Raw genomic sequence first — 229,191 nt, 5'->3', positions numbered from 1 at the left:
TGGGCGGTCCGGGCTCCCCCGGCTGTACGGGAACCTGCGTGTACGGCGGCACCCGGAAATCGCGCAACGTCGCCGTCCGCACCACGGGTCCCTGACCGGTCCCGGCCCCCTGAGTCATCGACCCCTCCACCAACGTCGCGCCTCCGTACACCTTTCGGGCCCGCCTGGTCGGACGGGACATCCCCACCGGAGGTAGGGGAGGGTCCGCGGTGTCGTGCGCCCATCATAGGAATGCAGCCACCCCTGTGTGACGCACCAGGGGTGGTCAATCCGATTCCACCCACGTTTCATCGGCTGTTTTCACACGGATCGCCCGAATTACACGATCTGTGTCCTGTCCCGGCCGTGTCTCCGGTCCGTACCAGGTTCGTCCGCGGGTCCGCTCCTGATCCGTCCCGGTTCGCCCACGGACCGTCCTCGCTTCGCCCGCGTCAGTCTCTCGCGGGAGACCTCGGAGCGCTGACCGTGGTGCGGGGCGGGCGCCGTTGGGACGAGGTCCGGACGATCAGCTCCGTGGGTATCACCTGCTCGACCGGCCGCCCGGTGTCGATCCCCTCGATGGCGTCGATGAGGAGCTGTACGACGGCTGTGCCGATACGGCGAGGCTTGAGCGAGAGCGTCGTGATGGGCGGTTCGGTCGTCGCGTACACGGTGGACTCGCTGCAGCAGACGAGCAGCAGGTCCTCGGGTACCCGCAGGCCGTACCGCCGCGCGGCGGCGAGCAGATCGGTGCCGTTCGGGTCGAAGAGCCCGTACACCGCGTCGGGACGGTCGGGCCGGGCGAGCAGCCGGTCGGCGGCGACGGCTCCGGCGCAGGGGTCGTGCGCGGGGTACGACTCGTACACCGGGTCCTGTCCGACGCGCTCGCACCAGTGCAGATACGCGGTGGTGGAGAGCCGGGTGTACGTGTCGGTGGTGGTCCCGGTGAGCAGCCCGATCCGGCGGGCGCCGGCGGCGGCGAGATGGTCGAGCAGATCGAGTACGGCGGCCTCGTGGTCGTTGTCGACCCAGGCGGTGACGGGGAGGGTGCCCGCCGGGCGGCCGTCGGAGACGACGGGCAGGCCCTGGCGCACGAGTTCGGTGACGACCGGATCGTGGTCGGAGGGGTCGATGACGACGGTGCCGTCGAGCGCGACGTTCGACCAGACGTCGTGGCGGGAGGTGGCGGGCAGGATGACGAGGGCGTAGCCGCGGGCGAGCGCCGCGGAGGTCGCGGCCCGCGCCATCTCGGCGAAGTAGGCGAATTCGGTGAAGGTGAAAGGTTCATCCCCGTACGTGGTCACGGTCAGGCCGATCAGACCTGACTTGCCGGTACGGAGGGTTCGGGCCGCGGCGGACGGGCGGTAGCCCAGCCGCTCGGCGACTTCACGGACATGGCGGCGTGTGGCGTCGGGTAACCGTCCCTTGCCGTTGAGCGCGTCGGAGACGGTCGTGATGGAGACACCGGCTGCGGCGGCCACGTCCCGGATGCCCGCCCGACCTTGCCGGCTGCCCCGGCGGGATGTGTCCGTCCGGCTCACCTGGTGTTTCCCTGCTGGTGTCATGGCGAGCCGATAGTAGGGCTCATCAAGGTGGTAAGGCCGGTCGCATATTCACTCCCCAAGAGTCACGTTTCTGCATGATCAACAACGCTCAATCGACATGGAAATCAAGGTCGTTGAGCGATTCGGTTGTGGTCTGTCAAGCGTTGAGCAGGATGGGCCTGGCGAGTGTCCGATGTTTCGAAGAGGTCTCAACTCACCCCCACGGGGGATGCGCGCCACGGAGTGAGCCACCGGCGCGTGCCAGGTCCGCGAGCGCTCCCCTTGCTGGGACCGGGCTCGGGGGGAGTCGGGGACCGGTCTCGTGGGCGGTATTCGCAGCGCTCGTCAATCCTCTTAAGGTGAGCAGTATTGGTACATCCGCATGAGGCGAGCCGATGATGTGCACGGCCCCCAGAACGCCCGAGGAGGACCCGCGGTGAGCGAGACGAGCCCCAAGCTGCGCGCCGAGCTGGACGGCATTCCCACCTACAAGCCGGGCAGGCCGGCGGCGACCGGCGGGCCCGCCGCTTACAAGCTGTCGTCGAACGAGAACCCCTACCCGCCGCTGCCCGGGGTGATGGAGACGGTGCTGGCCTCGGCCGGCGCGTTCAACCGATACCCCGACATGGCGTGCACCGGCCTGATGAACGAACTGGCCGACCGTTTCGGGGTCCCGGTGTCGCATCTCGCGACCGGTACGGGCTCCGTGGGCGTCGCCCAGCAGCTCCTCCAGGCCACCTCGGGCCCCGGCGACGAGGTGATCTACGCGTGGCGGTCCTTCGAGGCGTACCCGATCATCACCCAGATCTCGGGCGCCGCGTCGGTGAAGGTGCCGCTGGACGCGAACGAGGTGCACGACCTGGACGCGATGGCGGACGCGATCACCGAGCGGACGCGGATGATCTTCGTCTGCAACCCCAACAACCCCACCGGCACCGTCGTGCGCCGGGCCGAGCTGGAGCGGTTCCTCGACCGGGTGCCGGAGGACGTCCTGGTGGTCCTGGACGAGGCGTACCGCGAGTTCATCCGGGACACCGACGTCCCCGACGGCGTCGAGATCTACCGGGAGCGGCCCAACGTGGCCGTGCTGCGGACCTTCTCCAAGGCGTACGGTCTCGCGGGTCTGCGGGTCGGCTTCGCGATCGCCCACGAGCCGGTGGCCGCCGCGCTGCGCAAGACCGCGGTGCCGTTCGGTGTGAGCCAGATCGCGCAGGACGCGGCGGTCGCCTCGCTGCGCGCCGAGGACGAGCTGCTCGGGCGGGTGGGGTCGCTGGTCGCCGAGCGCACCCGCGTGTTCGACGGGCTGCGCGGCCAGGGGTGGACCGTGCCCGAGACGCACGCCAACTTCGTATGGCTGCGGCTGGGGGAGCGTACGACCGACTTCGCGGCGGTGTGCGAGCGCGCGGGCGTGACGATCCGGCCCTTCGCGGGCGAGGGGGTGCGGGTCACGATCGGCGAGTACGAGGCGAACGACCTGTTCCTGCACACGGCGGAATCGTTCCGCAAGGAGATCGAAGAGGACTCACGGGGACCCGAGGGGTCCAAGGAGGTCTGAGGAGGCTCCCGGCAGCCCTCGCGCACCGCTTTCCGGCGCGCGGTCACGGCCGGATGTTCGAAGGGGGACCCCCCCTTGAAGATCCGGTCGGGCCGTGCGCCATACTTTTGCTTGTGAATGTGAACGCGTTCACAAGCGCGTCCCTGTATCCCGGTTCCTCCCGATCAGGCCGGGACCAATAGGGCAAGCCGCCGCCCCCAAAAGGCCGGCTCGTTAGGAGAAGGAGAGACGACGACGTGGACATCGCACTGGCTCCCGAGACTCTCGCGCGATGGCAGTTCGGCATCACCACCGTCTACCACTTCCTCTTCGTCCCCCTGACGATCTCCCTCGCCGCGCTGACCGCCGGCCTGGAGACCGCCTGGGTGCGGACGTCGAATCCGAAGTACCTCAGGGCGACGAAGTTCTGGGGAAAACTCTTCCTGATCAACATCGCCATGGGTGTCGTCACCGGCATCGTGCAGGAGTTCCAGTTCGGGATGAACTGGTCCGACTACTCCCGTTTCGTCGGCGACGTCTTCGGCGCCCCGCTCGCCTTCGAGGCGCTGATCGCCTTCTTCTTCGAGTCCACCTTCATCGGTCTGTGGATCTTCGGCTGGGACAAGCTGCCCAAGAAGATCCATCTGGCCTGCATGTGGATGGTCTCGATCGGCACGATCCTCTCCGCCTACTTCATCCTGGCGGCCAACTCCTGGATGCAGCACCCGGTCGGCTACCGGATCAACGAGGAGCGCGGCCGGGCCGAGCTGACCGACTTCTGGGCCGTACTGACCCAGAACACCGCGCTCGCCCAGTTCTTCCACACCATGACGGCGGCCTTCATGGTCGGCGGCGCGTTCATGGTCGGCATCTCCGCCTTCCACCTCGCGCGCCGCAAGGGCGCGGAGCACCGGAAGAACATCCCGGTGATGCGCACCTCGCTGCGCCTCGGGCTGGTCACGCTGGTGACCGCCGGCCTGCTCACGGCCGTCAGCGGCGACACGCTCGGCAAGATCATGTACGAGCAGCAGCCGATGAAGATGGCCGCCGCCGAGGCTCTCTGGGACGGCGAGGCGCCCGCGCCGTTCTCCCTCTTCGCCTACGGGGACGTGGACGAGGGCCACAACAAGGTCGCCGTGGAGATCCCCGGCCTGCTGTCCTTCCTCGCCCACAGCGACTTCGAGTCCTTCGTCCCCGGTATCAACGACGTGCAGAAGGCCGAACAGGAGAAGTACGGCCCCGGCGACTACCGGCCCAACATCCCCGTCGCGTACTGGGGCTTCCGCTGGATGATCGGCTTCGGCATGGCGTCGCTGGGCATCGGCCTCCTCGGGCTCTGGCTGACCCGCCGGAAGTTCCTGCTGCCGAAGGCACTGCGGACCGGCGAGGACGAGGTGCCGAATCTCGTGCTCTTCCGCAACAAGGCGCTCGGCGCGCGATTCGCCCACCTGTACTGGCTCGTCGCCCTGTGGACGATGCTCTTCCCGCTGATCGCCAACTCCTGGGGCTGGATCTTCACCGAGACCGGCCGGCAGCCCTGGGTGGTCTACGGGGTGCTGCGCACCGCCGACGCCGTCTCCCCCGGCACGTCCCAGGGAGAGGTGCTCACCTCGATGATCGTCTTCACCCTGCTCTACGCGGTGCTCGCCGTCATCGAGGTCAAGCTGCTCGTGAAGTACGTCAAGGCGGGACCGCCGGAGTTGACGGACGACGACCTCAACCCACCCACGAAGATCGGCGGCCACGACACCGAGGACGCCGACCGCCCGATGGCCTTCTCCTACTGAAGCTTGAGGAGTTGATCCGAAACATGGAACTCCACGACGTCTGGTTCGTACTGATCGCCGTCCTGTGGACCGGCTACTTCTTCCTTGAGGGCTTCGACTTCGGGATCGGCGTCCTGACGAAGCTGCTCGCCCGGAACCGCAAGGAACGCAGGGTCCTCATCAACACCATCGGACCCGTCTGGGACGGCAACGAGGTGTGGCTGCTGTCGGCCGGCGGCGCGACCTTCGCCGCGTTCCCCGAGTGGTACGCCACCCTCTTCTCCGGCTTCTACCTCCCGCTGCTCCTCATCCTGGTCTGTCTGATCGTGCGCGGTGTCGCCTTCGAGTACCGCGCCAAGCGGCCCGAGGAGCGGTGGCAGCGCAACTGGGAACACGCGATCTTCTGGACCTCGCTGCTGCCGGCGGTGCTGTGGGGCGTGGCCTTCGGGAACATCGTGCGCGGCGTGAAGATCGACGCGGAGATGGAGTACGTGGGCAACCTGGCCGACCTGCTCAACCCGTACGCGATCCTCGGCGGGCTCGTGACGCTGACCCTCTTCACCTTCCACGGCGCGGTGTTCGCCGCGCTCAAGACGGTGGGGGACATCCGGGCGCGGGCGCGGAAGCTGGCGGTCACCCTGGGGCTGCTCACGGCCGTGCTGGCGCTCGGATTCCTGAGCTGGACCCAGCTCGACAGCGGTGACGGCGCGAGCCTGGGCGCGATGGTCGTCGCGGTGGTGGCGCTGGTCGGCGCGATCGTGGCGATCAAGGCGGGCCGGGAAGGGTGGTCGTTCGCGCTCTCCGGGCTGACGATCGTGGCCGCCGTGGCGATGCTCTTCCTGACGCTCTTCCCGAACGTCATGCCGTCCTCGCTCAACGAGCAGTGGAATCTGACGGTGACCAACGCGTCGTCTACGCCGTACACCCTGAAGATCATGACCTGGTGCGCGGGCATCGCCACGCCCGTCGTGCTGCTCTACCAGGGCTGGACGTACTGGGTCTTCCGCAAGCGCATCGGTACGCATCACATCGCGGACGCGCACTAGCTGACTGGGCGGGTGTTTCACGTGAAACCGATCGATCCGCGTCTGCTGCGGTACGCAAGGGCCACCCGGCGCTTCCTGGTGGCGGTGGTGGTCCTGGGGCTGGCCGGTGCGGGGCTGGTCGTGGCCCAGGCGATGATCATCGCCGAGGTGGTGGTCGGCGCGTTCGAGGACGGGCTGAACGCCGACGGGCTGCGTACGCCCCTGCTCCTGCTCGGCGCGGTCGCCGTCGGGCGCGGACTGGTCGCGTGGCTGACCGAGCTGGCGGCGCACCGGGCGAGCGCGGCGGTCAAGTCCGAGCTGCGGGGGCGGCTGCTGGAGCGGGCGGCCGAGCTGGGGCCGGGGTGGCTGAGCGGTCAGCGGACCGGATCGCTCGTCGCGCTGGCGACCCGTGGCGTGGACGCGCTGGACGACTACTTCGCGCGGTATCTGCCGCAGCTGGGGCTCGCGGTGGTGGTGCCGGTGGCGGTACTGGCGCGGATCGTGACCGACGACTGGGTGTCGGCGGGTGTCATCGTGCTGACGCTGCCGCTGATTCCGCTGTTCATGGTGCTCATCGGGTGGGCCACGCAGTCCCGGATGGACCGGCAGTGGCAACTGCTGTCGCGGCTGTCGGGTCACTTCCTCGACGTGGTCGCGGGGCTGCCCACGCTGAAGGTCTTCGGGCGGGCGAAGGCGCAGGCGGAGTCGGTCCGGGAGATCACCTCGGAGTACCGGCGGGCCACGATCCGTACGCTGCGGATCGCGTTCCTCTCGTCCTTCGCGCTGGAACTGCTCTCGACGCTGTCGGTCGCGCTGGTGGCCGTGGGGATCGGGATGCGACTGGTCCACGGGGACCTGGATCTCTACACGGGCCTGGTCGTGCTGATCCTGGCGCCCGAGGCGTATCTGCCGCTACGGCAGGTGGGGGCGCAGTACCACGCGGCGGCGGAGGGGCTGGCGGCGGCGGAGGAGATCTTCGCGGTGCTGGAGACGGGTGCGGGTGGTTCGTCCGGTGGGGCGGCCAGGGTTTCCGGCGGCGTCACGGAGGTGCCGGACTCGCCGCGGCTGGAGTTCGAAGGCGTGACGGTCCGCCACGAAGGCCGTACGGAGCCCTCGTTGGACGCGGCCACGCTGGTGGTCGAACCGGGGGAGACGGTCGCCCTGGTCGGCCCGAGCGGCGCCGGGAAGACGACGCTGCTGAACGTGCTGCTCGGCTTCACGGCACCCACGGAGGGCCGCGTACGGGTGGGCGGGACCGACCTGTCGTCCCTGGACCTCGACCGCTGGCGCGAACGCATCGCCTGGGTGCCGCAGCACCCGTATCTCTTCGCGGGGACGATCGCGGAGAACGTACGCCTGGCCCGCCCGGACGCGGACGCCGCCGCCGTACGGAAGGCGTTGCGCGACGCGGGGGCGTACGACTTCGTGACCGCGCTCCCCCAGGGCGCGGACACACCACTCGGCGAGGACGGCGCGGGCCTCTCGTCCGGCCAACGCCAACGCCTCGCCCTGGCACGGGCCTTCCTCGCCGACCGCCCGCTTCTCCTGCTGGACGAGCCCACGGCGGCGCTCGACGGCGAGACGGAGGCGGGCATCGTGGAGGCGGTCCGCCGCCTGGCGGTGGGCCGCACGGTCCTCCTGGTGATCCACCGCCCGGCACTGCTGTCGGTGGCGGACCGGGTGATCGAACTGGGCGGGCGGACGCACGGGGCCGGTGGGGCCGGCGCACCGGCCGGCCCGGGCACGGCTGCGGGTCCCGGCGGGGCGTTCGACAGGCAGTTCGGCACAGGCTGGATGCCGGACTCGGCGGACTCGGCGGTCGCGGCTGATGCCGGGACAGCCGTCCGGCCCGACCGGCCGACCGACGCACGTCGGACGCCGGGGTCGGTGACCGCAGAGGCGGTCTCCGGGCCGCCCGGTGGGATCGGTGCCGCTGGGAGTCTGGGCGAACCCGGCGCCGGGGGCGTCGGCCGCGAAGCCGACGCGGCGGGGCTCCGGTCCGGGGCAGGGACACGGGACAACGGCGTCGCCCGTGACGTCCGGGCCCACCCCCTCGCCCGGATGCGGGCCGCCGTCGGGGCCCTGCGGGGGCGTTTCGTCCTCGCGCTGGTGTTGGGGAGTCTGGCCCTCGGCTCCGCCGTCGGGCTCATGGCCGTGTCCGGGTATCTCATTTCGCGGGCGTCCGAGCAGCCGCCCGTGCTGTATCTGATGGTCGCCGTCACCGCGACGCGTGCGTTCGGGATCGGGCGGGCCGTCTTCCGGTACGCCGAGCGGCTCGTGTCCCACGACGCGGTGCTCCGCATGCTGGCCGACCTCCGGGTCTCCGTCTACCGGCGCCTCGAACGGCTCGCCCCCGCCGGGCTGCGAGAGGCCCGGCGCGGTGATCTGCTCTCCCGGCTCGTCGCCGACGTCGACGCGCTCCAGGACTACTGGCTGCGCTGGCTCCTGCCGGTCGGCTCCGCCGTGCTCGTCGGTGTGGGCGCCGTCGGATTCACCGGCTGGCTGCTGCCCGAGGCGGGCGCGGTCCTGGCCGTCGGGCTGCTCGCCGCGGGCGTCGGCGTGCCACTGGTAAGCGGCGCCCGCGCGCGCAGGGCCGAGCGCCGACTCGCCCCCGCGCGCGGCCTGCTGGCGACCCGCGTGGCCGAACTCCTCGAAGGCTGCGCCGAACTGACCGTCGCCGGCGCCCTCGGCAGCCGTATCCGCGCCGCGCGCGCCGCCGACGCGACGCTCACGGCCATCGCCGCACGCGGCGCCACCGCCACCGCGCTCGGCGGCGGCCTCTCCGCGCTGATCTGCGGTCTGACGGTGGCGGCCGCCACGTACGCCGGAGTGGGCGCCGTGCACGACGGGCGGCTCCCGGGCGTCGCGCTGGCCGTCGTCGTACTGACCCCGCTCGCCGCGTTCGAGGCGGTCGCCGGTCTGCCGCTCGCGGTGCAGTACCGGCAGCGGGCCGCGCGCGGCGCCGAGCGGGTGTGGGAGGTGCTGGACGCGCCCGTCCCCGTACGGGAGCCCGAGCGGCCGGCCGCCACCCCCGCGACGCCGTTCCCGCTGGAGGTACGGGGCCTGGCGGCCCGTTACGCGGGGCAGGAGCGCGACGCGCTCAGCGGCGTCGACCTGACGCTGACCGCCGGGAAGCGGGTGGCCGTGGTGGGGCCGTCCGGCGCCGGCAAGACGACCCTCGCGCAGGTGCTGCTGCGCTTCCTGGACGCGCGCGAGGGCGGCGTCAGCCTCGGCGGGACGGACGCCGCCGCGCTGGACGGCGACACGGTGCGGCGCTTCGTCGGGCTGTGCGCGCAGGACGCGCACCTGTTCGACAGTTCCGTACGCGAGAACCTCGCCCTCGCCCGCAAGGACGCGACCGAGGACGACCTCCGCGACGCCCTGCGCCGCGCCCGTCTGCTGGACTGGGTCGACGCGCTCCCCGCCGGCCTCGACACCCTGGTCGGCGAGCACGGCGCACGCCTCTCCGGGGGACAGCGGCAGCGCCTGGCGCTGGCCCGCGCGCTTCTCGCCGACTTCCCCGTCCTCGTCCTGGACGAGCCCGCCGAACATCTCGACCTGCCGACGGCCGACGCGCTGACGGCGGACCTGCTGGCGGTGACCGAAGGGCGTACGACGCTGCTCATCACCCATCGCCTTCAGGGTCTCGACGCGGTGGACGAGGTGATCGTGCTCGACGACGGTCAGGTGGTCCAGCGCGGGGAGTACGCCGAGCTCGTCTCGGTCGCGGGGCCACTGCGGACGATGCTGGAGCGTGAGCGGGGGCCGGTCGCGCTGGTCAGCCGGTCGGCTTGATCAACCGGCTTGATCAACCGGCGTCGTCAGTGGGGCTCGATCATCGAGTCCCACTGGCCGACTTTCCATATTAAATAGGACTAATTAGGGTCAAGGGCATGAAGGCGCCCGAACCCGAGAATTTCCCCGAGGGCGACGCGGCGCGCCGTCTCCAGGGCCAGTCCACCGAGCTGACCGCCCGCGTCCCGCAACTCCTCGAAGCCATGCGCTCCGTCGGCACCGGTCTCGAACTGCACTCCACCCTCGACCGGATCTGCGAGACGGCGGCCCGGCTCGTCGGCGCCCGCTACGCGGCGCTCGGCGTCGTGGACGAGACGGGCGACGGGCTCTCCGACTTCGTGACCTACGGCGTCGACGAGGACGTCGCCCGCCGGATCGGCCACCGCCCGGACGGCCACACCGGACTGCTCGGCGAACTGATCCGCCGCCCCGAAGCCATCCGGCTCACCGACCTCACCACCGATCAGCGCTCGGCCGGTTTCCCCCCGCACCACCCGGCGATGCGGACGTTCCTCGGAGTCCCCATCCGCGTCCAGGGCGAGATGCTCGGGAATCTCTATCTCGCCGAGAAGCACGACGGCACCGAATTCACCGACCACGACCAGCACATGGCGCGGGTGCTCGCGACCGAGGCGGGCCTCGCCATCGGCAACGCGCGGCTGTACGAGGCGGCCCGCCAACGTGAGCGGTGGATCGACGGGTCGGTCGCCGTCACGACGGCCTTGCTCTCGGGCAAGGAGGCCGACCACTCCGGCCGCCTCGAACACCCCGTCGGCACGGAAAGCACCGAGCGCACCGAGCGCACCGAGCGCACCGATTACGCCGACCATGCCCACCACGCCCTCACCGTCGTCGCCGAACAGGCCCGCAAGCTCGCCGACTCGGCCGCCGGCATCGTCCTGCTGCCCACGTCCGACGGGGGGCTGGAGATCGTCGCCGTCTCGTCCGACACCCCGGTCGTCTCCGTCGGCACCCGGATCCCGGGAAGGAGCGCCATCGTCGCCAAGCTGCTGGCCGGCGAGTCCGTGTACATCGAGGACTCCAGCACCGATCAGCGGCTGGTCTCCCCGCAGTCCGCCCACTTCGGCCCGGCCATGGTGCTGCCCCTGCACAGCGACGGCCGGGTGCTCGGCGTGCTCGTGACACCGCGCGCGATCGGGGCCCGTCCCTTCACCGATTCGGAACGCACCCTCGCCACCCAGTTCGCCTCACAGGCGGCCCTCGCGCTGATGATGGCCGAGGCACAGCGCGACAGGGAGCGGCTCGCGGTGTTCGAGGACCGCGACCGCATCGCCCGCGATCTGCACGATCTGGTCATCCAGCGCCTGTTCGCCGCCGGGATGATGCTGGAGACCGCGCAGCGGCAGTCGGACGTGCCCGAGGTGCGTACGGGCATCGGCAAGGCGGTCGACGAACTGGACGTCACCATCCAGGAGATCCGTACGGCCATCTTCGCGCTCCAGCAGGGCTCGTCAGAGGCGCCGTCCGGGCTGAGCACCAGGGTGCTGCGGGAGATCAACATGGCGGCCGTCCCGCTCGGCTTCAAGCCCGCACATCGCTTCGTCGGCGCGGTCGACTCGGCCGTGGGCGAACTCACCGGCAAGAACCTCATCGCGGCGCTGCGCGAAGCCCTCTCCAACACCTTCCGGCACGCGCGGGCCTCCCGTATCGAGGTCACGGTGGACGCGAGCGCCGCACTGCCGGACGGCACGCCCGCCGTCCGGCTGTCGGTCGCCGACGACGGCGTGGGCATCCCGGAGGGCGACCGGCGGCGCAGCGGGCTGCGGAATCTGCGCCGGCGCGCCGAGTCGCTGGGCGGGTCGAGCGAGGTCGGCCCTGGACTGGGCGAGGACGGCGCCGGTACGACGGTGACTTGGCAGGCCCCGCTCTGAACCGTGCCGTCAGCCCTGCTCCGAATCCGCCCGCGCGCGTGCCACCAGTCGTTCGATGACGACGGCGACACCGTCCTCGTTGTTGGCCACGGTGCGCCCGGACGCCGCCGCGATCACGTCCGGATGCGCGTTGCCCATCGCGTACGACGTACCGGCCCACGCCAGCATCTCCACGTCGTTCGGCATGTCCCCGAACGCGACGACCTCGTCGGAGGAGATACCGCGCTCGGCGCAGCAGAGCGCCAGCGTGCTCGCCTTGCTCACCCCGAGGCCGCTGACTTCGAGCAGTGCGGTGGGGCTGGAGCGGGTGAAGGCGGCCAGGTGCCCGGCGGCCGTACGGGCCAGCGTCAGGAAACCGTCGGGTGTCAGGGTCGGGTGGTGCGCCAGCAGCTTCACGACCGGATCGCCGTCGCCCGGCCCGCCTTCCTGGAGAAGCTTCTCGGCGGTGGCGACGTTCGCGCCCGGGTCGTCCAGGAACGGCGGGTACCGCGGCTCGTAGTCGAAGCTCGTCGTCTTCTCGACGGCGAACGAGGTGCCGGGCGCCGCGTCCCGCAGCGCCTGTACGACCTCGAGCGCGACGGCCCGGTCCAGCCCGCGGACCTTGACCAGTTCCCCGCCGCCGTGCAGATCGACGACGACGGCGCCGTTGGCGCAGATGGCGAGGCCGTGCCGGTGCACATGGTCGCTGACGACGCCCATCCAGCGGGCCGGCCTGCCGGTGACGAAGAAGACCTCGATCCCGGCCTCCTCGGCGGCGGCGAGCGCGGCGACCGTGCGGTCCGAGACGGTCTTGTCGTCGTGCAGCAACGTTCCGTCAAGATCGGTGGCGATCAGCCGGGGGCGGGCGGGGAGCGGGGATTCGCTAGCTGAGGTCACCCGCCCATTCTCCCGCACGGGTGTGCACGTGAGTGCGGAGGATCGCACATGTGAGCGCCCTCACGCCGACAGGGGCGGCACACCTGCCGTCATGCCCGCTGAATGCTTGCCGCACCGCCTGCTTCGGCGCCCGCCGCACCGCCTGCTTCGGCGCCCCCCGCACCGCCTGCCGCACCGCCTGCCTCGGCGCCCGCCGCACAGGGTGTCGGAGGCGGCACGTAGGGTCGGGGCCATGCGTCTGAGCACTGTGATTCTTCCCGTCCGCCGCTGGCACGAGGGCGGTCGCGACGAGTGGTCGCGCGCCGAGGAGCTGGGTTTTCACGCGGCGTACACCTACGACCATCTGTCGTGGCGCACCTTCCGGGACGGCCCGTGGTTCGGCGCGATCCCGACCCTGACGGCCGCCGCAGGCGCCACCACCCGGCTGCGGCTGGGCACGCTGGTGACGTCGCCGAACTTCCGGCATCCGGTGACGCTCGCCAAGGAGCTGATCTCCCTGGACGACATCTCCGGCGGCCGGGTCACCCTCGGGATCGGGGCCGGCGGGACGGGCTTCGACGCCGTGGTGCTCGGACAGGAGCCCTGGTCGCCGCGTGAACGTGCCGACAGGTTCGCGGAGTTCGTGACACTGCTCGACCGGCTGCTGACGCAGGACGCGGTGACGGCCGAGGGGACGTTCTACTCGGCGGTCGAGGCCCGCGACATTCCGGGGTGTGTGCAGCGCCCGCGGCTGCCGTTCGCCGTCGCCGCCACCGGGCCGCGCGGGCTGAGGCTGGCCGCGGCGCTCGGCCAGGCCTGGGTGACGACGGGAGATCCGAAGCTCTTCGAGTCGGGCACGGCCGAGGAGTCGCTGGAGGCGGTCCGCGGACAGATCGGCCGGCTCGGTCAGGCGTGCGCGGAGATCGGCCGTGACGCGGCCGGTCTGGAGAAGATCCTGCTCAGCGGCTTCACGCCGGGGCGTCCGCTCGATTCGTTCGACGCGTTCGTGGACTTCGCGGGACGGCACTTCGAGCTCGGGATCACGGAGATCGTGGTGCACGCGCCGATCCCCGACTCCGATTTCGCGATGGATCCCGCCCTGTTCGAGCGGATCGCCACGGAAGGGCTCGCGCAGCTCAGCCGCTGAAGCGGAGGTAGCCCGGCGGTACGGCGTCGGCCAGCCAGACGCCGTTGGCGCTCACCCGGAAGACATGGCCGTCGCGGTGCATCGCGCCCGCGTCCACGGGCAGGACCACGGGCCGGCCGCGACGCGCGCCGACGTGGGTCGCCGTCTCGCGGTCGGGCGAGAGATGGACGTGGTGGCGGTTCATGGGCCGCAGGCCCTCGGCGCGGATCGCGTCGAGGCTGCGGGCGACGGTGCCGTGGTAGAGGTACGCGGGCGGCTCGGCCGGCGGCAGGTCCAGGTCGACCTCGACCGTGTGGCCCTGGTTGGCGCGGATCCTCTCGCCCTCGATGGTGAAGCGCCGTTTGTCGTTGACGGCCACGACATGCTCCAGCTCGGCGCGGGTGATGGGGAAGCGGTGGTCGGCCGTGGCGCGGAGCAGCGCGTCGACCTCCACCCAGCCGTTCGGGTCGAGCGTCAGGCCGATCCGCTCGGGCTGGTGGCGCAGGTGCTTCGAGAGATATTTCGACACCTTCACCGTGCGACGCTCGTCGGGTGTTCCCGCGCCCGGTGTTCGTGTTGTGGTCATTCGCACAGCGTGCCCGGTGGTGTCGGGCATTCGCCACTCATTTCGGCCCGGTCTCGGCAGCGTCGGCCCCGGTCCGAAGTGCTTCGATCCGATCCGAAAACGATCAGTGCCGAAATGTTTGATCCACAGTCAACTCGGTTTATCCACAGGCTATTTGGCGACTCTGTGGACAACTGCCAGGTGGATTAACCTATTTGGTCAAGTTGAGTGTTCTGTCTGTGAGTTGCGGTCAGCGCGTCCAACGTCCTTGCCCCCAGCTCCCGTTCGGCCGCCGCCGCGATGAACGCCGAGGCGCTCTCCTCGCCAACCAGCGCTTGTACGGCGTCGATCGTGGCGGCCGGCAGCCGTACGGAACGGGTCGGCACGCCCGTCGGCTCCGGGTCCTCGGCCATCAGGTGCTGCTGGAGATGACGGGTCGCGAACAGCCGCATGGCGCGCGCCAGTTCGGCGTCCACGGTCTGCCGTGCGAGGGGTCGTAGCCTTCGTACGAGCGACGCCGCCTCAGCCGCGTCCGCGTCCGTCGGCGGGTGATGCCCCAGATACCGCGCGAAGACGTGCTCGGTCGTGAACTCCAGGAAACGCGCGGCGATGTGCTCGACCTGGCCGCGAAGTTCCCGCAGATGGGCGGAGATCGCGGTCAGCGGCACCCCCGCCGAGTACAACTCGGCCGCCACCGCCAGCTCTTGAGGGCTCGGTACGAGGAATTCGTCGTCCCGCCCGGGGATCCGCTCCAGCACCCCGAGCTCCACCGCCTCGGCGAGCGCCGCGTCGTCGGGGGAGCCGCCGAACCGCTCGTCCAGCTCCGCGCGGGTGATCCGGGCGGCGTGCTCGTCCGTCCACGGCCCGTGCACCTCGGCGACCAGGCCGAGCACCCCGCCGAGACCCCGCCCGGTGTTCCACGCCTCCAGCAACTCCTTGATGGAGGCCAGCGTGTAGCCCCGGTCGAGAAGGTCCGCGATCTGCCGCAGCCGGTCCAGATGCGTGTCCCCGTACATATTGGCCCTGCCCCGCCGCTCGGGGGTGGGCAGCAGCCCACGGTCCTGGTAGGCGCGGATGGTCCGGACCGTGGCGCCGCTCGCGTGCGCCAGGTCCTCGATCCGGTACCGGCCGTCCGCCGGGGTCCCCGACACGCCCTACCCCAGCGCGGCGCGGCCGACCGCCCCGGCGGCCGCGCGGGCCGCGGGCGAGGTCGCGAGATAGTCGACGGCCTTGCGGAGCGAACCCTCCTGCGAGGGGTGGTACGACCGCCGGAAGTAGCGGGGCACCGCCGAGCCCAGCTCCCGCCAGGTGGGCAACAGGCCCTTAGCCACGGCCCGGTTGTGCTCACGTAGCGAGTAGCGCGGCCGGCCCGCGAGCTGCGGATCGTGCCGGATCAGATACGCCGCTCCCCACCCCCAGAGCCAGAGCATCACCGGGGCGGTGACGGCCATCGTCTCCAGCCTGCGGGCGTAGCGGACCGGATCGGGGCCGCCGCAGTGCTGGTACATGTCGAAGGCCACCGACCGGTGTTCGACCTCCTCGGCGCCGTGCCAGCGCAGCAGGTCGAGCATGACCTCGTCCGCCCCCGCCCGGTCCAGCGCGTCCGCGCGCAGCACCCAGTCCCCGAGGACCGCCGTGAACTGCTCTATGGCGGCGACGATCGCCAGCCGGAACCGCAGCCACTCGCGCTGGGGCCACGGCACCCCGAAAGGAGGCTTCTCGCCGAGAAGGATCTCGAAGAGATAGTCGACGTGCCGGGTGTACGGCGCGGTGTCCAGCCGCTGCTCCGCGAGGTGGTTCAGCACATACGCGTGCTGCACGCTGTGCGTCGCCTCCTGGCCCATGAAGCCCTTGACGTCCTTGAGGAGAACCGGGTCCTCGACCAGCGGCAGAGCTTCCCTGAAGACCTTGACGAACCAACGCTCGCCCGCGGGGAGCAGCAGATGCAGGACGTTTATGACGTGCGTGGCCGTGGGCTCGTCGGGTATCCAGTGCAGCGGGGTCTCCCGCCAGTCGAACGACACCCGCCGGGGAGCGATCACATGGGCCTGCGCGTTCTCCAGCGGTCCCCGACCGTTCGCCGACGCGTTCACAGCGGTGGCTCCAGACGGGCGATCGCGCGCAGTGTCCTGGGCGCGAAGCGCGACAGCAGCCGGGCTCCCCGGGCCTCCGGGGTGACCGGTACGACGGCCTCGTTGCGAACGACCGCCCGCAGGACGGCGTCGGCGACCTTCTCCGGCGGATAGTTGCGCAGCCCGTACAGCCGGGACGTTCTCCTCCGTCGTCGCTTCTCCTCCTCCGCCGAGACTCCGGCGAACCGCGCGGTGGCCGCGATGTTGGTGTTCACGAAGCCGGGGCAGATGGCCGTGACCCCGATGCCCTGTCCGGCCAGCTCGGCGCGCAGGCATTCGCTGAGCATCAGCACCGCCGCCTTGGACGTGCTGTAGGCGGGCAGCGCCCGCGACGGCTGATAGGCCGCCGCCGACGCGGTGTTGACTATGTGCCCGCCCTGGCCGCGGGCCGCCATCTGTCCGCCGAATATCCGGCAGCCGTGGATGACACCCCAGAGATTGACGTCCAGGACCTTCTTCCAGTCCTCGCTCGTGGTGTCCAGGAACGATCCCGAGAGCCCGATCCCCGCGTTGTTCACCAGGACGTCCACCGTGCCGTACTCGGTGGCGACCTTCTCGGCCAGCTTCTCCATCGCCTGCTCGTCGCTGACGTCTACCGTCTCCGCCCACGCCCGCGGTGCGCCGATCAGCCGGGCCATCTCGGCGGTCCTGGCGACCCCTTCGGCGTCCCGGTCCACGGCGACGACCCGGGCGCCCGACTCGGCGAACGCGAACGCGGTGGCCCGCCCGATGCCGCTCGCGGCGCCGGTCACCAGGACGAGCTGCCCGCCGAACCGCTCCCCGTAGGGGCCGCTCGGCACCAGGTCCCGCACCCGACGGGCCCGGCTCTCCCGGCGCGCCTTGCCGGCCGTGTCGATCGCCACCACGACGTCGGACCCGCTCTCCGGCTCCGGGTCGGGCTCGTGGGCGTTGACGAACTCGGTGATCCAGGAGGCCAGTTGATCCGGTCGCGTACGGGGCACCCAGTGCTTGGCGGGGAGCGTACGGCGCACCAGCTGGGGCACCCAGCGCTCCAGGTCGTCGTAGAGCCGCTCGGAGAGGAAGGCGTCGCCGGTCGGCGTGATCAGCTGGACGGGTGCGTGCGCGTGCGCGTCGTCGCGGGGGCGGCGCAGCCGGGCGCGGATGTTGTCCCGGTAGAGCCAGGCGCCGTGCGCGGCGTCGTCCGGCAGCGAGGCGGTCGGATACGCGTCGACCCGGTCCGCACCCGCCGATTCCCCTTGCGCGCCGCCCGGCTTCGCGGGCTTTTGCCCCGAGGGCACCTTCTCGAACCGCTCAAGGATCTTCGGCCACTGCTTTCCGAGCGGCCCGCGCCAGGCGAGCTCGGGCAGCACCGGGGTGTGCAGCATGTACACGTACCAGGACTTGGCACCCTGGCCGAGGAGCTGGCCCACCGCGCGCGGGGTGGGCCGGGTCATCCGCCGCTTGATCCAGTGCCCGAAGTGGTCGAGCGACGGACCCGACATCGAGGTGAAGGAGGCGATGCGGCCCGACGTACGCCGTACGGTCACGAACTCCCAGCCCTGCACCGACCCCCAGTCGTGCCCAACCAGGTGGACCGGCCGGCGCGGGCTCACCGCGTCGGCCACCGCCAGGAAGTCGTCCGTCAGCTTCTCCAGGGTGAAGCCGCCGCGCAGCGGCTTCGGCGCCGTCGAACCGCCGTGCCCGCGCACGTCGTACAGCACCACATGGAACCGTCCGGCGAGCCGGGCGGCGACCTGGGACCAGACCTCCTTGCTGTCCGGATAGCCGTGCACGAGCAGGACCGTCGGACGCGCCGGGTCACCCAGCTCGGCCACGCACAGATCGATCCCGCCCGTGCGCACCCTGCGCTCACGCGCACCGGCCGGCCACGGAACTGACTGAAGCGACATCACGCACCCTCCGCCCAACGCCGCACATGCGGCAGATCGTCATCCAGCCAGAACGCGCTCTGAGCCGGGTCCCGGGAGTCGGTGACCACCAGGATCTCTTCGAACTTGGCTCCCGTGCCACGGAATCCGAGGTGCGGCTCGACCGCCCACAGCCCGGGTCTCGGCGGGTGGTCGGAGAATCTGTACGGACTCCACAGGGGCGACCAGCCGTCCCGGTGCCCGTGCAGCGCGTCGCTCGCCAGGCCCTTGAGCGACTGCGTACCGAAGCCGAGGACACGCGGTGACCAGCGCCGGTCCTTCACGCGGTCGATCTTGTGGGCGATCACCCCGAAGGGGTAGGCCCGGTGCCTGTTCTCGTACCCCTGCCGCACCATCAGCCGGTCCACGTCCTCGTATATCTCCCGCAGCGGGCGCCGCTCGCGCACTTCGCGCAGCAGCAGGTCGCGATGGGCCCGCAGATCCGCGAGCAGCTTGTCGTGCAGCGGGTCGGGGCCGGGGCCCAGACGGCCCGAGTAGCCGACATCGGCGGTGTAACCCCGGTGGACCGGGGCCAGGTCGAGGATGAACGGCATGCCCTCCGCCAGCCTGCGGTTGGTGGGGAAGAACTGGAGCGGGATCCGGAACCCCTTGAAGGCCGTGCGGTCCCCGAACCAGGCGAAGGGCAGATGGAACCAGTCGCGCACGCCGCGCGCCCGCAGCCACTCGCGCTGCATCCGGGCCGCCTCGCGCTCCGTGACACCCGGCCGCAGGCGCGCGGCCACGGCTTCGGCGCACTCGTAGGCCAGCCGCTGCACGGATCTGAATCCCCGCAGCTCCGCGGCCTGTTCGCCCCTCACCGCTGAAGCCATGCCACCCTCCGTGCCGTGTGCGGTACGCGTTCGTAACTTGACACTGATGAATGTGACAATGTCCGACGGCTGCGTCAAGGGGCCCGCTCAGCCTGTGGATAACTCCCGATCGGGGTCGTTCCCCGCCAATTCCGGCCCGATACAGCCCGATTCCGGCCCACCCCGAACCTTCGGACTGACTTTTGACGCTGCCCTTACGGGTCTGTACACCTCAAGACGGACCCCGAGACAACCGTCAGGGCTGACGTCCGCTGTGGTGTGCGCCACTACCGTCTTAAACGTGACTGTGATCGCTACTGAAGGCCTGAGTAAGCGGTTCCCCCGGGTAACCGCGCTTGACCGGCTCTCCTTGGACATCGGACCGGGTGTGACCGGTCTGGTGGGTGCCAACGGAGCCGGCAAGTCCACCATGATCAAGATCCTGCTGGGTCTGTCCCCCGCCACGGAAGGCCGGGCCGCCGTGCTCGGGTTCGACGTCGCCACCAGCGGCGCCGCCATCCGCGAGAGCGTCGGATACATGCCCGAGCACGACTGCCTGCCGCCCGACGTATCGGCGACCGAACTCGTCGTCCACATGGCGCGCATGTCCGGACTCCCTCCGACCGCCGCCCGTGAACGCACCGCGGACACGCTGCGCCACGTCGGCCTGTACGAGGAGCGGTACCGCCCCATCGGTGGGTACTCGACCGGCATGAAGCAGCGCGTCAAGCTCGCGCAGGCGCTGGTCCACGACCCCAAACTCGTCCTCCTCGACGAGCCGACGAACGGTCTCGACCCCGTCGGCCGCGACGAGATGCTCAATCTGATCCGCCGTGTGTACACGGACTTCGGCATCTCCGTCCTCGTGACCTCGCACCTCCTCGGCGAGCTCGAACGCACCTGTGACCACGTCGTCGTCATCGACGGCGGCAAGCTGCTGCGCTCCAGCTCCACGAGTGACTTCACGCAGACCACGGCGACGCTCGCCGTCGAGGTCACCGACACCGACACCCACCTCGACGGCACCCGCGCCCTGCGCGAGGCCCTCACCGCCGCCGGACTCTCGCTCCACGTGGGCGAGGAGGACGGGCTGCCGGGCGCCGGCCACATCCTGCTGATCGAGGCGACGGGCGAGGAGACGTACGACGTCGTACGCGACACCGTCGCCGACCTCGGTCTCGGCCTCGTACGGATGGAACAGCGCCGCCACCACATCGCCGAGGTCTTCCGCGCGAAGGACGCCGCGTCGGCGGCCGCCGACGCGCAGGCCGTACCGGCGGGGACCGGCACCGCGGAACTCGCACTTCAGAAGGGAGGCGGCAGCGATGAGCACTGACCTCACCCAGATCCACAACATCGGCTACCGCAACTACGACGGCCCCAGGCTCGGCCGCGGCTATGCCCGCCGCTCCCTCTTCTCGCAGTCCCTGCGCGGCTCCTACGGCCTCGGCCGCTCCGGCAAGTCCAAGATCCTGCCGATGATCCTGTTCGCTGTGATGTGCCTGCCCGCGGCGATCATGGTCGCTTTCGCCGTCGGCACGGACCTCAAGTCCCTGCCGGTGCCCTATACGCAGTACGCGATCTTCCTCCAGGCCGTCATCGCGCTCTTCCTGGCCGCCCAGGCACCCCAGTGCGTCTCCCGCGACCTGCGGTTCAAGACGGTGCCGCTGTACTTCTCGCGCCCCATCGAGCGCGTCGACTACGTCGTCGCCAAGTACGGCGCCATGGCCTGCGCCCTCTTCGTCCTGACGGCCGCGCCGCTCCTGGTCCTCTACATCGGCTCGCTGCTCGCCAAGATGGACTTCGTCGACCAGACCAAGGGCTTCGGCCAGGGACTCGTCTCCGTGGCGCTGCTGTCAATGCTCTTCGGCGGACTCGGCCTGGTGATGGCCGCCCTCACCCCGCGCCGCGGCTTCGGCGTCGCCGCCGTGATCGCCACGCTGACCATCACCTACGGCGCCGTCTCCACCGTCCAGGCGATCGCCTTCGGCACCGGTTCGGACAGTGCCGTCCAGTGGATCGGCCTCTTCTCGCCCATCACGCTCATCGACGGCGTACAGACCGCGTTCCTCGGCGCCACCTCGTCGTTCCCCGGCGAGGCCGGTCCATCGGCCGGTGTCGGCGTCATCTATCTGCTGGTCGTTCTCGCGCTCATCCTCGGCTCGTACGCCGTCCTCATGCGCCGTTACCGGAAGGTCGGGCTGTGACCACCATCAACATCGAGCACGCGTCACGCTGGTTCGGCAACGTGGTCGCCGTCAACGACGTGACGATGACCGTCGGCCCCGGCGTCACCGGACTGCTCGGACCGAACGGCGCGGGCAAGTCCACGCTCATCAACATGATGGCCGGGTTCCTGTCACCCTCCAACGGAAGCGTCACCCTCGACGGCGACCAGATCTGGCGCAACGAGTCCGTCTACCGCAAGATCGGCATCGTCCCCGAGCGGGAAGGGATGTACGACTTCCTCACCGGGCTCGACTTCGTCGTCGCCAACGCCGAACTGCACGGCCTCGGTAAGAAGGAGGCGCAGAAGGCACTCGCCACCGTCGAGATGGAGTACGCGCAGGACCGCAAGATCGGCACGTACAGCAAGGGCATGCGGCAGCGCGTGAAGATGGCGTCCGCGCTTGTCCACGAACCGTCCGTGCTGCTCCTCGACGAGCCCTTCAACGGCATGGACCCCCGCCAGCGCATGCAACTGATGGACCTGCTGCGGCGGATGGGCGACTCCGGCCGCACCGTCCTGTTCTCCTCGCACATCCTTGAGGAGGTCGAGCAGCTCGCCGCGCACATCGAGGTGATCGTCGCCGGCAGGCACGCCGCGTCCGGCGACTTCCGCAAGATCCGCCGCCTGATGACCGACCGGCCGCACCGCTATCTCGTACGGTCCAGCGACGACCGCACCCTGGCCGCCGCGCTGATCGCCGACCCGTCCACGGCCGGTATCGAGGTCGACGTCACCGAGGGCGCGCTGCGCATCCAGGCCGTCGACTTCGGGCGCTTCACCGAGCTGCTGCCGAGGGTCGCCCGTGAGCACTCCATCCGCCTGCTCACCGTCTCGCCGTCCGACGAGTCCCTCGAATCGGTCTTCTCGTACCTCGTAGCGGCCTGAGCGGCCTGACAAGGAGCTGTGACGTCCATGTACCACCCCACAGTCGCCCGGCTCACCTACCGGGCCCTGCTCGGCCGGCGCCGGGCCGCCGTCCTCTTCATCCTGCCGGCCCTGCTGATCCTCATCGCCGTGGCCGTGCGGACCTTCAACGGCGTGGACGACCAGATCGCCTCGGACGTCCTGGGCGGCTTCGCCCTCGCCACGATGATCCCGCTGATCGGCGTGATCGCCGGAACGGGCGCCATCGGCCCGGAGATCGACGACGGATCGATCGTCTACCTGCTGGCCAAGCCGGTGAAGCGGCCGACGATCATCTTCACCAAGCTGATCGTCGCGATCTCCGTGACCATGGCGTTCTCCGCGATCCCCACCTTCATCGCCGGATACATCCTCAACGGCAACGGCCAGCAGATCGCGGTGTCCTACACCATCGCCGCGCTGGTCGCCTCCATCGCCTACAGCGCGCTGTTCCTGCTGCTCGGCACGGTCAGCCGCCACGCGGTCGTCATCGGCCTCGTCTACGCGCTGGTGTGGGAGACGCTCTTCGGCAGCCTGATCGCCGGCGCGCGCACGCTCAGCGTCCAGCAGTGGTCCCTGGCGGTCGCCGAGAAGACCGGCGGAGACGGCATGATCACATCCGAGGTCGGACTGCCGCTGGCGGTCGTGCTGCTGGCCGGCGTGACGATCGTCGCGACCTGGTACGCGGGCCAGAAGCTGCGGACGCTGACGCTCGCCGGCGACGAGTGAGTCCGGTCCGGCCCGACGGCATCTCTTCCGTACGGAGGCGGCCCCTGCCCGATCCGGGTGGGGGCCGCCTCCGTACGTACGCCCCGCTCCCGCCCGGAACTTCTGACCTAGGTCCGGCGTACGGATACGCCTAGGGCGCAAGCGGTTATCAGTGGCCCGTTCTGGTCCCAATGCCCGATGACCTGCCCGGATGCCGCGCCTAGCGTCACAACCATGCGAATCGGATTTCTCGGAACAGGTTATGTCGCCCGCGCGGTGGCCGCCGGAGCGGCCGCCGCGGGTCACGACGTCGTGCTCGGCTCACGCGACCCCAAGGCCGCCGCCGACAGAGAACTCGGCCTGCCGGTGGCCGGGTTGACCGAGGCGGTGGAGCACGGCGGGATCGTCGTCAACGCCACCCCCGGCACCGTGTCCCTGGAACTGCTCGGTGAACTGAGGGAGCGACTCGCCGGCAGGATCCTCCTGGACATCGCGGTGGGCCTCACCGACGACATGGCGCTGGCCCACCCCAACTCCAGCATCGGCGAACAGCTTCAGCGGGCGCTCCCGGACACCAGGGTCGTCAAGACGCTTGCCACGATGGACTCCGCCGCGATGGTCGATCCGGGCGGGCTGAGCGGCGAGAGCACGGTCTTCCTCTCCGGCGACGACGCCGGTGCGAAGGCCGAGGTCGGCGCGCTGCTGGGGGACCTGGGCTGGCCCGTCGGCTCCCGGCTGGACCTGGGCGGCATCGAGACGGCGCGCGGGCAGGAGCACTTCGCGCTGCTGTTCATGGGCATCGCGGGCGCCCTCGGGACGTACACCTTCAACATCAAGGTCGTACCGTCGAAAACGGCCGCGAAGTAGCCCGAAGTAAATCGCTGGCGCTCAGCCCCCCGCGGGGGGACAGTGGTGATGTCAGGTACCACTGAACCGGGAGAGGAGCGCGGCGATGACCGGTAATCCGAGTCCGTCGGGTTCCCGACAGGGCAGTCCCGGCCCGGCACCGGAGTAACCACTTCCGCTCCGTGCAGCCGACGGTGACCCGCCCAAGGGGGCGGTCGCTTCGAGCGCGCGTTCGCGCGTGGACCGCCCCCTCCCCACTCCCATGAGCACGCCCCACCGCGACGCACGCGCGCGTCAGTGCGGCTGAAGCAGCCTCTCCAGCACCACGGCGATACCGTCCTCGTCGTTCGACGCGGTGATCTCGTCCGCCACGGCCTTCAGCCGCTCGTGCGCGTTGGCCATCGCCACGCCGTGCCGCGCCCACCCGAACATCGGGATGTCGTTGGGCATGTCGCCGAACGCGATCGTGTCGGCCGCCGTCACACCGAGCCGCCGCGCGGCCAGCGAGAGCCCCGTCGCCTTGCTCAGACCCAGCGGCAGGATCTCCACGACGCCCGGCCCCGCCATCACCACGGCGACCATGCCGCCGACAGTCTCCTGCGCGACCTTCGCCAACGCGTCGTCGCTCAGCTCCGGATGCTGGATGTAGACCTTGTTGATCGGCGCCGTCCACATCTCGGCGGGATCGTCGAGGAACAGCGCGGGCAGCGGACCGTCCTGGACGCGGTAGCCGGGCCCGATCAGGACATCACCGTCCAGACCGTCACGGCTCGCGGCGAGCGCCAGCGGGCCGACCTCCGCCTCGATCTTCGACACCGCGAGAGCGGCCACCTGCCGGTCCAGCGTCACCGACGTCAGCAGTCTGTGCTCGCCCGCGTGGTAAACCTGCGCGCCCTGGCCGCAGACCGCCAACCCGTCGTACCCGAGGTCGTCGAGGATGCTCCGAGTCCACGGCACGGCCCGCCCCGTGACGATGATGTGCGCGGCGCCCGCCGCCGTGGCGGCGGCGAGCGCGTCACGCGTACGCGCGGAGACGGCGTGGTCCTCGCCCAGCAGCGTCCCGTCGAGGTCGGTCGCGACGAGCTTGTACGGGAAGGCGGAAGCGGCGGAGGCGGCGGCGGAGCTCACTTGGCGATCGGCTCCAGCGTCTCGCGCCCGCCCAGATACGGACGGAGCACCTCGGGCACCCACACCGAACCGTCGGCCTGCTGGTGATTCTCCAGCAGTGCCACGATCGTGCGCGGTACGGCGCAGAGCGTGCCGTTCAGCGTCGCGAGCGGCTTCACCTGCTGCTTGCCGTCCCGCGACACCCGCATCCGTACGGAGAGCCGGCGCGCCTGGAAACCGTCGCAGTTGGAGGCGGACGTCAGCTCGCGGTACTTGCCCTGCGTCGGGATCCACGCCTCGCAGTCGAACTTGCGCGAGGCCGAGGCCCCCAGGTCGCCCGTGGCCACGTCGATCACCTGGAAGGGCAGCCCGAGGCCGGCCAGCCACTGCTTCTCCCACTCCAGCAGCCGCGTGTGCTCGGCCTCGGCGTCCGCCGGGTCGACGTACGAGAACATCTCGACCTTGTCGAACTGGTGCACCCGGAAGATGCCGCGGGTGTCCTTGCCGTACGTACCCGCCTCGCGGCGGAAGCACGGCGAGAACCCCGCGTACCGCAGGGGCAGCTTGTCGGCCTCGATGATCTCGTCCATGTGGTACGCGGCGAGGGGCACCTCCGACGTACCGACCAGGTAGTAGTCGTCCTTCTCCAGGTGGTACACGTTCTCGGCGGCCTGGCCGAGGAAGCCCGTGCCCTCCATCGCGCGCGGGCGCACCAGCGCGGGAGTGAGCATCGGCACGAAGCCCGCCTCGGTCGCCTGCGCGATCGCCGCGTTCACCAGGGCGAGTTCGAGCAGGGCGCCGACGCCCGTCAGGTAGTAGAAGCGCGAACCGGAGACCTTCGCGCCGCGCTCCATGTCGATGGCGCCGAGCGACTCGCCGAGCTCCAGATGGTCCTTGGGCTCGAAGCCCTCGGCGCCGAAGTCGCGGGGAGTGCCGATCGTTTCGAGGACGACGAAGTCCTCCTCGCCGCCCACGGGCACGTCCGGGTGCACGATGTTGCCGAGTTGCAGGAGCAGCCGCCTTGCCTCCTCGTCGGCCTCGTGCTGCGCCACGTCGGCCGCCTTGACGGCCGCGGAGAGCTCCCGCGTGCGGGCCAGCAGCTCCGTCTTCTCGTCGCCCGTGGCCTTGGGCACCAGCTTGCCGAGCGTCTTCTGCTCGGAACGCAGCTCGTCGAAGCGGACGCCGGAGGCCCTGCGCCGCTCGTCGGCGGAGAGCAGGGCGTCGACGACGGCCACGTCCTCTCCACGGGCGCGCTGCGAGGCGCGGACACGGTCGGGGTCGTCTCGGAGCAGGCGAAGGTCAATCACCCCACCAGGCTACCGGTGCACGCTTCCGGCACCCCACCCCATATTTCAGCGTGTGGCGCTTTGTCTGAATTGCCGCAATTGGCGAGGGTGAGGGAAGCGTGAATAGGAAGAGGCGCCTCCGTCAATAACGGGCGGCCAAATCCCCGGAATGGGGCATCGATAGGTCGTCCGTTGACCCATTTCCCTTGCGGCGCACGGTACTTGGGTCGACGTTGTCCACAGAGTCGCACTGGTTCCGAAAGTTATCCACAGGCTGTGTGGGGAATCTGTGGATCGGGAGCGAGGTCGCGGTGAAAGCCCATGTGAGGGCGGGAGGATTCCCCCCTTAAACCCGCTTCACGCCCTCCTTCGGGTGGGACTTGATCCCTCTAACGAGTTGATCAACGGAATTGGGATGACACGGGCCACCTGGCGACCTGTGGACGGAAGTGTGGTGACTGAGCCGATTTGTCGACCATGTCGGCCGACACTGTCGACTTGTCCCCAGGGGGACCGACCAGCCTGTGGATAACTTTGGGGACAGCGGGCCGACCGCTGCCCCCATCGGCCTCAGACCCGGCCGTCCTGGCTACGGGCCAGCCAGTCGGCGGCGTCCATGAACTCCGCGTCCGACGTCCCCGCGCGCAGCCGCCGTACGTCCTCCGGCGCCACCCCCGCCCTCGGGTACGACCCCAGGAAACGCACCTTGGGGCTGATCCGCTTCAGCCCCATCAGCGCCTCGCCCACGCGACGGTCCGCGATGTGGCCCTCGGCGTCCACGGCGAAGCAGTAGTTGCCGATGCCCGCTCCCGTCGGCCGCGACTGGATGAGCATCAGGTTGACCCCGCGTACGGCGAACTCCTGGAGCAGTTCGAGCAGCGCGCCCGGATGGTCCTCGCCGAGCCAGACCACGACCGACGTCTTGTCCGCGCCGGTCGGCGCAGACGGGCGCGCGGGCCTGCCCACCAGGACGAAGCGCGTCTCCGCGTTCTCGGCGTCGTGGATCTCGGTGACCAGGGCCTCCAGCCCGTACGTCGCCGCCGCGAACTCGCCCGCGAAGGCGGCGTCGAACCGGCCCTCCTGGACCAGCCGCGCGCCGTCCGCGTTCGACGCGGCCGACTCCCACAGCGCGTTCGGGAGATGGGCCCGCAGCCAGTTGCGCACCTGCGGCTGCGCCACCGGATGACCGGTCACCGTCTTGATGTCGGACAGTGCCGTCCCAGGCCTGACGAGCAGCGCGAAGGCGATCGGCAGCACCACCTCGCGGTAGATCATCAGGGGCTCGCCCGACGCGAGTTCGTCGAGGGTCGCGGTGACGCCGCCCTCCACCGAGTTCTCGATCGGTACGAGGGCTGCCGCGGCGTCCCCGTGCCGTACGGCATCGAGGGCCGCGGGCACCGAGACCATCGGGACCAGCTCCCGCGTGGCGGCTTCCGGAAGGGTACGGAGGGCGGCTTCGGTGAAGGTGCCCTCGGGGCCGAGGTACGTATAGCGCGTGGCCGACATGTGGTCACTTTAGTCCGACCGGCGGACGGCCGCCGACGGCCGCGGACGACCGCGGACGACCGCGGACGCCCCGGGACCGCCGCCGAGGACTCCCGGCCGCGTACCCCCGCTCAGGACTCCAGCAGCCGCTGGCCCACGTACTCGCCCTCCCGCGCCCCGCCCGGCACCGCGTACAGGCCGCTCGCCTCGTGCCGGACGAACGCCGACAGCGCGTCCCCCCGGTCGAGCTTGCGTTGCACCGGCACGAAACCCCTCAGCGGATCGGCCTGCCAGCAGATGAACAGCAGGCCCGCGTCGGGGGTGCCGTCCGCCGCGATCCCGTCGTGGAAGGAGAAGGGACGGCGCAGCATCGCGGCACCGCCGTTCTGCTCCGGCGCCGAGATCCGGGCGTGCGCGTTGTCCGGGATGACGAGCCTGCCGTCCGGGCCCGTCCTGTCGAGGTCGAGCTCGGTCGTCTCCGCACCGCCGGTGAGGGGGGCGCCGTCGGACTTGCGGCGGCCGATGACGAGTTCCTGGCGGCCGACCGACAGGGCCTCCCAGTCGTCGAGCAGCATCCGGATCCGGCGTACGACGGCGTACGAGCCGCCCGCCATCCAGTCCGGCGTGCCGGCCGGCGGCTTCGCCGGGACGAAGATCCGCCGGTCGAAGTCGGGTTCCTCCGGCTTGGGGTTGCCGGTGCCGTCGATCTGGCCCATCAGATTGCGGGCGGTCATCGGACGGGAGGTGGCGCCGGGCGAGCGGTTGAAGCCGTTCATCTGCCACCGCACCTGCGCCGCGTCGCCCGCCTCCTTGAGAAGGGCGCGCAGCGCGTGGAAGGCGACGAGCGCGTCGTCCGAGCCGACCTGTACCCACAGATCGCCGTCGCTGCGGCGGGCGTCGAGCTGGTCGGCGGAGAAGGCCGGCAGCGGGTCGAGCGCCGAGGGGCGCCGGGCGACCAGCTTCGTACGGTCGAAGAAGGTCCGGCCGAAGCCGAAGGTGACCGTCAGCGCGGAAGGCCCCGCGTCCAGCGCGATGCCCGTGTCGCGCTCTCCGGCCGGTTCGCCCGCCATCAGCCGCCGCGCGGTCCGGGACCAGCGGCGCAGCAGCGCGGCGGCCTCCTTGCGCCCGGCGCCGGGCGTGAGGTCGAGGGCGACCAGATGGCCGCGCGCCTGCATCGGGGAGGTGATGCCGGCCTGGTGGGCGCCGTGGAAGGCCGCGGTGGCCGAGCCGACCGTACTGAGCGCGGTCGGCTCGTCGGCGCGGGTGGCGGCGTACGTGGCGCTCCCCCCGGCCGCCCCCGCGACGAGCCCGGCGGCGCCTGCCGCGCCGGCCGTACCGAGCAGCCGCCGCCGCGAGATCGCGGGAGCGGTGCCTGCGCCGTCCGCACCGGGGGAGCCGGCGTCGGTTCCGTCGGTGTCGGTGTCGCTGGTCGTACGGGTGTCGCTCACGAAGTCAGCCGATCTTCACGTTCTTCTCGATGGTCGTCTGGTCGATGTCCGAGGTCCGCACCGTCACCTGTAGATGCCAGTCGCCGGGCATCGGGATCTGTACGGAGCTCGCGCTCCAGTGTCCCGGTGCGAGGCGCTCGGGCACGATCGGGAGCGGGCCGATCTGCTCGGACTTCAGGGTGTACGCGACCTTCACCTCGGGCACGTCCATCGGCTTGCCGGCCGGGTCGTCGATCCACACGTGCATGAGGTTGTTGCCGGAGCGGGCGGGGTCGAGGGTGAGCCGTACGGTGCCCTTGCCGTTCGCGCCGCCGGTGTCGAAGGGCTCGGTGAGGTTGATGGGGCGGGCGGGGGCGGGCGCGGCGGCCTCGGTGCCCGGCCTGCCGGCCTCCTGCTCCTGCGTACGTCCCGGCTCGGTGCCCGTCAGCGCGGTCGTGACGGCGAGCACCACGAGGGCGACGCACGCCTCTATCAGTACGGAGCGGCGCAGCCCGGACCGCTCGGTGTCGGCGTCGCGGACCTGCTTCTTGCGGGCCGTGGCCAACGCCGTCCGCTGACGGGCGAGTTGAGCGGCGCGCTCGGGATCGGACGCTTCGCCGGCGCTGTCCCCGGCCTCGTCACCGGCCTCGGCTTCCGCCTCCTCGGCTTCCGGTTCCGCTTCGGCCTCCGCCCCGGCTTCCGTCCCGGTCGTCGTCCGCTCGCCGAGCAGCCCCGTCCAGCGCCGTGAGAACCAGGCGGCACAGAGCAGTACGGCGATCAGCGCGACCTTGGCCAGCAGGAGCTGCCCGTACCCCGTGTCGGTCAGCGCGGACCAGGAGCCGACCTGCCGCCACGCCTGGTAGAGCCCGGTCACGGCCAGCACGACGACGCTGGTGAAGGCGATCCGGGAGAAGCGTCGCACGGCGGCGCGTTCGATGTCCGGCGTCCGGTGGAGCGCGGTCAGCAGCGACACGAGGCCGCCGAGCCAGGCCGCCACGGCCAGCAGGTGCAGCACGTCGAGAGGCATGGCGAGACCGGTCTGGATCCCGGTCGACGCGTGCTCGGACAGTGCCCATGTCCCGGCGATCCCGGCGGCGACGACCGTGCCGCCCAGGCCAAGTCCGAAGGTGAGGTCGGCCTTCGCCTTCTGCGCCTCGGAGCCCGAGCCCGCGCCGCCCGAGCCCTCCCCGTCGTCCGTCCCGGATTCCGCCTCGGTCCCGGATTCCGCCTCGGATTCCGTCTCCGTCACGCGCTTCGCGTACGCGCCGAACAGCACCGCTATGAAGAGCGCCGCCGCGCCGAGCAGCAGCAGCCGCGAGACGAGCGCGGCCCCCGTCTTGGTGTCCAGTACGTCCGCGAGCCCGCCGAGGTCGAACGCGTCGCCCAGCTTGCCGGACCCGGTGTACGGAGTCCGCAGTAGTAGGAGGACGAGCGTCGCCGCGGTCAGGGTGACCCAGCCGCCGACGACGAGCCGTTGCAGCGGCCGTACGGACGCGCCGCGTTGCCAGCACGCGAGGATGAAGGCGGCCCCGCCGACGAGCAGGACGAACCCGGCGTACGACAGGTAGCGCACCGTGTCGTAGAGGGTGCCGACCAGTCCGCCGCCGGCCTCCTGGTCGGGCACGATGGCCGTGGTCTCCGAGGGCGCCCCGATGGAGAAGGTGAACGCGCCCGAGACGGGGTGGCTGTCGGCGGAGACCGCCTGCCAGGCGACGGTGTACGTGCCGTCCGGCAGCCCGGGCTTCAGGTCGACGGCGTAGCGCACCGTGCCGCCGCCGCTCAGATCGCGCATCTTCGCGACGTCGACGCGCTTGCTGCTGGGGTCGAGGACCCGGATGGAGTTGTCGCCCATGGCGATCTGTTCGGAGAAGGTGAGCGTGACGTCCTTGGGGGCGACGTCGACCACCGCCCCGTCCTTCGGATCGCTCCCGGTCAGCGCGGCGTGCGCCGACGCTGTACCGGAAAGGGTGCCGAAGAGGCCGCAGACGAGTACGGCGGTGACGAACAGCACCCGTATGAGCGGGAGCTGCCGTATGCGGGGGGCGGTGGCCGTCATGGTGGGTCAGTCCCTCAGTGCCGCGTGGGGTTGTAGGTGGTCTCCTTCACGGGAAGGTCGACCTCGATCGGGTCGGTCTTCTCGAAGTGCAGTTCCACGGAGATCCGTTGGCCTTTCACGAGCTTCTTCTTCAGGCCCATGAACATCAGATGGTTGCCGCCGCGGTCCAGAGTCAGCTCGCCCTCGGCCGGGATGTCGAAGGACTTCACCTGCCGCATCCTCTGGTCCTTGGTCTCGTGGATCGTGATGTCGTCCGAGACGTCGCTGGTGACGGACGTGAGCCTGTCCGCCGCGCCGCCGCCGTTGGTGACGGTGAGGAAGCCGGACGCCATGTCGCCGACGGGCTGCGGCATGAAGGCCCCGGTGACCTTCAACTGAGGCCGGTCCTCCGAGGCGTCCGCCGACGAGCAGCCCGCCAGTGCCACCGCCGACGCCAGCGACACCAGCACCGCCCCCACGACAGGACGGCCGCCGCGCGTCCTCACGGGGTCTCGCCCTTGACGAGCTTCGGCAGATCCTTCGTGTAGTCGTCGGCCGTCGTGTCCTCGCCGTACAGGACGTAACCGCCGTCCGTCTTCGGTGAGAAGGCGATGACCTGGGCCCCGTGCATGGAGACGACGCTGCCGTCCTTCTCCTTGGTCGCCGGCTCGATGCCGATGCCGACCTGACGCGCGCCGGCCTGGATGGTCGGGAAGTCGCCGGTGAGGCCGACGAACGACGGATCGCCCGCGCTCGGGAGCCACTTGGCGAGCTCGGCGGAGGTGTCCCGCTCGGGGTCGGTGGTGATGAACACGACCTGGAGCTTGTCCTGGTCGGCCTTGGGGAGCGCCTTCCTGGCGATGGCGATGTTGCTCATCGTCAGCGGGCAGACGTCGGGGCAGTGCGTGTAGCCGAAGTAGATCAGCGTCGGCTTGCCCTTGGTCTCCTCGCGGAAGTCGTACGCCTTGCCCTCGGTGTCCTTGAGGACGAGGTCCGGCTTCTCGAAGGGCTTGTCGAGCACGGTCGCCGCTTTGGTCTTCGGCTGTGCCGAGACGTCGGCCACGGGCTTCGACGCGTCGCCGTCGCCGCCGCTTCCGCAGGCGGACAGGGTGAGTGCCGCCACCGCCGTGAGTGCGGCGGCGGTGAGCACGGTCTTCTTGCGCATGGAGGTAGTTCCCATTGGTGGAGTACGGGCGACGGGCGCGGGCCCTGCGGCGGGCCCGCGCCCGGCGATCAGCTGGCGGGGGTGGCCGGAGCGCCGGCGGAGGACGTACGGCGGCGCCCGGCCAGGACGCCGAAGGCCACACCGGCGGCGCCGACGACGATGCCGACGATGCCGAGGGCGCGCGCGGTGCCGTCGCTGCTGTCGGACGAGGCGGCGTTCTCGGTGGCCCCGTCCTCGCCGTCGCTCTCGTCCGAGGCGTGGTCGGCGCCGCCCTTGGCGTCGTCGTCCTTGGCACCGGCCGCCGCGCCGTGGCCGTCCTCGGTGGCGGCGGTCAGCGCCAGCACCGGCGCCGGGCTCTCGGGCTCGGCGCCCTCCGTCGGCGCGTCGATCCAGCGCACGACTTCCTTGTTGTCGTACGTCTGAAGCGTCTTGAACACCAACTGGTCCGCGTCCTCGGGCAGCTGGCCGATGGAGAGCGGGAACTGCTGGAAGTAGCCCGGCCCGACCCCGCCGTCGCCCGTGGCGGTCCAGGTGACCTTCGAGACGGCTTCGGTGATCTGCTTGCCGTGCATCTCGATCGGCTTGTCGAGCTTGCTCTTGGTGACGGCGATCTTCCAGCCGGGCACGGCCTGCGGCGACACCGACGCCAGCGGGTGCTCGGTCGGGAAGTTCACTTCGAGCTTGACGGTCGAGGCGTCGTCACGCTCGTTCGGCACCTTGAAGTTGACCGTCGCGTACCCGCCCTTGGCGGCTTCGCCGACCGGCTGCACGCCGACGTGCGCGAGGGCCGGACCGGCCAGCAGTACGACGGCGGACGCGGCGACACCGCCGACGACTGCCGCGCGGCGCGCAGTGCGGTTACGGCCGGCGACGGACGGCTGCGAGACGCCGCGACGAGACGTGTTCGTACGAGAGGCGTTCATGACAGGAGACACTCCACGGTGTGGGGAGGACGGTGGACCGCGCGCGGATACGCGACGGCATCGCGACGTCACCGCCCCACGTACTTCGTACGGAGCGTCGTGTCGTCGCGTCAGGCGGCGAGAGTGAATACGGCCGGCGGGCCGCGCCTGATCACCGAATGCTGGAGCGTCTCCCCCGTGTACGACGGCGGGGCGTCGGGGCGCGGGGCGGGCTGTTCGTGCCGCCCCGGCGAGGGCGTGACCGGCAGACCCGAGCGAAGGGCCCGTACGAGACCGAGGGCGGCCCGCAGTGCCCGCAGCCGGGCGTTGTCGGCGACGGCTTCGCCGAAGCCGTCGCCGAGCCCCTGGCCGTGGGCCGAGAGCGTGGCGAGCCGGGCGAGCGCGAGGTCGCCGCGGCGCATGAGCCAGCCGGTCGCGAGGGCGGCCAGCAGATGCGCGAGGAACATGGGCAGGGTGGGCAGCTCGGGCAGCGGCCCGGCGGCGCCGAGGGCCCCTTCGGCGGCCCCGCCGGCCGTACCGTGCAGGTGAGCGCCCTGCGCGAGCCCGCCGGAGACCCCTGAGACCGTGTCGGGGTCGATCCCGGCGTCGGTCACGATGCGGTGTGCGTCGCCGGGACTCAGCGACGCCGGACCGGCCCCGCAGATCAGCTTCGCCGCCATGCGCACCAGTACGTCGTCGGCGCCGGCGCGCATCGTCAGGTGATGCTGGCTCATGCCGAACAGGGCGTGCAGAGCGAGCTGTCCACCGGTCAGCGCGAGCGCGATGGCGGGCAGCGAACGGGCGCGGCCGGCGAGCGGCGCGGCCACGGCGAAGACACCGGCGAATCCGACGACGAGCGTCCACCAGGGGACGGCCTGACAGGCCGCGAGCACATGTCCTGTCGCGGACAGCACGACACAGACCGCGGTGAACACCGCGGCCCTCAGGAGCCGCAGACCGGCTCCAGCGTGTGCGACACGATCAGGCATGGCCGGGTCATCATCGCACTGCGTCCGGCGGCTTCATACGGCAGGTCCGGAAGATCACCCTCTGTCCCTTACAACGGCGGACAGGCCACGCGCTTCCGCCGAATGGGTTGTTTCACACGACCGATGTGCTTACGACACGCCTACAGGGGCAATACGTATCGGTATGTCGAGCTGTGGCCAGGAGGCTGGAGCATGAGCATCTGGTGGTCCCTCCATTTGCGGCGCGAAGCCGCGAGCGTCCCGCTCGCGCGCCGTCTCCTGATGGGCACGATGGAGACCGCGGGCGTCGATCCCGACATTTCCTTCGATCTTTCCGTCGCACTGAGCGAGGCATGTGCGAACGCCGTCGAGCACGGCGGTGACGACAGCCCCGGCGGCCCTTCGCGGTCGTCGGAGGCGTACCGGGTGACCGCGTATCTGGACGGCGAGAAGTGCCGTATCGAGGTGGCCGACTCCGGGCCGGGATTCCCCGCCCGCCGGGCCCTGCGGCGGCCCACCGCCCTCGCCCCCTTCACCGCCGAGGACGGGCGGGGGCTCTCACTGATCGAGCAGCTGGCCGACCACGTCCACTGCCGGAACCGTCCGGGGCGGGGCGCGGTGATCAGCTTCGACAAGATACTGAAGTGGCGCGAGGAGACCCCGCTGGTGGCATGGGGCGGCACGACCGCCGGGGTCTGACACCGCACTTTCCGGCCCGGCCGCGCCTCTCGCACGACCGGGCCGGTCAGGAGACTTCCCGGCTCAGCCCTGCTTGGTGGCCGCCATCCACGCCTCCACGTCGGACGACGTACGCGGCAGCCCCGCCGACAGGTTCCGGTTGCCGTCCTCCGTGACGAGGATGTCGTCCTCGATCCGGACGCCGATGCCCCGGTACTCCCGCGGCACCGTGAGGTCGTCCGCCTGGAAGTACAGCCCCGGCTCCACGGTGAGGCACATACCGGGCTCCAGCGTCCCGTCCACGTACGCCTCCGTGCGCGCCGCCGCGCAGTCGTGGACGTCCAGGCCGAGCATGTGTCCGGTGCCGTGCAGCGTCCAGCGGCGCTGGAGACCGAGCTCCAGGACCCGCTCGACCGGTCCGTCGAGCAGGCCCCACTCGACGAGCCGCTCGGCGAGCACCCGCTGCGACGCGTCGTGGAAGTCCCGGTACTTCGCGCCCGGCTTCACCGCGGCGATACCGGCCTCCTGCGACTCGTACACCGCGTCGTAGATCTTGCGCTGCAACGCGTCGAACCGGCCGTTGATCGGCAGGGTGCGCGTGACGTCGGCGGTGTAGAGGGTGTGGGTCTCCACGCCCGCGTCGAGCAGCAGCAGATCGCCGGCGCGCACGTCCCCGTCGTTGCGCACCCAGTGCAGGGTGGTCGCGTGCGGGCCCGCGGCGCAGATCGAGCCGTAGCCGATGTCGTTGCCCTCCACGCGGGCACGGAGGAAGAACGTTCCCTCGATGTAGCGCTCGCTGGTCGCCTCGGCCTTGTCCAGGATCCGTACGACGTCCTCGAAGCCGCGGACGGTCGCGTCGACGGCCTTCTGGAGCTCGCCGATCTCGAACTCGTCCTTCACGGCGCGGGCCTCGGACAGATAGACGCGCAGCTCGTCGTCGCGCTCCGCCGTGACCTTGTCGGCCAGCGCGGCCTCGATCGACGCGTCGTGCCCACGCACGGTCCGCACCGGGCCCGTCGCCTCGCGCAGCGCCTCGCCCAGCTCCCGTACGTCCTTCGCGGGCAGGCCCAGCAGCTGCTCGGCCTCGGCGAGCGAGTGCCGACGCCCGACCCACAGCTCGCCCTGGCGGCCGTCGAGCCAGAATTCGCCGTTCTCCCTGTTGGAGCGGGGAGTGAGATAGATCGTCGCCCGGTGGCCGTCGCCGCCGGACTCCGGCTCCAGCACGAGGACGCCGTCCTCCGTCTGGTCACCGGTGAGATACGCGTACTCCGTGGAGGCGCGGAAGGTGTACTCCGTGTCGTTCGACCGGGTCTTCAGGCCGCCCGCGGGGATCACCAGGCGGTCGCCCGGGAATCGCGCGGACAGCGCGGCACGGCGGGCAGCCGCGTACGGTGCCTGTTCGAAGGGCTCCAGATCGCGGAGCTCCGTGTCGGCCCAGCCCGACTTCATGTTCTCGGCCAGCTCGTCGGACACGCTCATGTACAGGCCGTTCTTGCGCTGTTTGACGGGCTTCTCGGCCGACGCCTCGTCGGCGTCATCGAGCACTGTGTCCGGATTTCCCAGGGTCTCCGGGGTCTCCGGCGTTTCCGGGATGAGCTCCTCGGCCACGGTCTGCCTCCTCATGTACGACATTGGACCTTTCGGGTCCCGGCACCATCGTATGTCTGTACGGGGGACAGGCCAGGGGGCCTGTGGACAACATGACCGGCGGATGTACCACCGCTGGAGGGGATCCGTCCGGTTCGCTCGGGGAGGGCGCCTCTACTCGAAGAGGGCGGCGAGGATCACGACGTCCTCCGCGCTCCCGTCCGCGCCTCCTACGGAGCGGGCGCCGGGACCCGGTCCGTCCGGTCCGTCCGCCAGCACCAGCCGCAGCACATGGTCGGCGACCGCCCCCGGATCGCCCCTGAGGCTCCTGGGGACGCTCGCCGCCGCCGCGTGCAGCCGCGCGAAGGCCCGGTCCATCGGGTCGCCGGTGCGCCGCAGCAGGCCGTCCGTGTACAGCAGCACCGTTTCTCCTGGCGCGGGTGACAGCTCGACGCTCGGCGCCTCCCAGCAGGACAGCATCCCGAGCGGCGCCGACAGGGTCGTCTCGACGAATTCGGTACGCCGCTCCCCCACGATCAGCGGCGGCGCGTGCCCGGCCCCGGCGAGCACGATCTTGCGCAGCGCGGGCTCGGCGTAGGCGAAGAGCGCGGTGGCGGTGCGTGCCGGTTCGGTCAGCCGCAGGAGCAGTTCGAGGTCGGACAGGACCGCGACGGGGTCCTCGCCCTCCATCACCGCGTACGCGCGCAGGGAGGCGCGCAGCCGTCCCATGGCGGCGAGCGCGCTCGGCCCCGTGCCGCTGACCGAGCCGACGGCCAGCCCCAACGCGCCCTCGGGCAGCGGCAGCGCGTCGTACCAGTCGCCGCCGCCGTGCCCGCTCGTACGGTGCCGTACGGCGAGCCGCACCCCGGGCACCCGGGGGAGCCGGCTGGGCAGCAGTTCGTCGGCGATCGTGGCCTCGCGGGCGCGGGCGGTCTCCAGCTCCAGGAGACGCGCCAGATGCTCGGCCGCGTACCGCGCGTAGAGACCCACCAGATGGCGCTGTCTTTCGACCGGTTCGGCGGGTTCGTCGTAAAACCAGACCGCGACCCCGATCCGGCCCGCGGTGTCGGCCGCGAGGGAGACCGCGTACGTGGCGCTGTAGCCGAGCCGCAGGGCCACTTCGCGGTGCAGCGGGTCGAGGTCGGGGTCGCCGAGCACGTCGCCGACGGACTCGGCCGCCGTGGGGGGCTCCGCGGTGTCGTCGAGCAGCCGTCCGTAGGAGGACGCGTCGCGCGGTACGGTCTCCAGCTGGCCGAGGTCCGCGTGGCTGAGACCGAGTCCTACGGAGGTGCTGGGAATGTGCTCTTCCGCTCGGGCCGCCGGTTCGAGGACGACCAGACCGCGCGATGAGCCGACGAGGGCGGCACCCGCGCGTACGACCTCGTTGAGCGCCGCGTCCACCGAACCGGTTCTGGCCAGGCGTTCGGTGAGTTCGTGGAGGGTGGTCAGGTCGGAGACCCAGCCGGCCAGCCGGTCCTGGATCAGGATCACGGGTGCGCCGGAGGACTCGTCGAGAGGCGCGACAGTGTGCGCGGGAGCCGGAACTACTGAATCGATTCCAGCCACTTTCGGCATGTGCGGAGCGCTCATGGCAACCGGCTTTCTGACTGGTGCGTTTCGCGCAATAGCATCGCAAACCACCGCGTGATTCTGCGCCACTATCAGTGCATCCACATGTACACGCACAACTGAGGCGATGTCCAGCATTGTCCCGGCGGAACCACTGGTGTCTGCGCTACGTTCAACTTGGCGAGAAAATGCTCCCAACGCTGTATTCTGCGATCGACTGAGGGAACTCGACAGGGGCCTCCCCGGTGAAGCGCAGGCGACATCGAGGAGGAGCGTCATCCGGCACGTGATGGGTACGTGAACGGTGACGGACAGGGGCAGTTGGGACTGCCCCGGAACCTGACGGACGGCTCCGGCGTCTTAACCGCCGTAGCCCGCGCGCCATCCCGGAACGGCGGGGCTGTCACAGCGCGACGACAGTCATTGAGTGCGCCACCCATCGCCACGGGTTAGTGAAGACAGACCGCGTTCGGCCCAGGAGCGGTGAGCCCAGCCGCAGGTTGGCAAAGTCCGACTGTGCCCTGTCCACGGGGGCGGCGGAGCGTCGACGACACGCGTCGACTGTACGCACAGCGATACGCACAGTGAAGCCATGCACACAGATTGACCGGTGTGGCATGTGGACCTCGGCGTTCAACGGAAAGGAACGAGCGCTCATGCGCGAGATCCTCGGAAGGCGACGCAGGCTCCTGTTCAAGCGCAAGGGGATGCCTGCCCCACTCGAAGCGGCCCTCACCTGCGCCACGGCGTGGCAGTGGCCCGTACTTCCCGGAGCCGGCCTGAAGACGTCCGGCGGCCGGGGCGATCGTGGCCGCGGCTGCGCCTGCCCGGACCCCGAGTGCGCCGTACCCGGCGCGCACCCCTTCGATCCCGGCCTGCTGGCCGCGACGACCGACGAGCGCATGGTGCGCTGGTGGTGGGCCAACCGGCCCACGGCCCCGATCGTGATGGCCACGGGAGGCACCGCGCCGTGCGCGCTCAGTCTGCCCGCGGCTGCCGGGGAGCGTGCGCTGGTGGCACTGGACGAGATGGGTATGCGCCTCGGCCCGGTCGTGGCGACCCCCACGCGCTGGTCGCTGCTGGTCGCCCCGTACACCCTGGAACGGCTCGGTGAGCTGCTCTTCGCGAAGGACTGGGTGCCCAGCTCGCTCCGCTTCCACGGCGAGGGCGGCTATCTGGTGCTCCCGCCGTCAGACGCGGTCGGCGGTCAGGTCCGCTGGGAGCGGGCGCCGCTGCCCGGCTCGGCGGCGCCGTGGCTGCCGGACGTGGAGGCGGTCGTGGACGCGCTGGTCGAGGCGAGCACGAGCGCACCGGACGGCGGCAGCAGGCTCGCGTACTGAGCCTCCTGCCGAGTTGCGTGTACTGACCGGAACAGGGTCGCGCCCCATGGGTGCGACCCTGTTCCCGTCTGCGCCGTCACTCGTACGGGTGCGACGTGGCCCGAGTTGTAGGGGAAATGGGCGTGCGGCGCTCCGGGTGGCCCGATTCCGCCGGTATCTTCGGCCGACCGTCAAGATCTCCCCGGCAGGTGGGCCCATGAACCTTCGCGTGATCGGGCTCGCCACCGTGGTGGTGGTCACCGCCCTGCTGCCGCTGGCCGCGTCGGCGGGCCCCGCGGGTGGCCCGGCCGCCCGCTCCGGGCCCGATGCCCCGCACCGGCCCGCGGTCCAGCGGACCATGCCCCCGGCGGCGCTCCCGGCCGTGCTCCAGGAGGCGAAGAACGGCGACCTCGCGGCCGTCGAGCGCTGCGGACCGGCGCTCACGTCGCGTGACGGGATCGAGGCCCAGACCTGTGTGCTCAGCGAGAACGGGGACACCTGGGGCCGCACGTACTACCGGAATGCGTCGGGTGGGGAATTGAGTTCCGTGCTCAGTCTGATGGGTCCCGGCGGGCGGACCCTGCAGTCCCACTGCTCCGTCGAAGACGGCGATGAGCCGGGTTCTTGTGAAACTCCGCGTGAACCCACAGCGGGAAAGCCCGCGCGGTACTGGGCGGTGGCGGAGTTCGCGGGAAGTGCCGACGGGACCGGACCGCTGCTGCTCAGATCCGGCAGCAACTCGGCTGCTCCGTCGGCTGGTTGAGCCATCCCGGTGCTTAGCGGAAGCGACGGCCGAGAGCCGTCCGAGCGGCGCGACAACTCTGCAGTCTCCACTCCGGAAATTGCAGGAACAGCCCCGGGGAACGCAGACGCCCGGTCGCTGGCGACGGGGGATGCACCAGCGACCGGGCTTCTAGAACGGTAACAAGAGATCGGCGGTTAGCAAATTCGATCTGATGTATTCGGACAAGAAATTACTTGCCGGTACGGGCAGTTGTGACGACTGTCACCGTGGGCGACGAATTTCCTGAGCTTCAGCTGAGGGTCACCTGGCGGTTGGTGAGACCGCCGCGCGCCCGGCGCTCGTCCCCGGTCAGTGGCGCGTCCACCGCCAGGGCCGCGGTCAGCCGCTCCTGGAGCTCCGCCGCCGGCTTCTCGCAGTCCTCGGCGCGCATCGCGCTGGGCAGGTCCCAGACCGGCACCGTCAGCCCGTGCGCCCGGAAGGAGCCGACCAGTCGCGTGCCCTCGCCGAGGCTCGACGTACCGGCGGCGTGCAGCCGCGCGAGCGCGTCGAGCAGCTTCTCCTCGGGGTGCGGCATGACCCAGCGCAGATGGTTCTTGTCCGGGGTCTCGCACCAGTACGCGGCGTCCGTGCCGGCGAGCTTCACCGTCGGGATCGCGGCGGCGTTGGCGCGCTCCAGCGAGGCGGACACCTCGGGGGTCGCGTTCTCGGCGTCCGGCACCCAGAACTCGAAGCCGGGGTGGACGACCGGCGCGAAGCCGGCCTCCGGGTCGAGCAGGTCCTGAAGGCGCGGCCCGTCGGCCGGAACGCGCTGCGCCGCGACCGGATTGCCGGGCTCGGCGGTCAGCGCGCGCTGAAGCGTGTCGGCGAGGTCGCGGCTGAGGTCGCCGGACGAGGTGTCGTTCTGGAGCGCGAGCAGGACGGAGCCGTCGTCGCGGCGCAGTGCGGGCCAGGCCATCGGCAGGACGGTCGCGAGCGTCACGGAGGGTACGCCCTCCGGCAGCCCGCCCTTGAGCGTCAGCTCGGCGGTCGCGGCGGGCACCAGCTCGCGCAGCGCGATCCAGTCGCATTCGCCGGCCAGCCCGTCGAAGGGGCGCTGGACCAGCTCGGTGACGGCGTGCGCGGCGGCCCGGCCGTGACAGGCCTTGTAGCGGCGGCCCGAGCCGCACGGGCAGGGCTCGCGGGCCCCCACGACCGGAATCGGCCCGTCCGTGAGCTGAGCTTTCGCGGACTGAGCCTTCGCGGCCTTGGTCTGGGGGCGCTTCTTGGCCATGGTGGGCTTCTCCCGATAGCGGCAGTGCGGTGTCGGGCGCGAGCCTAGCCGTACCGCCTGCGGCCGTGGGCGCAACGCCCCATCGGAGCAGGGCCGGTGGGAGTGCGCGTACGGGCTCGATGTGCGCCCGGCGGTGCGCCGGCCGTGATCGGGAGCGTGTCAGCCGAGGTCGTCGAAGGTGTCGGTGAAGTCCAGTTCCGGGACGTTGACGCGCGTAGCGAAATCCTCGCGGCGGTGTCCTTCGGTTACGAGCACCCACACCGTGACCTCGCCGGACGCGCTGTCCCGTACGCCCCAGTCCTGGGCGAGCGAGGTGATGATGTTGAGACCGCGACCGCCGCGCGCGGTGACCGAGGGTGTGGCCGGAACCGGTCGTGTCGGGCCGCCGCCGTCCGTCACTTCGACGGTCAGCCGACCCGCCGGGTCGACCTCCCAGGCGGCGCGCACGTCGCCGTCGCCGATCTCCGCCCGGCCCAGCGGTCTGCCGTGTCGGCAGGCATTGCTGAGCAGTTCGGAAAGGATCAGTACGGCATCGTCCACGACCGCGTCCGACACGCCTCGGTCGCGCAACTGCTCGCGCATCCGATGCCTTGCCTGTCCCACGCCCGCAGGGCCATGGGGAACGGCCATGCTCGACGACGTGGGCACTTCCTGTGCCACCACAAACGCCACCCCCGAGACCTCCTTTGCCCCACGCCACGGTGTGAATGCCCCGATGGCCTGGACCGGAAACCGGCCAAGGGAGGGTCAGTGACGCACTCAACAAGGTCGAACACTTACCGAACGCGCCGGTGCACTCCCAGTCACACCCTGTGTGTCCGAATCCCCGACAAGTCAGGCAAGGCGTCCCAGCTGGGACAGCACCTGTTTGGGGCGGTTGGTGATGATTGCCTCCACTCCGAGGCTCGCGCAGAGTTCGACGTCTTCCGGCTCGTTCACCGTCCAGACATGGACACGGTGCCCCGCTCTGTGAAGCCGCTCCACATAGCCCGGCTGGTTGCGCACGATGCGGATGCCGGGCCCCGCGATCCGGGCCCCCGCCGGCAGCCGTCCGTCGCGCAGCCGGGGCGAGACGAACTGCATCAGATAGACGGTGGGCAGTTGCGGCGCCGCGTCGGCGATGCGATGCAGCGACCTGGCCGAGAAACTCATGATGCGCACGGGCGACTCGTCGGGCCCCGGGCCGTCGAGTCCGAAGCGCGCCAGCATGTGGAGCAGCCGCTCCTCCACCTGTCCGGCCCAGCGGGTGGGGTGTTTGGTCTCGATGGCCAGCTCGATGCGCCGGTCGGTGTCGGCGACCAGTTCCAGCAGGCGCTCCAGCGTCAGTACGGAGGTGAGGGAGCGGTCCTTCCAGTCGGGGCTCTCCTCGCTGCCCGTGTTCTCCATGGCCTCCCTCCACGAACCGAAGTCGAGGGTGGCCAGATCGGCGAGCTCCAGGGCGGAAACGGCGCCGCGTCCGTTGGAGGTGCGGTTCACGCGCCGGTCGTGTACGCACACCAGATGCCCGTCGGCGGTGAGCCGTACATCGCATTCCAGTGCGTCGGCGCCGTCCTCGATGGCCTTCTTGTAGGCGGCCAGAGTGTGTTCAGGGGCGTCCTCGGAGGCTCCTCGGTGGGCGACGACCTGGATGCTGGGCTGCCGTGCGTGAGTCACCCCGCCATGGTGTCACCGAGACGGGGTAAGCGTGGGGCGGTGCCCCTTCGCGGTCATACTGCGGATGCGTCCCGTTTGCCCCGTAATAAAGGATGGCGGGGAGACACACAGGTCCTGCTTACCGTGGTCCGACGTGCTGTGGGAAAAGCTGAGGGCAGAGACATACGAGAGACGTGTACATGTCGAAGAGGCATGCGCGGACAACCGAACGCGGCGGAAAACAGCGGAACTCTTGCCGAAGACTGATGTGGAACCGAGGAGTAAAAGACTGTGAGCACCGAGAACGAGGGCACTGCGGTCCCGTCCGCCCCGTCCGTACCTCCCGTGCCGGTTGCCGCTCCCGAAGGCACACCCGCGTCCGCTCCGGGGGAGTTCACCCAGGATCAGCGGTATCCCGACCAGCCAGGCCGGTCCAGTGAGCCCGGTGGGGCGGGCGGTTTCGGCGGGACCGCCCAGGGGTCGCCGCCGGCCCAGCCGCCGTCGGTGCCCCCGTCCGAGCCCGGTCAGGGTTCCGAACCCACGACGCGGCTGCCCGGAGCCGTACCGGCGTACTACCCCGGCTCGACGGGATCGACCGGATCGGCCCCCGACGCGGGATGGCCGCCGCCCCCGCCCCCGCCGGCCCAGCCTTCCTACGGAGGCGGCGGCGGTGGATGGGGCGAGCCGCCCGCGTCCGGCCCGAAGCCGCCCCGTAAGCGCCCCGGCGGTCTGATCGCGGCGGTCCTCGCGGCGGCGCTGGTCGCCGGTGTCGTCGGCGGCGGGATCGGTTACTGGGCGGCGGACCGCAACGACGACAGCGTCGGCGGCGGATCGACCACGGTCTCGGCGGCCGACGCCCCCGCGCTCAAGCGCGAGGCGGGCAGCACGGCGGCCGTGGCCGGCAAGGCGCTGCCGAGCGTCGTGACCATCACGGCGCAGGCCCAGGGCGGCGACGGCGGCACGGGCACCGGCTTCGTCTACGACAAGCAGGGCCACATCCTCACGAACAACCACGTGGTGGCGTCGGCCGCCGACGGCGGAGACCTGACGGCGACCTTCTCCAACGGCAAGGAGTACGCGGCCGAGGTCGTGGGCCGCGCCGAGGGCTACGACGTCGCCGTGGTGAAGCTGAAGGACCCGCCGTCCGGACTGAATCCGCTCGCCCTTGGCAATTCGGACAAGGTGGCGGTCGGAGACTCGACGATCGCGATCGGCGCGCCGTTCGGGCTCTCCAACACCGTCACGACGGGCATCATCAGCGCCAAGAACCGCCCGGTGGCCTCCGGTGACGGCTCCAGTGACAAGAACTCGTACATGAGCGCCCTCCAGACCGACGCCTCCATCAACCCCGGCAACTCCGGCGGTCCGCTGCTGGACGCGCGGGGCGCGGTCATCGGCATGAACTCCGCGATCCAGCCCTCGGGTGGCGGCGGTGGCGGCGGCGGGGCCCAGTCGGGCTCGGTCGGGCTGGGCTTCGCCATCCCGATCAACCAGGCGAAGAATGTCGCCGAGCAGCTCATCAAGACCGGCCAGCCCGTCTACCCGGTCATCGGCGCGACGGTCTCCATGGCGGAGGGCGGCGACGGCGCGACGATCTCCGGCGACGGCGGGGGCGGCACCCCGGCGGTGACGCCGGACGGGCCGGCCGCGAAGGCGGGGCTGAAGTCGGGTGACGTGATCACGAAGTTCAACGATGTGCCGATCGACAGCGGCCCGACGCTGATCAGCGAGATCTGGACGCACAAGCCGGGCGACAAGATCAAGATCACGTACACGCGCGACGGCAAGGAGTCGCAGGTCGAGGTCACCCTGGGCGAGCGCAAGGGCGATTCGCAGTAAGGGACTTGACGGAACGACGCGAGGGATCGCGACGGACGGGGCGCCTGCTACGGCGCCCCGTTGTCGTGCCGACGTCCGTCCGTGGTGCCTGTGGGACGTGTGTGAAACGGTGATTTAACCGCCACGGCCGTGCGGCGAAATATGCCTCGGTCACCTTTCTTCCAGATCTGGCCTGATCAGTCCGTCTGGGAGAGGTACGGCATGCGAGGAATTCTGCGTCGAACCGCGTTGCTGACGGCGGTCGTCGCCCTGACCGCCGGCACGGCCACCGCCGCCGAGCAGCACAAGTCCCCGGCCGAGCGACCCAAGGTCGCGGTCATCGGCACCGGCGGAACGATCGCCGGCGTGAGTCAGGGCAGGGTGGACTTCCAGGACTACCAGTCCGGCAAGATCCCCGTCTCCGAACTCGTCGGCGACCTCGAGCCGGAGGTGGACGAGATAGCCGACGTGTCCACCGTGCAGTTCGGCAACAAGGGCTCGGGCAGCTACTCCATTGCCGACTTCCGCGAGCTGACCCTCGCGGTCGACAAGGCCCTCCGTACGAATGACGCGGCCGTCGTCACCACCGGCACGGACACGATGGAAGAGTTCGCCTACTGGCTCGATCTGACGGTCCGCAGCGACAAGCCGGTCGTCCTCACCGGTGCGATGCGGCCGTGGACCGTCCTCGGTACGGACGGCCCCGCGAACCTGTTCAACGCCATCCAGCTCGCCGCCGGCCGTAAGACCACATGCTTCGGCAGCGTCATCATGCTCAACGACGAGATCCAGGCCGCGCGCGAGGTGCGCAAGACGGACGCGCTGCGCATGGACACCTTCAACAGCGGCGCGAGCGGGTCGCTGGGAGTCGTGGACCAGGACCGCGTCCGGATCAACAGGGCGCCCGCGCGGGTGGAGAAGTGCGGCAAGGGGAGTTGGCGCACGCCTTTCGACGTCGCGAAGATCGCGGAGAAGGACCTGCCGAAGGTCGAGATCGCGTACAGCTACCAGGGCGCCGGCGGCGAGGCCGTGAAGGCGTTCGCCGACGCGGGCGCGGACGGTGTCGTCACGGCGGGTACGGGCGCGGGCGGCATCTCCTCGTCGATGTCGGCGGCCCGCACCGACGCCACCAAGCAGGGCGTGGTGTTCGCTTCCACCACCCGTACGGGCAACGGCGCCGTCTACGACAAGGAGAGCGGCGGCGCGGTGATCGGCGCGGCGGACCTCAGCCCGCAGAAGGCCCGCATACTGCTGCTGCTCTCGCTGGCGAAGACGGACGACGTGGCGAAGATCCGCACCTGGTTCACGAGCCTCGGGACGGCGGAGTTCAAGAGCCACGGGTAGCGGTGAGACGGTCGGTGAGGAAGGCGCGCTCCGCGTCGTTGTCCGAGAGCGCGATGGCCCGCTCGTACGCGAGCGCGGCATCCGCCGTCCGCCCCAGGCGACGCAGCAGATCGGGCAACGCGTCGTAGAGCACCAGGATCTGGTCCCAGTCCGTCTCGGCGTACGTCGGCGCGGACGCGTGGAGCGTGGCGATCGCGGCCTGGAGCGCGAACCGGCCGGGACCGCCGCCGCGCGCTCAGTCCACGAGGGCGGCGGCGTACGCGTCCTGGACGCACTCCTCGGCCAGGTCGAGGTCGCGGGTGACGCGCACCGTCGCGGCGAGCACCGAGGCCCACTCGCGACGGTGCGCGTCCTCGACCGCGACCCGGACCGGGTCGGGTTCCGGGTTGTCGCGGGCGGGACCCGGTGCCGGCCCGGGGGCCGCGTCCGGATCCGGAGCCACGTCCCCGTCCCCGTCCGTGTCCGCGTCTCGGTCCGAGGTCACTCGACGGGGAGCAGCGGCCGTACCTCGACGGCGCCGTCCATGATCGGGAGCAACTTGCCGACGGCGACGGCGGTTTCGAGGTCCGTGGTCTCGACCACGAAGAACCCGGCGATCACTTCCTTGCTCTCGATGAACGGCCCGTCCGTGACCAGCCCGTCCTTGTGGATCGTCCGTGTGGCCGCGCTCGGCTCCAGCCTCTGCTCGTGGACGACACGCGCGCCCATCGCCTCGATCCGCTCCCCGACGCGCATGTGGCCTCCATGACGTCGGGCGGGATGTCGGCGACGCAGCCCGGGGTCTCCTTCTCGTAGATCAGGATCGCGTACTGCGGCATGCCGTTCGCCCTCCGTCTCTTCCGCCGCTCACCAGTTGCCGGTCTCCGGGCCCATGGCCCCGTACTCGACCTTGCCCGCCCGCGCGTACGTGCTGATGACGACACCGCTGTCGGACTTCGCGGTGTCGAGCAGCTTCAGCCCGGCAGGGACCGTGCCCCTCCCGAAGAGCCGCTTGCCGGAGCCGACGAGCACCGGGAAGACCAGCACCTGGAACTCGTCCACGAGGTCGTGTTCGATCAGCGTCTGAATCAGATCACCGCTGCCGTGCACCTGGATCTCGCCGCCCTCGCCGCCGTCGCCCTCCTGCTTGAGCGCGCGGACCGCGTCGGCGACATCGCCCGTCAGCAGCGTCGAGTTCTGCCACGCCACGGTGTCCAGCGTCCGCGACGCGACGTACTTCCGCACGCTGTTCATCTTCGACCCGATCGGGTCGTCGGCCTCGGCGAGCGGCCAGGTGGCGGCGAAGATGTCGTACGTCCTGCGCCCGACGAGCAGCGCGTCCGCGCGGCGGACCACGGTGGTCATCCGCTCGATGAGATCCGCCCCGAAGTGCGGTACGGACCAGCCGCCGTGCTCGAACCCGCCGTCCCGGTCCTCGTCACTGCCGCCGGGCGCCTGCATGACCCCGTCCAGGGAGACGAATGTGGTCACCATCAGTTTTCGCATGCGCGTTTCCTTCGCTCGTACGGCGTCCGTACGCTCGTCGCTCCGTGCCGCGCCGGTCGGCGGCCTCACTGACACGGCGAACGGGATCGCCCGCGATCGACAGCACGGGAGCCACGAAATTCTCCGCGCGGCGACCCACGGCCGTACGGCACCGCCCACCGGCACCTGATGATCGGCTTCCGGAGGCCGTTTTACCCGCTCGAAACGAGCGTTCAGCAGAATCCACCCACATGAAGATCGAACAGGTCAGGTGGGACAACACGGACGCGGTCGCCCTGCGCGCACGGCAGCGCGCCGAGATCGCCGAGCGGTACGGCACACCGGACAGTGAGCCCGGCGTGCCCCCGTCGCAGACGGACATCGCCGTCTTCTTCGTGGCGTACGAGGACGGCGGGTCCGCGGTGGGCTGCGGAGGACTGCGTGCCCTCGGCGCGGGAACCGGTGAGATCAAGCGCATGTACGTCGCGCCGGCGTCCCGCGGCTCGGGCGTCGCGCCGCGCGTCCTGCTCGCGCTGGAGGAGTGGGCGCGGGGTCAGGGCTGGTCAAGTCTCCGTCTGGAGACGGGAGATGCCCAGCCCGACGCGGTCCGCTTCTACACCCGCTCCGGCTACGAACCGATCCCGCCCTTCGGTCCTTACACGGAGTCGGACAACTCCCTGTGCTTCGAACGCCCCCTGTAGCCGGCGCCCCACCGCTCGCAGAGCGGACGACTCCACTCTGGCAAGATCGTCATACGAACGACGCTCCGGCTGTGGGGACTTCACCCCCGGTCGCACAAGGAGCGGCAAGGCATCAACGGGGAGCACAGAAGACATGCGCATGTGGACTCGTGCCGTTCCAGCGGCACTTGGCGCCCTCGCGCTGACCCTGGCACTGGGCAGCTGCAACGACACCGATTCGGGAAAGAGCGGGAAGGGATCGGGCTCCGGTTCGGGCTCCGGCTCGTCGGACGACAAGACGACGTACCGCCTGGGTGAGGCAAGTCCTCCCCAGGAGAGCACCATGCAGGCGACGAAGGACAGCACGTTCACGGTCACACCCACGAAGGTGCGGACGGGGACGGAGGCAGACATGGCCGAGTCGGGCCTGGACCTGGCCGAACTGCCGGGCCCCAAGGTCCCCGTGTACGTGTGGACCACCCTCACCCACAAGAGCGGCAAACCCATGCCGGTCGGTGACATGGACGGCGACCTGGTCGTCCGTACGGACCAGGACGACCGCACCAAGGCCCTGCTCGTCCTCATGGGCGACGCCACCTGGCCGGACTGCCCGGCGCCCGACACCGAGAAGGAGCTGAGCGAGGGGCAGTCGGCCGAGATCTGTACGACCTTCCTGATCACGAGGGGCGAGAAGGCCGCGGCCGTGGAGCTGACGCAGGGCTTCTACAACGAGCCGCTGGAGTGGCCGGTCAAGGGCTGAACGTCGGCCGCGGCGCTCGTCGCACCGCGAGTCGCATGGCGGGTCGCGTCGCTCGTCGCGCCGCCGGTGCGCGCATCCCGGACGACGGGCGACGTGCCCGCTCGCAGGTGTTCCGGCGTCGACGACGGCTTCACCTTCCGTACGAAGGCGGCCCGCAGGGCGTGGTACGGCGCGCCGGGGTCGAAGAACGTGGCCCGCATCTCGGCCAGTTCACGCTCCCGGTACGCACTCAGCGGCTCGACCGCCTCGTCCCGTTCACGGGCCGCCTTCTTCTCACTGACGCGCTGCTGCGTTCCCGGTGCCGACGCGAGACGCGCGGCCCGGCGCGCGACCGCGGAGCCGAAGTCCCGGGGCGTGCTGTCGATGACGACGTCGACGAGCCCGATCTCGCGCGCGCGGGCCGCCGTCACCGGGAGGGCCCGCCGCGTCAGGCGCTCGGCCTCCTCGGCCCCCACCCGGCGAGGCAGCGTGTACGTCCAGTACTCCGACCCGTACAGCCCCATCAACCGGTAATGCGGGTTGAGTACGGCTCCGCCGCGGCACCAGACCTGGTCGGCGGCCAGCGCCAGCATGGCGCCGCCCGCCGCCGCGTTGCCACCGAGCGCGCCCACGACCAGCCGGTCCGTGGTGGTCAAAATGGCCTCCACGAGGTCGTCCATGGCGTTGATGTTCTCCCAGGACTCGCGCGCGGGGTCGGCGGCGGCCTCGATGACGTTCAGGTGGATGCCGTTGGAGAAGAAGTCACGGCTGCCGCCGAGCACCAGCACCGTGGTCGGCCGGGCACAGGCGAAGCGGTACGCCGTGAGGAGGCGCCGGCACTGCTCCGTACTCATCGCGCCACCGGGGAAGGTGAACGACAGGAAGCCGACCGGACCGTCCTCGCGGTAGCGGATGTCGCTCCATGTCCGGAGGCCGTCGGACTGCTCTCCGGGCGCCTGCTCCCCGGGCACCTGTTCTCCCGACGCCTGCTCCCCGGCCGCTTCCCCGGACTGTTGACCGGGGCGATCCCAGGGCGCGGCGATCTCGGGCAGCGCCGGAAGCCGGTCACCGAGGGCGAGAGCGGCCGGCAGCTTGAAGGTGGCCGGGCCGCCCGCCCTGCGCCGGGGGCGCAGCTCCGGGATCCACACCGCACCGTCCACCGTCGCCCGGCAGAGCGCGCCGGACCGGGTGGCGAGCAGTTCTCCGGGGCGACCCCGCAGGGTGTCCTCGGCGTGGCCGCCGTGCAGGTACCACTCCTCTTCGAGGAGTTCGTCCAGGACACCGGGCTGCGAATCGGCCCCGCGCAGTTTCCGTACGACGGTGTCGGTCGGGTCCGATGCCCAGTCCACGCGCCGCAGACCCTGCTCGAAGTAGGGCCGGACGCATACCTCCACGCCCGGGCCGGTGGTCGTCTCCTGCGACCGCGGAACGTACGTCCCGGACGCGAAACGCTCCACGGCGAGCAGCACCGCTTCCAGCGCGGCGTCGGAGACCTCGTTGCGGTAGAGGTCGCTCTTCCCGACGGCGGGCGGTACCGGACACCGGGCCGAGGCCCACACCGCCCCGCCGTCCATCTCTCCCGACGCTTGGAGCACCGTCACCCCCCAGTCGGTGGCGCCCGTGTGGATCGCCCAGTCCAAGGAGGACGGCCCGCGGTCGCCCACCGGACCCGGGTGGACGATCAGGCAGACGTGGGCGGACCAGATGTCGGGCGGGATCGCGGTCTTGAGCATGGGGGCGACGATCAGTTCCGGGGCGGTGCGGCGTACGGCTTCGCGCAACGGCTCGTCGCCCAGCGCCAGTTCGAGAGCGACGCGGTGTCCGCGGTCCCCGAGTTCGGCGAAGACGCGCTGGGTCAGACTGTTGAAGGCGCTCGCGACCAGCAGGATGTCCATGACCAGCTCCTTGACCGGCTCCTTTACGCCGGTCCGAGGCACGGACGCCGGCCATCGGCGATCATGACCCGGGCCCGCCCGCCGTCGTGGAAGCCCCGCCCGGGGGCGCGCCCGGAGACACCCGACCGGTGCTACGGGGGCGGGTCGTGGTGGAGCTTCCGCTCAGCCGGCCTTGTCGACGGAGACGTTGTCGAAGGCTGCGGCAGTGTCGAAGACCCGTACTCCGTTGGCTCCGCTGCGGTACGTGTCGTCTGTCACCGAGATCGCCGGTGTGGCCATGTCGTCGACGTACACCTTGATCGTGGAGCCGACGGCCGAGATCCGCAGATGGTGGTCCGGCCGGGTGGGGAGGGGCAGTTGGGCGGACTTCAGCGGCGTCCAGACGCCGTCGTCCGCCCGGCCGAGTACGACCTTGCCGGTCGGGCCGATGCCCGCGTAGTAGCCGGCGTAACTGTCGACACCGACGGCCGGTCGCGCGGCGCGGAAGATCAGGCCGGCGTCACCTCTGCTCGCGTCGTGGTTGCCGTTGCGGTTGGCGCTGCCGCTGCTGTTGCCGTTGCCCGCGGTGACCGTGACGTCGGCGTCGTACGTGAAGTCGGCGAAGTTTGTGTCGAGCAGCGCCTTGCCACCCTGCGAACGCTTGGCCCGATAGCTCCCGTCACCGGCCGACCACGACCCGCCGTAGGTCTTCCAGCCGAGGGAGTTGCCGTCGGCGAAGTTGTCCCTGACCCGCATCGTGACGGGTTCGATCGTGCCGTCCGCGTTGAAGTGCATGCGGTCGTAGGCCAGTTGGCGGTTGTTGCCCGCGCTCTCGCTGAGCGGCCTGCGGTGGTAGACGATGTACCAGATGTCCGTTCCGGGCACGTTGAGGACGGAGTTGTGCCCGGAGCCCTTCGCGACCGCGGGGTCCTGGGCGAGTACATTCTCGATCTTCTCGAAGGGGCCGGTCGGTGAGTCGGACATGGCGTACGAGACCGAGTAGTCCGGACCGGTCCACCCTCCCTCGGACCACATCAGGTAGTACATGCCGTCGCGCTTGAACATCTGCGAGCCCTCGACATAGTCGGCGGGTGTGATCTCCTTGTACGTACTGCCGTCGGCGAACGTCCCGAGGCTGGTCATGTCGTCGTTGAGCTTGACGACGTTCGCGTGTCCCCAGCCGCCGTAGTACATGTACGCCTGACCGTCGTCGTCGATGAAGACGTCCTGGTCGATGGGCTGGGCGCCGTTGTGGAACTGCCCGATGAGCGGGTGCCCCAGAGCGTCCGAGTAGGGCCCCTCGGGCTTGTCCGCCACCGCGACGCCGATACCGCCGAGGCTGGAGTCGTTCTGGATGTCGTTGGCGGCGAAGAACAGGTAGTACTTCCCGTTCCGTTCGACCGGCGCGGGCGCCCACACCGCGTACTCGGCCCAGGAGACGTCCTCCGTCGTAAGCACCTTCTCGTGCTTCGTCCAGTTGACCAGGTCGGTCGACGAGAAGGCGTCGAGATATGTCTGCTCCGCGTACGTCTTCGACGTGGTCGGGTACACCCAGTAGGTGTCGTCGTACACGGCGACGTCGGGATCGGCGTACCAGCCGTCCACGAACGGATTGCCGGCCTCGGCGGTCGGGGAATCCGGCACCGCGACGGCCTTGGCGGTGGCCTTCGCGGTGGTGACGGCGGTGGCGGTGGCCGTGGCGGGTGCGAACATCGCCACGAGGCAGCCGGCGAGCAGCGTGGCTACGGCCTTGGCGTGGAGTCTGAGCATTCGAACGTTCATCGTCGGCAGCTCCGCATGTGGGGGGTCGGCAGCACGCGCACCGTTCTCCACGAGGACATTCCCGCACAGTAAGCAACAGGAACGTACACGTTCCATCAATGCTGCACGCGCCCCTGAGTACCCGTCAATACGCCCGCGTCTCTCCTGTCCGTTCAACGTGCCTCTGTCGCGGGGGAGTTGGATCCGCCCTTCCCCCTGTCGCGCCGGTGATGGAGGATCTACGCATGACTCAGCAGCGAACCGACGGGACACCGTCGGCCGAGCCGGCCACCGCCTACCTGGAAGCGCTCCGCGGGCGGTTGACCGCCGACGGATGCCGGGTGGCCGCGACCCCCTGGGACGACCACCAAGTGGTCATCGGCAGCCGATCGGACCGCAAGGCACGGTGGTTCGGCACCAAGGTCCAGCTGTTCGTCCTCGCCGCTGCGGTCCCCCAGGTCGACGACGCGGTGCTGGCCGACTTCACCGGGTGGGCCATGGAGTACGCCGGCGACCTCCGCGGCGGCCTGCCCGGCGCCCGCAACGCACTGATGGTCCTGCCGACCCTGATCAGCGCCAACGTCCGGCCGTCGGCGACGGAGTGGGCCGCCAGGGACGCCCGGATCCTCGGAACGACCGTGATAGCCCGCCCCGTCGTGGTCCAGACACCGACCCCGGGGGCCGGCCGCGCCACGATGTACCGGGGCGGAGTCGTATGGGGCGGAATGTTCACGACTCACGTCCTGGAAAAGGCGTCGCTGTACTACCCCTGACCGCTCGCACCACGCCCTGCTCCGGGTCCCGGCCCGACCCGCGATGGAACCTGTTCGACGCGGCGCTGTTCCAGGTATCTCTCAGACGCAGTCGTTGGTGACGTCCCAGCAGGTCTCCTCCGGGAAGGGATCGCCACCGCCGTCATCGTCCGGGGGTGGCGTGTACGACGGCGGTGGTTCGTACGGGGGCGGTGGCGGTGTCCAGGAGCTCGGCGTCGGCCGCGGTTCCTTTGGACGCGTCGTCTTCTCGGCCGAGGTCGGTTGCACGGCATCCCGGGTCCGGCCGGTCACGGGTTTGTCCTCGGGGGGCTCGGGGGTGGTGTCCTTGGAGGTCTCAGGGGCTGAGGACGGACTCGCCTTTTTCTCCGGGGAAATCGTGACTGATGGTCCGCTCGTTGGGCTGTCCTTCGGGTCCGCGGTGCCGCCCCTCGGACGGAGAAAGTCTGTGGCCGTGGCTGTCAGGACGACGATCACGACAGCAACAGTGATGGCCAAGCCTCCCCGCCTTACGCGGCGCAGGGCTGCCGTCTTCGGCCGCGGTGGAGCGGAGTTCGCTCGCTTCGGGGTGGTGGCGGAGCTTTCCCGCACCACATCCTCGGCGAGGACACCTGGGTCACCGCCAGAAGCCGGCTCGGCGGGTGATGGAGGCGCGGCCTGCGTGGCAGGCGGTTCTTCGGAGGTAATGGTGCCCGGGTCGGTGCCAGTGCCAGTGCTGGCGGCGGAGGCGGCGGTGTGGGGCTCGGGGTCCGGTCTTGGCTCTCCGCCGCCCCAGTCCGGGGCCGCGGGTTCCTCCATGGCCATCGCCAGTCGGCGGCGGGCTTCCAGCCAGGTGTCGACGGTCGCGGCGTCGACGCCGCACGCGCGGACGAAGGCGGTCAGGAGTTCCTCGCGGGGGAGGTCCTCCCGGGCCAGCACCCCGGAGACTGTGGCGCGGGGCAGTGCGTCACCCGCTTCGCTCGCTCTGCGTTCCAGCTGCCGGTAGCTGAGATCGGCCCAGCCGCGCAACTGGCGCATCGCGCGTACGAATTCCGCCGGTGTACGCGCTGCCTCCGGATCCGGCCCTGTCCCTGGACCTGTCTCTGTCCCCACGTGTCTCCCCCTGTCCCCCGCATGTCCCAAGGACACTAATGCGAAAGCGAATTGGGAGAGAGTACGAGAGCCGGAGATGGCGGAAAGACCCGAGGTTCGAGGCGGTCCCGGCTCTGGTCACGGTGTGATGTGGCGGTAGCTGTCGACACCGGACGGGTTGGGGAGCGGTGCGGTGGTGATGGTGCGGCCCTTGCCGGGGGCGTGGATGACCTTGCCGTCCCCGATGTAGAGCTGCACGTGCCCGCCGTTGTTGCTGATGATCAGGTCGCCGGGGACGAGTTCGCCCCGGGTGGTGGCCTTGCCGGCCTTCACCTGGCCCCAGGTGGTACGCGGGAGTTGCACCCCGGCCTTCTCCCAGGCGCGCATCACCAGACCTGAGCAGTCGTAACCGCGCGGGCCGGTGCCACCCCAGACGTACGGCTTGCCGAGCTGCGCCCGCGCGAACGCGACAACCGCCTTGGCCCCGGACTTCGGCGCCTCCTCGGGTGTCTCCTTCTTCGGATCCTTCTTCTTCGGCGGATCCGACTTGGGCGGGTCGTTCGCCGGCGGATCCGTCTCCGGCTGACCGGTCTCCGGCAGGCCCGTCCGCGGCTGCGCGGATTCCGGGTCGGCGGGGACGCGCAACGTCTCGCCGGCGTAGATGAGTGTCGAGGTGCCCAGATCGTTGAGTCCCTGGAGGACCTTGACGCTCGTGCCGTGAGCGCCGGCCAGGGCGTAGAGCGTGTCACCGGGGCGCAGGGTGACCTTCTCGACGGCGATGGGGCCGGGCCGGGCCGCGCCGTCCGGCTTCTCCTTCACAGGCTCGGGTATGACCGGCCCGTGCGGTGTCTGCGGGGCAGGGACGGGCGTCGGCGTCGGCCGGACCTCCAGGGACGAGGACTCCGAGGGACCGTGCACTGCCAGCAGCACCCCGCACACCAGCGATAGCACGAACATCACCACCAGCGAGGCCACCGACCACAACCGGTCCGCACGGCTGGTCCGAGTCCGCGGTTTCCGGTGCGACACCGGCCCCTTCGCCTCAACCCGCGGCTGCCGCGGGGGCCTGAGCAACGTCTGCTGTGCCATCTCACAACTCCCTCTCGGGCCGCGACCTCCGCGGCTCCAAGACGAGGCTGTAGCGCCGTGACGGTGTCCCGCCAGATCCTCAGGCGTCCGGGACAGTCCGGGACCGTCCGAGCTTCCGAACGCCCCTCACCACCGGCGGCGAAACACCTGCGGACACCACCTCTGACCAGCACGGACGAACCCGGACTGTCCAGGACGCCGCAATCCATTGCCCCGCTCTGCGGGAAGCCGCAAAGCTTCTGCCATCGCCCCGCACCACCCGGTCTGCGCCTGAACAAGACGCCCTCCACCGGCAGATGCCGGGCACGCCCTGCCACTCAGTCACCAGCGGCAGGAGCGCCCTCACCGAACACCGGCCCCCGCCATCCGGCGCGGCCATGCCCGAAACCATCACGTCCACAAGGAGCACCACCATGCGCAGCACACGAGCCCGCACACTGGCGGTTGCCACCGTCGCCGCAGGCCTGCTGGCCGGCGGCATCACCGCCGGCACCACGGACGCCTTCACCGCCGACAAGCCCAGCGACACGATCGCCAACACGGCCGCGGGACAGCCGAAGAACCCGTCCCAGGCGCAGGGCGAAACCGCGGCGAACACGGCAGCGACGCTGCCGGACGAAGGCGCCCTTTCCGGTCGGACGACGTACTACCTGAAGTTCGACAAGAACACCGTGACCAACTCCAGGCTGTCTCTGATGCAGAGCGTCGTGGGCCCCGACAGGGTCGTCAAGAGCTACAAGGCCGGCTCGGGTGTCATCGAAGACCCCTGCGCCAGCAACGCGGGCTGGCTGCCCAACGGCGACTACAAGATTGAGTTCCACCGGAAGAACTTCGTAGGCAAGATCAACGGCTACGTCATCAAGGTCTCCGACAAGCGGTGCCACAACAACACCAAGCGGGACGCGCTCTTCATCCACAGTGAGATGAAGTCCAACGGCAATCAGGGCACGGCCGAGACCAAGAAGTGGACCACCAACAACCCCAACGACTACGCGTCTTGGGGCTGTATCAAGCTCAATCCGTCCAACATCAAGGACCTGTTCAACAAGATGGACAGTGTGGGCTGGGAAAAGCTGACCAAGCTGAAGGTCATCAGCTGACCGCCCGTTGACCTGACAGCGACGTAGCCGGACTCTCCGAGCCCGCCACAATCCGCTGCCCAGCTCCGCCTCATCGCCCCGCACCGCCCGGTCCGCGCCTGAACAAGGCGCCTTCCACCGGTCGGTCGCCAGTGCGCCAATGCACCCGCGGCAGGAGCGCTCACACCGAATACGGCGCCCGCCACCTGGCGCAGCCCAGAACCAGCACGTCCAAAAGGAGCACCATCATGCGTATCCGCAGTGCCGAAACCAACCGGATTCGTCCGCTGGCGATCGCCGCCCTCGCCGCCTGCCTCCTCGCCGGGGGCACCGCCGGCGCCGGTGCCGGCGGCCTGTTCACCACCGGCACTCCCGCCAAGGCGGCCGGCGACACCATCTCCAACTCGGCCTCCGCCCAGCAGCAGAACAGCTCGGCCACCGCGGCCACCGCGGGCAAGTGCCAGGGCTCCGCCATCGGCCTTCCCGGCAAGTGGATCACCGGGCAATCCGACTGCGCCTTCATCGGCAGCAAGACCACCAAGACGCTCACCTACGAGCTGTGGGGCGACAAGTACGCCGGCCAGCAGCGCGGTGTGGTCGAGGTCTTCGGCATCTCCCCCCAGGGCAAGGGAACCTGGTACAAGGCCGGCGGCATCGCGGGCGGCACCGGCTCGACGACCACCCGCATCAGCGTGCCCTGGGGCAACAGCGCCGCCACCCCGAAGATCCGCGTCATGTCCACCTCGCCCGCCGCCCTCGTGTCCAAGGTCAGCTTCTCGCACTGACCAGACCCAAAACCGCCCCCGGTCGGACCTACCAGCCCAACAGGTCCGACCGGGCCCGGTAGCAGGCGATTTTGCCTGGGTGACCTGGATGAAGAGGCGAACGGACACATACAGGATCCGAAGGCCACCAAACCCTGGACGGGTGGCGGGAGCGTCACCGCGCCGTCTTCCGAGCGGGATCTCTTACTGCCAGCCGCCCGACGCGAAGGTGACTCGTAGCGTCTCGGTGGCGTGGCTGCGGTCGGTTCGACGGAGGTCGTGGCCAACCTCTGACCAGGAATGAGCACCGGGGAGGTACAGCCGGTAGGCTGTAGCCGCTCCGCCGCTGGTGGGCGGGGCGTGGGTGGGTTGCCCGAGCGGCCTAAGGGAACGGTCTTGAAAACCGTCGTGGCAGCGATGTCACCGTGGGTTCAAATCCCACACCCACCGCAGCAGGTCAGAAGGGGCGTTTCCGACTCGGAGGCGTCCCTTTTGGTGTTGCGCCTGCCTCAGACTTCGCTCGGGTCGTTCAGAACCGTCCCTCTCGTGCAGCGCGTCCTTCAACCGCGGCAGGTACATCAACGACGTCTACTCTCATCCGAGTTACGCCGTTGACCAGGCGGCGCGGCGGGTCGGTGAGCGGTACACGGCGCCGATGCTCGATGCGGGCCGGGCGACGAGCCGCCCTGGGGCGCCACGGGTTACGTTCCCGGGCTCTCGCCCGAGCAAGTCGTATGGCTGCACGGGCCGTTACCGGCCGGCTCCCCGCACACTCCGTGCCTCGGCGGTGCGCAGGCGGTCGTCGCCCGAGTCGCAGCTGACCGCCGCCCTAAGACGCGTTCGTCGTCGACCGCCCCGCGCACGTTGGCCAGCAGCAGCCATGCGGCCGCCAGCGCGCACCCGTCGCCCATCACCCCTGCGCGCCGCATCAAGTGAAATGGGCCTCACTGTACGGGAGTTGGTAGTTCTACCGGCTGGTATGTCCTTGTTCCGGGAAAGGCGACCAGTTGTGGGTGCTTGGTCATAATCTGGCCGCCTGCCGGGCCCTTTGGGGGGTGCCCGGCCTCGATCAGAAGGACGCACATGCGCTATTCCCGCACGCTCTCGACCGTCGCCGCGACCGCCGCGGTGGTCGCCGGAACGGTTCTGTTGCCCTCGCAGGCGCAGGCCGCCGGGTCGGTACATCTGTACAAGATCTACTACGACAGCCCGGGCACGGACAGCCGCTCCAACGCCAGTCTCAACGGCGAGTACGTACAGATCCGCAACACCACCACCAGGGCGGTCAGTCTGACGGGCTGGTCGGTCGTCGACGGGTCGAATCACAAGTACACGTTCGGCAGTTACTCCCTCGCGCGAGGCAAGACCGTGACCGTGCGTACGGGGAGGGGCACGAACACCGCGGCCAACCGCTACCAGGGGCGCGCCGCGTACGTCTGGAACAACGACCGCGACACAGCGACGCTCAAGAAGTCCACCGGGGCGACGGTGGACACCTGCTCGTACAACTCGACCCGGGTCGACTACAAGGTCTGCTGATCCGAGGTGCGCCGGCGTTCGCCCCACTCGAAGAGGGGGCGGGCGCCGGCGTCGTCGGCCCGAGGCCCGCCCCGGGGCCCGGTCATCGATCCTCCACAACTCGAGGCACAACCAGGGCTGGAATTCCGGTGTCTAGCAGGTGACCAGTGGGACACGCCGTCCCGCTTCTGTACGTTCGAGGAGACTCACCGTGCGCCAGCACAAGCGCCTCTCGCGCCTGACTTCGACAACCGTGGCCGCGGTCGCGGTCGCCGCGGCCCTCCCGCTCGTCCTCGCGCCCGGCGCGTACGCGGACGAGCCCATCGCGCCTGATCTGACCGTGTCCGAGCTGTCGGGGAATCAGCTCAGGCCCGGCGAGGTCCGCGACGACTCCGTCACGCTCACCAACAACGGCACCGCCGCCACCGACGGTGTCACCTTCCGGCTGCGGCTCACCCGCGGGCTGGCCTTCACCCAGCCCGTCGACGGCTGCACGTACTCGACGGTCGGGGACAAGATCAAGCAGGCCGTGTGCGAGCTCGACGTCGGCATCGCGCCCGGCGAGAGCTACACGGTGCCGGTGAGGTTCAAGGTGCTGAAGAAGGCGCTGATGGAGGTCGTCGAGTACGGCACGAGCCGCACCGGTGAGGACCCGGGGGAGGGTTACGACGAGGCCCACCGCCGGCTCGCGCTGGACACTGCCAGCTCGGCCGACCTCGTCGCCACGGGGGACAAGGCCAAGGGGAAGCCGGGCAGCGAGGTCATCGTCACGCCCTCGATCCGCAACGACGGACCGGGCTGGATCCAGAACAACGAGAGCGACGACCACCCGGCGCTCCTCGTGAACATCCCCAAGGGCACGAAGGCGGTCGAAGTCCCCGAGGAGTGCAAGCCGTTCGGGATCGACGGACCGACCGGTCCTTCGGAGCCGGGGCACCCGAAGTACGTGTGCCAGGAGGACGACTACACCCTGGAGGTCGGTGAGACCGAGGCGTTCGCCTTCGTACTGAAGATCGACAAGGGACGGAAGACCGACACGTCCGGTCAGGTCAAGGCCACCTCCAACTACGACATCGAGCCCGTCTACGACATCAACAAGGCCAACAACAAGGCCACGTTGAGCATCGACGTGCTGTAAGGCGTGCTGTACGACGTGCCGTAGGCGGAGAACGCCGAGGGGCGTTCACCGGTATGACTCCGGTGAACGCCCCTTCCTACGTACTTACGCCGGCCCCGCCGTCAGGCGTGACGCCGACGCGATCGTCGCGCGCGCCTCGTGTTCGGTGAGGCCCGTCCGTACGGCGGCGTCGACGAGCGTCTCCGCGAGGGAGTCGCCGAAACCGTGCTCGTACGCCCGGCACGCCGCCCAGAACAGGCGGGTGTTGCGCTGGCCCGCGTGCGCGGCGAGTACGAACTGGACGAGGCCGTGCCCCTGCGCCGGACGGCCCCGATGCCCTCCCGGTCCCGAGTGGCGCCCGCGCTCGGGGGGCGTGAGCAGGCGCAGCAGGGCGCGTGGGCAGGGCGCCGGGGTGAGTCCGGCGGAGCCGGGGGCGAGGCGGTACGCGCCCCGGGCGGTGACGGAGCCGGGGCCGACGAGATAGCCGCCCGCGCCCCGTACGTCGATGCCGGGTGCCAGGCGGCTCGCCGAGTTGGGGACGGTGATCCCTGCCGGACCCGACAGCCAGATGTGCCGGCCACCGCTCGGGGTGAGCACGACCACGGTCTCCGGCAGGGTGAACAGGTGCTGGAAGGCGAGCTGCTGGAGCGCGGCGACCGAATCCGGGGTCGGGTCCGGGGCCGGGTCCGGTGCGCCGTTCGGGCCGCCCAGCCGGCCGCCCGCATGGCTGTCCGCCGGGGCCGTCGTCGGTGTCACGTCCAGGTCGACGCCGATCAGATGGTGCGGCGCCCGTCCGCAGGCGATGCCGTAACCCGTCGCCCAGGGCGCGGCGGCGAACAGCGCACGTACGGCGGCGGGGTCGGTCGTGGCGTCGTGCACGCCGTGACCCGGGAGGCCGCACTCGCCGCGGCACATGCCGGGCCCGCCCGCGCCGCTGACACCTCCCGCGTCCCCCGTCGCCCCGGAACCGGGCTCGTTCCGGTGTGGTGAGCGCAGGGCGGGGAGCTTGCTGGGGGACAGCGGGATGACGGGGAACCCGTTCTCGGCGGCGGAGAGGGCGTAAGCGAGGGCCAGGGTGGTCGTGTGCCGGGCTGTGATGGCCATAGGTCTATGTTCGCACTGATGTTCGAAGAACGGGAGTGGGAAAGTTTGGCCGAAAGCGTGCTGAAACGCTTCGCCTCTTGGGGGAGCCGGGTTGTGGCGTGGTCTGTACGGGGCGATACGAGCAGAACTGGCCTGTTGATGTCATGAAGGGGGTTTATCGACTTGTCCTCACGCTTGCGAGGGAATAACCCCCTCAGGGCTGGTTCGCCGGGGATTCGGTGGGCAATTCTTGATCCGCGACGTCGAGCACAACGTCGGGGCGGTCGGCCAACTGCCCGGACAAAAGCCGTACTTCTCGTTCACGAAGATCTCGTTCCTGGAGGAACTGACATGGCAAGCTTCCGTACCGCCCGCGTCTTCGCCGCCGTCGCCGCCCTGCCCCTCGCCGCGGCCCTTTTCACCACTTCGGCGTCGGCCGACGACTTCGCGGACGACGGATCGAACGCCAGCGTGGCCACGATCGTGGGCAGCGGTGTCGGTGACGACAATTCCGGTAACTCGACGACCACCCAGCAGGTCGCGACGGGTGCCGGTGCGTCCAACCAGAACAACACCGCCAATGTGAACGGCTCCGGCTTCACGGTGATCGACCAGTCCAACGAGAATGTCGCGGTGAACTTCGTCAATCTCTGGTGATACGCGGCCCGACGGGGGACTTGGCTGAGGGGTGAGCGACGGTCTGCGCGACGGCACTTCGGTGTCGGAGCGCAGACCGTCCTCGTATGCGCCTCGCGCGCCCCGTCCCGCGCGCCACGCCTCCCCTCCACTTCAAGGTGTACGGCTCCGACACCACCGCCCTCGCGTGCGCGGCCCGCAAGGCTCGCACCTGCGGGGCCCGTCCCCACAAGGGCTCACGGCCGTTCCACGACGAGGCATCGAAGATCCACGGCGACCCCTGCCTCGGGTGTCGACCCTGACGAGCGTCCACCGCTCCTCCACCTTCAGGAGGTGGAGCCGACACTCCCCCTACTCCCTGAGGCGGACGCAGCTTCGGGACCTGGGGGCGATCCCCTGGGAGGGGCCCGCTCCTAGCGTGGAAGCCATGACCACGCCTGTCTGCGCGAGCGCCTCCAAGGCCGCCTCGTTTTCGCCGTATCACCCGAACTCACATCCACCCGCCCACCCCACGCACCAGTCGCAGTCGCATCCGCACGCGCCCTACAAGTCCTTCTCGTCGTACGTACGGGCGCGGGGGCCCGTGCTGCTGCGTACCGCGCGCTCGCTCACCGCGAATCCGAGCGACGCCGAGGATCTGCTCCAGACCGCTCTCACCAAGACGTACGTCGCCTGGGACCGGATCGAGGACCACCGCGCCCTCGACGGATACGTCCGCCGCGCTCTCGTCAACACCCGTACCTCGCAGTGGCGCAAGCGCAAGGTCGACGAGTTCGCCTGCGAGGAGCTGCCCGAGCCGGCCGGTCTTCCGGCGCCCGACCCCGCCGAGGAGCAGGTGCTCCACGACGCGATGTGGCGCGCGGTGATGAAACTGCCGGACCGGCAGCGCGCGATGGTGGTGCTCCGGTACTACGAGGACCTCAGCGAGGTGCAGACCGCCGAGGTGCTGGGGGTCTCCGTCGGCACGGTGAAGAGCGCGGTGTCGCGGGCGCTCGGGAAGCTCCGCGAGGACCCGGAGCTGGTGCCCGTCCGCTGAGTCGCAGCCGTGTTTTCTACTCCCGGGTAGTGACATACCGCGTGGTATGTGCGCAGAATCGCCGCACAGCTTGTCGACACGCCGCGCTTCTGTCGCGTAGCGCCAGCGCCCACCGGGAGGACGCCGTGCTGAGCACCATGCAGGACGTACCGCTGACAGTGACCCGCATCCTGCACCACGGGATGACCATCCACGCGAAGTCGCAGGTCACCACCTGGACCGGGGAGAGTGAGCCGCAGCGCCGCAGTTTCGCGGAGGTCGGTGCGCGCGCGGCACAGCTCGCCGGCGCCCTGCGCGATGAACTCGGTGTCACGGGTGACGAGCGGATCGCCACTCTTATGTGGAACAACTCTGAACATGTCGAGGCATACTTCGCGATTCCCTCCATGGGGGCCGTCCTCCACACGCTCAACCTGCGCCTTCCGCCGGAGCAGTTGATCTGGATCGTCAACCACGCGGCCGACCGCGTCGTCCTCGCGAACGGCTCACTGCTGCCGCTCCTCGTGCCGCTCCTCCCTCACCTGCCGACGATCGAGCACGTCGTCGTCTCCGGCCCCGGCGACCGGGGGCCGCTCGCCGAGGCCGTCGCCGCGACCGACGGCCGCGTCCAGGTGCACGAGTACGAGGACCTGATCGCCGGGCGCCCCACCACGTACGACTGGCCCGAGCTGGACGAACGCACTGCCGCCGCCATGTGCTACACCTCCGGCACCACCGGTGATCCCAAGGGCGTCGTCTACTCGCACCGTTCGATCTATCTGCACTCCATGCAGGTCAACATGGCCGAGTCGATGGGGCTGACGGACAAGGACACGACTCTCGTCGTCGTACCGCAGTTCCATGTGAACGCCTGGGGCCTGCCGCACGCCACCTTCATGACCGGCATCAGCATGCTGATGCCCGACCGCTTCCTCCAGCCGGCACCGCTGGCCGACATGATCGAGCGCGAGAAGCCCTCGCACGCCGCAGCCGTGCCGACGATCTGGCAGGGGCTCCTCGCCGAGGTCACCACCAAACCGCGCGATCTGAGCTCCATGGTCCGCGTCACGATCGGCGGTTCGGCCTGTCCGCCCGCGCTGATGGAGGCGTACGACAAGCTCGGCGTACGGCTCTGCCACGCCTGGGGCATGACGGAGACCTCGCCGCTCGGCACGACGTCCAACCCGCCCGCCGGTCTGACCGCCGAGGAGGAGTGGCCCTACCGCGTCACGCAGGGCCGCTTCCCCGTCGGCGTCGAGGCGCGGCTGACCGGCCCCGGCGGCGACACCCTGCCGTGGGACAACGAGTCGGCCGGTGAGCTGGAGGTACGCGGAGCCTGGATCGCCGCCGCGTACTACGGCGGCGCCGACGCCGAACCGCTCAGGCCCGAGGACAAGTTCAGCGAGGACGGCTGGCTCAAGACGGGCGACGTCGGCGTCATCAGCCCCGACGGCTACCTCACCCTCACCGACCGCGCGAAGGACGTCATCAAGTCCGGCGGCGAGTGGATCTCCAGCGTGGAACTGGAGAACGCGCTCATGGGCCATCCGGACGTCGCCGAGGCGGCGGTCGTCGCCGTGCCCGACGACAAGTGGGGCGAACGACCGCTCGCGACAGTCGTGTTGAAGGTGGGCGCGAGCGCCGACTACGAGTCGCTCAAGACCTTCCTCGCCGGGAAGATCGCCAAGTGGCAGCTCCCGGAGCGGTGGTCGGTGGTGGATTCGGTGCCGAAGACGAGCGTCGGCAAGTTCGACAAGAAGGTGATCCGGAAGCGGTACGCGGACGGGGAGCTGGACGTCACGCAGCTCTAGAGCCGGGGCGGGACGCTCCCGTCTTGCAGGGCACCAACTGCCCCTTCTAGAGGGTCAGTTGGTGCCGATCTTCGCGAGCAGCTCCACGATCCGCGACTGCACGTCCTCACTCGTGGACCGCTCGGCGAGGAAGAGCACGGTCTCCCCGGCGGAGAGCTGCGGCAGTTCGGCGCGGTCGATGCCGGTGGAGGTGTAGACGACCAGCGGCGTACGGTTCAACTGGCCGTTCGCGCGCAGCCAGTCGATGATGCCCGCGCGCCGGCGCCGTACCTGCATCAGGTCCATGACCACCAGGTTCGGCCGCATCTGGCCCGCGAGCATGACCGCTTCGCTGTCCGTTCCCGCGCGCGCCACCTGCATGCCGCGGCGTTCCAGCGTCGCCGTCAGCGCGAGCGCGATCTCCTCGCTCTCCTCGATCAACAGCACCCGCGAAGGGTGCTGTTCGCTGTCGCGCGGCGCCAGGGCCTTGAGCAGTACGGCGGGGTCGGCCCCGTACGCCGCCTCGCGCGTCGCCTGCCCGAGCCCGGCCGTCACGAGGACCGGGACCTCGGCGGCGACGGCGGCCTGGCGCAGCGACTGGAGCGCGGTCCGGGTGATCGGACCGGTCAGCGGGTCGACGAACAGCGCCGCGGGGAAGGCGGCGATCTGCGCGTCGACCTCCTCGCGGGAGTGCACGATCACCGGGCGGTAGCCGCGGTCGCTCAGGGCCTGCTGGGTGGAGACGTCGGGGGCGGGCCAGACCAGCAGCCGACGCGGGTTGTCCAGCGGCTCGGGCGGCAGCTCGTCGTCGACGGGGCGGGGCTGGGGCCGGTTCGCGACCTCGACCGCGCCGCCGGGGCCGTCCAGTGGCTGGGGACCTTCGGCGCCCTCGTCCGGGGCTCCTATGGCGTAGGCGCGGCCCTCGGAGTGGGGGCCGTGGCCGAGTGAACCGCCCTGGCCGCCGTGGGAGGGACCGGAGGCGTGCGGGGCCTGGGGCGCGGAGCCGGAGGCCGGCCCGGTGCCGGTGCGGGGGTCTTCGGGTTCCTGCGGGGCGGACAGCCTGCGGCGGCGGCCCGAGCCGAGGGTCTGGTTCTGCTGCTTGGTGATCTGCTGCGCGAAGGGCACGCCCTGGCCGAGCGTACGGACGCTGAACGCCCGTCCTTGCGTGGAGTCCGCCGGGACCGGCTCCTCCTCGGGCATGGGCTGGGCGGGGGGCAACGGCTGTGCGGCGCGGGGGTCTTCGGGGGCGGTGCCCGTGCCGTTGCCGTTGGCTGTGGCTGAGCCCGTACCCGTACCCGTGCCTGTGCCTGTGCCGTCGGTGTCGTCGTCCGTGTGGGTGTGCTCGGCCGCCGGGGCCGGGGCCGGGGCCGGTGCCGGTACGGCTCCGGGTACGGGCCACGACGGCTGCTGGCCTGGCGCTCCCTGGCCGGGCGCTCCCGGCATCACGCCGACGCCCGAGGCTGTGGGCATCGCGGGCGCCCAGCTGTTGGGGTCCATGGCCGGGGCGTCTGCCTCGGCCGACGCGAGTGCTTCACGCGGGTCGTTCGTGGACGCGACCGGGTGCGGCTTCAGCGGCGTGTGGTCCGCGCGGGGGTCCGACCGCGCGGTGTCGTGACGCCCCGGCATCGACGCGTCGGGCGCGCCCTGGGCGCCGGGCGCCGGTGCGCGGTCGGCGTCGGCCGGGGGGAGCGCGAACTGCGCGCGGGGCGGCGCCGCATCGGCGGCGGGCGCCGGGCGCTGCTGCGCAGGCGCCAGCGCACGCCGGGGCCGGCGGACGGCCGGCGGCTGCGCCGGGGTCTCCTGCGGCACCTGTGGCCGGGCTTGCTGCTGCGCCTGTTGCTGGGCGGCCTGCTGCGGTACGGGCGACGAGCCGGAGGGCAGTGCCGGGAGGGCGTTCTGGCCGTCACGCCGGGCACGGCGCCCCGTACCCGCCGCCGCGGCCTCCTGCTGTGCGCCGTGCTGTGCTCCGTGCGGTACGCCCTGCGGCGGTACGGCCTGGCCGAGGGCGGCGCGGCCGGTCGGGTGCGATCCCTCAGCGGCCGTCACGACCGCTCCCTCGGAAGCCGCGGACGACACTGCGGGGGGAGCGGGAGGGCCCGACAGCGCGAGTTCGGCGCCCGGTACAACCCCGGCCGTGTTCTCCGCCGGGCTCGGCCGGCCGCGCCTGCGGCCCGTACCACCGGTGCTCCCGCCCGAATCCTGCGCCGGGATGAGCTCCTGCTGCGGATTCTGCCGCGCGGCCGTCTGCGGGTCTGCCCCCGAGTCCGACCCCTGGCCCGAGCCCGAGCCCGATTCCGACCCGGAGTCCGGGCCGGGAGCCGATTCCGTACGAGCCCTGCGCCGCCCCGTGGGCTCGCCTGGCTCCTCGCCCGCCGCCCCGAGGAACGCGTCCGTGGAAGCTCGCCGCGCGCGCCGTCGCCCACCGCCCGGCCGGCCGGAGCCCCCCGTCGATCCGGCCTCGGGGGCCGAAACTTCCGGAACCTGGCTCTGGCTCTCCTCGGGGTCGGGCGCGGGCGGCTGGAACGTACCCGACCCCTCCCCCAACGGCACTTCGAGTACGTACGCGCTGCCGCCCATGCCCGGCATCTCGTGCGTCTGCAACACCCCGCCGTGCGCCCGCACGATCCCGCGCACGATCGGCTCGTGCACCGGATCGCCCCCGGCGAACGGCCCGCGCACCTCGATCCGTACGACATCGCCGCGCTGCGCCACCGCCACCACGATCGTCGAGTCGACGTAACCGCCGTCCGGCACCGCCCGCGTCCGGCCGGTCGAGTCCACGCCCGCCACGTCCGCAGTGAGATGCGCGAGCGCCGTCGCCAGCCGTACCGGGTCGACCTCCGCCTCGATCGGCGGCGCGTGCACGGCGAACTGCGCCCGGCCGGGGCCGATCAGCTCGATCGCGCCCTCGACACCGGCCGCCACGACCGCGTCGAGCAGCACGTTCACCTTGGTCAGCTGGTCCAGGCCCTCGTCGAGCCGCTGGTAGCCGAGGACGTTGTCCACCAGCGTCGTCATCCGGGCGTACCCGGCCGACAGATGGTGCAGCATCTGGTTCGCCTCGGGCCACAGCTGCCCGGCCGGGTCGGCGGCGAGCGTCGACAGCTCACCGCGCAGCTCCTCCAACGGCCCGCGCAGCGCGCCGCCCAGGACGGCGGCCAGCTGGTGGTGCCGGCGGGCCGTGTTGTCGTACCGCTCCGCCAACTCCTCGATCTCGGCGGCGTAACGGTCGCTGCGGTCCGCGAGTTCGGCGGTGTGCCGCTCGACGGCCTCGGCGAGCTCCGCCGTATGACGCTCGACCGTCTCCGCGAGCTCCGCCGCGTGCCGCTCGGCGGTCTCGGTGGCCTCGGTGGTGTGCGCCTCGACCAGTTCCTCGTAAGGACGCCGGTCGGTGAAGGTCATCACCGCGCCGACGAGTTGCTCCCCGTCCCGTACGGGCGCGGTGGTCAGGTCGACCGGCACCTGCTTGCCGTTCTTCGCCCACAGCACCTGCCCGCGCACCCGGTGCTTGCGGCCCGACTTGAGCGTGTCGGCGAGGGGCGACTCCTCGTACGGGAACGGCTCACCGTCCCCGCGCGAGTGAAGGATCAGCGGGTGCAGCTCCTGGCCGCCCAGATCACTGGCCCGGAAGCCGAGGATCTGCGCGGCGGCGGGGTTGACGAGTACGACGCGGCCGTCCGTGTCCGTACCGACCACGCCCTCGGCGGCGGCCCGCAGGATCATCTCGGTCTGCCGCTGCGAACGCGCCAGCTCCGCCTCGGTGTCGATGGTCCCCGAGAGGTCGCGGACGACGAGCATCAGAAGCTCGTCGCCGGTGTAGTTGTGCAGGTCGTAAGCCTGCTGGCCGTCCTCCAGATTGGCGCTGGTGACCTCGACGGGGAACTCGTTGCCGTCCGTACGCCGCGCGATCATCCGCGTCGGCTTCGTACGGCCCCGCTCGTCCCTGGCCTCCGGCCGGCGCATCGAACCGGGGATCAGCCGCGGGTCGAACTCCGGCAGGAGATCGAGCAGACCGCGGCCGACCAGGGCCGTACCGGGCGTTTCGAAGGTTTCAAGGGCGATGGTGTTGGCGTTGACGACGGTGCCGTTGCCGTTGACGAGCACCAGACCGTCGGGAAGTGCGTCAAGTATCGCCGCGAGGCGAGCAGCGCCTCGGGATGGCCTGCCACTCACGACGACGCTTCCTCCCTGAACCACTGCACCTTGCGGACGGCCGGTCCCATCTTGCCCCTCTGAGTCTCAGCCTGTCACTGGAGGGAGTCTAAGCGCTGGCGACGGGACGGGACGGCGGATGAGGGGGAGCTCTCACCAAGGTTGTGTGCGGACCCCGTACCCACCGCGTCAGCCCCTGGCGGCGGGGAGTACGGGAACGAGGTTCTGCCAGCGGGAGATCTCGCAGCCGTTCTTGCGGCTGAACGTCGCGTCGACGCTCCGCCCCTGCCACGTCCCGGTGACCCGCGCGGTGGCGGGCCCGCCCATCTGCATGGTGCACATCTGGCCCTCGGGGACCGGGGCGAACGGGTCCTTCCCCTCGCCGGCGAACTCGTCCAGCCGCGTGCACGCGGACCTCGCCTCGGGGTGCGTGCCGCCGGTGGGGCCGCACTTCAGCTCGTACGTACCGTCGGCGCGGGTGATGTTGGTGTCGGCGACGGTCACGGTGAGCCGGTCCTGCGTACGAGCCTGCTCCTGCTCCTGGAACAGCGGCGGCAGCGCGGTCCACGCGAGATCGAGGGGCCCGGCGGCGGCGGTGGGCGCGAAGCCGGCCACGGCGGCGAGCGAGACGGCGAAGGCGGCGGTGACGGTGAGGGAGGAACGACGCGACACGGGAGCTCCTGACGGCAGACGATTCCGAGGGGCCCGACGGTGCGCCCCGCCATCACTAACGCGCGTGAGCCCCAGTCGTTGCGCACCGACCCGGGACGCGAAGAAGCGCTTTGCCCTGCGGGCTTCCCGCCTAGTACCGTGGGCGGCGATTGGTGACACAGCGCTCGGCTGTGTCATCATCTGACACGCACCACCCGCGCCCGCGCGGGTGTGCTGGAGGCGTCGCCTAGTCCGGTCTATGGCGCCGCACTGCTAATGCGGTTTGGGACTTAAATCCCATCGAGGGTTCAAATCCCTCCGCCTCCGCGCATGAATCACCGAAGCCCCGTCCACCTGGCCGGGGCTTCGGCCGTTCCGGCGTGTTCCACGCCGTTCGGTGTCGGTCGTTTCGGGGTGTTTCCGCAGCTCAGACCTGGTCCGGTTAATGGATTTCACGTCACGCCGCAGGTCATGTAATGTTGTTCTCGCAACGCAGACGGGCCCTAAAAGCCCAGCACGCCAAGCACTCGTAGCTTAACGGATAGAGCATCTGACTACGGATCAGAAGGTTGCAGGTTCGAATCCTGCCGAGTGCACAGCAGGTCAGAGGCCCCATCGAGGAATCGATGGGGCCTCTGACGTGTGCCGTGACGGCAGCGGGGGCGTCGGGCGGCGGGGTCGGCCGGGTCGGTTCTTGATCGGTAGGGGTGTCGCCTCCTGCCAGGGACCTGTTGGGGCCGCTGCAGTTGCCAAGTCCTTCCGCGTCTCCGGTGGACCTCGGCCGTCCAGGGCCCAGGTTGTGGGTTGGGCCCTGGGTTGGGTCTTGGGGCCCATGCCGGTGGGTGTCGGGCGCTCGTATGTTTCTCATGTCGCCAGCGGGACCGGCCAGGAGGAAGCCGGAAACGCGGGGCGACACCAAAGACTCGTACGAGTCGGCCGGTTACCGGCCGGCCGACACAATAAGGGGAAGCTCATGTCGAACGTCACGCTGAAGGCCGCCACCAACGCCAAGCTCTACGTCGGCACCTGGGCCAACACCGCCGTCACCGCGATGAAGCGCCGCAGCGACAAGGGCCAGGGCGCCGTCGAGTACGTCGGCGTCATCGTCCTGGTCGCCCTGATCATCGCCGCCATCGTCGGCTCCGAGGTCGACACCGCAATCGCCGACGGCCTCACCAACACCGTCGACGAGATCCTCGGTGGCGAGTAACCAACCCCCCCCACGGGACAGGGCAGGCCCAATCCATCCCCGGCCAGGATGGAACGGACCTGCCCTACTCGCGTTTCCGATTCTTCGTGGATCGTGTCGAGAAGCCCGGTGTGGCTTCGACGTCTCTCATGGAAGGGCTCGCGTAAGGGATCGGGACCACAGGGCCCGGGACGTAGAGCCATGGAGGGACGGCCGTGCAGACACTGACTGTCGATGTGTTCATCTCGGTGGACGGGTGGGCCGGCGGAGAGACGTCGCCGGGGTATTTCGGGTACTTCGGTCCCGATCTGGAGAAGTGGATCACCGCCGAGTCGGCCCTGCCGCAACTGGTCGTTCTCGGGCGACGCACCTACGAGGCGCTCGCGGGGCTGCCCGAGGAAGCGCGAGACGCGGGCTGGCGGCGGATGAGCCGGCTGAACACGGTCGTGTTCTCGACGACGCTGGAGACGGCCTCGTGGCCGAACACGCGGATCTGCCGTGACGACCTCGTCGGGGAGATCAGGCGGCTCAAAGACGAGAGCGACGTTCCGCTCCGCACGATGGGGAGTCTCTCCGTGGCTCGACAACTTCTCGACGCGGGCCTCGTCGACCGGCTGCGGCTGATGACGTTCCCCCTGCTCGTGGGGCCGTCGGGCCGAGAGCCGTTCTTCGCGGATGTGCTGTCGGCCGACCTGGAGCTGGTCGAACACCGTGCCCTGGACGGCCGGGTGCTGCTGCTCGAGTACCGGCCGACAGGCCGCGACATCCCTCGGGCCTGAGCGACGAGCGGTGTTCCAGGAGTCGTACGGTGGCCCCTGCGGCGGCCTTCGCCGCCTCGATTCCGGGGGATGCCGTGTTGTGGGACGACCTCGTCGCCAGGTACGCGTGGGCCGATGCCGACGAACCGGGGGCGTACACCTTCTCCGTGGTCGCCGGGAGTGCCGAGGACGAAGTGATCCGGGCGTTCGGGGGTGATCCCAGTGAGACGCGGCGAATGACCTTCGCAGAGGCCGCCGATGAGCAGGCGGATCACCTCTACGAGGACTACGAGTTGCTTCGCGTAGTCACCTTCGGGGAGCGCGTCGTCGCCATCGAGTGGGGGTACCGCGGTAGCGATCCGGAGATCGCCCGGCGGGCGTCGGCCGGTGGTGGTGAGTTCTTCAGTGTGTACCGGGACGTCAACGCCCGCCATCAGGTCCTGCACGCGTTCGACGGCCGGGTGGACGGCATGTTCGAGCCCGCCGAGCTGGAGGACGCGGCCTGGCTGGATCCCAGGCCCGAGGTCCCCGTCTGGGCGGCGGATGTCAGCTTTCATATGGACACCCTCTGCGCGGAATCCTTCGCGCTCATGGAACGCACGATGGGCGTCGCGGTCGATCCGGCCTGGATCGGCACCTCACTGCGCACCGTGCTCCTTGCCCCGGCCGACGGGCTCCTCGACGGCGCATAAACGTTTGTGGGGCGGGCCGGGCGCGGTGATTATCGCGGGATGAGTGATGTGGCGGCCGTGCAGGCCCTGGTTGTTGTCGATGTGCAGCGTGCCTTCTTCGGCGGGGAGGGGGCAGTGCCCGGGGCCCCGGTGGTGCGGGAAGCGGTTGAAGGGATGCTCGGGCGGGCGCGGGAGAGTGGCGTGCTCGTCGTGCATCTGCAGAACGACGGGGCCGTCGGCACGGACGACGAGGTCGGGACCGCGGGGTGGGAGCTCGCCCTGACCGTCATCGAGGGGGACCGCGAGGTGGTCGTGCGGAAGCAGCACGACGACGGGTTCGCGGGGACCTCGCTCGGCGCGCTGCTGGTGGGCGCCGGGGTGAAGGGGATCGCCGTGTGCGGGGTGATGTCCGAGATGTGCGTGTCGGCCACCGCGCGGACAGCACTCGCGCGTGGCTACCGGGTCGTGCTGCCGCACGACGCCCACGCGACGTACGACGTCCCGGCCGCCCACGGCATCAGCGACGCCGTCCCGGCAGCGACCGTCTCGCGCGTCGCCGAGTGGGCGCTCGGGGACGAGGCCGAGATAGTCGCACGCGCTGTTGACGTGCGCTTCGAGGCGGACGGGCGGTGAACGCTCAGGCCGGGACCACCACGATCTGAGACTCGTCCTCGTAGACGATCCTGCCGGGCGCGACCGGCGAGGTGAGCCGTACGCACGCGACGTCGTGCGCCGCCAGCAGATCGAGATAGCCGGGCACCCGCGCGAGCAGTTCGCCCGCCGTCGACTTGAACCAGGCCGTCGCGCCCGGGTTGACGTCGTGGTCGTAGACCGTCGCGTCGGCCTTCGTGGGGTCCGGGTAGGCCGCGTCGTACCAGTCGTTGTTCGTACGCCAGAAACTCCACTGCTCCGGGGTCAGCCTGCCGTCCCGCGCCAGGCCGTTGGCCAGCGCGAAGACGCCCGGGAAGTGGCCGCGCGGGCTCCGGGTCGGGGACTGGAAGCGGATGTAGTGGAGGGTGGGGGTCGTGAGGAGCGGCATTTCGCACTTCTAGCAGATCGGGAGCACGTATGGGGTGGCGGTGCGGTGGGCTGCGGTGGGGCGCCGGCGGGGCCGAGTTGGTGTGGCGGGACGGCGGGCGGGAGCGGCGCAGCGCGCTCGGGTACGGGCGTGACCTCGGGTTCCGGGTCGTCGGGGAGCGGCGCTGCACCGGGGTGCGGGGACAGGTCTGTCCCCTCGGCGCCGTCGTGGGCGGGCGGAGCACCGGCGGGCAGTGCCCGGACTGCGCGCGGCTCGACCGGTCGCGTTCGGTGGCCGCCGACACCGTCGCCGACGACCCGCAGCCGTACATGGTCTATCTGGCGTGGTTCGGGCCCGGCATGGTCAAGGTCGGGATCACCGCCGAGGCGCGCGGGTCGGCGCGCCTGCTCGAACAGGGCGCCGTGGTGTTCACCCGGCTCGGGCGCGGGCCGCTGATGGCGGCGCGGCGGACCGAGGAGTTGCTGCGTACGGCGCTGGGTGTGCCGGACCGCGTTCCGTACGCCGCGAAGCGTGCCGTACGCGCCACGTTGCCGACCACGCCCGGTGAACGGGACTCGGAAGTGGGCGAGTTGTACGTGCGGGCAGTCGGGCTCGCCGACTGGCCCGAATCGTTGGAGCGCGTGGACTACGAACCGGTGGACCACGTGGGCGTGTTCGGGCTGGCCGGGTCCCCGCCCGTGACGGGTGTGATCGGCGAGCTGGTCGACGGAGGGCGCGTCGCCGGGCGGCTCGTGGCCGCCGCCGGGCCCGATCTGCACCTGGAGTGCGATGACGGCGCGGTGCTCGTGCTCGACACAAGGCTGGCGAAGGGGTGGGAACTCGCCGCGGCGGGAGACCCGGACTCGGACACCGGGGGCGTGACCGTACCCGTACGCGAAGTGGTCGGCAGCGACCGCGCCGTACAGGACGGGCTGTTCTGACCATGGTCCGTGGTCCTTCGGGTACCCCTGGACAGCACGTCGCCCGGATCGGAGGCTAGAGGGATGGATGATCAAGCAGCCGCGGAGATCGAGGCCGTGAGGGAGTTCCGGGACCGGCTCTCTCTGCCCGGACTCATCGACATACACACGCACTTCATGCCCGATCGCGTCCTGCGGAAAGTGTGGGCGTACTTCGACAGCGCCGGACCCCTCACCGGCATGGAGTGGCCCATCACCTACCGGCACGAGGAGGACCAACGCGTCGCGCTCCTGCGCGCGTTCGGCGTCCGCGCGTACACCTCGATGCTCTACCCCCACAAGCCCGGCATGGCCGACTGGCTCAACGGCTGGGCCGCCGGATTCGCCGCGCGGACGCCCGACTGCCTCCAGACCGCGACCCTCTTCCCGGAGGAGGGCGTGGAGACGTACGTACGCGAGGCCGTCGAGTCCGGCGCCCGGATCTTCAAGTCGCATCTCCAGGTGGGGGGTTACGACCCCAACGACGAACGCCTCGACCGGACATGGGGGTTGCTCGCCGACGCCGGCGTGCCGGTGGTGATGCACTGCGGATCGGGCCCGCAGCCCGGCAAGTTCACCGGGCCGGAGCCCGTCGGCCGGCTGCTCGCGCGCCATCCGCGACTGCGGCTGGTCGTCGCGCACATGGGGATGCCGGAGTACACGGACTTCCTGGATCTGGCGGACCGGTACGACGGGGTCCTGCTCGACACGACGATCGCGTTCACCGACTTCAGCGAGGGCTTCGCGCCGTTCCCGGCCGGGCCGGAGGCCAAGGCCCGGCTCGCGGTTCTGGGGGACCGGATCCTGCTCGGTACGGACTTCCCCAACATCCCCTACCCGTACCTCCACCAGTTGGAGGTCCTCGAAGGCCTCGGGCTCGGCGACGACTGGACACGCGCCGTCTGTTACGGGAACGGGGTCCGCCTCTTCGGGCTGGAGTTGGAAGGCTGAACCTGGGCGTGGAAGGGAGACGCTGATATTCTGAAAGGCTGCTCACTTCCGTGGGCAGAGAGATCCGTGGGCAGAGAGAGGAGTGCGGTGCCGTGAAGTGGACGCAGAACACCACTCGGTCGACCTGGCCGCCCGCCCGGAAGCTCCGGGAGTACGGGCGGCGGGTTCCGAGAGGAACGAGATGTCCCGTACGGACAAGACCAAGCCGCCGTGGGTACGCCACGCGGAGCACGACCCCCTGCCTGTGCACGACCACCGTTACGGCGCCTGCGACCTGCCGCCCCGCCCGACGCGGGAGGACACCGACACCCGTTGCCGGTGGGCACACACCCTCATGGCGCTGATCACCCGGCCCTGCTGCGCCGGATGCAAGGTCCGCTCCCACATCAGGGAACGGCAGGAGTGGGCCAGGGCCGCCAACCGCAGGGAGCGTTACGCGGGGCGGCGCGAGGCACGCCGTTTCGCCGCGGGGGACACGACCTAGCGCGCCCCGTCCCCGGCCCCGTTCTCAGGGAATTCACAGGAAGCGGCAAGGACGTTCTCAGGGGGCCTCCGCAGTCTTGGCATCATGACCGTCACCTCGCCCAGGGGGCGCACCGAGATGATCAAGCCGGACGGGAGCCCCGTCCGGGTCCTCGTCGTGGACGACGAGGCCTCGCTCGCCGAGCTCATGTCCATGACCCTGCGCTACGAGGGGTGGGAGGTCCGCAGCGCCGGTGACGGGGCCGGCGCCGTGCGTTCGGCGCGGGAGTTCCGGCCCGACGCGGTGGTGCTGGACGTGATGCTGCCCGACATGGACGGCATCGCCGTCCTCGGGCGGCTCCGCGAGGAGTTGCCGCAGGTGCCGGTCCTCTTCCTCACCGCCAAGGACGCCGTGGAGGACCGGATCGCCGGGCTCACCGCGGGCGGTGACGACTACGTCACCAAGCCCTTCAGCCTGGAGGAGGTCGTGGCACGCCTGCGCGGGCTGATACGACGCTCCGGCACCGCCGCCGTACACAGTGAATCGACGCTGGTCGTGGGCGACTTGACCCTCGACGAGGACAGCCACGACGTCAGCCGGGCGGGGCAGTCCATCCATCTCACGGCGACCGAGTTCGAGCTGCTGCGCTTCCTGATGCGCAACCCGCGGCGCGTGCTGAGCAAGGCCCAGATCCTGGACCGCGTGTGGTCGTACGACTTCGGCGGCCAGGCGAACGTGGTGGAGCTCTACATCTCGTACCTGCGACGGAAGATCGACGCGGGCCGGCCACCGATGATCCACACCCGGCGCGGGGCGGGGTATCTGATCAAGCCGGGAGAGCCGGGGGAGTCGGGAGAGTAGTGGTGGCCGTCCGGGGCCGAATACGACCGAGAGGCGTACGTACGGCCTTGAAACGGGCCCCGAAACGCTGGTCGCTTCGCACGCGCCTCGTCGTTTCGGCCGTCTCCCTGATCGCGGTCGTGGCTGCGGTCATCGGCGCCGTGACGACGATCGCGTTCCGCTCGTACCAGTACGACCAGCTCGACGCCCAGGTCCACGCGATCGCCCAGCGGGCCGCCGGGCCGCACAAGCGGGCCGACCGGCCGCCGGACGACGTCCCGCCGCCACGCCTCACGGAGGTGAAGGAGCCGCTCAGGACCATCACCGGCGGTGGCGCCCCGATCGGTACGGTCGGCGTCGAGCTGACCGGCACCGGTCCGGGCGATGTCGGCCGGGGCATGATCAGCGCCCAGACGGGCGGCGACGACCCGGGCCAGCAGGTCACCGGGCACGCCCTCAACGACTCCGAGACGGCCGCGCTGGCGACGGTGCCGCGCGACGGCGACTCGCACACCGTGACCCTCTCGGACCTCGGTGACTACCGCGTCGAGTACGTGGAGGGCGTCAACGGCTCCTTCCTCGTCGGAGTCCCGCTCAGCGACGTCCAGGACACCCTCGCCACCCTGATCGTGGTCGAGATCTGCGTCACCGTCGCCGGTCTCATCGCTGCCGGGATCGCGGGCGGGGTGCTCGTCGGGGTGGCCCTGCGGCCGTTGCGGCGCGTCGCCACGACCGCGACCCTCGTCTCCGAACTCCCCCTGCACAGCGGCGAGGTGGCGCCCCTGACGCGGCTGCCGGACACCGAGGCCGATCCGCGTACCGAGGTCGGTCAGGTCGGCGCCGCGCTCAACCGGATGCTGGGGCACGTCGGGTCGGCACTCACCGCGCGGCAGGAGAGCGAGACGCGGGTACGGCGCTTCGTCGCCGACGCGAGTCACGAGCTGCGGACTCCGCTCGCCTCCATCCGCGGCTACGCCGAACTCACCCGCCGCGGCCGGGAGGAGATCGGCCCCGACACCCGGCACGCGCTCGGCCGGATCGAGGCCGAGGCGGAGCGGATGACCGGGCTGGTGGACGATCTTCTGCTGCTCGCACGGCTCGACGCCGGTCGGCCGCTCGCGTACGGGACGACGGACCTCTCCCCGCTCGTCGTGGACGCCGTCGCAGACGCCCGGGCCGCCGGGCAGGACCACCACTGGCGGCTGGAGTTGCCGGACGAGCCCGCGCATGTGCACGGCGACGGCCCCCGGCTCCATCAGGTGCTGGTCAACCTGCTGGCCAACGCCCGGACGCACACCCCGCCGGGGACGACCGTCACCGCGCGCGTGCGCACCACCGCCGACGGCCAGGACCGGTGCGTCGTGCTGGACGTCGTGGACGACGGGCCCGGCATCCCGCCCGCCCTTCTCCCCCACGTCTTCGAACGCTTCGCGCGCGGCGACGCGTCCCGTTCCCGCTCCGCCGCCACGGCGGCCGACTCCACCGGTCTCGGCCTCGCCATCGTGCACGCCGTCGTCACCGCGCACGCCGGCGACGTCCAAGTACGGAGCGAGCCCGGCCGCACCGCCTTCACCGTGCGCCTCCCGGCCGATATCACCGCCACCCGAACCCCCACCTCCACCTCCACCCCCAGCCCCAGCCACACCCCTGTCTCACTCACCTGAACTCACAGCCGCACCACAGGCTCACCACACCGCCGTGACAGCCTGACCGCCGAGTGTCGGCCGTATGCGAACCGACACCGACACCCCGTGGGGCAGCCTCCCGGCCAGGGAACATCTCCCGGTCGAAGTGCTCGACGCGAGGGCCCCCACCGGCGTCCCCGTGCTCGACGTGACCATTCCCGTCCACAACGAGGAGCGGGACCTGGAGTCGTGCGTGCGGCGACTCCACGACCACCTCGCCCGCACCTTCCCCTACCGCTTCCGCATCACCGTCGCGGACAACGCCAGCACCGACCGCACGCCCGCCGTGGCGGCCCGTCTCGCGGCGTCGATCCCCGAGGTCACCGCGTACCGGCTGGAGGAGAAGGGGCGCGGGCGGGCGCTGCGTACCGTCTGGTCGCGCTCCGACTCCCCCGTCCTCGCCTACATGGACGTCGATCTGTCCACCGATCTCAACGCGCTGCTGCCGCTCGTCGCGCCGCTGATCTCGGGCCACTCGGACCTGGCGATCGGCTCGCGCCTCGCGCGCTCTTCGCGCGTCGTACGGGGCCCCAAGCGGGAGTTCATCTCGCGCGCCTACAACCTGGTCCTCAAGTCGTCGCTCTCCGCGCGCTTCAGCGACGCGCAGTGCGGCTTCAAGGCGATACGGCGCGAGGTCGCCGAGCGGCTGCTGCCGATGGTCGAGGACAGCGGGTGGTTCTTCGACACCGAGATGCTGGTGCTCGCCGAACGGGCCGGGCTGCGGATCCACGAGGTGCCCGTCGACTGGGTCGACGACCCGGACAGCCGTGTGCACATCGTCAGTACGGCGGTCGACGACCTCAAGGGAGTCTGGCGGGTCGGGCGCGCGCTCGCGGTCGGCGCGCTGCCGCTCGACCGGCTCGCGCGGCCCTTCGGCGACGACCCCAGGGACCGCGAGATCGGCGGTGTGCCCGGTGGGCTCGCGCGGCAACTGGTCGGCTTCTGCGTCGTCGGCGCGCTGTCGACCCTCTTCTATCTGCTGCTCTACTCCCTTTTTCGTACGGCCTCCGGGGCTCAAGCGGCCAATGCTGCCGCGCTGTTGGTGTCGGCGGTCGCGAACACCGCGGCGAACCGCCGGCTGACGTTCGGTGTACGGGGCCGGGAGCGTGCCGTACGCCACCAGGCCCAGGGCCTCGTCGTCTTCGGTATCGGGCTCGCGCTGACCAGCGGCTCGCTGGCCGCGCTCGACGCCGCGTCCGGGAACCCCGCCCACGGCACGGAGTTGGCCGTACTGATCTCCGCCAACCTCGCCGCGACGGTGCTGCGCTTCCTCCTCTTCCGGGCGTGGGTCTTCCCCGACCGGCGCGGCGGCGACGAACGGCCCACGGTCCGGAAGGACATGAACACCCGGGAACGGAGCGCCCGATGACCCAGGCCCTCGCCACCGGCGCACCTGCCGCCGGACCCACCCGCCACGCCCCGTCCCTTCTCGCGCGACTCCGCCGCGGCAGGCCCGAGGACGCGCCCTGGGTACGTCCCGCCCTCCTCGGCCTGCTGCTCGCGGCGCTGGTCGTCAACCTCTGGAGTCTCGGCGACTCCGGCTACGCCAACTCCTTCTACTCCGCGGCCGTCCAGGCCGGCGGCGAGAGCTGGAAGGCCCTCTTCTTCGGCTCCTCCGACGCGGGGAACTCCATCACCGTCGACAAGCCCCCGGCCGCGCTGTGGCCGATGGCCCTGTCGGTACGGCTTTTCGGTCTCGGCTCGTGGCAGATCCTGGTGCCCGAGGCGCTGATGGGTGTCGGCACGGTCGCCGTGCTGTACGCGGCCGTACGCCGCCGCTTCAGCGCGTCGGCCGGGCTCGTCGCGGCCGGTGTGCTGACGCTGACGCCCGTCGCCGCGCTGATGTTCCGCTTCAACAACCCGGACGCGCTGCTCGCGCTGCTGATGACGGTCAGCGTCCACTGCGTGCTGCGGGCGCTGGAGGGGGCGCGGACGCGCTGGCTGGTGTGGGCGGGGGTCGCGATGGGATTCGCGTTCCTGACGAAGACGCTCCAGGCGTTCCTGATCCTGCCGCCGCTCGCGCTCGTGTACGCGGTGTGCGCGCCCACGACCGTACGCCGCAGGATCGGTCAACTGATCGCCGCCGGCCTGGCGTTGGTGGTCAGTGCCGGTTGGTGGGTGGCGATCGTCGAGCTGTGGCCGGCCGCGTCCCGCCCGTACATCGGCGGCTCGCAGAACAACTCATTCCTCGAACTCACCTTCGGCTACAACGGACTTGGCCGTATCAGCGGCGACGAGCCCGGCAGCGTCGGCGGAGGCGGGGGTGGGGGAGGCGGCCCGCGCAGCGGTGAGACGGGGCTCGGCCGGATGTTCGGCGACAGCATCGGCGGTCAGATCTCCTGGCTGCTGCCCGCCGCCCTGTTCCTGCTGGTCGCCGGTCTCGTGCTGACCCGGCGGGCCCGGCGCACGGACCTGGCCCGTGCCTCGTTCCTGGTCTGGGGCGGTGCGCTGCTCATGACGGCGGGGGTCTTCAGCTTCATGGCGGGGATCTTCCACGAGTACTACACGGTGGCGCTCGCTCCGTACATCGCCGCCCTGGTCGGTATGGGCGTGACGCTGCTGTGGGAGGAGCGCGCCAAGGCCCTCGCGTCGGCCGCGCTGGGTGTGACGGTCGCGGGGACGGCCGTCTGGGCGTTCGTACTGCTCGGCCGGACACCGGACTACCTGCCGTGGCTGCGCTGGGCCGTCCTGGTCGGCGGGGTGATCGCGGCGCTCGCGCTGACGGTCGTGGGCCGGATCGGGCGGGAGGGGCGGTTCCGCACCCTCGCACCCCGGCTGGCGGTGGGCGCCGTCGTGCTGGCGGTCGCGGCGTCGCTGGCGGGCCCGCTCGCGTACACGCTGTCCACGGTCAACACCCCGCACACGGGCTCGATCGTGACGGCGGGTCCGGCGGCGGCGCGCGGCGGGTTCGGCGGCGGTGGCGGTCCTGGTGGCGGCCCCGGCGGTGGTCCCGCGGGCGCCGGTGGCGGCGATGACGGTCCCCGGGGCCAGCGGCCCGGCGGCGGCCAGGCTCCTCCCCAGGGTGGCGGGGCTCCGCAAGGCACCGGAGGTGGTGGCCGAGGTGGCGGCAGTGGTGGTGGCGGTATGGCCGGACTGCTCGACGGCCAGGCCGTCGGCTCCGAGGTGGTCGCGGCGCTGAAGAAGGACGCCGGTGACTACACCTGGGTCGCCGCGACGGTCGGCTCCCAGAACGCCGCGATCAGCCAACTCGCCGCCGAGGAACCGGTGATGGCGATCGGTGGCTTCAACGGCAGCGATCCGTCCCCGACGCTCGACCAGTTCAAGAAGTACGTCGCCGACGGCGAGATCCACTACTTCTTCGGAGGAGGCGGCTTCGGCGGCGGAGGCGGCGGCGGTCAGGACGGTACGGCTTCGTCCATCTCCACCTGGGTGCAGTCGACGTTCAAGGAGGTCACCGTCGGCGACACGACCCTCTACGATCTGACCGCCGCAAGGTAGCTATACGACGTAAGAGAGTTTCTGTACGGTGTGCGGGGCCGACAGGCCCCGTACACCGTAGAGGAGTCTCCGCACGCCTTCGCCGCGCTGCTGCTGCGCCGTGCCGAACGGGCCGACCGGCAAAGTTGCCCGCGGCATAGCATCAGATCCGCACGAACGGGGCGAGTAACCGAGGAGGCTCAACATGGAGTCGGCAGCCGACAAGGCCAACCAGCCCCGGCGGACGAGCGTCTGGCTGGAAGGGAAGCCCGCTGCCCGCGGCCGTAAGAGCGAACGCTCCGACCATCCCACCGGACTCGACCGGGACCGGATCATCTCGGTCTCGGTACGGCTGCTCGACGCGGAGGGGCCGGAGAAGTTCTCCATGCGGCGACTGGCCGCCGAGCTGGGCGTGACGGCCATGTCCCTGTACTGGTACGTGGACACCAAGGACGACCTCCTCGAACTCGCCCTGGACTCCGTCTTCACGGAGATCGGAGTCGCGGACCATGAAGCGGAGGACGGGGCGGGGGACGAGGCGGACGACGCGCCGGACCCCGACTCCGACTGGCGCGACGACCTGCGCGCCATCGCCGGCAGCTACCGCGCCCTCCTGGTCCGCCACCCCTGGGTCTCGGCGCTCGTCGGCAAGTTCCTCAACATCGGTCCGCACTCGATGGAGTTCTCCGCCGCCGTGCTGCGGGTCATGCGCCGTACGGGACTGCCCGCGCACGGCCAGACGGGCGCGCTGGCCTCCGTCTTCCAGTTCGTCTACGGCTTCGGCACGATCGAGGGCCACTTCGTCCAGCGGTGCGCCGAGGCGGGTATGACGCAGGAGCAGTACTACCGGCACGCGATGGGACGGATGAGCGAACAGCAGGAGTACCGGGGCCGGTTCGAGCAGACCGAGGAGATGATGGCGGCCCGTGGCGGCGACACGGTCGAGGAGATGCGCGAACGGGACTTCACGTTCGCGCTCGAACTCCTCATCGCGGGCATCGAGGCGATGCGGGCGCGGGGCTAGGTCCGCCGGACAGGCCCCTAGATCCGCCGGACAGGGCCCGGGCCGCCGTCGGCACCCCTACTCCGGCGGAGCCAGCCTCGCCGGGAACCCGCCCGTCGCGATCGGGCTCCAGCGCTCCGGAGTGATGCGGATGATCGACTTGCCCTGCCGCACCATCGCCTCGCGGTACTCGTCCCAGTCCGGGTGCTCCCCCGAGATGTTGCGGAAGTACTCGACCAGCGGCTCCACCGACTCCGGGACGTCCAGCACCTGAGCCGTACCGTCGATCTGCACCCACGGCCCGTCCCAGGTGTCCGACAGGACGATCACGCTCGCGCGCGGATCACGCTTCGCGTTCCGCGTCTTCGCCCGCTCCGGGTAGGTGGAGACGACGATCCGGCCCGAGTCGTCCACGCCGCAGGTCAGCGGCGAGCCCTGGGGACGGCCGTCCGAACGGGTGGTCAGCAGGATCGCGTGATGCCTCGGCCGGACGAACTCCAGCAACTCGTCGAGCGCCACGGTGGTGTTGGTCGCGATGTTGGGTGCCATGCCTCGCACCCTACGACGCGACCGTGTCCGCCGGACCGACCTCCCGCACCGCCTGGATGTCGAGTTCCACCCGCAGCGTCGTGCCGATCATGGACATCCCCGTCTGCACCACCTGGTTGTAGTTCATGGCGAAGTCGCTCCGCCGAAGCTCCGTCGTCGCGCGGAAGGCCGCCCGCTCACCGCCCCACGGGTCGGCCCCGGTCCCGAGGTACGACATGTCCAGCGCCACCTTCCGAACGACTCCGTGCAGCGACAGTTCGCCCCGTACCGTCCAGCGGTCCGGACCGGCCTGGCTGACCCCCGTGCTGTGGTACGTGATCTCCGGGTACCGCTCCGCGTCCAGGAAGTCCGGCGACCTGAGGTGCTTGTCCCGCACCCCGTTGCCGGTGTCGATGCTCGCCGCCTCGATGACCGCGTCGACGCGGGAGTGCTCCGGCACCGCCGCGATCGCGATCCGGCCGCCGAAGTCGGTGAAACGGCCCCGCACGCTGGAGATCCCGAGGTGCTGCGCGACCGTGGCCACGGAGCAGTGCGCGGGGTCCAGGTGCCACACACCGGGCGGCGGCAGTTCGACATTGCCCTGCCGGATCAGGACGACCGTCCCGGCGTCGGCGACACCGCTGGAGGTGACGAACGCGGTGGCGGCGGCGGGCGCGTAGCCGACGGCCGTCACGATCACGGTGTACGGCCCCGGCGCCAGTCTCACGTCGGAGGCCACCAACCCGTCGGCGTCCGCGTCGGCGCGCACCACCTGCGCGCCGGTCCGGTCGGTCAGGGTCACGGCGGCGTTCTGGACGGCCCAGCCGTCCGGTGTCCGTACCTGTGCGCGAAGTCCCATCCCGTACATCTCCTCGGTCGCAGTTCTCGTGAAGCTCGTCCGGCCAAGAATCGGGCCCCGGCGCGGTGGTGGCACGCCGTCCCCAGGCTGCCACCCCCGCACCGGGGCCCCTTCCGCCGGACGCGGGCGCGCCTCCGCTCGGGAGCGCGCCCCGTCCGGGGGCTTCGACGGGCGTTACTCGCCCGGGTGCGTGAGCTCGACATCGTGGCCGTCTACCCCGTGCCCGGCGACGGTCAGGGCGCCGGCCACCGGCGGGTAACCGGTCGCTATGACCGTGTACTCGCCCGCGTCCAGGTCCGCGAAGCCGTACACCCCGTCGTCCCCGGTCGTCGCCGTGGCGACGACGTTCCCGGCAGCGTCGATCAGCGTGACACGCGCGTCCGGCAGCGGACGCCGGTCGGCTCCCGCCCGGACCGTGCCCTGGACGAGCGCGCCCGACCGCAGAACGGCCTCGACACGGGTCACGCCCTGGGCGCCGATCTCCACCGGCAGGGCCAGCGGCCTGAATCCGCTCGCGTTGACGGCGACGGTCACCGAGCCCGGCAGCAGCTCAGCGAAGGCGAACTCGCCCCGCTCGGCGGACTTGCCGGTCGCCAGCACATCACCGCGTACGTCGGTCACGATGACCATCGCGCCCTCGACGGGCAGGTCGCCCTCCTCGCTCCGTACGGAGCCGGTGAGGCCGCTCGTACCGACGAGCAGGATGTCGTACGCCAGCGGCTCCGCGCCGACGGCCACCGTCGCGGCCTGCGGCTGGAAACCGTCGGCCGAGGCGATGAGGACGTACGAGCCGGGCTCCGGCGCGTCCACCTCGTAGCCGCCGCCGTCCGCGGCGACCGCGCGGCCCAACTGACGCCCGGCCGGGGAGATGAGGGTGACCGCGGCCCGTGGCACGGCCCCGCCCTCGGCGCCGCGTACGAGGCCGTGGATGGGGATGCCGCCGCCGGGTGCTCCCGTGACCGAGCCCGTGCCCGTACCGGTGCTCGCCTCGACGGCCACCGGCGTCTCCATACCGACATCGACGCCGCCACCGACACCGATGGCGACCGGTACGACCGACTCCACCGGAACGACCGGCGCGCTCTCCAGGCTCTCCTCCGCGTCACCGGCGGCGCGCGTCTTCAGCGCGACCTCCTTGATGAACAGCGTGATGAGGAAGGCGAGCAGCGCGGCCGGCGCCGAGTAGAGGAAGACGTCGGCGACGCCGTGCCCGTACGCGGCCTCGACGACGGTCCGCATCGGTCCGGGCAGCGCGTCCAGGTTCGGGATGCCTCCGCCGCCCGTACCGGCGTGACCGGCCGCCGCGGCCTCCGGGCCGAGATCGGCGAGACCGTCCTTGACGTACGAGGCGACCCGGTGACCCAGCACCGCGCCGAGCGCCGAGACGCCGATCGCGCCGCCGAGGGAGCGGAAGAAGGTGACGACGGAACTCGCGGCGCCCAGGTCCTCCGGGGAGACCTGGTTCTGCGTGCACAGGACCAGGTTCTGCATCATCATGCCGATGCCGAGGCCCATGATCGCCATGAAGACCGCGATGTGCCAGTACTCGGTGTCGTACCGGATGGTGCCCAGCAGCCCGAGGCCGGCCGTCACCAGCACACCACCGCTGACCAGCCACGCCTTCCAGCGCCCCGTCTTGGTGATGATCAGGCCCGAGACCGTCGAGGAGAGGAAGAGCCCGCCGATCATCGGGATGGTCATCACGCCGGACATCGTCGGCGACTGGTCGCGCGCGAGCTGGAAGTACTGGCTGAAGAACACCGTGCCCGCGAACATCGCGATGCCGACGAACAGCGAGGCCAGCGAGGCCAGGGTGATCGTGCGGTTGCGGAAGAGGCGCAGCGGGATGATCGGCTCGTCGGCCCGCGACTCGGTGAAGAGGAAGAGCGCGCCGAGCACGACCGTGCCGGCGAGCATCGCGTACGTCTGCCAGGAGACCCAGTCGTACTTGTCACCGGCGAAGGTGACCCAGAGCAGCAGCAGCGAGACGGCCGCGCTGATGAGGAACGCGCCGGTCCAGTCGATCTTGACCTTGCGCTTGACCACCGGGAGCTTGAGGGTCTTCTGAAGCACGATCAGCGCGACGACGGCGAAGGGGACGCCGACGTAGAAGCACCAGCGCCAGCCGAGCCACGACGTGTCGGTGATGACACCGCCGATGAGCGGGCCGCCGACGGTGGCGACGGCGAAGGTCGCGCCGAGGTAGCCGCTGTAGCGCCCGCGCTCACGCGGGGCGATCATCGCGGCCATGATGATCTGGGCGAGCGCGGTGAGACCGCCGACGCCGATGCCCTGGATGACGCGGAAGACGATCAGCATCCCCGCGCTCTGGGACAGTCCGGCCGCAGCCGACGCGACCACGTAGAGGGTCAGGGCTATCTGTACCAGCAGCTTCTTGCTGAACAGGTCGGCGAGCTTGCCCCACAGGGGAGTGGTGGCCGTCATCGCCAGGAGCGACGCGGTCACCACCCAGGTGTACGCGCTCTGTCCGCCGCCGAGGTCGGAGATGATCTCGGGCAGGGCGTTGGTGACGACCGTCGAGGAGAGGATCGCCACGAACATGCCGAGCAGCAGACCGGAAAGCGCCTCCATGATCTGACGGTGTGTCATCGGCGTGCCGGGTGCGGCGGCGGGGGAGCCGCCGCCGTGCTTGGCGTGGCCGCCCCGTACACCCGTTGGTGTGGTGGTCGTAGCCATTGAATTCCTTTGTCTTAACCGTCTTGACTCTGTCGCCGCGCGGGCGTCTCTCGCGGTGCGGCCTCAGGTACGGGTGAGGGGGTGGGTACGGGTGCTGCGGGTGAGGGTACGGGTGCGACCGCGGGGCCGGAACCGTAACGGCCGGGCCGACAGTCGCCGAAGTCCTCACGCAGGCGCGCCAGCATGGTGTTCAGCTGTCCGACCTCGTCGTCGGTCCAGTCGGACAGCGTGCGGGCGAAGATCTCGGTCGTCCGTCGCGCCAGTTCGTCGAGCAGTTCGCGGCCGGCCGGTGTGAGCCGCAGGATGCGGGACCGCCGGTCGGCGAGGTCGGGCGCGCGCTCCATCCAGCCGCGCTCGGCCGCGTGTGCCACATGCCTGCTGGTCACGGACATGTCCACGGCCAGCAGCTCGGCGAGGCGGCTCATCCGCATCTCGCCGTGCCGCTCGAGCAGGGTCAGTACGGCGGCCGAGCCGCCCGGACAGTCGGGTGGCAGGACGCGGGAGAGTCCCCGTTTCACGGCGCCTATGGCACTGAGCTGGCGGGCCAGTTCCGCGTACTGACTCTTGGCGGCCATGACCCCTCCGAGAAGACACCGCGTGCCTGTTGCACCTATGTTGTTGCTTTGGGCAACCATAGAAGCGGTTGGTTGCTGAAGGCAAACTAAAAGAGGTCATCAGCGGTAAAGGAACCCAAAAGGCTTCGCATATGCGAGGTCAATGGTGCGCAGGGGGCGGGAGAGGACCGGGAGAAGCTCGGGAAGAGGCATCTTCACGGGCCCTGACATGCCTTCGGTCGGCCCCGGGGGTTGGGCGGGGTCACGGTGTTCGCTAGGGTCCTGGCACATGGCACACAACCCCCATGCCCCGCAGGGCCCCGAGGGAAATCCCGACCCCGCGGGCAACACCCAGATGTTCCGCGCCTTCGTCGACGAGGGTGAGCCACAGCGTCGACAGGCACCGGAGCCGAGCGGATCGAAGACCGGACTGATCGTCGGCGTCGTGGCCGTGATCGCGATCCTGGCCGCGGTCGCCTGGCTCGCGCTCGGCTGACCACGGACGGACAGACTCCGGGACCGGTCCCACCCGGCCGCAGGTCCCACTCATACGGTGGCGCTCCGCTCCATGCGGGGCGCCACCGCTGCGACGACCACCCGAGGCTGTGCTCCGCGACGGGGCCGTGCTCGCGGTGACGCCCGCGATCAGTCCGCGATCAGCCCTTCCCGCAGCTGTGCGAGCGTGCGGGTCAGCAGGCGTGAGACATGCATCTGCGAGATGCCGACCTCCTCGCCGATCTGGGACTGCGTCATGTTCGCGAAGAAGCGCAGCATGATGATCTGCCGCTCACGGGGCGGGAGTTTGGCCAGCAGCGGCTTCAGCGACTCCCGGTACTCCACGCCCTCCAGGGCCGTGTCCTCGTACCCCAGACGGTCCGCGAGCGAGCCCTCGCCTCCGTCGTCCTCGGGGGACGGGGAATCCAGCGAGGAGGCCGTGTACGCGTTTCCGACCGCGAGGCCGTCGACCACGTCCTCCTCCGACACACCCAGTACCAGGGCGAGTTCGGGGACGGTCGGCGAGCGGTCCAGCTTCTGCGCCAGCTCGTCGCTGGCCTTCGTGAGCGCCAGCCGCAGCTCCTGGAGCCGGCGCGGCACGCGCACGGACCACGACGTGTCGCGGAAGAAGCGCTTGATCTCGCCGACGACGGTCGGCATCGCGAACGTCGGGAATTCCACGCCCCGTTCGCAGTCGAACCGGTCGATCGCCTTGATCAGGCCGATCGTGCCGACCTGGACGATGTCCTCCATCGGCTCGTTGCGGCTGCGGAACCGGGCCGCCGCGTAACGCACCAGTGGCAGGTTCAGCTCGATGAGGGTGTCACGTACGTAGGTGCGCTCCGGGCTGTCCTGGGCGAGCACGGCGAGCCGCAGGAAGAGGGAGCGGGACAGAGTGCGGGTGTCGATGGCTTCCGGCTGGGACACGCGCGGTTCGGCCGCACGGTCGAGAGCATCCGGCGCATCCGGCGCATCCGGTGCCTGCTCGCTCTTGTTGAGCGTGAGCACCTTCGAGCTGCCCTGTTCTACGGACATGCCACCCCCTTGAGGTCGCTGACGGTCGCGGTGGCCGCTCCCGTCGAAGGAACGCAGCCTCCACCTGAATACCGGCGGTGGGGCTGCGGCAAACGCGGTTCCAGCAGAATGTCACATGTCGTCAACACGCTGTAGCGCCAAGTCGACATATCTGCACCGGAATATGGGGGTATGCGAATTTGCTGCCGGTGGGGGCGCTGCGGGGTTACTACCCGGAAGAGCTACGCCTCGATCCTGTTTGCGGATCGCAAACGCGCGAAGCTCCGCGCCAGGAGCCTTGACACATGCATCTGGGAGACGCCGAGTTCCTGGCTGATCTGTGACTGCGTCAGGTTGTTGTAGTAGCGCAGCATCAGGATCCGCTGTTCCCGCTCCGGCAGTTGTACGAGCAGATGCCGGACCAGATCGCGGTGCTCGACACCGGCCAGCGCCGGGTCCTCGTAGCCGAGCCGGTCGAGCAGGCCGGGCAGTCCGTCGCCCTCCTGGGCGGCCTCCAGTGACGTCGCGTGGTACGACCGGCCCGCCTCGATGCAGGCGAGGACCTCCTCCTCGGAGATCTTCAGCCGCTCGGCGATCTCGGCGGTGCTGGGCGAGCGGCCGTGAGCCGTCGTCAGATCCTCCGTGGCGCCGGTGACCTGGACCCACAGCTCGTGCAGCCGGCGCGGTACGTGGACGGTGCGCACGTTGTCGCGGAAGTAGCGTTTGATCTCGCCGACGACGGTGGGCATCGCGAAGGTCGGGAACTGTACGCCGCGGTCCGGGTCGAACCGGTCGATCGCGTTGATCAGACCGATCGTGCCGACCTGGACGACGTCCTCCATCGGCTCGTTACGGCTGCGGAAGCGGGCGGCGGCGTACCGCACGAGCGGCAGATTCGCCTCGATGAGCGCGCTGCGGACCCGGGTGTGCTCCGGGGTGCCGCGTTCCAGATCCTTGATCTGCGAGAAGAGGAGCTGTGTCAGCGCCCTGGTGTCGGCGCCCCGTGTCTGTGACGTCGACGGTCGTGGATCGGTCTCGCTCGGGGTCTCGACGAGGCTGGGGGGCCCGTTGGGGCTCGGGGGCTCGGCGAGAGGGGTCTCGGCCCCGTTCTCGGCCCCGTTCTCGGACCTGGTTTCGGCCTGGGGCTCTGCCTGGGGCGCGGCTCGGGGTTCGCTCTGGGGCGGCATTTGAGGCGTTGTACTGGCCGGCACGGTCACGCCACCCCTTTGCGGTCAACTACGGTCAACTCATCCGTCAAAAGCGGTCATAGCATCACAAGACATGCCCACTGTGTGCAAGCACCAGAAAACTCCGTGTTGACGAGGAATGCGCTGCTCACGCTCGAAAAGCCCCACACCGATGAGGCGTGGGGCCGGGAGGGCGACGGGAGAGCCGCAGGGGAGCGTCAGTGGAGCCAGGGGCTCGAAAACCGGTCGGAATCGATCAGAACTCGTAGTCGGCGATCACCCAGGTGGCGAATTCTCGCCACTGTCCGACGCCCGCCTGATGGTCGGGGTGCTCCAGATAACGGGTGAGCGCGTCCGCGTCCGCGACCGCCGAGTTGATGGCGAAGTCATAGGCGATCGGCCGTTCGCTGATGTTCCATCCGCACTCCCAGTGCTCCAGCTCCGGGATCTTGCCGCCGAGCTCGGCGAAGGCGCGCGCGCCGGCGACCACCCGCTGCTCGTCGCGGGAGACACCCTCGTTGAGCTTGAAGAGGACCAGGTGGCGGATCAAGGCGGTCTCCCGGGGGTGCGGCGGGCTGGAAGGTGAGCGGCGCGGGCCGCCCGGCGGTTGGCGCGGTTACGGCGCCTTAGGCCGTGCCCGCCGTGGCTACTGTACGAGCTCGGTCATGAACTCGCCGACGCCCTCGGCCGCGCTGGCTATGCCCTCGAACCCCACCTGGACAAGATCGGCGGACCGTTCGGGTGAAGTGATGATCGTATAAAGCACGAAGACAATGACCAGATAGAGCACGAGCTTCTTCGTTTGCACCATCAGCGCTGCCTTCCCTGCCGTCCCCAGTGCGATCGCGTGAGTCTAACCGTACGAATGGGCCGCTTCGGAGAACGATTTCGATCACCTGCGTGACCGCTTCTGGCCACACCGCATCGACGTCCGGTCCCCGCCGCCCGATCGGGGCGCTGTGCGGGACATGTGCCCGGCTCGCACCGTCAGGATCTGAACGGACACTCCGCAAGACATATCGCGAACCGGAGCAAATGCCCCGCCAGGTCGGTCAGTTGTTGATCGAAGGGCGGTCGGCGAAGGCCGGTTCGTGCACAACTCTTGACGTGTACGAAACACGGGAGAACCATCTGCCGTAACGAGAGAGCGCTCTCCGGGTTCTGCCCGATCTCTCCGTGTGCGTCCCGAACTCCCCCTCGTCGTCCGAGACTTCAGGAGACCTGCCCATGCACGCTCCGCTGTCCGTTGTACCGGTGTTCAGGAGACCCGCGTCGGTGCGCCGCCGCGGCATCGCCGCGTCCGTCGCCGCCACCCTGGTCGCCTCCCTGCTGATGCTCATCCCCGGCACCACCGCCGCGAGCGCCGCACCGACCCTGCTCTCCCAGGGCAAGCCGGTGACGGTCTCCAGTACGGAGAACGGCGGCACTCCCGCCACTGCCGCCGTCGACGGCGACAACGGCACCCGCTGGTCGAGCGCCGCCGCCGACCCGCAGTGGATCCGGATCGACCTCGGCTCCACGGTCGCGGTCAACCAGGTCGTGCTGCGCTGGGAGACCGCGTACGCCAAGGCGTACAAGATCGAGCTCTCCACGAACGGCACCACCTGGACCAGCGCGTACTCCACCACCACCGGCCCCGGTGGCAACGAGACGCTGAACATCTCCGGCGACGCCCGCTACGTACGGCTGACGGGCACCACCCGCGCCACCCAGTACGGCTACTCACTCTGGGAGTTCCAGGTCTACGGCGAGAGCGGCGGTCCCGGCGGTCCGATCCAGGGCGGCGGCGACCTCGGTCCCAACGTCAAGGTCTTCGACCCCTCGACGCCCAACATCCAGGGCACGCTCGACCAGATCTTCCAGCAGCAGGAGTCGGCCCAGTTCGGCACCGGCCGCTACCAACTGCTGTTCAAGCCGGGCACGTACAACAACCTCAACGCCCAACTCGGCTTCTACACCTCGATCTCCGGTCTCGGCCTGAAGCCCGACGACACGAACATCAACGGTGACGTGACCGTCGACGCCGGCTGGTTCAACGGCAACGCCACGCAGAACTTCTGGCGCTCGGCCGAGAACCTCGCGCTCAACCCGGTCAGCGGCAGCAACCGCTGGGCGGTCGCGCAGGCGGCGCCGTTCCGCCGTATGCACGTCAAGGGCGGACTGAACCTCGCGCCGAACGGATACGGCTGGGCCAGCGGCGGCTACATCGCCGACAGCAAGGTCGACGGCACCATCACGCCCTACTCCCAGCAGCAGTGGTACACCCGCGACAGCGCCATCGGCGGCTGGGGCAACGGCGTCTGGAACATGGCGTTCTCCGGGGTCGAGGGCGCGCCCGCGCAGTCCTTCCCGAACCCGCCGTACACGACGCTGAACAACACCCCGACCTCCCGCGAGAAGCCGTTCCTCTACCTGGACGGCAACACGTACAAGGTCTTCGTCCCGGCCAAGCGCACCAACGCGCGCGGCGTCTCCTGGAACGGCACCCCGCAGGGCGAGTCCCTGCCGCTCGACCAGTTCTACGTGGTCAAGCCGGGCGCCACGGCGGCCACGATCAACGCGGCACTCGCCCAGGGTCTGCACCTGCTCTTCACTCCGGGCATCTACCACGTCGACCAGTCGATCAACGTCAACCGGGCGAACACGGTGGTCCTCGGCCTCGGTTACGCCACGATCATCCCGGACAACGGGGTGACGGCGATGAAGGTCGCCGACGTCGACGGCGTGAAGCTGGCCGGCTTCCTGATCGACGCCGGACCGGTCAACTCCCCGACCCTGCTGGAGGTCGGCCCGCAGAACGCGTCGGCCGACCACTCCGCCAACCCGACGACCGTCCAGGACGTCTTCATCCGCATCGGCGGCGCGGGCCCCGGCAAGGCCACCACCAGCATGGTCGTCAACAGCGACGACACGATCATCGACCACACCTGGATCTGGCGGGCCGACCACGGTGAGGGCGTCGGCTGGGAGACCAACCGCGCCGACTACGGCCTCCAGGTGAACGGCGACGACGTGCTCGCGACCGGCCTGTTCGTCGAACACTTCAACAAGTACGACGTGCGGTGGAGCGGGGAGCGTGGCCGGACGATCTTCTTCCAGAACGAGAAGGCGTACGACGCCCCGAACCAGGCCGCCATCCAGAACGGGAGCATCCAGGGCTACGCCGGCTACAAGGTGGACGACTCGGTCGTCACCCATGAGGGCTGGGCGATGGGCAGCTACTGCAACTACACCTCCGACCCGAACATCCGTCAGGAGCACGGCTTCCAGGCGCCGGTGAAGCCAGGGGTGAAGTTCCACAACATCCTGGTCGTCTCGCTCGGCGGCATGGGCCAGTACAACCACGTGATCAACAGCATTGGATCGCCGACGTCGGGTACGTCGACGATCCCGTCGAACGTGGTCAACTTCCCGTAGTCGGACAGCGCGACACGTGACACCTCAGGGCCCGGCCTCTTCATGAAGAGGCCGGGCCCTGATCGCACGGAGGCCGCCGCGGCCGCTGCGCGCATCACGGGCAAAGGCGTTCGAAGTACGCTTTCTGGTACATCGCACTCATCGGGAGGAAGCCCATGCCCACCCGACCCTTCCGGTTCGGCGTCAGCATGCCGGCCATCGGATCGCGCTCCGCCTGGCAGGCCAGGGCCCGACAGGCCGAGGACCTCGGTTACGACGTACTCCAGGTCCCCGATCATCTGGGCACACCGGCCCCCTTCCCCGCCCTGGTCTCCGCCGCCGACGCGACCACCACCCTGCGGCTCGGCACCCTTGTCCTCAACGCCGGCTTCTACCGGCCCGCACTGCTGGCCAGGGACATCGCGGACACCGATCAGCTCACCGACGGACGGCTGGAGGTCGGCCTCGGCGCCGGATACGCACAGGCCGAGTTCCGTACGGCGGAGCTGCCGTACCCCCCTCCCGCGGACCGCGTCGTCCACCTGGCGCACACGGTCGCCGAACTGCACCGCATGTTCGCCACCCCGGACCGGCCGCCCAAGGTCCACCGGCACCCCACCCCACGGCTGATGCTGGGCGGCCTCGGCGACCGGGTGCTGCGGCTGGCCGCCCGCGAGGCCGACATCGTCGGCTTCCCGGTCATGGCACTGACGACCCCGCCGGGGGCGGACCCGCAGCAGGTCCTCGCGGACCGGGTCGCCCACGTCCGCGCCGAGGCGGGCGCGCGCCTCGGCGCCCTGGAGCTGCACCTGTTCGTGTCGGCGGTGGTCCTGACGGCCGCGGCCGAGGCCCTGACCCCGATCCGCCGGACGGCCCCGAACCTGACCGAGGACCAGATCCGCCGCCTCCCCAACGTCCTCGCGGGCCCGCCGGCGCAGCTCACCGAGACGCTGCACCGCTACCGCGAGACGTACGGTCTGAGCTACTTCTCGGTACGCGAGGAGCACATGACGGACTTCGCGAAGGTCATGGCCCACCTGCGCTGAACCGCCACACCGGCCCGGCGCCCCCGCCCCCGGCAACGCGAAGGGGCGGACCTCATGAGGTCCGCCCCTTCGTCGTACAAGCGGTAGCGGTGGGATTTGAACCCACGGTGACGGGTTACGCCACACTCGCTTTCGAGGCGAGCTCCTTCGGCCGCTCGGACACGCTACCGAGAGAGAGCTTAGCCCAAGGTGGCCCTTGCTCAGAAATCGATAACGCGGCGGTCCCGGAAGAAGTCCGTCAGCAGCTGTGAGCACTCGTCGGCGAGCACCCCGTGGATCACTTCAGGGCGGTGGTTGAGACGCCGGTCCCGTACGACGTCCCAGAGCGAGCCCGCCGCGCCCGCCTTCTCGTCGAGCGCCCCGTACACGACCCGCGCCACCCGCGACTGCACGAGCGCGCCCGCGCACATCGTGCACGGCTCCAGCGTCACCACGAGCGTGCAGCCGGTCAGCCGCCAGGCGCCGAGCTCCGCCGCCGCCCTGCGGATGGCCAGGACCTCCGCGTGCGCGGTGGGGTCGCCCGTCATCTCGCGTTCGTTGTGGCCGACGGAGAGCACCGAGCCGTCCGGGGACAGCACAACGGCACCGACCGGCACATCGCCGGCCGGAGCCGCGCGCGCGGCCTGTTCCAGGGCGAGGCGCATCGGCGCCCGCCACGGCTCACGCACCGGGTCGGCCGCCGGTTCGCTCGCCGGTTCGCCCACCGGGTCGTGCTCGGTCACTAGCGTGCGGTCTCCAGCACCTCGGAGGCGCCGAGCGCGTCCGCGATCTCGGACATGGCGTCGGTCTCCAGCGCCAGCAACTCCGCTTCCGACAGGCCCAGGTCCGCGAGGATCCCGCGGTCGCCCGCCGGTCCAGCGGGAACCGCTCCCGGTCCGGCCGCGACAGCGGGGCCGGTGCTGTCGTCCGTGTCGTCCGTGTCCTCCTGCTCTTCAGTCTCGCCGTCCTCGGTACCGTCGAGGTCCAGCGTGTCCAAGGCGTCGTCGAGGTCGTCATCGTCCCCGCCGAGCAATTCGTCCGTGAGGATCTCCCCGTACGAGGAGCGTGCGGCCATGGCCGCGTCGGAGACGTAGATGCGAGGATCCTCCTCGCCCTCCACGCGGAGCACGCCGAACCAGGCGTCCTCCTGCTCGATGAAGACGAGCACCGTGTCCTCGTCCACCGAGGCTTCGCGGGCCAGGTCGGTCAGATCCGACAAGGTCTCCACGTCGTCGAGCTCTGTGTCGCTCGCTTGCCATCCGTCTTCGGTGCGCGCGAGCAGTGCGGCGAAGTACACCGTGACTCTCCCACTGGTCAGAGGTGACGATTCGGCGGTGCGCTGCGCTCTGCCCCGCCCACTACTCGGAATCGTGGCAGAAAGCGGGCGATTGCGAGAGGTCTTCCGCCGTTGCGTCGTGCAGGCATTTTTTTGGACCGGTCCGGACGTATGCCTGGGCCGGGGGGTGACAGGCCGGTGGGGCGGGCGCCCGCGGGTGCCCAAGTGGCCGTCCCACGACGGCCGGAGGGCCGCCGGGTGACCGGCGTGCGACTACCAGCGGAAGGTCCGCATCCGCATCTGCTGGCGCATCCGGGCCGCGCGGGCCTGGCGAGGTTTCACCCGCTCGCGCAGGGCCTTGGCCTCGTTCAACTCCCTCAGGAACTGCGCACGCCTGCGCCGGCGGGCCGCGCCGCTCTCGTCGGAGTCGACATCGGCCGTGGGAACAGGTGGCGGGTCGGCTATGGGATCAGGCGTGGGTTCGGACCCCGGGGCGGGCGTGGCGTCCGCGTACGGGCGCGAGCTCGGCCGCGAGCCGTCCGGCCCTGCGTCGACCGCCCCGTCCCCGCCGCCCCGCTCCCGCGGATTACGCCGCTGCCGGTCCGGCATCGCCGCCTCACCACCCCACGACTTGGTTGGCTGTGTCCCCTGTGCGCGTGTCCATCCACCTTCCCTGCGAGCAGGGGATTGATGCCCGCGGGGGCCGTCGGCCGGGCCACGGTTACTGTGGAGCCATGCGGATTCACGTCGTCGACCACCCGTTGGTCGCGCACAAACTCACCACTCTGCGCGACAAGCGCACCGACTCCCCTACCTTCCGACGCCTCGCCGACGAGCTGGTCACCCTGCTCGCGTACGAGGCCACCAGGGACGTGCGCACCGAGCAGGTCGACATCGAGACTCCGGTGACGCCGACCACGGGTGTGAAGCTCTCCTACCCGCGGCCGCTCGTGGTGCCGATCCTCCGGGCCGGTCTCGGCATGCTCGACGGCATGGTGCGGCTGCTCCCGACCGCCGAGGTCGGTTTCCTCGGGATGATCCGTAACGAGGAGACGCTTCAGGCGTCGACGTACGCGACCCGGATGCCCGAGGACCTCTCGGGCCGCCAGGTGTACGTCCTGGACCCGATGCTGGCCACCGGCGGCACGCTGGTCGCGGCGATCCGTGAGCTCATCAAGCGCGGCGCCGACGACGTGACGGCCGTGGTGCTGCTCGCGGCGCCCGAGGGCGTCGAGGTGATGGAGCGCGAGCTGGCGGGCACGCCGGTGACGGTCGTCACGGCGGCGGTCGACGAGCGGCTCAACGAACGCGGGTACATCGTGCCGGGGCTGGGCGACGCGGGTGACCGTATGTACGGAACGGTCGACTAGGTCCTGTCGGGCAAGGCAGGACCCAGGACGGGGCAGGGCCTGAGGCGAAGACTTCCCCCTAGCCCTTGTGGTCGCAGGCGCCGCCGGGTGCGGGCCTGGTCAGGATGGCCAGGGCCCGCTCGGCGTCCTTCTGCACGCTCAGGCTCTTGAAGGCCGTGCCGAGCAGCAGGTCGACGTCCCTGGTCTTCCGCTCGTCGTGCTGGGGCTTCGCGCCCTTCAACTGGGCGCCGAGCACCGTGAAGGAGCTGTCGGCCGCGGCCGGGGCGCCGAGCAGTATCCCGGTGCCGGGGATCTTCTTGTCGAACGCCGCCGGTGCGTTGCCCACCTTGCCGATGACGAAGCCGCGCTTCTTGAGCTCGTCGGCGGTGGTCTTGGCGAGTCCGGCGCGCGGCGTCGCGTTGTAGATGTTGACCGTGATCTGGGCCGGCTTCGGCAGCGTCTTGACGGGTGCCGCGGACGGGGACGGTTTGCAGTCGGGCTCGCGGCCCGACGCTGTCGTCGTTTTCTTCTCCGATCCGTCGTCCGCCGTGAACACGTCGATGAGCTGTACGGTCCCCCAGCCGGCGAGGCCGAGGGCGACGACTGTGGCGATGGCCGCGAGCACGATCCTGCGGCGGTTCCGGGGGCGACGCATGCGGGGGTACTTGGCACCCGTAATGCGATATTTGCCGCCCATGCCAGGGGGGGTGAGCATGCTCATGGCCGCAGCGTAGTGCGCGCCGGTAGTGATTCCTACTAAATGATCAACAGGTCGGGCCTCTGGAGGCCGGAAAGACCCCGAAAGGCTCAGTCCCGAGTCGGTTGAGTCCCCGTCAGCCTGTTGGTCGGCCCACTGGCCGGTCGGTCAGTCAGGCTCACCGATGGGTCGACGGCCGGCGGCCGGTCGGTTCAGCCCAGGTCCAGTTCGAGCACGCGGGCGTGCAGTACCTGCCGCTGCTGGAGTGCCGCGCGGACCGCGCGGTGGAGGCCGTCCTCCAGGTACAGGTCGCCCTGCCATTTGACGACATGCGCGAAGAGGTCTCCGTAGAAGGTCGAGTCCTCGGCGAGCAGCGTCTCCAGATCCAGTTGCCCCTTCGTGGTGACGAGCTGGTCGAGGCGGACCGGGCGCGGCGCGACATCCGCCCACTGCCGGGTACTTTCCCGGCCATGGTCGGGGTACGGTCGCCCATTTCCGATGCGCTTGAAGATCACACGGAAAGCCTACCGGGCGAGCGCCTCCGGGCGCAGCCATGGCGCGGTGGCGCAAAGGGATCCATACGGGTCAAAGTAGGAGAGACGTATGAGTGGAACCGCCCCGTCCGGTGACGTCGCCGCCCATATCGCCTCCTGAGGAGGCCCGAGCGCGAACGGCGGGCGTCGAGGGAACCCGCTCCCTCGACGCCCGCCGTGAATACCCGCCGTGAGTGGCTGTCAGGCTGTGGGTGACTCGGACCGACCGGGTGTCAGGCCCTGGTCTCCTGCCCGTGCTCGTGGTCGTGGGCGTTCGACGCGCCGACGCCGGTGTCGCCACCCGTGGTGCGCTCCGTCTTGGCCGTGGACTGCGTCTTGGCCTTCGCGGTGAGCGGGCTCAGGTCGTGGGCGTACTGGCCCACGGCGTTGGCGATGACGTCGATGTTGACGTCGAACGCCTCCTTGTTGATGTTGTCCAGGTCGTCGCAGGCCGCGTGGTAGCAGGGGTCGTACGCGACTCCGGCCTCGCCGCCGAACTTCGCCGCCTGCGCCTCGGTCTTGATGCCCTCGGCGCCGGTGAAGGTTCCCCCGGAGGGGATGCCGACCTCGATGAACGGCCCGTAGTCGGAGCGGCCGGTGAAGTCGGTGCCCTCGTGCGGGTAGTCCTTGCTGTCGAGGAAGTCGGTGATGCCCTTCTCCAACTGCGCCGAGCCCTCCGGCCCCGGGCCCTCGCCGACGGCGTCCGAGTCGTCGCCGTCGTAGACGAACTGGCCGAAGTTCGGCGAGGCGATCATGTCGAAGTTCAGGTAGAGCTTGATCTGTTCGGCCTGCTCGGGGCTGAGGCCCTTGACGTAGTCCTCGGCGCCGAGCAGCCCCAGCTCCTCCGCAGACCACCAGGCGAAGCGCACCTTGTTGGCGGTCTTCTCGCGGGACTTGGCGAGATCCAGGGCGACTTCCAGCAGACCGGCGGAGCCGGACGCGTTGTCGTTGATGCCCGCGCCCTCGGTGACGGAGTCCAGGTGGGAGCCGAGCATCACCGTGTTGGCCGCGTTGCCGCCCTTGGTCTCGGCGATGACGTTGCGGGTGGTGCGCTTCTCCTGGAGCTGACGGATGTCCAGGGCGACCGTGACGGGGCCCGCCGCGGCCTCGGCGGCGAGCTTCGCGCCCTCGGCCTGCGTCACACCGCCGGTCGGGATCCTGGCCGCGGCCGGGTCGCCCAGGGTGCCGCTGAGGGCGCCCTCGGTGTTGTTCGAGACGATCGCGGCGACCGCGCCCGCGGCGGCCGCCGTCTGCTGCTTCGTGGCGAAGTCGCAGCCGCCGCGCTGGATGAGCGCGATCTTGCCGGTGAAGGCTCCGGCGGCGTAGTCGGTGGCCTCGCAGCCGGTGGTGGCGTCGACCGGCACGACGGCGAGGTCGGCCTCGATACCTCCCACGGGCGTCGACTTCGTGTACGACATGGCCGTGATCTCGGAGTCGCGCGGCGTCGGCGCGGTGACCTTCAGCGTCTCGGCCCGCGTCTCGATGTACGTGAACTCGAAGCTGTCGTACGAGACGTCGTAACCGGCCTTCTTAAGGAGGCTGTAGACGTACGCGGCGGAGGCGTCGTGGCCGAGCGAGCCCGCGGCGCGGTGGCCGTCGGCGGAGTCGGCGATGTCCTGGAACTTCTTCAGGTGCTTGTACGCGTCCTTGCCGGACGCCTCCTTGACGAGCTTCTTGGAAAGCTTCGCCGCGTCCTTCGCCGGGTCGGGCCTGTTGTGGGCGGAGGCGGAGGATGCGGACAGCAGAAGCGGGGCCGCGAGCGCGGTGGCGGCTGCGACTGCCATGAGTCTGCGGGACGTTGCGTTCACAGGGGTCCTTCCGATGCGAACGAATGCGAGCGGTGCGGAGTGAAGCTAAGGAAAGTTAGCGACCAGGGGTGCCCCAGGGGAACAGATGTGCCACAAGTCGTGCACTCGCGCCCGCGTCCGCTCAGCTCTTGGCGCGGCTCGGGGGGCTCATGGCCGCCTTCGCCGCCTTGGCGGCACGCTTGGCCTCCTGCTTGTGCTCGCGGACCTTGGCCAGGGTCTCGGGCCCCGTGATGTCCGCCGCCGAGCGGTACGAGCCCTCGTCGCCGTACGCGCCGGCGGCCTCGCGCCAGCCCTCGGGCCGTACGCCGTACTGCTTGCCGAGCAGGGCCAGGAAGATCTGCGACTTCTGCTTGCCGTAGCCGGGGAGTTCGGTCAGCCGCTTGAACAGCTGGGCGCCGGTGGCGGCGTCCTTCCACACCGCGGCGGCGTCGCCGTCGTAGTGCGCGACCAGGAACTGGCAGAGCTGCTGCACGCGCTTGGCCATGGACGCCGGGTAGCGGTGCACGGCCGGCTTCTCCGAGAGCAGCGCGGCGAAGGCCTCGGGGTCGTACACCGCGATCGCGTGCGCGTCCAGATCGTCACCCCCCATGCGTACGGCGATGGCGTACGGCCCCGAGAAGGCCCATTCCATGGGCACCTGCTGGTCCAGCAGCATGCCGACCAGCGCGGCCAGCGGGCTGCGGCTGAGGAGTTCGTCGGCCTCGGGCTGCTGTGCGATCCGAATCGTGGTGCTCATGGGCAGATGGTGGACCGGGAGGCGGAAAATTTCACGGAGGCCACGCCCTGACGGTGTGTTCATATGACTGTTTTATGGCGCGGATGGCGGTACGTGGCGAGGGGTAGAGCTGGACACGGACAGCTGCCGGAGTCCTCCGGAATCCTCGGGAAAGGCCGCGCACCAGTGACACAGCCCTTCGAACTGCCGGATTTCTACATGCCTTATCCGGCGCGTATCAATCCCCGTCTGGAGGAGGCCAGGGAGCACTCCCGGACATGGGCCAGGGAGATGGGGATGCTGGAGGGCTCCGGCATCTGGGAGCAGAGCGATCTCGACGCGCACGACTACGCGCTGCTGTGCGCCTACACCCATCCCGACTGCACAGGGCCGCAGTTGTCGCTGGTCACCGACTGGTATGTGTGGGTCTTCTTCTTCGACGACCACTTCCTGGAGATCTTCAAGCGGACGCAGGACCGGGAGGGCGGCAAGGCGTATCTGGACCGGCTCCCGGCGTTCATGCCGATGGATCTCGCCGACGGGTTTCCCGAGCCGACGAATCCGGTCGAGGCGGGACTCGCCGACCTCTGGAAGCGCACGGTCCCCTCGATGTCCCTGGACTGGCGGGCCCGGTTCGCCGAGAGCACGGAGAATCTTCTCAACGAATCCCTCTGGGAGCTCGCGAACATCAACGCCGAGCGGATCTCGAATCCCGTCGAGTACATCGAGATGCGCCGCAAGGTCGGCGGGGCACCGTGGTCGGCCGGACTCATCGAGTACGCGGCGGGTGCGGAGGTGCCGGCCGAGATCGCCGATTCACGTCCGATGCGGGTCCTGCGCGACACGTTCTCCGACGGGGTCCATCTGCGGAACGACCTCTTCTCGTACCAGCGGGAGATCGAGGAGGAGGGCGAGCTGAGCAACGGCGTCCTCGTCCTGGAGACGTTCCTGAAATGCACGACACAGGAGGCGGCCGACGCGGTCAACGACCTGCTGACCTCCCGCCTCCACCAGTTCGAGAACACGGCACTGACGGAGCTGGGCCCGCTCTTCGTGGAGAAGGGCATCGACCCGGTCGCGGCGGCCGGGACCCTGGCGTATGTGAAGGGCCTGCAGGACTGGCAGTCCGGCGGCCACGAGTGGCACATGCGCTCCAGCCGGTACATGAACGGCGTGGACGCGGGCGGGGGCGCGGCGTCCGATGAGACGGCGGGCCCGCTGTTCTCGCTGACGCCGGTCGGGCGCGGGACGGCGGCGTCGGACTATCTCAAGAGCCTCACCAACGGCTCCCCCGCCAGGGTTCGCCGCCACAGCCACGTCCCGTACCAGCGCGTGGGGCCCTCGATCCTGCCCGCGTTCGAGATGCCGTTCGAGGCGAGGCTCAGCCCGCACCTGGAGGCGTCGCGCGAGCACAGCGTGGCGTGGGCGCGCCGGATGGGCATCCTGGAGGCGCAGCCCGGTATCCCCGGCTCGGACGTCTGGGACGAGGACCGGATCCGCCGCGTCGACGTCCCGCTGTGCGCGGCCGGCATCCACCCCGACGCGACCCCCGAAGGGCTCGACCTGACGTCGGACTGGCTGGCCTGGGGGACGTACGGCGACGACTTCTTCCCCGTCGTCTACGGCAACAGCCGCAATCTGGCGGCGGCGAAGGTCTGCAACGAACGGCTGTCGCTGTTCATGCCGATCGAGACGCTCGACACCCCGCCACCGCTCAGCGCGCTGGAGCGCGGCCTGGCCGACCTGTGGGTCCGTACGGCGGGCCCGATGGACACGGACGCCCGCCGGACTTTCCGCGCGTCCGTCGAGGACATGACGGCGAGCTGGGTCTGGGAGCTGACCAACCAGATCCAGAACCGCATCCCGGACCCCGTCGACTACATCGAGATGCGCCGCGCGACCTTCGGCTCCAACATGACGATGAGCCTGTGCCGCATCGGCCACAGCGACGTCGTGCCTCCGGAGATCTACCGCAGCGGCCCGATGAAGTCCCTGGAGAACGCGGCACAGGACTACGCCTGCCTGATGAACGACCTCTTCTCGTACCAGAAGGAGATCGAGTTCGAGGGCGAGGTCCACAACGGCGTCCTCGTGGTGCAGTCCTTCTTCAACTGCGACTACCCGACGGGCGTCGCCATCGTCCATGACCTGATGAAGGGCCGCATGCGCCAGTTCCAGCATGTCGCGGCCAACGAACTCCCAGTCCTGTACGACGACTTCGGCCTCGACGCCGAGGCGCGCGCGGTCCTCGACGGGTACGTGAAGGAGCTGGAGAACTGGCTGTCCGGCATCCTCGTCTGGCACGACGGCTGCCACCGCTACAAGGAGGAGGACCTGCTCCGCGACCGCGCGGGCATCACACGCTGGCTCCCCCCGACCCTCAGGGGCCCAGGCACGTCGGCGACGCGAATCCACCTCCCGGCGCCGCCGACGCCGCCGGGCAGCCGTGGCCCGGAGCAGGAAATGGTTGTTCCAATTGCCGCAAGTGCGCAGTGAGTTGGTTACTTCGGGCGCTAAGGTTCACTTCTCGCACCGTGAAGATTCGGTGTGTTTATGGGGGTGGAAGCGTGTACGAGATGGTCAAGGGGGCCAACACCGGACTGGCGGTCCTGAGCGAGGACACCGAGTCCGTGCGGGTGGGGCTGAGCTGGAGCAGCGAGGAGGGTGACGGGGACGCGGACGTCTCGGTGCTGCTCCTCGGCGACGGGGGGAAGGTCCGCGGTGACGCCGACTTCCTCTTCTACAACAATCCGCTTGCCGCCGACGGCAGTGTGCAGTTGCTCGGGAAGACGCCGACGGACAGCGGCAGTGAGGACCGGATCAGCCTGGATCTGCACACGATGGCGCCGGATGTCGAGCGCGTCGTCGTGGCGGCGAGCCGGTACGACGACGCGCGGTTCGGCGACCTCAACGGGTTACGGCTGACGGTTGCCGACCGAACCGGTGAGGATCTGCTGGGGTTCTCCATCGAGGACGCGAGCACGGAGAGCGCCTTCGTCTTCGGCGAGTTCTACCGGCGCGGCGGCGAGTGGAAGTTCCGGGCGGTCGGACAGGGCTACGAGACCGGGCTGGCGGGCCTGGCCACCGACTTCGGCATCGATGTGGACGACGCGGAGCCGGGAGCGGACCTGGAGCCGGGCGTGGACGCGGGTCCTGGCATGGACGCGGTTCCGGGCGTTGAGACGGATGCGGGCGCTGCGGCGGGCGCCGGCGAGGTGGGGTCCGTCGTCGCTCCGGTGGCCCTGTCGGGCGAGGGGGCCCTGGCGGCGGTCGCCACCGTTCCCTCCGCGGCCATTCCGGCACAGGTGGCGGGCGAGAGCGCCGCACCCGCGGCGCCCGGGAAGGAAGAAGCTGTGGCGCCGCCGCCCGTACGACGGCCGCGTACGGTCAAGAAGAAGGTGACGATCCCGAAGGTCACCAAGAAGTCCCTGGCCGAGAACGACTCGTGGCGACCGGCCCGCCTCTTCCCCGTGCCGTCGCTCAAGAACGACCGGGAGCGCGAGACGCGGGCGACTTCGGTCCTGCTGTCGGTGATGACGCAGGTTCCCGAGTTCGGGCGCCGGCTCACCGCCCCGTTCGGCGCCCCGGTGGGGCGGATGGAGACGTTCACCGAAGTGCTCCTGCGGCACGGCGATACGCCGAAACGTCCCGACGGTGTCATTCGCGTGGAGCGGGCAGGCAAGTTGTGGACGGCGCTGGTCGAGACGAAGACCAACGGCAATCCGCTCAGGGCCCAGCAGGTCCAGGACTACATGGACATCGCCGCCCGGCGTGGCTACGAAGCGGTCATCACCCTCTGCAACGACGTCGCGCTGGAGGGCAGCCCGCTCGTCGATGTGCGGATCGACGGCCGCCGCAAGCACAAGGTCGTGCTCTGGCATCTCTCCTGGGCCGAGGTCGCCCACCAGGCCCAGATGCTGATCCGGCACGAAGGCGTCGGCAACGCCGCGCACGCCTGGCTGTTGCAGGAGTTGCTCCACTACCTCCAGCACGAGAACTCCGGCTGCCACGGCTTCCAGAACATGGGTCCGGCATGGGTGCCGGTACGCAAGAGCATCGACGACGAGACGCTGTGCCAGGGCGACCCGCGGGCCGTGGACGTGGTGGAGAGCTGGGAGCGTCTCGTACGACAGGTGTGCCTGCGACTCGGCGGTGAACTCGGCCAGAAGGTCCTGCCCGTGCGCCGTGTCAGACGCGCCTCCGACCCCCACGCGCGGCGCGCCGTACTGGCTGATCTGCTGTGCCACGAGGGGCGGTTGTCCGCCGAGCTGCGCATCGAGGGAACGCCCGGCATTCTCGCGCTCGCCGCCGATCTGCGAACCGGCAAGCTGCGCACGTCGATGGACGTTCCGGTGCCCGACCACGGCTCTCCGCTGATCTCGGCGAAGCGTCTGATCAGGCAGCTCGCGGACGCGCCCGCGGATCTGCACGTGCAGACGCTCGTGGGCGGAGGCGGGGACGGACCGCGCGGGACGTTGGAGCGGCTGCGTCCCGAACCGGCCGACCTCCTGCCGAAGGGCGAGGCGCGGAGCGATGTGGAGATCACCGGCTTCCGGCTGTCCCTGTTCAAGGGCATGGGCAATACGCGCGGCAACACCGAATCCGGCTTCATTCGCAGTGTCGACGATGCCGTGGACCGCTTCTGCGCGAGCGTTGTCGCGCCCCTCGAACGGCGTCCCGCCCGAAGGGCGCAGCCGGAGCGGCAGGGATCCGAACCGGTGCCGGCGGCTGGTTGATGCCGGGCGGGTGAGGGGAGTTGGGGGTCGATGGCCCCCACACGCGGAATGAAAGAGAGGGATACGCTCGCCCCCAGGTCTGTGGAGGGGGAGTGGCATCGTGCGGGGGCGGTTGCTGAGCGGGCGTTACGAGTTGGGGGAGTTGCTCGGGGCCGGCGGGATGGGGGAGGTCTGGCGGGCGCGGGACCGCGAGTTGGGGCGGGAGGTCGCCGTAAAGCTGCTGCTCGCGCCCGGAGGTGACGGGGAGCGGCGGGAGCAGTTGGCTCGGTTCCGGCGGGAGGCGCGGGCCGTGGCCTCGCTGGACAGTCCGCACATCGTCGCCGTACACGACCACGGTACGGACGGCGACAGCCCGTACCTGGTGATGGCGCTGGTGGACGGCCGTACGCTGCACGACGTCCTCGCCGAGAGCGGGCGCGTGACCGTGGCGGACGCGCTGGGCTGGACCATCGATGTGTGCCGGGGGCTGGAGGTCGCGCACGCGGCGGGAATCGTGCACCGCGACATCAAGCCGGCCAACATCATGGTCACGGGCGAGGGCGTCGCCAAGGTCGTGGACTTCGGCATCGCCAAGTACACCGAGGCCCGGTCCAGCGATCCGCAGCTCACCCAGACCGGGCAGGCGCCGTTCGGCAGCGTGCTGTACATGGCGCCCGAGCGTTTTCAGCAGCGGAACGGTGACGGGCGTACGGATCTCTACGCACTGGGGTGCGTTCTGTACGAACTCCTCGTCGGGCGACCGCCGTTCGTCGGTCACGCCGCCGGGATCATGTACAACCACCTGAACGACGAGCCGTTGCGGCCGAGCCGTGCGCGGGCCGAACTCGGTCCCGACATGGACCGGTTGATTCTCTCGCTGATGGCCAAGGACCCCGACGACCGGCCGTCGGGCGCGCGTGCGGCGCGGGAAGCGCTGGAGCTGGTGCGGTCGTCGGTGGTGGGGTCGCGGGACGAGTCCGGGGGCGAGGTCGAGGCGGTGGCCGAGGCTGTGGGCGCCGTCGCGGCTGCGCCCGAGCCCGAGGACGAGCGTCCGCCTGCTCCGGTCGCCCCCGTCCCCGCTCCCGCCCCTCGTCCGCACTTCGTCGCGAAAGTCTCCGCCCCGCCCCCGCCTCCGGCAGCCGCACGGCGTCGTCCACGCAACGCCCTCGTCGGGGCCGCCGTGGCGCTCGTCGTGCTCGGCATACCGACCGGGTTCGCGATCTCCTCGTCTTCGTCGTCCTCGTCGTCCTCGTCCGGCGGGTCCTTGCCGGTCGAAGGTCCCAGTGCGGCGGTGGCGGACCAGTACGTCGTCGGTGTCCCGTACGACTGGTCCCTCGACGAGCAGCACGGCGAGGAGCGCGTGGCGATCGTCGAGGCCGCGTTCAAGGACGCGGCGCGCGCGTCGGGCGAGAAGCTGCCGGTGCGCGTCGTCCCGGTCAAGGACGACCAGGAGACCCCGGCGACCGAGCTGCTGAAGAAGTACCCGGGCATGATCGCCCTGGTCGGTGATGTCAGCAGCGTCGACGGCGTCGAGACGGACTTCGACCAGGGCATGGCCGCCGTCGACACCTGCAAGGGAGGCTCGGGCCCGGACTTCGCCTTCGGCATGATGCCGTCGAAGTTCGACATGGGCGCGCAGGAAGGCCGCTATCTGACGGGCGCGTACGGCGTGAAGAAGGTGATCGTCGGCTCCGACTTCAACTGGGACGACGACATGGCCGAGGACGATCCGAACTACCGCACGCTCGGGCACGGGCTGCGCGAAGCCGGTATCGACGCCGTCGAGTCCGTGGACTACCCCGAGGACATGGACGAGGAGGACGTCGCCCGGGACGTCGGCGAGCAGCGGCCGGACACCGTCACACTGCCCAACGCCCGGCAACGCGAGGGCTGGGTCGACGCCCTTGAGAAGTCCGGGCAGTTGATGGTCGTGCAGGAGGACTACGAAGCGTCCTGCGACACCGACGACGATCACGAATACACCGACAAGGAAGACAAGTTGGTGCCGGACGGCACGTTGCGCTTCCGGTCCTTCCATGACGAGCGCCAGCCGAAGGCCGACTGCGAGCTGTTCCCGAAGCTCTGCACGAGTCCGGCCGCGCTGCGGAAGATGTTCGAGGTGCGGGGCGGGGTCGAGCTGTACGACGGCGCGCTCGTGCTCGCCGCCGGGATCGGGAAGGTGATGGACGACGGGGCCCTGCCGGAGCCGGACGGGACTACGGACACCGATCCCGGGCTCGCGCGGGCCTCGCTCAGGAAGGCCGTGGACGGCGTCGACGTCAAGGGGTTGCTGGGCCGCTACCGCTTCAAGGACCACCAGGCGCTGAGCCGGCCGGTGTGGATCGATGTCCGTGAGAAGGGCGAGTGGAAGCAGCTGGGGACGGTCGGCAGCCTGACCGGCTGAGTCGCGGACCGGCCGAGCGGCTCACTCGCTGCGTTGCTGGTTCGGTGGTTCGGTGGTTCGGTGGTTCGGTGATTCACCGAGAGCCGTACGTCAGGCGCGCAGCCGTGCCGCCCGCATCATCAGGTAGCGGCTCTCGGGCACGCTGAGCGTGCGGTTGGCCGCCGACCGGTAGGCGGCCAGGGCCCCTTCCGTATCGCCCGACTTCTCCAGCAGATGCGCCCGCACCGCGTCGAGCCGGTGGTTCCCGGACAACTCCTTCTCAAGACCCTTGAGTTCCGCGAGCCCCGCCTCCGGGCCGTGCGCCATCGCGACGGCCACCGCCCTGCTCAGCTCGGCCATCGGCTCGGGCCCGGGAGCGCGGCGTACCAACTCGTCGTACAGAGCCACGATCTGGAGCCAGTCGGTCTCCTCGGCGCTGCCCGCCTCGTCGTGCAGCGCGGCGATCGCCGCCTGCAACTGGTAGGGACCGGCCGGTCCTTGGGACAGCGACTCCTCGACCAGCGCCGTACCCTCTGCGATCGCGGCGCGGTCCCAGCGGGTGCGGTCCTGCTCGTCCAGCGGAACGAGTTCGCCGTGCGGTCCCGTACGCGCCGCGCTCCGCGCCTCCGTGAGCAGCATCAGCGCGAGCAGACCGGTCACCGCGCCCTCCGTCGGCAGCAGCCGCCGTACCGCCCGGGTCAGCCGGATCGCCTCGTGCGCGAGGTCGGAGCGGTGCAACTCGCTGCCGGAGGTGGCCGTATGGCCCTCGTTGAAGATCAGATAGAGCACCTGGAGCACAGTGGCGAGGCGGCGGTCACGGTCCTCCGGGCCCGGCTGCCGGAAGGGCACGCCCTTGATCTTCTGCTTCGCCCTGCTGATGCGCTGCGCCATCGTCGCCTCGGGCACCAGGTGCGCGCGGGCGATCTCGGCGGTGGTCAGACCGCCGACGGCGCGCAGGGTGAGTGCGGTACGGCCCGCGGCGGGCAGTTCGGGATGGCAGCAGAGGAAGAGGAGGGTGAGGGTGTCGTCCTCCGAGGGGGCGCGGCTCTCGCCGGGCGGCGGCGCGGTGAAGGCGTCCCTGGGGGTCAGCGCGGCGGCGCTCTCCTCGCGTCTGCGCCGGGCCTCCTCGCTGCGGAGCTGGTCCACGAGCCGGCGGGACGCGGTCTTGATCAGCCAGCCGCGGGGGTTGTCGGGCAGCCCGGCGTCCGGCCACTGCTGGGCGGCTGCGATGAAGGCTTCCTGTACGGCGTCCTCGGCGAGGTCGAAGTGGCCGTAGCGGCGGACCAGCGCGCCGAGGACCTGCGGCGCGTGCAGGCGCAGCAGGTCCTCGGTCATGGCGGGGCGGGCCGGTGGGCCCGGACCGTTCTTCGTACCGTCGTTCACACCGCGTATTACACCCCGTCGTGCCGGGGCGCGCACGGTGTCTCAGCCATCGATGCCCGGTCCGTTCGGGATGGGCCGGATGACCACCGGGTACACGGGGACGCCTTCGGGCTGGGGGCACGTCGCGACGCGGGCGGCGATCTCGGTGACCCGCTCCAGGCTGGCGCAGTCGAGCACCCAGTAGCCGGCGAGGAGTTCCTTCGTCTCGCCGTACGGACCGTCCGTGATCACCGGCTTTCCGTCCTTGTCCGCGCCGACGAAGCGGGTCTGGGAGGGGGCGCCCAGACCGTTCGCGTCCACCAGCTCACCGGACTCGGCGAGGTCGTTGTTGATCTCTCCCATGAAGGCGAACATCGCTTGCAGGTCCTTCTCGCTCCAGGCCGCGCTGTGCTCGGACGCCTTGCCGTTCATCGCGTCGTAGTCGGCCTGCGAGCCCTGGACCATCACCAGATACTTCATGACGTACTCCTTCTGTCCTCAGCTGCCGGTCGTCCGCCGACCGCTGTCTGTCGGCTGCCGGCTGCTGCGTGGTCACCCCTTGTGGGCGACTCTCACAGGGGACGTCGGAGCCGACGACGGGTTCTCTACAGCTCGCGGCATTTTTCTTTCGAATCACTCCGTCGGCTCTGGCGCCGTCCCCATAGCGGCCCCCGGACCGGCCCCCCCGAGTCGCGAGACGTAGCGATGCTACGGATTGGGGTAGCGTTGATACCTCGAACATGTTAGCGTTGTTGTTGTCGGAGAGTGGAGATCGCGCTCCCGGCTGAGATCCCATCGATGGAGGGAGCAACGTCATGAGCGAGCAGCCGAGCACAGCGCGCCGCGTGGTGATCGTCACCGGAGGGTCCCGCGGGATCGGCCGGGAGAGCGCGGAGCGCCTGGCGGCGGACGGACACGCCGTCGTCGTCAACTACGCGGGGAATCGGACCGAGGCGGAGGCGGCGGTGGCCGCCATCACCGAAGCGGGCGGGACAGCCATGGCCTTCCGCGCCGATGTGGCCGACGAGGTCGCGGTTTCGGCGCTCTTCGACGCGGCGGAGGAAGCCTTCGGCGGTGTCGACGTGCTCGTGCACGCGGCGGGCGTCATGTCGGTGAAGCCGCTGGTCGATACGGAGCTGGACGCGCTGGACCGTATGCACCGCACCAACATCCGCGGCACGTTCGTGGTCGACCAGCAGGCCGCGCGCCGGCTGCGCAGCGGCGGGGCGATCATCAACTTCTCCAGCTCGGTGCTGGGCCTGTCCTTCCCGGGATACACGGCGTACGCGGCCAGCAAGGGCGCCGTCGAGGCGATGACCCTGATCCTGGCCAGGGAGCTGCGCGGACGCGACATCACCGTCAACGCGGTTGCGCCCGGACCGACCGCCACGGCCCTGTTCCTGGACGGCAAGGACGAGGAGACCGTCTCGAAACTGGCGGCGCAGCCGCCGTTGGAGCGGCTCGGCCGCCCGGAGGACATAGCCGAGGTCGTGTCCTTCCTCGCCGGACCGGCGCGCTGGGTCAACGGCCAGGTGCTGCGCGCCAACGGCGGCATCATCTGACGTCGTGCGCCTGGCGCCGCCCATCCATGCATCCGCGTCATCGACAACGTCAGCGCCGCCCGCGTCATGTGCATCGGCCGCGCCATCCACACCGTCCGCATCGTCCTGCGATCGAATGAGGAGTCCTGTCATGAGTGACGCCGCGAAAATCATCGTGATCACGGGGGCCGGTTCCGGCTTCGGAGCTCTCGCCGCCCGCGCTCTCGCCCGCGCCGGGCACACCGTCTACGCCGCGATGCGCGACACCACGGGCCGAAACGCGGGCCGGGTCGCCGACGCGGAGGCGTACGCCACGGAGCACGGAGTGGACCTCCGTACGGTGGAGCTGGACGTGCTCTCGCAGGAGTCGGCCGACGCCGCGACAGCCACCGTGCTCGCCGAGGCGGGCGGGCTCGACGTCATCGTCCACAACGCCGGTCATATGGTCACCGGGCCCACCGAGGCGTTCACGCCCGAGGAGCTGATGGCCGTCTACGACACGAACGTGCTCGGCACCCAGCGCGTCAACAGGGCCGTACTGCCCCATCTCAGGGGCCGGCGGAGCGGGTTGGTCCTGTGGATAGGTTCCACGTCCAGCCGCGGCGGCACCCCGCCCTATCTCGCGCCGTACTTCGCCGCGAAGGCCGCCATGGACTCCCTCGCCGTGTCCTACGCCGCCGAGCTGGCCCGCTTCGGCATCGAGACCAGCATCGTGGTGCCGGGCTCCTTCACCTCGGGCACCAACCACTTCGTCACCGGCGGACACCCGGCCGAGCAGACCGTCGTTCCCGCCTACGAGGAGCGGTACGCCGGTCTCATGGACCAGGTCGCGCAGCGCTTGGCCGACCTCGCGCCGGCCGACGCCGACGTGTCGCAGGTCGCCGACGCCATCGTCGAGGTCGTGGACGCCCCGTACGGCAAGCGGCCGTTCCGGGTCCATGTGGACCCCGCGAACGACGGCTCCGAAGAGGTCAGCCGGGTCGCGGACCGAATAAGGGCCGAGTTCCTCACCCGTATCGGTCTGGCCGACCTCCTCGCCCCGCACACGGCTGCTTCCGCCACCGTTCCCGCCGGCCCTCCTGCCGCCGGTCCTTCGGCCGCTCGGCATGCGTAACAGCGCTACGGGGGCCTTGATACGGTCGTCCGCGATGAGCACACGAGCGCGGATCCTGGAAGTCGCGGCGCGACTGGTCGCCGAGTCGCCCAACGGCGACGTCTCCACGCGTGCCGTGTGCGACGCCGCGCAGGTGGGTGCCCCGGCGCTCTACCGGTACTTCGGGGACAAGGAAGGGCTGCTGTCCGCCGTCGTGGACTACGGCTTCGACAAGTACCTGGAGACCAAGCGGCAGCGGGCTCCGGAGGACGACCCGATAGAGGATCTGCGCAAGGGCTGGGACAGCCACGTGGAGTTCGCGCTGGACAACCCGAATCTGTACCGGCTGATGTACTCCCCCGCGATGCGTACGCCCCCGGCGGCGGCGCTGGAGTCCCACGAGATCCTCACCAGGGACCTGAGGCGGGCGGCGGCGGACGGCAAGCTGCGGCTGGCGCCCGAGGCTGCGGCCCAGGTCGTCATGTCGGCCAACGTCGGGGTGGCGCTGATGCTCGTCGCCCGGCCCTCGACCTTCACCGACAGGGACACCTCCCGGCGGGTCCGTGACTCCGTGCACGCGACCGTCTTCACCCCGGAAGTGATGGCGGACAGCGCCGCGCGGGCCGCGACCAGGACGCAACTGCCTGCGGCGGCGGCCCAGTTGAACGTACTGCTGGGGCGGTCGGCGGAGTCGGGGCTCAGCACGGCGGAAGTGGCACTGATGACGGAATGGCTGCGCCGGCTCTCCACGACCTCCGAGGACGACGAGTAGCCGCCACTCGGCTCAGGCGGGGAGATCCGCGCAGGTGTCGGACGCGGGGAGTTCGTCCGCGAGGAATACCGTCTGCGCCATCATCTTGAACCCGGACATCTTTTCGCGGAATGTCTCCACGGACTCCTCGGGGTGCACGGAATCGATCACGGCGTGCTCGCCGACGGCGTTGAACTGGTGGCTCACCCCGCGCGGGATCTGCATGTCCACGAAGGAGCAGGGCGGCACGACCAGGTTGTACCGCGTCCGCACCACACCCGGCGGGGTGTCGGGCAGCGTGTCCTCGAAGGAGCGCAACGTGAATGGAGTTACTCCGGTGACACCGGTGATCTCGAACGGGGAGAGGCTGCTCACCCGGATCCGCGTCGCCGGGCCTGTCATCATCCGCACGAATCGCAGCCCGGTGTGCATATGCATACGCGAACAGACGCCCCGCTCCTCCACATTGTAGAAATCCATCAGATAGCGATCGGCGAAGAAGTCGTCGAAGGGCGCTTCGAGCATATAGACGTCGCCCTCCTCGAAAGTCTGGAAACGCGTTATCCCGTCGCCGTTCGGCGTCGTGGCCGATTCGCTTCTCTTCGCGTCCCGCACGATCTTGGTGAAGGCGTTCACCACGGCCAGGGCTATGTCTTCGGGGAGTTGCAGGACAGGCGTAACGACATTTCTTGCCGCGTCCGTGAATTCGGCGACGTCGTGGACCTCGTTCTCCGCGTTCGCCTCATGTTTCATTCTTGTATGGGAATTGTCCATGTGAATCAAGCTCCGTCGTCTAGGATCTGTCCGGTCGACATAACGAAACCACGCGCTTGTCGGGGCAGTTGGAGGGGGCCGCCGTGATCTGCCCGCACTGTGAGAAGAGCCTTCGCCACAGAGAGCGAGGGGGCAGGACCTGCTCGGTCTGCAAGCGCACCTTCGCGCTCGAACCGAAGGACAACACGCTCCGTCTGCACGACATCCGGATGCGCAAGCTCATCGAGAAGCTCGGCAACGGCGAGGGACTGCGCTACACGCCCACCCAGCTCTGGTACGCCGCCGCGCGCAACCACACACCCGACGGGGTCGTGGCGTACGGATGCGTCGCCACCTTCCTCGTCGCCCTGACGTCTTTCATCCTGCTGGTGGTCAGCGGCGCCTCCGAGTTCGATCCGGACGTGGTGCGCCCCGCCGTCCTGGTGGGCGTGGCGGTCCTGGCACTGGCTCTCCTGCTGACGGCGAGCGGTTCCCGGCGCGCGAAGCGGACCGGCACGGTGCGGGTGTCGATGCCGCTCGACCTCTTCCGGACCGCGATCATCGACCGCTGGGCCGCTGTCTACGGCGGCCCGCCGGCCGGGCTGAGGGACGAGGGACGCGCCCGGTACCCGGTGGTCCCCGAAGTCGGGGAGTCGGGCCCGAGGCTGGCGCTCCTCTGTCCGGACCGCGCCGTGCTGGCCTGCCTCGCGCTGAACGGTGTGCACAAGACCCACTCGCTCGCGCTGGCGCAGTCGGTCGACCAGCTCCAGAACATATCCACCGGCCCGACCCGGCCCGGCGGGCCGAGTGAGTCGGGAGTCGTGGGGATAGTCCTGCACGATGCCAGCCCCGCGGGACTTGCCTTCGCCTCCGCGGCCAGGGCCGCGCTCGGTGACCGGGTGGTGGTCGCCGGGATGCTGCCGCGCACCGTGATGGACAAGGACAAGGCCGTACGGCTGCGGAAGCCGCTGGACCGTGGGGACCTGGACGCCATCCGTATGTCGTCGTCGGCGCTGACCGCGGCTGAGGCCGACTGGCTGACCCGGGGCTGGTGGTCCCCGCTCGCGGCCGTTCCGCCGGCGAAGCTGCTGGCCGTGGTCGCGCGGGCGGTGGACCGGGCGGAGGGGCTGGCCGACCCCGACCGGGGCCGCGCGCAGCAGATCGGATTCCTCACCTGGCCGACCGCGTCATGACGGAATCGGAGCAGGCCGGGCGGACAAGGCGCGTGGGCGACGCCATCCTCGACCGGGCGCTGCGGACGGCCGCCGAGAAGGCCGCCGAGCCGGGGCAACTGCACTTCACCGAGCGGCAGTTGTACTACGAGGTGTGCCGGGTGCTGATGCCGTGGCACCGGGCGCCCCGGCGTGCGCAGTTCACCTCGGCCCCCGCGGTGACGTACGACGCCTACCTCGCCGCGCTGGGTCGATATGGTCCCGCCTCGGTGGACGGTTTGCTGCCGCCCGTCGTGCCGAAGCCCCGGCAGGCACCCGGACGGCACACTCCGGAACCCGACCTGTTCGACTACGGCCTGCCGAGGCTGCTGGTCTGCGAGTCCGACGACATCGCCGCCATGCTGCGCGCCAACGGGGTGCCGATGGAGTCGGCGTGCCCGGTGTACGGAGCCTCCGAACTGCCTCTTGAAGAAGGGGTGTTGAGGATGCTCGCGCTGGCGGAGCGGGCGACGGTCTATCTGCTGCACGACGCGAGCGCGCGTGGACTCACCTTCCCCGCGCGGTTCGTCAGGTCCGTCGAGGTACCGGACGGGGTGCGGGTCGTCCCGCTGGGACTGCGGCCCCGGCAGGCGGGGGCACTGCATCTGGTGCACGGCCGGGGCCCGGCGTACGCGGCCGTTCCGGCCGCTTTTCCCGCCGCCGGTTCCGGTCCCGGCCGGGGGCCCGGTGCCGGTCAGGGTTCTGGTCAGGGGCTCGCGTTCGAACTCGGTCGCTGGGAGCGCGACTGGCTGCGGCGCGGCAGATTCGTGGAGGTCGCCGCCGTGAACCCGGCGTCACTGATCCGTACGGTGCACCGTCTCGTACGGGAAGTACGCACGCCGCGCTCGCAGTTGACCGAGCTTCGTCAGGTACGCCGGGCGGGTTTCCTGAGCTGGCCCACCGCATGAGAGGAACCGCAGTGCCGCAGCCGCAGAGGCGGGAGATCACCTACACCGACGAACTGCTCGCCGACCGGACGGTCCACCGGCGCTACTCGGACGGCGGTCAGGAGTGGCGCAGCGCGGTCGGCGGCGGGGGGCGTCGGGTCGTGCAGTGGCGGGACGAGCGCGGTGGTTCGGGCACCGACGAGCTGCTGGGAGGGCGGATCGTCAAGCGCGTGTACACCAACGGGCGTCGGCCCATCTACGGCAGGGAAGCCGGTTACGGCCGGACGCTGTGGAGCGACGGGGTGCTGACGGTGAACCGGACGTCGTTCGGCGGCCGGCTGGGCACGGTCCTGGGCGCGGTCACCGCCGGGGCCGTCATCGGCGGTCTGACCATGCCGCCCGCCTTCCTCTCCCCGGAAGAGGAGGAGGAACTGCGCCGACAGGCCGAGGCGAGCTCGTCGGGCGGTGGCGGTGACGGCGGTGGGGGTGACGCCGGCTACGGGGACTGGGGCGACGGATCCGGCGACTCCGACGACGACTTCGGCTGAGCCGGGGGCCGGGGCCGAGGGCCGGGCCGGGACCTGGGCGGTACCGGCGAGGGTGCGTTGGGATCACGAGAGAAGAGAGAGGGGGCGTGATGTCCCGCTGGTGTGCGTGTCTGACCGCCGACGATCCGCCGGGCAGGTGGCGGCCATGGGCGGCCGTCCCGTACCGACGCGGGCAGGACGTCACTCGCTCGGCCTGCTCGACGGGCCCGGCGCCGCCGCGGGGCCGTACCGGGTGGGCGACGTGTACGCGATCGGCGAGGTCACGCTCCACAACGCGCCCGAACTCCGCGCCCGGCTCGCTGCGGGTGGGGCGGGAGCGGCCGGGGCGACCGGTTCTGCCGGATCGGCGGGGGCCGGCCCCGTTCCCCGCGACTGCTCCGACGGTGAACTGCTCCTGCGCGCCTACGTCAGATTCGGCGCCTCCGGGCTGGCCGCCGCCGACGGCATGTTCGCCCTCGTCATAGCCGAAGGCGACGAACTCGTCCTCGTACGCGACCACATGGGCGCCCGCACCCTCTTCCACGCCCGCGCCGGCACGGGCGACCGCGCCGCCTGGGCGGCCTCCACCTCCCTGCGGGCGCTCCAGCGCTGGCCCGCGCTGGACACCGGACTGCATCTGCCCGCGGTCCGGTCGTTCCTCACGTTCGCGTATCTCCCGGGCCGGGAGACCCTGTTGCGCGGGATCCACGAGGTGCTGCCGGGGCGGTGCGTACGGCTGAGGCCCGACGGTTCCTCGGTGGAGGAGACGTACTGGGAGCCGGCCGAGGTGGCCGACGAGCGCCCCGCCGCCGAACACGTACGCGAGCTGCGCGAGTTGCTGGAGTCCGCCACCGCGCGGCGGCTGCCCGCCGCCGAACCGGTCGGCGTACTGCTCTCCGGCGGCGTGGACAGCAGCCTGGTCACCGCGCTCGCCGCCAAGCTGCACGACCAGGCCGTCAGGTCGTACTCGATCAGCTTCGGCGGCGACGCCCCGAACGAACTCGCCTACTCCGGACTGGTCGCCGCCCACTGCCACACCGAGCACCAGGTGCTCACCGTGCCGGGTGAGGCGGTCGCGGCGCGGCTGCCGGAGACCGTCGCGCTGCTGGACAGCCCGGTCGGCGACCCGCTCACGGTCCCCAACCTGATGCTCGCCGAAGCCGTCGCGGCCGACGGCATGAGCGTGGTGCTCAACGGCGAGGGCGGCGACCCGGTCTTCGGCGGCCCCAAGAACCTGCCGATGCTGATCCACGAACTGCACCGCGAAGAGGCGGGCGTGGACTCCAGGGCGCGGGCCTACGTGGACTCGTACCGCAAGTGCCACTCCGACCTGCCGGTGCTGCTGACGCCCGGTGTGCTCGCGGAACTGGCGCAGGCGCCGCCCGTGACGGATCTGCTGGCGCCGTATCTGACACAGGGGCGGATGAACAGTCTGCTCAACCAGTTGCTGCACACCAACCTGCGGACCAAGGGCGCCCACCACATCCTCACCAAGGTGGAGCGCATCACCGCGTCGCAGGGGCTGGAGGGCCGGGCTCCGCTGTTCGACCGTGCGGTCGTCGACCACGCCTTCCGGGTGCCGCCCCGGCTGAAGCTCGCCGGTACGAGCGAGAAGTGGATTCTCAAGGAGGCGGTACGGGACCTGCTGCCGCCGACGATCGTGGACCGGCCCAAGAGCGGGATGCGGGTGCCGGTCCAGCAGTGGCTGGACGGCCCCCTGCGCGAACTGGGCCACGACCTGCTGCTCGGCGGGTCCGCGCGGGCCCGCGGCCTGTTCCGCGAGGACACGATCCGCTCGTGGCTACGGAGGGAGGGGACGCTGCTGCCGCGCCAGGGAGGCAAGTTGTGGCTGGTCCTGACGCTGGAGCTGTGGCTGCGTTCGTTCGAGGTCGGCGCCTGAGCCGGTGCCTGGGCCGGTGCCTGGGCCGGTGCCTGAGCCGGGGCTCGGGGTCGAGTTCCGGCCCTGTCCGACCCGGCGCCTATCCTGCGATGCCATGACCACCTCCCGGATGGACGACCCCTGCGACGGCGCGGGCGAACTCGAAGCCCTGCGCGGCCTGTTGGCCAGCGCCAAGGCTCCGCAGGCCCGAAAGGCCGTACGGGAACTGCTCGTCCGGGCGGCCGACGCCCCGCCCGTCGACCCCGCCCAGGCACTCGAACTCGCCGCGCGTTTCGCCGCCGTCGGGCAGCCGACCACCGACACGCTCCTGAAACTCTGGCCCAAGGTCGCCGACCCCGACCGCTTCGCCGAACTGCTCCTCGCCCCCGCCTACGCGCGCGAGAACCGTACCGATCTCAAGGTGAGCAAGACCGTCCCGGAGGGCCTGCGGCATCTCACCCCGGTCCTGCGGACGCTCCATCTGGACCGCTGCGCCGGACTCACCGACCTCGCGCCGCTCGCCGAGTTCGAACAGCTCATCAGCCTTGATCTGGCGGGCTGTTCGGGCTTCGACGATCTCGCGCCGCTCGCCGCCCTCACCGCTCTGGAGAGCCTGCGTCTGCACCGCTGCCGCAAGGTCAAGGACATCGCCCCGCTGCTCACCCTGCGCGCGCTGCGCCGGCTCGACCTCAGCATGACGGGCGTCGCGTCGGTCTCCGGCCTCGGCGCCGCACTGCCCGGCCTGGAAGCACTCAGCCTCCAGGGATGCCGGGGCCTGCGCGACATCCGCCCGCTCGGCGGGCTGCGCAGGCTCGCCACGCTCGACCTGGGCTGGACCGGCATCAAGGACCTGTCAGCCCTGACGGACGTCGGCGCCGTCACGGAGCTGGACCTCACCAGTTGCGCCCATCTCACCACCCTCAAGGGCATCGACGCGATGCCCGCCCTGCGCGTCCTGCGTATGGACAAGCTCCGCCGCCTGAAGTCGCTCGACGGCCTCGGCCACCACCCGGACGTCACCGAACTGGTCCTCACCGAGTGCGTCGAACTCCACGACCTGCGCGCGATCTCGGGCCTGCCCGGTCTGCGGACCCTGGAACTCGCCGACTGCGAACGACTCACCTCGGTCGCCGGGGTCGAAGCGCTGACCGGACTCGACCTGCTCAGGGTGCGTAACTGCACGGCGCTGAGCGACTTCTCGTCGCTGGCCGGCGCCCCCGCCCCGCGCCGCCTGTTCCTGACGAACGTCGACGGCGGCCCCGACCTCGGATTCCTGCCGGAACTGCCGGGCCTGCGAGTGCTGTTGATCGACCGGTTCCGTACGATCCGTACGCTCGGCGGTGCGCCGGACCTGCCCGACCTGCGGATTCTCGACGTACGGCACTGCCCATCACTCGCCGATCTCGGCCGCGTCGGAGACCTGCCCCGGCTCCGGCGGGTCCAGATCTTCGGGTGCGACGTCCTGCACGACGCGGACGGACTGGCCGGCCGGGCGCCGCTGGACGAGCTGCGGCTGGAGGGCGTATGCCAACTGGAGTCCCTGGACGCCCTCGCGGACTCACCCACCCTGCGCAAGATCAAGATCGAGTCGTGCGACCGGCTGAAGGCGCCGCCGATGGGAGGGATGAAGGCGCTTCGCGAGCTCGAGTACAGGTATCAGGCGTGGCCCGACTTCGACTTCCTGACCGGCAGCACATCGATCGAGTCGGTCAAGGCGTACTCGCTCGGGCTGCTCGACGTCTCCGCGCTCGCCGGGCTGCCCGCCCTGAGCAAGGTGGACTTCTCGCTCTCCTCGGCCACCGAACTGGCTTCGCTCGCCCCGGTATTGGAGATCAGCGGGCTCACGCACGCGGTTCTGAGCGAGTACGTCGCAAGGCACGTGCCCGACGGGGCCGAAGTGAGGGCGGAGCTGAAGGCGCGCGGCGTGAGCTCGTATACGTTCTGAGCCCGTACGCGTACTGAGCCGCGCAGGCGGACAGGGCCTAACTCTCCTGCGCCCTCGCCCAGGCGAGGTAGTCCACGATCACCTCGGGCGGGTTGGCCGCCTCGGCGAGCCGGTCCAGGTCTTCGGCCCGGTACATGTCGAACGGCAGGACCGGTACGGGGCGCCCGAGGACTTCCGTGAGCTTGCCGCTCGTGTGCAGATGGCGGGCGAGGCCGACGCAGGCGTCGTCGAAGTGGGCGATCAGGAGATCGTCCCGAGCCTCCTGCTCCTCGTCCACCTCGTCGTTGTCGGGGTCGTCGAAGTCCTCGTACCAGAGGCCGAGTTCCTTGATCTCGGCGAGATGCAGGGCGGCCCCCACCGGATCGTCCGTCGGTTCGGGACCGTGGCCGAGGATGCCCGCCGTCTCGTCCAGCGGCCAGTACGCGTAACTCCAGCGCACCTCACCCGGGTCACCGCCCGTACCGCCCCGCGCCGCCAGTACGCGCCGTACCTCGCTCTCGGTGTTGTAACCGATCGCGAGGTACGGGTGGCGCCAGTCCAGCGAGTCTTGGCGCCAGATCCGGAAGGAGATCACATAGATCTCGTCCCTGAGCGGCACCGGAAGCGCCTCCAGTGCCCGCTCACCGGCCCGCCGCATGTGCTCCTGGAACGCTGTCATGGCGCGCACGATCGCACACGACAGGGGCCCGGAACACGGCGGGGGCCGGAGCGCGGCGGAAGTCAGCCCTCCTTCGTGGAGTACGAGTGCGCACCCGTGCCGGCGAGCGCCCCGCCTTCGACGATCAGGTACTCGTCACGGATGGGAGTCCCGGCGAAGTACGACTCCAGAATCTCCCGCGTGCCGGCCGCGTACCGCGCCTGCGCGGAGAGCGACGAGCCCGAGATGTGCGGCGTCATCGCGTGGTGCGGCATGGTGCGCCACGGGTGGTCTGCCGGGGCAGGCTGCGGGTACCAGACGTCGCCGCCGTAGCCCGCCAGTTGACCGCTGCGCAGCGCGCGGTCCACGGCGTCGCGGTCGACGATCTTCGCACGCGCGGTGTTGATGAGGTAGGCGCCCCGCTTCATGGTGCCGATGAGCTTGTCGTCGAACAGGCCCTCGGTCTCGGGGTGCAGCGGCGCGTTGATGGTGACGACGTCGACGTGCGGCACCATGTCGGCGGTCGACTCGTGCCAGATGAGGTTCAGCTCCTGCTCGACGGCCTCCGGCAGACGGTGGCGGTCGGTGTAGTGCAGGCCCACGTCGAACGGGGCGAGCCGGCGCAGGACGGCGAGCCCGATGCGGCCGGCCGCGACCGTACCGACCTGCATGCCCTCCAGGTCGTACGAGCGCTTGACGGCGTCCGCGATGTTCCAGCCGCCGTCGAGCACGATCTGGTGCGAGGGGATGAAGTTGCGTACGAGCCCCAGGATGGTCATCACCACGTGCTCGGCGACGCTGATGCTGTTGCAGTACGTCACCTCGGCGACGGTCACGCCGTTCGAGATGGCGGCGTCGAGGTCCACATGGTCGGAACCGATACCGGCGGTGACGGCGAGCTTCAGGTTCTTGGCGGTGGCGATGCGCTCGGCGGTCAGATAGGCCGGCCAGAACGGCTGGGAGATCACGATGTCCGCGTCGACCAGCTCGCGGTCGAAGACCGACCCCGCGCCTTCCTTGTCGGACGTGACGACGAGGGTGTGGCCGCGGCTCTCCAGGAAGGAGCGGAGGCCGAGTTCACCGGAGACGCTGCCCAGCAGATGGCCGGGGGTGAAGTCGGTGCCCCCGGGGGTGGGGGTGGTCTGGCCGCCCGGATAGTGGTCGATGACCGGGAGGTCGTCGCGGGCGTAGGTGGTGGGCTGGCCGTCGGTCGGGTCGTCGTACAGCACACACAGGATCTTGGCCATGACGTTGCGGCTCCTCGTCCGTTGCTGCGGAATGCCTCGGAAGGTGCCACCCACGGTGAGTCCTGGCGTCGGGCCTGGTCAAAGCGTTGTTCTCTATGCCGGGATAGACGACAACTATCGTCGCCGCGGGGGTGGTTCGGGCCCGGGACCTCGCGTACGGTCAGGGCGCCGGACTGAGATACGTGTCGAGCAGGCCGTCCAGCACCTCTCGCACGCTCACCCGGCGCGCGGTCTCCAACAGCGCCTTCGCCAGCACCGGTTCGGGGCTCCGGTCGGCGATCACCAGCCCCACCCGCGGGCCGTGCGCGGGGTGCTCCAGCGGGACCACGCGCATCGTGGCGGGCACGCCGAACATATGCAGCCAGGCGTGCGAGATGACGCTCGACCACCGGCCCGCCGCCATGTGCGTGTAGAGGCCCGCGACGGTGTCGGTCTCGATGGCGGGGGTGACGGTCGCGCCCTCGGCGGCGAAGTACTCGTCCATGATGCGGCGGTTGCGCATCTGCGGCGACAGCAGGCACAGCGCCAGCCCGGCGACCTCGGCCCAGCGCACCGAACGCTGTTCGGCGAGCGGGCTGTCGTGCGGGGTGAGGAGCAGATACCGCTCCTCGTACAGCGGCGTCCTGCGCACCTGGCGAAGGCTTTCGTCGTCCAGGTACGTGAGTGCGATGTCCAGCTCGAAGGAGGTCAGCCGCCGAGTGATGTCCCGCGACGACAACGACTCCAGCGACACGCGGACGAGCGGGTGCTGCTCGCAGAACGGGGTGGTCAGAAGGGACGCGGCGGTCAGGGCGGTGGGGATGGCACCGAGCCGCAGCGTCCCGGTGAGACCGCCGCGCATGACCGACAACTCGTGGTGCAGCGCGTCGCGTTCGGCGAGGATCCGGTGCGCCCACAGCAGCACCCGCTCGCCCTCGGGCGTCAGCCCTTCGAAGCGCCGTCCGCGCCGCACGATGGGCACGCCGAGTTCGTGCTCCAGCTTGCGTATCGCGGCGGAGAGGGAGGGCTGCGACACGAAGCAGGCGTCGGCGGCCCGCGCGAAGTGCCGCTCGCGGGCGAGCGCGACCAGATACTCCAGCTGCCGCAACAGCACGACGACCCGCTCCCTCCTCCGCGTCCCTGCCCGGTCGGACCCCTCGGCCGGTCCACTGCCTGGTCCACCGCCGGGCCCTTCCGCCAGGCCATCCTCACGTATCGGGAGCGGTTCCGGTACGGGTCCGCGACCACCGACAGCCGCGTCGCATCTACCGCACTCCCCACGGCTACTCCGGCGTCGACCGCCCGTACCGCGCCGCCAGGTCCCTCAAGTGGGCCACCAGTTCCGGTGGTTCCGTGACGTCGAAGTCGTGGCCCAGCATGCCGAGGTGGACGGCCAGCGTCTCCAGCGAGTCCGCGCCCGTGTCCAGGACGCAGGTCGTCGCGTCGACCGCCTCCACCACGCCCACCGCCGGGTTGATCCGCTCGGCCACCGCCTCCGCCGGTGCGTGGACCGTCACACGGGCGCGGTGGCGCCAGCCCGCGGCCGAGACACGGCGGGATACGTACGCGGCCACGTCCCCGTCCGGCGGCGGGCGGGGGGCGAAGCGAGGACCGGCCGGGAGACGGGGATCGATCCGGTCGACGCGGAAGGTCCGCCAGTCGTCGCGTTCGACGTCCCAGGCCACCAGGTACCAGCGCTGGCCCCAGTTGACGACCCGGTGCGGTTCCACGACACGGCGCGTGGACGCGCCGCTGTGGTCCCGGTAGTCGAAGCGCAGACGTTCGCAGTCGCGGCAGACGGACGTCAGTGTCGTCAGCAGGTCCGCGTCCACCTTCGGGCCGGGCCGGTCCGCGGGCACCGGGACCGTGTACGTCCGCAGCGCGTCGACGCGTCTGCGCAGCCGGGACGGCAGTACCTGCTGGAGCTTCGCCAGGGCCTGGAGCGAGGTCTCCTCCACGCCGGCGATGGCGCCCTCGGCGACCGTACGCAGGCCGATCGCGACGGCCACCGCCTCCTCGTCGGCCAGCAGGAGCGGCGGCATCGCGGTGCCGGCGGTCAGGCGGTAGCCGCCGGTGGCGCCGCGCGCCGCGAGGACGGGATAGCCGAGTTCGCGCAGCCGGTCGATGTCGTTGCGCACCGTGCGCCCGCTCACGCCGAGCCGTTCGGCCAGTTCCGAGCCCGGCCAGGCGCGCGGTGTCTGGAGCAGGGAGAGCAGGCGCAGGAGTCGTGCGGAGGTTTCCAGCATGAGTGGCAGTCTGTCCTGTGTTTAGGAACGAAGTCTTCCTATTGCGACTCTACTGTTCTGTCCATGGAGAACAACAGCGGCAGCAGCCGCACCAGCGCCGATGTCCGTTCCACCGACGTCAGCCCTACCGACGGGGGCTCCACCGACGTCAGCCCTACCGACATCCGCCCGTTCCGCATCGAGATCCCGCAGGCCGAACTCGACGACCTGCGCGACCGGCTGCGCCGTACCCGCTGGAGCGACGAGGTCCCCGGCGTCGGCTGGACACGCGGCGTCCCGGTCGGTCATCTCAGGAAGCTGGCCGCGTTCTGGGCGGATGAGTTCGACTGGCGCGCGGCCGAGGCGCGGCTCAACGAGTTCCCGCAGTTCCGCACCGAGATCGACGGCCAGAACATCCACTTCCTGCATGTGCGGTCGGCGAACCCCGCCGCCACGCCGCTGCTGCTGATGCACGACTGGCCCGGCTCCTTCACCCAGTTCGCCGAGGTCGTCGGCCCGCTGACGAGCGATTTCCATGTCGTCGTCACATCGACGCCCGGCGTCGGCTTCTCCGGTCCGCTCAGCGGTCCCGGCTGGAACAACGGCCGGATCGCGGGCGCGTTCGTCGAGCTGATGTCCCGCCTCGGATACGAGCGTTACGGCGTCCAGGGCGGCGGCGGAGGCGCCTGGATCGCCACCGAGATGGGCCGGCAGGCGCCGGAGCGGGTCGTCGGCGTCCACGTCAACGGCTTCATCACCTTCCCCTCGGACGACCCGGCGGACTTCGACGGGCTCACCGAGGGCGAACAGGCGCGCCTCGCCCGCCTCCAGGAGTTCCGCGACGACAAGATGGGCTTCAACGCCATCCAGTCGACCCGCCCCCAGACCCTCGCGTACGGGCTGAACGACTCGCCCGTCGGCCAACTCGCCTGGATCGTCGAGAAGTTCAAGGAGTGGACGGACACCGAGGCGGAACTGCCCGAGGACGCGGTCGGCCTGGACCATCTGCTGACCAACGTGAGCGTCTACTGGTTCACCGGCACGGCGGGGTCCTCCGCGAACCTCTACTACGAGTCGGCGCACGACCCGGGCGCCTGGGCGCCGAAGGAGCGCGGCACCGTTCCCACGGGGGTCGCCGTCGCGCTGCCCACCGACATCGCCGTCCGCCGCTTCGCGGAGCGGGAGCACAACGTCACGCACTGGACCGAACTGGAGCGTGGCGGCAACTTCCTCTCGCTGGAGCAGCCCGAGTTGTTCGTCGCGGACGTGCGCGCGTTCTTCCGTTCGGTCGGCGCGCTGTAGGGGGAGAGGCCGGCGTTCAGTGCCTTGGACGACGGGAGTTCTCCGCGGCCCACCGCACCAGCGCCGTCGCCGCCTCACCCGTACCGCCGTGGCCGAAGCGCTCCGTCAGGGCCCGCGCCCTGCCGGGGGCGAGGCCGAGTCCCGCCGTGGACTTGGCCACTTCGTCGGCCAGCCGGTCGCGCAGCGCCGACAGGCCCCGGGCGTCGGAGAGCCGGCGGATCACCGCCACGATCGCCCGCGTCAGCGCCTCCGGGACGGGCGAAGGCGACGAGGCCGGGACGTCGTAGTCGGCGGGGCCGCCGAGGTCCGGCCAGTCCAACCGCGCGTCGCAGAAGCCGTGTTCGGAGAGCAGGCGGGCCTGGAGGTGGTGGGTCTCGTTGGCGGACGGCAGCCACAGGGTCGGTACGCCGGTCGCCGCCGCGTCGTAGATGTTGCCGAGGCCCGGCGTCATGCAGGCGTACGCGGCGCCGCTCATCAGGTCCAGCACGGTGTCGCCGTCGTCGGTGCGGATGTCGGTACGGACTTCGGTAGGCATGTCGGTACGGACCTCGGTACGCGATTCGAGGTCGCCGAGCGCCGCCGTGACCCCGCGGCTCGTCGTGACGACGACGGACCGGCCGGCCGGCTGCGCGGCCCGTACGGCGTCCAGCATCAGCCGCGCGTACGCGGCGGCGTCGGACGGCTCCCAGTACGGGTTCTGGAGACCGCCCAGGTTGAGCAGCACGTGCCGACGCCGCCCGTCCCCCGGCCGATCCGGCCGCCAGATCTGACGGGGCGGGAGGAACGGGATGATCGGCGGCACGATCACCGAGTTCCGCCGCAGCGCCGGGTCCGCCGCGATCCGCTCGCGGACCCCGAAGAAGTCCTGCGCGATGTACAGCGCGGCGTCCCCGGCCGTGGCCGGGATCTCGGGCCAGAACCAGGTCAGCGCGTCGTAGACCGCCACGTCCAGCCCGGCCCGCCGGGCCAGCGCGGCCTCCTCGAAGTCCATGGCAGTGACGAACAGGTCGTACCGGGGCGCCAGCCGCCGCAGCCACGCCAGCCGTTCACCGTCGGAGAGGCCCGTGGTCCCGTACACCGCGTGATACGGCGGCCGGTGTTGGAGGTCCAGCGTGTGACCGCCACCGAAGTAGGCCAACTCGCCGCACAGGGGCGCCAGTTGACGGGCGAGGGCCGCCGTCGCGGCGGGTGGCCCGAAGCCGAAGGGCTGGGCGTTCAGCAGGAGGCGCGGCCCGGCCGCGCCGGTGTCTGCCAGGTCGTCTGCCATATCGGCTACCCCAGAGGGACGGATCGGTGTGCTCGGTCCCGGCGCACGATACGTGAGATGACTACCCTGAGTGAAAACTCGATGACTCAACGACGTTACGACCTGACGGCGCCGCGCCGCCGCGAGACGGTGCCACGGCGTGACGGCGACCCCGATCTGGAGCGCGATGGACACCACGACCCCCGAAACCGGCACGCTGACGGTGCCCGGCGCCGTCCTGCACTACGAAGTACGCGGCAGCGGTCCGCTCCTGCTGCTCATGGGCGGCGGCAACTCCGACGCCGCCGTCTTCGAGGGCCTCGCCGCCCACTTCGCGGTCGACCACCGCGTCCTCACCTTCGACCCGCGCGGCAACTCCCGCAGTCCACTCGCAGGACCCCCGGTCGACCAGCGCATCGAGGACCACGCCGAGGACGCGGCCCGCCTGCTCGACCGGGTGGCCGTACCCGACGAGCCGGTCCAGGTCTTCGGCAGCTGTTCGGGCGGCCTCATCGCGCTCCAGCTCGTGCTGGGACTCTCCGTCCGGCGACCGGAGCGCATCGTCGCCCTGGTCGTCCACGAACCGCCCGCCTTCGCGCTCCTGCCGGACGCCGTCGAGCGGCTGGCCTTCCTGGACGCCGTCCACGCCACGTACCGCCGCGAGGGGATCCCGGCGGCGATGGAGCTGTTCAGCGCCGTCTTCGGCGGCCGTCCCGCACCGGTGCTGCCCGAGGCGAACGACAACACCGACTTCTTCCTGGCGCATGTGATGCGCCCGTTCACACGTTTCCTGCCCGACTTCGCGGCGCTCGCCCCGTTGGCCGGGCGCGTCGTGGTGGCCGGCGGTGAGGACTCGCGCACGCACGACGTGCACCGCCCGGCGGTCGCGCTGGCCGAACGCCTCGACAAGGAACTGGTGATGTTCCCCGGCGGCCATGTCGGCTACGCGAAGTGGCCGGACGAGTTCGGTGTGCTGCTCCGTGCGGTGCTGGCCGAGTCCGCGCCCGCGAGGGTGGTGGAGGGCGCGGGGTGACGTGTGGGAGGTGGGGCTGTCAGAGGCCGCCGCCGTGGGTGACGCGGATCTTGGACTGGCCGTGCGGCAGGTCCTCCCAGTCGGGCATGAAGCGCGCCGACAGGCCGTGCTGTTCGGCCAGGCCGATCAGTGTCTCCGTGCGGTAGTAGAAGTCCTCCCGCAGCACCTGGTGCTCCTCGCCCTCCGTGCGGTCGAAGGTGAAGTCGAACCAGCCGCCCGGCGCCAGCACCCGGCCGACGTGGGCCAGGCACTCGTCGATCACCGGGAGCGGCGAGTGCGAGAAGACGCTGTGCGCGTGGACCACGTCGAAGTGGGCGTCGGGGAGGAAGCCGAACCTCAGGTCGCGGACCGGGGTGAGGGTGGGGAGACGGTCCTGGAGTCCCTGGCGGACCAGGGTGTCCTGGGCGGCGGCGAGTATGTCGGGGGAGATGTCGATGCCGTAGTAGTGCCCAGGCTCCAGATGGCCGATGAACCGCCAGCCCGCGCGCAGGTTGCCGCAGCCGATCTCCAGCATCCGGTGTTCGGGGCGCAGTCCGTGGCCGATGAGGTAGTCGAACTGCATCGAGCCGAGGGCCAGCCACCGTTCGTGGCTGCGGCTGCCGACCGCCGCGTCCGGGTCGGCGCGGGTGTCGGAGCGCATCACGGCGCGGTAGTAGGAGATGTGGTCCGGCCAGCGGTAGCGCAGCCAGGTGTCCCGGGCGGCGCGGGCCAGATAGCGCGGCGCCCGGTCCGGGTGGCGCAGCGCGTAGCCGACGCGGTGGCCGAACGCGGCGCGGTTGACGGTGACGTTCTTGGCGGGCATGTGTCGATTCCCTTACGTGCCGGTGGTGTCGGGGCGGTGGCGGGGGCGCTGTCACCAGCCTCGGCCGGGTCGGGGCATGGTGGTACGGCGTACCGGCCCCGTTTCGCGACCGGTTCGGGCGACAGCCGTGTCAACCGATCGGCTGATGCGGGACCGGGGCCGGCACGTTAGGACGGAACACGTGGCCCGTCCGGCTGCGAACCGACAGTTGGGGAGACGGCGGCATCCATGCGGTCCGTGACGACGAGGGTTGGGGTGACGACGACGGCTGAGGTGGCGAAGGGGGCCGAGGTGGCCGAAGGGGCTGAGTCGACGACACACCCGCCGGTGGTGGCGCCGCGCGCCGATCCCGACCCCGACCGGCGGTGGCTCACGGCCGTCATGCACGCCGCGTTCTTCCTGCTCCTGGGCGCCTCCCTCGCCCGCTATCTGATCCGCCACGAGAGCGAGGGGCACACCGGCTGGGTCGTCGCGCTGTTCGTCGTGTTCGGGCTGCTCTACCTCCTGGGACGGTTCCTGGCGCCCCCACCGCCCTCCGGTACGCGGCCCGACGCGCGCTACTTGGCATGGGTTGGCGCCGTGCTGACGGTCTGGGTCGTGCTGCTCGCGCTCGCGCCGAGCGCCGCGTGGTGCGCGATGCCGCTCTTCTTCACCGGCCTGCACACCCTGTCGACGCGTACCGCCGTGTCCCTCGCCGCCGTACTGACGCTGCTGGTCGTGGCGTCCAAACTGCGTTTCGCACAAGGCGAGTTCGACCCCAACGCGGTCATCGCCCCGCCGGCCGTCGCCGCCGTCGGCACCGCCGTACTGATCCACCTCAAACGCCAGGCGGCCCGCCAGCGCGCCCTGATCGACGACCTGGTCCGCACGCGCCGCGACCTCGCCGCCACCGAGCGCCGGGCCGGGATCCTGGCCGAGCGGCAGCGGCTGTCCACGGAGATCCACGACACCCTCGCGCAGGGCCTGTCCAGCCAGCAGATGCTGCTCCAGGCCGCCGAACGCGTCTGGCACGCCGACCCGGACGCGGCGCGCGGACACATGCGGGACGCGGCCGAGATCGCGTCCCGCAGCCTCACCGAGGCACGTCGGTTCGTCCACGACCTCGCCCCGGCCGACCTCGCCGAACGCACGCTCGCCCCGGCACTGGCCGCGCTCGCCGACCGCGAGAGCGGTGCGGGGCTGACGGTGGTCTTCCACCTGGACGGCGCGCCGGGCCCGCTGCCGGAACGGGTCGAGGCGGCGCTGCTGCGCATCGCGCAGGGCGCGCTGGCCAACGTGCGCGAGCACGCCGGCGCGACACGGGCCGCGTTGACCCTCACCTGCCTGGACGATCAGATCTCGCTGGACATCGCCGACGACGGCCGCGGTTTCGCGGTCGCGGAGGCGGGCGGCGCGTCCGCCGCCGCTAAGGGGCGACCCGGACGCGGACACGGACTGCCGGCGATGCGGGCCAGGGCAAGGCAGTTGGGTGGCACGCTCACCGTGGAGTCCGAGCCGGGCGAGGGCACGGTCGTATCGGCGGCCGTGCCTCTCGCTCGCGCTCTCGCGCTCGACACGTCGGAGAGGGGCACATCATGAGTACGGGCGCGGGGCCGCCGGAGCCCACAACTCCCGTACGGCTCCTGCTCTGCGACGACCACGCGGTCGTACGCGCCGGTCTGCGCGCGCTGCTGTCCAGCACCGACGGCATCGAGGTGGTCGGCGAGGCGGGCAGCGGCGAGGAGGCGCTGGCGGTGGCGGCGCGCGTACGGCCCGACGTCGTACTGATGGACCTCCAGCTCGGCGACGGAATGGACGGCGTGACGGCCACCAGACATCTGCTCACGGACGACGTGTACGGGGCCGAGGGCACAGGGGCACCGCGCGTGCTGGTGCTCACGATGTTCGACACGGACGCCGACATCACCCGCGCCATCGAGGCGGGCGCCACGGGCTATCTGCTCAAGGCGGAGCAGCCGGAGGAACTGTTCGCCGCCATCCGGGACGCGGCATCCGGCCGCGCCACCCTCTCGGCGCCGGTCGCGGACCGGGTCCTTGCCCAACTGCGCAGCCCGCGGCCCGCCTTGTCGGAGCGGGAGCTGGAAATACTCCGGCAACTGGCACTTGGGCTCGGAAACCGCGACATCGCCCGTGCGCTCTTCATCAGCGAGGCGACGGTGAAGACCCATCTGGGCCGTATCTACGGCAAGTTGGGGGTCGACACCCGCTCGGGGGCGGTGGCACTGGCGAAGGAGCAGCGTCTGTTGTCCTGAAAGCTGCTGCCCTGACCGCCGTCTGCCGATCGCGGTTCGGTACTCAGCGGTCGACCGTCCACGCCGCGTCGGCCGGCGGTCCGCCCGTCGCGAGAATATGGCCGACGATCCGAAGCGCCTCGTCGAGCGGCAAGGTGTCCTCGTCCGGATACTCGTCGCCCTGCCCGTTCGCCAGGACGAATCCGTCGCTCCAGCCCTCCGCCCCGGGGTCCGTGGCATGCTCGCCGGGGTCACCCTCACCGGCGAGGAGCACGACCATCGCGCGTTCGGCATTGGTCACGACGGCGAGCAGCCGACCGGACGACCCGGCCAGCCACGACTCGAACGACCCGCGCGCGATCCGGCGCCTGAGCTCCGCGACTGCCTCGTCGGGAGCCACGGACAACGCCCCGTCCCCACGCTCGTTCCCGTCCATGAACACCCACGACTCGACCACGGTCATGTCCCCGAGCCCAGCGCCCGCGCCCCGTCCATGTCCAGCAGCGCGCCCCGGTCGAACTCCGCCTCGAAGCCCACCTTCCCGAGCGTGTCGCGCCCCACGGCCGATATCCGGTCCACGTCCCGGCGTTCGGCGGGCGGCAGCGGTGCCCCCACGGACTCCCGAGCCGTCGCGGCCGCGCCCAGCAGCATCGCGGACTCGCCGTACCGGCCGGCCACGGCCCGTGCTCCCGCCAACCCCTCCAGCGCCAAGGCCATGGCCCTGGGATCGCCGAGTTCGCGTGCGGTGTCGAAGCCCTCGAGATGCAGGGTGCGGGCGGTCTTCGCGTCGCCGCGCAGTTCGGCGACGAAGCCCAGTTCCGCCAGGGCCAGCGTGCTGCCGGGGCCGTAACCCACCTCGCGGAACCAGGCCAGCAGCCCGCGCATATGGCGCTCGGCCAGGTCGTAGGCGCCCTCCAGACGGGCGCCGAGCCCCAGTCCGATCTCGGCGTCGACCTCTCCGGACCTGAAGTTCTGTTCCCGCGCCAGCTTCAGGGCCCGCTCGTGGTACGTACGGGCCTGTGCGTGGTCGCCCGTGAGGAGTGAGATCCGCCCCAGGCCGGTGAGGCGTTTCGCGGCCTCGGTCCACAGCCCGAGCTGTTCGGCGATGGCCAGCCCCTCGCGGTGGAGGTCGGCGGCGTGCCCGTAGTCGCCGGTGATCTGACTCAGCGTCGCCAGCGGGAACACGGTCTGGAGCCGCCCCCACCGGTCGCCGGTCTCGTCGAACAGCCGCGCGCTCCGCTCGCCGTCGCGCTTGACCGCGTCGAGGTCACCACGGGCCATCGCGTGCCGGGCCCGTACGCTCAGGGCCGCCGCCGTCCCCCAGGTGTCGCCGACGGCGCGGAACGCGTCCAGGGACCGGTTCACCAGGCTCTCCCCGGTGGCCACGTCGCCGGATCCCATCTGCGCGAAGCCCAGGAACCACAGGGCTGTGGCACGGCCGGCGGGGTCGTCCACCGTGTCTGGTCCGTGGGACGCCGGTTCGCCTTCGTACGCCTCCAGCACGTCGCGGATCCTCCGCTCCGCGTCATCGGAGTCGCCCTCCAGCAGGCCGACGCCCGCCCGCCAGGCCATGGCCAGGGCGCGATCGGGGGTGAGTCGCCCGGCGGTGGATCCGATCGCGGATCGGGCGCCGGATCCGTCCGGGGATCCGGTCGCGAGCGCCGAGTCGAGGAACCGCCGGGCCTCGGTCGGCCGGCCGCGCAGCACCCAGTACCAGGCCAGCGCGTTCACCGTACGCAGGGCCCGTTCGTCGGTCCCGGTCCCCTGCCGTACGGCGAAGTCGAGCGCGCTCCGCAGATTGGCCGCCTCCCCGTCCAGCAGCTCCAGCCATCGCCGTTGCTCCGGACCCCGGAGCAACGGCGCCGCACGCAGGGCGAGTTCGGTGTAGTAGCGGCAGTGCCGTTCGCGTACGGCGGTCAACTCGTCCGCCGCTCCCAGTTGTTCGAGGCAGTACTCCTTCACCGACTCCAGCAGCCGGTAACGGGGACCTTCCGGCCGGTCGGACAGCACGACCAGGGACCTGTCCACCAGACGGGCGAGCAGCTCGATCACATCCGCCGGCCGCACGTCGTCCCCCGAGGAGACCGCCTCGGCCGCCTCCAGCGAGCAACTCCCGCTGTGAACCGCCAGTCTGCGCAGTACGACGCGCTCGGGCGCTGTGAGCAGACCCCAGCTCCAGTCGATCACCGCGCGCAGGGTGCGTTGGCGGTCCGGCGCGTTCCGGGGGCCGACGGCCAGCAGTCCGAACCGGTCGTCGAGCCGGGCGACGAGACCGTGAACGCCGATGGTCCGCACCCGCGACGCGGCCAGTTCCAGGGCCAGCGGGATGCCGTCGAGACGGCGGCACAGCTCGGCGACGGCCTCGGAACCGGCCTCGCCGCCCGTGTCACCGCCCGTGCCGGTTCCGGTTCCGGCGCCGACACCCGCGCGTGCCGTGAAGAGCGCGACCGCGCTCGGCAGGGGCAGCGGCGGTACGGCCCACACCTGTTCCCCGCTGATGCCGAGCGATTCCTGACTGGTCGTCAACACCGTGAGACCGGGGGCGTTCAGGAGCAGCGCGGCGGTCAGCTCGGCGACCGGATCCACGATGTGCTCGCAGTTGTCCAGGACGAGCAGCAGCCGTCTGTCGCGCAGCGCGCCGCCCAGCCGACGGGCCGGGGACGACAGCGGCCCGCCCGCACCGCCCCCACCTCCCGCGCTGCCCGCCTCCTGGATGTCGAGGACACGCATGACGGCCTCGGCCACCGCGTTCACCACGTCCGGGTCGGCGCGAGGGCCCGGGGAGCGGTCGAGGGCGGCCAGTTCGACGAGCCACACGCCGTCGGGGTACGCCTCGGCGCCCCGCCGTGCGACCTCCACGGCCAGCCGGGTCTTGCCGACCCCGCCGGGACCGGTGAGAGTGACCAGCCGGGAGGCGGCCAGCAGGTCGCGCACGGCCGAAGTTGCCTCGTCCCTGCCGACGATCTCCGTGATGGGCGTCGGCAGATTCGTACGTACGCCGGGACGGGACTCCGTCAGCGCGAAGTCCTGCCGTAGAACCGCCTGTTGGAGAGAGGCGAGCTCGCGTCCGGGCTCCAGGCCCAGCTCGTCGGAGAGCCGGCGCCGGAGGTCCTCGTAACTCTCCAGCGCCTCGGTCTGGCGCCCCGCGCCGTACAACGCACGCAGGTGTACGGCCCGCAGCCGTTCCCGCAGCGGATGCGCGGCGACCAGGCCGCCGAGTTCGCCGGCCAGTTTCGCGTACTCGCCCAACGCCAGCCGTATCTCGGCCTGTTCCTCCAGAGCCGTCAAACGCGCTTCTTCCAGACGGCTGATCTCCGCGAGGGCGAACGGCTCACCGGCGAAGTCCGCGAACGCCTCGCCCCGCCAGAGCCCCAGCGCCTCGGACAGCAGATCCGCCTTCGTACGGGGTACGGCTTCGGCCCGCGCCCGTTCCAGCAGCGCGGTGAACCGCTCCGCGTCGACGGCACCGGGACCGCTCCGCAGGAGATACCCCGAAACCCCGGCCCCGGAGACCACCAGGTCCCGGCCGCCCGGCTCGGCCCGCTCCAGCGCGCGGCGCAGTTGCGAGACCTTTCCCTGCAACGTGTTACCGGGGTCGTCCGGCAGCGCCGCGCCCCACAGTCCGTCAACGAGCCGACCGACGGAGACGGCACGTCCGGGCGACACCAGCAGATGGGCGAGCAGCGCGCGGACCTTCGCGCCGGGGATCGGAACGGGATCACCGTCAGCCGTCCACACGGCCAGCGGACCGAGCACCCCGAATCGCATACGTCTCACCCTAACGCGGCCACTCACCAGCCCTGTTGGTCCGAGGGCGGCCGACCGACAGCGGACCGACAGCCGATCGACAGCCCCGCTCGGCAGAGTTCTTTCTACCAACACGGCCCACCGAGCAGAGGAATGAAATGACTACTGAGTCCACTCAGACCGCATCGAAGCAGACCACGCCGGAACAGACCACGTCGAAGCAGACCGGGCAGCCGTCCGACCTGCCGTCCGTCGCGGTGATCGGTCTCGGCAACCTGGGCCGCGTCCTGGCCTCGGCCTTCCTCGACCACGGCCACCGCACAACGGTCTGGAACCGCTCACCGGCCAAGGCCGACGACCTGGTCAGCAGAGGCGCGATCCGGGCGGCGACGGCCGCAGAAGCCATCGCGGCGGCGGACCTCGTGATCGTCTGCGTGCTGGACTACGACAAGGCAGCACAGATCCTGACGCCCGCCGCCGACGCGCTCCGGGGCCGTACGCTGATCAACCTCACCTCCGGAACGCCCGAGCCCGCCCGCGAGTTGGCGGCCTGGGCGGTGGAACAGGGCGCCGAGTATCTGGACGGGGCGGTCTACGCGGTACCGCAGACGATCGGTACGCCGGACGCGTTCGTCCTCTGCAGCGGCTCCTCGGCCGTCTTCGAGACGTACCGCGAGCAGCTGGACCTCCTCGGCGCGCCCACCTTCGTCGGTGCCGACCCGGGCCTGGCGTCGCTCTACGACATCTCGCTGCTCAGCGGCATGTACGGGATGTTCGCGGGCTTCTTCCAGTCGGTCGCGGTGGCCGACTCGGCCCGGATCAAGGCCACGGACATCACCGGCCTCCTGGTCCCCTGGCTGAACGCGGCAGCCGCCGCGCTGCCCGGCTTCGCGGCGGAGATCGACTCCGGCGACTACGCCACGGAGACGTCCAACCTCGACATCAACACGGTGGGCCTCGCCAACATGCTGACCGCCACCAAGGCCCAGGGCATCGGGGTGGACCTGCTGGCCCCTCTCCAGACCCTCTTCGAGAGCCAGATCGCGCAGGGCCACGGCGCGCAGAGCCTCTCCCGGGCGATCGAATCACTTCGGGCCGGGCGCTGACGCCCCGTTGGCCGAGAATGGCCTCTTTCGCCCCGCGTGTCCCCCGGCCAGACTCTCCGGGCCGGGGGACACCGGCGTATCGGCCGGAGTTGAGGGATGTATGACGCCGGGGGATGTATGACGCCGGGGGACGTATGACGAGGAAACGCCGGCGCAGGCGCCCGTCGGCCGCGCGCAGACGGTACGAGGTGCGGCGGAACGGCCTGTTGGGCGGCGGCGTCCTGACGCTGCTCGTGCTGATGACCTTCTGGGCCGAGATCTGGCCGTACGTCGTCGGCGCCGCCGTGACCGGTGCGGTGGGCGGCGTGGCCTGGTGGCTGTGGCGTACGGACCGGCTGGTACGCGACCGGGACACGCGGTGGAAGGAGGCGGACGCGATCCGGACCGGCCATCGGTCGCTCGCCGAGGTGGACGCGATGAGCTGGCAGGAGTTCGAGCGGTACGTCGCCGGGCTGTGCCGCCGCGACGGCTGCACGGACGTCGAGGTCAGCGGCCGGTCGGGGGACCTGGGCGCGGACGTGATCGGGACGCTGCCCGACGGCCGGCGACTGGTCGTCCAGTGCAAGCACTACGCCCCGCACCGCTCCGTCCCCAGCGGCGACATGCAGAAGTTCGTCGGCACGGCCTGGCTCCACCACAAGGCGGACGTCGCGGTGTTCGCGGCGACGTGCCCCTTCAGCAAGGCCGCACTCGCACTCGCGGTCCAACACGGCATCCTCGCCGTCCACCGCGACCTGCTGGGCCTGTGGAACACCGGCACCCCACTACCCGATCTGCTCCCCCTGAACGGCACGGGCCAGGGCGACGGCGCCCACCGCAAACGCTGGAAGAACACATACGGCACCTGACGGCGCCGCCGGCGTACGCCCCGTAAAACGCGAGACGGTCAGGTCGGCCCGTGAGTACGGACCGACCTGACCGAAATAGCTGGCTCAGACGTCAGACGTCAGCCGTCAGCCGTCAGCCGTCAGCCGTCAGACGCCGGACGTCAGCCGCTCAGAGACTGAGCCGCTCAGACGAGGTCGAACCGGTCGAGGTTCGAGACCTTCGTCCACGCCGCGACGAAGTCCTTCACGAACTTCTCCTTCGCGTCGTCGCCCGCGTAGACCTCCGCGACCGCGCGCAGCTCGGAGTTCGAACCGAAGACGAGGTCGGCCCGGCTGCCGGTCCACTTCACCTCGCCGGTGGCGGAGTCGCGGCCCTCGAACGTGTTCTCGTCCTCGGACGTCGCCTTCCACGTCGTGCCCAGGTCGAGCAGGTTGACGAAGAAGTCGTTGGTCAGGGCCCCGGGGGTCGCCGTCAGTACGCCCAGCGACGACTGCTGGTAGGTCGCGCCCAGGACACGGAGACCACCGACGAGGACCGTCATCTCGGGAGCGCTCAGGGTCAGCAGGTTCGCCCGGTCGATCAGGAGGTACTCGGCCGGCAGCCGGTGGCCCTTCCCGAGGTAGTTGCGGAATCCGTCGGCGACCGGCTCCAGCGCGGCGAACGACTCCACGTCGGTCTGCTCCTGCGTCGCGTCGGCGCGGCCCGGAGTGAAGGGCACCTCGACGTCGAAGCCGGCGGCCTTGGCGGCCTGCTCGACGGCCGCGGCTCCCGCGAGCACGATCAGGTCGGCGAACGAGATCCGCTTGTCGCCGCCCTTGGTGTCCTGCGCGGAGTTGAAGCTCTCCTGGACGCCTTCGAGCGTACGGAGCACCGTCACGAGCCGGTCGGGGTCGTTGGCCTCCCACCCGCTCTGCGGCTGGAGACGCAGACGCGCGCCGTTGGCACCGCCGCGCTTGTCGCTGCCGCGGAAGGACGAGGCAGACGCCCACGCGGTCGACACGAGCTCGGAGACCGGCACGCCCGCGGCGAGGACCTGCTCCTTCAGGGAGGCGATGTCCTCGGCGTCCACGAGCTGGTGGGCGACCGCGGGCAGCGGGTCCTGCCACACCAGCGTCTCGGCCGGGACCTCCGGGCCGAGGTAGCGCACGACGGGGCCCATGTCACGGTGGGTCAGCTTGAACCACGCGCGGGCGAAGGCGTCCGCGAACTCCGCGGGGTTCTCCAGGAAGCGCCGCGAGATCTGCTCGTACGCCGGGTCGACGCGGAGCGCCAGGTCGGTCGTCAGCATCGTCGGGGCGTGGCTCTTCGACGCGTCGTGGGCGTCGGGGACGGAGCCCGCGCCGCCGTTGTCCTTCGGCCGCCACTGGTTGGCGCCCGCGGGGCTCTGGAACAGCTCCCACTCATAGCCGTAAAGGATCTCCAGGAAGCTGTTGTCCCAGGTGATCGGGGTGTTCGTCCAGATGCCCTCGAGACCGCTGGTGATCGTGTCGCCACCCTTGCCGGTGCCGTGGCTGTTCTTCCAGCCGAAGCCCTGGTCCTCGATCGCGCCGGCCTCCGGGTCGACGCCGACGCTGTCCGCCGGGCCCGCGCCGTGCGTCTTGCCGAAGGTGTGGCCGCCCGCGATGAGCGCGACGGTCTCCTCGTCGTTCATCGCCATCCGGCGGAACGTCTCACGGATGTCGCGGGCCGAGGCGAGCGGGTCCGGGCTGCCGTTCGGGCCTTCCGGATTGACGTAGATGAGGCCCATCTGGACCGCGCCGAGGGGGCTCTCCAGATTCCGGTCACCGCTGTAGCGCTTGTCGTCCAGCCACGTGGTCTCGGGACCCCAGTAGACGTCCTCCTCGGGCTCCCAGACGTCCGCGCGACCGCCGGCGAAGCCGAAGGTCTCGAAGCCCATCGTCTCCAGGGCGACGTTGCCGGCGAGGATCATGAGGTCGGCCCACGACAGGCTCTGGCCGTACTTCTTCTTGACGGGCCAGAGCAGCCGGCGGGCCTTGTCGAGGTTCCCGTTGTCCGGCCAGCTGTTGAGGGGCGCGAAGCGCTGCTGCCCGGCTCCGGCGCCGCCGCGGCCGTCACTGATCCGGTAGGTGCCGGCGCTGTGCCAGGCCATCCGGATGATGAACGGACCGTAGTGACCGAAGTCAGCCGGCCACCAGTCCTGCGAGGTGGTCAGGACTCCCGCGATGTCCTGCTTCACGGCCGGCAGGTCGAGGGACTTGAACGCCTCGGAGTAGTCGAACTCCTCGCCGAGCGGGTTGGCCACGACGGGGTTCTTCGCGAGGATCTTCAGGTTCAGCCGCTCGGGCCACCACTCGCGGTTTCCGCCGCCCTGGGTCGGATGCGGGGCCCGCCCGTGCGCGACCGGGCAGCCACCCGCGTCCTCCGACTTCGCGTCTACGACGATTGCATCATGGTTCTCAGACATTGAAATCCTTCCGGACCAGGCGGATCAAGGTGCTCAGGAGAGGCTGCGGCTGTCGGACGCGGTCAGGCGGGGCCCCCGCCGACCAGGCTTGACGCGGCGTACGGGCTCTGCCGCGTAAGCGAGTGGGGAGCCCACACGGCCCCACACGCGACGTTCCTTGGCTATTCGCCGGAACCGATCCTACGATGGACGGAGTCCAAGTCAAGAAGCGAGCTAAACGTACATCCAGTAATAATCCGGACGCCCGGCGGATGTCCGCCGGTATTTTCGGAATCCATTTTCGGAAGCTCGCGAACGCGAACAGGTGAACCGACATGAGCGACCTGCTGGAGCGACTACGAGGGCGCGGCTGGCGGATGACCTCCCAGCGCCGGGTCGTCGCGCAGGTGCTCGACGGCGACCACGTACATCTCACGGCCGACGAGGTGCACGCGCTCGCGGCGCGGCGGCTGCCCGAGATCTCCCGGGCGACCGTCTACAACACCCTGGGTGAACTGGTCTCCATCGGCGAGGTGATCGAGGTCTCCACCGAGGGCCGCGCCAAACGCTACGACCCCAACGCCCACCACCCGCACCAGCACCTGGTGTGCTCCAACTGCGGCACGATCCGCGACGTCCACCCGACAGGCGACCCCCTGTCCGCCCTCCCGGCGCAGGAACGGTTCGGCTTCACGGTGTCGACGGCGGAGGTCACGTACCGGGGGCTGTGCCCGTCCTGCGGTTAGGGCCTGTCCGTCCGTACGCGGGGAACCGGATACGCGCCGTGCAAGGGTGCCCGGTTTCCGCCCGTAATCCGACCGGAAACCGGTCCGTACGTCCGCGCGCGCCCGTCGCGCGATTTCAACGCGCGAACTGCTCGTGAACTGCTCTGTGCAACGTCGAAGGCCCCCGCTGCCCGCAGCGGGGGCCTTCGGCCGTTACCTGAGATCCGATCGCGGGAATCGGACGGTGATGGCCTCCTTGGCGGGGTGACTCAGTCGGTCACCGTGATGAGCAACGGTCCCCCGGGTGGGGTCGTGCTGTTGCCGCCGGGGTAGCCGTACGGCGCGCGCAGTCCCGCGACGTCGGTCACGGTGAAGCCGACCGTGTAGACACCCGGCTCAAGTCCCTCGCTCAGAGGTACGGACAGTACGAGTGGGCCCTCGGTCACTGGGCTCAGACCACCGGAACGGCCGTCGACCGAGGCTCCGTCGGCGTCGTAGACGGTGAGGCTGAACTGGGTGACGCCTACGAAGGACGACACATCGAGGGTGAGTCTGGCGGAGTCCGGCAGAGAGCCGGCGGAGAAGGTCGTCCTGTCGAGTGAGGCCGCGTTCACCACCGGCGGGGTGTTGTGCGGAATCTGCGTCGCTACCAGACTCAGGGCCGGTCCCTGGAAGGCCGAACCGTAAGCGGCCGAGTTACCCGCACCGTCGGTGAGACCGATCCCCGTAACCGTGCACTTCCTGGTGTAGATCGGCCCCGCAGTGATCTGCACCGAGATCGTCCCGTCGGGCGCGATCGCCGGGTTCTCGGTGACCGAGCCCCCGCACTCTTCCGACAGCACCGTCACGGACCGGATGCCGTCCCGGACGCCGGACGGCTTCAGCTTGACGGTCAAACGGGCGGGGAGGTTCCAGTTGTTGAACTGCTCCGGGCTGATAACGAATTCCGAAGCCCGCAGCGTCTCGTTCCGGGTCACGTGCACGCTCACGGGCTCCTGCGACAGGTCCCTGATCACGCTGACGTTCCCCGCGGCGTCGGTGAGCCTGAGCCGCGACGCCGACCAGTCCCCGGCGGGTGCCCCGGCCGGAATGGTGACATCGACCGTGCAGAACACGTCGTGGTTGTCGTACGCCTCGTACTCACCGCACTTCGACGAGCCGTCGTCCCCCGGCACCAGCCGCATCGATCCGCTGACCGCGGCACCCTGCGGGCCGCTGAGGAGGAGCTGTCCGCGGAGGAAGCCGGACTCGGCATCACTGATGAACACCCGGTAGCGCGCGGTGACGGACTCATCGGCGTTGTAGAGGTACTCGGGCTGGTCGAGCACGAACCCGAAGCTGTCGTGCGTCGGTCCGGTCGAGTCGACGAGGTGCGTCGCGGTGTACTCCGTGTCGAAATCCGCCAGTCTCTGGCGCCCCACCGTGGCCTTGCCGCCCTGGTCGTCCCTCGCGGTGACCTTCACGACGGCCCAACGCGCCGTGGACCCGGCCGCGTACTGCGGTACGGGAAAGTCGTAGCTGTAGTCGGCGGATGCCATCGTGCCGGCGACGGGATTCGCCTGGTAGGGCCAACGCGGCTGGAACGAGAACGTCAGATCGTGCGGCGCCCCGATCAGACCTCCGTCGTCACCGACCTGCTGAACCGTGATCGCCCCGAACATGTCGGTCGCCGCGGCGTTGCCGTCCGTCATGGTCCAGTCGACGGTCACCGTGGCGCTGCCGGACGTGGCGTCCACCGTGTCCTGCTCGACGGCGAGCGCCGTCAAGGCGATCCCGGCCTGCCGCCGCTCCTCGGCCTGCGCCGGCGCCCCCACCAGCGTGCCGACGAGCAGCCCTCCCACAGCGGCTGCCAGAACCTTCAACGCCCAAGGTCTCTTCTTGACCAGCTCCACGAATACCCCTCCCTCAGAACCCACCGCACGGCGGGCCGGGCGATGGTAACAACGCCAACTTCCCTGCTCCAGCAGGTTTTTCCCGCCCCGCCAAGGACGGTGGAGCGACAAGCGCAAGTCGGTCACGGGGTGGGGCCGCAGCCGCGCCCGGGAGACGCACTCGCGGACGCGCATGACTGGGCCGGCGGCTACGGAGGCTCGCGCGGTAAGCCGGGAGTTGTCCGAAGCGGAACGGACAACGTCGAAGGCCCGCCATCGCTAGCGACGGCGGGCCTTCGACTATTGCCCGGTGAGAGCAATGGCGGAGGATACGAGATTCGAACTCGTGAGGGGTTGCCCCCAACACGCTTTCCAACTCTGCATGGCCGCGTTCATCCTGGTTCGTGTGGGTCCACTCACCAGGTCACGGGCAGGCCTGCCAGGATGATGAACGACCGCGTACGGCTGCGAACGAGACTGCGGATGAGACTGCGGTCCGCGGGTGCCTACCGATTTCTTTGGATCTTGCGAGTCTTCGTCCCTGTGATGTCACTCGCATGTAAAAACCTCCGAACTTATGCAATTTAGGGCTGACGGCAGGGCGGTATGCAAGGTGGTGGAAAAAAGCTCCTTACAGGAAAATGCAGCTCGCATTGCTCTTTCGAGGGACGTTCGATTGATGCGGCCTCGCCATTTCGATGTCATCAAATATGCGAGTGCGCCATTTAGGTCATGGCCGCAGCAGTAGGCGGGCTTATCGTCAACTTCCGCCATGGCATCTGTGGCGATGTCTACGATTGAGGCTACGTCGGAAATGCCGACACGTGGCTTCTTCGACCGCTCAATAGCCGAGAGTACCGTGCGTTCTATATCGACGCCTCGGGCGCCGGCAAGGGCTACTTCTCTAAAAGGGGTATCGGAAAACCTGATACCCCACCCACCCTCGAAATTTAGTTTCCGCAGGATGCCAATAGGAAATGCTAGCTCCGTGACTGGCTCCAGGGGGGAATCCCAACTTCCCAAACCGATAAACTTCCGGACTTCTTCTCGATCGCAAAATGCCCCAACGACCCTTCGGCAAACGTCACCTGAGTAGAACACGGTGGCATCGATATCGTAAAAATCAGTCTTGACGGCTAGTGACGAGACGGGGAGGCGGTCTTTCTCCCAATCGCGGTCGATCAGTGCTGCAATATCTCTGAGATTGCGCTGCTCGGCGATTAGCATTGCCTCAAGTACCGAGTTTTTTCCGTATCCCGGTATTGTTTCACATGTGTAGTCGTTAATGTGTGGATCAAGTACCGCACAGTCCGAATCGCCCTCGCACACGATGTATTTTTTAGGGCTCGGTGCGGTCTGGAGTAGCATGATGTACGAAAAGAGGTCATTTCCGTCAAGGTCATTCCGCATCGTCACCTCCAGAGCTTTTCGTCCGCGTAGCCTGGCTCCAGGCCAATAGTTTGAGACCAATACTTGCCGATAATCTGAGGTGAATGTGTTGCTACGATGAAACGGGACGAGTTGATGGCGGCGATGCGTACGATATCGTTTAGGAATTCTTTTTGCCAAGTGACATGTAGAGAGATCTCCGGCTCGTCGATCAGGACAAGACTGCTCTCCCCTGCATTGAAGAGTAGGTCATAGGTAAGGACGAGTTCATGCTGCTCTCCCGATGACAGTTGGCTGGCCTTAATTTCCTTCCCGGTCGAGGTCACGACCTTGAACCCATCGCGGTCCAGGATCAGCTCCTTATACAGGAACCTGGAGTTTACGATTTCCCGCAACAAGGCCACCCGGTCAAGCAGGTACTGGAATGTATCGAGCTTGTCTTCTGTGTCGTTGAGATACGTCCAGAGGACTCTTTTTTCCCAGGGTTCAAGGGCTCGGTCAGGGAGGGGCAGTTCGCCGGATGCGTCTAGTACTGAGATCTGCGTCAAGCGGCGGCGAATCTCACTTTGCTGGGAGTAGCGAGATCGAATGGATTCCTCTGTGATCTCGGGAGCCAGTCCTGTTTCGGATAGGAGCCTGCGAGGGAATGACCTATCCAGGCCCTGCGAGACGCGAGAATTCTGGGCAAGTGCGTCTCCCAGCTTGCGCGAAAAATCCTTACTAAATTCAAGTACGGTCGATTGGCTCTTCTCTTCCTTGCCGTACCTGGAGTTGGCTGTGGCCAGGCTGATGAGTCGCTGTGTCTCGATGAGATGCACGGTGATCGACTTGAGTAGCTCCGAAATTTCCTCTGGGGCGTCATCCACCCTGATTCCGAGAGCGCGAGATGGTAGATAGTGTTTGTACTTACCAAGAAGCTCCCGGGTGGTTAGAATTTCGCCGTCTGCAATATCGCGCCACCGTCCGGCTGCCATTCTTCTTACTGGAATGTCAGACTTTTCGAGGAAGCGAGCCAATGCTGGGATGTTCGATTCCACTGAACTCTCTGCCGGTTGCCACGGGATCTCACCCCTACCTGGCTGGAGTAGGCGCATTTGGAATGATGCCCCGCTGGCTTCTTCCTCTGATAGGCCGGGAAGGGCTTCTTGGCCCAAACGTTCAACGAAAAGAATGCAGCCATCGCTAAAAGTGAAAACTGCACTACGGAAGGGGATTTCGGAAATTGCGTATACGTCAAGGGCGAATGTCGCCTCGATAAGTTCCAGTAGCTTAGTCTTTCCGATTCCATTCGGGCCATGCAGAATAACAAAATCGAGCTCAATTGGGAACTCTACTTTATGATCGAAACGTCCCAGTAGCTGACTGACCTCCACGCTAATTAGCTTGAGATCTGTGCTCTCCGACTCTTCTTCAATAGTCATGGCTCCGTCTTTCATGGTCCAGAGTGAGTGCAGAATGGTTGTAATCTATCGGCTGCTACCTCCCGGCGTCTCGGGTTTGGTACCTGCCCAGGAACTGAGCGGGACGCGCGTGGACTGGTTGGTGTGTCCCCCCCCGCTCTGGCGAACGCGTGCTGGGGGACTACGCGCCGCAGGGGCCAGGAGCTTCATAGCGGACTGGGTGAAGCTCGTGGCAGGCTTGATGGAACGATGGCTAAGAGAGGGGCAACGGGTGCCGCAGCAGGCCAGCCCGCGGGGGACCTTCCTGAAGATCGCGGATGCTCTCCGGGGGCAGATCGAAGCCGATGAGGACATGTCTGAACTCCCCTCCCTCCGCACGTTGATGCGCGACTACGCGGTATCTCGTGGCGTGGCACTGCGAGCCTTCGCAGTCCTGCAACGGGAGGGGGTTGCTGAACCGGTCCCGGGGGGGCGGTGGCGAGTAGTCAGGTCAGGTTCAGGAGAGGATCGTCGGCCGTTGGTTGAGCGCTTGGAGGACGTCATCACGGATGACAATCTCGCGGTGGGGGCAAGCTTCCCTAGTACCACAGAGCTCAGCGCTCGGTTCGGTGTCTCGCGGCCCACTGTGACCAAGGCTCTCGACAAGCTGGAATCCGCCGGCCTGCTCTCCGAAGCCCGACAAGGTAAGCAGCGCACCGTGCGGGCGCTGCCGAAGCGAACGGAGTCTCTGGAATCTTGACGACCACGGGATTGACCGAGTGGGCCTACCCTCTCGCGGAGAATCTGCTTGCCGAGCCGTTGCCGCGTCGGTGGGCGCATTGCCAGGGTGTGGCCGAACGGGCTCGGACCCTAGCCCTCATCCTCGGAGACGATGCCGACCTGCTGGAGGCCGCAGCCGTTCTGCATGACATCGGGTACGCGCCGGACCTGGCTAAGACCGGTTTTCACCCGCTGGACGGTGCTCGGTACCTCCGGGACGTCGCGCATGCGGACGAGCGCATCGTGCGCCTCGTCGCTCACCACTCCTGCGCGTGGATGGAAGCCGAGGCGCGTGGGATGCGCGAAGAGCTGGAAGCCGAGTTCCCGCGTGAGCACCCTGACCTTGCCGACGCGCTCTGTTACTGCGACATGAACACGACTCCAGACGGCACGTCGACCAACCCAGTGGACCGGGTGAACGAGATCACCGGCCGGTACGGGCCCGACAGCCTCATCGGTACGTTCATCCGTCGCGCGGAACCGGAGATCCTCGCCTGCACTGCGCGGGTCGTGCTGCGGCTCGCAGAGGTCAAGCGTCAGCCGATGTAGGGCGCCGGTCGCGCCTTGTCCGTGGCGTGCTCGATACGTAGCCGCATGGTCGGGTGGATGTCGTACGTGGACAGGTCCGTTGGGGGAACCCAGCGGACCTGAGTTGTTTCGTCGCTCGTTCGGACGTCACCACCGACGGGGCGAGCGCGGAAGCAGATGCTGAACTGCTGCCGTGCCTCTCCGTCGTCGTAGAGCATCACGTGCCCGGGGTCGGTGTAGATCCCTGAGATGCCTATGACTTCGGCCTTGATGCCGGTCTCTTCCCAGACCTCGCGCACCACGGTGTCACTGATGGACTCGCCGACGTCATGTCCGCCACCGGGGAGTGCCCAACGGCCATTGTCCGAACGCTGGATGAGCAGGACTGCGCCTTCATGGTTCTGCACGAACGCTACGACGGAAGGAACCACCGAGTTGGCCGGCGGGGCGTCCGGGTCGTGGAGGTAGTCAATGCGTCCCATGTTTCAGGCTCCCACCATGTCGTCGTCGGTGACCGGGCGTGCGCTACCCCAGGTCTGTTCGATGCTACGGGCGTAGGTGTCGAAGAGGCCGCCGCCAGGCAGTCGGCGCAGGTGCAGGACGGGGGCCATGTAGGCGCCGATTCCGTAGACGTGCGTGTTCACGAGCATCTCGTCGTCGGATCGGAAGAGTGAGTTGTAGAGCGTGGCGTCATGGAGCCGGAAGTCGATATCTGGGTGGCTCGTGAGGAGCGGCTGGTAGTTCACCAGGGCATTGCGGATTTTGCCGTCCATGATGCGGTGCCCCTCGTCTATGCCGCGCTGCCGCACAGCGTCGCAGCCGGGGTCTCCCAGCATGATCCGCACCTGCGCGTTGCCCTCAACCTTGGCTTTCAGCAGGCCGTGGAAGAGGGGGTCCTCCGAGAGCCAGAGTCCGGAATAGACCAGCACATCAATGTGGCTGCGGGCCCGTGCGTACAGCTCTCGCCATAGTCCGTTCGGGACCATGTGGCGGTGCGGGTAGACCGTGACGATCTCCGCCTTGCTCAGGTCAGTAGCGCTGTCGACAGCCCTGCCGTCGTCCCACAACGTCGTGACGTCCACAGCGAGCACAGAGGCCGTCGCGTACTGGTGCCGCCGGTACGGAACTTTCCCCTGTGTGATCCAGCGCTCCACCGTCTTGGCGTTCACGTCGATGGCTTCGGCCAGGTCGCGGACGGTCATGCCCTGAGCGAGCAGGGCGGAACGTAAGCGCTCGTTGGTCATCTCTACCCCCGGTGGGACGTCTTGGGACTTCTCGACGGTAGCCAGATCGACCCAAGGTGTCTACGGGAGGGGTAACCAACGCCCGTGGCCTGCACTGATGCTGAGGGTGCGCCAAGAAGTTCCGGAGCAAAGCCCAGAGGTTCCGCCGATGAGCTTGACGGCAATCAATGCAGTACCTGTAATAGAGGTACTGCATCACCTCGCGAGGTGATCGCAGTGAACGGTTCCACCTGCGCCCGGAGAGCCCCGTGAAACGGGTTCGAAGGAAGCGCTCGTTCCTTGAGAACTGAACAGCGTGCCAAGAACGAATGACGGGGTGGAAGTCCTCGTCCCCGCGGTGACCGGGTGATGTCACCCGGCGACACCGACCTTCTGTGCAACGGCTCTGGAGAACACCTGAGAGCACCTGGGTGCCACCCGTATGCACGCCGCCCTGCTGGCGTCAGAGCAGCGACGATGACGCACCCGATTTCCCGGGCTCGGGACCTGCTGGCCGTGGCATCGGCCGACAGGTGAAGCCCTGTGGCCCTCCGCTCGGAGGCTGATCGCTTCGCTGATCATCGCCACCGTCTGATCCCGCTGTACCCGGGGTGGTCGCCTCTCGCCAAAAGACCGCGACCGCCCCGGTTCCCGATCCCTTCGTAGTCCTGGAGTTCTCATGCGCATGTACATCGGCGGCCACCAGGTCGTCTCGGACATCGACTTTGTAGAACTGGCCCTCGGTACCCCGCTGGATCTCTGGCTGGGTGTGGAGGGTGAGAGCGAGATGGAGCGGGCGGCCCGTCTGGACGCGGCCCGCGGCATCCTCGCCGACAACCCTGACTTCCCCGACCGCGTGAGCCAGGTCGCCGCCGAGGCGATCGAGGCTCACGCCCCGGAGCTCTTCAACGTCGCTCTCCTCCCCACCCGCCGGGCGGCCGGCCGTCGTCAGTACCGGGGCGGTGCGGCGGCATGACGACCACAACGCACAGTGTGGATCGGCCGGCGGTTCCGCCGCTGACCCGTCCGGAACTGGGATTGGCCGGTGTCGGTGCGCTCGCCGCGGCCGGTGTCGGTGCGCTGGGGCTGATCTCCTCGTTCGACGCGGTCTCGGCTGCGGCGGCCCGGTGGGGGTTCAGCGAAGCGTGGATGGTCCCGGTCGGCATGGACGTGTCCATCCCCGTGTTCTCCGTGGCGAACCTGCTGCTGATCCGGATGGACATGGCGCTGGCCTGGGTCCGGTTCGTTCCCTGGATCCTGACCCTGGTGACCTGCGGACTGAACATCTCCGCCGGATACGGCCTGTGGGCCAAGGTGGCGCACGGGACGATGCCGCTGCTGTGGGTGGTGTTCTCCGAGATCGGCGCCCACGTCTACGCCTCTCGTATCGGCGCGGTGACCGGCCGACGGATGGACAAGATCCGTGCTTCACGGTGGCTGCTCGCCTTCCCCTCCACCTTTGCACTGTGGCGCCGGATGACGCTGTGGGAGGTCACCTCCTACGCCGATGCGCTGGCCCGCGAGCGGGAACGCCTGCTCGCCCGTGCCGAGCTGCGTGAGCGGCACGGCCGCCGGTGGCGCTCGCAGACACCCCGCAGGGAACGCGTGCTGCTCAAGCTCGGGGAGCTCAACCCCGCCACCGAGCAGGACCCGCCCGCCACGGTTGACTCAGCACCGGCCCCGGAGCCGGAAGGCAACCAGGAACCGAAGCCGAAGCCGCCTACGAAGCCTGCTCGCCGCAGCGTCAAGCCGAAACCGAAGCCGAGGCGGACCCCGGACGAGATCCTGGCAGAGGCCCGGGAGGTCACCGAGGCGTGGCCGGACGCAGCACTGACCGCGGACGGGATCCGTATGGCGGTGCGCGTCTCTGCGGCAACCGCCCGCAGCCTGCGCGACACCCTGAAGGCCGAGCGCGCCGCTCTCCCGCTGCACTCCGTGGACATCGAGCAGGACAACGACGGTGACGACACGGATGGGGCGGTGGCGGCATGAACACCCTGTTATCCGCCCTCGTCGCGGCCGGGCCGATTGCGGCTGGATGGTCGGTTCACTCGCTGTGGCTGCGCCGCTCCCTGCGTAGCGCTCGTAGGGACCCGCTCACCGGGCTGCACACACGGGACGGCTTCACCCGCCGAGCCGCCGTCCTGCTCAAGAATCCGCGGGCGGTGGTGGTCCTCGCGGACGTCGACCGCTTCAAGCAGATCAACGACAACTACGGCCACGCAGCAGGGGATGCCCTGCTGCGGGCAACCGCGGACCGGCTGGGCCACTACGTCGGCCGGGCCGGTGTCGCCGGACGGCTCGGGGGCGATGAGTTCGCCGCCGTCGTCATCGACGACCACGGCACCGTCTCCGACCTCTTGGCAGTCCTGCACGGCGTGCTCGCCCGCCCTGCGGACGGCATGGACGCGGCGGTGCACACCACGGTGTCGCTCGGCTGGGTCCGTGCCGTGGACCACCCCGGTGAGGACCTCTCCGGTCTGTTGCGTCGTGCGGATGAGGCGATGTACGCGGCCAAGCAGGGACGGGCCGGGGTGCGTCGGGCAGGGCTCGGCAGGCTGCTCGCCACGTGGTCCGGCCGTCGTGCCGGCCGACGCGGCACCGCGCTTGCAGGACCGCGGGACGCAGCCTGATGTCCCCCGCGTTCGGCAAGTGCTACGACCCGACCGGGGCGATGCACGGCATACCGACGTTTCCGTGGAAGTACGCCCCCGACGGCTACGCCACCCGCCGCCAGCTCCGTGCCCGCGGGCTGCGGCCCGGCGGGCAGGAGGTGGCCGCGCAGATCATGCGCCGCTCGCGCCGCCGCAAAGCCGGTGTGGCCGTCGCCTACCTCTACCGCATCGACCGGGCCAAGCCCGTACGTCCCATGACCCCGGGCCGCATCGCGGCGCTCGCCAAAGCGATGCTCGCCCGCCGCACCTGCCCGCAGTGCCAGCAGGACGCCGGGTACTGCATCCCCACCTCGCTCGGCATGTGCCCCTCCTGCGCCTACCTCGACGAACAGCGCGCCGCCTGAAATCCACAAAAGATCACGCTCACAGAACTGTGAGCGTTGAGCCCCCTCACGGACGCGATCCTCGAACCACGGGCCCGACCGCTCACCTCTCACAGCGTCGGCCGGGCCCGTGTCCACTCCCTTGTCCAGGAAGGACAGTCAGTGAATCACGACGACGAAAGCGAACTCTTCAACCGACTCGAAGCCGACATGAACACCCCCACCGCACCCGACTCGGTCGGGGAAGTAGTCGACCTCGACAAGGCTCGGTCGGCCCGGACCGAGTCGGCCGACCCGCACGCCGACCGGTCGCCCGACTCGGATCCCACCGGGTCGGGTAACGGGTCGGGCGACCCGGACGAGCCGATGATGGTCGACGGCCCGGCCGAAGCCGGGCCCGGATTCATGGGCCGGATCATCGGGGCCAAGCGCCGGGCGATCGTCCCCGCCTGGCTCCGGTCGACGGCCGAGCTGCGGACCGCGACCCGGTGGGCCGCAGGCCACTACGGCCACCTGGCCGGGTACCACGCACTGCGCTCCCCGTACTACGCCGCCCGCCTCACCTTCCAAGCCCCGGTCGGGGCGGCGAAGTTCGTGGGCGGGACGATGCGGTGGGTGGCCGACCGGGAGGGCGAGCCGGTCCGGCTCGCGTCCGTCCGGCGCGAGGACGCAGCCGAGTACCTCAAGCTCTCTCGCCAGCGTGACGGCCGGGTCCGGCTCCGCACCCTCGTTGCGGTGCTGGGCATGTTCGTCGGGCTCGGTGTCGCGCTCGCCATCTACGTCCTTGCCCCCGGCTGGCTCCAAGTCCTCTCTGTCGGGGCTCTGCTGCTGGCCCTCGGGTCGGCCGGCACTCAGGCCGACGCACCGGTCATCACCCGCGCCGTGGAGATGACCAAGGCACCCAAGCTCACCAGTGACATCGTGCTGCGAGCTCTCGGGGCTCTCGGGATCACCGCGATCAACCAGGTGCAGAGCAAGGGCCGGGACGGGTTCACCTTCACCGCCCCCATCACCCGCGACGGCCCCGGCTGGCGTGCGGAGGGAGACCTCCCCTACGGCGTCACGGTCACCGACGTCATCGAGCGCCGCGACAAGCTGGCCTCCGGGCTGCGTCGCCCGCTCGGGTGCGTGTGGCCCGAAGCTATCCCGGACGAACACACCGGCCGACTCGTGCTCTGGGTCGGGGATCAGGACATGTCCACAGCCACGAAGCCCGCATGGCCCCTGATCAAGGGCGGATCCGTCGACCTGTTCAAGCCGGTCTCCTTCGGCACGGACCAGCGCGGCCGATGGGTCGAGATCACCCTGATGTACATCGCCGGGGTCATCGGGGCGATCCCCCGCATGGGCAAGACGTTCCTGCTCCGCCTGCTCCTGCTCATCGCAGCACTCGACAACCGGGCCGAGCTGCACACCTACGACCTCAAGGGCACCGGCGACCTGGATCCGGTGGGCGAGCGGGTCTCGCACCGCCACCGGGCCGGAGACGACGACGAGGACATCGAATACGCCCTGGCCGACCTGCGGGAACTGCGCACCGAGCTACGGCGTCGGGCCAAGATGATCCGGTCCTTGCCACGGGATATCTGCCCGGAGTCGAAGGTGACGTCCGAGCTGGCGAACAAGCCCAAGCTCGGGCTGCACCCGATCGTCATCGGGGTGGATGAGTGCCAGGTCTGGTTCGAGCACCCCAAGCACGGCGGGGAGTTCGAAGAGATCTGCACCGACCTGGTCAAGCGCGGCCCCGCCACTGGCATCGTGCTCCTGCTCGCCACACAGCGCCCGGACGCAAAGGCCCTGCCCACCGGCATCAGCGCGAACGCGTCGGCCCGATGGTGCCTGAAGGTCATGGGCCAGCTGGAGAACGACATGGTCCTCGGCACCAGCAGCTACAAGCGGGGGATCAGGGCCACGATGTTCAGCTGGAAGGACAAGGGAATCCACTACTTCGTCGGTGAAGGCTCCGACGCCCGGATCGTCTCCTCCGTCTACGTCGACGCCCCCACCGCCGAGGTGATCGGGCTGCGGGCCCGCCGCCTGCGCGAAGCAGCCGGAACCCTCACCGGCCACGCCGCCGGAGAGGTCTTCGAGGACCGGGAGTCGTCCGGCTTCGATCTCCTCGCGGACATCCTCGCGGTCGTGCCGGCCGAAGAGCCGAAGCTGTGGTCCGAAGTCGTCGTGGCACGCCTGGCCGAACTCCGGCCGGACGTCTACGGCGGGTGGGAGCCCGAGCAGCTGGCCGCAGCCCTCAAGCCGCACGGCGTCAGCACCAGCCAGGTCTGGGGCAAGACCGAAGCCGGGAAAGGCGCCAACCGGCGCGGCATCGAACGCTCCCACATCCTCACATCGATTGCTGAGCGTGACGGAAACCGAGACGCGGGCTAACCCGGTTCGCCGCTAGACCTAGCAGCACACCCCGCTAGGTCTAGCGGCACCGCTAGCGGCACATTCCCCGCTTGATCAGCGCACTAGCTTCTAGCGCCCCACCTGCGCAAACCCCCGAAACAGGCCCGGGAGGCCCTTCATGACCCCTGCCCTGCTCGCTAGCGCACTCCTCCTGCTCATCACCCTCAGTTACAGCGGTCTGTGTGCGGTCTCGCCGTTCGGGGACTGCCGCAAGTGCCGCGGCTGGGGCTTCGCGACCAAGACCGACCGCAAGGGCCGGGCCAAGCGCGGCAAGGACTGCCGCCGCTGCAAGACCACCGGCAAACGCATCCGCATCGGACGCCACCTCTACAACGTCGCCGCCCGCCTCCACCGCGACGGCACCCGCTGACCCTTCCACGCATGCGACCGGCGACCACCCGTCATGAGACGGGCCCCGCTCCGAGCAGGAGCTAGGCGGGCGTGGTCGCCGGTCAAGGCCCCCGAGCTTGCCAGCACCCCGGGGCGCCCAGAGCTTATCCACCCCTTCCCTCCCACCGGAAGCGAATACCGCCATGGCCGTCACCGTCTCGCTCGTCCTGCTCTTCGGACTCGTCCTGTTCTTCCTGCTCCGCTCCAACACCCTCGGCTGGGGCGCCGCGTTCATCGCCGTCATGTTCGGGTTCTTTCTCGCCTCCACCGGCGCGTCCGGCCCCATCAACGAACTCACCACCGCCGTCATCGACGCCATCCCCGACCTGTAGGAGGCACCGTCATGAACGAACCTCTCGTCCAACGCCACTGGGCCGCACTCGCCGCCCCCAAGGCGGCCCCCGCCGTCGCCACATCCACCGTGCTGATCCTCGGCCGGATCTGGAACGCCAACGGCGCCGAACACTCCATCGGCAACGCCGCCTTGATGGTCGTCCTCGCAGCAGGTGCCGCAACGGCCGGCGCTTTCGCCGCCGTCGGACGCGGGGGCGGTGACGGGGTCCTCGCCGGGACCGCGTTCGCTACTTCGGGAACCTTGGCCCTCGCCGGAGTTGCCGGATACACCGACGGCCTCCCGCTCCCGATCCTCCTGTGGGCCGTGGCCACCGCCGTCGCCTACGGGATCGCCGCCCGCTACTGGCGCACCGACCGTCGCGACACGGCGGCCTTTGAGCGGCAGAGCACGATCCGCCGCGAGGAACACGGCCACGTCGAACGCGTCGAAGCGCTGCGGGCCGGGGCACAGATTGAGGTCGCCCGCTCCGGCGCGGCCTACGCCGAACAGCTCGCCACCGCACTCATCACCCGCGCCGCCCTGCCCGGCTTCAACCCGCAGGCACTCACGGACTCCGGTCTGCCCGAGCTCCCCGCCACCGACACCACCAAGGAGCACTGACATGAGCACCGGCACCGAACAGTGGCCCGCCCCGGACACGGCGTACGCCACAGCCCCGAGCATGGTCCGTGAGATCGGATGGACCGCTCAGGCCGCCACCGACAAGCCGTTCGGCAACAGGATGGGCCGGGAGTTCTGGCTTCGCAAGGCCGCGCTCCTGGACCGCATCGCGCTGGCCGAGGCCGCGGGCCACGGCGGGGACACCATCGAAGCGGCCGCGCTCGCTGCGGCGCGGCTGATGGACCTGGACGACACGGACGCCAGCTGCGACCCGCGCCACTACGTCCGCCAGCAGTACGCCCTGTGGGCCAACGAGCAGTAGCTATGCCCGGGGCGGTCGCCTCTCGCCAAAGACCGCGACCGCCCCGGTTCCCTTGTCCCTTCGCGGAAACAGGAGAACCCCCAGCATGACACCAACCCCTGCCCCAGCGCTGCTGAGCGCCGCCCTGGCCGCTGCCGAGCGAGGCTGGCCCGTCTTCCCCCTCCGGCCGGACGACAAGCGGCCCGCCGGGCACCCTGAACGCCGCTGCCCCGGCACCGGCCGCTGCGCGAGTGGCCACCGCACCCCCGAGCAGCGCGCCACCACCGACCCCGGGAACATCGCCACGTGCTGGCAGACAGCTCCCTACAACGTCGGCATTGCGACCGGGCCCGCGAACATCGTGGTCCTGGACCTCGACCTGCCCAAGGACGCCACCGACACCCCACCCACCGAATGGGCGGGAGCAGCGGACGGCCTGGACGTGTTCGCCATGCTCTGCGAGCGTGCCGGGGAACGGCTGCCGACCGAGACGTACACGGTGCGCACCCGCCGCGGCGGCCAGCACCTGTACTTCACCGCACCCGCCGGAAAGCAGCTACGCAGCACGGCCGACGTCCTGGGCTGGAAGGTCGACACCCGGGCCTGGGGCGGGTACGTGGTGGGCGCCGGCAGCACCGTAGGTGGAGCGTCGTACGAGATCATTCACGACGCGTCTCCGGCACCCCTCCCTGCGTGGCTCAGTGACCTGCTCACCCCCAAGCCCGCACCGGCCCCGATGCCGCTGTCTGAGCTGTCGGCCCGGATGCGCAACGCCACCGCCTACAGCACCGCCGCACTGCGCGGGGAGCTCGAAAAGGTGCTGTCCGCCCGCGAGGGCGGTCGTAATCGCGCTGTGTATTTCGCGGCCTATGCCCTCGCCCGGATGATCCGGAGCGGTGACCTCACCGAGGCCGCCGTCAGCAGCGAACTGATGAGCGCCGGGCAGTCGATCGGCCTGCCCGCCGGGGAGTGCCGCACCGCGATCCGCTCCGGATTTGTCCGGGGCGGCGCGACGGAGGCGAGTGCGGCATGAGCGACCGGGAGGAACTGCCCGTGCCGTCCAATCCGATGGCCGTGGCGCGTCGCCTGCTTCCGAGCTGGCAGAACGAGAACCAGCGGCTCGTGTGCCGTCGGTGGCGCGGGTCGTGGATGCGCTGGACCGGTACCTGCTGGCGTGAGTTGGACGATCAACAGATGCGGTCCTCGCTCTACAAGCGGCTGGAGTACGCCATCTACAGCGTTCCCGGCAAGGACGGCCAGCCCGAGATCCGTGACTGGGCACCCACGAAGCAGAAAATCAGTAACCTGCTCGATGCCCTGGGAGCCATCACGCTCCTGCCCACCGACACCGACGCCCCCTCGTGGGTCGAGCAGGACGCCGCGGGCAAGGACAGCAGCCCGATCGTGGCCTGTGAGAACGGCTTGCTCCGCATCCGGGACCGGGCCCTGCTGCCGCACACTCCCGGTTTCTTCAACCTCGTCTCCGTCCCGTTCCACTACGACCCCGCAGCCACGGCACCGACGTGGGAACGCTTCCTACGGCAGATCTGGCCCGACGACCAAGCGGCCCTGGACGCGTTGCAGGAATGGTTCGGTTACGTCCTCTCCGGTCGCACCGACCAACAGAAGATCCTGCTCATCAAGGGGCCCTCCCGCTCGGGTAAAGGCACCATCGCCCGGGTCCTCAAGGAACTGGTCGGACGCGAAAATCTGGCCGGGCCGACGCTCGCCGGTCTCGGCAGCAACTTTGGTCTGTCCACGCTGCTCGGCAAGCCGCTCGCCGTCATCTCCGACGCCCGTCTCTCAGGCAAGGACGGCGGTCAGGTCGTCGAACGGCTGCTCACCATCTCCGGTGAGGACACCATCGACATCGACCGCAAGTTCCGCGACCCGTGGACCGGCAAACTGCCCACGCGGCTGATGATCCTCACCAACGAGCTGCCGAGCTTCGGGGACTCCTCCGGGGTCATCGCCCGCCGGTTCATCGTGCTCAACATGACCGTGTCCTGGCTCGGCAAGGAAGACACCAACCTCACCGACAAGCTGGCCGCCGAGATGCCCGGAATTCTCAACTGGGCCCTGGAGGGGCTGGCCCGTCTCCAGCGCATCGGCCGGATCACGGATCCGCCTTCCTCACAGGAAGCGGTCATCACGATGCAGGACACCGCCTCGCCGACGAGCGCGTTCATTCGTGAGCGCTGCACGGTCGGCGCAGCCTGTGAGGTCCCCGTCGACACCCTGTGGGCAGTCTGGCGCGAGTGGGCCGAGGACAACGGCGTACGGGCCGTGGGGACCAAGCAGATGTTCGGACGGAATCTGCTCTCCGTCGTCCCCCAACTGCACCGAGCCCGCCCCCGCGACGCGTACGGCCGGCAGGTGCCCACGTACACCGGCATCACGCTCACGCCGTCCGATCGGCGATAGCCGGTGTCGCGACTCAAGCGACTCACGCCGCCCCGGAACGGCCCCTGAGTCGCTTGAGTCGCGACACACAGCAATGCGGACTCCACACACACCAGCTCGCATGACCGCACCGAGGAGTGCCATGCCCCGGCTCGAATTGCTGAAGAACGACGAGAACCCGCAGGACTTCGATCTCACCCTCCTCGCCGTGACAGTCGAGGAAGCCGCCCGCCGCCTGAGCATCGGCCGGACCACGATGTACGGCCTGATCCGTGACGGAGCCGTCCAGACGGTCCCGTTCGGCCGAAGTCGGCGCGTCCCCGTTCAGGCACTCATCAACTACCTGAACCAGCACATGCAGACCAGCAACAACCACGCCGCGGCGTAAGGAGCACCAATGGCCAAGCGGCCCAAGCGCCCGGACGGGGCGTCATCCATCTATCTCGGCAGCGACGGTTACTGGCACGGACGTGTGACCGTCGGCATCCGTGACGACGGCAAGCCGGACCGGCGCCACGTCATGAGCAAGATCAGCGAAGGGGAGGTGATCAAGAAGGTTCGCGCTCTGGAGAAGCAGCGGGACGAAGGCAAGGTACGGAAGCCAGGACGTCCGTGGACCGTCAAGGCCTGGCTGCTGCACTGGGTGGAAGAGATCGCCAAGCCATCGGTGCGAGAGAACACGTACGCCGGATACGAGGTGGCCGTACGGGTCCACCTCGTGCCGGGCGTCGGGGCTCACCGGCTGGACAAGCTGGAGCCCGAACACCTGGAGCGCTTCTACAGCCGAATGCTGGCCAACGGCAGCAAGCCCGCCACCGCGCACCAGGCGCACCGGACGATCCGTACCGCGTTGAATCACGCGATGCGCCGCGGCCACGTCACACGGAACGTCGCCACCCTCGCGGTCCCGCCGAGGATCGAGGAAGAGGAGGTGGAGCCGTACGACATCGAAGAGGTGCAGCGCCTGCTCTCAGGGGCCGCCAAGCTTCGGAATAGTGCTCGCTGGTCCATCGCGCTCGCTCTGGGGCTCCGGCAGGGGGAAGCGCTCGGGCTGCGGTGGGCAGACCTCGATACGAGCAGCGGAGTCCTGCGCGTCAGGAAGAACAGGCTGAGGCCGAAGTACCTCCACGGGTGCGGCGGCGACTGCGGCACGAAGCCGGGGTTCTGCAAGAAGCGCGTCAGGAAGAACGAGGACACGGCCAACACGAAGTCGCGCGCCGGCCGACGCGTCATCGGTGTTCCTGACGAACTGGTGAGACTGCTGGAGCTCCACCGCAGAGAGCAGGCACGCGAGCGGGCGATCGCGGGGGAGGACTGGCGAGAGTCCGGGTTCGTCTTCACCTCTCCCGTAGGCGAGCCGCTGGTGCCGAGCACGGACTACGACGCCTGGAAGCGGCTGCTGATCGACGCGAAGGTTCGGGACGGGCGCTTGCACGACGCCCGGCACACCGCGGCAACGGTTCTGCTCATCCTCGGTGTGCCCGAGCGGGTCGTGATGCAGATCATGGGCTGGTCGTCCACGGCGATGGCGGCCCGGTACCAGCACGTGACAGGCGGCATCCTCGCCGACGTCGCGCAGCGGGTCGGAGGACTCATCTGGGAAGTGGCCAACGACTCCGACGACACCGGCCCGGAGGGTTCCGAAGAGTCTCGTTGAGACTGCAGATGAGACTACGAACGCCGAAGGGCCCCACCGCGAACGGTGGGGCCCTTCAACGTATTGCCCGGTGAGAGCAATGGCGGAGGATACGAGATTCGAACTCGTGAGGGGTTGCCCCCAACACGCTTTCCAAGCGTGCGCCCTAGGCCACTAGGCGAATCCTCCGCGACGAACCATACAAGACTGGGAGCGGTGCTCGCGAACTCGTTCGTGGGGGTGGGGATCGGGTACTCTGGGCGCAGCCCCTCACGTGGCGCTATCTGACTGAACTCCCCCAGGGCCGGAAGGCAGCAAGGGTAGGTTGGCTCTGGCGGGTACGTGGGGGGCGTCCGCGTTGGCGGGGGTGGGATGTCGTAGCGGGCCGATATCGTCGTAGGTGTGTCGTCCCTAGCGCTGTACCGCCGTTACCGCCCCGAGTCGTTCGCCGAGGTCATCGGGCAGGAGCATGTCACTGACCCGCTGCAGCAGGCCCTGCGCAACAACCGGGTCAATCACGCGTACCTGTTCAGCGGGCCGCGGGGCTGTGGGAAGACCACCAGTGCGCGTATCCTCGCGCGCTGTCTGAACTGTGAGCAGGGGCCCACGCCGACCCCCTGCGGGGTCTGCCAGTCCTGTCAGGACCTGGCCAGGACCGGCCCCGGGTCGATCGATGTCATCGAGATCGACGCGGCTTCGCACGGTGGTGTGGACGACGCGCGTGATCTGCGGGAGAAGGCCTTCTTCGGGCCGGCCGGCAGTCGTTACAAGATCTACATCATCGACGAGGCGCACATGGTCACGCCGGCGGGGTTCAACGCCCTGCTGAAGGTGGTCGAGGAGCCGCCGGAGCATCTCAAGTTCATCTTCGCGACCACCGAGCCGGAGAAGGTCATCGGCACGATCCGCTCGCGTACGCACCACTATCCGTTCCGGCTCGTGCCGCCCGGGACGCTGCGGGACTATCTCGGCGAGGTGTGTGCCAAGGAGGCGATCCCGGTCGCCGACGGTGTGCTGCCGCTCGTCGTGCGGGCCGGTGCCGGGTCCGTGCGGGACTCGATGTCCGTGATGGACCAGCTCCTCGCGGGCGCCGCCGAGGACGGTGTGACGTACGCCATGGCGACGTCCCTTCTCGGTTATACGGACAGTTCGCTGCTCGACTCGGCGATCGACGCCTTCGCGGCGGGCGACGGCGCGGCGGCCTTCGAGGTCGTGGACCGGGTCATCGAGGGCGGCAACGATCCGCGGCGGTTCGTCGCCGACCTGCTGGAGCGGCTGCGGGACCTGGTCATCCTGGCCGCCGTTCCGGACGCCGGTACGAAGGGGCTCATCGACGCCCCCGACGACGTGGTCCAGCGGATGCAGGACCAGGCGTCGGTCTTCGGGGCCGCCGAGCTGAGCCGGGCCGCCGACCTGGTCAACACCGGGCTCACCGAGATGCGGGGCGCCACCTCGCCCCGGCTCCAGCTCGAACTGATCTGCGCGCGCGTGCTGTTGCCCGCGGCCTTCGACGACGAGCGGTCCGTACAGACGCGGCTCGACCGGCTGGAGCGGGGGGCGTCGGCGGCGGCGTTCTCGACCGGGGGCCCGGCGCCCGCCATGGGGTACGTCCCCGGGCCCGAGGCGCACACGGTGGCGCCCGGCAGCGGACCCGCGGTGGCGCGGGCCGCCGTGCAGGGCGGCGGTGCGCCGGGCCCGGCGCCCACGCCCCCGGCGCCTCCCACCGCCGCACCGCCCACGCCCGCCCCCGAGCCCACACCCGACGCGGCTCCCCCGAGCGGCAGCCGGCCCGGCGCCTGGCCCGGTGCGGCGACGCCCGGCGCGCCCGCCCCGGCCGCTCCCGAGCCCGCCCGCAAGCCCGGCGGGTGGCCCACCGCGTCGACCCCCGGGCGTGGCCCGCAGGCCGCCGAGCCCGCTCCGGCGGCGGCCCCGCCGGCGCACGAGTCCGCCCGGCCGGCAGCCCCCGCAGGCGGTCCCGTCATGGCCCAGGGCGCCGGACAGGTGCGGAACATGTGGCCGGACATCCTGGAGGCGGTGAAGAACCGCCGTCGTTTCACCTGGATCCTGCTCAGTCAGAACGCGCAGGTAGCGGGCTTCGACGGCACGACCCTCCAGCTCGGCTTCCTCAACGCGGGCGCCCGTGACAACTTCGCGAGCAGCGGCAGCGAGGAAGTGCTCAAGCAGGCGCTCTCCGAGCAGTTCCACGTGCAGTGGAAGATCGAGGCGATCATCGATCCCTCGGGCGGCACCCCGCAGCCGCCGGCTCCCGGCGGCGGCAACAGCCCGGGCGGCGGCGGAGGTTACGGCGGCGGAGGAGCCGGCGGAGGCTACGGAGGGGGAGGTGGTGGCGCCGGCGGCTTCGGCGGCGGGGACGGCGGCACCAGACCCCAGGCACCCGCTCCCTCCCAGCGGCCCGCACCGCCCGCCCAGTCCGCCTCCTCCGGGGCGGGCCCGGGCTCAGCGATGTCCGGCGCCTACGCGCCCGCCGCCCCGGCGCCCAACGCCTCCGGCCCCACCACGCCCGAACAGCGCCGCCCGTCGGACACGGCCGTCGCCGCCCCCCGGCACGTCGCCCCCGAGGACGACACCCCTGAAGAGGACGACGCCGACCTCGTCGACTCCGCGCTCTCCGGGCACGACCTGATCGTCCGCGAACTGGGCGCCACCGTCGTCGAGGAGTATCCGAACGACTAGCGGGTGTCTCACCTCCACGCCCGCGGGTGTCTCACCTCCATGCCCGCGGGTGTCTCACCTCCACGCCCGCGGGTGTCTCACCCCACGCCCGCGGGTGTCTCACCCCCACGCCCGCCGTCCGGCCGCCGGACGTCAGGTCGGTCACGGACCCCGTCCCGGCTAGGCTGCCCCCCGTGAAGGTCCTAGTCATCGGCGGCGGTGCCCGCGAACACGCCCTGTGCCGCTCTCTGTCCCTCGATCCCGACGTCACCGCCCTGCACTGCGCGCCGGGCAACGCCGGCATCGCCGAAGTCGCCCAGCTGCACCCGGTCGACGCCATGGACGGTGCGGCCGTCGCCCGGCTCGCCACCGAGCTGGAGGCCCGGCTCGTCGTCGTCGGACCGGAGGCGCCGCTCGTCGCCGGGGTCGCCGACGCCGTACGGGACGCGGGCATCGCCTGCTTCGGCCCGTCCGCCGAGGCGGCGCAGCTGGAGGGCTCCAAGGCCTTCGCCAAGGACGTGATGGCCGCGGCCGGTGTCCCCACCGGGCGCAGTTACGTCTGTACGACCCCCGAGGAGATCGACAAGGCCCTCGACGCATTCGGCGCCCCCTTCGTCGTCAAGGACGACGGTCTCGCCGCCGGCAAGGGCGTCGTCGTGACCGGGGACATCGCCGCCGCCCGCGAGCACGCGCTCGCCTGCGGCCGCGTCGTCATCGAGGAGTTCCTCGACGGTCCCGAGGTCTCCCTCTTCGCCGTCACCGACGGCCGCACCGTCCTCCCGCTGCGCCCCGCCCAGGACTTCAAGCGGGCGCTCGACGGCGACGAGGGCCCCAACACCGGTGGCATGGGCGCCTACTCGCCGCTCCCGTGGGCCGACCCCAAGCTGGTCGACGAGGTCATGGAGACGGTGCTCCAGCCGACCGTCGACGAACTGCGCCGTCGTGGCACGCCCTTCGCCGGGCTGCTGTACGCGGGCCTGGCGATCACCGGCCGCGGTGTGCGGGTCATCGAGTTCAACGCCCGTTTCGGGGACCCCGAGACACAGGTGGTCCTGGCCCGGCTGAGGACCCCGCTCGCCGGTGTCCTGCTGGCCGCCGCCGAGGAACGCCTCGCCGATCAGCCGTCCCTGGTCTGGCGCGACGACGCGGCGGTCACGGTCGTCGTGGCCTCGCACAACTACCCCGGTACGCCGCGCACCGGCGACCCGATCGAGGGCCTGGCCGACGTCGTCGCGCAGGATGCGCCCCACGCGTACGTCCTGCACGCCGGGACCCGGCTGGCCGACGACGGCAGCACGGTCCTGAGCGCCGGTGGCCGGGTGCTGTCCGTCACAGCGACCGGCAAGGATCTCGGGCAGGCACGGGAGCGGGCGTACGCGGCCGTGGACCGGATCCGCCTGGACGGTTCCCAGCACCGTACGGACATCGCCCGCGAGGCCGCCGAAGCCTGACCTGGTCGGCCGGGGCCGGGACGTCTCCGTCCCGGCTCGGCACCCCGGTACGGACACCGGAACCCGCCTCGGCACCCGGCCTCCGCCTCCGCGCCCGCGCCCGCACCCCGTCACGCCGCCCGGTCGCGGAGACCGGTCCTCCTCATCACCCCGTCCCGGAAACCGCACCCCAAAACACCGGCGCGTCAGCACCTTTGCCCAAAGCCATTCCATCGAGTGACGGTTAGCCCATCCGAATGACCCCCGCCAGGGCCCCAACTATGGTGCGGCGCAAGCGTTCGGGCACTTGGCCCACCGGCATTGCGATGTCAGTGGCGGGTGCCACAGTGGGGGAGTGAGCAAATCCGCCGCAGTGCTGGCAGAGGGGGTGAGATCCGGACGTGTCCGGTTCCGGTGTCGGTGAGGAGATCGGCGCACAGGGCGCCAGGTCCAGGGCTGTCGCTGTGCTGCGCGTGCGCGGCAGGGCCATGGCCGTCGCGCTGCTGCCCGCCGCGGCTGCGGTCGTCCTGCTCGCGGGCGGTGCCACGGGCCGTCTGACCGGCGGGAGTTGGGACGCGGCGCGCTGGGCCGTGACGAGTCTCGCCGTGGTCGTGCTGCTCTGCGCGGCGGCCGTCGCCGTCGTGATCACCAGGGCCAGACCCGCCCTCAGCCCCACCGTGGAGATCGCCGAGCGGTCCGCCCCCGACCTGTATCGGCTGGTGCGGGACCTGGCCGAGCGGCTGGACGTGCCCGCGCCCTCAGCCATAGCTCTGACCCCCGACTGCGACAGCTGGCTGGAAGACCGTACGCACCCCGCGCACGCCCCCGTCGACACCCCGACCGGCCCGTCCGGTACCGGCACGGGCAGAGGCAGCGGACACGCCCTCGGCTCCCCGAACAGGACAGGCGCCGGCGCCGGCCGCCACCGCGTCCCCGCCGCACCCGTCCTCGTGATCGGCTCCCCTTTCCTGTGGTGGATGCGGGTCGCCGAGCTGCGCGCCGTGCTGGCCCCGGTCGTGGCCGGTACGGGCCCGGCGTCGCACCCCGACATAGCGGCCGCCCGTCGCCTCGTGCGGGGCCTCGACGCCGCGGTGGCGCTCTCCGGCCGCCCGGGCCTCGGGCTGATACGCCGGGCCGCGCTCGGCGTCGTGAGCAGGATCGCCCGCCTGATGCTGCGCGCCTGCGGCGAGCACGCCGCGCTGATGGAGCGCGGTGTCGCCTCCGCCGCGTCCGAGCGCGCACAGGGTGTGGACTACGGCCTGCGGATCGTCGCCCAGGAGCAGGTCGGCCTCGCCTACGCGGGCTGGGACCGGCTGCTGACCCGTGTCGCACTGCCCGCCTGGCGGATGGGCCGCTGGCCGTCGCGGCTCGACGTCGGAGTCGTATCGGCGCTGACCGAGCTCTCGCGGCGCGACCGGCTGGCCGACGGCTTCACCTCCCGGCTCGGCGAGCGGCCCGCCTGCGATCTGCTCGAGGAGCCCGGCGCGGTCGACGAGGCCGCGTCCCTGCTGGCCGCGCGCCTCTTCCACGGCGGCCCGGCAGCGTCCGGCCCCGACTGGTCCCCGGTCGACTGGCAGCAGTATCCGGAAGAGGTCGTCGACCGTAAGTGGCGTACGGAAGCGGCCCGGCTGCACCGCGTCCTGGACGACATGGGCGTACGTCCGTCGGCGCGGCCGGGCGAGTCCGCGGCCGACCTCTCGGCCGCCCGCGTGCTCGGCCCCACACTGGACCGGGTCATGGACCATCTCGCCGGACGGGGCGAGGAGGCGGGCGACGCCCTGGCCGCCGGGATCAGCGCCGAGGTGGCGCGCGAGGAGGCCGAGGCCGTGCCGTCCGTCCCGGCGCCCGCCCCCGCCTCGGACACCGCAGGGGACGCCCTGGCGTTCCGTGGCACGGACCCGCTCCCGCTGCTCCCGCTCATGCCGCCGCGTACGGGCCGCGAACTGCTCGCCGACCACGTCACGGCGATGGTCTGCTGCGCGGCCGTGGACACGGCGGGTGCGGCCCCGGGTCTCGACTGGCTCGACGGCCCGGCCCTCCTGATGGGCGGCAAACGCCGCACGGACCTGGCGGGCGGGGTGCTGAGCCTGGTGGAGGACGGCGACGTGGAGCCGCTGCGGACATGGCTGGCCTCGACGGGCGTACGGTCGGAGAAACCGGTCCGTCTGGTGTGAATTCGCTCACCACCACCCGGACGAAACGCCCGGCGCGGACACGCCGAAGGCGCCACGACCCGCCAGGCGGACCACCCGCGAACCACCGCGAACCACCGCGAACCGCCCGGCAAGGGCCTTGCGCACCGCCCGGCGAGGATCCGGCGAACCGCCCGGTGAGCGCCACGACCCACCCAACCCACCATCCGAATCCGGGTGTTCCGTTCACTTCCATTCGCGACGAACGGTGACGGAGCGCGTGCGTTATGTGATGTGCTGGAGACCGACGCTGCCACGGCCCGCCCCAACGGCGGTCCGCCCACCGGCAGTCGACCAACCACCAAGACCCGGACGGGGATTCCAGGGAGGGGCGCGCCAATGTGCGCCGATCACATCCGACGGTGGGAGTCGGGCGCGCTCGCCCACGCCGTCTCAGACCCCTTCGGCCAGGGACCGGTGCCCTGGCTGCGCGGCAGCGAGACCTACTTCGACGACAGGGGCCAGGTCGTCCCCTGGTACGCGGACCCGACGCTCGGGCGCGACCGCGGCGGCACCCGTACCGCCGACGACGTTCACCGCCAGATCAAGGGCTTCGCCTCCACCGGCGCCGCCGCGCCCGGCGAGTCGATCGACTTCCATGTCACCGTCGACCCGCCCCAGCCGTTCTCCGTGGACGTCTACCGGATCGGGCACTACGGCGGCGAGGGCGCCCGCAAGATCACCACCAGCCCCCGTCTCTCCGGCATCGTCCAGCCCGCCCCGCTCGCCGCCGAGCGCACGGTCTCCTGCCACCACTGGTGGCTCTCCTGGCGCCTCCAGATCCCGTCGTACTGGTCGCTCGGCGCGTACGTCGCCGTCCTCACCACCACCGACGGCTACCGCTCCCACATCCCCTTCACGGTCCGCGACAGCCACCCCGCCGACCTGCTCCTGCTGCTCCCCGACATCACCTGGCAGGCGTACAACCTCTACCCGGAGGACGGCCATCTCGGCGCCAGCCTCTACCACGCCTGGGACGAGCGGGGCCGGCTCCTCGGCGAGGAGGACGCGGCGATCACCGTCTCCTTCGACCGTCCGTACGCGGGCGCCGGCCTGCCCATCCACGTGGGCCACGCGTACGACTTCATCCGCTGGGCCGAGCGCTACGGCTACGACATCGCCTACGCCGACGCCCGCGATCTGCACGCCGGCAGGATCGACCCGACCCGCTACCGGGGGCTGGTCTTCCCCGGCCACGACGAGTACTGGTCGCTCCCCATGCGCCGCACCGTCGAGCGGGCGCGCGAGCACGGCACGTCGCTGGTCTTCCTCTCCGCCAACACCATGTACTGGCAGGTCGAGTTGGGCCCGTCCGCCTCCGGCGTCCCCGACCGGCTCCTCACCTGCCGCAAGCGCCACGGCCCCGGCCGCCCGGCCCTCTGGCGGGAGGTGGACAAGCCGGAGCAGCAACTGCTCGGCATCCAGTACGTCGGGCGGGTCCCCGAGCCCCACCCGATGGTCGTACGGAACGCGGAGCACTGGTTCTGGGAAGCCACCGGCGCCTCCGAGGGCGACGAGATCCCGGGCCTGGTCGCCGGTGAGGCCGACCGATACTTCCCGCGTACGGCGCTGCCCGAGCACGACGAACGGATGCTGCTCGCCCACTCGCCCTACCGGGACGGCGACAACGCCCTTCGCCATCAGGAGACTTCGCTCTACCGGGCGCCCTCCGGCGCCCTCGTCTTCGCCTCGGGGACCTTCGCCTGGTCACCCGCCCTGGACCGCCCCGGCCATGTCGACCCGCGCGTCCAGCGGGCGACCGCGAATCTCCTCGACCGCATCTGCAAGCGGGACTGAACGCGGCCGAGGCCGGTGAGACAGGCTGGGCCCGGCCCGCGCGTCGGCCTGGGCCGACCGGGCGCCGTGCCCCCACGCACGCACCGCTCCCCGCGTACGGGAGAATCGGAACCGGAAAGCACCCGCGGCGAGGAACGAGGAACCGTGTCCGGATTCGTAGAAAAGCCCGAGCCGCTTCAGGTCCCGGGCCTGGTGCATCTGCACACCGGCAAGGTGCGCGACCTGTACCGGAACGAGACGGGCGATCTCGTCATGGTCGCCAGCGACCGCATCTCCGCGTACGACTGGGTCCTGCCCACCGAAATTCCCGACAAGGGCCGGGTCCTGACCCAGCTCTCGCTCTGGTGGTTCGACAAGTTCACCGATCTCGCGCCGAGCCATGTCATCTCCACCGACCTCCCGGACGGTGCCCCCGCAGACTGGGCCGGCCGCACACTCATCTGCGAGCCGCTGCGGATGACCCCGGTCGAGTGCGTCGCCCGCGGCTATCTCACCGGCTCCGGCCTCGCCGAGTACGAGCAGACCCGCACCGTCTGCGGACTCGCCCTCCCCGAGGGCCTGGTCGACGGCTCCGAGCTGCCGGCGCCGATCTTCACCCCCGCCACCAAGGCGGCCGTCGGCGACCACGACGAGAACGTGTCGTACGAGGAGGTCGCCCGCCAGGTCGGCGCGGAGACCGCCGCGCTGCTGCGCCGTACGACGCTCGACGTCTACGGCCGCGCCCGCGACATCGCCCGCGACCGGGGCATCATCCTGGCCGACACGAAGTTCGAGTTCGGCTTCGACACCGACGACCGGCTGGTGCTCGCCGACGAGGTGCTGACCCCGGACTCCTCGCGCTTCTGGCCTGCGGCGACCTGGGAGCCGGGCCACGCGCAGCCGTCGTACGACAAGCAGTACGTACGGGACTGGCTGACGTCGCCCGTCTCCGGCTGGGACCGCGCGAGCGAGCAGCCGCCGCCGGAGCTGCCCCAGGAGATCGTGGACGCGACGCGCGCCAAGTATCTGGAGGCGTACGAACTCCTCACCGGCTCGCGCTGGTAGCTCGCGGCACCGGGACAGCGAAGAACCCCCGGCCGGTGATCCGGCCGGGGGTTCTTGTGCTGAGCGGACGACCAGGTTCGAACTGGCGACCTCAACCTTGGCAAGGTTGCGCTCTACCAACTGAGCTACGTCCGCGTGCGCCGTGGCGCGAAGCCCACTATACCCAACCTCGCTCGCGGGCGAGACGCACCGCCGTGTGCCGGCTCGAAGCCCCCAGTTTGGACGCGGCCGACGACAGGTAGTTCCGTACGGTGCCCTGCGACAGTGAGGCCCATGCCGCGATGTCGGCGATCGGCGCCCCGTCGGCGGCCAGCTCCAGCACCTCGGCCTCGCGCGCGGTCAGCGGCGAGTCGCCGGCCGAGATCGCGTCGGCGGCCAACTCCGGGTCCACGTGCCGGTTTCCGGCGTGCACGGTACGGATGATCTCGGCCAGCTGCCGGGCACTGACGGTCTTCGGTACGAAGCCGCGCACCCCCGCCGCCAGGGCCCGCTTGAGATGGCCGGGCCGGCCGTGGCTGGTGACGATCATCGTCCGGCAGCCGGGCAGTTCGGTACGCAGGGATGTGGCGACCTTCACACCGTCGGCGCCCGGCATCTGGAGGTCGAGGACGGCGACGTCCGGGCGGTGTGCCAGGGCCATCGCCAGCGCCTCGGGCCCGGAGGCGGCCTCGGCGACGACGGTCAGATCCTCCTCCAGCCCGAGCAGCGCGGCGAACGCGCCCCGGATCAGATGCTCGTCGTCGGCGAGCAGGATGCGTACGGGAGTGACCGACGCGGGGACGGGCGGTGGCGCCTGACTCACGCGGTCACCTCGCTCGCCCCGGCCGCCCCGGCCGCCTTGGCCGTCCCAGCCGTCCCGGTCGCCTCAGCGATCTCAGCGGTCTCTTTGGTCTCGGTGGTCTTCCTGCTCTCGGTCGGCGCCGCCGCCAGCGGCACCCGGGCCGTGAGCCGGAAGTGCGTGCCGTCCACCGGGCCCGCGTCGAGCGTGCCGCCCAGCGTGGCCAGCCGCTCGCGCAACCCCGCGAGCCCGGCCCCCGCAGGCCGGGGCGGACCGTCCGCGCCCGCCCGTGCCAGGGCCGCCTGGTCCGGCAGCCCGTCGTTCTCCACGACCAGCACCGCGTCGCACCCCTCCCGTACCGTCAGCCTCACCGTGCACTGCCGCGCGTCCCCGTGCCGCAGCACGTTCGTGGCGGCCTCGCGGACCACCCACCCGAGGGCGGACTGCACGTCGGCCGCCAGGCCCGCACCGCCAACGGAAGCGCCGCCGGAACCGCCGCCCACCCTGTCCGTACCGTTCCCCGTATCCGCGCCCTCCAGCCGGAAACCGATCCCCGCGGCCCGCAACACGCCCCGCGCGCCTTCCAGTTCGGTGTGCAGATCCACCTCCCGGTATCCCCGCACGACCGCCCGCACCTCGCGCTGCGACTCCCGCGCGATCCGCTGCACCTCGGACATCTGCGCGGCGGCCTGCTCCGTGCCGCCGCGCTGCGCCAGCTCCACGGCGAGTTCGCTCTTGAGCGCTATCACCGCCAGATTGCGCCCCATCACATCGTGCAGGTCCCGCCCGAAACGCAGCCGCTCCTCGGCGACGGCAAGCCGGGCCTGGAGTTCACGGGCGCTGTCCAGATCCCATACCGCCTTGACCAGCCAGACCGAGAAGCCGGTGGTGAAGGTCAGGGCCAGTCCCGAGATCAGCACGCCGAGCGCGGCACCGAAGAGGGCACCGGGCTCCATGCCGAACACCAGCCCGGACAGTGCCACGAGCACGATGAAGGCCAGCACCAGCAGCAGCATGGTCTTCACCCGCCGGACGCCGACGACCAGCGAGCCGACGCCGAACCCGGCGAAGGCGACCAGCACGTAGGACAGGCTCTGGATGTCACCCTTGCTCAACGGGTTCGCGGCGATGAGAGCCATGGTCGCCACGGAACCGACGGCGGAGAGCACGGCCGTCGCGGCCATCAGACGGGTCGGCCGGGCCCGCCTGCCGAGCGCCCAGTCGAGGGCGTACGAGACGTAGGCGCCGGCCGCGAGCGCGTGGGCACAGCCGAGCAGCAGGAACCAGCCGCCGATCGGTGAGTCGGCGCGTGCCAAGGTGCCCATCACCAGGACCACCAGCTCGCCGACCATGAAGAGATGGAAGGACCAGCGGGTGTAGATCTCCACCTTGGCGGGTTTGCTCTTCCCGGCCCACGGTCGCGCCCTGCCCGTCACCCTCGTCATGCCGTCCTTCCCGCTCCCGCCCGTGTCGGCGTGCTCTCCGATGTACGGACGCGCGCTCGGCGTCCGCCGGCGCGTCGTCCGTCCGTCGCGCCTTCCGCTCAGCGCCGCGGCTCCCAGCGGAACCAGCGCTTCACAGCAAACACCGCCAGCACCGACCAGGCCAGAGCATTCAGTCCCGCCGTGACCAGGTCGCCGGTCGCGGCGTCGCCCAGCCAGCCCGCCCGCACCAGGGTCACGATCCCGGTCATCGGCAGCAGCTCGCACACCGAGGCGACGTTGTCGGGCAGCGCCTCCAGCGGCATGAACAGGCCCGATCCGACCACCGAGAGCAGGAACACCGGCATCGTGGTGATCTGCGCGCTCTCCACGGTACGGGTGTACGACGCCGTGGCCGCGGCCAGCGCCGCCAGCAGCCCGATACCCACCAGCACGCCCAGCACCAGCAGCTCGGGCCGCTGCGGGGCGCTCACGTCGAGGAACGCGACCCCGACCGCGACCAGCAGCACACACTGCGCGAGCGCCAGCGCGGCGGCGGGGAGCGCGGTCCCGGCGAGGATCTCCGGATCGGAGACCTCGCCCGTACGGAGCCGCTTGAGCACCAGTTCCTCGCGCCTGGCCGTGAACGCGGAGGTGAGGTTCGAGTACACGACCATCAGCAGCACCATGCCGATGCCGCCGGTCAGAGCGATCTCCAGCACGCTCATCCCGGTGTCTTCCAGATCGACGTCCTTCAGCGAGACCTGGACCGAGGCGATGAGTCCGATGGGCACGAACAGCGCCACGAAGAGCGTCGTCCTGTTGCGGATCAGCAGCGTCAGCTCGGCTCGCGCGAGCGCGCCCAGCCGTCCCGCCCTGGTCGTCGTCCCGCCGTCGGCGGCCGTCTCCCGCTTCTGTGTGACTGTCGCGCTCATGCGGCGACCCCCGTTCCCTTGTTGTCGCCCGTACCCACACCGGGGGTCCCGGCTGCCGTGCGCTGTGCCGCGATGTCGAGGAACGCCTCTTCGAGCGAGGCGGACCGGGCGTCGAGCCCCGCCAGATGTACGCCCAATTCCTCGGCCCAGCGCAGCAGTTCGGCGAGGTCCCGCTGGAGTTCCTGGGTGCGGATCTCGATGTGCGGACCGTCCGCCGCCGCCCGCAGCGTGAGCGGCAGCTGCCCCGGCGCCACCCCGTCGGGCAGCCTGAACCGGATCCGGGCCGGCCTGGTCGCGGTCACCTCCGCCGGTGTTCCCGCCACCTCGATCCGGCCTCCGTGCATGATCGCCAGCCGGTCCGCGAGGGACTCGGCCTCCTCCAGATAGTGGGTGGTCAGCAGCACGGTCGTCCCTCCGTCGCGCAGCGCCGCCACCAGGTCCCAGGTGTCACGGCGGCCCTCGGCGTCGAGGCCGGTCGTCGGCTCGTCGAGGAAGAGCACCTCGGGCCGCCCGAGCAGCGCGAGCGCCAGATCGAGGCGCCGCCGCTCGCCGCCGGACAACTGCTTGACCCGCACACCGGCGCGCTTGCCCATCCCGACGAGGCCCAGCGCCTCGTCGACGGGCCGGGCCCCGCTCGTGCAGCCCGACCACATCCGTACGGTCTCCTTGACCGTCAGATCGGTCGGGAAGCCGCCCTCCTGGAGCATCACCCCGGTCCGCGGCCGTACCGCGGCCCTGTCGGTGTACGGGTCGTGTCCGAGCACCCGCACCGTGCCCCCGCTGGGGCGGGCGAGGCCCTCCAGCATCTCCACGGTGGAGGTCTTGCCCGCCCCGTTGGTGCCGAGCAGTGCGAAGACCTCCCCCTCGCCGACGGTGAACGAGATCTCGTTCACCGCCTGGAACCCTCCGGCGTAGGTGCGCCGGAGCCGGTCCACCTCGATGACGTTCCAGTCCACATCCGTGGTCCGTACCGCGTTGTCTCCCCGAGTCGTTGTCATGGGTACAAGACTTCCGGTGGATCGGGCCCGGGTTCAGTGCGCGCTGTCACCACTGCTCATGACAAATGTCATCGCTGGGGGCCGGGCACGACGAAGGCCCCGGTCACAAGTGACCGGGGCCTTCGATACGGAGCGGACGACCAGGTTCGAACTGGCGACCTCAACCTTGGCAAGGTTGCGCTCTACCAACTGAGCTACGTCCGCAGTGCATCGTTCACCAACAACAAGCTTCGATGTGATGCAGAGCGGGTGACAGGAATCGCACACTGCGCCTCCCCCTTGGAAAGGGGGCGTTCTACTACTGAACTACACCCGCACGCTGCGTGGGGTTCGGCTTTTCGGCCTTGCCCTTCGGCGTGCTCCAGACTCTAGCCGATCGCCGGGGGTGCTGTGCAACTCCGTTCCCCGGCGAGCCCGGCCGCGCGTCCCGGACCGGACGCTTCCTCAACTCGCCTCGCGGAACGCCTCGTAGACCCGCTTGGGGATCCGGCCGCGGGCCGGCACCTCCATCCGGTGCGAGAGCGCCCAGGCGCGGACGGCCGCCGGGTCCGGCGCGAGGGCCGTGTGCCGGTACGACTTACGGTTCTTTCCGGCGTGGGTCTGGCGCCGGCCCGCCGTGAGGTAGGGGGCCAGGGCCTTGCGCAGTTTCTTTGCATTGGCGGGATTGAGGTCGATCTCGTACGACTTCCCGTCGAGGCCGAACGTGACCGTTTCCGCCGCTTCCCCGCCGTCGATGTCGTCGGAGAGCGTGACCACTACGCGTTGCGCCACGGATATCGGTCCTTTCCTGCGGCACCGCCGGGCCGGGGCCATGCTTGGGATCATGGCTGACGTGCGGCGATACCGGGCTTCCGGCTGTTTAGGGGCAATGCGGCTTTCTGCTCTATTCCTTTGTACAGCGAACCGCCTCGCATTGTGAAGCCCAGCCAATTGCATCAGCGTGTCCGACGGCAATGGCGGGAGCGATTTTTTTCCGGGATTTTTCCCTGTGGTCTCACGGTGCGATATCGACGGAGATCGGTGGAGAGTCCGGCACTGTGTGGATATCTACTCGCGTAGATTTTGTGTACGGGTACGCTGAAGGCACTCGGGGGGTCGGGGGATTCCCCGGCGGAACCACAGCCGCGGACAGCTGCACACAGCCGCACCACACAGCCGCACCACACCACCGGGAGTGCCAGTGGCACGCGTCGTAGTCGACGTCATGCTCAAGCCGGAGATCCTCGACCCGCAAGGACAAGCAGTGCAGCGCGCACTGCCCCGGCTGGGTTTCGAAGGGATCGCGGACGTCCGACAGGGAAAGCGTTTCGAGCTCGAGGTGGAGGGCCCGGTCGACGAGGCCGCCCTCGCCCGCATCCACGAGATGGCCGAGACGTTCCTCGCCAACACCGTCATCGAGGACTTCGTCGTAAAGGTGGAGTCGTGACCACTCGTATCGGAGTCGTCACTTTCCCCGGCACACTCGACGACCGGGACAGTCTTCGCGCGGTGCGGATCGCCGGCGCCGAGCCCGTCTCACTGTGGCACCGCGACAAGGACATCAAGCAGGTCGACGCCGTCGTCCTGGCGGGCGGATTCAGCTACGGCGACTATCTGCGCGCCGGCGCCATTTCGCGATTCTCGCCGGTGATGGAGACGGTCATCGAGCAGGCGAAGGCCGGTATGCCGGTCCTCGGGATCTGCAACGGCTTCCAGATCCTCACCGAAACGCATCTGCTGCCGGGCGCGATGCTGCGCAACAACCATCTGCACTTCATCTGCCGCGACCAGAAGCTGCGCGTGGAGAACGCTTCGAGCGCGTGGACCGCCGACTACACGGCGGGCCAGTCCATCTCCGTACCGCTGAAGAACATCGACGGCCGGTACGTGGCCGCCGAGCCGGTCCTGGACGAGCTGGAGGCCGAGGGCCGGGTCGCCTTCCGTTACCTGGACGGCAATCCGAACGGCTCGCTCCGTGACATCGCCGGCATCACGAACGCGGCGGGCAACGTCGTGGGTCTGATGCCGCACCCCGAGCACGCCGTGGAACCGCTGATCGGTACGGGCCGTACCGACGGGCTCGGGTTCTTCACCTCGATCCTGAAGAAGCTGGTAAGCGCCTGATGACGATCAAGAACCTGGACACCGTCAAGAACGCGACGGGGACGCCCGACGTCGACCAGCCCTGGAAGGAACTCGGCCTCAAGGAGGACGAGTACGCCCGGATCCGCGAGATCCTGGAGCGTCGGCCGACCGGCGCCGAGCTGGCCATGTACTCGGTGATGTGGTCCGAGCACTGCTCGTACAAGAGCAGCAAGGTGCATCTCAAGCAGTTCGGCGACAAGGCCCCCGCCAGCGACGCGATGCTGGTCGGCATCGGTGAGAACGCGGGCGTCGTGGACGTCGGCCAGGGGTACGCGGTCACCTTCAAGGTCGAGTCGCACAACCACCCCTCGTACATCGAGCCCTACCAGGGCGCGGCCACCGGAGTCGGCGGCATCGTCCGCGACATCCTCGCCATGGGCGCCCGCCCGGTCGCCGTCGTGGACCCGCTGCGCTTCGGCGCGGCCGACCACCCCGACACCCGGCGCGTGCTGCCCGGCGTCGTCGCCGGTATCGGCGGTTACGGCAACTGCCTGGGCCTGCCGAACATCGGCGGCGAGGTCGTCTTCGACCCCTGCTACCAGGGCAACCCGCTGGTCAACGCGGGCTGCATCGGCGTGATGAAGCACGAGGACATCCACCTCGCGCAGGCGTCGGGCACCGGCAACAAGGTGATCCTGTACGGCGCCCGGACCGGCGGCGACGGCATCGGCGGCGTCTCCGTGCTGGCGTCCGAGACCTTCGAGTCGACCGGACCCGCCAAGCGCCCGGCCGTCCAGGTGGGCGACCCCTTCCAGGAGAAGCTCCTCATCGAGTGCACCCTGGAGATCTTCGCGGAGAAGCTGGTCGCCGGTATCCAGGACCTCGGCGGCGCCGGGCTCTCCTGCGCGACGAGCGAGCTGGCGTCGGCCGGCTCCGGTGGCATGCGGGTCGAGCTGGACACCGTCCCGCTGCGTGACTCGTCCCTCTCGCCCGAGGAAATCCTCATGAGCGAGTCGCAGGAACGCATGTGCGCGGTCGTCGAGCCCGACAACGTCGACCGGTTCATGGAGATCTGCGAGAAGTGGGACGTCATCGCGACCGTCATCGGTGAGGTCACCGAGGGCACCCGCCTGGAGATCTACTGGCACGGCGAGCAGATCGTGGACGTGCCGCCGCGCTCGGTGGCGCACGACGGCCCGGTCTACCACCGGCCCTACGCCCGCCCCGACTGGCAGGACGCGCTCCAGGCCGACGACGCGGGCAGGCTCGCCCGGCCGGCGGACTCGGCCGAGCTGCGCGAGCAGGTGCTGCGGCTCGTGGGGTCGCCGAACCAGGCGTCGAAGGCGTGGATCACCGACCAGTACGACCGCTTCGTGCAGGGCAACACGGTGCTCGCGCAGCCCGAGGACGCGGGCATGGTCCGCATCGACGAGACGACCAACCTCGGCGTGGCGATGGCGACGGACGGCAACGGCCGGTTCGCCAAGCTCGACCCGTACGCGGGCGCGCAGCTCGCGCTGGCGGAGGCGTACCGCAACGTCGCCGCCTCCGGCGCCAAGCCGCTCGCCATCTCCGACTGCCTGAACTTCGGCTCGCCCGAGGACCCGGCCGTCATGTGGCAGTTCGCCGAGGCCACGCGCGGTCTCGCGGACGGCTGCCTCCAGCTGGGCACCCCGGTCACCGGCGGCAACGTCTCGCTCTACAACCAGACCGGTGAGACGGCGATCCACCCGACGCCGGTCGTCGCCGTGCTCGGTGTGATCGACGACGTCACGCGCCGTACCCCGATCGCCTTCAAGGAAGAGGGCCAGCTCCTCTACCTGCTGGGTGACACCCGCGAGGAGTTCGGCGGGTCGGCCTGGTCGCAGGTGATCCACGACCACCTGGGCGGGCTGCCGCCGAAGGTGGACCTGGACCGGGAGAAGCTGCTCGGCGAGATCCTGATCTCGGGGTCGCGCGACGGCATGATCGACGCGGCGCACGACCTGAGCGACGGCGGTCTGATCCAGGCCGTCACCGAGTCGTGCCTGCGGGGCGGCAAGGGTGCGCGGCTGGTCGTGCCGGACGGGCTCGACGCGTTCACCGCGCTGTTCAGCGAGTCGGCCGGGCGCGCGGTCGTCGCCGTGCCGCGCAGCGAGGAGCTCCGCTTCACGGACATGTGCGGCGCGCGGGGGCTGCCCGCGACGCGGATCGGTGTGGTGGACGGTGAATCGGTCGAGGTCCAGGGCGAGTTCAGCATCACGCTGAGCGAGCTGCGCTCGGCGCACGAGGGCACGATCGAGGCACTGCTGGCCTGAGCGTCCCCGCTTTCGTCCTCAATCGCCGGACGGGCCGCGATCCCGCGCCCCGTCCGGCGATTTCGTCGCGCCCGGCGCCGGGTTCGCGGTGCCGGGCCTCGTGCCCCCCGGGCGCGCTCTCGCCGTACGGGATCGGTCCCCGGTGAACCTGTCGCGGGCGCCGCGCCGGCACCCCGACCGGTCGGTGCCCGCCGACAGCTTCGGGGTGCCGCCGGGGCGGTCCGGCCGCCAGAGTTCGCGACGATGGCGAGCGAGCCCTGTGCTCCCTCTCCGATGACCCATCGCGGATGCCGGAGCGGTCGGCGGCCGCGCATGTGGGCCCAACGGGCGGCGGTGCACCGAGCTGATCGGTGATGCGCTCGACCCCGACCGGTCGGTGCCCGCCGACAGCTTCGCTGTGCCGCGACGGCGAGAGCTTGCGGCAGACCGCGACGGCGACCGGCCCCGTGCCCCCCCGGCGCGCCCCCACCTTGCGGGATCGGGCCCCGGAGAATGCGTCGCCCCCCGCAGGACCCGACGGCCCCGGTGAAGCCGTCGAGGCCGGCGCGCTAGCCTCCCGGCTATGTCACCGGCCAAGAAGCGCAAGCAGCGCGGTTACGACTCCGACAAGACCCGTACCGCCGTCCTCACCCAGTTCGCGCACGTGCGCGAAGCGGTCGCCGGCCTCACCCCCGAGCAGCTGGCCCGGCCCGCCGGGCTCGGTGACTGGACCGTGCGGGAGCTGACCGCGCATCTGTGCTTCGGCGTCGAGAGCGTCAGCCGCGCCCTGGAGCAGCCCGCCCCGCCCGCGGCGGAGGTCGGCCTGCCCGGCTGGGCGTTCGCGACGGCCGCGCTGGCCGCCCCCATCTCGGACGACGTCAAGGCGTACGCGGCCTCCGCCGAACCCGCCGAGCTGTTCGAGCGCACGGCCGGCCGGATCACCGCGCTGCTGCCGGACACCCCGGCCGACCGGCTGATCGCCGTCCGCGTCGGCGCGATGCGGCTCGGCGACTTCCTGGTCACCCGCACCGTCGAGCTCGTCGTGCACACCGACGACCTCAACCGCGCCGCCGGGCTCGACATCCCCTTCGACCGCCAGGCGCTCGCCGCCTGCACCCGGCTGCTCGCCGACGCGCTGGCGGAGAAGGCTCCCGGCGCGTCGACGGAGGTGCGGATCCCGCCGTACGCCGTCGTCCAGTGCGTGGAGGGCCCCCGGCACACCCGCGGCACCCCGCCGAACGTCGTCGAGACGGACCCGATCACCTGGCTGCGGCTGGCCACGGGACGTACGACATGGGCCCAGGCGCTCGCATCGGCGCAGGTCAGCGCCAGTGGCGAACGCGCGGATCTCGCCGCCCTGCTGCCGGTCATGAGCTGACCGGAACCCGATCGACCGCCCCTTCCGGCATCGTCACGGAACCGGACACGGGGCTGCCTCGTCCCACCGGTATGCGGAAACAGCCAGTGACCATCGTCACCGCCCTCACGACCCTGTCCCTCCTCGCCCTCGCCGGGTGCGGCACGGAATCCGGCAGAGAGTCCGACGGGGCGGCCGAGGCTGGCGGCGCGGTGAAGACAGATCTGCCCCTGACCGACGTGCGCTGGAGCATCGAGAGCCTCAGCGTCGACGGCAAGAAGACCGCGGCGCCCGCCGGGGCCAGCGTGGAGATCGACTCCAAGGGCAAGGTCGACGCCCGGACCGGGTGCAACTCCATCGGCGCGAAGGCCACCATCGACGGTGACACGATCACTGTCGGTGAGAAGCGAACGACTCTCGTCGCCTGCCCCGAGGAGCTCGCCGCCTTCGAGAAGGCGCTCAACGGCGCCTTCGAAGGAAAGCTCAAGGCCAAGGTCGAGGACAAGAAGCTCACCCTCACCAGCGCCGGAGGCGACTCCATCGCCATGTCCGCCGAGGAGCCGGCCCCGCTCGTGGGCACGGGATGGACCGTCACCAGCCTCGTCTCCGGCGGGACGGCCAGTTCGCTGCCCAAGGACAAGAAGGGCGAGACCGGAAAGGCGACGCTCACCTTCGCCAAGGACGGCACCGTGAGCGGCAGCCTCGGCTGCAACACTTTCTCGGCGCCCGCCAAGACCACGGACTCCACGATCACCTTCGGGCCTGTCCGGTCCACCAAGAAGATCTGCCCGGAGCCGGGAATGTCCCTGGAGCGCAAGCTCCTGAAGGTGCTCGACGGGAAGGTGACGTATGAGGTGCACCACCGTGAGCTGACCCTCAAGGCGGCCGACGGCACCGGTTTCGGAGCCGCCGCGGGCACCCCCGCGAAGTAGTACCGGCGCGTTCCCCCTGGTGAGTGGGGACCTGTCCGGCCGGGCCGGTGGCGACACGCCGCCGGCCCGCTTCGCCGTCCACCTCACGGCCCACTTCCGTACCGCATTCGGACCAGCGCTCGATCTCGCCTACACTCGGTGGCGTGCCTCGTGGTGATGGACGACTCAACCACGACCTCCTCCCTGGCGAGAAGGGCCCTCAGGACGCTTGCGGCGTCTTCGGAGTCTGGGCCCCCGGTGAAGAGGTCGCCAAGCTCACCTATTTCGGACTGTATGCACTGCAACACCGCGGACAGGAGTCTGCGGGCATCGCAGTGAGCAACGGCTCCCAGATTCTTGTCTTCAAGGACATGGGCCTTGTCTCACAGGTCTTCGACGAAACTTCCCTCGGCTCCCTCCAGGGCCATATCGCCGTGGGTCACGCCCGCTACTCCACCACCGGAGCCTCGGTGTGGGAGAACGCGCAGCCGACCTTCAGGGCGACCGCCCACGGCTCTATCGCGCTCGGCCACAACGGCAATCTGGTCAATACGGCCGAGCTGGCCGAGCTGGTCGCCGACCTCCCCAAGGAGAACGGCCGCACGACCCGCGTCGCCGCCACCAACGACACCGATCTGATCACGGCGCTCCTCGCCGGACAGACGGACGACGACGGCAAGCCCCTCACCGTCGAACAGGCCGCCCCGCAGGTCCTGCGGAGCGCCAAGGGCGCCTTCTCGCTCGTCTTCATGGACGAGCACACCCTGTACGCGGCCCGTGACCCGCAGGGCATCCGCCCGCTGGTCCTCGGCAGGCTGGAGCGCGGCTGGGTCGTGGCGTCCGAGAGCGCGGCGCTCGACATCTGCGGCGCCTCCTACGTCCGGGAGATCGAGCCCGGCGAGCTGATCGCCATCGACGAGAACGGCCTGCGCACCTCGCGATTCGCTGAAGCGAAGCCCAAGGGCTGTGTCTTCGAGTACGTGTACCTGGCCCGCCCCGACACCGACATCGCCGGCCGGAACGTCTACCTCTCCCGCGTGGAGATGGGTCGCAAACTCGCCAAGGAAGCGCCCGCCGACGCCGATCTCGTCATAGCGACGCCGGAGTCCGGCACGCCCGCCGCGATCGGTTACGCGGAGGCGAGCGGTATCCCGTACGGCTCGGGACTGGTGAAGAACGCGTACGTGGGCCGGACCTTCATCCAGCCCTCCCAGACGATTCGCCAACTGGGCATCCGTCTCAAGCTGAATCCTCTTAAAGAGGTCATCAGGGGCAAACGCCTGGTGGTCGTCGACGACTCGATCGTCCGCGGCAACACCCAGCGCGCCCTGGTCAAGATGCTCCGCGAGGCCGGCGCCGCCGAGGTCCACATCCGGATCTCGTCCCCGCCCGTGAAGTGGCCGTGCTTCTTCGGTATCGACTTCGCGACCCGCGCGGAGCTGATCGCCAACGGCATGTCCATCGAGGAGATCGGCAAGTCACTGGGCGCCGACTCGCTCTCGTACATCTCCATCGACGGCATGATCGAGGCGACGACCATCGCCAAGCCGAATCTCTGCCGCGCCTGCTTCGACGGCGAGTACCCGATGGACCTGCCCGATCCGGAACTCCTCGGCAAGCAGCTGCTGGAGACCGAGCTGGCGGGCGGCGCCGATGCCGCCGACGCGCTCAGGCGGCCGTAACAGCGGCCGTGAGCGCCCGTGAACGTGCCTGTACGGCCCGCCGCGACCACCCATCCGGCCGCGGCGGCCCACAGTCACGTCCCGGACCGACGGACCCCGCCCCCGAACCAAGCCCGCGCAGCACCGACACGAAAGCTCTCCGCCATGCCAGCTGAATCCTCCGGTGCCTCCTACGCCGCCGCGGGCGTCGACATCGAGGCCGGCGACCGCGCCGTCGAGCTGATGAAGGAGTGGGTGAAGAAGACCCAGCGCCCCGAGACCGTCGGCGGCCTCGGCGGCTTCGCCGGCCTCTTCGACGCCTCCGCGCTCAAGCGCTACGAGCGCCCGCTGCTCGCCTCGGCCACCGACGGCGTGGGTACGAAGGTCGACCTGGCGCGCAAGATGGGCGTCTACGACACGATCGGCCACGACCTCGTGGGCATGGTCGTCGACGACCTGGTGGTGTGCGGCGCCGAACCGCTCTTCATGACCGACTACATCTGCGTCGGCAAGGTCTTCCCCGAGCGGGTCGCCGCCATCGTCAAGGGCATCGCCGAGGGCTGTGTGCTGGCCGGCTGCGCCCTCGTGGGCGGCGAGACCGCCGAGCACCCCGGCCTCCTCGGTGAGGACGACTTCGACGTCGCCGGCGCCGGTACCGGCGTGGTCGAGGCCGACCGGCTGCTGGGCGCGGATCGTATCCGTACGGGTGACGTCGTGATCGCGATGGCGTCCTCCGGGCTTCACTCCAACGGGTACTCACTCGTCCGGCATGTCGTGTTCGACCGGCTCGGCTGGTCGCTGGAGCGCGAGGTCGAGGAGTTCGGCCGCACGCTCGGCGCGGAGCTGCTGGAGCCCACCAAGATCTACTCGCTGGACTGCCTGGCGCTGACCAGGACCGCCGAGGTGCACGCTTTCAGCCACATCACCGGAGGCGGCCTTGCCAACAACCTGGCGCGGGTCGTCCCGGACCATCTGCACGCGAGCGTGGACCGTTCGACCTGGGCGCCCGGCGCGGTCTTCGACCTGATCGGCTCGGCGGGTCAGGTGGAGCGCACGGAGCTGGAGAAGACGCTCAACATGGGCGTCGGCATGATCGCCGTCGTCCCGGAGGAGTCGGTGGACACGGCACTCACCACGCTCGCCGACCGTGGCGTGGACGCCTGGGTGGCCGGCGGCATCGTGGACCGGCAGAGCGCCATGGCCACGGGCGCGGCGCTGACCGGGGACTATGCGAGCTAGCGAGTGCCCGGTGCCGACGAGGCACCGGTGTCATGGTGAAACCCGGTCCGGGGAGCCCGGACCGGGTCACATGAGTGATTTCTTTTTGAGGTGTACGTACGTCAAGCACCGCGGCGCTGTGACGACGGGCCGGACTCCTCGTCCTCTTCGTCGTCGTTGTACAGCTCCGCGTACTGTGCGTACGGGTCATCTTCCTCGTCGTCATCCTCGAACGGCTCAGCGTTCGGCGGTTGACTCGAAGGCGATGCGCCCAGCTCGTTGGCCAGACGCGAGAGGTCTGTCCCGCCGCTGTTGTACTTCAGCTGGCGGGCGACCTTTGTCTGCTTGGCCTTGGCCCGGCCGCGCCCCATGGCTCGACCCCCTCGGTGACGGGGCTCCACGGCCCCAGAGTCTTGACACGCGTTCATGTTTCAGAACGAGCTCTCCGCAGAGAGACCCGTCCTTAGGACTTCAACGGTACCTGCTTCCGCGGCCATACGGTACGCCGCCCGCATGACGCGCCTCGGCGCGGGACCGGCGGGAACGGGTGTCCCCGCTGGTCAGCTGCGATTTTAACCTCTTCTGGAGGGGCGACCCGCCGACCGGGGTGAGTCTCGTCTCCCCCCGGGCCGCGCGGTGGCTCCGCGTCGGCCGATCGCCCCTCGCGGACGTCAGCGGAGGCGGGCCTCCGAGATGCGCTGCTCGGCGATCCTGTCGGCCGCGGCGGCCGGCGGAATCCCGTCGTCCTTCGCACGTGCGAATATTGAAAGCGTGGTGTCGAAGATCTTCGCGGCCTTCGCCCGGCACCGCTCGAAGTCGAATCCGTGCAGCTCGTCGGCGACCTGGATCACCCCGCCCGCGTTCACCACGTAGTCCGGCGCGTAGAGGATGCCGCGGTCGGCGAGATCCTTCTCGACGCCGGGGTGCGAGAGCTGGTTGTTGGCCGCCCCGCACACCACCTTCGCGGTCATGACCGGCACGGAGTCGTCGTTCAGCGCCCCGCCGAGCGCGCACGGCGCGTACACGTCCAGGCCCTCGGCGCGGATCAGCGCGTCGGTGTCGGCGGCCACGGCGACCTCGGGGTGCCGCTCGGTGATCCGGAGCACGGACTCGTCCCGTACGTCGGTGATCACGACGGAGGCGCCGTCCTGGAGCAGATGCTCGACCAGGTGGTGCCCGACCTTGCCGACGCCCGCGATGCCGACCTTGCGGCCGCGCAGCGACGGGTCGCCCCACAGGTGCTGGGCGCTCGCGCGCATCCCCTGGAAGACACCGAAGGCCGTCAGTACGGAGGAGTCGCCGGCGCCGCCGTTCTCGGGCGAGCGGCCGGTCGTCCAGCGGCACTCGCGGGCGACGACGTCCATGTCGGCGACATACGTACCGACGTCGCAGGCCGTCACGTATCGGCCACCCAGCGAGGCCACGAACCGGCCGTACGCCAGCAGCAGCTCGTCCGACTTGATCTGCTCGGGGTCACCGATGATCACGGCCTTGCCGCCGCCGTGGTCGAGACCGGCCATGGCGTTCTTGTACGACATCCCCCGCGACAGGTTCAGCGCGTCGGCGACGGCTTCCTCCTCGGAGGCGTACGGGTAGAAACGGGTGCCGCCCAGGGCGGGGCCCAGGGCGGTGGAGTGCAGGGCGATGACTGCCTTGAGCCCGCTGGCACGGTCCTGGCAGAGCACGACCTGCTCGTGGCCACCCTGCTCCGAGTGGAACAGGGTGTGCAGTACATCGGCGGTTGCGACAGGGGCTCCGGTCACATCGGTCACGGTGGTGACTCCCAAGTACGAAGCGGTGAGTAGCCCCTCCTGGGGGTGGGGAGGGACTGTTTGCGCATGAGGGTAAGTCCTACCGCGACGTAGATCCGACGCAGTGCCGAGGATCACCCTCCCGAGGGGTACGGGCATGGGACGATTCGGCGCATGCCAGCGGTGTCTGCACTCCTTGTCCCTTACGCCTCCTACCTGCGCGTGTACGAGCCCCTGGCGGCTTTTCCGGAGCCCGAGAGGAGCCACTGGGCGCGTTACGCCGCCCGGGAGCGTACGCCCACCGCGCAGGACGAACTCCGGCGCTCCCTGGCCGATTTGCTGCCCACACCGCCCGTCCCCGTGCCGGTCCACGAGAGCGCCGACGCGTTCGTCACGGAGGTCGACGGCGTGGTGTGCGTCTGCCCGTGGCGGACCCGGCTGCGCGGCTGGCTGGCGCTGGAGTCGTTGATCGACACCCTGCCGGAGCCGCTGCTCGACGCGGTGCTGCCGCCGGTGGTGCGCGGGCAGGCGGCGGCGGACTTCGAGCAGTGGCGCGAGCGCAATCCGGACGCCCGGCCGTGGATCAGGACGGCGGTCTGGCAGGTGCCCGTGCGCTGGTTCACGCTCTTCGCCGACGACGAGCGCGAGTACCGGGCGCAGGAGCCCGACGGCCCCACGGCGCCCGCCCTGATCTACCGGACCCCGATGGTGCAGGCGCGGCGCCGGCTGGCGCGGGCGCTGAAAGCGCTGCGGGAGTCGGTCGACGAGGGGCCGCTCATCGAGGGCCTCATAGACGTAGGGCGGTGGCTGGAGGAGTTCCATCCCCGCTCGCTGGTCGAGCTGGACTACGGCGGGCTGGTGCACGCGCTGACCGGGCCGCAGCTCGCCGACGACCGTTCGGCGGCGGACGTGGCGGCCGGGATCGCCGCGCTGCGGGCCGGCGACGGCGAGGCGGCGGGCGAGGCGTACGAGCGGCTGGCGGAGCGCTGGCGGGCGGTCAGGGACCGTCAGTTCGCCAACTGAGGGCGGACTCGGGGCCCGCCAAGATCAACCGGACGGGCGCGGTGTCCCGCCCGATGGGACGTAGGCCTCTATCCGGTCTCTAAGCCTCAAGGGTGACGGACCGCACTTACGGGGCTCTTGCGCCCATCACCCACCCTCGTGTCAAAATAGGACAAGGAGTCCGGGGAGGGCTCCTTCCGTCCGAGTATGGGCGGAATGCTCGTCATTGCGCTCTATAGGGGGTCTGGTGACTCCTGATTGCTCCTGTGACTGATCGTCACTGCGGCGTAACTGTCCGCTATGGCATGGTCCATCGGCTTCCGTCGTTGATGAACACCTGAGAGGGCAATTCCATCGGTTTGGCCGACGAGGCTGGACGGATGGTGTAGTTGTAGTGCCGAGGACAAGCCGTTCGTCCTATAACCGACTCGGCCCGCGTCCGCCATTTCGGGCAACGTGGGTCAAGGTGCAGAATTTAGAGGAAAGAACCGAGATGGTTCGGTTCTCCCGAGGAGGCCGCTCATGACCGCTCGCACCCCTGATGCCGAGCCGCTGCTGACGCCGGCTGAGGTTGCCACGATGTTCCGTGTGGACCCGAAGACGGTCACACGCTGGGCAAAGGCCGGCAAGCTCACGTCCATCCGCACGCTCGGTGGGCATCGCCGGTATCGCGAGGCAGAGGTCCGCGCACTGCTCGCGGGTATTCCGCAGCAGCGCAGCGAGGCCTGAAAGCCTCGTTAGGGCACAACTGACAACCAATCAACCCAACTGGGCACCCGGGTCCCCAATCCGGTCGTCCCGCTCCACAGCTCCACATTGATCCACATAGCTGCACAACGCACCACACGACGGGCACCTGCCCCAACAGGTCCCACGCCCCCGCTTCACGGGGCAAGTCACTTTGATCGCGCTGGACTCCGCCGGGTCCAGCGCGATCTTTTTTGTGCTGTGGAGGGGGAGTTGGGGTGATGTCGGGGCAGCGTAGGGGCGGGTCCGGCGGTCCGGGGGAGGCGCTTGCGGGAAGGTGCAATTGCACATACTAAATTCGCGCCTTGTATGCGAGGTGTAAGTGCAGCCGTTCCGGAAATGTGAGCGGTGACACCCGTCACAGTGCGAACCTCTTGCCAACTACCACCCCAGCCCCTATTGGGGGCCGGTGTCCGCTTCTGGTGTGCTGTTCGGCGCGGAGCTGTTGGTTGTCTCCCCGGCGTCCGGGGGATCGGGTGCGCCAGGCTCCATGGCGAGCCGCTGGAGGCGATGACGGACCGCGCAGTGCCGCGTGAGATGTCGATAGCCCGTCGCGGCCGCCAGATGGGCGCGCAGGAGCGCGCGGGTCTCGTGCCTCGTCACCGATGCCGCCATGCGCGCCACCCCCCGGTACGGGGCCCCGCGCTGCCACGGAAGGGCCCCTCCTGATGGCTTACTCGCGCCAAGGGGGACCGTCAACCCGACACGCGGCAACGGAGCCCGTGTCCGAGGAACACGCCCGGCCCGCCGGGCACCCCGGCCGGACACAACGAAGGAGCCGCATCCGAGGGATGCGGGCTCCGTGTTGTTCCAACGCGGTCCTGACGGGATTTGCTGTGTCCGATTGCGGCTTCGCCGCGTGCGCGGCCTCGGGCGACCGGCCGGGCACACGACAGAGCCCGCATCCGAGAGATGCGGGCTCCTTTACTGCACTGCGGTCCTGACGGGATTTGAACCCGCGGCCTCCACCTTGACAGGGTGGCGAGCACTCCAAACTGCTCCACAGGACCAGAATTCGCGGCTCCGGTGCGATCCGTACCGGCGGCTGCGAAGTCAGACTGTACAGCAGGTCGGAGGGTGCGGTCGAACCGGATCGGTGCCCCCGCGGGGCTACGGCACCGCCGCGTCGATCGCCTTCACGATCCGCTTGTCGGACACCGGCTGCGCCGTGCCCAGCGCGTGCGCGAAGTAGCTCACCCGCAGCTCCTCGATCAGCCAGCGGATGTCCAGGGCCTGCCGTGGCACCGGCAGTCCGCGCGGGAACTGTTCGAGCAGCCACGCGTACTCGTCGCGCATCTCGTGGACCTTCTCCATGCGCGTGGTGTCGCGCTGGACGTTCGTCGGCATCTGCTGGAGCCTGCGGTCCGCGGCCACCAGATAGCGCATCAGGTCGGGCAGCCGGCGCAGACCGGTACGGGTCACGAAGCCCGCCGGCACCAGCTCCGCGAGCTGGTCCTTCACGTCCTGGACGTTGTTGATCAGGACCAGGCTGTTCGTGCTCTTCAGGCGCCGCTCACAGGCCTGCCAGGCGGCCAGGATCTGCTCGACCTGCCCGATGGTGCGCACGGTCACGTCGACCAGGTCGGCGCGGACCAACTCGTACAGCTTGCGGAACGACTCCTCGTCCCACGCGGGACCCCCGTGCTCGGCGATCAGCCGGTCCGCCGCCGCCGTGGCGCAGTCCTCGAACAGCGCCTGGATGGAGCCGTGCGGGTTCCGGGACAGGGCCAGCTTCTGCTTGTTGGTGAGGGTGTCCGAGGCGAACTTCGCAGGATTGACCGGGATGTTGAGCAGGATCAGCCGCCGGGTCCCCTGCCACATGGCCTGCTGCTGCTCGGCCTCCGTGTCGTAGAGCCGTACGGCCACGGTCGCGCCCTGGTCGACCAGCGCCGGGTACGCCTTGACCGGCTGGCCGGCCCGCCGGGTCTCGAAGGTGCGCGAGAGCGTGCCGATCGTCCAGTCGGTGAGGCCCGAGCGTTCGACCGACTCGCCCGTGGGCCCCGCCACCGCCGCGGCGGCCTGCGAGAGCGCCTTGCGGGCCTTGGGCCTCAGGGCGATCCGCAGCGCCTCCAGGTCCTTGTCCTCGGCGATCTTGCGGCGCCGCTCGTCGACGATCCGGAAGGTGATCTTGAGATGGTCCGGCACCCGGCCGGGATCGAAGTCGTCCGCCGTGACGGGCACACCCACCATCCGCTGGAGCTCGCGCGCCAGCGTCACGGGAAGCGCCTCCTGAAGAGGCACCGCCCGTTCCAGGAACTTCGTCGCGTAGTTCGGTGCCGGGACGTAGTGGCGGCGGATCGGCTTCGGCAGGGAGCGGATCAGCTCCACCACCACCTCCTCGCGCAGCCCCGGGATCTGCCAGTCGAAGCCCTCGGACGTGATCTGGTTGAGCACCTGGAGCGGTACGTGCACGGTCACACCGTCCGCGTCGGCCCCCGGCTCGAACTGGTACGTCACCCGGAACTTGAGCCGTCCCTGGCGCCAGGAGTCCGGATAGTCGTCCTTCGTGACGGCGCCCGCCGCCTCGTTGATGAGCATCGAGCGCTCGAAGTCGAGGAGTTCGGGCTCCTCGGTGCGTTTGCGCTTCCACCACGAGTCGAAGTGCGCGCCGGAGACCACATGGTCGGGCACCCGCCCGTCGTAGAAGTCGAACAGCGTCTCGTCGTCCACGAGGATGTCGCGGCGCCGCGCACGGTGCTCCAACTCCTCGACCTCGCCCAGAAGTTTGCGATTGTCATGGAAAAACTGATGGTGCGTCCGCCAGTCGCCCTCGACGAGCGCGTTGCGGATGAACAGGTCGCGCGACGCCTCCGCGTCGATCCGGCCGAAGTTCACCTTGCGCCGCTCGACGATCGGTACGCCGTACAGCGTGACCTTCTCGTACGCCATCACGGCCGCCTGGTCCTTCTCCCAGTGCGGCTCGCTGTACGTGCGCTTGATCAGATGCCCGGCCAGCGGCTCGATCCACTCGGGGTCGATCTTCGCGTTGACCCGCGCCCACAGCCGGGACGTCTCCACCAGCTCCGCGGACATGATGACGCGCGGCGGCTTCTTGAAGAGGGCCGAGCCCGGGAAGACCGCGAACTTCGCGTTGCGGGCGCCCACGTACTCGTTCTTCGCGCCTTCCTTCACGTCCTTCAGCCCGATGTGCGACAGCAGCCCCGAGAGCAGCGAGATGTGCACGGACTGGTCGGGCGCGGGGGCGTCGTCGTTCTCGTCGTACTTGATGCCCATCTGCTTCGCCACCGTGCGCAGTTGGGAGTAGATGTCCTGCCACTCGCGGATCCGCAGGAAGTTCAGGTACTCCGCCTTGCACATCCGGCGGAAGGCGGAGGAGCCCCGCGCCTTCTGCTGCTCGCGGACGTAGCGCCAGAGGTTCAGGAAGGCCAGGAAGTCGGAGGTCTCGTCCCGGAAGCGGGCGTGCTGCTGGTCGGCCTGGGTCTGCTTCTCCGAGGGGCGCTCGCGCGGGTCCTGGATGGACAGCGCGGCGGCGATCACCATCACCTCGCGTACGCAGCCGTTGCGCTCCGCCTCGATGACCATGCGCGCGAGGCGCGGGTCCACGGGCAATTGCGAGAGCTTGCGGCCGAGCTGGGTGAGCTGCTTGCGCGGATCCTTCTGCGCTGCGTCGAACGCGCCCAGTTCCTGGAGGAGTTGGACGCCGTCGCGGATGTTGCGGTGGTCCGGCGGGTCGATGAAGGGGAACTTCTCGATCTCGCCCAGGCCGGCCGACGTCATCTGGAGGATGACGGAGGCCAGGTTCGTACGGAGGATCTCGGCGTCCGTGAACTCGGGCCGCGCCTCGAAGTCGTCCTCGGCGTACAGCCGGATGCAGATGCCGTCCGACGTACGCCCGCACCGCCCCTTGCGCTGGTTGGCACTGGCCTGTGAGATCCGTTCGATCGGCAGGCGCTGGACCTTGGTGCGGTGGGAGTAGCGGGAGATACGGGCGGTGCCGGGGTCGATCACGTACTTGATGCCCGGCACGGTCAGCGAGGTCTCCGCCACGTTCGTCGCCAGCACGATCCTGCGCGTGGCGCCGCCGCCGGGTCTCTGGAAGACCCGGTGCTGCTCGGCGTGCGAGAGGCGCGCGTACAGCGGAAGGACCTCGGTGTGCCGGAGCTTGCGCTTGTCGAGCGCGTCGGCGGTGTCGCGGATCTCGCGCTCGCCGGAGAGGAAGACCAGGACGTCGCCGGGGCCCTCCGACTGGAGTTCGTCGACGGCGTCGCAGATCGCGGTGATCTGGTCGCGGTCGCCCTCGTCGCTGTCGTCCTCGAGGAGCGGGCGGTAGCGGACCTCGACCGGGAACGTACGGCCGGAGACCTCCACGATCGGGGCGTCGCCGAAGTGGCGCGAGAAGCGCTCGGGGTCGATCGTCGCCGAGGTGATGACGAGCTTGAGATCAGGGCGCCTGGGCAGGAGCTGGGCGAGATAGCCGAGCAGGAAGTCGATGTTGAGACTGCGCTCGTGGGCCTCGTCGATGATGATCGTGTCGTACGCGCGCAGGTCGCGGTCCGACTGGATCTCGGCGAGCAGGATGCCGTCCGTCATGATCTTCACGAAGGTCGCGTCCTGGTTCACCTGGTCGGTGAAGCGGACCTTCCAGCCGACGGCCTCGCCGAGCGGGGTCCTCAGCTCGTCCGCGACACGCTCGGCGACGGTACGGGCCGCGATCCGGCGGGGCTGCGTATGACCGATCATGCCCCGGACACCCCGGCCGAGTTCCATGCACATCTTGGGGATCTGGGTGGTCTTACCCGACCCCGTCTCACCGGCGACGATCACGACCTGGTGGTCGCGTATCGCCGAGAGGATCACGTCCTTCTTCTGGCTGACGGGCAGTTGCTCGGGGTACGTGATCGCCGGCATCCGGGCCGCGCGGGCGCGCACACGCTCGGCCGACTTGCCGGCCTCGTCCGCGATCTCGTCGAGAACGGCCTGCCGGGCTTCGGGCTTACGGATGCGCCGGACGCCTTCGAGACGGCGGCCGAGGCGCTGCGAGTCGCGCAGCGACACCTCGGCCAGCAGGGACTGAAGGTCGGCGAGGGAAGTAGACATACCGAGCCCAGGGTCTCACCCGGGCCGGGCGAGTGGCGAACCCATTTCGCGGGACAGGCCGCCGGATAAGCCGAATCCCCTGCCGAAGTTCTCGACAGGGGCGTGTGTACGGAAGAAGAAGAGTGGCTGGGGCCGGGATCGAACCGGCGACCTATCGCTTTTCAGGCGATCGCTCGTACCAACTGAGCTACCCAGCCACGCGGCTCTCGCGAGCCACAGCGGTCCTGACGGGATTTGAACCCGCGGCCTCCACCTTGACAGGGTGGCGAGCACTCCAAACTGCTCCACAGGACCAAGCAATGTGCGAGACGAGTCTCGCACACGGTGTTGCGTGCCCCCAACGGGATTCGAACCCGTGCTACCGCCTTGAAAGGGCGGCGTCCTGGGCCACTAGACGATGAGGGCTAAGGGCCCGCCTGGGCGCTTAGTAGCGCGTCGGGGACGTGAGAAGCATATGGGATGCGGGGAGCTATCGCCAAAACGGTTTACCGGAACGGCTTACCGGTCGGTTCACCGCTCCGCTCACCGGTCGGGGGAGGGGCCCGCAGGGGCGTCGGGGGAGCGGGAGCCGGAGGCGGGTGCGGGCGGTTCGTTCGAGCGTGACCCCGAAGGCGATCCGGTCGGTGATCCCGACGGCGGCTCTCCGGAGGACGACGGCGACGGGTCCGTACCCGGTACGCCCGCCTCCTCCGGAAGATGACGGCTGACCTCCGCCGTCGTCAGCCCCAGACCGCCGAGCGTGATCTCGTCCCACGCCTGGAGCCGCTTCGTCGAACTGTCCAGATAGAGCAGCGAGGCCCGTACCTTCTCCGGCTTCTCGTTCTGGACGGCGCGCAGCCCGCCGCCGCCCGTCGAGCCCTCGATCTTCAGCCGCGTACCGAACGGCATGATCTCGGTGTCGCGGTGGTGGACGTGGCCGGCCAGCACGAGCGGGACCGTGCCGTCGGTCTCCCTGGCCGCCGTCGGGTTGTGCGCGACGGCGATGTCCACCGGGGTGCCCGCCCGCTCCTGGTCCCGGATGGCCGACGCGAGCCGTACGCCCGCCATCTCCTCCGCCGGATCGCCTCCCCTGGCCAGCGAGCGGTCGGGGGTGAACTGCGGGTCGCCCGTGCCCGCCACCCGGATCCCGGCGACGGTGACGGCGCGGCCGTTGTCGAGGACATGGACGTTCTTCATGCCCGACAGATACTTCTGGGTGTCGGCCGAGTCGTGGTTGCCGCGCACCCACACGTACGGCGCGCCGAGGTCGGGGATCGGGTCGAGGAAGCTGTTCTCGGCGGCGGAGCCGTGGTCCATGGTGTCGCCGGAGTCGATGATGAGGTCGATCTTGTACTGGTCCACGAGTGAGCCGATGATGTGCCAGGCGGCCGGGTTGAGATGGATGTCGGAGACCTGGAGTACGCGCAGCGTGCCGGGGTCCGGCTGGTACGAGGGCAGGGTCGACGTCGCGTCGTACAGCTTCGTCACGTTCGTGACGAGCCGCGCCAACTCCTTCTGGTAGACGTCGAATTCGGTGACGATCGAGCGTGCGCTGCCGACGACCTGCGGGGCCGAGGAGAGCAGCCCGGAGAAGCGGGGCTCCAGCACGGACTTCGGGTTCCAGGTCGCGAACGCGGTGACACCGGCGGCGCTCAGCAGCACGAGAGCGAGGCCGCCGGCGGCCAGCGCGCGGCGGGGGCGGCGGTAGACGGCCAGGCCGAGGGCGGTGGCGCCCGAGACGACGGCGACACAGGACCGTACGGCCAGCTCCGTCGTCCCGGCCGCGACGTCGTTGCCGACCTCTTCCTGGAGTCCGGCGAGGCGCTCGGGGTGCTCGACGAGGGCCTGCGAGCGGACCGGGTCGAGCTGGTCGACGTCCACGTCGAGACGGATCGGGGCCGTGTGCGAGTCGAGTTCGAGCGCGCCCAGCGGCGAGACGTTGATCTTCGTGCCGCCGGTGAGGGAGGGCCGCAGGGTCATCTTCGTGTCCATGGGGCCGACCGGCGTCCGCACACTCCCGACGATCAGCAGCCCGAGCCAGGCGCCGAGCAGGACGACGGCGACGAGGCCGAGCGCGCGGGTGTAGGGGTGCGGGGAGCTGACGAGGGCGCTGGTCGGGCCCTCGCCGCGGGATCGGTAGTGGCGCTGGATTCGGCTGATCGCGGTGATCGCGGTACGGGACGGGACACGGCGTACGTCGCGGGCCATTGGTCGCGTATGCCCAGAGCGATAGGCGATCATGCGTGGGCACCGCCTTTCCCCGATCTTGGTGACCTGCGTGACAATGGCCGGGTGCTGGAGATGACGCGCGAGGAGTTCGAAGAACTGGTGGCCGAGGCGCTGGACCGCGTTCCGCCGGAGCTTATGCGGCTGATGGACAACGTCGCGGTATTCGTGGAGGACGAGCCGGATCCCGCCGCGGCGAAGGAGTCGGGCGAGGAGTTCGACCCCGATCTGCTCGGGCTCTACGAGGGGACTCCGCTGACCGATCGCGGCGAGTGGTACGCGGGGGTGCTGCCGGACCGGATCACGATCTACCGGGGGCCGACCCTGCGGATGTGCGAGACGCGAGAGGAAGTGGTCGCGGAGACGGAGATCACGGTGGTGCACGAGATCGCGCACCACTTCGGGATCGACGACGACCGGCTGCACGAGCTGGGGTACGGGTGAGCGAGGGGCCGCGGGACCTGCCCCTGGAGCCGGTCGACCCCGACGTCGATCTGCGGGTGCCCGGCCAGCGCGCCGAGACGGCCGGGCACCGGCTGTGGCAGGTGCTGGCCGTCATCTCCGCGGGCGGTGCGGCGGGCGCGACGGCGCGTTACGGCGCCGAGCGGCTGTGGCCCACCGCCGACGGCGCCTTCCCGTGGACGACGCTCCTGGTGAACGTGGTGGGCTGCGGGCTGATCGGTGTCCTCATGGTGCTGGTCGCCGAGGGCGGCTGGTCGGCGCATCCGCTGCTGCGGCCGTTCCTCGGGGTGGGCGTGCTGGGCGGCTTCACGACGTTCTCGACGTACACGCTGGACTTCCTGCGGCTGGTCCGGCACGGGGAGGCGCCGGCCGCGCTGGGGTACGCGGCCGTGACGCTCGTGGGCGCGATGGCGGCCGTGTGGCTCACGGCCACGGTGACGCGGCGCGTCGTGGGGCCGGTGGCGGGGCAGGGGGCGGCGCGGTGAACTGGCTGCTGGTCGTCGTGGGCGGCGCGATCGGCGCGCCGCTGCGCTATCTGACGGACCGTACGGTGCAGACCTGGCACGAAACCCTGTTCCCCTGGGGGACGTTCGCCGTGAATGTGGCGGGGAGTCTGGTGCTGGGGGTACTCGCCGGGGCGACGGTGTCGTCCGCGACGTACGCCCTTGTCGGTACGGGGCTGTGCGGGGCGCTCACGACGTACTCGACCTTCTCGTACGAGACGCTGCGGCTGGCCGAACGCGGGAAGGGGCTGCTGGCCGGCGCGTACGTCTCGGTGTCGCTGCTGGTGGGCCTGGGCGCGGTGTGGGCGGGCTGGGAGCTGGGCGCGCTCTGAGGGGGCCGCCGTGGGGCGGGCCGTGACGCAGTTGGGCCCCTGGGGGCGTGTCCCTCGCGGGGAAAAGGAAGTTGGGCAGGGCAGACATTCCCCCGCCGCCGGGCGTTCGTCGGTGGGGCGAGCCGTTCCACGCCCACGGAGGTGCCCCTCGTGCGCCAGTTGCCCGCCCCTGGCCGTCTGTCCGCCGCCGGCCGTCTCCCCGTGCCCGGCCGTCCGTCCACCTCTGGCCGTCCCTCCGGCGCCGGCCGGCTCTCCGCCTCGGGCCGATTCGCCGTCTGGATCGTCACCTCGATGGCCGTCGCCACCGCCACGGGCTGCATGAGCGTCGGCCACGACGAAGGGAAGCCGGCCCCCTCGCGATCGGCCGAGCGCAGCGGGGCCGCGGCCGAGCAGGACGGCGGTACGGCGGCGGACACCGGCACGAGTCTGCCCGCCGAGGGCCGGAGCGGCGCGGGGCCGAAAGGCGCCGAACACACCGACAAGCGCGGCGAGAAGGGGAAGCCGGGCGATCCGGAGGCGTCGGACGACCCGTCGGCCAAGCCGTCGAAGGGCCCGGACGGCAGGCCGCTGCCCCCCGCCCCGAGGCCGCCGGGTGGCGACGTACCGCCCGCGGAACAGCCGACCAGGACCCCGCCGGAGCCCTCCGAGCCGCCTGCGCCGAACCCGGACCCGGAGCCCCCGGCACAGCCCGAGCCGAGCGGCCCGCCGGAGCCCCCGTCGGCCTCGCCGATGGCGGACGTACGGACGAGCGCGCTGTCGCCGGGCGACGGGGCCGGGATGCGGAAGGAGCCGATGGCGTCGCCGCAGTTGGGGCCGGTATGAGGGCCGCCGGAGGGTCCGTGGAGTGCCGGTGGGGCGGTGCTGGAGCGCCGCTGGAGCCCCGGTGTGACGCGGATCCCGCGGAGGCGGTTTGCCAGGGAGGGGGAGCGGTGCGTATGGTAGTAGATCGTTTGATCATTGCCCGGCGCCGACACAGAAGAGCGCCGCGTGGCGCGTTCTCTCCCTTGCCGTGGCTGACCGCATTGAGGCGGTCGAATTGCGAATCACGGAGTTTGGGCGCGTGCCGAGACTCCGGAAGGTTTCGCATTTCGCATGTCCATTTCCAGTACTGACCACACCGTCATGCCCGAGAACGACTCCGACGACTCGATCACGAGCGTCGAAAGCGTCGAGAACATCGCGGCTCAGACGGTCGAGGCCGTTGAGGCCCCCGAGGCCCCGAAGACCCCCGAAATCACCTTCGGCGACCTGGGGTTGCCCGAAGGAATCGTCCGCAAGCTCGCCCAGAACGGCGTCGTCGCGCCCTTCCCGATCCAGGCCGCGACCATTCCGGACGCCCTGGCCGGCAAGGACATCCTGGGCCGCGGCCGTACCGGCTCCGGCAAGACCCTCTCCTTCGGTCTGCCGCTGCTGGCCACCCTCGCCGAGGGCCACACCGAGAAGAAGAAGCCCCGCGGGATCATCCTGACCCCGACCCGCGAGCTGGCGATGCAGGTCGCCGACGCCCTCCAGCCGTACGGCGACGTGCTCGGCCTGAAGATGAAGGTCGTCTGCGGCGGTACGTCGATGGGCAACCAGATCTACGCGCTGGAGCGCGGCGTCGACGTCCTCGTCGCCACGCCCGGCCGGCTGCGCGACATCATCAACCGCGGCGCCTGCTCCCTGGAGAACGTCCGGATCGCGATCCTCGACGAGGCCGACCAGATGTCCGACCTGGGCTTCCTGCCCGAGGTCACCGAACTGCTCGACCAGGTGCCGGCCGGCGGCCAGCGCATGCTCTTCTCCGCCACGATGGAGAACGAGATCAGCACGCTGGTCAAGCGCTACCTGAAGAACCCCGTGCACCACGAGGTCGACAGCGCGCAGGGCAACGTCACGACCATGACCCACCACGTGCTCGTCGTGAAGCCCAAGGACAAGGCCCCGGTCACGGCGGCCATCGCGGCACGCAAGGGCCGCACGATCATCTTCGTCCGTACGCAGCTCGGCGCCGACCGTATCGCCGAGCAGCTCCGTGACTCGGGTGTGAAGGCCGACGCGCTGCACGGCGGCATGACGCAGGGCGCGCGCACCCGCACCCTGGCGGACTTCAAGGAAGGTCACGTCAACGCGCTCGTCGCGACCGACGTGGCCGCCCGCGGTATTCACGTCGACGGCATCGACCTGGTCCTGAACGTGGACCCGGCCGGTGACCACAAGGACTACCTGCACCGCTCGGGCCGTACGGCGCGCGCCGGCAAGTCCGGCGTCGTCGTCTCGCTGGCCCTGCCGCACCAGCGCCGCCAGATCTTCCGGCTGATGGAGGACGCGGGCGTCGACGCCGCGCGTCACATGGTCGCCGGTGCCGGCGCGTTCGAGCCGGAGGTCGCCGAGATCACCGGCGCCCGTTCGCTGACCGAGGTGCAGGCCGACTCCGCGAACAACTCCGCCAAGCAGGCGGAGCGCGAGGTCGCCGACCTGACCAAGGAGCTGGAGCGCCTCCAGCGCCGCGCCGGCGAGCTGCGCGAAGAGGCCGACCGCCTCGTCGCGCGTGCCGCGCGCGAGCGTGGGGACGACCCGGAGGCGGCGGTGGCGGAGGTCGCGGCCGAGGCCGTGGCGGCCATCGAGGCGGCGACGGCGGCAGCCGCGTCCGTACCGGCTCAGGCGAACCGCGACGAGCGTGGCAACTACGGTCGTCGTGACGACCGCAGGGACGACCGTCGTGACGACCGCGGTGAGCGCAGTGGCCGTGGTGGCGCGCGGGGTTACACCCCTCGCGACGGCGGCAGCGGTGACCGCGGCGGATTCCAGCGCCGTGACGACCGCGGCGGCGAGCGGGGCGGCTTCAACCGCGACCGCAACGACCGCGGCGGCAGCGACCGCGGTGGCTTCCAGCGTCGTGACGACAGGCCCGCGAGTGGCGGTTTCCAGCGTCGTGACGACCGTCCGGCCGGTGGCGGCTTCCGCCGCGACGACCGGAAGGAAGGCGGCTTCAACCGCGACCGCCGCGACGACCGCCGCGACGGCGCCGCCGGTGCCGCCCGCCCGTTCGAGCGCCGCGAGCACCGTCCCACCGGTGACCGCCCGTTCAACCGCGACCGCCGCGACGACCGCCCCTCGGGCGGCTTCCGCTCCGGTGGCCACGACCGCCCCTCGGGCCGCCGCGACGACCACCGCGGAGGCACGACCGGCACGGGCACGAGCACGGGCTCGTTCGGCCGCCGTGACGACAAGCCGCGCTGGAAGCGCAACGGCTGACGGCTCGGAACCTGACATGACGGGGCCCCTACCGCACCCACCCGGCTGCGGTAGGGGCCCCGCCCCGTACCCCCTGATCCGGGCCCCGCACCACCACCGGGGGATACCCGATCGGCTCGCCGCCCCCGGCGGGCTATGCTCGTGGATGACTCGTCGAGGGCCGTTAGCTCAATTGGCAGAGCAGCGGACTTTTAATCCGTTGGTTGTGGGTTCGAGTCCCACACGGCCTACCGTCGGCAGGACGGGGAAGTCCCGTCCGACCTGCGACTCAGCGCCTCGCCCGGCTCCGGCCGGCCGGGGCGCTTCGTCGTTTCCGGGGTCGGGCGTGAGTGATGCGCGAGCGGACGGTCCGACAGGGGGCGCTGCGCAGCGGGGTTTCGGGCGTGGGCTCAGGCGTCGGGGGGGACTCGGCGGGATCCCGTGGACTGGCGGGTGACCGCGTCGGAGAGTTGGGCGCAGAGGCGCTCGATCTCCTCGTGGGTGCGGTTGCGTTCTGTGACGACCGCCGTGAGGACCAGGGCGGTGAGGGAGACCGTGCCGTTGAACGCCTGGAGGGTGACCATGTTGGTGAGCAGATTGTGGTGCTCGAAGGGGCCGGTCATCCGGCCCGAGGCGAGGATCGCCAATGTGGAGATGGCCAGGGCGCACGGTGCGGCGCCCGCGCGTTCGAAGCGGAACGAGGCCCAGATCAGGAACGGGAAGACGAGGAAGAGCAGGGACGAGCTGGCGGCGGTGGTCGCCAGCAAGGTCACGGCCAGGGTGCACGCCGTCAGTGCCGCCGCCTCGGCCCAGATCAGGGGGCCGACGGCGGGTGGCCAGCGTGCCCAGCGGACCACGAGCAGGAAGGGCGTGACGACCAGCACGCCCATGGCGTCGCCCGTCCACCACACGGACCAGGTCGGCCAGAAGCCGCTGGCCGACAGGGCCCCCGACAGGAAGAGTGTGCCGCTGCCGACGGTCGCGCTGATCAGCATGGGGCCCAGGGCGCCGAGGAATACCAGGGCCACCGCGTCGCGTAGGCGGTCGAGGTCGTTGTGGAAGCCGGCCCGGTTCAGCAGCAGGTAGGAGCAGACCGGGGCGAGGGTGTTGCCGACGATGATCGCCAGTACGGACCAGGCCGTGGGGCCGATGGTGGCGTTGACCGCGAGGGCGCCGACGGCGATGCCGGGCCAGACGCGCCTGCCGAACAGGAGCAGGGCGGCGACCGAGATACCGGTCGGCGGCCACAGGGGTGTGACCTGGCCGCGTACCAGCTGCTGGAGCAGCCCCACGCGGGCGGTCGCGTAGTAGAGGGCGGCGACCGCCAGAATCGTCAGGGCGGTGCGTCTGTGCCGCCTGAGTCGTGCGCTGTCCACCACATCAGCATCAGACACCACCCCGAGTCGTACGGACCGGACGGACGCGCCGACACCACCGCTGGGCCGACGGTCTACCGGGCGTCCGGCGGACCGTCGTGGTGGACGACGAGAACGGCGGCATCGTCATCGTGTCCGGTGCGGTCCGCGACCCTGATCACCCGCGACGCCAGGATGCCGGGGGCGACACCACGTCCGGCGCCCGCCAGCCCGGCCACCTCCGCCAGCCCCTCCTCGATCGGGTAGGCCGGTCCTTCCACCACGCCGTCGGTCACCAGGACGAGGTAACCGGGCCGCGTCAGGCGTCGATGAACCACCGGGTACTTCTGGCCGGGCAGCACCCCCAGAGGGACCCCGCCGGCGTCCAGGGACACCCCCGAATCGCCCGTGTCGGAGCCCCACACCATCGGGACGTGGCCCGCTCTGGCGATGGCGAGTTCACCGGTGCGCGGTGCGAAGCTCAGCAGGCAACAGGTGGTGAAGAGGTCGGTTCCGAGCGAGATCAGCAAGTCATTGGCGCTGGTCAGCACCTCGCCGGGGTCGCGCGTGACACTGGCGAGGGCCCGGAGGCTGGCACGGGCCTCTCCCATGAAGGCGGCGGCCTCCACCCCGTGGCCCTGCACGTCGCCGATGGCCATCCCCGCCACCCCGTCGCTCATCGGGAAGGCGTCGTAGAAGTCACCGCCGACGGCCAGACCGTCCTGCGAGGGCGCGTACCGGGCTGCCAGCTGGATGCCCGGGAAGTCGGGCAGTTCGGAAGGGAGCATGTGCCGCTGGAGCGCCATGCCGAGCTCCGCCCGGGCCTGCTGGAGTCTGATGTTCTCCAGCGCCTGATCGACAAGATTGCCCAGGTTGAGGAGGAGTTCCTGGGTGTTGTCCGGCGCTTTGCGGTGTCGGTTCATGGCGTCCTGGCATTCCGCGTTCCGATCGCCCCTTGCTTAAACCCTAGCCCGGTCTCCGACACCTGGCGCGGACAGCCGGCCTCGCCTGTACGTACGTACGTGCGAGTGCCGGACCGAAGGGCCCGCGGGCCCACCCCGGGCCCAGCCGTGCGGAGCACCCTCCGCCGCGGCCGAGGGCGACCGGTGGGGGAACCGGCCTGTCGGCCGGGCGTCGGAGGGGTCGCCGCGTACGTACGGGGAACGTCAGGCGGCCTTCGAGGAGTCGCTGGTCAACGGCGAGATGAACGTATGCCGGATCGGCCGTGCAGGCGCCCCGACTGGGTCCGTGGACCCTGCCCTATGGGCCCTGACCAGTCCTTACGCTGCTCGCGCTCGGGGGTGGGAGACGACGGCGTGAGGTGGGAGAACAGGTGAAGAGGGCCCGTAGGTTCCAGTGGTGGCAGTCGCATCCGCAGATACGGAGACGGAGAGATCCGCTCCACCGTGACCGGGGGCAGAGCGGCGCGGAGTACGCCGCGGTGTTCGGGGTCGTGTCCATGATCGTGCTCGCCATCGTGGGGCTGAGCCTGCCCGAGAAGGAGGCGACCGGGCTGAAGAGCGCGGTGTGCCGCGTACTGCACCCGCTGAGCGGGGACGAGGCGTGTGCCACCGGTGACTACGCGGACGGCGGGGACGGGGGAGAGGGCGGCGGGGGCGGCGGCGAGGGCGGGGACCCCTTCGTACCCAACGGCGACCCGTTCGAGCCCACGAGGTGTCTGCTGTCCCAGGAACAGACCAAGACCACCGTCGTCGTCCAGATCTTCTTCATCAAGATCAGCAGCTCGGAGACGGTCAAGCTTCAGCAGTGGTCCGACGGCACCGTCACCCTGGAGCGGATCACCGAAACGGGCGGCGGCGTCACGGCCAGCATCTCCGCGGGCATCCGCGGCCTCGAGGACTGGGGCGGCAGCGCCAAACTGAGCGGCACGTATCTGGCGGGCAGCGGCAGCGGCGGACAGTGGCTCTTCTCCGGGAACAAGACCGGTGACGCGCAGAAGGACCTGGAGCTGAATCTGGAGGACGCCAAGCAGTTCACCGAGTACCTGAAGGCCCAGGATGAGTGCAACTCCCGCCCCGCCGGCCCCCGTTCTTCCGAACTCGGCATGATCTGCGGCTACCACGCGGGCAAGAAGAAGCCCGATCTGCCGCCGGAGAAGGCCCCGGACGTCGACATCACCAAGACCTCCATCGAGGCGTCCGGCAACGTGAACTTCGGCGGAAAGTTCAAGGGCAGCGGCAAGGGCGGAAAGGGCGGCAAGGACTCCGGCGACGGCCCCAAGGACCTCGGGAAGATATCCGGCGAGCTGGCCAACGGCACGATGACCGAGGACGTCGTCGTCATGCGTGCGCACACCGGGCCGAACGCCGGGAAGATCACCTTCGTCTACACCTTCACCGTCAAGGGTGCGGGCGGCGTGGGCGGGGTCGCCATCGGCGAGCGGATGCAACAGGTGGCGGTCACCTACGACGCGGCGACGTACGACCAGGAGGAGGCGGACGGCAAGCCGCACCGCCCGGAGAAGCTGATGATCACCACCAGCGAGGAGGCCGGCGGCGGTGGCGGCGTCAAGGTCGAGGGAGGCGCCAACGCCGGTCCGGTGACGATCGATGTCGGCGGCGGTGGCGGATCCACCCAGTCGCAGATCCATACCGAGACGGCCGAACTCATCCTCGACAACGACGCCGACAGCGTCCTCGTCGAGGACTGGCTGCGCGGAAACGGCGACCAGCCCGCGAAGAACCCGCTGCCCTCCCCCACCGACGCGGCCAAGGTGCCGGGCCCCGACGCGAGCCCGCTCGAACGGCTCCTGCACGAGAAGGGGAAGCTCAGCAGGCTCGACTACAACGCCAACACCGACTGGTGGAACGCCTCACTGGGCATCGGCTTCGGTATCTCCGCCGGGCAGTTCACCCTCGGGTTCAAGCTCTTCGGGATCGACATCACCCATGAGGAGAAGACCCAGACGATCACCGGGAATCCCACCTACGCCACCGGGCCCAAGAACGGCGGCGCCCGCCCGTGGGTGGAGTGGAAGAACTGCAGCAAGATCAAGCCCATCCCCACCTGACGGCGGCGGGTCACCGCCCCTCACCACGCCGCGAGGTGGACCCGCCCGGAACCGGGCGTGTCCACCTCGGGTCAGAACTGGTTCTCACCGCCGTCCACGTACAGGTTGGCTCCGAGGATGAAACTGCTCCGCCCGGAAGCCAGGAAGACCACCGCGTCGGCGACCTCGTCGGAGCGCCCGATCCGGCCCAGTGGGACACCCGCGGCGAACTGCGACTTGGTGAGGGGCGTGTCTCCCGCGACAACGGCGTCGAGTCCGGGGGTGTCGATGGTGCCCGGGGAGATCGCGTTCACCCGGATTCCGCGGCCCTTGAGCTCGTTGGCCCAGGTCCGGGCGTAGGACCGTATCGCCGCCTTGGAGGCCGCGTACGTGCCGAAGGCCTCGACACCGTCGTCGGCGCGCACCGAGGAGTTAAGGATCACCGACGCGCCGTCGTTGAGCAGCGGCAGCGCCTTCTGCACCGTGAACAGCGTGCCGCGGACGTTTACGCCGAAGGTCTCGTCGAAGTGCTCCTCGGTGACCTCCTCCAGGGTCGCGAACGACGCGGCGGCGGCGTTGGCGAACACCACGTCCAGGCCCCGGCCGCGGTCGCGGACCGCGTCGTACAGCCGGTCCAGGTCGGCCAGGTCGGAGATGTCGCCCACCACCGCGGTGGCCGCCGCCGGGCCGATGGTCTCCACGGCCGCGTCCAGCACGGCCTCGCGCCGGCCGGTGATGAACACGTGCGCGCCCTCGTCCGCCAGTCGAACGGCGGTGGCCAGGCCGATCCCGGTGCCGCCGCCGGTGACGACGGCGGTCTTGCCCTCAAGCTGTCCCATGCGAATGACCTCGTCAAAATTCGGTACCGGTCGATACAGAATGAGAACGTAACACATCTGAACCGATCAGTACTGAAGGGGACTCGCTACCCGGCGGCTTCGGTGAAGGTCAGGTGGGCGGGGCTCGGTGACCGTAGGAAATCAGGGGCGTCGAAGAGGTCTCCGGGCGCCGCCGCTCCGGGCGGTCGGTGGAGCCGGCCGTCCAGGATGCGGGCCATCGCCTCCACGGCGAGGGGAGCCGTGACCGCGTAGATGTCACGGCCGGACGCCGTCGCGCGGCGGCGCTCGCCGGCCCTGCGGACGACCACGTCGACCAGGAAGGTCTGAGCCGAGCGGCCGTCGGAGTCCGCGGGTGTGGGCGGGGGCGTCGTGGGGTCGCTCAGATCGCGCAGGGGGGCCCGGTTCATCTGGACGCGGATCTCCGGCACTTGCAGATGGCGGGAGACGGTGACCTGGTCGGCCGTGGAGAGTTCGGTGGTCTCCTGGACGCCCAGTGGGGGCGGGAACCGCCAACTGCCGTTGAGTGCAGGCCACTTGGGCGGGATGAGCGCGTTGTCGGTGAAGACCAGATGGCGGCCGGCGTTGCGCCGTACGGTCTCGCGGGTTCCCGGGGTCGGCCGCCAGCTGTCGAGGGCGATCGCGATCGTGATGTCGTCCGCGGCCGGCCAGTCACCCATCGCCGCGGTGGCGAGCAGGTCGCCGAGAACGCCATCGACGGGACGACCACCACGCCGGCGTCGCGCGCCCGGTCCGCGTACGAGCCGAACGTCTCCAGGGCGACGGCCTGTTCGGCGGCCACGTCCAGGTAGTGGATGCCCGCGCGCAGTGCCGCTTCCACGACGGGCGGCGCGGTGTCGGCGAAGGGGCCGGCGCAGTTGATGACCGCCGCCGCGCCGGACAGCGCCCGGTCCAGGGAGGCGGGATCCGCGACGGACGCGACCCGGACCCGAGCTTGCGGGTGGGCGCGGGCGGCGGAGTGCAGCTTGTCGGCGTCGCGGCCGACGAGGAGGGGCGTCCGCCGCGTCGGCGTATCTCGGCGAGGACGAAGGCGGCGGTGTGCCCGTACGCGCCGACGACCGCGATCGCCGGGTGATCGTCCTCTGTGCGGACCTGATTCGTGCGGTCTTGATTCGTACGGCCCTCATTCATACGGCCATCGTCACGGCCCCGCGCCCTCGGCGTACCTCCGGACACGTACCGGCGCACTTTCCGCACCGGCGGCACGACCGGCCGGAACTCAGTCCTGTAGCGCCGCGGCGATCGCCGCGAGGTAGCGGCTCACCGGGCCGAGGGTGAGCAACCCGCTTCCCGCGCCCGCGAGTTCGGCCGACGCGGGCAGCAGACGCTCGCGGACGCGGGTGAGTACGGCGCGGTCGCCGAGCTCCAGCGCCGCCGTCGCCTCCAGCGCGCAGCACGCCTCGTACAGCAGATCGCGAGGCGGGTCCGGCAGCGCGCGCAGAGCGGTCCGGGCGGTGGGGCGGTCGCCCGAGGCGAGGGCGGCGAGCGGGATGATCCACGGGCGGTACGGGCCCCAGTCCGCCGCCGGGTCGACCGCGTCGCGCCCCGGAATGCGGGGGCCCTCGGCGAAGTGCAGGGACAGCAGGGCGAGGGGCAGGAGACCGTGGGTCAGGCCCGGCATGCCTGAGTCCGGCAGGTCGGCGGCGGCGGACTCGTACGCCGACCCGGCCCCGGCGAGGTCCCCGGACGCGGCCAGGCGCAGGGCGCCGTACCACCGGGTGAAGACGCCCACGAGCGGGAGTTCGTGGCGGGCCGCTAGGCGGTCGGCGGCGGTGGCGTGGGCGTCGGCCGACCGGAAGTCCCCCAGCGCGCCGTGTGCCTGAAGGCCGATCAGATGGCCGAGCACCTCGAAGGTCACCAGACCGTGCCGGGCGCCCAACGCGACCAGTTCCGCGCCGATTTCGGCGCGGCGGGGCGCGAGACCGGCACGGGTGAAGGACTGCATGAACGCGCCGTTCAGCGCGAACGCCAGCAGCGCCGGGTCGTCGAGGCGCCGGGCGATCGCCTCCGCCTGGCCGGCAGCCTGGGGGCCGCGCGAGGAGTGCGAGCCGCGCGTCTCGACCGCGACGGTCGCGAGCAGCCGACAGCGCACCGCGTCGTACGTGCCGTCCGCCGCGTGGGTACGGGACCCGCCCGATGGATCCGACCCGTCCGACCCGTCCGACCCGTCCGACCCGTCCGACCCGTCGGGCGGCGGCAGGGCGGCCAGGGTGCGTTCGGCGGCGGCGACGATCTGCCGCGCCAGTTCCGGATCGTCGCCGCGGGTCCAGATTGCCGGGACGTCGAAGGCGCCGATCACCCGGCCGGTCAGTACCGGGTCGCCGAACTCCTCGGCGGCGGCGACGGCGGCCATACGGTGCTCGCGGGCGGCCGTCAGCCCGCCGCCACCGGTCACCGCGAGGTCGCGGAGCAGGCCCACCGTCGTCTCCAGCCGGGCGCGGGCGCCGGCCGCGACCGTGCGGTCGTACGCCGCCGCAGCGCGGGTCCACAGGCGCGCCGCGGTTTCGGTGGGCCCGGTCTGCCCGGCGTTGGTGCCGAGCGCCGGATCCTGCGCCAGGATGTCCGCCTCCAGCCTCCGCAGCCCCGGCCCCGGATCCACGCCGAGCTGCCGCACCAGCGTCGACCGGGCCCGGCGCAGGACGGCGAGCGCGTCCCCCTGGCGGTCCGTCCGGTACAGCGCGAGCGCCAGCAGCCGCCACGCGTCCTCGCGCCAGGGGTGGTCGGCCAGATGTGCGTCCAGGTCGGGTACGGCTTCGGCGGCGAGGCCGAGGGCCAGCTGGGCGCCGGCCCTGCGCTCGACCGAACGGAGCCGCAGTTCGGCGAGGCGGGCACGCTCGCCCCGTACCCACTCCTCCTGCGCGAAGTCGGCGTACGCGGGCCCCCGCCACAGCTCCAGCGCCTCGTCGAGCCGGGGCAGCGCGCGAGCGGGCGCCAACTCCGCTGCCTCGGCGACCGCCGTCTCGAAACGCCAGGCGTCGACGGCGTCCGGCTCGGCGCGCAGTGCGTAACCGGGGCCTTCGGTGACGAGCAGCCGGGCGGGAGCACGGGGCGGACGGTCCGGCTCCAGGGCACGGCGGAGGGCGGCGACGAAGGTCTGTACGGCGCCGACCGCGCCGGGCGGCGGCGAATCCGCCCACAGGTCGGCGACCAGCCGGGCGACGGGGACGACACGGCGGCGGGCGACGATCAGACGGGCCAGTACGGCGCGGTGGCGCGGGCCCTTGAGGGCGATCGGGCCGCTCCGGCCGTCTGCGGTGTTCGCGGTGGCGTGCTCCGCGGTCACGGGGCCGAGTACGCCGAACAGGACCTCTTCCCGTTCCATTCGCCTCCCGTCCGCGCCGACTCACGGCCGGCCCACCGCCGACCCATGGCCGCCCCGCTGCTGACCCAGCGCTGATTCGCGGCCCGCAGGCTCGAAGCCACGCACGTCAGCCTACGAAAGGGCGCACCATGCACCCCACCATCCCCGGCTTCACCTACCGGCGCGTCCCCGTCGCCGACGACGTCACCCTCAACGTCGCCGTAGGAGGCTCGGGCAGCCCGGTCATGCTCCTGCACGGATTCCCGCAGACCCACCTCATGTGGCGGCACGTCGCCGTCGAACTCGCCGCCCGTCACACCGTCATCTGCCCCGACCTGCGCGGTTACGGCGCCAGCGACAAGCCCGCCGAGGACGCCGAGGCCGATGGGCTCACGTACGCCAAGCGCACCATGGCCGCCGACGCCGTCGCGCTCGCCCGTGCCCTGGGGCACGACCGTTTCGCGCTGGCCGGCCACGACCGGGGCGCGCTCGTGGCGATCCGCGCGGCCCTCGACCACCCGGAGGTGATCACGCACCTCGCCTCGCTCGACGTCCTGCCCACCCTGGACACCTGGGACGTCATGCACGGCACCGGCGCCGCCGTCGGCTTCCACCTCTATCTGATGGCCCAGCCGCCCGGTCTGCCCGAGCGGATGATCGGCGCGAGCGCGGACGCGTTCTTCGGTCACTTCCTCGACATCTGGACGCGCGATCCGCAGGCGATCCCGGCCGACATCCGGGCCGCGTACCTGGCGGCCTCCCGCGCGTCCGTACCCTCCGTCGTCGCCGACTACCGCGCCTCCGCCGGGATCGACGTCGTCCACGACCAGGCGGACCGCGACGCCGGGAACCGACTGCGGATGCCGGTGACCGTCCTCCAGCAGGACTGGGGTACGGCGCTGGGCTTCGACGCCGCCGAGCGCTGGCGCGCCTGGGCGCCCGATCTGCGGCACACCACCGTCTCCTGCGGCCACTTCATGGCCGAGGAGGCACCGGAGGACGTCGTCAAGGCTGTACTCGATCTCCTCACCCGCTGAGGTAGTCACCCGACCCGCAGCGCGCCGAGGAGCCGCCCCAGCGCGGCCCGGGTGTCGGTGAGATCCGCCGGGTCCGCCGAGGTCGCCAGCCACAAGGCCGCCTCGTTCATCGCGCCCGACAGCAGGTGCGCGAGGGGCGCCACCGGCTGCGCGACGACGACGCCCTCCTCCACGAGCGCGGTCAGTGCCTCCGTCAGATGGCGGGCCGACGACGCCTCGTCCATCGCCCGCCACTCGGTCCAGCCCAGCACGGCCGGCCCGTCGACGAGCATGATCCGCTGGATGTCCGGGGCGGTCGTGGCGGTGATGAACTCCTGGCAGCCCGCGACCAGTTGGTCCCAGGAGTCGTCCCGCGCGTCGGCCGCCCCCGCGACGCGCCGGCCCACCTCCTCCTGGACGTCCTCCAGTACGGCGCGGAACAGCGCGGTCTTGCCGTCGAAGTGGTGGTAGAGCGCGCCCTTGGTCACCCCGGCGGCGGTGACGATCTCCGCGAGGCTCACCGCGCCGTAACCGACCTCCGCGAAGAGCCTGCGGCCCTCGCGCAGCAGCGTCTGTCTGGTCTGCTCCCGCTGCCGGGCCCTGGCCCCGTGCTCCTGCGGCATCGTGCTCCCCTCCGATTGACATACCGACGGTATGCGAATAGCGTCGTTCGCGTACCGATGGTATGCGAAAGGAATTCGTCATGGAGCTGACCAGCTTCTATCCCGTGATCGCGACCACGAGGCTCCAGGAGTCCCGCGACTTCTACACGCGGTTTCTGGGCTTCGAGACGACGTTCGAGGCCGACTGGTACGTGAGTCTGCGACGGCCGGGGACCGTCCCGTACGAGCTCGCGCTCCTCGACCCCACCCACCCGACGCTGCCCGAGGGCTACGGCAGACCCGTCCAGGGACTCCTCCTCAACTTCGAGGTGGCCGACGTGGACGCGGAGTGGGAGCGGCTCGTCGACGGTGCGGGGCTGACCCCCGTACTCCCGCTGCGCAGCGAGGACTTCGGGCAGCGGCACTTCATCGTGGCCGACCCCGCCGGGGTGCTGATCGACATCATCACGCCGATCGAGCCGGTGGGGGAGTTCGCGGAGCAGTACGTGGGCTCCGACGGGGCGCGGCCGTAGCCGGACGGACGCGGCGGGGCCGCCCGACGCGCGAAGGCCCCGACCGGGGCGGGGGGCCGGTCGGGGCCTTCGGCGGGCTGCTCGTTCGGATCGGCTCCGAGGGCCGGCTCCGAGGGCCGGCTCGGCGGATCGGCTTCGCGGATCAGGTCCGCGGCGGGCGGTCGTCGCCCGGCGTGGGCCGCTGCTGGGAGCCCAGTTGTTCGTTGAGCTTCTCCTGGGCCGAGTCGACCTGGCCCTTGTACTTGTTCCCGGTCTTCTTGTCGACGGCGTCACCTGCCTTGTCGACACCTTTTCGCACAGTGTCCTCGTGGCCCTTGACCAGACCCTTGAGCTTGTCGAGCATCGACATGACTCGTCCTCCCTTGTGGGTTCACCTCCCAGCATCGGGGCGTGTGTCATATCCCGCATCCGGGCGGCGACAAAGTACGTGGAAGGGCCGGTAAGCGGTCCATTTCGCGGTGATCTCCGGGCAAAGACCGGACCCCGAGGCTGCGCTCGGAGCCCGGGAGTCGCACTCTTGACCGTATGAGTGACACACCGATCGTCGTGCACCGGCCGTCCGGGACGGGCGGCCGGCGGGTCACCGTCCGCGGCCGGATCATGGGACTGGCCCACAACGACGACCATCTGATCGAATTTCTTCGGCTCGCCGGGCTGCCCGACGCGTGGGAACTGCTCGACGATCCCGCCTGGGTGGAGTGGCAGGGCGGGCAGCCGCACGAGTACGGCTCCGACTGACCGGCCGCCCGCGCCGCCCGCGCCGCCGCGCCGCCTGCGCCGCTCAGACCGCTGGGACCGCTCAGACCGGCTGCCGCAGCTCCGCCACGATCGGCGTCAGCTGGGTGAGCGTGTCGATCCGCCAGTCCGCCGCCGCGACGACGTCCGGATCGTCCGCCGTCAGATAGCCCCAGGGGCCCCGCCGCAGATGCGCCGCCCGCAGCCCGGCCCGCTGGGCGGGGAACAGGTCGTGTATGGGGTGGTCACCGACGTACAGAATCCGCTCCGGCGCGGTGTCCGCCGCCTCCACGACGCGGGTGAAGAACTCCGCCGACGGCTTGGCCACGCCCCACTCGTCCGACGTGACGACCAGATCGGCCGGCAGATCGAGCCCCCGCAGGAGCTCACCGGCCTTGGCGGTCTGGTTGCCGGCGATGATGACGCGCGCGCCGAGCTGGTGCAGCCCGGCCAGGGCCGGCCGTACGTCGGGGTAGAGATCGGACTCGTCCAGGTGCTCGCCCCGGCCCGCGGCCTCTCTGGCGCGGTACGCCTCGCCGACATCTATCCCCGGTTTGATGAGGTGGAGGGCGTCGGTGTTGTCCCTGCCCTGTGCGGTGACGGCGCCGACCAGCGCGGAGACGGTGTGGCGGGGGACGCCGAGCCAGTCGGCCCAGGAAGCCCAGTGACGGTCGTCGCGGACGAGAGTCTCGCCGACGTCGAACACGATGGTTTCGATCACCGGTGTAAGCGTAGGGGCTGAAGGGCTCCGGACGGTGGCGATACGAGGACGTGGGGTACACGCTCTGCCGATTGTCAGTGGCTGGCCGTAGCCTTACCCCATGTCAGCTTCCTCTGATGCCCGTCCTTCCGTCCGTCCTGCCGCCGTGGTCAACACGGAGATCCGTGCCCTGTGGGCGCGGGCGGGCCGGACGCTGTCCCCTGCCGAGCAGGACGAGTATCAGCGGCTTCTGGTCGAGTGGGCGGCCGCCGTCCACGCCGATGTGGTGGAGGCCGCTTAGGCCGATCGGTGCCCCGGACGGGAAAATGGAGATGATCTTGGTCCGGATGGCGTAATGTTGCATTCAACGGCGCGGGGTGGAGCAGCTCGGTAGCTCGCTGGGCTCATAACCCAGAGGTCGCAGGTTCAAATCCTGTCCCCGCTACTGGTAGAGAACGAAGGCCCGGATCCACTGGATCCGGGCCTTCGTCGTGCGCCGATCCCCTGCTGCCGACCACCTGCCGATTCCTGCCGATCCCCTGTCGGCCTCCCGTGTCGTCGTTCCTTGCCGCCGTGTCCCGCGAAATCGGGCTTGACCTTTACGTCACGTCAAGATTTAGCGTTCCGGACATGGAGTGGTCGATCCAGGACATCGCGAAGAAGGCCGGCACGACGAGCCGCACACTCAGGCACTACGGCGAGCTGGGGCTGCTGACCCCGAGCCGGGTCGGCGGCAACGGTTACCGCTACTACGACCAGGACGCCCTGGTCCGCCTGCAGCGGATCCTGCTGCTGCGTGAGCTCGGCCTCGGTCTGCCCGCGATCGCCCGGATCCTCGACGGCCAACAGGACACGGCCGCCGCACTGCGCACCCATCTCTCGCTGCTGGAACAGGAGCGGGAGCGGGTGGGGCGTCTCATCGCCTCGGTGCGGACCACTCTCCACAAGACCGAGAACGGAGGAGAGCTGATGGCCGAGGAGATTCTCGACGGCTTCGATCACACGCGCTACGAGCGTGAGGTGACCGAGCGGTGGGGCCGGGACGCGTACGAGAAGGGGGACCGCTGGTGGCGTTCGCTGAGCGAGAGCGAGCGGAAGGAGTTCATGGGCCGGCACGAGGACATCGCCCGGGACTGGGGCCGGGCCAGGAAGGACGGCCGCGCCCCCGACAGTGAGGAGGCGCAGGCCCTCGCGCGCCGCCACTACGAGTGGCTGTCGACCACGTCGAACGTCGGCAAGTCGTATGTCATCGGGGTCACCGCGATGTACGTCGACGACCCGCGCTTCGGCCGGAACTACGACAAGTACGAGGAAGGCGCGGCCGTGCTCGTACGGGACGCGATGAAGGTGTACGCCGAGCGCCATCTCACCGACTGACGGCCGCCCCGGCGGCCGGGCCCCGCCGATAGCCCAGTCGGTCGATGGCCGGGTAGCCGCCGGACGCGGAAAGAGTCAGCCTGGGAAGTGCGCGGTACCGTGCGCAGCCGTCGGCGGACCGGGCAGGAGACGACTGGTGGGGCACCTGAGAGACAACGGAGACGACGGGACGGCACGCGGCGGGAGCGACGACCGTTCCGCCGAGGGTGCCGCCCGCCGTCGCCTGTCCGCCAGGACCAGGCTCCGCAGTCTCAGGAACAGCGTCGAGCGCGGGATCCGGCGTAGCCTCCGGCGCGCCGACGCCGGCTTGGGTGAGGCGAGCCGGCCGCCGGAAGACCCCGACTGGGACGACTCCTTTTCCCCCGGCGGGCGTCCCTCCGGCTCCGGTTTCGACCGCCCCCGCAGGGCCAGGCGGCGGCGCGCCCGGCACCGCGCCCGCTCGCCGTATCCGATCGTGGAACTCCTGCCCGGCCTGATCATCGTGGTGGCGATCGTGCTGGACCAGGTGACCCCGACAGCCTTTACGGCTTCCCCGCTCTTCGCGGCGGCGCCGCTGGTGGCCGCCCCGTTCTTCTCGCTCGCGCGCACCCTCGTTGTCGGCATCGTGTCGACCCTGGTCTTCCTGGGGCTGCATCTCGGGACGGGGAATCTGCAGGACACCGCGACGATCAGTCAAGCGCTGAACGTCTTCACGGTCTCCGTCCTCGCGCTGGCCATCAACGGGGTCGTACGCCGCAGCGGTGAACGTCTCGCCTCGGCGCGGGTCATCGCCGAGGCGGCCCAGCGCGCCGTGCTGCCCACACCCGCCGCCCGCATAGGCGGGCTGCACATCGCCGCGCGTTACGAGGCGGCCGAGGAGGGCGCGTTCATCGGCGGTGACCTGTTCGCCGTCCAGGACACGGCGTACGGGGTACGGCTGGTGGTCGGTGACGTACGCGGCAAAGGCATGGGCGCCGTCGAGACCGTGGCCGTCGTCATCGGCGCCTTCCGCGAGGCCGCCGAGCAGGAGAGTTCGCTCGAAGGGGTCGCGCAGCGGCTGGAGCGGGCACTGGCGCGCGAAGGCACCCGGCGCAGCGGGATCGATTTGTTCGAGGGCTTCACCACCGCCGTCCTGGCGGAGATCCCGCATGTCGAGGGCATGGTGCGGGTGGTCAACCGCGGGCACCCGGAGCCGCTGGTGCTCGCCGCCGACGGCGCGCTGACGGTGCTTGCCCCCTCCGACCCGGCGCTGCCGCTCGGGATGGGCGAGCTGGGGGCCTGGCCGGACCGGGCGGACGAGGTCCCGTACGTGTCCGGGTCGACGCTCCTGCTCTACACGGACGGTCTCACCGAGGCGCGCAACGCGGCGGGCGTCTTCTACGACCCGCGCGAACGGCTGGCGGGACGGATCTTCCCCGGCCCCGACGAGCTGCTGGAGGCGATCGTCGGCGACGTACGGCTGCACACCGGCGGCGGCAGTACGGACGACATGGCGCTGCTGGCCGTCAGCCGGCCCACCGCGCGGCAGCCGGAGCGGCGCAGAACGATGCCCGTCGTGCCGTGAGGCGGCTCGTCGCGCCGCCCGCCCCGCACCCCGTCGTGCCGTGATGTCATCTCGACCGGCACGCTGTGTAGTTGAGGCGCACCGCTCCGCATAACATTTGACGCACCGTCAGTTCGAGTGTGTGATCGCACACGGCCTAAGAGTCGATCAACTCGCCCGATTACGCCCGCTTGTGGCCCGGTTGATCCCGGCCGTCATCGCTAACGATCACCCGGAACAGCTTGGAATAAGCCCCGGTCGTCTATTAACGTTCGATAACGCAGCGCGGTTGTCCCAGCCGTCGAAAGAGACGGCACCGTGCGCACGCGCCGAATTCCGCAAGGAAACCGGGGAACCACCAATTGGGGTGAATCGGGCGCCTCTTGCTGCCTCGTGCGGTCAAGAACGCTCGTAGGAGACCTTCCTGCTCCGAACCCGTCAGCTAACCCGGTAGGCGAGAAGGAAGGAAAGGAGAGCGCCCCAGTGGCGTCCAACAGGCCTGCCCCCGAAGCCTCAGCCCCGGCCCATTTCGGCCCCGGCAGCCGGCTCACCGGCACCGATCACAGCAACGGCGAGGCGAACAGGGACTGGGAGGAGTGGAATCCCACCGCGGACTCCATCCGTCCCGTACGCGGCAAGCACCGTGTCGCCAAGCAGCGCAACGCTCTCGCCCGCAGCTCCACGGTCCTCGGAGTAGGCGTCATCGCCGCGGTCGGCGCGGGAGGCATCGCCTCCGCCCAGGACAAGCCCGCGGTCTCGATATCACTTCCCGACGCGATCTCGGACAGTTTTCCCGACGCCAAGTCTCTTCCCGGCGTCGGGTCTTTCATGTCCGACGGGGACAAGAAGAACGACGAGACGCCCTCCCCGCTCACCACGGCGGCCCTCACCGCCGCTGACGCCCAGCAGGGCACCACCGACTCCGGCGAGGCGCTGCGCGCCCGGATCCTCCAGCAGGCCGAGCAGCAGCAGGCCGAGGCCGACGCCGCCCAGAAGGCGAGCGCCGAGACGGCCGCCGCCGAGACGGCCGCGGCCGAGGCCAAGAAGCAGCAGACCGACGCGCAGGAGAAGGCCGCCGAGGCGAAGCGCAAGGCCAAGGAAGCGGCGGAGGCCAAGGCGGAGAAGGAGCGTCTGGAGAAGCTGGCCGCCAGCTTCTCGCTGCCCACCTCCTCGTACACGCTCACCTCCACCTACGGCCAGACCGGCTCCATGTGGTCCTCCGGCCAGCACACCGGCCTGGACTTCGCGGCCCCCACGGGCACGCCCACCAAGGCCGTGCACAGCGCGACCGTCAAGTCGGCCGGCTGGTCGGGGTCCTACGGCTACCGCGTCGTGCTGGAGCTCGAAGACGGTTCGGAGATCTGGTACGCCCACCTGTCCTCGATGACGGTCAGCGCCGGCCAGAAGGTCACCACCGGCGAGACCATCGGACGCGTGGGAGCCACGGGCAACGTCACCGGCCCGCACCTGCACCTGGAGGTGCACACCGCGGGCGGCAGCGGGATCGACCCGCTGAGCTGGCTGCGCAGCAAGGGCCTCGCCCCCTGACCGGATCCGGACCAGGGTCGGATGATCCGGCCCTGTCCCCTCCGGCTTGATCCGAAGAAGCAGGACTCAGCTCCGATACGGGTTGTAGCCGCCGTAGTCGATGTACGGCGGCGGCGTCCACACCCGCCCCGTCGCCCGCGCCGCGTAAGCCAGCGCGGGCGACGCTATTTCCCGGCGCTGCCACATGTGGTGCAGCAGCTCCTGCTCGCGCTCGACGTAGTCCGGGCCCGCCGTGCCGCGCCCCGCCCGGTGGCGCAGGAACGCCAGGGACGTCGCGAACGCCTCGTACTCACCGACCGTGCGGGCCGCGTCGGCCCCGTAGCCGCGCCCCGCGACGGTGCGCGCGATCGAGCGCGCCCGCATCGAGGACAGGGCGAGCGGCTCGGTCTCGGCGAGCCAGCCGGCCGCCGCGTACGCGGGCAACTCGGCGGCGACCGTCCGCAGTTCGCGTTGCCGGCTCCAGATCGCCAGCCAGGTCAGCAGGGCGAAGGCGGGAACCATGAACGCCGCGTACACCGCGTAGAAGCCGTACGGGCCGAACAGCGAGGAGGAGCCGTTCCACAGCGCGTGCGTGCCCATGGCCAGCACGAGGCCGAGGACCGGCATCAGCCGGCGGCGGAAGCGCTGGCGGCGAGTGGCGAGCGCGGCGATACCGAAGCCGATGCCCGTCAGCACCGTGAAGAGTGGATGCGCGAACGGCGACATCACGACCCGTACGAAGAAGGTCGCCGCGGTCACGGACGCCAGGCCCGAGTTGCCGATCTGCTGGTCCTCGCCGAAGGCGCTGCCGAGATAGAGGATGTTCTCGGTGAAGGCGAAACCGGTCGCGGTGAAGCCGGCGACGACGACTCCGTCGACGAGACCGGTGAAGGACTGCCGTCGGAAGAGGAAGATCAGCAGGATCGCGGCGGCCTTCGCGCTCTCCTCGACGATCGGCGCGACCACGGTGGCGCCCAGGGACTCCGCGCCGCTGGGATCGGCGGTGGCGGTGGCTATCCACTCGGTCGCGAAGGAGTTCGCCGTTATCGCCACGAGGGCGGCGGCGCAGGCGCCCCAGGCGAAGGAGAAGAGCAGATTCCGCCAGGGGCCCGGCTCGACCCGGTCCAGCCAGCGGAAGGCCGCCATCAGCAGCGGCACGGGCAGGATCGCCAGACCGAGACCGACCAGGAAGCCCTGGGTACCGGTCTGTTCCCGTACGAGCGACAGGATCAGCAGACCGCACAGGGCGAGCAGGATGACCACCGCGCCCGCGCGTACGGCCGGGTGCCGCCAGACGGAGCGGCGCGGCCGGTAGCGCCAGCGGGAACGCTCCGGCACGGCGGCCCACATGTCACCGAGCCGCTGCTGCTGCTCGTACGCGGGGATCGCCGGGTGCGTCGGTGCGGGCGCGGTCGTGGGTGGGTGCGGGTCTGTTCGCGGGTGCGCGTGCTTGGGCCGGTGCTCGTGCGGGGGCGGTCGGAACGGTTCGGACACCTACTGACCCTAACGAGCGGCACCGACAACTCGCGACGGTGCCCGGCTCGTCCCGGCCCGCCCCGACGCCTTGCTGCTACGCCGCCGCGCCGTCCGCGACCCGGCGGAAGAGCAGGTCGCGCACCGCATGCCCCTTCTCCAGGCCCTGGCCCTCGAACCGGGTGAGCGGCCGGAAGTCGGGACGCGGCGCGTAACCGGTGTCCGGGGACGTGTTCTCGTAGGCGGGGTGCGCGGTCAGCACGTCGAGCATCTGCTCGGCGTACGGCTCCCAGTCGGTCGCGCAGTGCAGTACGGCGCCGGGCTTCAGCCGGGGCGCGACCAGGTCGAGGAACTCGGGCTGGATCAGCCGCCGCTTGTGGTGGCGCTTCTTGGGCCACGGATCGGGGAAGTAGACGCGGATCCCGGCCAGCGACCCGGGCGGCAGCATCTCCCGCAGCAGGATGATCGCGTCGCCGTTGGCCACCCTGATGTTGGAGAGCCCGTTCCGCTCGGCGAGACGGAGCAGGTTCCCCTGCCCCGGCGTGTGGACGTCGGCGGCGAGTATCCCGGTGTCCGGGTCGTCGGCGGCCATCCGCGCGGTCGCCTCGCCCATGCCGAAGCCGATCTCCAGGACCACCGGCAGCCCGCCGAACATCGCGTCGAGGTCGAGGACGCGCTGTCCGTCGATGTCCAGGCCCCAGGAGGGCCAGAGCCGCCGCAGGACGTCGGCCTGGCCGGTCGTCACGCGGCTGCGGCGCGGCTGGAAGCTGCGGATACGGCGCTCGAAGTGCGATCCGGCGGGGTCGGCCGCCGGGCCCGTGCCCTCGGGGAACATCCGGCTCCGGGGGTCGGTGCGGTCGGCGTGCGCGCTGTCGGCACGGTCGCCGTCGCGGTCGCTGTTCACGTTCATCTGGGTCTGGGACACGTTTTCTCGGGCACGTCGGAGTCGGACAGGATCCTCTCGATTCTACGGACCCGCCCGCGGTGCCCGGCGAGATCCCCAGGACGCGGGCCGACCGGTCCCGGGCCACGTCCTAGATTCCGTCCGCGTCCTTCAGCATCGTCAGCGCCCGGCTCGCCACCTCGCGGCCGATCGGGAGCGCGGCCGTCGCCGCCGGTGACGGGGCGTTGAGCACATGGACCGCGCGCGGTCCGCGCCGGATCAGGAAGTCGTCGGCCAGCGTGCCGTCCCGCAGCACCGCCTGGGCGCGCACGCCGGCGGTCGCGGGGCGCAGATCGGCGTCCGTCACGGCGGGCAGCAGCCTCCGTACGGCGGTGGCGAAGGCGCGCTTGGACAGCGAGCGCCTCAGCTCGCCCGCGCCGTACCGCCAGTGTCTGCGGGCTATCCGCCAGGAGCCGGGCCAGCCGAGGGTGCCCGCCATCTCACGGGGGCGCACGGCGGACCAGGAGTAGCCCTCGCGGGCCAGCGCGGGCACCGCGTTGGGGCCGACATGGACACCGCCGTCGACACCGCGCGTCAGATGCACCCCCAGGAACGGAAAGGCCGGATCCGGCACCGGATAGACCAGCCCGCGGACGAGACCGGGCCGGGCCAGTTCGAAGTACTCACCCCGGAACGGGACGATCCGCATGCCCGGGTCGTCGCCCGCGAGCCGGGCCACCCGGTCGCACTGGAGCCCCGCGCAGTTGACGAGCACGCGGGCCCTGACCACCTCGCCGGCTGCTGTACGCACTGCGACGCCCCAGGCCCGCCGGTCGACGACGGTGACCTCCGCGCCGTACCGCACGGTCGCGCCGGACACCTCCGCCGAATCGGCGAGCCGCGCCGCGACGGCCCCGAAGTCGCAGACCCCGGTCGTGCCGACGTGGATCGCGGCCAGGCCGCGCACCTCCGGCTCGTACTCCATGATCTGCGCCGGGCCCAGCTCCCGTACCGGAATGCCGTTCTCCCTGCCGCGCTGGACCAGGGCGTGCAGCCGGGGCAGTTCGTCCCGGCCCGTGGCGACGATGAGCTTGCCGGTGACCTCGTGCGCGATGCCGTACTCCGCGCAGAACTTGACCATCTCCGCGGCGCCCTTGATCGCGTAGCGCGCCTTGAGGGATCCGGGGCGGTAGTACACACCGCTGTGGATGACTCCGCTGTTGTGCCCCGTCTGGTGCCGCGCGGGGCCTGGCTCCTTCTCCAGGACCGTCACACGGGTGCCCGGTGCGGCGCGGGTGAGCGCGTAGGCCGTCGAGAGACCGACGATGCCGCCGCCGATCACCAGCACGTCGCAGTCGTAGCCACGGCCGCCCACGCGACCCGAGCCGTCTGTCTTCACTCGCGCAACCTCCCACCCCGATAGTGCACTGGCCCACTGACAATGCCCTTAAACCACCGGGGTGCCACGCGTGTCCCTCATCGTTCACCAAGCATTCGGGCAGCGGGCCCGACCACTGGCGCGTAACGGCTGTACACGTCCCTGCCGTGCACGGCCCCGCCGCACGGCCTACGCGGGCGCCACCAGCAGCGGACGTGCCCGCTCCCGCAGCTCCGCGACCCTCGGCTCGTCGCCGTACGGCTCCAGTCGGTGCAGCAGATCCCGTACGTACTCCGTCGTGCGCGCCGACGAGATCCGTCCCGCCACCTCCACGGCACGTGTCCCCGCCGCGCACGCCGCGTCCAGATTGCCGGACTCCAGCTCGGCGACCGCGCTCACCACCAGGCGTAACCCGTGCGACCGTGCGAACTCCTCGGTCGGCCGGGACAGCGCCTGCTCCGTGAAGCGCCGCATCTGCCGCGGCGCCTTCAGATCGCGGTAGCACTCGGCGGCGTCGGCGGCGAAGCGGTCGTAGGAGTAGAAGCCCAGCCAGCTGGGATCCGCGTCGCCCGCGCGGGAGCGCTCCAGCCAGCCCTCCGCCGCCTTGAGCGCGGCCCCGGCCGCCGCCGCGTCGCCCGCCTTCGCGTGCGCGCGTGCCTCGACCAGCCGGAAGAAGCTCATGGTGCGGGCCGTCGCGAGCCCCCGGTTGCGTTCGAGCGCGGCCTGGGCCAGGTCGACGCCCTCGTCGGCGAATCCGCGGTACGTCGCCTGGAGGGACATCGAGGCCAGCACATAGCCGCCGAGCGGCACGTCCGCCGCCGCGCGGGCCAGACGCAGGGCCTGGATGTAGTACCGCTGCGCCGCCTCCTGTTGACCGGTGTCGAAGGCCATCCACCCGGCCAGCCTGGTCAGTTCGGCGGTCGCGCCGAAGAGGCCGCGGCCGACCTCGTCGCTGTACGCGGCGAGCAGCAGCGGCGCCGCGTCCACCCGAAGGCACTCGGGCACCATCGACGAACGCCAGTCCCCGCCGCCGTACTTGGAGTCCCAGCGCCGGGCGTCGGCCGCCGCCTCGCGGAGCTTGGCGACATCGCTGTGGCCCACGCGCAGGGGCGACAGCTCGCCACCGGCGTCGGCTCCGGGCGCGCCCGCGGGGCCCGCCGCGGCTGGTGTGAGGACCGACCCCGGTGGCGGGGTCAACCCCGGTCCGCCGTGCGCCGCGTGCGCTCTGCGCGCCGCCTCGGCCATCGCCGCGTCCCGCGCGACGGACGAGTCGGCGGGCGATATCAGCCACCGTGAAGCGGGCGTGGCATATGCGCTGACCGCGAAGGAACCGGCCAGCGACTGCCAGATGCCGCCGCTGCCCGCCCGCCGGCCCGCCAGGTCCAGCCGGTACAGATCGGTCGCCGACCGCACCGCCTCGCCCACGTCGCGCGGGAAGGCGAGACCCACCTCCGGCGCCGGATCGGCGTCGGCCAGGCCGATTTCGTGCAGTGGCACGGGCCGGCCCAGCTTGGAGCCGATGGCCGCGGCGATCAGATGGGGCGCCGCACCCTGCGGAATCATCCCCTTCGAAACCCACCGCGCCACTGAGGTTTTGTCGTATCGAAGCGTCAGACCGCGCTGCGACCCGAGGTCGTTGACCCGCCGGGCGAGCCCGGCGTTGCTGATTCCCGCGAGGGCGAGAACGGTGCCGAGCTTCTCGTTCGGCCCGCGTAGCTCCCTGGACATGCGTCACCCCTCGACACACAGACGGCCGCCCCGCCGGCCCCTCTTTCTGAGGAACCCCGTGGCATTCGTAAACCCAGCGTAGTTCGCCGCATCCCTACCGTTAAGGGGCGGACGTCCGGATGGCGGGATTGTTGTCCGTACGCGAGTACGTGTGAAACCCGCCCCGGATCGAACGTGCTCCGGGTGTGTGGCCGTGCGCCCGGCCGTGCGCTCTTGGCCTAAAGAGGCCGGGAGCGCTTCCATGAGTGCTGCGTGGGTCGGCCCACTGCGTACTGGAACCAGTGGGCTGGGGGACACCGCCGCCTCATTTCCCCGCGGGTGGCGGATCGGTCCGGGAGGTGATGGCGCCTCCCGGACTGTACATTTACCGACGTTCTGTCGGCGGATCGGGCTCGGAGATTGGCTGAATGCTGTCTGTCCGACCTGAGCCCCTCGCAGCGCCAATTGGCCTTTGCCAGGGGCGCATTCGCATTTCGCGCTCCCTCACGGGGGCCACTCCTGTGTGCCGTTGTCGTGGCAGCATGTTCACGAACGACTGATGACGACGGGTACGACACTTGATCCACAGGCTGTGGAGGCGCCGATGCGCTGGTTGGTGGGGTGGAGCAGTATCGCCGCGAGCTTCGGCACGGCGGGCTCCGTGGGCGATCAGTCCGAGGGCCGCACGGTCCACCCCGTCGGCTCCCAACTCCTGTGGGGCGACCCGGATCCGCTGTGGGCCGTCGGCGACTGGCGGGACGACGAGGTCCGCGTCGTCAGCGTCGACCCCTTCACCCGGCTCGCCGTGTTCGGCTGCTGCGGAGCCACCGACGAACAGCTGAAGATCGGGCTGTTCGCCGCCCGCGGCGGCGCCCTGCGCCATCTCACCGCCTGGCCCGGCAGTTACACGGCGGTCGCCCAGATCGGCCGCCGGATCACCGTCGCCGGCGATCTCGCGGGCGCAAGACCCGTCTTCCACACGCCGTGGGCGAGCGGCACCGCGTACGCCACCGCCGCCCTGCCGCTCGCCGACCTCATCGAGGCACAGCTCGACATCGGGCACCTGGCGGCGCTGCTCGCCTGCCCCGAGACCCCCGAAGCGCTGCGCGACTCCACGCCGTACGCGGGCGTCAAACGCGTCCCGCCCGGCCACGCCCTCGTCCTGCGCGAGGGCTCCCGTGAGATCACCGGGTACGAACAGGTCGCCTCGCTCGCCGTCGCCGCGCCCCAGGTCGACCCCGAACGGGCCGTCGAGGGAGTCAGGGACGCCCTCGTCGAAGCCGTACGGGCCAGACTCCTGGCGCCGCGTCACGCACCCGAGACCACACCGCCCGACCCCGGGCCAGTGCCGGGCATGGGGCCGGCCGACCGGCGCGCCGCCCGCGGCGGACCCGTCCCCGGCATCGGCGCCGACCTGTCGGGCGGCAGCGCCTCGGGCACGCTCGCCCTGCTCGCCGCCGGGCTGCCCGGCGCGCCCGGCACCGTCCTCGGCCACGGCACCGGCGCCGGCGAACGGCTCCTCGCCGTCACCTTCAACGACCTGGCCACCGGCGGGCGCGAGGCCGAACTGGAACGGGCCCGCGCCATGGCCTCCAACCCCCGGCTGCACCACGTGGTCGTCGCGGCGGGCGAAGAGGCCCTGCCGTACGCCGAGTTGGAGGGCCCGCTGACCGACGAGCCCGGCCCCTCACTCGTCACCGCCGAACGCCACCGCCGCCGGCTCGCCGCCGGCAGCGCCGACCACTTCACCGGGGCCGGGGCCCGCGAGGTGCTGGACGCCCACCCCGCGCGCCTGGCCGACCTGCTGATCGACCGGCGCCGCCGCGACCTGCTGCGGCCCACCACCGCGCTCGCCAAGGCCCAAGGCCCCTCGGCGGGCTCGCTGTTCGTGCCACTGACCGTCTACCGCGCGGCCCGCCGCCTCGCCCGTACGCCGTACCGCACCGGCCTCGAAGAGGCGGCCGCGCAACTCCCCGGCGCCCACCGCGAACGCGACGCGCCCGCCACCGACGGGCCGTTGGGCGCTTCCCTCGCCGCGCTCACCTGGTCGAGGCCCGGACCGGCGGCGCGCTGGCTCACGGGCGAGGCCCTGGCCGAAGTATCGGTTCGTCTCACGACGGCGGCGATCCGTCCGACGTCCGTCCAGCGGCCCGGAGAGGCCCGCGCGCGGGCCGCGCTGGCCAGGCACGCCGCCGACCACCGGATCTTCGAGCAGGCCGCTGAGATCCGCAGCCAGCGCCTCCACGCGCCGTTCTTCGACAACCAGGTCGTCCGGGCCTGCCGGGCACTCCCCGAATCGCTACGGGTCCAGCCCGGCGCCCGCGCCGACGTCCTGCGCGCGGTCCTCGCCGGGGCGGGCATCCACGATCTGCCGCCCGGCTGGGGCGCCACGACACACGCGACGTCGGCCGCCGCGACCCGCACCGGGATGCGGGCGGCCATCGGCGACCTGATGGCCCTGTTCGACGCGCCGCTGCTGGCCGACGCCGGCCTGATCGAGGCACGCGTGGTGCGCAAGGCGCTGCGCAAGGCGGCCGAGGGCGAACCGATCCCGCTGGACGGCATCGCCGACCTCGTCTCCACCGAACTGTGGCTCAGACGCCTGCTGTCCCGCCGGGGCACCTGCTGGACGGGCACGGCGGCCCCGCGCCAGCGCGCGGTCGCGGGCGGCGTGGTGCCACGCCGCCCCACGCTGCATCCGTAGGTACACCGGGCCCATCGGGCGATCGGGCGTGCGGTGTCCGCCGTACCGCCTTCGGCCGGTCGGTCGGACAGCCGCTCAGTCGCTCAGCCGCAACTGATGCTGGACCGCGCCCAGTCGGCCACCGCCACCGAGTCGAACGGCGTGTGCGGTTCGACCACCAGCCGGATCCTCTTCTGGCCTCCGATACCCACACTCACCGGCACCGCCGCCTCGCCGCCGCGCACCACCGGGGACCGCCAGAGCCGGCCGCCGTCGCCGTACACGGAGAAACGCACCGCGCCCAGACCCAGCGTCAGGTCGTCCACGCCGACCATCGCCTGGTAGGTGGCGCACGGGCGGTTGAGCTGGATGGCCACCGAACCCGCAGCGTGCATGGACGCCCCGTGCCCGTACCGCGTGCCGCCGATCGACATGCCCGGGCGCTGCCAGAGCCAACTGCTCTGCCCGATCAGCACCTCGGGCCCGGACCCGTCACCGGTCACGTCGAAGCTGAGCCGGTTCACCTGGTAGACCTCCGGGGCGGGCGGAGGCGGCGGCGCCGGGGCGGGCGGCTTCGGCTCGGCGGGCGGCGGCGTCGTCGGCGCCGGAGGCTCGGGCTCGGGCTTCGGCGGTGTCGGCTTCGCCTTCGTCGGCGTGGGGCTCGGCTCCGGTTCCGGCTTCGGCGAGGGCTTCTCGGGCGGCGGCGTCGGCCGGGGCGCCGGGGCGGGCGCGGCCGGTGGCTTCGACTCCGGTTCCGGCGCGGGCTTTTCCGGTACGACGGGCTGCACGATGGGCGGCTTCGCCTTCGGCTCGTCGGGGACCTCGTCGCCCGTCAGGGCCCACACCAGCCCGGCCGCCGCCGCGAGGGCGACCACCGCGGCGATCCCGGCCTTCATCGGCGCGCCCAGCCCCTCGGCCACCGCACCGCCCGCCGCTCCGGCGCTGCCTCCCGCCGAACCCGACGCACCACCGGCCGCGGCCGCCGCACCGGCTCCGGCCGCACCCACCGCGCCGCCGGCGACGACCCCGGCGGCCTTGAGCGAGTAACCGGCCGCGAACCAGCCGATGACCGCGATCGGAAGCACCGCCGGAATCCCGGCGTTGACGTGCGCCAACTCGCCCGCCACGATCCGGCACTTCGCGCACTCGTCCAAGTGCTTGCGCAGCCCGCGCTCGGCGCGGATACGCAGCCCGCCGCGCGCGTACGCCCCGAGCCGGTCGGCGTACCGCGCGCAGTCGCCTGCCGAGGCGACCGCCGTGTTCACATGCGCCTGGAGATACGCCTGCTTGAGACCCTCACGCGCCCGACTGGCCAGCACGGCCGTGGCGTTGGCCGTGAGACCGAACAGCGGCGCGACCTCGCTGGGCGACTCCTCCTCGACGGTGGTGTGCCAGAGCACCGCCTGCCAGCGCTCGGGCAGACTGCGGAACGCCTGCATCGCGAGCGTCCGCTCGGCCTCGTGCATGGCCCGCACGTCCGCGCCCAGATCGAGCGTGTCGTCGTCCGACACCTCGGCCGAGCGGACGGACTGCGCGGCGAACACCGCGAAGTCGTCGACCAGTTGCTCTCGCTTGGCCGTCTTCGTCCAGGCGGCGGCGACGCGACGTACGGTCGTGAGCAGATACGCGCGCACCGCCTGCTCGGGCCCCGCGCCCCCGCGCACCGCCTGGAGCGTGCGTGCGAACACCTCGGCCGTCAGATCGTCGGCGGTATGGGCGTCCCGGCAGCAGGTGCGCGCGTAACGCAGTACGGCAGCCGAGTGCCGCCGGTACAGCTCCTCGTACGCCCCGTCGTCGCCGTCCCGCATGCGCTGGATCAACTCGGCGTCCGACGAAGGCAGATCGGTGGCCGGTCCCTCGACGGGCGCCTCGGCCGGCCGGCCGCCGCGCTCGCGCTGCGGCGGCACAATCGCCTCCGCGTCCCCCGAAGGCGGCACAGGGACAAGAGGACCGACAGGCGGACCGACTGGCGGGCCGGCAGTCGGACCGAGAGGTCCTGACGGCCCGGCCGTTCCCGAGGAACCCCCCGGCCGACCCTGGCTCGGCACCTGCCCGGACGGCGGCCCACCCGTCCCCGTACCCCCCGCGCCGCCACCCAGTGGCTCATTCCGTCCGTCACCGCTCATCGCGGAAGCCCCCGTAGCGTCCTGCAGACCCGAAACACCGAGTCAGCGTGCCACAGCGCCCGCCACCGCCGAACCCCCCGTTGACAGCGACCACTCGTACGTGAGTCGTCACCGGAACAGGGCGCCCGGTCCACGACCGCACCAGCGGGATTCGACCGGTCGTCACCGAAACGTCGTTCACCAGGACGTCCGCACAGGAGCGCGCCCTCGGGAGGCGTTCACGGCGATGCTCACGGCGGGGTGCGGTGCGGTAGTCGGACGAACTACTGTCCGACTACCGCCCCACCACCTCAAGTTGACGTCGCCGAACACCGCGGGCGCCCGCCGGGCCCCCGCACTACGCCGCCCGGGACCGAAGCCCTTCGAGCAGGATGTCCAGCAGCCGGGCCGAAGCCGCCGCCTGCTGCGCCGCGTCCGGCAGCGCGGGCGCCGCCGTGGCTATCACCAGCAGGACATCGGCCACCGTCACACCCGGCCGCAGCTCGCCGGCCGAACGCGCGCGCTCGACCAACTGGCCCACGACATCGAGCAGTTCGACCGTGCCGGAAGCAGCGTCCGCCAGATCGCCGTCCAAGGAGCCGACCGCGCCGACCGAGGCGTGCTCTCCCGCCACGACCACGCGCAGATCCGGATGTCCGGACTGTCGCTGATGCGGCACCCGGGCCTCGTCCGCCGAGTCCGGGACGACCGTCGACTCGTCGACGTCCACCCCGACCCTCAGCACCTGCGGCGGCAGCAGCCTGCCCGCGCCGGAAGCCACCGACGTCCGCAGGAAGCGGGCGAGCGCGGACCACGGCTCGTCCTCCTGGCCCAGAGCCGCCCGAGCCTGCTCCGTCAGCCGGGAGGTCTCCTCCTCGGCTATCCGGCGGACCAGCACGTCCTTGCTGGGAAACCGCCGGTAGACCGTGCCGACCCCGACCCGGGCCCGGCGCGCCACGTCCTCCATCGGCGCCCCGTAACCGAGCTCGCCGAACACCTCACGAGCCGCCCGAAGGACGTGTTCGAGATTGCGCTGAGCGTCGACACGCAGCGGTGCGGCTCGGCCGATCCCGCCGGTGCTCGCGCGTCCGTTGCCGTCCACGGAGACGACGGCCTGCCAATGAGAATCCTGAATGTGCATAAGCGTTCCCCCGGTAATGACGTCTCCCCCCGGAGACCTCCCCGCCTTGACAGCCGGGGCGTTTCGACCAGTCACGGTCGACACCCCGACGGAGTACGAACATAGTTGAGCCCCGAGGAATTCAGAAGGGGGTGGTTCCGCACAGTGCGCCCCCCGATCGGAGCAAGGACCGGAAGATGCCTGATTCGGCACTCTCCTGCCGCCGACCCCGTACCACCTGACCTGCGAACCTTCCCTGCCACAGGGGGATTTGCGCACACGGGGCCGCCGGAGGGCTCCGGTCACACAATTTGCTGAGCCTGTGGACAAACCAAGGAGCCCGATGCCTCATGGGGTGGTGAAGGCAGAGATCTCCCGGGGGACGACCCCCGCACCACCGCCCCGCGCACGCGTCCTCGTCATCGGCGGCGGCTACGTCGGGATGTACACCGCGCTCCGGCTCCAGCAGAAGCTCAAGCGCGGCGAGGCGGAGGTCGTGGTCGTGTCACCCAACGCGTACATGACCTACCAGCCGTTCCTGCCCGAGGCGGCCGCCGGCTCGATCTCACCGCGCCACGTCGTGGTGCCGCTGCGCCGCGTCCTGCCGGACTGCAAGATCATCGTCGGCGAGGCCAGATCCATCGACCACGCCAAGCGCGTCGCGACACTCACCACCCTCGCCTCCGAGGAAGAGGCCGCGGCGAGAGCGAACACCGGCCGCCCCGGCGCCGACACCCCGGACGCGGACCCGATCCCCGGCTCCTTCGAGATGACGTACGACGAACTCGTCCTCGCCCCCGGCTCGATCTCCCGCACCCTCCCGGTCCCCGGCCTCGCCGAACACGGCATCGGCTTCAAGACCGTCGAGGAAGCCATCGCCCTGCGCAACCACGTCCTGGAGCAGATGGACATCGCCTCCTCCACCCGCGACCCGGAACTGCGCGACGCCGCACTCACCTACGTCTTCGTCGGCGGCGGCTACGCGGGCGTCGAAGCACTCGCCGAACTGGCCGACATGGCCCGCTACGCCACCCGCTACTACCACAACGTCAAGGCCGACGACCTGAAGTGGATCCTGGTCGAGGCCTCGGACCACATCCTTCCCGAGGTCGGCCACGACATGGGCAGGTACGCGGTCCGCGAGCTGCGGGCCCGCAACATCGACGTACGCCTCGAAACCCGGCTCGAATCCTGCGAGAACCGCGTCGCCGTACTGAGCGACGGCACCCGCTTCCCCACCCGTACCGTCGTCTGGACGGCGGGCGTCAAGCCGCACCCGATCCTCGCCGCCAGCGATCTCCCCCTCGACAAGCGCGGCAAGCTCATCTGTACGGCCAGACTCACCGTCGACGGCGCCGAACACGCCTGGTCCGCGGGTGACGCCGCCGCCGTCCCCGATCTGGCGGCGGACGAGCCCGGCGCCGAATGCGCCCCCAACGCGCAACACGCCGTCCGCCAGGCCCGGGTCCTCGCCGAGAACATCGTCGCCTCCCTGAGAGGCGAACCGCTGAACGACTACCGTCACCGGTACGCCGGTTCCGTCGCCTCGCTCGGCCTCCACAAGGGCGTCGCGCAGGTGTACGGCCGAAAGCTCAAGGGCTATCCGGCGTGGCTGATGCACCGCGTGTACCACCTCAGCCGCGTCCCCACCTTCAACCGCAAGGCGCGCGTGCTGGCGGAGTGGACCCTCTCGGGACTGTTCAAACGGGAGATCGTCTCCCTCGGCTCCCTGGAGCACCCACGTGCCGAGTTCGAACTCGCCGCCGGAGTGGAACGACCCAGAGACGTCTGACGTCCGATGTCAGTCCCGTCGGCCACACAGAACGTGTGACCATAGGTGGGTTCACATCTGCACAGAGTGATTCCGCAGAGAGCGATCCGGTAGCCCGCCAAGGCGAACAGCAACGACACCATGAGGCCTGAAAATCCGTGAATTTCACGCGTTGGAGCGCCCGGCTCCCCGGTACACAGCGCCGCATCGCCGCGCGGACCGACACGGGAGACTCCCCTGCCAAGCCACGGGACAATTCCGCGCATTCGCCGGGTGCCAAGAGTTCCGTGCCCGCCGCCCGTGGTGAATTCGAACGACACGGCGAGCAGCACGGCGACCGGGCAGGCGAACACCAGGACGGAAGACAGGACGGAGGGCCGGCGGGAATCCCCGCCCTCGAGGAGCTGTCCGTCCGCGACGTCCTCGGCGGGCTCCCCGCCCTCGTCGCGCTGGTGTACGGCCCCGATCACCGCGTCGCGTACGTCAACGACGCCTACACGGACGCGTTCGGACCACGCGAGCCCGGCACGGCCGCGGCCGACGGCTGCCCCGAACTGGTCGAGCTGGGCCTGATGCCCCTCATGGACCAGGTGCTGCGCAGCGGGAAGCCCCGTACGGTCAAGTCCCGCAAGGTCCAGGCGGCGACGTCCGGCACGACCGGCGCCACCGCGAACGCCACGGTCAACGGCTCGGCCACCGTGGCCCGCGACGGCTCGTACACGGTGACCTGCACCCCCGTCGAGACCAGCGGATCCGGCGGCGTCCTCATCTTCGCCGCCGACGTCACCGACCACGCCGAGGCCGCCGAACGCCTGCGCGCCAGCGAGCGCCGACTCCGCGAGACCGCCGTCGCCCTCCAGCGCTCACTCCTCCCGCAGGAGCTGGAACAGCCCGACGACCTCCGCGTCGCCGCCACATACCAGCCGGGCGGTACGGACGCCGCGGTCGGCGGCGACTGGTACGACGTGATCACCCTCGGCGCCGGCCGTACGGCCCTGGTCATCGGCGACGTCATGGGCCGCGGCGTCCGCGCGGCGGCCGTCATGGGCCAACTGCGCACCGCCGTCCGCGCGTACGCCCGCCTCGACCTGCCCCCGCACGAAGTCCTGCAACTGCTCGACGGGCTCGCCGCCGAGATCGACCCCAGCCAGATCGCCACCTGCGTCTACGCGGTCCACGACCCCAACGAGGGCCGGCTCGTCTACGCGTCGGCGGGCCATCTGCCGATCCTCGTACGGGCCGAGGACGGCACGGTGGCACGCGCCGCCGAACCGACGGGCCCCCCGCTCGGCACCGGCGGCTGGATCCACACCTCCGGCACCATCGACCTGGCACCCGGCTCAACCGCCGTCCTCTATACGGATGGTCTCGTCGAGCGCCGCAGCGAGGACATCGACGAGGGCGTGGCATCCCTGGAGCGCGCGCTGGCAGGCGCCAAGGGATCACCCCAGGTCGTCTGCGACCGGCTGATCCGCGCCATGGGCGTCACGGCCGAGCACGACGACGACGTCGCCGTGCTGGTCCTCCAGCACCCCGCCCGCACCGGACACTCCGCCGAGCTCTTCCACAACGCCGCGCTCGACCTGCTCGGCGGCATCGAGGCCGCACCGCGTGCCCGCGCGTTCGCCTCGGGAGTCCTCTCCTCGTGGCGCTTCCCCGTCGAGCTCAAGGATCTGGGCGTGCTCGCCACCAGCGAACTCGTCGCCAACTCCCTCCAGCACGGCACCCCGCCGATGCGGCTCAGACTCCGCCGTACGGACCGAAGACTGATCATCGAGGTCACCGACGGGGACGACCATCTGCCGCTGCGGCGCCACGCCGAACCGGCGGACGAGGCGGGTCGCGGCATCTCGATCGTCGCGACGATCGCCTCGTCCTGGGGCTCCCGCCGCACACCGGGCGGCGGCAAGGCGGTCTGGTGCGAGTTCGCCCTGCCGCACTGACACGCACCGCGTCACCCTCAATACGAGGCGGTGACGGCCTCCGGCTTGTGGACGGCCACGACCCGCGAGGTGTACGCGAGTGACGGCTGGTCCTGCACGGGGGTGAGCCGCCGGCCCAGCCGGAGCGCCAGCACACTGACACCGAGCGAGAAGAGTACGAACGTCACGATGTACGGGCCGTGCAGAGCGGCCCCCATCGGCCCGCCCACAGCCGGACCCAGGGCCAGCGCCAGCTGCTTGACCAGAGCGAAAGCGGCGTTGTACTGCCCGACCATCTCGTCCGGCGCCAGGTCCGCCACCAGCGGGGCCACGGTCGGCGACAGCATCGACTCACCGAGTCCGAACAGCGCGTACGTGGAGATGAAGGCGGCGGTCGCCATCGTCTGGCTGCCGTGCCCCAGGCCCGCGTATCCGGCGATGACCCAGGCGAGCGCCCAGATCAGCCCGACCGAGGCGACGACCCGGCTCCGCCTGCGCCGCTCCACCAGCCTGAGTACGACGAACTGCGCGACGACGATCACGGCGGTGTTGGCGGCCAGTGCGACACCGAGCGTCGACGGGTCGATCCCGGCGGCCTCGGTGCCGTACGCGGCCAGCCCGGACTCGAACTGCCCGTAGCAGGCGAAGAACAGCACGAAGCCCAGCACGCACAGCTGCACCATCGCCCGGTGTCCGAGCAGCGCGCGCAGCCCACCGCCCCCGGCCCGCGCCCCCATCTCCTTGGGAAGGGAGGCGGCGGACGTACGGGGGAGCCGGACCGTGCCGGCGACGGCGGCCAGCACCAGGAACATCGCGGCCTCGATGCCGAACAGCAGGGTGAAGCTCCCCGGCCTGGAGACGTCGACGATCTGCCCGCCGATCAGACCACCGATGCCGAGCCCGAGGTTCTGGAGGAAGAACTGCGTCGCGAAGGCCCGAGTCCGGGTCGACGGCTCCGAGCACCACACGATCATCGTGGCGAGCGCGGGCTGCATGACGGCCGTACCGGCGCCGAGCAGCGCCGCCGAGAGCACGGCGGCCGGCACACTCGCCGCCACCCCTATACCGAGGGCACCCACGGCGGCCAGCGCCGCACCACCGACGACGACGGGCAACGGCCCGCGCCGGTCGATGACACGCCCGGTGAAGGGCAGCGCGACGAGCGCGGCCATGGCGAAGACGGCCAGCACGGCCCCCGCCGTACCGGCACCCAGGTCCCGCACCTGGGCCACATACACATAGAGATACGGGACGGTGAACCCGAGCCCGAACGCGCTCAACGCGTTCCCTGCCTGGATCCGGCGCATCGCGGCGCCCATCACCCTGGTCACACTCACCTGCCTCTGAGGAGAAGACTCAACACTGGAAGACCTGAGGTCTGAAGACTTCAAAGCTAAAGTTAGATCCTCAACAATACACACCGAAGGACTTCAACGCCAACGACGGGCGTGCCATACTGCGCCGCATGTCAGACACCCCCGAGGAACCGAGCCTCGACGAACAGATCGCCGCCTATCAGCGGGAGTTCGACGATCTCGACCCCCAGGTGGAGAAGGTCGTCTCGGCGCTCGGCCGGCTCAACCGCCGGATGAACGTGGCGTACGGGAGACAGGTCTCCGACCTCGGCATCAGCAACGCCGAGTGGGAAGTCCTCAAGACCCTTGTCCTCGCCGGAGCCCCGTACCGCCTCGGTCCGGGCGAACTGGCCAAACGCCTCGGCCTCACCCCGGCGGCGATGACCCACCGCGTCGACCGCATGGCGGGCGAGGGCCTGGTCACGCGCGACCGGGACGAGAACAACCGCGTACGGGTGATCGTCGAGCTGACGGACGAGGGCCGCACGAAATGGCTGGAGGCCATGCGCATGGCCTCGGACTTCGAGGAGGACCTGCTCCAGGACCTCTCGACCGAGGAACGCGGAGTGCTGGGCGGGCTGCTGACCCGCCTGCTCCGCCGCGTGGAACACGCCCAGCCGGACGCCGGCGGGCGCCTGACCGATCTGGACTGACGGAGACGTGGGCCGACGGGAACCCGGACCGACGGAGGGGCGAACAGCCCAAGTTGACACCGCCCGGACCGGTCCGTAAGGTTCTTCGAGTTGTCATGGAGCCGTAACGGTTCTACGACACGCTCCGGCCGCTTGAATGCGGCACACAAACTCTGCTGGACCCCCGGACCGGGAACAATTTCGGCATGCCGAAATCGATTACCGGGACTCGATTTGTGAGTCGGCGGGGAAACGGGCTAGAGTTTGAAACGTCGGAACGGCCGCAGGGCCGGAAAGACAAACCCGCTGACTGGGAATCAGGCGCCGAAAGGTTCTGATAGAGTCGGAAACGCAAGACAGCAAGACCGAAGGGAAAGCCCGGAGGGACCCGGAGACGGGACCGAAGGAAGCGTCCGTTCCTTGAGAACTCAACAGCGTGCCAAAAGTCAACGCCAGATATGTTGATACCCCGACCTCGTCCA

Annotated in this window: 198 protein-coding genes, 14 tRNA genes, 1 other RNA gene, 1 pseudogene and 1 riboswitch (1 of these 215 only partly in view); of the genes and pseudogenes, 113 read left to right on the top strand and 101 right to left on the bottom strand. The window is 70.4% G+C overall.

Annotated elements, in window-relative coordinates:
- Together ACFWHU_RS13630 and ACFWHU_RS13625 are read right to left on the bottom strand one after the other, a co-directional pair.
- Positions 1-118: the beginning of a metallophosphoesterase gene (locus ACFWHU_RS13630; RefSeq protein WP_387224997.1), read on the bottom strand. The gene continues 1,271 nt to the left of window position 1, outside the view; 118 of the gene's 1,389 nt are visible here — the first part of the coding sequence; it begins with the start codon at positions 116-118; the stop codon falls past the left edge of the window.
- 313 nt (positions 119-431) lie between these two features.
- Positions 432-1,544, bottom strand: a complete 1,113-nt coding sequence (locus ACFWHU_RS13625) for a LacI family DNA-binding transcriptional regulator (RefSeq protein ID WP_385791894.1) — start codon at positions 1,542-1,544, stop codon at positions 432-434.
- A gap of 415 nt (positions 1,545-1,959) precedes the next feature.
- On the opposite strand from ACFWHU_RS13625, the gene hisC reads away from it, so the two are divergent.
- The 5 genes from hisC to ACFWHU_RS13600 all read left to right on the top strand — a co-directional run bounded on the left by hisC (position 1,960) and on the right by ACFWHU_RS13600 (position 11,535).
- Positions 1,960-3,078 (top strand): histidinol-phosphate transaminase, encoded by a 1,119-nt coding sequence (gene hisC, locus ACFWHU_RS13620; protein ID WP_387224995.1) that lies wholly within the window; start codon positions 1,960-1,962, stop codon positions 3,076-3,078.
- Positions 3,079-3,314: 236 nt separating this feature from the next.
- On the top strand, positions 3,315-4,844 hold the full coding sequence (locus tag ACFWHU_RS13615; protein ID WP_387224994.1) for a cytochrome ubiquinol oxidase subunit I: 1,530 nt from the start codon (positions 3,315-3,317) through the stop codon (positions 4,842-4,844).
- 23 nt (positions 4,845-4,867) lie between these two features.
- The gene (gene cydB, locus ACFWHU_RS13610; RefSeq protein WP_385791888.1) at positions 4,868-5,869 is read left to right on the top strand and encodes a cytochrome d ubiquinol oxidase subunit II; all 1,002 of its coding nucleotides are present in this window, start codon (positions 4,868-4,870) and stop codon (positions 5,867-5,869) included.
- Positions 5,870-5,890: 21 nt separating this feature from the next.
- On the top strand, positions 5,891-9,643 hold the full coding sequence (gene cydD, locus ACFWHU_RS13605; RefSeq protein WP_387224993.1) for a thiol reductant ABC exporter subunit CydD: 3,753 nt from the start codon (positions 5,891-5,893) through the stop codon (positions 9,641-9,643).
- Between the two features lie 98 nt (positions 9,644-9,741).
- Positions 9,742-11,535 carry a GAF domain-containing sensor histidine kinase gene (locus tag ACFWHU_RS13600; protein ID WP_387224992.1) on the top strand — a complete coding sequence of 598 codons (1,794 nt, stop codon included), beginning with the start codon at positions 9,742-9,744 and terminating at the stop codon, positions 11,533-11,535.
- Between the two features lie 9 nt (positions 11,536-11,544).
- Here ACFWHU_RS13600 and ACFWHU_RS13595 read toward each other — a convergent pair whose 3' ends face one another.
- On the bottom strand, positions 11,545-12,411 hold the full coding sequence (locus tag ACFWHU_RS13595) for an HAD family hydrolase (RefSeq protein ID WP_387224990.1): 867 nt from the start codon (positions 12,409-12,411) through the stop codon (positions 11,545-11,547).
- 232 nt (positions 12,412-12,643) lie between these two features.
- Between ACFWHU_RS13595 and ACFWHU_RS13590 the strand changes: the two genes are divergently transcribed.
- Positions 12,644-13,537: an LLM class flavin-dependent oxidoreductase gene (locus ACFWHU_RS13590; RefSeq protein ID WP_387224989.1), complete on the top strand. Its 894-nt coding sequence runs from the start codon at positions 12,644-12,646 to the stop codon at positions 13,535-13,537.
- On the opposite strand, the gene ACFWHU_RS13585 is transcribed toward ACFWHU_RS13590, so the two are convergent.
- The 5 genes from ACFWHU_RS13585 to ACFWHU_RS13565 all read right to left on the bottom strand — a co-directional run bounded on the left by ACFWHU_RS13585 (position 13,527) and on the right by ACFWHU_RS13565 (position 18,932).
- A complete protein-coding gene (locus ACFWHU_RS13585; protein WP_387224986.1) occupies positions 13,527-14,102 on the bottom strand; it encodes an RNA 2'-phosphotransferase in 576 nt (191 codons plus the stop codon). The genes ACFWHU_RS13590 and ACFWHU_RS13585 overlap by 11 nt on opposite strands.
- 185 nt (positions 14,103-14,287) lie before the next feature.
- Positions 14,288-15,232, bottom strand: coding sequence for a MerR family transcriptional regulator (locus ACFWHU_RS13580; protein ID WP_387224984.1), 945 nt, complete (start codon positions 15,230-15,232; stop codon positions 14,288-14,290).
- A 3-nt stretch (positions 15,233-15,235) separates the two neighbouring features.
- Positions 15,236-16,174, bottom strand: coding sequence for a metal-dependent hydrolase (locus ACFWHU_RS13575; RefSeq protein ID WP_387224983.1), 939 nt, complete (start codon positions 16,172-16,174; stop codon positions 15,236-15,238).
- The gene (locus ACFWHU_RS13570) at positions 16,171-18,084 is read right to left on the bottom strand and encodes an SDR family oxidoreductase (RefSeq protein WP_385791871.1); all 1,914 of its coding nucleotides are present in this window, start codon (positions 18,082-18,084) and stop codon (positions 16,171-16,173) included. Before ACFWHU_RS13570 ends, ACFWHU_RS13575 begins: the two co-directional genes overlap by 4 nt.
- On the bottom strand, positions 18,084-18,932 hold the full coding sequence (locus tag ACFWHU_RS13565) for a M24 family metallopeptidase (protein WP_385791869.1): 849 nt from the start codon (positions 18,930-18,932) through the stop codon (positions 18,084-18,086). Before ACFWHU_RS13565 ends, ACFWHU_RS13570 begins: the two co-directional genes overlap by 1 nt.
- Before the next feature lie 253 nt (positions 18,933-19,185).
- Here ACFWHU_RS13565 and ACFWHU_RS13560 point away from each other — a divergent pair, with 253 nt between their 5' ends.
- From ACFWHU_RS13560 to ACFWHU_RS13540, 5 genes are all read left to right on the top strand, one after another.
- Positions 19,186-20,247 carry an ABC transporter ATP-binding protein gene (locus ACFWHU_RS13560; RefSeq protein WP_385791867.1) on the top strand — a complete coding sequence of 354 codons (1,062 nt, stop codon included), beginning with the start codon at positions 19,186-19,188 and terminating at the stop codon, positions 20,245-20,247.
- Positions 20,237-21,118: an ABC transporter permease gene (locus tag ACFWHU_RS13555; protein ID WP_387224979.1), complete on the top strand. Its 882-nt coding sequence runs from the start codon at positions 20,237-20,239 to the stop codon at positions 21,116-21,118. The genes ACFWHU_RS13560 and ACFWHU_RS13555 overlap by 11 nt, the downstream gene beginning before the upstream one ends.
- Positions 21,115-22,026, top strand: a complete 912-nt coding sequence (locus ACFWHU_RS13550; RefSeq protein ID WP_385791862.1) for an ABC transporter ATP-binding protein — start codon at positions 21,115-21,117, stop codon at positions 22,024-22,026. The genes ACFWHU_RS13555 and ACFWHU_RS13550 overlap by 4 nt, the downstream gene beginning before the upstream one ends.
- 27 nt (positions 22,027-22,053) lie before the next feature.
- Complete coding sequence (locus ACFWHU_RS13545; protein WP_385791860.1) at positions 22,054-22,773, top strand: ABC transporter permease; 720 nt, start codon at positions 22,054-22,056, stop codon at positions 22,771-22,773.
- A 213-nt stretch (positions 22,774-22,986) separates the two neighbouring features.
- Positions 22,987-23,619 (top strand): NADPH-dependent F420 reductase, encoded by a 633-nt coding sequence (locus tag ACFWHU_RS13540; protein WP_385791858.1) that lies wholly within the window; start codon positions 22,987-22,989, stop codon positions 23,617-23,619.
- Between the two features lie 273 nt (positions 23,620-23,892).
- On the opposite strand, the gene ACFWHU_RS13535 is transcribed toward ACFWHU_RS13540, so the two are convergent.
- The 9 genes from ACFWHU_RS13535 to ACFWHU_RS13495 all read right to left on the bottom strand — a co-directional run bounded on the left by ACFWHU_RS13535 (position 23,893) and on the right by ACFWHU_RS13495 (position 33,994).
- The gene (locus ACFWHU_RS13535) at positions 23,893-24,726 is read right to left on the bottom strand and encodes an HAD family hydrolase (protein WP_385791856.1); all 834 of its coding nucleotides are present in this window, start codon (positions 24,724-24,726) and stop codon (positions 23,893-23,895) included.
- The gene (gene serS, locus ACFWHU_RS13530) at positions 24,723-26,012 is read right to left on the bottom strand and encodes a serine--tRNA ligase (protein WP_387224977.1); all 1,290 of its coding nucleotides are present in this window, start codon (positions 26,010-26,012) and stop codon (positions 24,723-24,725) included. The genes ACFWHU_RS13535 and serS overlap by 4 nt, the downstream gene beginning before the upstream one ends.
- 549 nt (positions 26,013-26,561) lie before the next feature.
- Complete coding sequence (gene pheA / locus ACFWHU_RS13525; RefSeq protein WP_385791853.1) at positions 26,562-27,497, bottom strand: prephenate dehydratase; 936 nt, start codon at positions 27,495-27,497, stop codon at positions 26,562-26,564.
- Positions 27,498-27,607: 110 nt separating this feature from the next.
- Positions 27,608-28,834, bottom strand: a complete 1,227-nt coding sequence (gene efeB, locus ACFWHU_RS13520) for an iron uptake transporter deferrochelatase/peroxidase subunit (protein WP_387225143.1) — start codon at positions 28,832-28,834, stop codon at positions 27,608-27,610.
- A gap of 94 nt (positions 28,835-28,928) precedes the next feature.
- Positions 28,929-30,959: a copper resistance CopC/CopD family protein gene (locus ACFWHU_RS13515; protein ID WP_387224975.1), complete on the bottom strand. Its 2,031-nt coding sequence runs from the start codon at positions 30,957-30,959 to the stop codon at positions 28,929-28,931.
- A 14-nt stretch (positions 30,960-30,973) separates the two neighbouring features.
- On the bottom strand, positions 30,974-31,417 hold the full coding sequence (locus ACFWHU_RS13510) for a copper chaperone PCu(A)C (RefSeq protein ID WP_385792276.1): 444 nt from the start codon (positions 31,415-31,417) through the stop codon (positions 30,974-30,976).
- A 23-nt stretch (positions 31,418-31,440) separates the two neighbouring features.
- Positions 31,441-32,103, bottom strand: coding sequence for an SCO family protein (locus tag ACFWHU_RS13505; protein WP_385791847.1), 663 nt, complete (start codon positions 32,101-32,103; stop codon positions 31,441-31,443).
- Between the two features lie 68 nt (positions 32,104-32,171).
- Complete coding sequence (locus ACFWHU_RS13500) at positions 32,172-33,026, bottom strand: YcnI family protein (RefSeq protein WP_387224974.1); 855 nt, start codon at positions 33,024-33,026, stop codon at positions 32,172-32,174.
- A 110-nt stretch (positions 33,027-33,136) separates the two neighbouring features.
- The gene (locus ACFWHU_RS13495) at positions 33,137-33,994 is read right to left on the bottom strand and encodes a hypothetical protein (RefSeq protein WP_387224973.1); all 858 of its coding nucleotides are present in this window, start codon (positions 33,992-33,994) and stop codon (positions 33,137-33,139) included.
- Between the two features lie 192 nt (positions 33,995-34,186).
- Here ACFWHU_RS13495 and ACFWHU_RS13490 point away from each other — a divergent pair, with 192 nt between their 5' ends.
- On the top strand, positions 34,187-34,672 hold the full coding sequence (locus tag ACFWHU_RS13490; protein ID WP_385791841.1) for an ATP-binding protein: 486 nt from the start codon (positions 34,187-34,189) through the stop codon (positions 34,670-34,672).
- Positions 34,673-34,735: 63 nt separating this feature from the next.
- Here the strand turns inward: ACFWHU_RS13490 and ACFWHU_RS13485 are convergent, their stop codons facing one another.
- Both ACFWHU_RS13485 and ACFWHU_RS13480 read right to left on the bottom strand, forming a co-directional pair.
- Entirely contained in the window at positions 34,736-36,259 is a 1,524-nt protein-coding gene (locus tag ACFWHU_RS13485; protein WP_387225142.1) for an aminopeptidase P family protein, read from the bottom strand.
- A gap of 153 nt (positions 36,260-36,412) precedes the next feature.
- Complete coding sequence (locus ACFWHU_RS13480) at positions 36,413-37,945, bottom strand: PP2C family protein-serine/threonine phosphatase (RefSeq protein ID WP_387224972.1); 1,533 nt, start codon at positions 37,943-37,945, stop codon at positions 36,413-36,415.
- A gap of 518 nt (positions 37,946-38,463) precedes the next feature.
- Here ACFWHU_RS13480 and ACFWHU_RS13475 point away from each other — a divergent pair.
- Positions 38,464-39,147: a bifunctional DNA primase/polymerase gene (locus tag ACFWHU_RS13475; RefSeq protein ID WP_385791837.1), complete on the top strand. Its 684-nt coding sequence runs from the start codon at positions 38,464-38,466 to the stop codon at positions 39,145-39,147.
- A 196-nt stretch (positions 39,148-39,343) separates the two neighbouring features.
- Positions 39,344-39,889: a hypothetical protein gene (locus ACFWHU_RS13470; RefSeq protein ID WP_387224971.1), complete on the top strand. Its 546-nt coding sequence runs from the start codon at positions 39,344-39,346 to the stop codon at positions 39,887-39,889.
- A gap of 271 nt (positions 39,890-40,160) precedes the next feature.
- On the opposite strand, the gene ACFWHU_RS13465 is transcribed toward ACFWHU_RS13470, so the two are convergent.
- From ACFWHU_RS13465 to ACFWHU_RS13455, 3 genes are all read right to left on the bottom strand, one after another.
- Positions 40,161-41,141 (bottom strand): DUF5926 family protein, encoded by a 981-nt coding sequence (locus tag ACFWHU_RS13465; RefSeq protein ID WP_385791832.1) that lies wholly within the window; start codon positions 41,139-41,141, stop codon positions 40,161-40,163.
- 159 nt (positions 41,142-41,300) lie between these two features.
- Positions 41,301-41,813: an ATP-binding protein gene (locus tag ACFWHU_RS13460; RefSeq protein WP_385791830.1), complete on the bottom strand. Its 513-nt coding sequence runs from the start codon at positions 41,811-41,813 to the stop codon at positions 41,301-41,303.
- A gap of 162 nt (positions 41,814-41,975) precedes the next feature.
- A complete protein-coding gene (locus tag ACFWHU_RS13455; RefSeq protein WP_387224970.1) occupies positions 41,976-42,794 on the bottom strand; it encodes a glycerophosphodiester phosphodiesterase in 819 nt (272 codons plus the stop codon).
- A gap of 270 nt (positions 42,795-43,064) precedes the next feature.
- Between ACFWHU_RS13455 and ACFWHU_RS13450 the strand changes: the two genes are divergently transcribed.
- Together ACFWHU_RS13450 and ACFWHU_RS13445 are read left to right on the top strand one after the other, a co-directional pair.
- Positions 43,065-44,612, top strand: coding sequence for a S1C family serine protease (locus tag ACFWHU_RS13450; RefSeq protein ID WP_385791826.1), 1,548 nt, complete (start codon positions 43,065-43,067; stop codon positions 44,610-44,612).
- A 201-nt stretch (positions 44,613-44,813) separates the two neighbouring features.
- Positions 44,814-45,935, top strand: a complete 1,122-nt coding sequence (locus ACFWHU_RS13445; protein WP_387224969.1) for an asparaginase — start codon at positions 44,814-44,816, stop codon at positions 45,933-45,935.
- Here ACFWHU_RS13445 and ACFWHU_RS13440 read toward each other — a convergent pair.
- The 4 genes from ACFWHU_RS13440 to ACFWHU_RS13425 all read right to left on the bottom strand — a co-directional run bounded on the left by ACFWHU_RS13440 (position 45,919) and on the right by ACFWHU_RS13425 (position 47,420).
- The gene (locus ACFWHU_RS13440; protein WP_387224968.1) at positions 45,919-46,068 is read right to left on the bottom strand and encodes a hypothetical protein; all 150 of its coding nucleotides are present in this window, start codon (positions 46,066-46,068) and stop codon (positions 45,919-45,921) included. The two genes, ACFWHU_RS13445 and ACFWHU_RS13440, sit on opposite strands and share 17 nt — an antisense overlap.
- Before the next feature lie 102 nt (positions 46,069-46,170).
- Complete coding sequence (locus ACFWHU_RS13435) at positions 46,171-46,419, bottom strand: hypothetical protein (protein ID WP_387224967.1); 249 nt, start codon at positions 46,417-46,419, stop codon at positions 46,171-46,173.
- The gene (locus ACFWHU_RS13430) at positions 46,416-46,670 is read right to left on the bottom strand and encodes a YciI family protein (protein ID WP_385791820.1); all 255 of its coding nucleotides are present in this window, start codon (positions 46,668-46,670) and stop codon (positions 46,416-46,418) included. Before ACFWHU_RS13430 ends, ACFWHU_RS13435 begins: the two co-directional genes overlap by 4 nt.
- Before the next feature lie 111 nt (positions 46,671-46,781).
- The gene (locus ACFWHU_RS13425) at positions 46,782-47,420 is read right to left on the bottom strand and encodes a dihydrofolate reductase family protein (protein WP_387224965.1); all 639 of its coding nucleotides are present in this window, start codon (positions 47,418-47,420) and stop codon (positions 46,782-46,784) included.
- A 230-nt stretch (positions 47,421-47,650) separates the two neighbouring features.
- Between ACFWHU_RS13425 and ACFWHU_RS13420 the strand changes: the two genes are divergently transcribed.
- Both ACFWHU_RS13420 and ACFWHU_RS13415 read left to right on the top strand, forming a co-directional pair.
- On the top strand, positions 47,651-48,100 hold the full coding sequence (locus tag ACFWHU_RS13420) for a GNAT family N-acetyltransferase (RefSeq protein ID WP_387224963.1): 450 nt from the start codon (positions 47,651-47,653) through the stop codon (positions 48,098-48,100).
- Positions 48,101-48,233: 133 nt separating this feature from the next.
- Complete coding sequence (locus ACFWHU_RS13415) at positions 48,234-48,839, top strand: hypothetical protein (protein ID WP_387224962.1); 606 nt, start codon at positions 48,234-48,236, stop codon at positions 48,837-48,839.
- Here the strand turns inward: ACFWHU_RS13415 and ACFWHU_RS13410 are convergent.
- Positions 48,803-50,713, bottom strand: coding sequence for a hydrogenase maturation protein (locus tag ACFWHU_RS13410; RefSeq protein WP_387224961.1), 1,911 nt, complete (start codon positions 50,711-50,713; stop codon positions 48,803-48,805). The two genes, ACFWHU_RS13415 and ACFWHU_RS13410, sit on opposite strands and share 37 nt — an antisense overlap.
- A gap of 162 nt (positions 50,714-50,875) precedes the next feature.
- Positions 50,876-52,462 (bottom strand): family 43 glycosylhydrolase, encoded by a 1,587-nt coding sequence (locus ACFWHU_RS13405; RefSeq protein ID WP_387224960.1) that lies wholly within the window; start codon positions 52,460-52,462, stop codon positions 50,876-50,878.
- 236 nt (positions 52,463-52,698) lie between these two features.
- Here ACFWHU_RS13405 and ACFWHU_RS13400 point away from each other — a divergent pair, with 236 nt between their 5' ends.
- Positions 52,699-53,226: a hypothetical protein gene (locus ACFWHU_RS13400; RefSeq protein ID WP_387224959.1), complete on the top strand. Its 528-nt coding sequence runs from the start codon at positions 52,699-52,701 to the stop codon at positions 53,224-53,226.
- An 81-nt stretch (positions 53,227-53,307) separates the two neighbouring features.
- Here ACFWHU_RS13400 and ACFWHU_RS13395 read toward each other — a convergent pair whose 3' ends face one another.
- Entirely contained in the window at positions 53,308-54,315 is a 1,008-nt protein-coding gene (locus ACFWHU_RS13395; RefSeq protein WP_387224958.1) for a helix-turn-helix domain-containing protein, read from the bottom strand.
- A 117-nt stretch (positions 54,316-54,432) separates the two neighbouring features.
- Positions 54,433-55,251, bottom strand: a complete 819-nt coding sequence (locus ACFWHU_RS13390) for an NlpC/P60 family protein (protein ID WP_387224957.1) — start codon at positions 55,249-55,251, stop codon at positions 54,433-54,435.
- Between the two features lie 545 nt (positions 55,252-55,796).
- On the opposite strand from ACFWHU_RS13390, the gene ACFWHU_RS13385 reads away from it, so the two are divergent.
- The 5 genes from ACFWHU_RS13385 to ACFWHU_RS13365 all read left to right on the top strand — a co-directional run bounded on the left by ACFWHU_RS13385 (position 55,797) and on the right by ACFWHU_RS13365 (position 59,882).
- Positions 55,797-56,483 (top strand): L,D-transpeptidase family protein, encoded by a 687-nt coding sequence (locus ACFWHU_RS13385; RefSeq protein ID WP_387224956.1) that lies wholly within the window; start codon positions 55,797-55,799, stop codon positions 56,481-56,483.
- A 227-nt stretch (positions 56,484-56,710) separates the two neighbouring features.
- Positions 56,711-57,247 (top strand): hypothetical protein, encoded by a 537-nt coding sequence (locus ACFWHU_RS13380; RefSeq protein ID WP_387224955.1) that lies wholly within the window; start codon positions 56,711-56,713, stop codon positions 57,245-57,247.
- A gap of 342 nt (positions 57,248-57,589) precedes the next feature.
- Positions 57,590-57,676: transfer RNA gene (locus tag ACFWHU_RS13375), tRNA-Ser, on the top strand.
- Between the two features lie 633 nt (positions 57,677-58,309).
- Positions 58,310-58,765, top strand: coding sequence for a lamin tail domain-containing protein (locus ACFWHU_RS13370; protein WP_387224954.1), 456 nt, complete (start codon positions 58,310-58,312; stop codon positions 58,763-58,765).
- Between the two features lie 190 nt (positions 58,766-58,955).
- A complete protein-coding gene (locus ACFWHU_RS13365; protein WP_387224953.1) occupies positions 58,956-59,882 on the top strand; it encodes a hypothetical protein in 927 nt (308 codons plus the stop codon).
- 84 nt (positions 59,883-59,966) lie between these two features.
- Here the strand turns inward: ACFWHU_RS13365 and ACFWHU_RS13360 are convergent, their stop codons facing one another.
- Positions 59,967-60,965, bottom strand: coding sequence for a bifunctional DNA primase/polymerase (locus ACFWHU_RS13360; RefSeq protein WP_387224952.1), 999 nt, complete (start codon positions 60,963-60,965; stop codon positions 59,967-59,969).
- Positions 60,966-61,295: 330 nt separating this feature from the next.
- On the opposite strand from ACFWHU_RS13360, the gene ACFWHU_RS13355 reads away from it, so the two are divergent.
- The 4 genes from ACFWHU_RS13355 (at position 61,296) to ACFWHU_RS13340 (ending at position 64,406) form a co-directional block, all read left to right on the top strand.
- Positions 61,296-61,601, top strand: a complete 306-nt coding sequence (locus ACFWHU_RS13355) for a hypothetical protein (RefSeq protein WP_078076311.1) — start codon at positions 61,296-61,298, stop codon at positions 61,599-61,601.
- A gap of 86 nt (positions 61,602-61,687) precedes the next feature.
- Positions 61,688-61,882, top strand: coding sequence for a hypothetical protein (locus ACFWHU_RS13350; protein ID WP_387224950.1), 195 nt, complete (start codon positions 61,688-61,690; stop codon positions 61,880-61,882).
- Positions 61,883-62,007: 125 nt separating this feature from the next.
- On the top strand, positions 62,008-62,616 hold the full coding sequence (locus tag ACFWHU_RS13345; protein ID WP_385796681.1) for a SigE family RNA polymerase sigma factor: 609 nt from the start codon (positions 62,008-62,010) through the stop codon (positions 62,614-62,616).
- 125 nt (positions 62,617-62,741) lie between these two features.
- Complete coding sequence (locus tag ACFWHU_RS13340; RefSeq protein WP_387224949.1) at positions 62,742-64,406, top strand: long-chain fatty acid--CoA ligase; 1,665 nt, start codon at positions 62,742-62,744, stop codon at positions 64,404-64,406.
- 54 nt (positions 64,407-64,460) lie between these two features.
- On the opposite strand, the gene ACFWHU_RS13335 is transcribed toward ACFWHU_RS13340, so the two are convergent.
- A complete protein-coding gene (locus tag ACFWHU_RS13335) occupies positions 64,461-68,558 on the bottom strand; it encodes a PAS domain-containing protein (protein WP_387224948.1) in 4,098 nt (1,365 codons plus the stop codon).
- Positions 68,559-68,726: 168 nt separating this feature from the next.
- Positions 68,727-69,209 (bottom strand): SSI family serine proteinase inhibitor, encoded by a 483-nt coding sequence (locus tag ACFWHU_RS13330; RefSeq protein WP_387224947.1) that lies wholly within the window; start codon positions 69,207-69,209, stop codon positions 68,727-68,729.
- 215 nt (positions 69,210-69,424) lie between these two features.
- Between ACFWHU_RS13330 and ACFWHU_RS13325 the strand changes: the two genes are divergently transcribed.
- The 6 genes from ACFWHU_RS13325 (at position 69,425) to ACFWHU_RS13300 (ending at position 72,439) form a co-directional block, all read left to right on the top strand.
- A tRNA-Ser gene (locus ACFWHU_RS13325) sits at positions 69,425-69,515 on the top strand.
- A gap of 196 nt (positions 69,516-69,711) precedes the next feature.
- Positions 69,712-69,784 (top strand) — tRNA-Arg (locus tag ACFWHU_RS13320).
- A gap of 377 nt (positions 69,785-70,161) precedes the next feature.
- Complete coding sequence (locus ACFWHU_RS13315) at positions 70,162-70,398, top strand: hypothetical protein (protein WP_387224946.1); 237 nt, start codon at positions 70,162-70,164, stop codon at positions 70,396-70,398.
- A gap of 194 nt (positions 70,399-70,592) precedes the next feature.
- Positions 70,593-71,156, top strand: a complete 564-nt coding sequence (locus ACFWHU_RS13310; RefSeq protein ID WP_387224945.1) for a dihydrofolate reductase family protein — start codon at positions 70,593-70,595, stop codon at positions 71,154-71,156.
- Between the two features lie 29 nt (positions 71,157-71,185).
- Complete coding sequence (locus ACFWHU_RS13305; protein WP_387224944.1) at positions 71,186-71,827, top strand: DUF6461 domain-containing protein; 642 nt, start codon at positions 71,186-71,188, stop codon at positions 71,825-71,827.
- Between the two features lie 39 nt (positions 71,828-71,866).
- Complete coding sequence (locus ACFWHU_RS13300; RefSeq protein ID WP_387224943.1) at positions 71,867-72,439, top strand: isochorismatase family protein; 573 nt, start codon at positions 71,867-71,869, stop codon at positions 72,437-72,439.
- 4 nt (positions 72,440-72,443) lie between these two features.
- Here the strand turns inward: ACFWHU_RS13300 and ACFWHU_RS13295 are convergent, their stop codons facing one another.
- Positions 72,444-72,845 carry a hypothetical protein gene (locus ACFWHU_RS13295; RefSeq protein WP_387224942.1) on the bottom strand — a complete coding sequence of 134 codons (402 nt, stop codon included), beginning with the start codon at positions 72,843-72,845 and terminating at the stop codon, positions 72,444-72,446.
- A gap of 29 nt (positions 72,846-72,874) precedes the next feature.
- On the opposite strand from ACFWHU_RS13295, the gene ACFWHU_RS13290 reads away from it, so the two are divergent.
- The 8 genes from ACFWHU_RS13290 to ACFWHU_RS13255 all read left to right on the top strand — a co-directional run bounded on the left by ACFWHU_RS13290 (position 72,875) and on the right by ACFWHU_RS13255 (position 82,184).
- A complete protein-coding gene (locus ACFWHU_RS13290) occupies positions 72,875-73,765 on the top strand; it encodes a DUF2797 domain-containing protein (protein ID WP_387224940.1) in 891 nt (296 codons plus the stop codon).
- Positions 73,766-73,828: 63 nt separating this feature from the next.
- Positions 73,829-74,734, top strand: coding sequence for an amidohydrolase family protein (locus tag ACFWHU_RS13285; RefSeq protein WP_387224939.1), 906 nt, complete (start codon positions 73,829-73,831; stop codon positions 74,732-74,734).
- 97 nt (positions 74,735-74,831) lie between these two features.
- A complete protein-coding gene (locus ACFWHU_RS13280) occupies positions 74,832-75,218 on the top strand; it encodes a hypothetical protein (RefSeq protein ID WP_387224938.1) in 387 nt (128 codons plus the stop codon).
- An 84-nt stretch (positions 75,219-75,302) separates the two neighbouring features.
- Positions 75,303-76,058 carry a response regulator transcription factor gene (locus ACFWHU_RS13275; protein ID WP_387224936.1) on the top strand — a complete coding sequence of 252 codons (756 nt, stop codon included), beginning with the start codon at positions 75,303-75,305 and terminating at the stop codon, positions 76,056-76,058.
- Between the two features lie 20 nt (positions 76,059-76,078).
- A complete protein-coding gene (locus tag ACFWHU_RS13270; RefSeq protein ID WP_387225141.1) occupies positions 76,079-77,701 on the top strand; it encodes a sensor histidine kinase in 1,623 nt (540 codons plus the stop codon).
- Positions 77,702-77,765: 64 nt separating this feature from the next.
- Positions 77,766-79,091 carry a glycosyltransferase gene (locus tag ACFWHU_RS13265; protein ID WP_387224935.1) on the top strand — a complete coding sequence of 442 codons (1,326 nt, stop codon included), beginning with the start codon at positions 77,766-77,768 and terminating at the stop codon, positions 79,089-79,091.
- Complete coding sequence (locus ACFWHU_RS13260) at positions 79,088-81,181, top strand: glycosyltransferase family 39 protein (RefSeq protein ID WP_387224933.1); 2,094 nt, start codon at positions 79,088-79,090, stop codon at positions 81,179-81,181. Before ACFWHU_RS13265 ends, ACFWHU_RS13260 begins: the two co-directional genes overlap by 4 nt.
- A gap of 184 nt (positions 81,182-81,365) precedes the next feature.
- Positions 81,366-82,184 (top strand): TetR/AcrR family transcriptional regulator, encoded by an 819-nt coding sequence (locus tag ACFWHU_RS13255; protein ID WP_385796720.1) that lies wholly within the window; start codon positions 81,366-81,368, stop codon positions 82,182-82,184.
- 57 nt (positions 82,185-82,241) lie between these two features.
- Here the strand turns inward: ACFWHU_RS13255 and ACFWHU_RS13250 are convergent, their stop codons facing one another.
- The 4 genes from ACFWHU_RS13250 to ACFWHU_RS13235 all read right to left on the bottom strand — a co-directional run bounded on the left by ACFWHU_RS13250 (position 82,242) and on the right by ACFWHU_RS13235 (position 86,822).
- Positions 82,242-82,712, bottom strand: coding sequence for a PPOX class F420-dependent oxidoreductase (locus ACFWHU_RS13250; RefSeq protein WP_385796722.1), 471 nt, complete (start codon positions 82,710-82,712; stop codon positions 82,242-82,244).
- A gap of 10 nt (positions 82,713-82,722) precedes the next feature.
- Positions 82,723-83,550, bottom strand: coding sequence for a YceI family protein (locus ACFWHU_RS13245; RefSeq protein ID WP_385796725.1), 828 nt, complete (start codon positions 83,548-83,550; stop codon positions 82,723-82,725).
- A gap of 174 nt (positions 83,551-83,724) precedes the next feature.
- The gene (locus ACFWHU_RS13240; protein ID WP_387224931.1) at positions 83,725-86,247 is read right to left on the bottom strand and encodes an MFS transporter; all 2,523 of its coding nucleotides are present in this window, start codon (positions 86,245-86,247) and stop codon (positions 83,725-83,727) included.
- 14 nt (positions 86,248-86,261) lie between these two features.
- The gene (locus tag ACFWHU_RS13235; protein ID WP_387224930.1) at positions 86,262-86,822 is read right to left on the bottom strand and encodes a MarR family winged helix-turn-helix transcriptional regulator; all 561 of its coding nucleotides are present in this window, start codon (positions 86,820-86,822) and stop codon (positions 86,262-86,264) included.
- Positions 86,823-87,090: 268 nt separating this feature from the next.
- Between ACFWHU_RS13235 and ACFWHU_RS13230 the strand changes: the two genes are divergently transcribed.
- Positions 87,091-87,297 (top strand): hypothetical protein, encoded by a 207-nt coding sequence (locus ACFWHU_RS13230; RefSeq protein WP_385796730.1) that lies wholly within the window; start codon positions 87,091-87,093, stop codon positions 87,295-87,297.
- A 149-nt stretch (positions 87,298-87,446) separates the two neighbouring features.
- Here the strand turns inward: ACFWHU_RS13230 and ACFWHU_RS13225 are convergent, their stop codons facing one another.
- The 4 genes from ACFWHU_RS13225 to ACFWHU_RS13210 all read right to left on the bottom strand — a co-directional run bounded on the left by ACFWHU_RS13225 (position 87,447) and on the right by ACFWHU_RS13210 (position 90,308).
- Positions 87,447-88,331, bottom strand: coding sequence for an RNA polymerase sigma factor SigF (locus ACFWHU_RS13225; protein ID WP_385796732.1), 885 nt, complete (start codon positions 88,329-88,331; stop codon positions 87,447-87,449).
- A gap of 221 nt (positions 88,332-88,552) precedes the next feature.
- Entirely contained in the window at positions 88,553-89,497 is a 945-nt protein-coding gene (locus ACFWHU_RS13220; protein ID WP_387224929.1) for a SigB/SigF/SigG family RNA polymerase sigma factor, read from the bottom strand.
- Positions 89,498-89,753: 256 nt separating this feature from the next.
- Positions 89,754-90,047, bottom strand: a complete 294-nt coding sequence (locus ACFWHU_RS13215; protein WP_387224928.1) for a Dabb family protein — start codon at positions 90,045-90,047, stop codon at positions 89,754-89,756.
- Between the two features lie 96 nt (positions 90,048-90,143).
- Positions 90,144-90,308, bottom strand: coding sequence for a hypothetical protein (locus ACFWHU_RS13210; protein WP_187280354.1), 165 nt, complete (start codon positions 90,306-90,308; stop codon positions 90,144-90,146).
- Positions 90,309-90,829: 521 nt separating this feature from the next.
- Here ACFWHU_RS13210 and ACFWHU_RS13205 point away from each other — a divergent pair.
- Positions 90,830-92,914, top strand: a complete 2,085-nt coding sequence (locus ACFWHU_RS13205; RefSeq protein WP_387225140.1) for a discoidin domain-containing protein — start codon at positions 90,830-90,832, stop codon at positions 92,912-92,914.
- 155 nt (positions 92,915-93,069) lie between these two features.
- Complete coding sequence (locus ACFWHU_RS13200; protein ID WP_387224927.1) at positions 93,070-93,939, top strand: TIGR03621 family F420-dependent LLM class oxidoreductase; 870 nt, start codon at positions 93,070-93,072, stop codon at positions 93,937-93,939.
- 81 nt (positions 93,940-94,020) lie between these two features.
- On the opposite strand, the gene ACFWHU_RS13195 is transcribed toward ACFWHU_RS13200, so the two are convergent.
- From ACFWHU_RS13195 to ACFWHU_RS13180, 4 genes are all read right to left on the bottom strand, one after another.
- A tRNA-Ser gene (locus ACFWHU_RS13195) sits at positions 94,021-94,108 on the bottom strand.
- Positions 94,109-94,139: 31 nt separating this feature from the next.
- Positions 94,140-94,583, bottom strand: coding sequence for a tRNA adenosine(34) deaminase TadA (gene tadA, locus ACFWHU_RS13190; protein ID WP_385797029.1), 444 nt, complete (start codon positions 94,581-94,583; stop codon positions 94,140-94,142).
- 77 nt (positions 94,584-94,660) lie between these two features.
- A complete protein-coding gene (locus tag ACFWHU_RS13185; RefSeq protein ID WP_385796742.1) occupies positions 94,661-95,215 on the bottom strand; it encodes a hypothetical protein in 555 nt (184 codons plus the stop codon).
- Positions 95,216-95,467: 252 nt separating this feature from the next.
- Complete coding sequence (locus ACFWHU_RS13180; protein ID WP_385797031.1) at positions 95,468-95,659, bottom strand: hypothetical protein; 192 nt, start codon at positions 95,657-95,659, stop codon at positions 95,468-95,470.
- A gap of 269 nt (positions 95,660-95,928) precedes the next feature.
- On the opposite strand from ACFWHU_RS13180, the gene upp reads away from it, so the two are divergent.
- Entirely contained in the window at positions 95,929-96,564 is a 636-nt protein-coding gene (upp, locus tag ACFWHU_RS13175; protein ID WP_385796745.1) for a uracil phosphoribosyltransferase, read from the top strand.
- 58 nt (positions 96,565-96,622) lie between these two features.
- Here the strand turns inward: upp and ACFWHU_RS13170 are convergent, their stop codons facing one another.
- The 4 genes from ACFWHU_RS13170 to ACFWHU_RS13155 form a co-directional block, all read right to left on the bottom strand.
- Positions 96,623-97,264 (bottom strand): LytR C-terminal domain-containing protein, encoded by a 642-nt coding sequence (locus ACFWHU_RS13170; protein WP_385796748.1) that lies wholly within the window; start codon positions 97,262-97,264, stop codon positions 96,623-96,625.
- 188 nt (positions 97,265-97,452) lie between these two features.
- Positions 97,453-97,755, bottom strand: coding sequence for a type II toxin-antitoxin system VapB family antitoxin (locus tag ACFWHU_RS13165; RefSeq protein ID WP_023540426.1), 303 nt, complete (start codon positions 97,753-97,755; stop codon positions 97,453-97,455).
- Positions 97,756-98,006: 251 nt separating this feature from the next.
- Positions 98,007-99,557 carry a M28 family metallopeptidase gene (locus ACFWHU_RS13160; RefSeq protein ID WP_385796750.1) on the bottom strand — a complete coding sequence of 517 codons (1,551 nt, stop codon included), beginning with the start codon at positions 99,555-99,557 and terminating at the stop codon, positions 98,007-98,009.
- A 145-nt stretch (positions 99,558-99,702) separates the two neighbouring features.
- Positions 99,703-100,317: an HhH-GPD-type base excision DNA repair protein gene (locus ACFWHU_RS13155; protein WP_387224925.1), complete on the bottom strand. Its 615-nt coding sequence runs from the start codon at positions 100,315-100,317 to the stop codon at positions 99,703-99,705.
- 165 nt (positions 100,318-100,482) lie between these two features.
- Between ACFWHU_RS13155 and ACFWHU_RS13150 the strand changes: the two genes are divergently transcribed.
- The 3 genes from ACFWHU_RS13150 to ACFWHU_RS13140 all read left to right on the top strand — a co-directional run bounded on the left by ACFWHU_RS13150 (position 100,483) and on the right by ACFWHU_RS13140 (position 107,415).
- Positions 100,483-102,792, top strand: coding sequence for a germacradienol/geosmin synthase (locus tag ACFWHU_RS13150; protein WP_387224924.1), 2,310 nt, complete (start codon positions 100,483-100,485; stop codon positions 102,790-102,792).
- Positions 102,793-102,863: 71 nt separating this feature from the next.
- The gene (locus tag ACFWHU_RS13145) at positions 102,864-105,032 is read left to right on the top strand and encodes a TerD family protein (RefSeq protein WP_387224923.1); all 2,169 of its coding nucleotides are present in this window, start codon (positions 102,864-102,866) and stop codon (positions 105,030-105,032) included.
- A 100-nt stretch (positions 105,033-105,132) separates the two neighbouring features.
- Positions 105,133-107,415, top strand: a complete 2,283-nt coding sequence (locus ACFWHU_RS13140) for a protein kinase (RefSeq protein ID WP_387224921.1) — start codon at positions 105,133-105,135, stop codon at positions 107,413-107,415.
- 90 nt (positions 107,416-107,505) lie between these two features.
- On the opposite strand, the gene ACFWHU_RS13135 is transcribed toward ACFWHU_RS13140, so the two are convergent.
- A complete protein-coding gene (locus ACFWHU_RS13135; RefSeq protein WP_385797034.1) occupies positions 107,506-108,729 on the bottom strand; it encodes an RNA polymerase sigma factor in 1,224 nt (407 codons plus the stop codon).
- Between the two features lie 90 nt (positions 108,730-108,819).
- Complete coding sequence (locus tag ACFWHU_RS13130; RefSeq protein ID WP_385796759.1) at positions 108,820-109,236, bottom strand: YciI family protein; 417 nt, start codon at positions 109,234-109,236, stop codon at positions 108,820-108,822.
- 335 nt (positions 109,237-109,571) lie between these two features.
- Between ACFWHU_RS13130 and ACFWHU_RS13125 the strand changes: the two genes are divergently transcribed.
- From ACFWHU_RS13125 to ACFWHU_RS13115, 3 genes are all read left to right on the top strand, one after another.
- On the top strand, positions 109,572-110,318 hold the full coding sequence (locus tag ACFWHU_RS13125) for an SDR family oxidoreductase (protein ID WP_385796761.1): 747 nt from the start codon (positions 109,572-109,574) through the stop codon (positions 110,316-110,318).
- Between the two features lie 130 nt (positions 110,319-110,448).
- Positions 110,449-111,411 (top strand): SDR family oxidoreductase, encoded by a 963-nt coding sequence (locus ACFWHU_RS13120; RefSeq protein ID WP_387224920.1) that lies wholly within the window; start codon positions 110,449-110,451, stop codon positions 111,409-111,411.
- A 34-nt stretch (positions 111,412-111,445) separates the two neighbouring features.
- Positions 111,446-112,162 (top strand): TetR/AcrR family transcriptional regulator, encoded by a 717-nt coding sequence (locus ACFWHU_RS13115; RefSeq protein WP_385796766.1) that lies wholly within the window; start codon positions 111,446-111,448, stop codon positions 112,160-112,162.
- Positions 112,163-112,174: 12 nt separating this feature from the next.
- Here ACFWHU_RS13115 and ACFWHU_RS13110 read toward each other — a convergent pair whose 3' ends face one another.
- Positions 112,175-112,894, bottom strand: coding sequence for a hypothetical protein (locus ACFWHU_RS13110; protein WP_385796768.1), 720 nt, complete (start codon positions 112,892-112,894; stop codon positions 112,175-112,177).
- A 104-nt stretch (positions 112,895-112,998) separates the two neighbouring features.
- On the opposite strand from ACFWHU_RS13110, the gene ACFWHU_RS13105 reads away from it, so the two are divergent.
- The 5 genes from ACFWHU_RS13105 to ACFWHU_RS13085 all read left to right on the top strand — a co-directional run bounded on the left by ACFWHU_RS13105 (position 112,999) and on the right by ACFWHU_RS13085 (position 119,343).
- On the top strand, positions 112,999-114,087 hold the full coding sequence (locus ACFWHU_RS13105) for a hypothetical protein (RefSeq protein WP_387224919.1): 1,089 nt from the start codon (positions 112,999-113,001) through the stop codon (positions 114,085-114,087).
- 32 nt (positions 114,088-114,119) lie between these two features.
- Positions 114,120-115,013: a hypothetical protein gene (locus ACFWHU_RS13100; RefSeq protein WP_387224918.1), complete on the top strand. Its 894-nt coding sequence runs from the start codon at positions 114,120-114,122 to the stop codon at positions 115,011-115,013.
- 11 nt (positions 115,014-115,024) lie between these two features.
- Positions 115,025-115,540 carry a hypothetical protein gene (locus tag ACFWHU_RS13095; RefSeq protein ID WP_385796775.1) on the top strand — a complete coding sequence of 172 codons (516 nt, stop codon included), beginning with the start codon at positions 115,025-115,027 and terminating at the stop codon, positions 115,538-115,540.
- Positions 115,541-115,685: 145 nt separating this feature from the next.
- Positions 115,686-117,419 carry an asparagine synthetase B family protein gene (locus ACFWHU_RS13090; protein WP_387224917.1) on the top strand — a complete coding sequence of 578 codons (1,734 nt, stop codon included), beginning with the start codon at positions 115,686-115,688 and terminating at the stop codon, positions 117,417-117,419.
- Between the two features lie 94 nt (positions 117,420-117,513).
- On the top strand, positions 117,514-119,343 hold the full coding sequence (locus ACFWHU_RS13085) for a leucine-rich repeat domain-containing protein (RefSeq protein WP_387224916.1): 1,830 nt from the start codon (positions 117,514-117,516) through the stop codon (positions 119,341-119,343).
- Positions 119,344-119,380: 37 nt separating this feature from the next.
- Here the strand turns inward: ACFWHU_RS13085 and ACFWHU_RS13080 are convergent, their stop codons facing one another.
- The 4 genes from ACFWHU_RS13080 to ACFWHU_RS13065 all read right to left on the bottom strand — a co-directional run bounded on the left by ACFWHU_RS13080 (position 119,381) and on the right by ACFWHU_RS13065 (position 123,452).
- Positions 119,381-120,001, bottom strand: coding sequence for a hypothetical protein (locus ACFWHU_RS13080; RefSeq protein ID WP_387224915.1), 621 nt, complete (start codon positions 119,999-120,001; stop codon positions 119,381-119,383).
- A gap of 62 nt (positions 120,002-120,063) precedes the next feature.
- Positions 120,064-121,227: an NAD-dependent formate dehydrogenase gene (locus ACFWHU_RS13075; RefSeq protein ID WP_387224914.1), complete on the bottom strand. Its 1,164-nt coding sequence runs from the start codon at positions 121,225-121,227 to the stop codon at positions 120,064-120,066.
- Positions 121,228-121,387: 160 nt separating this feature from the next.
- Complete coding sequence (locus ACFWHU_RS13070; protein WP_387224912.1) at positions 121,388-122,320, bottom strand: LysR substrate-binding domain-containing protein; 933 nt, start codon at positions 122,318-122,320, stop codon at positions 121,388-121,390.
- Positions 122,321-122,489: 169 nt separating this feature from the next.
- Positions 122,490-123,452: a helix-turn-helix transcriptional regulator gene (locus tag ACFWHU_RS13065; protein ID WP_385796788.1), complete on the bottom strand. Its 963-nt coding sequence runs from the start codon at positions 123,450-123,452 to the stop codon at positions 122,490-122,492.
- Positions 123,453-123,515: 63 nt separating this feature from the next.
- Here ACFWHU_RS13065 and ACFWHU_RS13060 point away from each other — a divergent pair, with 63 nt between their 5' ends.
- Positions 123,516-124,733: an epoxide hydrolase family protein gene (locus tag ACFWHU_RS13060; protein WP_387224910.1), complete on the top strand. Its 1,218-nt coding sequence runs from the start codon at positions 123,516-123,518 to the stop codon at positions 124,731-124,733.
- 16 nt (positions 124,734-124,749) lie between these two features.
- Here ACFWHU_RS13060 and ACFWHU_RS13055 read toward each other — a convergent pair whose 3' ends face one another.
- Positions 124,750-126,000 carry a hypothetical protein gene (locus ACFWHU_RS13055; RefSeq protein WP_387224908.1) on the bottom strand — a complete coding sequence of 417 codons (1,251 nt, stop codon included), beginning with the start codon at positions 125,998-126,000 and terminating at the stop codon, positions 124,750-124,752.
- A gap of 139 nt (positions 126,001-126,139) precedes the next feature.
- Between ACFWHU_RS13055 and ACFWHU_RS13050 the strand changes: the two genes are divergently transcribed.
- Positions 126,140-127,012 carry an alpha/beta fold hydrolase gene (locus ACFWHU_RS13050; protein WP_387224907.1) on the top strand — a complete coding sequence of 291 codons (873 nt, stop codon included), beginning with the start codon at positions 126,140-126,142 and terminating at the stop codon, positions 127,010-127,012.
- A 19-nt stretch (positions 127,013-127,031) separates the two neighbouring features.
- Here ACFWHU_RS13050 and ACFWHU_RS13045 read toward each other — a convergent pair whose 3' ends face one another.
- Entirely contained in the window at positions 127,032-127,814 is a 783-nt protein-coding gene (locus ACFWHU_RS13045) for a class I SAM-dependent methyltransferase (protein ID WP_387224906.1), read from the bottom strand.
- Between the two features lie 381 nt (positions 127,815-128,195).
- Between ACFWHU_RS13045 and ACFWHU_RS13040 the strand changes: the two genes are divergently transcribed.
- Positions 128,196-129,392, top strand: coding sequence for a sensor histidine kinase (locus ACFWHU_RS13040; RefSeq protein WP_387225139.1), 1,197 nt, complete (start codon positions 128,196-128,198; stop codon positions 129,390-129,392).
- Positions 129,389-130,066, top strand: coding sequence for a response regulator (locus ACFWHU_RS13035; RefSeq protein ID WP_385796800.1), 678 nt, complete (start codon positions 129,389-129,391; stop codon positions 130,064-130,066). Before ACFWHU_RS13040 ends, ACFWHU_RS13035 begins: the two co-directional genes overlap by 4 nt.
- 43 nt (positions 130,067-130,109) lie before the next feature.
- Here ACFWHU_RS13035 and ACFWHU_RS13030 read toward each other — a convergent pair whose 3' ends face one another.
- Together ACFWHU_RS13030 and ACFWHU_RS13025 are read right to left on the bottom strand one after the other, a co-directional pair.
- Complete coding sequence (locus ACFWHU_RS13030) at positions 130,110-130,508, bottom strand: hypothetical protein (protein ID WP_387224905.1); 399 nt, start codon at positions 130,506-130,508, stop codon at positions 130,110-130,112.
- Entirely contained in the window at positions 130,505-133,813 is a 3,309-nt protein-coding gene (locus ACFWHU_RS13025) for a BTAD domain-containing putative transcriptional regulator (protein WP_387224903.1), read from the bottom strand. Before ACFWHU_RS13025 ends, ACFWHU_RS13030 begins: the two co-directional genes overlap by 4 nt.
- Positions 133,814-133,950: 137 nt before the next feature.
- On the opposite strand from ACFWHU_RS13025, the gene ACFWHU_RS13020 reads away from it, so the two are divergent.
- Positions 133,951-134,898, top strand: coding sequence for an NAD(P)-dependent oxidoreductase (locus tag ACFWHU_RS13020; protein WP_387224901.1), 948 nt, complete (start codon positions 133,951-133,953; stop codon positions 134,896-134,898).
- 239 nt (positions 134,899-135,137) lie between these two features.
- Positions 135,138-135,746 (top strand): restriction endonuclease, encoded by a 609-nt coding sequence (locus tag ACFWHU_RS13015; RefSeq protein WP_387225138.1) that lies wholly within the window; start codon positions 135,138-135,140, stop codon positions 135,744-135,746.
- Positions 135,747-135,910: 164 nt separating this feature from the next.
- Here ACFWHU_RS13015 and katG read toward each other — a convergent pair whose 3' ends face one another.
- Positions 135,911-138,151: a catalase/peroxidase HPI gene (gene katG / locus ACFWHU_RS13010; protein WP_387224899.1), complete on the bottom strand. Its 2,241-nt coding sequence runs from the start codon at positions 138,149-138,151 to the stop codon at positions 135,911-135,913.
- Between the two features lie 314 nt (positions 138,152-138,465).
- Here katG and ACFWHU_RS13005 point away from each other — a divergent pair, with 314 nt between their 5' ends.
- Entirely contained in the window at positions 138,466-138,876 is a 411-nt protein-coding gene (locus ACFWHU_RS13005) for a Fur family transcriptional regulator (protein ID WP_387224898.1), read from the top strand.
- A 248-nt stretch (positions 138,877-139,124) separates the two neighbouring features.
- Here ACFWHU_RS13005 and ACFWHU_RS13000 read toward each other — a convergent pair whose 3' ends face one another.
- From ACFWHU_RS13000 to ACFWHU_RS12990, 3 genes are all read right to left on the bottom strand, one after another.
- The gene (locus ACFWHU_RS13000) at positions 139,125-140,747 is read right to left on the bottom strand and encodes a hypothetical protein (RefSeq protein WP_387224897.1); all 1,623 of its coding nucleotides are present in this window, start codon (positions 140,745-140,747) and stop codon (positions 139,125-139,127) included.
- 528 nt (positions 140,748-141,275) lie between these two features.
- On the bottom strand, positions 141,276-142,136 hold the full coding sequence (locus tag ACFWHU_RS12995) for a hypothetical protein (protein ID WP_387224896.1): 861 nt from the start codon (positions 142,134-142,136) through the stop codon (positions 141,276-141,278).
- Positions 142,137-142,138: 2 nt separating this feature from the next.
- The gene (locus tag ACFWHU_RS12990) at positions 142,139-143,551 is read right to left on the bottom strand and encodes an AAA family ATPase (RefSeq protein ID WP_387224895.1); all 1,413 of its coding nucleotides are present in this window, start codon (positions 143,549-143,551) and stop codon (positions 142,139-142,141) included.
- Here ACFWHU_RS12990 and ACFWHU_RS12985 point away from each other — a divergent pair.
- Positions 143,535-144,254, top strand: a complete 720-nt coding sequence (locus ACFWHU_RS12985) for a GntR family transcriptional regulator (RefSeq protein WP_387225136.1) — start codon at positions 143,535-143,537, stop codon at positions 144,252-144,254. The genes ACFWHU_RS12990 and ACFWHU_RS12985 overlap by 17 nt on opposite strands.
- Entirely contained in the window at positions 144,251-144,823 is a 573-nt protein-coding gene (locus tag ACFWHU_RS12980; RefSeq protein WP_387224894.1) for an HD domain-containing protein, read from the top strand. The genes ACFWHU_RS12985 and ACFWHU_RS12980 overlap by 4 nt, the downstream gene beginning before the upstream one ends.
- Here ACFWHU_RS12980 and ACFWHU_RS12975 read toward each other — a convergent pair.
- Both ACFWHU_RS12975 and ACFWHU_RS12970 read right to left on the bottom strand, forming a co-directional pair.
- Positions 144,811-145,284 carry an NUDIX hydrolase gene (locus ACFWHU_RS12975; RefSeq protein WP_387224893.1) on the bottom strand — a complete coding sequence of 158 codons (474 nt, stop codon included), beginning with the start codon at positions 145,282-145,284 and terminating at the stop codon, positions 144,811-144,813. The genes ACFWHU_RS12980 and ACFWHU_RS12975 overlap by 13 nt on opposite strands.
- A gap of 3 nt (positions 145,285-145,287) precedes the next feature.
- On the bottom strand, positions 145,288-146,046 hold the full coding sequence (locus ACFWHU_RS12970) for a helix-turn-helix domain-containing protein (RefSeq protein ID WP_387224892.1): 759 nt from the start codon (positions 146,044-146,046) through the stop codon (positions 145,288-145,290).
- A 658-nt stretch (positions 146,047-146,704) separates the two neighbouring features.
- On the opposite strand from ACFWHU_RS12970, the gene ACFWHU_RS12965 reads away from it, so the two are divergent.
- The 13 genes from ACFWHU_RS12965 to ACFWHU_RS12905 all read left to right on the top strand — a co-directional run bounded on the left by ACFWHU_RS12965 (position 146,705) and on the right by ACFWHU_RS12905 (position 157,135).
- Positions 146,705-147,001, top strand: a complete 297-nt coding sequence (locus ACFWHU_RS12965) for a hypothetical protein (RefSeq protein ID WP_387224890.1) — start codon at positions 146,705-146,707, stop codon at positions 146,999-147,001.
- On the top strand, positions 146,998-148,017 hold the full coding sequence (locus ACFWHU_RS12960) for a DUF2637 domain-containing protein (RefSeq protein ID WP_387224889.1): 1,020 nt from the start codon (positions 146,998-147,000) through the stop codon (positions 148,015-148,017). Before ACFWHU_RS12965 ends, ACFWHU_RS12960 begins: the two co-directional genes overlap by 4 nt.
- Entirely contained in the window at positions 148,014-148,658 is a 645-nt protein-coding gene (locus ACFWHU_RS12955; protein ID WP_387224888.1) for a GGDEF domain-containing protein, read from the top strand. Before ACFWHU_RS12960 ends, ACFWHU_RS12955 begins: the two co-directional genes overlap by 4 nt.
- A complete protein-coding gene (locus ACFWHU_RS12950; protein WP_387224887.1) occupies positions 148,658-149,044 on the top strand; it encodes an RRQRL motif-containing zinc-binding protein in 387 nt (128 codons plus the stop codon). The genes ACFWHU_RS12955 and ACFWHU_RS12950 overlap by 1 nt, the downstream gene beginning before the upstream one ends.
- Positions 149,045-149,185: 141 nt before the next feature.
- Complete coding sequence (locus tag ACFWHU_RS12945; RefSeq protein ID WP_387224886.1) at positions 149,186-151,408, top strand: cell division protein FtsK; 2,223 nt, start codon at positions 149,186-149,188, stop codon at positions 151,406-151,408.
- 139 nt (positions 151,409-151,547) lie between these two features.
- Positions 151,548-151,799, top strand: a complete 252-nt coding sequence (locus ACFWHU_RS12940; protein WP_387224885.1) for a hypothetical protein — start codon at positions 151,548-151,550, stop codon at positions 151,797-151,799.
- A gap of 163 nt (positions 151,800-151,962) precedes the next feature.
- A complete protein-coding gene (locus ACFWHU_RS12935) occupies positions 151,963-152,151 on the top strand; it encodes a hypothetical protein (RefSeq protein ID WP_362450911.1) in 189 nt (62 codons plus the stop codon).
- Between the two features lie 11 nt (positions 152,152-152,162).
- Entirely contained in the window at positions 152,163-152,774 is a 612-nt protein-coding gene (locus ACFWHU_RS12930; protein ID WP_387224883.1) for a hypothetical protein, read from the top strand.
- A gap of 1 nt (position 152,775) precedes the next feature.
- Positions 152,776-153,096 (top strand): hypothetical protein, encoded by a 321-nt coding sequence (locus ACFWHU_RS12925; protein ID WP_387224881.1) that lies wholly within the window; start codon positions 152,776-152,778, stop codon positions 153,094-153,096.
- Between the two features lie 85 nt (positions 153,097-153,181).
- On the top strand, positions 153,182-154,108 hold the full coding sequence (locus ACFWHU_RS12920; RefSeq protein ID WP_387224880.1) for a bifunctional DNA primase/polymerase: 927 nt from the start codon (positions 153,182-153,184) through the stop codon (positions 154,106-154,108).
- Positions 154,105-155,499, top strand: a complete 1,395-nt coding sequence (locus ACFWHU_RS12915; protein ID WP_387224879.1) for a phage/plasmid primase, P4 family — start codon at positions 154,105-154,107, stop codon at positions 155,497-155,499. The genes ACFWHU_RS12920 and ACFWHU_RS12915 overlap by 4 nt, the downstream gene beginning before the upstream one ends.
- A 100-nt stretch (positions 155,500-155,599) precedes the next feature.
- Positions 155,600-155,866, top strand: a complete 267-nt coding sequence (locus ACFWHU_RS12910) for a helix-turn-helix domain-containing protein (protein WP_073747230.1) — start codon at positions 155,600-155,602, stop codon at positions 155,864-155,866.
- 9 nt (positions 155,867-155,875) lie between these two features.
- A complete protein-coding gene (locus ACFWHU_RS12905; RefSeq protein WP_387224878.1) occupies positions 155,876-157,135 on the top strand; it encodes a tyrosine-type recombinase/integrase in 1,260 nt (419 codons plus the stop codon).
- A gap of 80 nt (positions 157,136-157,215) precedes the next feature.
- Here ACFWHU_RS12905 and ACFWHU_RS12900 read toward each other — a convergent pair.
- Positions 157,216-157,303: transfer RNA gene (locus ACFWHU_RS12900), tRNA-Ser, on the bottom strand.
- Positions 157,304-157,375: 72 nt separating this feature from the next.
- Here ACFWHU_RS12900 and ffs point away from each other — a divergent pair.
- The 6 genes from ffs (at position 157,376) to ACFWHU_RS12870 (ending at position 166,250) form a co-directional block, all read left to right on the top strand.
- An RNA gene (gene ffs / locus ACFWHU_RS12895) (signal recognition particle sRNA small type) lies at positions 157,376-157,472 on the top strand.
- Positions 157,473-157,516: 44 nt separating this feature from the next.
- The gene (locus ACFWHU_RS12890) at positions 157,517-159,808 is read left to right on the top strand and encodes a DNA polymerase III subunit gamma and tau (protein ID WP_387224877.1); all 2,292 of its coding nucleotides are present in this window, start codon (positions 157,517-157,519) and stop codon (positions 159,806-159,808) included.
- 173 nt (positions 159,809-159,981) lie between these two features.
- A complete protein-coding gene (purD, locus tag ACFWHU_RS12885) occupies positions 159,982-161,238 on the top strand; it encodes a phosphoribosylamine--glycine ligase (RefSeq protein WP_387224876.1) in 1,257 nt (418 codons plus the stop codon).
- Positions 161,239-161,618: 380 nt separating this feature from the next.
- Positions 161,619-163,391, top strand: coding sequence for a hypothetical protein (locus ACFWHU_RS12880; protein ID WP_387224875.1), 1,773 nt, complete (start codon positions 161,619-161,621; stop codon positions 163,389-163,391).
- A 357-nt stretch (positions 163,392-163,748) separates the two neighbouring features.
- A complete protein-coding gene (locus tag ACFWHU_RS12875) occupies positions 163,749-165,206 on the top strand; it encodes a N,N-dimethylformamidase beta subunit family domain-containing protein (protein ID WP_387224873.1) in 1,458 nt (485 codons plus the stop codon).
- 144 nt (positions 165,207-165,350) lie between these two features.
- Positions 165,351-166,250, top strand: coding sequence for a phosphoribosylaminoimidazolesuccinocarboxamide synthase (locus ACFWHU_RS12870; protein WP_385796828.1), 900 nt, complete (start codon positions 165,351-165,353; stop codon positions 166,248-166,250).
- Between the two features lie 62 nt (positions 166,251-166,312).
- Here the strand turns inward: ACFWHU_RS12870 and ACFWHU_RS12865 are convergent.
- The 8 genes from ACFWHU_RS12865 to ACFWHU_RS12830 form a co-directional block, all read right to left on the bottom strand.
- Positions 166,313-166,385, bottom strand: a tRNA-Gly gene (locus ACFWHU_RS12865).
- A 22-nt stretch (positions 166,386-166,407) separates the two neighbouring features.
- Positions 166,408-167,052 carry a response regulator gene (locus ACFWHU_RS12860; protein ID WP_385796831.1) on the bottom strand — a complete coding sequence of 215 codons (645 nt, stop codon included), beginning with the start codon at positions 167,050-167,052 and terminating at the stop codon, positions 166,408-166,410.
- Positions 167,049-168,473 carry a sensor histidine kinase gene (locus ACFWHU_RS12855; RefSeq protein ID WP_387224872.1) on the bottom strand — a complete coding sequence of 475 codons (1,425 nt, stop codon included), beginning with the start codon at positions 168,471-168,473 and terminating at the stop codon, positions 167,049-167,051. Before ACFWHU_RS12855 ends, ACFWHU_RS12860 begins: the two co-directional genes overlap by 4 nt.
- A 98-nt stretch (positions 168,474-168,571) precedes the next feature.
- Positions 168,572-169,384: an ABC transporter permease gene (locus ACFWHU_RS12850; RefSeq protein WP_387224870.1), complete on the bottom strand. Its 813-nt coding sequence runs from the start codon at positions 169,382-169,384 to the stop codon at positions 168,572-168,574.
- On the bottom strand, positions 169,381-170,382 hold the full coding sequence (locus ACFWHU_RS12845; RefSeq protein WP_387224869.1) for an ABC transporter ATP-binding protein: 1,002 nt from the start codon (positions 170,380-170,382) through the stop codon (positions 169,381-169,383). Before ACFWHU_RS12845 ends, ACFWHU_RS12850 begins: the two co-directional genes overlap by 4 nt.
- A 131-nt stretch (positions 170,383-170,513) precedes the next feature.
- Positions 170,514-170,586 (bottom strand) — tRNA-Gly (locus tag ACFWHU_RS12840).
- A 40-nt stretch (positions 170,587-170,626) separates the two neighbouring features.
- Positions 170,627-170,698 (bottom strand) — tRNA-Gly (locus ACFWHU_RS12835).
- Between the two features lie 128 nt (positions 170,699-170,826).
- Entirely contained in the window at positions 170,827-171,153 is a 327-nt protein-coding gene (locus tag ACFWHU_RS12830; protein ID WP_187280351.1) for an Lsr2 family protein, read from the bottom strand.
- Between the two features lie 409 nt (positions 171,154-171,562).
- On the opposite strand from ACFWHU_RS12830, the gene purS reads away from it, so the two are divergent.
- The 7 genes from purS (at position 171,563) to purM (ending at position 179,890) form a co-directional block, all read left to right on the top strand.
- Positions 171,563-171,808, top strand: coding sequence for a phosphoribosylformylglycinamidine synthase subunit PurS (gene purS / locus ACFWHU_RS12825; RefSeq protein ID WP_242338389.1), 246 nt, complete (start codon positions 171,563-171,565; stop codon positions 171,806-171,808).
- The gene (gene purQ / locus ACFWHU_RS12820) at positions 171,805-172,485 is read left to right on the top strand and encodes a phosphoribosylformylglycinamidine synthase subunit PurQ (RefSeq protein WP_387224868.1); all 681 of its coding nucleotides are present in this window, start codon (positions 171,805-171,807) and stop codon (positions 172,483-172,485) included. Before purS ends, purQ begins: the two co-directional genes overlap by 4 nt.
- Entirely contained in the window at positions 172,485-174,743 is a 2,259-nt protein-coding gene (purL, locus tag ACFWHU_RS12815) for a phosphoribosylformylglycinamidine synthase subunit PurL (RefSeq protein WP_385796844.1), read from the top strand. Before purQ ends, purL begins: the two co-directional genes overlap by 1 nt.
- 562 nt (positions 174,744-175,305) lie before the next feature.
- Entirely contained in the window at positions 175,306-176,100 is a 795-nt protein-coding gene (locus tag ACFWHU_RS12810; protein WP_387224867.1) for a sterol carrier family protein, read from the top strand.
- Between the two features lie 86 nt (positions 176,101-176,186).
- Positions 176,187-177,011, top strand: a complete 825-nt coding sequence (locus tag ACFWHU_RS12805) for an META domain-containing protein (RefSeq protein ID WP_385796850.1) — start codon at positions 176,187-176,189, stop codon at positions 177,009-177,011.
- 143 nt (positions 177,012-177,154) lie between these two features.
- A complete protein-coding gene (gene purF / locus ACFWHU_RS12800; RefSeq protein WP_385796852.1) occupies positions 177,155-178,672 on the top strand; it encodes an amidophosphoribosyltransferase in 1,518 nt (505 codons plus the stop codon).
- Between the two features lie 144 nt (positions 178,673-178,816).
- Positions 178,817-179,890 carry a phosphoribosylformylglycinamidine cyclo-ligase gene (gene purM / locus ACFWHU_RS12795; protein WP_385796854.1) on the top strand — a complete coding sequence of 358 codons (1,074 nt, stop codon included), beginning with the start codon at positions 178,817-178,819 and terminating at the stop codon, positions 179,888-179,890.
- Positions 179,891-179,991: 101 nt separating this feature from the next.
- Here the strand turns inward: purM and ACFWHU_RS12790 are convergent, their stop codons facing one another.
- Positions 179,992-180,240 carry a DUF3073 domain-containing protein gene (locus ACFWHU_RS12790; RefSeq protein WP_189111161.1) on the bottom strand — a complete coding sequence of 83 codons (249 nt, stop codon included), beginning with the start codon at positions 180,238-180,240 and terminating at the stop codon, positions 179,992-179,994.
- 300 nt (positions 180,241-180,540) lie between these two features.
- Entirely contained in the window at positions 180,541-181,641 is a 1,101-nt protein-coding gene (locus ACFWHU_RS12785) for a Leu/Phe/Val dehydrogenase (RefSeq protein ID WP_385796857.1), read from the bottom strand.
- Positions 181,642-181,794: 153 nt separating this feature from the next.
- Between ACFWHU_RS12785 and ACFWHU_RS12780 the strand changes: the two genes are divergently transcribed.
- Both ACFWHU_RS12780 and bldC read left to right on the top strand, forming a co-directional pair.
- Complete coding sequence (locus tag ACFWHU_RS12780; protein WP_387224866.1) at positions 181,795-182,643, top strand: hypothetical protein; 849 nt, start codon at positions 181,795-181,797, stop codon at positions 182,641-182,643.
- A gap of 501 nt (positions 182,644-183,144) precedes the next feature.
- Complete coding sequence (gene bldC, locus ACFWHU_RS12775; RefSeq protein WP_003949541.1) at positions 183,145-183,351, top strand: developmental transcriptional regulator BldC; 207 nt, start codon at positions 183,145-183,147, stop codon at positions 183,349-183,351.
- Between the two features lie 414 nt (positions 183,352-183,765).
- Here the strand turns inward: bldC and ACFWHU_RS12770 are convergent, their stop codons facing one another.
- The 7 genes from ACFWHU_RS12770 to ACFWHU_RS12740 all read right to left on the bottom strand — a co-directional run bounded on the left by ACFWHU_RS12770 (position 183,766) and on the right by ACFWHU_RS12740 (position 190,614).
- Positions 183,766-183,984 carry a DUF6274 family protein gene (locus ACFWHU_RS12770; protein ID WP_387224865.1) on the bottom strand — a complete coding sequence of 73 codons (219 nt, stop codon included), beginning with the start codon at positions 183,982-183,984 and terminating at the stop codon, positions 183,766-183,768.
- 320 nt (positions 183,985-184,304) lie between these two features.
- A tRNA-Asp gene (locus ACFWHU_RS12765) sits at positions 184,305-184,379 on the bottom strand.
- Between the two features lie 100 nt (positions 184,380-184,479).
- Complete coding sequence (gene hrpA, locus ACFWHU_RS12760; RefSeq protein WP_385796864.1) at positions 184,480-188,427, bottom strand: ATP-dependent RNA helicase HrpA; 3,948 nt, start codon at positions 188,425-188,427, stop codon at positions 184,480-184,482.
- 123 nt (positions 188,428-188,550) lie between these two features.
- Positions 188,551-188,624 (bottom strand) — tRNA-Phe (locus tag ACFWHU_RS12755).
- Between the two features lie 22 nt (positions 188,625-188,646).
- Positions 188,647-188,721 (bottom strand) — tRNA-Asp (locus tag ACFWHU_RS12750).
- A gap of 38 nt (positions 188,722-188,759) precedes the next feature.
- Positions 188,760-188,832 (bottom strand) — tRNA-Glu (locus ACFWHU_RS12745).
- 117 nt (positions 188,833-188,949) lie between these two features.
- Positions 188,950-190,614: a metallophosphoesterase gene (locus ACFWHU_RS12740; RefSeq protein WP_387224864.1), complete on the bottom strand. Its 1,665-nt coding sequence runs from the start codon at positions 190,612-190,614 to the stop codon at positions 188,950-188,952.
- A gap of 84 nt (positions 190,615-190,698) precedes the next feature.
- Here ACFWHU_RS12740 and ACFWHU_RS12735 point away from each other — a divergent pair, with 84 nt between their 5' ends.
- From ACFWHU_RS12735 to ACFWHU_RS12710, 6 genes are all read left to right on the top strand, one after another.
- Complete coding sequence (locus ACFWHU_RS12735) at positions 190,699-191,076, top strand: metallopeptidase family protein (protein WP_385796869.1); 378 nt, start codon at positions 190,699-190,701, stop codon at positions 191,074-191,076.
- A complete protein-coding gene (locus tag ACFWHU_RS12730) occupies positions 191,073-191,579 on the top strand; it encodes a fluoride efflux transporter FluC (RefSeq protein WP_387224863.1) in 507 nt (168 codons plus the stop codon). Before ACFWHU_RS12735 ends, ACFWHU_RS12730 begins: the two co-directional genes overlap by 4 nt.
- Positions 191,576-191,929 (top strand): fluoride efflux transporter CrcB, encoded by a 354-nt coding sequence (gene crcB, locus ACFWHU_RS12725; RefSeq protein ID WP_387224861.1) that lies wholly within the window; start codon positions 191,576-191,578, stop codon positions 191,927-191,929. The genes ACFWHU_RS12730 and crcB overlap by 4 nt, the downstream gene beginning before the upstream one ends.
- 150 nt (positions 191,930-192,079) lie before the next feature.
- Positions 192,080-192,751, top strand: a complete 672-nt coding sequence (locus tag ACFWHU_RS12720; protein WP_387224860.1) for a hypothetical protein — start codon at positions 192,080-192,082, stop codon at positions 192,749-192,751.
- A gap of 270 nt (positions 192,752-193,021) precedes the next feature.
- Positions 193,022-195,166: a DEAD/DEAH box helicase gene (locus ACFWHU_RS12715; RefSeq protein ID WP_385796879.1), complete on the top strand. Its 2,145-nt coding sequence runs from the start codon at positions 193,022-193,024 to the stop codon at positions 195,164-195,166.
- 157 nt (positions 195,167-195,323) lie between these two features.
- A tRNA-Lys gene (locus ACFWHU_RS12710) sits at positions 195,324-195,396 on the top strand.
- 159 nt (positions 195,397-195,555) lie between these two features.
- On the opposite strand, the gene ACFWHU_RS12705 is transcribed toward ACFWHU_RS12710, so the two are convergent.
- Entirely contained in the window at positions 195,556-196,524 is a 969-nt protein-coding gene (locus ACFWHU_RS12705) for an MASE1 domain-containing protein (protein WP_387225135.1), read from the bottom strand.
- A gap of 71 nt (positions 196,525-196,595) precedes the next feature.
- Positions 196,596-197,423: a PP2C family protein-serine/threonine phosphatase gene (locus ACFWHU_RS12700; RefSeq protein WP_387224859.1), complete on the bottom strand. Its 828-nt coding sequence runs from the start codon at positions 197,421-197,423 to the stop codon at positions 196,596-196,598.
- Positions 197,424-197,833: 410 nt separating this feature from the next.
- Between ACFWHU_RS12700 and ACFWHU_RS12695 the strand changes: the two genes are divergently transcribed.
- Complete coding sequence (locus tag ACFWHU_RS12695; protein WP_387224857.1) at positions 197,834-199,531, top strand: hypothetical protein; 1,698 nt, start codon at positions 197,834-197,836, stop codon at positions 199,529-199,531.
- A 71-nt stretch (positions 199,532-199,602) separates the two neighbouring features.
- Here ACFWHU_RS12695 and ACFWHU_RS12690 read toward each other — a convergent pair whose 3' ends face one another.
- The 4 genes and pseudogenes from ACFWHU_RS12690 to ACFWHU_RS12675 all read right to left on the bottom strand — a co-directional run bounded on the left by ACFWHU_RS12690 (position 199,603) and on the right by ACFWHU_RS12675 (position 203,689).
- Entirely contained in the window at positions 199,603-200,349 is a 747-nt protein-coding gene (locus ACFWHU_RS12690) for an SDR family oxidoreductase (RefSeq protein WP_387224855.1), read from the bottom strand.
- Positions 200,350-200,435: 86 nt separating this feature from the next.
- Positions 200,436-201,026 carry a hypothetical protein gene (locus ACFWHU_RS12685; protein WP_387224854.1) on the bottom strand — a complete coding sequence of 197 codons (591 nt, stop codon included), beginning with the start codon at positions 201,024-201,026 and terminating at the stop codon, positions 200,436-200,438.
- Between the two features lie 101 nt (positions 201,027-201,127).
- Positions 201,128-201,331 (bottom strand): annotated as a pseudogene (locus ACFWHU_RS12680) (saccharopine dehydrogenase NADP-binding domain-containing protein); the annotation flags it as partial.
- Between the two features lie 255 nt (positions 201,332-201,586).
- Positions 201,587-203,689, bottom strand: coding sequence for a BTAD domain-containing putative transcriptional regulator (locus ACFWHU_RS12675; RefSeq protein WP_387224852.1), 2,103 nt, complete (start codon positions 203,687-203,689; stop codon positions 201,587-201,589).
- A gap of 128 nt (positions 203,690-203,817) precedes the next feature.
- Between ACFWHU_RS12675 and ACFWHU_RS12670 the strand changes: the two genes are divergently transcribed.
- Entirely contained in the window at positions 203,818-204,705 is an 888-nt protein-coding gene (locus ACFWHU_RS12670) for an alpha/beta fold hydrolase (RefSeq protein ID WP_387224851.1), read from the top strand.
- A gap of 5 nt (positions 204,706-204,710) precedes the next feature.
- Here ACFWHU_RS12670 and ACFWHU_RS12665 read toward each other — a convergent pair whose 3' ends face one another.
- Positions 204,711-205,307, bottom strand: a complete 597-nt coding sequence (locus tag ACFWHU_RS12665) for a TetR/AcrR family transcriptional regulator (RefSeq protein WP_385796993.1) — start codon at positions 205,305-205,307, stop codon at positions 204,711-204,713.
- An 80-nt stretch (positions 205,308-205,387) separates the two neighbouring features.
- Between ACFWHU_RS12665 and ACFWHU_RS12660 the strand changes: the two genes are divergently transcribed.
- Positions 205,388-205,819, top strand: a complete 432-nt coding sequence (locus ACFWHU_RS12660; protein ID WP_385796995.1) for a VOC family protein — start codon at positions 205,388-205,390, stop codon at positions 205,817-205,819.
- A 142-nt stretch (positions 205,820-205,961) separates the two neighbouring features.
- On the opposite strand, the gene ACFWHU_RS12655 is transcribed toward ACFWHU_RS12660, so the two are convergent.
- Positions 205,962-206,168, bottom strand: coding sequence for an antitoxin (locus tag ACFWHU_RS12655; RefSeq protein WP_385796998.1), 207 nt, complete (start codon positions 206,166-206,168; stop codon positions 205,962-205,964).
- Positions 206,169-206,344: 176 nt separating this feature from the next.
- Between ACFWHU_RS12655 and ACFWHU_RS12650 the strand changes: the two genes are divergently transcribed.
- The gene (locus ACFWHU_RS12650; RefSeq protein ID WP_385797001.1) at positions 206,345-206,557 is read left to right on the top strand and encodes a hypothetical protein; all 213 of its coding nucleotides are present in this window, start codon (positions 206,345-206,347) and stop codon (positions 206,555-206,557) included.
- A gap of 61 nt (positions 206,558-206,618) precedes the next feature.
- Here the strand turns inward: ACFWHU_RS12650 and ACFWHU_RS12645 are convergent, their stop codons facing one another.
- On the bottom strand, positions 206,619-207,272 hold the full coding sequence (locus tag ACFWHU_RS12645; RefSeq protein WP_387225134.1) for an HAD family hydrolase: 654 nt from the start codon (positions 207,270-207,272) through the stop codon (positions 206,619-206,621).
- Positions 207,273-207,375: 103 nt separating this feature from the next.
- On the opposite strand from ACFWHU_RS12645, the gene ACFWHU_RS12640 reads away from it, so the two are divergent.
- The 5 genes from ACFWHU_RS12640 (at position 207,376) to ACFWHU_RS12620 (ending at position 211,701) form a co-directional block, all read left to right on the top strand.
- The gene (locus ACFWHU_RS12640; protein ID WP_385797003.1) at positions 207,376-207,555 is read left to right on the top strand and encodes a hypothetical protein; all 180 of its coding nucleotides are present in this window, start codon (positions 207,376-207,378) and stop codon (positions 207,553-207,555) included.
- Positions 207,556-207,625: 70 nt separating this feature from the next.
- Positions 207,626-207,699 (top strand) — tRNA-Met (locus tag ACFWHU_RS12635).
- Positions 207,700-207,884: 185 nt separating this feature from the next.
- Positions 207,885-208,631, top strand: coding sequence for a MerR family transcriptional regulator (locus ACFWHU_RS12630; RefSeq protein WP_387224850.1), 747 nt, complete (start codon positions 207,885-207,887; stop codon positions 208,629-208,631).
- Between the two features lie 136 nt (positions 208,632-208,767).
- Positions 208,768-210,174, top strand: a complete 1,407-nt coding sequence (locus ACFWHU_RS12625; protein WP_387224849.1) for a PP2C family protein-serine/threonine phosphatase — start codon at positions 208,768-208,770, stop codon at positions 210,172-210,174.
- 296 nt (positions 210,175-210,470) lie between these two features.
- Positions 210,471-210,625, top strand: a riboswitch (cyclic di-AMP (ydaO/yuaA leader).
- 11 nt (positions 210,626-210,636) lie between these two features.
- The gene (locus ACFWHU_RS12620) at positions 210,637-211,701 is read left to right on the top strand and encodes a M23 family metallopeptidase (protein ID WP_385797009.1); all 1,065 of its coding nucleotides are present in this window, start codon (positions 210,637-210,639) and stop codon (positions 211,699-211,701) included.
- Positions 211,702-211,767: 66 nt separating this feature from the next.
- On the opposite strand, the gene ACFWHU_RS12615 is transcribed toward ACFWHU_RS12620, so the two are convergent.
- The 4 genes from ACFWHU_RS12615 to ACFWHU_RS12600 all read right to left on the bottom strand — a co-directional run bounded on the left by ACFWHU_RS12615 (position 211,768) and on the right by ACFWHU_RS12600 (position 217,142).
- The gene (locus tag ACFWHU_RS12615; protein WP_387225133.1) at positions 211,768-213,030 is read right to left on the bottom strand and encodes a PrsW family intramembrane metalloprotease; all 1,263 of its coding nucleotides are present in this window, start codon (positions 213,028-213,030) and stop codon (positions 211,768-211,770) included.
- A gap of 220 nt (positions 213,031-213,250) precedes the next feature.
- The gene (trmB, locus tag ACFWHU_RS12610) at positions 213,251-213,988 is read right to left on the bottom strand and encodes a tRNA (guanosine(46)-N7)-methyltransferase TrmB (protein ID WP_387225132.1); all 738 of its coding nucleotides are present in this window, start codon (positions 213,986-213,988) and stop codon (positions 213,251-213,253) included.
- Positions 213,989-214,187: 199 nt separating this feature from the next.
- Positions 214,188-215,435 (bottom strand): L-2-hydroxyglutarate oxidase, encoded by a 1,248-nt coding sequence (lhgO, locus tag ACFWHU_RS12605; RefSeq protein WP_387224848.1) that lies wholly within the window; start codon positions 215,433-215,435, stop codon positions 214,188-214,190.
- 168 nt (positions 215,436-215,603) lie between these two features.
- A complete protein-coding gene (locus ACFWHU_RS12600) occupies positions 215,604-217,142 on the bottom strand; it encodes a sporulation protein (protein WP_387224847.1) in 1,539 nt (512 codons plus the stop codon).
- A 583-nt stretch (positions 217,143-217,725) separates the two neighbouring features.
- Here ACFWHU_RS12600 and ACFWHU_RS12595 point away from each other — a divergent pair.
- Entirely contained in the window at positions 217,726-219,825 is a 2,100-nt protein-coding gene (locus ACFWHU_RS12595) for an asparagine synthase-related protein (protein WP_385797014.1), read from the top strand.
- A gap of 83 nt (positions 219,826-219,908) precedes the next feature.
- Here the strand turns inward: ACFWHU_RS12595 and ACFWHU_RS12590 are convergent, their stop codons facing one another.
- Together ACFWHU_RS12590 and ACFWHU_RS12585 are read right to left on the bottom strand one after the other, a co-directional pair.
- On the bottom strand, positions 219,909-221,930 hold the full coding sequence (locus tag ACFWHU_RS12590; RefSeq protein ID WP_387224846.1) for a sigma-70 family RNA polymerase sigma factor: 2,022 nt from the start codon (positions 221,928-221,930) through the stop codon (positions 219,909-219,911).
- 337 nt (positions 221,931-222,267) lie between these two features.
- Complete coding sequence (locus ACFWHU_RS12585; protein WP_385797018.1) at positions 222,268-223,050, bottom strand: TetR/AcrR family transcriptional regulator; 783 nt, start codon at positions 223,048-223,050, stop codon at positions 222,268-222,270.
- Between the two features lie 322 nt (positions 223,051-223,372).
- Between ACFWHU_RS12585 and ACFWHU_RS12580 the strand changes: the two genes are divergently transcribed.
- Both ACFWHU_RS12580 and ACFWHU_RS12575 read left to right on the top strand, forming a co-directional pair.
- Positions 223,373-224,821, top strand: a complete 1,449-nt coding sequence (locus ACFWHU_RS12580) for an NAD(P)/FAD-dependent oxidoreductase (RefSeq protein ID WP_387224844.1) — start codon at positions 223,373-223,375, stop codon at positions 224,819-224,821.
- Between the two features lie 137 nt (positions 224,822-224,958).
- Positions 224,959-226,743 (top strand): SpoIIE family protein phosphatase, encoded by a 1,785-nt coding sequence (locus ACFWHU_RS12575; protein ID WP_387224843.1) that lies wholly within the window; start codon positions 224,959-224,961, stop codon positions 226,741-226,743.
- A 17-nt stretch (positions 226,744-226,760) separates the two neighbouring features.
- Here the strand turns inward: ACFWHU_RS12575 and ACFWHU_RS12570 are convergent, their stop codons facing one another.
- Complete coding sequence (locus ACFWHU_RS12570) at positions 226,761-228,041, bottom strand: MFS transporter (RefSeq protein ID WP_387225131.1); 1,281 nt, start codon at positions 228,039-228,041, stop codon at positions 226,761-226,763.
- Between the two features lie 146 nt (positions 228,042-228,187).
- Here ACFWHU_RS12570 and ACFWHU_RS12565 point away from each other — a divergent pair, with 146 nt between their 5' ends.
- Positions 228,188-228,730, top strand: coding sequence for a MarR family winged helix-turn-helix transcriptional regulator (locus ACFWHU_RS12565; protein ID WP_385797024.1), 543 nt, complete (start codon positions 228,188-228,190; stop codon positions 228,728-228,730).
- Positions 228,731-229,191: the final 461 nt, after the last annotated feature.

Origin of the sequence: Streptomyces sp. NPDC060366, from assembly GCF_042725135.1 — a bacterium.
In the GTDB taxonomy this organism is placed as follows: Bacteria; Actinomycetota; Actinomycetes; order Streptomycetales; family Streptomycetaceae; genus Streptomyces.
Note: the sequence above shows the minus strand (reverse complement) of the source record. Positions and strands in the feature narration are given on the sequence as shown.

Bases quoted from the DNA above. Each gene is read 5' to 3' on its own strand.
- ACFWHU_RS13625 (WP_385791894.1), bottom strand. From the start codon at position 1,544: ATGACACCAGCAGGGAAACACCAGGTGAGCCGGACGGACACATCCCGC.
- cydB (WP_385791888.1), top strand. From the start codon at position 4,868: ATGGAACTCCACGACGTCTGGTTCGTACTGATCGCCGTCCTGTGGACC.
- ACFWHU_RS13600 (WP_387224992.1), top strand. From the start codon at position 9,742: ATGAAGGCGCCCGAACCCGAGAATTTCCCCGAGGGCGACGCGGCGCGC.
- ACFWHU_RS13590 (WP_387224989.1), top strand. From the start codon at position 12,644: ATGCGTCTGAGCACTGTGATTCTTCCCGTCCGCCGCTGGCACGAGGGC.
- ACFWHU_RS13585 (WP_387224986.1), bottom strand. From the start codon at position 14,102: ATGACCACAACACGAACACCGGGCGCGGGAACACCCGACGAGCGTCGC.
- ACFWHU_RS13570 (WP_385791871.1), bottom strand. From the start codon at position 18,084: ATGTCGCTTCAGTCAGTTCCGTGGCCGGCCGGTGCGCGTGAGCGCAGG.
- ACFWHU_RS13565 (WP_385791869.1), bottom strand. From the start codon at position 18,932: ATGGCTTCAGCGGTGAGGGGCGAACAGGCCGCGGAGCTGCGGGGATTC.
- ACFWHU_RS13555 (WP_387224979.1), top strand. From the start codon at position 20,237: ATGAGCACTGACCTCACCCAGATCCACAACATCGGCTACCGCAACTAC.
- ACFWHU_RS13545 (WP_385791860.1), top strand. From the start codon at position 22,054: ATGTACCACCCCACAGTCGCCCGGCTCACCTACCGGGCCCTGCTCGGC.
- ACFWHU_RS13540 (WP_385791858.1), top strand. From the start codon at position 22,987: ATGCGAATCGGATTTCTCGGAACAGGTTATGTCGCCCGCGCGGTGGCC.
- pheA (WP_385791853.1), bottom strand. From the start codon at position 27,497: ATGTCGGCCACGCGCTATACGTACCTCGGCCCCGAGGGCACCTTCACC.
- ACFWHU_RS13515 (WP_387224975.1), bottom strand. From the start codon at position 30,959: ATGACGGCCACCGCCCCCCGCATACGGCAGCTCCCGCTCATACGGGTG.
- ACFWHU_RS13505 (WP_385791847.1), bottom strand. From the start codon at position 32,103: ATGCGCAAGAAGACCGTGCTCACCGCCGCCGCACTCACGGCGGTGGCG.
- ACFWHU_RS13500 (WP_387224974.1), bottom strand. From the start codon at position 33,026: ATGAACGCCTCTCGTACGAACACGTCTCGTCGCGGCGTCTCGCAGCCG.
- ACFWHU_RS13495 (WP_387224973.1), bottom strand. From the start codon at position 33,994: ATGCCTGATCGTGTCGCACACGCTGGAGCCGGTCTGCGGCTCCTGAGG.
- ACFWHU_RS13490 (WP_385791841.1), top strand. From the start codon at position 34,187: ATGAGCATCTGGTGGTCCCTCCATTTGCGGCGCGAAGCCGCGAGCGTC.
- ACFWHU_RS13480 (WP_387224972.1), bottom strand. From the start codon at position 37,945: ATGCTGGACATCGCCTCAGTTGTGCGTGTACATGTGGATGCACTGATA.
- ACFWHU_RS13475 (WP_385791837.1), top strand. From the start codon at position 38,464: ATGCGCGAGATCCTCGGAAGGCGACGCAGGCTCCTGTTCAAGCGCAAG.
- ACFWHU_RS13470 (WP_387224971.1), top strand. From the start codon at position 39,344: ATGAACCTTCGCGTGATCGGGCTCGCCACCGTGGTGGTGGTCACCGCC.
- ACFWHU_RS13465 (WP_385791832.1), bottom strand. From the start codon at position 41,141: ATGGCCAAGAAGCGCCCCCAGACCAAGGCCGCGAAGGCTCAGTCCGCG.
- ACFWHU_RS13445 (WP_387224969.1), top strand. From the start codon at position 44,814: ATGCGAGGAATTCTGCGTCGAACCGCGTTGCTGACGGCGGTCGTCGCC.
- ACFWHU_RS13430 (WP_385791820.1), bottom strand. From the start codon at position 46,670: ATGCGCGTCGGGGAGCGGATCGAGGCGATGGGCGCGCGTGTCGTCCAC.
- ACFWHU_RS13425 (WP_387224965.1), bottom strand. From the start codon at position 47,420: ATGCGAAAACTGATGGTGACCACATTCGTCTCCCTGGACGGGGTCATG.
- ACFWHU_RS13420 (WP_387224963.1), top strand. From the start codon at position 47,651: ATGAAGATCGAACAGGTCAGGTGGGACAACACGGACGCGGTCGCCCTG.
- ACFWHU_RS13415 (WP_387224962.1), top strand. From the start codon at position 48,234: ATGCGCATGTGGACTCGTGCCGTTCCAGCGGCACTTGGCGCCCTCGCG.
- ACFWHU_RS13410 (WP_387224961.1), bottom strand. From the start codon at position 50,713: ATGGACATCCTGCTGGTCGCGAGCGCCTTCAACAGTCTGACCCAGCGC.
- ACFWHU_RS13405 (WP_387224960.1), bottom strand. From the start codon at position 52,462: ATGCTCAGACTCCACGCCAAGGCCGTAGCCACGCTGCTCGCCGGCTGC.
- ACFWHU_RS13400 (WP_387224959.1), top strand. From the start codon at position 52,699: ATGACTCAGCAGCGAACCGACGGGACACCGTCGGCCGAGCCGGCCACC.
- ACFWHU_RS13390 (WP_387224957.1), bottom strand. From the start codon at position 55,251: ATGTTCGTGCTATCGCTGGTGTGCGGGGTGCTGCTGGCAGTGCACGGT.
- ACFWHU_RS13385 (WP_387224956.1), top strand. From the start codon at position 55,797: ATGCGCAGCACACGAGCCCGCACACTGGCGGTTGCCACCGTCGCCGCA.
- ACFWHU_RS13380 (WP_387224955.1), top strand. From the start codon at position 56,711: ATGCGTATCCGCAGTGCCGAAACCAACCGGATTCGTCCGCTGGCGATC.
- ACFWHU_RS13370 (WP_387224954.1), top strand. From the start codon at position 58,310: ATGCGCTATTCCCGCACGCTCTCGACCGTCGCCGCGACCGCCGCGGTG.
- ACFWHU_RS13360 (WP_387224952.1), bottom strand. From the start codon at position 60,965: ATGGCCATCACAGCCCGGCACACGACCACCCTGGCCCTCGCTTACGCC.
- ACFWHU_RS13355 (WP_078076311.1), top strand. From the start codon at position 61,296: ATGGCAAGCTTCCGTACCGCCCGCGTCTTCGCCGCCGTCGCCGCCCTG.
- ACFWHU_RS13350 (WP_387224950.1), top strand. From the start codon at position 61,688: ATGCGCCTCGCGCGCCCCGTCCCGCGCGCCACGCCTCCCCTCCACTTC.
- ACFWHU_RS13345 (WP_385796681.1), top strand. From the start codon at position 62,008: ATGACCACGCCTGTCTGCGCGAGCGCCTCCAAGGCCGCCTCGTTTTCG.
- ACFWHU_RS13315 (WP_387224946.1), top strand. From the start codon at position 70,162: ATGTCGAACGTCACGCTGAAGGCCGCCACCAACGCCAAGCTCTACGTC.
- ACFWHU_RS13300 (WP_387224943.1), top strand. From the start codon at position 71,867: ATGAGTGATGTGGCGGCCGTGCAGGCCCTGGTTGTTGTCGATGTGCAG.
- ACFWHU_RS13295 (WP_387224942.1), bottom strand. From the start codon at position 72,845: ATGCCGCTCCTCACGACCCCCACCCTCCACTACATCCGCTTCCAGTCC.
- ACFWHU_RS13290 (WP_387224940.1), top strand. From the start codon at position 72,875: ATGGGGTGGCGGTGCGGTGGGCTGCGGTGGGGCGCCGGCGGGGCCGAG.
- ACFWHU_RS13285 (WP_387224939.1), top strand. From the start codon at position 73,829: ATGGATGATCAAGCAGCCGCGGAGATCGAGGCCGTGAGGGAGTTCCGG.
- ACFWHU_RS13275 (WP_387224936.1), top strand. From the start codon at position 75,303: ATGACCGTCACCTCGCCCAGGGGGCGCACCGAGATGATCAAGCCGGAC.
- ACFWHU_RS13265 (WP_387224935.1), top strand. From the start codon at position 77,766: ATGCGAACCGACACCGACACCCCGTGGGGCAGCCTCCCGGCCAGGGAA.
- ACFWHU_RS13260 (WP_387224933.1), top strand. From the start codon at position 79,088: ATGACCCAGGCCCTCGCCACCGGCGCACCTGCCGCCGGACCCACCCGC.
- ACFWHU_RS13255 (WP_385796720.1), top strand. From the start codon at position 81,366: ATGGAGTCGGCAGCCGACAAGGCCAACCAGCCCCGGCGGACGAGCGTC.
- ACFWHU_RS13250 (WP_385796722.1), bottom strand. From the start codon at position 82,712: ATGGCACCCAACATCGCGACCAACACCACCGTGGCGCTCGACGAGTTG.
- ACFWHU_RS13245 (WP_385796725.1), bottom strand. From the start codon at position 83,550: ATGGGACTTCGCGCACAGGTACGGACACCGGACGGCTGGGCCGTCCAG.
- ACFWHU_RS13240 (WP_387224931.1), bottom strand. From the start codon at position 86,247: ATGGCTACGACCACCACACCAACGGGTGTACGGGGCGGCCACGCCAAG.
- ACFWHU_RS13235 (WP_387224930.1), bottom strand. From the start codon at position 86,822: ATGGCCGCCAAGAGTCAGTACGCGGAACTGGCCCGCCAGCTCAGTGCC.
- ACFWHU_RS13230 (WP_385796730.1), top strand. From the start codon at position 87,091: ATGGCACACAACCCCCATGCCCCGCAGGGCCCCGAGGGAAATCCCGAC.
- ACFWHU_RS13225 (WP_385796732.1), bottom strand. From the start codon at position 88,331: ATGTCCGTAGAACAGGGCAGCTCGAAGGTGCTCACGCTCAACAAGAGC.
- ACFWHU_RS13220 (WP_387224929.1), bottom strand. From the start codon at position 89,497: ATGCCGCCCCAGAGCGAACCCCGAGCCGCGCCCCAGGCAGAGCCCCAG.
- ACFWHU_RS13210 (WP_187280354.1), bottom strand. From the start codon at position 90,308: ATGGTGCAAACGAAGAAGCTCGTGCTCTATCTGGTCATTGTCTTCGTG.
- ACFWHU_RS13205 (WP_387225140.1), top strand. From the start codon at position 90,830: ATGCTCATCCCCGGCACCACCGCCGCGAGCGCCGCACCGACCCTGCTC.
- ACFWHU_RS13200 (WP_387224927.1), top strand. From the start codon at position 93,070: ATGCCCACCCGACCCTTCCGGTTCGGCGTCAGCATGCCGGCCATCGGA.
- tadA (WP_385797029.1), bottom strand. From the start codon at position 94,583: ATGCGCCTCGCCCTGGAACAGGCCGCGCGCGCGGCTCCGGCCGGCGAT.
- upp (WP_385796745.1), top strand. From the start codon at position 95,929: ATGCGGATTCACGTCGTCGACCACCCGTTGGTCGCGCACAAACTCACC.
- ACFWHU_RS13170 (WP_385796748.1), bottom strand. From the start codon at position 97,264: ATGAGCATGCTCACCCCCCCTGGCATGGGCGGCAAATATCGCATTACG.
- ACFWHU_RS13160 (WP_385796750.1), bottom strand. From the start codon at position 99,557: ATGGCAGTCGCAGCCGCCACCGCGCTCGCGGCCCCGCTTCTGCTGTCC.
- ACFWHU_RS13155 (WP_387224925.1), bottom strand. From the start codon at position 100,317: ATGAGCACCACGATTCGGATCGCACAGCAGCCCGAGGCCGACGAACTC.
- ACFWHU_RS13135 (WP_385797034.1), bottom strand. From the start codon at position 108,729: ATGACCGAGGACCTGCTGCGCCTGCACGCGCCGCAGGTCCTCGGCGCG.
- ACFWHU_RS13130 (WP_385796759.1), bottom strand. From the start codon at position 109,236: ATGAAGTATCTGGTGATGGTCCAGGGCTCGCAGGCCGACTACGACGCG.
- ACFWHU_RS13125 (WP_385796761.1), top strand. From the start codon at position 109,572: ATGAGCGAGCAGCCGAGCACAGCGCGCCGCGTGGTGATCGTCACCGGA.
- ACFWHU_RS13120 (WP_387224920.1), top strand. From the start codon at position 110,449: ATGAGTGACGCCGCGAAAATCATCGTGATCACGGGGGCCGGTTCCGGC.
- ACFWHU_RS13115 (WP_385796766.1), top strand. From the start codon at position 111,446: ATGAGCACACGAGCGCGGATCCTGGAAGTCGCGGCGCGACTGGTCGCC.
- ACFWHU_RS13110 (WP_385796768.1), bottom strand. From the start codon at position 112,894: ATGAAACATGAGGCGAACGCGGAGAACGAGGTCCACGACGTCGCCGAA.
- ACFWHU_RS13090 (WP_387224917.1), top strand. From the start codon at position 115,686: ATGGGCGGCCGTCCCGTACCGACGCGGGCAGGACGTCACTCGCTCGGC.
- ACFWHU_RS13085 (WP_387224916.1), top strand. From the start codon at position 117,514: ATGACCACCTCCCGGATGGACGACCCCTGCGACGGCGCGGGCGAACTC.
- ACFWHU_RS13080 (WP_387224915.1), bottom strand. From the start codon at position 120,001: ATGACAGCGTTCCAGGAGCACATGCGGCGGGCCGGTGAGCGGGCACTG.
- ACFWHU_RS13075 (WP_387224914.1), bottom strand. From the start codon at position 121,227: ATGGCCAAGATCCTGTGTGTGCTGTACGACGACCCGACCGACGGCCAG.
- ACFWHU_RS13065 (WP_385796788.1), bottom strand. From the start codon at position 123,452: ATGCTGGAAACCTCCGCACGACTCCTGCGCCTGCTCTCCCTGCTCCAG.
- ACFWHU_RS13060 (WP_387224910.1), top strand. From the start codon at position 123,516: ATGGAGAACAACAGCGGCAGCAGCCGCACCAGCGCCGATGTCCGTTCC.
- ACFWHU_RS13055 (WP_387224908.1), bottom strand. From the start codon at position 126,000: ATGGCAGACGACCTGGCAGACACCGGCGCGGCCGGGCCGCGCCTCCTG.
- ACFWHU_RS13045 (WP_387224906.1), bottom strand. From the start codon at position 127,814: ATGCCCGCCAAGAACGTCACCGTCAACCGCGCCGCGTTCGGCCACCGC.
- ACFWHU_RS13040 (WP_387225139.1), top strand. From the start codon at position 128,196: ATGCACGCCGCGTTCTTCCTGCTCCTGGGCGCCTCCCTCGCCCGCTAT.
- ACFWHU_RS13035 (WP_385796800.1), top strand. From the start codon at position 129,389: ATGAGTACGGGCGCGGGGCCGCCGGAGCCCACAACTCCCGTACGGCTC.
- ACFWHU_RS13030 (WP_387224905.1), bottom strand. From the start codon at position 130,508: ATGACCGTGGTCGAGTCGTGGGTGTTCATGGACGGGAACGAGCGTGGG.
- ACFWHU_RS13025 (WP_387224903.1), bottom strand. From the start codon at position 133,813: ATGCGATTCGGGGTGCTCGGTCCGCTGGCCGTGTGGACGGCTGACGGT.
- ACFWHU_RS13020 (WP_387224901.1), top strand. From the start codon at position 133,951: ATGACTACTGAGTCCACTCAGACCGCATCGAAGCAGACCACGCCGGAA.
- ACFWHU_RS13015 (WP_387225138.1), top strand. From the start codon at position 135,138: ATGACCTTCTGGGCCGAGATCTGGCCGTACGTCGTCGGCGCCGCCGTG.
- katG (WP_387224899.1), bottom strand. From the start codon at position 138,151: ATGTCTGAGAACCATGATGCAATCGTCGTAGACGCGAAGTCGGAGGAC.
- ACFWHU_RS13005 (WP_387224898.1), top strand. From the start codon at position 138,466: ATGAGCGACCTGCTGGAGCGACTACGAGGGCGCGGCTGGCGGATGACC.
- ACFWHU_RS12995 (WP_387224896.1), bottom strand. From the start codon at position 142,136: ATGCGGAATGACCTTGACGGAAATGACCTCTTTTCGTACATCATGCTA.
- ACFWHU_RS12985 (WP_387225136.1), top strand. From the start codon at position 143,535: ATGGCTCCGTCTTTCATGGTCCAGAGTGAGTGCAGAATGGTTGTAATC.
- ACFWHU_RS12990 (WP_387224895.1), bottom strand. From the start codon at position 143,551: ATGAAAGACGGAGCCATGACTATTGAAGAAGAGTCGGAGAGCACAGAT.
- ACFWHU_RS12975 (WP_387224893.1), bottom strand. From the start codon at position 145,284: ATGGGACGCATTGACTACCTCCACGACCCGGACGCCCCGCCGGCCAAC.
- ACFWHU_RS12970 (WP_387224892.1), bottom strand. From the start codon at position 146,046: ATGACCAACGAGCGCTTACGTTCCGCCCTGCTCGCTCAGGGCATGACC.
- ACFWHU_RS12965 (WP_387224890.1), top strand. From the start codon at position 146,705: ATGCGCATGTACATCGGCGGCCACCAGGTCGTCTCGGACATCGACTTT.
- ACFWHU_RS12960 (WP_387224889.1), top strand. From the start codon at position 146,998: ATGACGACCACAACGCACAGTGTGGATCGGCCGGCGGTTCCGCCGCTG.
- ACFWHU_RS12955 (WP_387224888.1), top strand. From the start codon at position 148,014: ATGAACACCCTGTTATCCGCCCTCGTCGCGGCCGGGCCGATTGCGGCT.
- ACFWHU_RS12950 (WP_387224887.1), top strand. From the start codon at position 148,658: ATGTCCCCCGCGTTCGGCAAGTGCTACGACCCGACCGGGGCGATGCAC.
- ACFWHU_RS12940 (WP_387224885.1), top strand. From the start codon at position 151,548: ATGACCCCTGCCCTGCTCGCTAGCGCACTCCTCCTGCTCATCACCCTC.
- ACFWHU_RS12935 (WP_362450911.1), top strand. From the start codon at position 151,963: ATGGCCGTCACCGTCTCGCTCGTCCTGCTCTTCGGACTCGTCCTGTTC.
- ACFWHU_RS12930 (WP_387224883.1), top strand. From the start codon at position 152,163: ATGAACGAACCTCTCGTCCAACGCCACTGGGCCGCACTCGCCGCCCCC.
- ACFWHU_RS12925 (WP_387224881.1), top strand. From the start codon at position 152,776: ATGAGCACCGGCACCGAACAGTGGCCCGCCCCGGACACGGCGTACGCC.
- ACFWHU_RS12920 (WP_387224880.1), top strand. From the start codon at position 153,182: ATGACACCAACCCCTGCCCCAGCGCTGCTGAGCGCCGCCCTGGCCGCT.
- ACFWHU_RS12915 (WP_387224879.1), top strand. From the start codon at position 154,105: ATGAGCGACCGGGAGGAACTGCCCGTGCCGTCCAATCCGATGGCCGTG.
- ACFWHU_RS12910 (WP_073747230.1), top strand. From the start codon at position 155,600: ATGACCGCACCGAGGAGTGCCATGCCCCGGCTCGAATTGCTGAAGAAC.
- ACFWHU_RS12905 (WP_387224878.1), top strand. From the start codon at position 155,876: ATGGCCAAGCGGCCCAAGCGCCCGGACGGGGCGTCATCCATCTATCTC.
- ACFWHU_RS12875 (WP_387224873.1), top strand. From the start codon at position 163,749: ATGTGCGCCGATCACATCCGACGGTGGGAGTCGGGCGCGCTCGCCCAC.
- ACFWHU_RS12855 (WP_387224872.1), bottom strand. From the start codon at position 168,473: ATGACGAGGGTGACGGGCAGGGCGCGACCGTGGGCCGGGAAGAGCAAA.
- ACFWHU_RS12850 (WP_387224870.1), bottom strand. From the start codon at position 169,384: ATGAGCGCGACAGTCACACAGAAGCGGGAGACGGCCGCCGACGGCGGG.
- ACFWHU_RS12845 (WP_387224869.1), bottom strand. From the start codon at position 170,382: ATGACAACGACTCGGGGAGACAACGCGGTACGGACCACGGATGTGGAC.
- purL (WP_385796844.1), top strand. From the start codon at position 172,485: ATGACGATCAAGAACCTGGACACCGTCAAGAACGCGACGGGGACGCCC.
- ACFWHU_RS12810 (WP_387224867.1), top strand. From the start codon at position 175,306: ATGTCACCGGCCAAGAAGCGCAAGCAGCGCGGTTACGACTCCGACAAG.
- purM (WP_385796854.1), top strand. From the start codon at position 178,817: ATGCCAGCTGAATCCTCCGGTGCCTCCTACGCCGCCGCGGGCGTCGAC.
- ACFWHU_RS12790 (WP_189111161.1), bottom strand. From the start codon at position 180,240: ATGGGGCGCGGCCGGGCCAAGGCCAAGCAGACAAAGGTCGCCCGCCAG.
- ACFWHU_RS12780 (WP_387224866.1), top strand. From the start codon at position 181,795: ATGCCAGCGGTGTCTGCACTCCTTGTCCCTTACGCCTCCTACCTGCGC.
- bldC (WP_003949541.1), top strand. From the start codon at position 183,145: ATGACCGCTCGCACCCCTGATGCCGAGCCGCTGCTGACGCCGGCTGAG.
- ACFWHU_RS12770 (WP_387224865.1), bottom strand. From the start codon at position 183,984: ATGGCGGCATCGGTGACGAGGCACGAGACCCGCGCGCTCCTGCGCGCC.
- hrpA (WP_385796864.1), bottom strand. From the start codon at position 188,427: ATGTCTACTTCCCTCGCCGACCTTCAGTCCCTGCTGGCCGAGGTGTCG.
- ACFWHU_RS12740 (WP_387224864.1), bottom strand. From the start codon at position 190,614: ATGGCCCGCGACGTACGCCGTGTCCCGTCCCGTACCGCGATCACCGCG.
- ACFWHU_RS12715 (WP_385796879.1), top strand. From the start codon at position 193,022: ATGTCCATTTCCAGTACTGACCACACCGTCATGCCCGAGAACGACTCC.
- ACFWHU_RS12700 (WP_387224859.1), bottom strand. From the start codon at position 197,423: ATGAACCGACACCGCAAAGCGCCGGACAACACCCAGGAACTCCTCCTC.
- ACFWHU_RS12690 (WP_387224855.1), bottom strand. From the start codon at position 200,349: ATGGGACAGCTTGAGGGCAAGACCGCCGTCGTCACCGGCGGCGGCACC.
- ACFWHU_RS12685 (WP_387224854.1), bottom strand. From the start codon at position 201,026: ATGGGTGACTGGCCGGCCGCGGACGACATCACGATCGCGATCGCCCTC.
- ACFWHU_RS12675 (WP_387224852.1), bottom strand. From the start codon at position 203,689: ATGGAACGGGAAGAGGTCCTGTTCGGCGTACTCGGCCCCGTGACCGCG.
- ACFWHU_RS12670 (WP_387224851.1), top strand. From the start codon at position 203,818: ATGCACCCCACCATCCCCGGCTTCACCTACCGGCGCGTCCCCGTCGCC.
- ACFWHU_RS12665 (WP_385796993.1), bottom strand. From the start codon at position 205,307: ATGCCGCAGGAGCACGGGGCCAGGGCCCGGCAGCGGGAGCAGACCAGA.
- ACFWHU_RS12660 (WP_385796995.1), top strand. From the start codon at position 205,388: ATGGAGCTGACCAGCTTCTATCCCGTGATCGCGACCACGAGGCTCCAG.
- ACFWHU_RS12655 (WP_385796998.1), bottom strand. From the start codon at position 206,168: ATGTCGATGCTCGACAAGCTCAAGGGTCTGGTCAAGGGCCACGAGGAC.
- ACFWHU_RS12650 (WP_385797001.1), top strand. From the start codon at position 206,345: ATGAGTGACACACCGATCGTCGTGCACCGGCCGTCCGGGACGGGCGGC.
- ACFWHU_RS12640 (WP_385797003.1), top strand. From the start codon at position 207,376: ATGTCAGCTTCCTCTGATGCCCGTCCTTCCGTCCGTCCTGCCGCCGTG.
- ACFWHU_RS12630 (WP_387224850.1), top strand. From the start codon at position 207,885: ATGGAGTGGTCGATCCAGGACATCGCGAAGAAGGCCGGCACGACGAGC.
- ACFWHU_RS12615 (WP_387225133.1), bottom strand. From the start codon at position 213,030: ATGTGGGCCGCCGTGCCGGAGCGTTCCCGCTGGCGCTACCGGCCGCGC.
- trmB (WP_387225132.1), bottom strand. From the start codon at position 213,988: ATGTTCCCCGAGGGCACGGGCCCGGCGGCCGACCCCGCCGGATCGCAC.
- ACFWHU_RS12600 (WP_387224847.1), bottom strand. From the start codon at position 217,142: ATGTCCAGGGAGCTACGCGGGCCGAACGAGAAGCTCGGCACCGTTCTC.
- ACFWHU_RS12595 (WP_385797014.1), top strand. From the start codon at position 217,726: ATGCGCTGGTTGGTGGGGTGGAGCAGTATCGCCGCGAGCTTCGGCACG.
- ACFWHU_RS12590 (WP_387224846.1), bottom strand. From the start codon at position 221,930: ATGAGCGGTGACGGACGGAATGAGCCACTGGGTGGCGGCGCGGGGGGT.
- ACFWHU_RS12585 (WP_385797018.1), bottom strand. From the start codon at position 223,050: ATGCACATTCAGGATTCTCATTGGCAGGCCGTCGTCTCCGTGGACGGC.
- ACFWHU_RS12580 (WP_387224844.1), top strand. From the start codon at position 223,373: ATGCCTCATGGGGTGGTGAAGGCAGAGATCTCCCGGGGGACGACCCCC.
- ACFWHU_RS12570 (WP_387225131.1), bottom strand. From the start codon at position 228,041: ATGGGCGCCGCGATGCGCCGGATCCAGGCAGGGAACGCGTTGAGCGCG.
- ACFWHU_RS12565 (WP_385797024.1), top strand. From the start codon at position 228,188: ATGTCAGACACCCCCGAGGAACCGAGCCTCGACGAACAGATCGCCGCC.